Source organism: Nocardioides sp. NPDC127503, from assembly GCF_040302165.1.
Lineage (GTDB): Bacteria > Actinomycetota > Actinomycetes > Propionibacteriales > Nocardioidaceae > Nocardioides.
In genome coordinates this window covers 411,363-607,911 of the sequence record NZ_JBEORH010000003.1, presented here as the reverse complement: position 1 = coordinate 607,911, position 196,549 = coordinate 411,363, and the positions used below count along the sequence as shown (strand labels likewise).

The window sequence follows — 196,549 nt, the reverse complement described above, 5'->3', positions numbered from 1 at the left end:
GGATCGTGTTGGTCTCGACACGATCCCGTCGAGCGCGACAGCGGACCGTGTTGGTCTCGACACGCCTCCGCCTAGCGGCTCCGGCGGCTCGACCAGCGGGGGCGGCGGCTCGACCAGCGGGGGCGGCTCGACCAGCGGGGGGACCACACGATGAAGCTGTTGATCCTCGGCGGGACCGGGGAGGCGCGGGACCTGGCGGCGCGGCTGCTGGACGAGGGCGTCGACGTCACCTCCTCGCTGGCCGGCCGAGTGGCACGCCCGCGACTGCCGGTTGGCGCGGTGCGGATCGGTGGGTTCGGCGGGGTTGAGGGGCTGCAGACGGCTCTCGCGGAGTTCGACGCGGTCGTCGATGCCACCCACCCGTTCGCCCGCGGGATGTCGGCCAACGCGGCCGCCGCCTGCGAGCTGACCGGTCATCCGCTGCTGCGGCTGGAACGCCCGGGCTGGACGCCGGACCCGTCCTGGGTCTACGCCGACAGTCACGACCAGGCCGCGGAGCTCGCTGCCGACCTCGGCGATCGACCGTTCATCACGGTCGGCCGCCAAGAGCTCGGGCGCTTCGTACCTGCACTGGCCGGGCGCGCCGCGCTCGCCCGCGTGGTCGACCGGCCCGAGCTCGAGCTGCCTGAGCCGTGGACGCTGTTGACCAGCCGGGGGCCCTACCACCTCGAGGGCGAGCGAGAGCTGATGCGCGAGCACGGCACCGACGTACTCATCACCAAGGACTCCGGCGGCACCTACACCAGGCCGAAGATGGACGCGGCGGCCGAGCTGGGCGTGAAGGTGGTCGTCGTCCGCCGACCCGGCGGACCTGGTGAGGTCGAGACGGTCAACGATGTCGCCGACGCGATCGCCTGGGTCAAGGGGCTCCGGTGAGCATCCGCGTCCTCGTCGGGATGTCGGTGACCGACGTCGACCGGCGCCAGGACCTACTCGCCTGGGCCGGCGAGCTCGGCGCGGGCCTCGCGTTCCTGCAGATGGGCGGTCCGTCGCTCTCCGCCGAGCTGACCCGGATCGCCGACTCCGGAGCCGAAACCATCACGCTGGCCGGCGTCAGTCTCGGCCCGCTCGCCCCCGGGCAGTCCTGGCTGCGCCGGATCGCTGCCCACTGGTGGCGTGAGCGCGCCGGGGAACGCCCCGAGATCCAGGTCGCGACCCGTCTGGCGACCACGCGGGACGAGCTCCCCGACACCTTCGCCGAGACCCGGCCGATCACCGGCACCGAGCCCGGGCTGACCTCGCCCGCGTGGGAGCGAGTCCCCGAGCACGTACGCCAGGTCCTGATCTGCCGCGGCCCGCGCTGCACCGCGAAGGGCTCGGAGGAGACCGCCCGGGCGGTGATCCTGGGCGCGATGGAGGCCGGCCTCGGCGACGACGACCTGCTGATCACCCACACCGGGTGCCAGTTCCCGTGCAACCAGGCGCCGGTGCTCAGCGTCCAGCCCGACGATGTCTGGTACGGCAACGTGGAAGCGGCCGCCGCCCGGGTGATCGTGCGTGATCACCTGGCCGACGGCCGCCCCGTGGAGGCCTACCGCCTCCCCCGCTGCTGAACCTTCTCGTGGGCTGCTCACAGGCTCGCGGCAAGGGCCTTTCGCTCCGCGACGGCGCGCTCCGTCGCGTGCAGCCTGATCACCAGGCCGGTCAGCGCCACTCCGATCACACCCCACATGGTGGCGAGCGTGATCAGCGAGGCCCGGCGGAAGAACCACAGGGTGTCGGCCGGGAAGTCCCCGACCTCGTTGACCGTCGTGAACAGCTGCCCTGCGACGACCATCACGACCAGGTAGGCCGCGATCGCACCGACCACGGCGAGATAGGTGCCGAACCGCCCGCGCAGCCGCACGGCGGCGTACGTCACGACCACGGCCGCCACGACCGAGAGAGCCTGGAAGGCGAAGTAGACCGCGGTGCGGACGCCGATGGTGTCGCCGCTGCCGACCGCCGGTGGGGTGGCCGGGTATTTGAGGAACGGCACCAGCGCGACCGCGACGAACCCGATCAGGGTGACGAGCGCCGTCGACTGTCCCGGCGTGAGCCGCCCGATCCGCCCGAGAGCGAATGCGGCGACCAGCCCGAGGATGCCCCCGAGCGCGACACCGACGGCAAGGGTGCCGGTCAGCAGACCCCAGGTGCTCTGGTTGGTGCGGGAGACCTCGGCAGCCTCCTCACTGCCTTCGTCGCCTTCGGCGGCATGCGAGTGCGCATGCCCATCGGCACCGGCCGACTCCTCCAGCGCGATGGCAGCACCGACCTGCGGCTCACCGACGGCGTACGCCACCAGGAAGGTGACGACGCCGGCGAGGAGTCCAGCTAGCAGGCCGCGTACGAGAAATGCACGCGGGCTCATCAGTGGCAGGGGTAGCCGAGCAGGTGACGACCGTCGTGGACCCACTCGTGGATCAGGGTGCCGGACGGGATCGAGACGGCGCCCTGGTCGGCGCTGATGAAGAAGAGCACCAGGAGACCGAGCAGACCGAAGAAGAGCGCCCAGGGGGCGAGCTCACGGAGCGGGATGGTGGGCAGATCGGCGCCGGCGACGGGCGCCACAGCGTGCTGCGACATATGTCCTCCTCAGGGATACCTGCGTCCCTGTTCGTTGGGGTTGGCCGGACACTCGGGTCTGACTCCACCGCCGCGAGGCGGTGTCACAGTAGCGCGACTGTGCCGGAGTTCCACCGGCTTCCTCATGTCCGTTTCGTGCACTATAGCGGGATCTCAGCGGAGCCACTCGTTGCCGTCGAGGTTGGTGAGATCGGTGATGTCGAGCGTCGGTTCGATCCCGGAATCGGGCGCGAGACCGAAGTGCTCCAGGGACCGGCGCACCCACTCGGCGGCGTCGATGTTGAGCGGCCCGGAGACCCACATCGCGTACGGCAGGTTCACGAAGCGCTTCTCCTTCACCGCGGGCAGATCGCGGGAGGCGGGGTTGGCCTCGAGGATCTTGACCTTCTCCTCGTACGACTGCCCGGGGTAGTCCACGAAGTAGATGATGTCGGGCTTGGCGGCGGCGAAGCGCTCCCAGCCGACCTCGGTCCAGGTGTCCTCGACGTCGGCGGTCGCGTTGGTCACCCCGGCGGTGTCGAAGATCGCCTGCGGCCCGCCGAAGGAGCCCGAGGTGAAGATCGCGTCGCTTCCGGAGTCGAAGAGGAACGCGGTCGGCGCCTCCTCCGGTTTCGGCGCGCTCTCCAAGGCCTTGCGACGCTCCTCGCTGTCGGCCACGGCCTTCTTCGCGGTCTCCTCGTGCCCGGTCAGCTCGCCGATGTTGAGCAGGTCCGTACGCAGCGCCGTCCAGGCCGCCATGGTGCCGCGGTCGCCGTCCTCCTGCCGGCAGGTCTCGCTGAGCAGGTAGGTGTCGATGTCCTGCTCGCGCAGCGTCTCGGGCAGCAGGTTGCGCGACTCGCTGAACCCGTAGCCCCAGCCCGCGAACATCATCTGCGGCTTGACCGCCAGCACGGTCTCCAGCGTCGGCTGATCATCGCCGACCACCCGGAGCTCGTCGACACGGTCCTGCGGGTAGGCGAGCTCGAGCAGCTGCTTGTCCCGCGCCAGCCCGGTGACCGCGACGAGCTCGTCACGCGCGCCCGCAGCGAGCGCGATCGAGATGATCCCGCCGTCGTACGCATAGAGCTCGGTGACCGGTTCGTCGACCGTCACCTGCTCGCCGCAGTTCTCGACGGTGATCGCGCCCTGAGCGATGGCGGCACTGCCGGAACCGGCCTGGTCCTGCGCGCCGCAGGCGGTGAGCACCGTGGCGCCGACCGCGAGCGCGGCCAGGCAGGTGAGGCGGGCACGCCGAGCGGGTCGGATCGTGGGAGTGGTCATGCGGAGCGTTCCTCTCGATGGTGGATGAGGAGGTGCGACTGGGGAAGGTGCGGATGGTCCACCTGGACGGACCCGACGCCGAAGTGGTGCTCGACCTTGATCGTGTCGAGCACGTCGGCGGGCGCCCCGTGCGCCACGATGGTCGCCGGCCCGCTCTCGGGGTCGCTGCCCGCGGGACGGCCGAGGACGGCGAGGCGGTCGAAGGAGCGCAGTGCCAGGTCGAGGTCGTGAATGGTCGCGACCATCGTCCCGGCCCGCTCCGCGACGGTCTGCAGCAGCCGCAGCTGCCAGGCGACGTCGAGATGGTTGGTGGGCTCGTCGAGCAGCATCACGGGGCAGTCCTGGGCGAGGCCCCGGGCCAGCACCGCTCGCCGCCGCTCCCCGCCGGAGAGGCTTTCGCAGGGGTCGTCGATGCGGTCGGCCAGCCCGACCGCGTCGAGGGCCGCGCGTACTATCTCGCGCTCCTGCCTCCCGCCGCGGGACCAGGGCCGGGTGCGCGGCACCCGGCCGAGCGCCACCATCTCCCCGACGAGGAGCTCGGCGGAGACGACCTCCTCCTGGGGGACGTACGCCAGCCGGCGGGCGCGCTCGCGGGAGGCGATCTGACCGGTCTCCTGGAGCCGGCCGGTCTCGTCGGCGAGATAGACGTGCCCCGAGGTCGGACGCAGCACCCCGGCGAGGATGCGCAGCAGCGTCGACTTGCCCACGCCGTTCACCCCCACGATCCCGAGCCGGCAGCCGACGGGCACGTCGAGGTCGAGGTCGCGAAGCACCTCGCGCGTGCCCAGACGGGCACCGACGCCACGTAGTCGCAGCACGGTCCCGGCGTCGGCCCCGCTCATCGCGCGCCTCCGAACCGGTAGTGACCACGGCCCAGCAGCAGCAGGAACAGCGGCGCCCCGACGACACCGGTGACCACGCCCAGCGGGATCTCCTGCGGTCGCGCCACCAGCCGCGCCAGGACGTCGACCCACAGCAGGAACAGCCCACCGCCCAGCGCCGCGACCGGGAGGACGACCCGGTGCCGCGCGCCCACGAGCAGGCGCGCCGCATGCGGCACGATCAGCCCGACGAATCCGATCCCGCCGCTGACCGCGACCAGGACCCCGACCAGCACCGCCAACCCGACGAACAGGGCCGTACGCAGGGCCGCAACGTTCACGCCCAGCGCCGCGGCGGTCTCCGGGCCGGCGGCGAGGGCGTCCAGCCAGCGGTGCAGCGCCAGCATCGCCAGGCCCAGGACCAGGCTGAGGGCGGCCGGCAGCCACAGCTTCTCCCAGCTGGCGCCGCCGACGCTGCCGAGCATCCAGAACATCACCGAGTTGGCGGCGCGAGGGTCATCGCTCATGAAGACCAGGAACGAGGCGATCGCGGAGAGCCCCGAGGAGAGCACGACCCCGGAGAGCACCAACCGGATCGGGGTCAGCCCACCCTGCGCGGTCGCCACGAGCCAGACCAGCAGCGCCGCGCCGATCGCCCCGAGCAGGGCTCCGGTGGAGACGGCGTAGATGCCGAAGCCGGCCAACGCGCCGGTGGTGATCGCCGCGGTCGCCCCCACCGAGGCGCCGGAGCTGATCCCGAGGAGGAACGGGTCGGCGAGCGGGTTGCGGACCAGGGTCTGCATCCCGGCACCGGCCACCGCGAGGCCCGCGCCCACGACCAGTGCCATCAGGGCCCGGGGAAGGCGAAGCTCCCACACGATCACGTCCCACTTCCCCGGCGGAGCACCCTGGAGCCGGTCCCCGACCGCCGCGACGACTTCGGTGACCGGGATCCGCTCGGAGCCGAAGGCGAGGGAGACAACGGCGCTGAGGACCGAGGCGATCAGCAGGCCGAGGACCAGCGGCACGAAGGGCACTCTGCGGTTCGCGCCGGCGGCGCGTTTCACGACGGCCCGCCGGCGTGCGGGTGGTGGGCATCGCGGCAGGACGCTTCCACGGCTGTCGGCCTCTCAGGTCTCCTGGAGCCTGATCGCGAGGCCCGTTGACGTACATCTGAGCCGACAGGTTTTCGGACTCGGGTTCAACCGACGACGCTGCCTTCCCAGGAACTCACGTCCCAGTGGCGCCTAGCGTCGCCGTCGCCCTCACCGCTGCGCGCCAGTCCCGGATTCACACCGGAGTTCCCTGGCATCCATCAGGATGCGTTCGACTCGGACGACACGCTAGCACGGTGCTCCAGACCGCGTACGCGGCGTTGCCGACGACACGATCAGACACAAGATCTAGGAAGTTGCATTGGTGTAATTCCCGCATATAGTGGTCCTCGCAGCTGGTTCTTCCTCCTCGGCGACGAGGCGGGAGAGGCAAGAGGGAACCCGGTGTGAGTCCGGGACTGCCCCGCAGCGGTGAGTGGGAACGACCGCCGTCACGAAGCACTGGGAGCAAGCCGGCTCCTGGGAAGCGACGGCCACTAGGACCGAGCACGATGACGCCCACGAGTCCGAAGACCTGCCAGTGCCCACCTCATGGTGGGGTCCGCGACCTCGAGGGAAGGTCAGGGGATCGAGCGAGCACCACGTGACCGGGTCCGCCCGGCGCGCTGCCGCCGTCCTCCCTGCCCCGGCACGGATGCACGAGACATCCAGCGGGCCGGGGGCCCGCGTGAGAAGGGCACGGACATGATCGACACCGAGGGTCTACCGATCCGCACCGAGAAGTCGGCGTACATCTTCGACTATCCGATGGCCGAGGACCTGGCCAAGAAGCAGCGGAGCATCTTCTGGACCGCCGAGGAGATCCCGGTCGAGAACGACAAGCAGGACTTCCTGGTCAACATGACCGACGCCGAGCAGGCCGCGGTCAAGACCACGCTGAAGCTGTTCACCATCTACGAGCTGATCCTCGGCGGCGAGGTGTGGGGCGACCGGATCTTCCACGCGTTCCCGCGTCCGGAGGTCCAGATGATGGCCAACGCCTTCTCGTTCGCCGAGCTGAACATGCACGCGCCGTTCTACGCGAAGCTCAACAAGGTGCTCATGATCGACACCGAGGAGTTCTACGACTCCTACAAGAACGACCCGGTGCTGGCCGAGCGGATCCAGTTCGTGTGGGACGCGATCGCCGACGAGGACCTGCTCTACGCGCTGAGCGTCTTCACGCTGATGGAGAACTGCGTCCTCTACTCCAACTTCGCCTTCCTCAAGCACTTCCAGTCCGGCGGGAAGAACCTGCTGCAGAACGTGATCAGCGGCATCAACTTCTCCGCCCGGGACGAGAACCTGCACGCCACCGGCGGCGCCTGGCTGTTCAACACCACCCTCGAGGAGTACGCCGCTACCGTCCCGGCCGACAAGTTCGAGGCCGAGCGCGACGATCTCTTCGCCCGGGTCCGCGGCGTCGCCGAGCACCTCTACGCGCACGAGTCCCGGATCGTGGAGATGCTCTTCGACCACGGTCCGATCGCCGGCATCGACCAGGCCGACCTGGAGACCTTCGTGAGGTCCCGCATCGACATGACCCTGGAGAACATGCGGATGGAGCCGCTGTTCAACGTCGAGGCCAACCCGATCGCCGAGTGGTTCTACAGCGGCATCAACGGCACCCAGTTCCACGACTTCTTCCAGGTCACCGGCAACGAATACAACCGCAACATCGGCGAGACGGAGTTCAGCTTCTAATGAGCAACAGCAACTGGGAGGCGCTCTCTGCCGAGCGCAAGGCCCTGCAGGCCGAGGGCATCGTGCCCGCCTTCATGACCACGGCGGGCTACGCCATGTTCAAGGCCAAGTACACCGTCGCCGACCAGAGCGTCCGGGAGCGCTACGAGACCATCGCCAGCACCGCCGGCGATCTCGCCGACGAGATGTACCCCCGCGAGGACGGCGTCTCCTGGACGGAGCGGTTCTTCGAGGCGATCTGGAACGGCTGGCTCTCCCCGTCGACGCCGGTGCTGTCCAACCTCGGCACCGACCGAGGCCTGCCCGTCTCGTGCGAGGGGTCGTACGTCGAGGACTCCGTCTGGGGCTTCTACGAAACCCTCAAGGAGGCGGCGATCCTCTCCCAGAACGGGTTCGGGACCTCGGCGTACCTCGGCGACGTCCGACCCCGTGGCGCGAAGTTCAGCGACAACGGCAAGGCCAACGGCGTGGTCCCGGTCTTCTGCAACTTCGTGGAGATGACCAACCAGATCAGCCAGGGCGCCACCCGCCGCGGCTCCTGGGCGGGCTACCTGCCGGTGGACCACCCGGACTTCTTCGAACTCGCCGACCTGATCTTCCGCGAGCCCGCCAACAAGAACATCGGCTGGATCTTCAGCCAGGCGTTCATCGACCGGATGCTGGCCGGCGACAAGGACGCCCTGGAGCGCTATCAGCGGGTGCTGAAGATCCGGGTGGTGCTGGGCAAGGGCTACATCTGGAAGGTCGACACCGTCAACGCCGCCCAGACCGAGTCCTACAAGGCCAACGGGCTGGCCAACAAGGCCTCCAACCTGTGCTCGGAGATCACCCTCTTCAGCGACGAGGACCACTCCTACACCTGCGTGCTCTCCTCGCTGAACCTCTCGACCTATGACGAGTGGAAGGACCAGGACACGGCGTACGTCGCCACCGTCTTCCTCGACGCGGTCGCCGAGGCGTTCCTGCGCAAGGCCCGCACCATCCGTGGCCTGGAGCGGGCGGTGCGCTACACCGAGAAGGCCCGCAGCCTGGGGCTGGGCGTGATGGGCTACCACGACTACCTGCAGAAGCAGCGGGTGCCGTTCGAGTCGGACAAGGCGGCGGCGCTCAACAAGGACATCTTCGAGCGGATCTCGTCGCACGCCGACGCCGCGTCGCGGTGGATGGGCTCGGTCGCGGGCATCCCGGAGTGGTGCGTCGGGCGGCGCAACTCCCACCTGATGGCGATCGCGCCGACGATGAGCACGGCGGTGATCGTCGGCGGCACCAGCCAGGGCATCGAGCCGTACGTCGCCAACGTCTGGAACCAGACCACCTCGGCCGGCGAGATGCCGCGGGCGAACCAGAACCTTGTCGAGGTCATGGAGGAGCGCGCGGTCTACGACCAGGCGCACATCGACGACATCGTCGACCACGGCGGCTCGGTCCAGCACGTCGACTGGCTCGATGAGCACGAGAAGGACGTCTTCAAGACCGGCTACGAGATCGACCAGGAGATCCTGCTCGCCCGCGCCTCGGACCGGCAGGTCTACATCGACCAGGCCCAGTCGCTCAACCTCTTCTTCCAGGCCGACGCGACCCCGCAGTACATCAGCAAGATCCACAAGCTCGCCCTGCTCGACCCGAACATCAAGAGCCTGTACTACCTGCGTTCGCGGGCCGGCATCCAGGCCAGCAAGCAGACCCGCGCCAACTGATCCCTTCGACCTTCGAACGAGAGGCATGACCATGAACGAGACCCCGACCACCACCGACGCCATCGATGACCTGACCTGGGACGACTGGAGCGACGCCGAGGTCTGTGCGATCGAGAACGGCCCTGACTGCGCGGCCTGCGAGGGCTGAAAAGGCGCCCCGGTCCCGCTCAACACCCCGCTGGTCGAGCCGCGAGGCCGCCTGCGGCCGAGCGTGTCGAGACCAACAGGGTCCCCTTCGGCGCTCTATGGGACCGTGTTGGTCTCGACACGCCTCCGCCTAGCGGCTCCGGCGGCTCGACCAGCGGGTCAGCGGGCCCGGGCGGCGGGTGCACGAACCGACCAGCGGGTCAGCGGGCTCGGCATCGCTGAGGCACCGCCCGCGGTCCTGGCTAGGGCGTTCCGTCAGGAGCGCTGAACGACCACCGCGTACGCCGCCGCGACCAGGGCCGCGCCGATGCCGACCCTGCGGGCCAGCGTGGTGGCGCTGACGACGTCGGCGGGGGCGGCGTCGCGGCCATCGCCCATCACCGCGCGGTGCTCGACCCGGTTGCCGTAGTAGCGGTTCGTCCCGCCGAGGCGGATGTCGAGGGCGCCCGCGAAGGACGCCTCGACGACGCCGGAATTGGGGCTCGGGTGGCGCGCAGCGTCGCGGCGCCACGCCTCCCACGCCTGCCGCGCCCGCGACGGCGCGGCGGCCAGCGTGAGCAGGCCGGAGAGGCGGGATCCGGGCAGGTTGAGCAGATCGTCGAGGCGGGCGCTGGCCCAGCCGAAGTGCTCGTAGCGGTCGTTGTGGTGCCCGACCATGGCGTCCAGGGTGTTGGCGGCGCGGTAGCCGAGCAGGCCGGGTACGCCCGCGATGGCGCCCCACACCAGCGGCGCGACCACGGCGTCGGAGGTGTTCTCGGCGACGCTCTCGACCACGGCCCGGGAGACCTCGGAGGCGTCGAGCTCGTCGGTGTCGCGGCCGACGAGGTGGGTCAGCCGCTGCCGCGCGGCTGGAAGGTCCTCGCGGTCGAGATGGGCATGGACCGCCAGCGCCTCTCGCTCCAGCGAGCGGCCGCCCAGGACGGCCCAGGTCGTGGCCGCGGTCACCGCGGTCGTCGCGATCCGGCCTGGGGCGAGGCGCTCCGTGGCGGCGCCGAGGGCCACCGCTCCCCCGACCAGCGTCGCGGTGTGGAGGACGCCTCGGGTCCGGTCGTCCGCGTACCAGGCGCGCTCCACCTTCATCGCGACCGTGCCGAAGCCGGCCACCGGGTGGTATCGCCGCGGATCCCCGAGCAGGCGGTCCAGCGCGAAGCCGGCCAGGAGCCCGATCGCCCGCGGGCTCACGAGGCTTCCCAGGTCCGACGCAGCGCGGCCAGGAGCTGGTCGGTCGGGCCCTCTGGGCGTACCGCGATCCGCATCCAGTCCGGGCCAAGGCCGGGGAAGGTGTCGGCGCGGCGTACGGCGATGCCCTGCTCGCGCAGGGCGTCACGGACTCCGGCGCCCGGGCGGGCCAGCACGAAGGACGCGGCCGAGGGGACGTACTCGATCTGCTGTTCCCGCAGGCCGGCCTCGAGATGGTCGCGCCAGGCGGCGATCCGCTCGGCGCGCTCACGGGCCTCGGCGCTCGCGCGCTCGGTGGCGCAGGCGAGCATCGCGGCAGCCGCGGTGGCCGAGACCGACCACGGCGTACGCACCGCCTCCAGGTCGCTGATGGCGGCGGCGTCACCGACGACGTAGCCGGCGCGTACGCCGGGGATCGACCAGTGCTTCGTCAGGCTCCGGATGACCAGCAGACCCTCTGCGCGCTCCGCGGTGAGGGTCTCGGGCTCGCCGGGAACCGCGTCCATGAACGCCTCGTCGACCACGACCAGCCGGCCGGGCCGGAGGAGGGCGCGGACGGTCTCGGCGGGATGGAGCGCACCGGTGGGGTTGGTCGGGTTGCCGACGACGACCAGATCCGCGTCGTCGGGCACCGCCGCCGGGTCGAGGGCGAACCCGTCCTCGGCGCGGAGGCGTACCTCGGTGACCGTGTGGCCGGCCTGCTCCAGCGCCGCGTGGGGCTCGGTGAACTGGGGGTGGACGACGACCGGCTTCCGCCATGGCCTGGCCCGCGCGACCAGCGTGAACGCCTCCGCCGCCCCCGCCGTCGGGAGCACCTCCGCCCGCTCGCGGCCGTGGTGCTTGGCCAGCGCCGCCCGCGCCGGCTCTTCGTCGGGGTAGGCCGCCGACGCCAGCGACTCATGGAGCGCCTCATCCAGCCACCCCGGCCGCGGCTCGGGGTAGACGTTCACCGCGAAGTCGAGCAGCCCCTCCCCCACCTCGACATCCCCGTGGTGCCGCAGCGGGTCAGCAACCCCGCCCCCGCTGGTCGAGCCGCCGGAGCCGCTAGGCGGAGGCGCGTCGAGACCAACACGGTCCGCTTTGGCGCTCGAGGGGACCGTGTTGGTCTCGACACGCTCGCTGGCGCTCGCGGCTCGACCAGCGGAGGTGGGTCGACCGGCGGACCTCTGAACCGCGTCGGCGAAGCGGCGGGCCAGGTGAGGATGGCCGGCCCAGTGAACGTGGAGGTACGACGCGTGCAGGGTGTCGCTGCTGAAGCCGGTCGGCGTGCTGTCGACGGTCCACGCAGCCTGGGCCCCGGCGGGAGGGGTGGTCGTGGTGCGGTGGAACTCGTGGCCGGTGACCTGCTCGCCGGCGCGGGTGAGGAGGGAGTCGCAGGCGGCGGTGGCGACCGGGTAGCGCAGGGTCAGCCGCTCGCTCATGGCGGCGTGGGCGGGGATGGCGCCGGCCATGTGTACGCCGTCGAGGGACTCGGCCAGGTAGAGGAGGCCTGCGCACTCGGCGACTGTCGGCACTCCGGCCGCGACCGCGTCGCGGAGGTCGCGGAGCAGGCTCGTGTTGGCGGCGAGGTCGGCGGCGTACATCTCCGGGAAGCCGCCGCCGAGGTAGATCCCCCTCGTCCCCTCGGGCAGGGCGGGATCTGTGAGCGGGTCGAAGGAGCGTACGTCGCAGCCCGCCGCCGCCAAGAGCTCCTCGGTCTCGGGGTAGCGGAACGTGAACGCCCGCCCGCCCGCGACAGCCACGACGGGTCGACCACTGGCCGCGCTGGTTGAGCCGGCGTCGTGAGGTACGAGCGACGCCGTGTCGAAACCAACACGGTCGCTCTCGCGCAACGCCGCCACTGGATCCCAAGGATCCCCGCCCAGCGCCGGAGCCGACCGGGCGACCTCCAGCAGGGCGGGCAGGTCCAGGTGGGCGGCGACCTGCTCTCCCAGCCGCTCGATCAGCGCGACCGACTCGTCACGCTCGGCGACGGGGACGAGGCCGAGGTGGCGCGACGGGGACGCAAGGGTCTCGTCGCGTGGGAGCATGCCGAGCACCGGCAGGCCGACCTGCTCCAGCGCTCGCCGGATCTCCTCGGCGTTGCGCCCCGGGGAGCAGCGGTTGAGCACGACTCCCCCGATGCGTACCGACGGGTCGAAGGCCGCCATCCCGGCGGCGATCGCGGCAGCGGAGCGGGACATCCGGGCGATGTCGAGGACCAGGACCACCGGCGAGGAGGTCAGCTCCGCGACGTGGGCGGTGGAGGCGAAGCCGTCGGTGCCGAGGCGGCCGTCGTAGAGGCCCATGACGCCCTCGATGACCGCCACGTCCGCCCCGGCGGCACCATGGAGCAGCAGCGGTACGACGCGCGACTCCCCCACCAGGTGCGGGTCCAGGTTGCGGCCCGGACGCCCGGTGGCGAGCGCGTGGTAGCCCGGGTCGATGTAGTCCGGCCCGACCTTGTGACCGCTGACCTCGTGCCCGGCGGAACGCAGCGCCGCCATCAGCCCGGTGGCGACGGTCGTCTTGCCCGAGCCGGTCGAGGGAGCAGCGACCACCAGCCGGGGCAGGGTCACCACTCGATGCCCCGCTGGCCCTTCTGGCCGGCGTCCATCGGGTGCTTGATCTTGGTCATCTCGGTGACCAGGTCCGCGACCTCGAGCAGGGCGGGGTCGGCGTCGCGACCGGTGATCACGACGTGCTGGCGCCCCGGCCGCTCGGAGAGCACGGCGGCGACCTCGGCGGCGTCGACCCAGCCCCACTTGATCGGGTAGGTGAACTCGTCGAGGACGAGCAGGTCGTACGTCTCGGCGGCCAGGCACCGCTTGATCTCGGCCCAGCCCTCGGCGGCGTCCGCAGCGTGGTCCTCGACGTCACCCTGTTTGCGGCTCCAGGACCAGCCGGAGCCCATCTTGTGCCAGTCGACCGGCCCACCCTCGCCGGTCTCCTCGTGCAACTTGCCGAGGCGCTCGAGCACGGTCTGCTCACCGATGCGCCACTTGGCCGACTTCACGAACTGGAAGACCCCGATCCGCCAGCCCTGGTTCCAGCCGCGCAGCGCGAGCCCGAAGGCGGCGGTCGACTTCCCCTTGCCGGGGCCGGTGTGGACCATCACCAGCGGCCGGTTGCGGCGCTGGCGGGTGGTGAGCCCGTCGTCGGGCACGTTCAGCGGCTGTCCCTTCGGCATCAGGCAGCGCCCCTTCCCATGGTGGATCCGGTGAACCCGTGGATGGTGGAGGTCAGCGCCTCGGCGCTCACCTCGGCGACCGGCACGTGCTCGGCGCCCAGGTGCTCGGCCAGCTGGCGGGCCAGCCCGAGCCGCATCGGCCCGCTCTCGGAGTCGATGACGACGGTGGTGACGCCCAGACCGGCGACGTACGCGGCGGCCTGCTGCGAGCGCCGGACGGCGTCCTTGCCGTGGGTCTTCGAGTTGGCGCGACCGTCGGTGACGACCACCAGCAGCGGCCGCAGATCGGGGTCACGCAGGTGCTCGCGCTGGAGCACGCGGGCGGCCTCGAGGAGGCCTTCGGCCAGCGGCGTACGTCCTCCGGCGGGCACCTCGTCGAGGCGTGCCGCGGCGAGGTCGACCGACCCGGTTGGCGGCAGCACCAGCTCGGCACCCTCGCCCCGGAAGGTGATCATCCCGACCTTGTCGCGGCGACGGTAGGCGTCGAGCAGCAGCGAGAGGACCGCCGCCTTGACCTGCGCCATCCGCTTGCGCGCGGCCATCGACCCGGATGCGTCCACGCAGAAGAGCACCAGGTTGGCCTCCCGGCCCTCACGGACCGCGGTGCGGAGGTCCTCGATCCGCAGCTCGACCTTCGCCGACGTACGGTCCCTTGCGCCCTGCTTGCCAGCGGCCGCCTTGAGCGTCTCGACGAGGTGGAGCGAGCCACGAGTGCTGACGCTCGCGCCGATCCGGCGGCCGCTGCTGCCGATCGCCTTGCTCCGGCCGCCGGTGCGGCCCGTGCCCAGGCCGGTCACGGTCAGGAGACGGGGGCGGTAGGCGGTGCCTGCGGCGGTGGTCGAGGTGTTCCCCGCCGACGGGCTGGGCGGGGCCTCGTCCGTTGTCGAGGTCTCGTCCTGGGACGTCTCGACGGGCTCGGTATCCGAGGAGCCCTCGTGGGAGCTCTCGGCCGGCCCGACCTCCGGCTCGGACTCGGATCCGTCCTGCGGTGCGTCGTGCGGGTCGTCCTGGGGGTCATCCTGGTCCGGCCCGCCTTCCGGCGGCTCGGGCGGCAGCTCCTCGTCGCCAAGAATGCGGTCGAGCAGGTCCTCGTCGAGCCCGGGAGCGTCGAAGGGGTTGCGACGGCGGCGGTGAGGGAGGGCCAGCAGGGCAGCGCGGCGGATGTCCTCGCGGGTGACCTCTGAGCGACCGGCCCAGGCCGCGTGCGCGACCGCGGTGCGGGCGGTGACGATGTCGGCGCGCAGCCCGTCGACCTCGAACGCCGCGCAGACCTCGGCGATCTTGAGCAGCCCGGGCGCGGTGAGCCGGACCTTCCCGACGAGGGCGCGAGCGGTGGCGACCCGTGCGGTCAGGTCGCGCTCTGCGGCCACATAGCGCTCGACGAACGCGGGGGCGTCCAGGTCGAAGGCCATCCGGCGGCGTACGACCTCGGCGCGCAGCGCCGGCTCCCGGGGCGCTGCGACCTCGACGGTGAGCCCGAAGCGGTCCAGGAGCTGCGGGCGCAGCTCGCCCTCCTCGGGGTTCATGGTGCCGATCAGTACGAACCGGGCGGCGTGCTCGACCGAGACGCCGTCCCGCTCGACGCTGACCCGCCCCATCGCCGCCGCGTCGAGCAGCAGGTCGACCAGGTGGTCGTGGAGCAGGTTGACCTCGTCGACGTAGAGCAGGCCGCGGTGTGCCCGCGCCAGCAGCCCCGGCTCGAACTCGACCGCACCGCGCGACAGCGCGCTCTCCAGGTGGAGCGAGCCGACGACGCGGTCCTCGGTGGCTCCGACGGGGAGCTCGACCAGCCGCACCGGCCGGCTCTCCACGACGGCGGCGGACCCGAAGGGCCCGTCCGGCGACTCCGCGGAGGGGTCGGCGGGGTCGATCGAGAACCGATCCCCGGCGTAGACCGAGATCGAGGGCAGCACGGCCGCCAGACCGCGTACGGCCGTCGACTTCGCGGTCCCCTTCTCGCCACGGACCAGCACCCCGCCGATCTCCGGGGAGATGGTGGTGAGCACGAGCGCGAGGCCCATGTCGTCGAGGTCGTCCGCCTGGCAGCCGAGGACGGCAGAAAATGGGTAATGAACCGGCATGGAGAGGCTCCCGCTCCCTATCGCTTGAATGGATGGACGCGGGGCCGGTCTTCGGACTTGCCGAGTCCCCCGTGTGGGGCTCGGTTCACCGCAGCGGGCCTGTGCCGGAATCTCACCGGCTTCCCAGATTCTCCCTTCCCACCGTCCTCACCAGCTCCTGTGACAGAGCCGATGACTGGGCAGTCGGGGCACCTCGCGCCTGAGCCGCCACTGTAGCGTCTGGCCTCATGATCGTCGTGGTGGGCATCGGTGCCGGAGGTTGGGACGAGATTCCCGTACGTCACCAGCAGCTGATCCGGGAGTCCGCCGTCCTCCTCGGCGGCAAGCGTCATCTCGACCTCGTCCCGGACGTCCCCGGCCAGCGCCGCGAGCCCTGGCCCTCGCCGCTGCGCGAGGGTCTGCCGGCTCTCCTCGCGTCGCTGCCGGGCGACTCCTCCGTCGTCGCTCTGGCCTCGGGCGACCCGCTGGTCTCCGGCATCGGTACGACCCTGATCGAGCTGCTCGGCCCGGCGAACGTACGCATCGAGCCCGCCGTCTCCTCCGTCGCCCTCGCCCGTGCCCGGATGGGCTGGGCGGCCGAGTCGTGCGTGGTCGTCAGCCTCGTCGGCCGCGACGTCTCGCTGATCGCGCGCGAGCTCGCCCCTGGCCGCCGGATCCTGGCGCTCTCCTCGGACGCATCCACTCCTGCCTCGGTGGCAAACCTCCTGGTCACGACTGGTTTCGGTGCCTCGATGATGACCGTCCTGGGCGACCTGGGGGCGGAGACGGAGAGCGTCCGGACGGCGACCGCCTCGGAGTGGGGCGGCGAGTCTTCACTCCTCAACATCGTGGCGATCGAGTGCGTCGGCACACCCCTCCTCGGCTGGGCCGCGGGCCTTCCCGACGACGTCTTCGAGAACGACGGCCAGCTGACCAAGCGCGACCTGCGGGCCTCGGCCCTGGCGCGCCTGGCCCCCACCCCGGGAGCGCACCTGTGGGACGTCGGTGCCGGTGCCGGCTCGGTCGGGATCGAGTGGATGCGAGCGCACCCGTCCTGCACCACGACCGCGGTCGAGGCCTCTCCTGAGCGGGCCGCCCGGATCGCCCGCAACGCGGCCCGCCTCGGCGTACCCGGCCTGGCCGTAGTCCAAGGCCGCGCCCCCGATGCGTTGCGCGATCTCCCGGCGCCCGATGCGATCTTCATCGGCGGCGGCGCGACCCGCCCCGGAGTGCTCGACACCTGCCTAGCCGCCCTCCGCCCCGGTGGCCGGCTCGTCGTCCACGGCGTCACCCTGGAGACCGAGCAGCTGCTAGCCACCGCCTACCAGCAGCACGCCGGTGAGCTCACCCGGATCTCGGTGGAGACCTCCGCTCCGATCGGCACGTTCACCGGCTGGACTCCCGCACGGGCTGTGACGCAGTGGTCCTTCGTCGTCCCCGACAGCGCCAACTTCGCCGGATCGTCGATCCGCTAAGTGGCCATCGCGGGCGCTTCGGGTGAAAGAAAATTCTCTTTCACCCGATCGACCCACTCCGACAGGCGAGGATCCGGGCGAACGAAAATTCGTTCGTCCCACCACGATCCTGACCAGGCCCACGGAAGAAAAATTCCTTCCACCCCGTGCTCGTCCTGGCTGGTGATCTCCGTGACGAACGAATTTTCGTTCGCCCCCCGGTCCCTCACCGAGTGGAGTCGCCGCGTGGAAGAAAAATTCCTTCCACCGATCAACCACCCGACTGCAGGAAGCGGGACAACCCAAGATCCCAAGCCCGTGCCCAACTCGAAAACCCGCGCCAAACCCCTGCCGCCGACCCGATAGCCAGCCAAAATTCTCGGCGGAGCCCGGTGTCAAGGATCGCCGAAGGCGACCGGCGAAGCCGGCGGCCGAAGGCCGTCATCTCGACAAGCTCGATACATCGCCTTTACTCCGGGCGCCGCCGAGAAACACCCTCCAAGAACGGGTCGGCGGCAAACCCCAACCAGAAAACACGGCAGCCTCAGCGCCCGGAAAGATACCTCTCCTCATGAACCACGGAGGCCAGCTCCGACCGATGCCTCCACCCGAACCGCTCCAGATCCGGCACCTCAGGCACCCCCTCGACAGCCCCGACACAGAGCCAAGCCACCGGACGTACGTGCTCCGGAAGCCCGACCAGCGATCGCAGGAACTCCTCGCGGTAGAAGCTGACCCAGCCGACGCCGAGGCCCTCGGCGGTGGCGGCGAGCCAGAGGTTCTGGATCGCGAGGACGGTCGAGTAGAGCCCGGCGTCGGCGATGGCGTGCCGTCCGAGGACCTGCGACCCGCCGCGGGTCGGGTCGTACCCGACGACGACCCCGAGCCCGGACTCGCAGATGCCCTCGATCTTGATCCGGGAGAAGGTCTCGGCCCGCTCTCCGGAGAGCGAGGACGCGAACAGGTCCCGCTCGGTGGCGACGTGCTCGCGGAAGGCCGAGAGCGTCTCCGGCGAGCGCACCAGCACGAAGTCCCACGGCTGGGTCATCCCGACGCTCGGAGCGGCGTGGGCGGCGGAGAGCACCCGCTCGAGCACGGCGGGATCGACCGGCTCACCGGTGAACTCCGCACGCGTGTCCCGGCGGCGGTTGATCGCGTCGTAGAGCTCCATCAGGCACGCTCCCTGGCGACGTCGTAGAGGAACGACTCGCCTCCGTCGCGGGCCAGCGCCGGCCCGGCGAGGATGACGGCTGCCTGCCTCAGACCCGCCTCCTCCACCGCGTCGGAGATCGTCGCCACCGTCCCGCGCAGCACCCGCTCCTCGGGCTGGCTGGCGCGGTAGACGACCACCACCGGGCACTCCGGGCCGTAGTAGGGCAGGAGCTCGGCCATCAGCTCGCGGGTGCGCCGGATCGCCAGGTGGAGCACGAGGGTGGCACCGGTTGCGGCGTACGCAGCCAGGGACTCACCCTCAGGCATGGCCGTCGACCGGGCCTGAGTCCGGGTGAGGACGACCGACTGCGCCACCAGCGGCACGGTCAGCTCCCGTCCGACGAGCGCGGCCGCCGCCGCGTAGGCGGGGACCCCCGGCGTGACGTCCCAGGGCACCTCGGCGGCGTCGAGCCGCCGGGTCTGCTCCGCGACCGCCGAGTAGACCGACGGGTCGCCGGAGACGAGGCGTACGACCTGCTTGCCGCCCCGGTGAGCGGCGACGATCGCGTCGACGATCTGGTCCAGATCGAGCTTCTGGGTGTCGACCAGCTCGGCCGCCGGGCTGCAGTGCGCCAGCACCTCGGGGTCCAGGTAGGTGCCGGGGTAGAGCACCACGTCGGCGGCCTCGAGCAGCCTCGTCGCGCGTACGGTCAGCAGGTCGGCCGCGCCGGGGCCGGCACCGACGAAATGAACGGTCTGCGGGGCGGTCACTTCACGTACCTCGGCGTCCAGACCTGCCCGGCCGCGGTCGCCCGGGTCGAGCTGGCCCCCACGATGACCAGGCACTTCATGTCGATGGTCTCGGGATCGAGTTCACCGAGAGTGGTCACCGTCAGCGACTCCTCGGCCCGCCCGACGTCGCGGCCGACGACGACCACGGTGTCCGGTTTGCGCTGCTCCAGGAGTACGTCGCGAGCTCGGCCGATCTGCTCGGTGCGCGAGCGCGAGGCCGGGTTGTAGATGGCCAGTACGAGGTCGGCGGCCGCGACCGCGCGCAGCCGGTCCTCGACGACGGACCACGGCTTGAGCCGGTCGGAGAGGGACATCACCGCGAAGTCCGCGCCGACCGGGGCGCCCGCCCGCGCGGCGACCGCCTGGACGGCGCTGACCCCGGGCAGCACCCGGACGCGTACGCCGGCGTAGGCCGGATCCTCGGCAGCCTCGAACACGGCGGACGCCATCCCGAAGACCCCGGCGTCACCACCGGAGACGACGGCGACCCGCTCCCCCGCGAGCGCCAGGTCCAGGGCGTGCCGGGCCCGGTCGACCTCGACGGTGTTGCCCGACGCGTGCCGCCGCAGTCCTTCGCGCTGCGGGACCCGGTTGACGTACGGCGCATAGCCGACGACGTGGCCGACCTCGGCCAGCGCCGAGCTGACCTCCGGTGTCAGCCACCCATCCGGCCCGGGCCCGAGCCCGACGACCAGGACTTCCCCGCTGGTCGAGCCTGTCGAGACGCCCCCGCGCATCGCCTCGACAGGCTCGACCGCGGGTAGCTCTTGCCGCAGCCGCGCGGCGGCAGGTGCGGGAGCGGTGTCTCCCGGCACCACGATGAGGGAGAAGTACGGCACGGTGGACGGGTCGACGTCGGCCACGGGCAGCCAGCGCTCCTCGGGCTGCGAGGCACGCTCGACGTACCAGGCACCCTCGAGCCGCCCGGCGGCCGCGAGCGCGGAACGAACCGCGGGGAAGGTCCGGCCGAGCTTCATGATGATCGCCGCCTCGGTGTCGGCCAGGCGACGGGCGAGCTCGGGCTCGGGCAGGGTCCCCGGCAGCACCGTGAGCACGTCGGTCTGGCGCACCAGCGGGGTGGAGACCGCTGCGGTGGCCGCCGCGAAGGCCGGGACGCCCGGCACGACGGAGGTCTCGTAGACCTCCTTGAACCGGTCGTGGAGGTACATCGAGGAGCCGTAGAAGAGCGGGTCGCCCTCGGCGAGCAGGACCACGTCACGGCCGGCGTCGAGGTGAGCGGAGAGCCGGACCGCGCAGGACTCGTAGAACTCGGCCATCGCCCCGACGTAGCCGCCCGGGTGCGAGGTGGTCCCGGTGGTGACCGGGTAGCGCAGCTCCTCCTCCATCGCACCGGCGGGGATCAGGGACGACGCGATCCGGCGAGCGTGCGACTGCTTGCGCACCCCGGCGTGGTACGCGATCACGGGCGCCGCGCCGATCAGCCGGGCCGCCTTGAGCGTGATCAGCTCCGGATCCCCGGGTCCGATGCCGACAACGGTGAACCGTCCGGGGGTGCTCATTCCTGCTCCTGGGCGAGTGCGTTGAGGGCGGAGGAGGTCATCGCCGAGCCGCCGCGGCGGCCCCGGACGGTGACAAAGGGGATGTCGATCCCGTGATCGGCGGCGAAGGAGGCGAGCGCCTCCTTGGATTCGGCGGCGCCGATGAAGCCGACCGGGCAGCCGACGATCGCGGCCGGCCGCGGACCGCCGTCGAGGATCATCTCGAGCAGGTGGAAGAGCGCCGTCGGGGCGTTGCCGATGGCGACCACCGCACCGTCGAGGTAGGGCTCCCACAGCGACAGCGCGGCCGCGGTGCGGGTCGTCGTCCACTCACGGGCGAGCGCCGGGACCCGGTCGTCACCGAGCATGCAGAGCACCTCGTTGTCGCGCGGGAGCCGGCTGCGGGTGACCCCGGTCGCGACCATCGTCGCGTCGCACAGGATCGGCGCGCCAGCCTCGAGCGCACCCCGCGCGGCCTTCACCAGGCCTGGGTGGATGACCAGGTCGGAGGCGAGGTCGACCTGCCCGCTGCCGTGGATCATCCGCACCGCGAGCCGCTCGGCATCGGCCGGCACCGCGGAGAGGTCGGCCTCGCGCCGGATGGTCGCGAAGGAGTCGACGTAGATCGCCGGCCCCTGGTCGATGTAGTCGTAGCGCCGGGTCGGGCGCACCTGCGGCGTAGGCACGAGTACGCCGCGCCACGGCGTCACCACGACCGCCGGCGCCCGCTCGGCCAGGGCCGAGACGGCGGCCCGGTCCAGGGCCCCGTCCGGGGCCGCGACATGCTCGCCTCCGGGCACAGGCCCGTAGCCGAGCTCCTCTGCCACAGCGGGCACCCGATCGTCGGCCACGACCGGCTCGACCAGCGGGGCGTCGAGCTCGGAGACGTGCCAGGGCGCGGACGGCCCTTCGCCGCGTACGTCCAGAAAGCGTGAGGCGAGCGCGACCAGCCGGGACGCGGCCTCGGCGAGCGGCACGACAGGTCCCCACGAGTCACCGACCCGGAGCTGACCCTCGGCAGCGGAGAGTGCCACCAGCCCGAGGTCGCACTCCCGCGTGACCAGGTCGCCGCGGCCGTCGTCGAGCACGAAGAGGAACCGCCCCGGCAGCGCGGCCAGCTGCGGCGAAGCGCACAGCAGCCTGTCGAGCGATGCCGCGACGCCGCGCAGGTCGGCCAGCCCTCCGGCGAGCCCGGTCTGCGGGGAGACCATCACGTTGCGTACGAGCTCGTGGGTCTGCGCCGGCACCAGACCGGTCGCCTTCAGCGCAGTGAGGACCTCGCCCGGCAGGTTGTTTCCAGAACGGCCGCCGTCGACACTCGGCAGGCCGCGGACCTGCAGGTTGGCGCGACCAGTGAGGTAGATCCGCCCGTCGCCATAGGTCTCCGCCACGGAGATCAGCGAGAGCAGCGCGGCGGACGAGACGGACCCGCCGATCAGGCGCAGCCGCACCAGCAGGCCGTCCTCGGCCGCCCACGGACGACCGACTCCCGGGCACCGGTCGGTTCGAACTCGCGTCATCAGGACACCTGCTCTGCGTCATGTGCCCTTGCGCGGGGCACGTGGTGACCTGGCGGCGGGCGCCGCCAGAGCCAGCAGGTCTTCGGACTCGGAATCGATCGGAGCGGAGCGCCTTCCCGGAGCCAGGCTCCAGTGGCTGTCCTCCCCGGAAGGAGGGCGTGCCCCGCCCGTCATCCTCACCGCTGCGCGTCAGTCCCGGACTTTCACCGGGTTCCCTGACCCCATCAGGCATGGAGTACGACTGGCAGGGCGAGACTACCGACTTGCGGACACGGCGCCGAATTGCTCGCCTCCCGGCCGCGGTTTGTGCCAGTGTTCGCCTACTCGAAATCTCCCGAGGCCACCCCATAGATGGAGTCTCCCGTGACAGGCTCGGCTCACCGGCAGTTGTTCGTTCTCGCGCCCATCTCGGCATTCGCGCTCGGCCTCACGGCCTGCACCACGACCTCGGAGTCGAAGGTCTCGATCGGTCTGGTGGTGCCCACCTCCGGCGTCCACAAGTCGATCGGCACCGACATGAGCCGTGGCTTCGACCTCTACCTCGACCAGCACGGCGGGAAGCTCGGCGGCCGGCTGATCGACGTCGTCGAGGCCGACGAGGGCGACCGCGCCGAGACCGGCGTCGCCGCGGTGACCAGGCTGATCCAGGACGACGAGGTCCAGGCGGTCGTCGGGGTGGTGAGCTCGGAGACGGCGCTGGCGGCCAAGGACGTCGCGACCAGCAGCGAGACGCCGCTGATCGTGACCGGCGCCGGCGCCGACGAGTTCGCCGACGGCTCCGACTACCTGTGGCGTACGTCCTCGTCCAACGCGGACCTGGGCGGCGCGCTCGGGACAGCGGTCGCCACGGAGACCGGGCGGGGCTCGGCGTACGTCATCGCCTCCGACGACGCGGCCGGGCACGAGCTCTCCGACAGCTTCATGATCGCCCTCGAGGCATCCGGAAGCAGCGTGGCGGGCCAGAGCTACACGCCGGCCGGTGTGACCGAGGAGTGGTCGGGGCTCTTCGACAAGGCGAAGGACTCTGGCGCCGACGCGATCTACGCCGCCTACGCCGGCAAGGAGGCGGAGGCGTTCGTGAAGCAGTACCGCGAATCAGGGCTGACCAAGAGCGTCCGGCTCTACGGCCCGGGCTTCCTCACCGAGGGCGACGTACTGTCCGAGCTGGGCAGCGCGGCCTCCGGCGTGCGCACCGCGCTGCACTACAGCGACACGATGGACTCGCTGATGAACGACGCCTTCGTGAAGGACTACCGCGAGGCGTACGACGCCACCCCGACGGTCTACTCGGTGCAGGCCTACGACGCCGCGGCCGCGCTCGACAAGGCGCTCGACCTCTCCGACGACGTCAACCGCAACGAGATCGCCGACTCCCTCGGGTCGGTCGGCACCATCGTCAGCCCCCGCGGGAACTGGTCCTTCGACCCCAACCACAACCCCGTCCAGCCCTACTTCCTGCGGGTGGTCAAGAGCACCCCCGACGGCCCCCGCAACATGGTGCTGCAGGAGATCGCCTCAGCGGGCAGCTGATGTGACGACCGGCTGCGGCCGGACCCGAACGGTCGCAGCCGGTCCGTTCAGCTGCCGGCTTCGACCAGTTCGTGCTCCAGGTCGTCCTCCTTGCGCCGGAGTACGACCGACCCGCCGAGCGCGAGCAGCAGCGCGACGTACACGACGATCGCGAACGGCGACTGCACCAGCGTCAGCCAGTCACCCTGGGCGATCTGCAGGGCCGAGCGCAGTTGCCGCTCGAAGATCGGCCCGAGGATCAGGCCGACCACCATCGGCGCCACGGGATAGCCGTAGCGGCGCATGAAGAAGCCGAGGATGCCGAGCACGAGGAGCACCATGACGTCCTGGGGGCTGAAGTGCACCGCGAAGGCCCCCAGGGCCGCGAACAGCAGGATGCCGGCGTACAGGTAGGGACGCGGGATCTGGAGCACCTTCACCCACAGCCCGACCAGCGGCAGGTTGAGCACCAGCAACAGCACGTTGCCGATGTAGAGGCTCGCGATCAGCGGCCAGACGAGGTCTCCGTGGTCCTTGAACAGCAGCGGCCCCGGCTGGATGTTGTAGTGCTGCAGCGCCACCAGGATCACCGCGGCCGTGGCCGAGGTCGGGATGCCGAGCGTCAGCAGCGGCACGAGCACGCCGGCGGCCGAGGCGTTGTTGGCCGCCTCCGGCCCGGCGACCCCCTCGATGGCACCGTGACCGAACTCCTCCTTCGCTCTCCCGCGAGCCAGCTTGCGCTCGGCGGAGTAGGACAGGAACGTACCGACCTCGGCGCCACCGGCCGGCAGAGTGCCGATCGGGAAGCCGATCGCGGTGCCACGCAGCCACGGCTTCCAGGAACGCCGCCAGTCCTCACCCGTCATCCAGGTGCGCCACCCGCGGGTGACCGGGACGAGCTGCTGCGGTCCCCGGCGCAGCTGCGCACCGACGTACAGCGCCTCGCCGACGGCGAAGAGTGCGACCGCGACGACCACGACGTCGATGCCGTCGTTGAGCACGGGTACGCCGAAGGTGAACCGCATCTGCCCCGACATGCCGTCGACGCCCATGAGCCCGATGAACATGCCCACGCCCAGGGCGGCCAGCCCGCGCGAGACCGAGCGGCCCAGCAGTGCCCCCACCGTGGTGAAGGCGAGAACCATCAGGGCCACCTTCTCGACCGGACCGAGCTTGACGGCCAGATCCGCGGCGATCGGGGCCAGGAAGGTGAGCGCGACCGTGGCGAGCGTGCCCGCCACGAACGACCCGATGGCCGCCGTGGCCAGCGCCGCGGCGCCCCGGCCACGTTTGGCCATCTTGTTGCCCTCGAGGGCGGTGATCATCGAGGACGCCTCGCCAGGCGTGTTGAGCAGGATCGACGTCGTGGACCCGCCGTACATGCCGCCGTAGTAGATCCCGGCGAAGGTGATCAGCGCGGCCGTCGGGTCCAAGGCGTACGTCAGCGGCAGCAGCAGGGCGACCGTCATCGACGGTCCGATGCCGGGCAGGACACCGACCGCGGTGCCGAGGATGACGCCGATGAAGGCGAAGACGAGGTACTCGGGCCGCGCCGCGGTGGCGAACCCCTCCAGGAGCAGGGTGAGGTTATCCATGGAGGAACGACACCCCCTCCAGGAACGGGCCCGGCGGCAGCGAGACGCCCAGACCGCCGGCGAAGACCAGCTGGATCGCGAACGCCATGACCAGGCCGATCAGCAGCGAGCGCCACCAAGGGCGGGCGCCCAGGATGACCGCGCCCGCCGTGAACAGCGCGGCGCCGGCCAGCGGCCAGCCGACCGGGCCGATCAGGAGGGCGTGGCCCAGGACGGCCACGGCCAGCAGGACGGCGGTGCGCCAGTCGGTGGTGCCGGACAGGTCGACGTCCTCGCCGCCCTCGGGCACACCACGCTCACCACGCAGGACACGCGCCAGGGTGATGCCACCGGTCACGACCAGCAGGCCTCCGACGAGGTAGGGCATCGTCCGCGGCCCGATCGCGCCGGCCGCGGTGACCGGCTCGGCGATGCTTCCCGCACGCACCAGCGCGAACACACCGAGGGCGAGGATGCCCCCGGCCATGGCCGACTCCCCGAAGGAGAGCCGGCCAGGCTGGGTGGGGGTCTGCTCGCTCACTGGACGAGACCGATTTCCTTGAGCGTGGTCTGTGCGGAGGTGACCTCCCCGTCGACGTACGTGTCGAACTCGTCACCAGCCATGAAGGCGTCGTCCCAGTCGTTGGTCTCGAGGACCTTGCCCCAGGCGTCGGACTCGGCCGCCTCGGTGACCAGGTCGGTCAGGGCCTCCCGGTCGGCGTCGTCGAGGTCGCCGGGGGCGACGATGCCGCGCCAGTTGGTGAGCACCAGGTCGATGCCCTCGTCGGTGAGGGTGGGCACGTCGGGCAGCAGGCCGGAGGGCTCCTCGCCGGAGACGGCCAACGCACGGAGCTTGCCGGCCTTGATCTGCTCGGCGTACTCACCGACACCGGAGATCCCGGCGTCGACCTTGTTGCCGAGCAGCGCGGTCACCGACTCGGCGCCACCGTCGAAGGGCACGTAGTTGAGGCTCTTGGCGATGTCCTCGGGGGCTACGCCGACCGCCTTGAGCAGCTGGCCGGCGAGGATCTGGTCGGTGCCGCCCGCGGACCCACCTGCGATCGCGACGTCCTGCCCGTTGGCCTTGATGTCGTCGACCAGGTCGTTGATGGTCTGGTACTTCGAGTCGGCCGGTACGACGACGACCTCCTGCTCCTCGGTCAGCTTCGCGATCGGGGTGGTGTCGGCGAGCTTGGTGGCCGACTTGTTGGTCTCGATCGCGCCGACCATGACCAGGCCCATCACCATCAGGGTGTTGGCGTCGGTCTCGTTGGCGAGCTGCGCCAGCCCGACGGTGCCGCCGGCCCCGGGAACGTTGGACACCGAGGCGGTCTCGACGATCTTCTCGCCGGTCAGCACCTCGGAGAACGCTCGCCCGGTCTGGTCCCAGCCACCGCCCGGGTCGGCGGGGACGACGATGTTCACGCTCGTCGGCGCTGCGCCGGAGGACGAGTCGGAGCTGTTGACCGAGCTGCAGGCGGCGAGCGACGTGCCTGCCACGGCTGTGGCGACGACGATCGCGGCGGTACGGATGAGGGGGTTCATGGGGGTCTCCTTCAAGAGTGACGTACGTCACTTCATGGCCGTGAAGGTAGGCGCGGCGCGGAGGACCCCGGAAGCATCCGGAGGTATTGGACCTTGTGGTCATTGTGGTCACGGGTACGACCCGGACGGGCTAGACCTCCGTGCGAGCGCTCTGCAGCTCGGCCCGGGTCGCGGCCAGATCCTCGCGTACGGCCGTGAGGTCCTCACGCAACGCGGTGAGGATGGCCATCATCTCGGCGTCGGACTCCTCCTCGTGCTCGGCGAGGCTCTCGACGCTCTCCATGCCGGAGACGACCACGGCGAGGAAGAGGTTGAGGACCGCGAAGGTCATCACCAGGATGAAGACGACGAAGAAGATCCAGGCGGAGGGGTCCTCGGCCATCACCTCGCGGGCGATGTCGGGCCAGGCCTCGCCGGTCATGGTCTGGAACAGCGTGAACGCGCTGGTGCCGAGGTCGCCGAAGTACTCCGGCGCGATGGAGCCGTAGAGGTTGGTCGAGATGACCACCGCGACGTACATCATCAGCACCAGCAGCGCCGCGACCGAGCCCATCCCCGGCATCGCCGCGATCAGGCCGTCGACGACGCGACGCATGGACGGGACCGAGTTGACCAGGCGCAGCACGCGCAGGATCCGCAGCGCCCGCAGCACCGACATCGGCCCGGTCGCCGGCACCAGCGCGATCGCGACGATCACGGTGTCGAAGATGTTCCACGGATCGCGGAAGAACCTGGGGCCGTACGCCACCAGCCGCAGCACCAGCTCGATCACGAAGACCGCGAGGAGCAGGCCGTCGAGCAGCGCCAGCTCGCGGGCGAGGTGCTCGGGGACCATCGTCTCCACACCGAGGACCACCGCGTTGAGGATGATCACCCCGATGATGACCTTCTGGAAGGTGTCGTTGTCGACCAGCGCGCGGATCCGGGCGCGCACCGAGATGTCTTCCGAACCCATGTTCGCTTCGTCCTCCTGTGACCCGTGACAGCGGCGGGGAGCCTACTGCATGGGACCTACTGGGTCGCCAGGTGCAGCGCGAGCCCGAGCCCGGCGAGACCGACCAGCCAGCGCAGCGGGCGCTCGGGGGCGACCCGGACGATCGCTGGCCCCAGGAAGCCGCCGATCACGGCGCCCGATCCGAGGGCGACCGCGGCCGGCCAGCTCACGGGAGCGAAGAAGACGTACGCGATCGCGGCGGTGCCGTTGGCGACGCCGGTGGCCACGTTCTTGACCGCGTTCGTGATCGCCAGGGCCTCGGTGCGCTCGAGCACGAGGACGGCCAGCGCGATGATGCCGACGCCGGCGCCGAAGTAGCCGCCGTAGATGCCGAGCACGAACACGATGACGCCCCAGCCGAACCCGCGGGCCAACGTACGCCGCTCGTCACCGCCTGCTGACGAGGCCTGCCGCGGCGGCCGCGCGGCCGCGCGGGCGGCGGCCCAGGAGCGGATCCGGTCGCGGAACAGCAGGAGCACCGCACCGGCGCCGACGAGCCAGGGCACCACCGTCTCGAACGCCTCGGCCGGCGTGGTGAGCAGCAGCGCCGCGCCGAGCGCGCCGCCGAGGAAGGAGGCCAGGGCCAGCCAGGCGATCCTTCTGCCCTGGCCGCGCAGCTCGCGCCGCGAGCCGGCGACCGTGCCGCCGGTGACGCCGAACATGGCCACCGTGTTGGTGACGTTGGCGACGACCGGCGGCAGCCCCGCGGCCAGCAGGGAGGGGTAGCTGACCAGCGAGGCCAGACCTGCCACCGAGCCGGTCAGTCCCGCACCGATGCCGGCGAGCAGGAGCCAGGCGAGCTCAGCGCTCACCGGGCGGTCATCAGGGCGGTCAACGAACCAGGCACGGGCGCTTGGGATCGAAGGTCCACCCCGACACCAGGTACTGCATCGCGACGCCGTCGTCGCGTACGCCGAGCCCGTGCTCGAGGTAGAGCTCGTGCGCGGCCGCGACCCGGTCACGGTCGATCCGGATCCCGAGCCCCGGGGCGGTCGGCACCGCGATCGCCCCGTCGCGGATCTCCAGGGGCGACTCGGTCAGCCCCTGGCCGTCCTGCCAGATCCAGTGGGTGTCCAGCGCGGTGATCTCCCCCGGTGCGGCGGCGCCGACGTGGGTGAACATGGCCAGCGAGACGTCGAAGTGGTTGTTGGAGTGGGAGCCCCAAGTCAGCCCGAAGTCGTGGCACATCTGGGCGACCCGGACGGAGCCGGACATGGTCCAGAAGTGCGGGTCGGCCAGCGGGATGTCGACGGCGTGGGTGCGGATCGCGTGGGACATCTGGCGCCAGTCGGTGGCGATCATGTTGGTCGCCGTACGCAGCCCGGTGGCGCGCTTGAACTCGGCCATGATCTCGCGGCCCGAGTAGCCGCCCTCGGCACCGCAGGGGTCCTCGGCGTACGCGAGCACGTCGTCCTTGCCCTTCAGCAGCCGGACCGCGTCGGCGAGCAGCCAGCCGCCGTTGGGGTCGAGGGTGATCCGGGCGTCGGGGAAGCGCTCGTGGAGGGCGGTCACCGCGGCGACCTCCTCCTCACCGGCGAGGACGCCGCCCTTGAGCTTGAAGTCGGCGAAGCCGTAGCGGGCCTGGGCGGCCTCGGCGAGACGTACGACCGCCTCGGGGGTCAGCGCGACCTCTCGCCGGACGCGATCCCAGTCGTCCGCGCCGTCGGCCTCACGCAGGTAGGGCAGGTCGGTCTTGTCGGGGTCCCCGACGTAGAAGAGGTAGCCGAGCATCGGCACCGAGTCGCGCTGCTGCCCGTCGCCGAGCAGCTCGGCAACCGGTACACCCTGCGCCTGACCTGCGAGATCGAGGAGCGCGGACTCCAGCGCGGTGACGGCGTGGACCGTCGTACGCAGGTCGAAGGTCTGGGCTCCGCGGCCGCCGGCGTCGCGGTCGGCGAACCGCTCCGCGACCTGCCGCAGCAGGCTGCGGTAGCGGGTGACCGGCTGGCCGACGAGCAGCTCGGCGGCCTCTTCGATGGTGCGACGGATCGGCTCGCCGCCGGGGACCTCGCCGACGCCCTCGCGTCCCTCGGAGTCGGTGAGGATCGCGATGTTGCGGGTGAAGAACGGCGCGTGCGCGCCGCTGAGGTTGAGCAGCATCGAGTCGTGGCCCGCGACGGGGACGACCTCGACCTTGCCAATAGTGGGCACAGTGGTCGTGTCGGTCATGGCAGCTGCAGCTCGCCGTCGATCCGGCGGGCGAGGTGCCACGGGTTGTCGTCGCGTACGGCCTCCGGAAGGATGGCGGCGGGTACGTCCTGGTAGGCGACCGGGCGCTGGTAGCGCTCGATCGCGAGGCTGCCGACCGAGGTGGTGCGGGAGTCGGAGGTGGCAGGGAACGGGCCGCCGTGGACCATCGCGTGGCCGACCTCGACGCCCGTGGGCCAGCCGTTGAAGAGGATCCGTCCAGCCTTGAGCTCGAGCGCGGCGACGACCTGGGCGGCCGCCTCGTTGTCGGCGTCGGTGGCGTGGACCGTCGCGGTGAGCTGACCCTCGAGGGAGTCCAGGCTGGGCAGCAGCTCCTCGACGGTGTCGTAGCGGACCACGACGCCGGAGGCGCCGAAGACCTCGTCGGTCACCCCGGCGAGACGGGCGGCCTCGACGATCTGGGGCGCGGGAGCGTCGGTGTCACCGGCAGTGCCCTCGCCGACGACGGTCACGCCGTCGGTGGCACGGAGCGCGGCGGTGCCCTTCGCGTAGGCGGCGGCGATGCCGGAGGTCAGCATGGTCGCGCCGACGGCCTCGGCCGTGGCCCGGCCGGCGGCGGCCAGGAAGGCATCGCCCGCCTCGCTCTTCGGGAGGAAGAGCAGGCCGGGGTTGGTGCAGAACTGGCCGGAACCGAGGGTCAGCGAGCCGACGTACGCCGTGGCGAGCGCGTCGACGTCACCGTCGAGCGCTCCGGGGAGGACGACGACGGGGTTGATCGAGGACATCTCTGCGTAGACCGGGATCGGCTCGGGCCGGGCCGCCGCGGCAGCGACGATCGCGAGGCCGCCACCGCGGGAGCCGGTGAAGCCGACGGCCTTGATCCGCGGGTCGACGACCAGGGCCTGGCCGAGCTCGATGCCGCCCTTGAAGTCGGTGTCGAGGAGGAAGGAGAAGGTGCCGGCGTGCAGCCCGGCCTTCTCGACCGCGCGGGTGATGGCCTGCGCGACCAGGTAGCCGGTGAGCGGGTGCGCCGGATGGCCCTTGACCACGACGGGACAGCCCGCGGCCAGCGCCGAGGCGGTGTCGCCGCCGGCGGTGGAGAAGGCGAGCGGGAAGTTGCTGGCACCGAAGACCGCCACCGGGCCGAGCGCGATCTGGCGCTGGCGGATGTCGGACCGCGGAAGCGGGGTCCGGTCCGGGAGGGCCGGGTCGATGCGTACGCCCAGGTGGTCGCCGCGGCGCACGACGCCGGCGAACATCCGGAGCTGGCCGGTGGTGCGGCCGACCTCGCCGCTGATCCGGCCTTCGGGCAGGTGCGACTCGGCGACAGCCGCTTCGACGATCTCGGCGCGGGCCGCCTCGATCTCGGCGGCGACGGCTTCGAGGAAGTCCGCCCTGGCTTCGGGGGATGTGGCGCGGTAGCCGGCGAAGCCCTCGGCCGCGGCGCTGGTGGCGGCGGTGACGTCGGGCTGCTCGGAGTCGGCTCCGGCGATGATCGAGCGGTAGCTCATGTTCCCTTCCTATCGGGTCGGTCTCTCAGGTGCAGATCGGCGTCAGGAGATCCGGGCGATCAGCTCGCGCAGCTCGTCGATCTCGTCCTCGCGCAGGTCGGTCAGCGGCGGGCGGACCGGCCCGGCGGGCCGGCCGATCGCGGTCAGACCGCCCTTGACGATCGACACGGCGTAGCCGGCCGTGCGGTCGCGGATGTCGAGGTAGGGGATCACGAACTCGTTGAGACGACGGTAGACCTCGTCGCGGTCCTGGGCACGTACGGCCTCGTAGAACTCGACCGCCCACTTCGGCGCGAAGTTGAACAGCGCCGAGGAGTACGTGCTCACGCCGAGCTGGAGCAGCGGCAGCGCGAACGTCTCCGCCGTCGGCAGGCCACCGATGTAGATGAGCCGGTCGCCGACCCGGGCGTACGTGCGGGTCATCTGCTCGATGTTACCGACGCCGTCCTTGAAGCCGATCAGGGTCGGGTTGCGCTCGGCGAGCTGATCCACGGCCTCGTCCCGCAGCACTGCGTTGGCGCGGCTGTAGACGATCACGCCGAGGCCGGTCGCCTCGCACACGCGGCTGGCGTGCTCGACGAGCCCCGCCTGCCCGGCCTCGGTGAGGTAGGGCGGCATCAGCAGGATCCCGTCCGCGCCCGCCGCCTCGGCCGCCTTCGCCTGCGCGACCGCGTTGGCCGTGCTGCCCGTCGCCGGCGCCAGCACCGGCACCGCGCCCGCGACCTCGTCGACCGCGGCACGTACGACCCGGTCGGTCTCCTCCGCGTTCAGCGAGAAGCCCTCCCCCGTGCCGCCGGCCGCGAAGAGACCTGCGACCGGGTACTCCGCCAGCCAGCTCAGGTGCTTGCGGTAGCCCTCTTCGTCGACCTGGAGGTCCTCGGTGAAATGGGTGACCGGGAACGAGAGAAGCCCGCTCTTGAGCTGGGCGGCCAGGTCGATCGGGCTGTACTCGGTCACGAGTCACGTCCTTCAGATGTTGTGAGGGTTCCAGTGGGGAAGGTGGTGACCATCACGTTATGAACGTTCGGTGATGCCTGTCCAAGCCCGAATTTGAATCTCGTGATGCTTTGGCGGCATCGCGGCGGCTTGGGTGGCCCCAGATCGTCCTGACCGCTTGTCGCGGCGTGTTTCTCCGGGGTTGGCGTGGGCCGCCGACCCTTTCTTGAGCGTCTTCTCACCAGACCCCGGAGTCAAGGACGGGGCGGGGACAGTTCCCCAGCTACCGGTTCATCTGGATGATCGCATCGAGAACCCGGCGTACGACCGGACTGACAGACCCCCGCGCCCAGATCGCATGGAGCTCGACGGGACGCTCGGGGTCCTTGTCGAGGCGGGTGTCGCCGCCGCCGTGCTCGATGGGGCGGAAGACGACGCCTTCCACGTGCAGCGAGCTGGCCGAGACCGGGACGAAGCCGACGCCACGATCGGCGGAGACCAGGAGCATGGCGGTGAGGACCTGGTGCACGCGCTGCTCGATGCGAGGGTGGGCGTTGGCCAGGAAGCGTACGGAGAGCTCGTGGAAGTAGCGGGACTGCTGGGGGTGGTAGCCGATGACGGGCTGGCCCTCGAAGTCCTGCGGCGTGAGTGGCCGATCGAGCTCTGCCAAGGGATGACCCTGCGGGAGTACGGCCATCAGCGGCTCACGGGAGATCACTCTCGAGGAGAGCAGCTCGGTGTCGAAGGGCGGGCGGGCCAGGCCGATGTCGATCTCGCCGTGGCGGATGCCGTCGACCTGGGCCAGGGTGACTCGCTCGGAGAGCCGCACCTCGACATCCGGGAGCTCGACGGTGAGGCGGCGCAGCAGGGGCCCCAGGATCGAGATGGCCGAGACCGCGGTGAAGCCGAGCCGGACCACGCCGGCGGCGCCGGCGTCCACCCGACGAGCCAGGTCACCGGCACTCTCGACCAGGTTGAGCATGCGATAGGCCTCGTCGAGGAAGGCCGCTCCGGCACCCGTGAGAGCGACCCGGCGGTTGTCCCGCTCGAGCAGCTGCGCACCGACGGCCTTCTCCAGCTTCTGGATCTGTCGCGACAGCGGCGGCTGCGTCATCCGCAGGCGCTCGGCAGCCCGGCCGAAGTGGAGCTCCTCGGCGACGGCCACGAATGAGCGCACCTGGTCGAGCGTGATCATCTGGCCAGGGTAGACCACGATGCACCAGGTGGAACACTCTATGCCGAATCGGGCTTGGACCGGTATCGCTAAGACTCTTAGTGTCGGTGGTCACACGACGTCGGGCCATCCCCATGCGACAACCGAGCCCGGCCACCAGGACCTAGGAGCAACGATGCGTACGACCACCCACCTACTCGCCGCGACCGCCGGCGTCGCGGCCCTGGCCCTCTCCGCCTGCGGTGTCTCGAACACCACCGGAGGCAACGGGGACGGTGAGGAGTATCCCGCCGGCAACGTCGAGATGTACGTCGGTGCCTCGGCCGGCGGCTCCAGCGACCTGATCAGCCGGGCGGTCTCCAAGGGCCTCTCCGACGAGCTCGGCGCCTCCTTCCCGGTGATCAACCAGGAGGGCGCCAACGGCGCGCTCGCCGCCAACAAGGTCGCCAAGGCCAAGCCCGACGGCCAGACCATCGCCATCCAGAACGCCTCGCTCTTCGCGATCACGCCGCTGGCGGTCAGCGAGGACGAGGTCACCGACCTCGGCGACTTCGACGTCGTCCAGGGTGTCTCCCGCGACGACTACGTCATGGTCACCGGCCCGAAGAGCGGCTTCAAGACGCTCGACGACATCAAGGCCGCGAAGAAGAAGGTCACCTACGGCACCACCGGCGTGGGCACCGGCGCGCAGCTCTCCTGCGGCCTGACGTACGCCTCGGCCGGCGTCGACGCCGAGGCCGTGCCGTTCGACGGCGGCGCCCCGGCGCTGACCGCGGTGCTCGGCAACCAGGTCGACACCGCCTGCATCCAGGTCGGCGAGGCGATCGAGAACATCGAGTCCGGCAAGCTGACCCCGCTGAGCGTCTTCGGTCCCGAGCGGGTCGACTACCTGCCGGACGTCCCGACCGCCAAGGAGCAGGGCCTCGACGTCGAGGTCGCGCAGTACCGGTTCATGACCGTCCCCAAGGGCACCCCGGACAACGTCAAGGACGCCATCGCCGAGGCGATGCAGGCGACGTTCAAGACCGAGGAGTACCAGGCCTTCAACGAGCAGAACAGCCTCACCCCGATGGAGATCTCCGGCGACGAGGTGGTGACCCAGCTCGAGGAGGACAAGAAGCGGTTCGCCGACCTGGTCGAGCAGTACGGTCTCAACCTCGGCGCGAGCTGACCCCGCCCCACACGACGAAGGCATGACGATGAGCGACGAACGTACCCCCTCTCCTGACCAGGACATCCTGGCCGAGATCCAGGCCGAGGTGGCCCATGAGCTGGAGGAGGAACGACCTCCGGCCGGCGGACCGGTCTACCAGGTGGTGGGTGCGCTCGTCGCTCTCGTCGTCGGCATCGGCGGCGCAGTCCTCGCCTACGGCTACGGCCTGGGCTCGCTGCGCCAGCCCGGGCCCGGCCTGTGGCCCTTCGTGGTCAGCATCGCCATCACCCTGATGGCCGTGGCCCTGCTCGTCGTCGGCCGCAGACTGACCGACAGCGAGAAGTTCACCCGCTCCAGCATCCTCCCGGCGGTCGGCCTGGTCACCTTCATCGTGCTGGCCCTGCTGATGCCCGTGATCGGCTTCGAGATCCCCTCGCTGCTGCTGTGCGTCGTCTGGCTGAGGTTCCTCGGCGGCGAGTCCTGGCGCAGCACGATCATCACCTCGGTCGCCACGGTCGCCGCCTTCTACTTCCTCTTCCTCTACGGGCTGCGCATCCCGCTGCCCCACCTGTTCTGAGCGGAGCCCCCAGTGGACGTCAACGCATTCCTCGACGGCTTCGGGCTCGTCACCGAACCGCAGAATCTGCTCTACTGCCTGATCGGCGTGCTCATCGGCATGCTGATCGGCGTACTCCCCGGCCTCGGGCCGGCAGCCACGATCGCCATCCTGCTGCCGATCACCTACAGCATCGACCCGGTCTCCGCGATCATCATGCTGGCGGGCATCTACTACGGCGCCCAGTACGGCGGCACGATCACCTCGGTGCTGCTCCGGCTGCCCGGTGAGGCCTCATCGGTGGTCACCGTCTTCGACGGCTTCGCCCTCGCCAAGCAGGGCAAGGCCGGCACCGCCCTCGGCATCGCCGCGATCGGCTCCTTCGTCGGCGCGACCGTCTCCATTCTCGGCCTGACCCTGGTGGCACCACTGATCGCCGGCTGGGCGCTCAACTTCGGTGACCCGGAGTACGCCGCCCTGGCCCTGCTGGGCGTCCTGCTGGTCGCCACCATCGGCAACGGCAACAAGCTCAAGGCCATGATCGCCGCCGCGTTCGGCCTGCTGCTGGCCACGATCGGCCGCGACAGCTTCAGCGGCGCCGAGCGCTTCACCTTCGGCAGCCTGCAGCTGACCGAGGGCATCGACTTCGTGGTCGTCGCGATGGGTCTCTTCGGCGTCGGCGAGATCCTCTACAACCTCGAGGAGCGGCACGGGAAGCCCCACGTACCCGCCGCCGTCGCCAACATCTGGCCCTCCCGCAAGGACCTCAAGCAGTCCTCCGGCGCGATCGGCCGCGGCTCGGTGATCGGCTTCGTCCTGGGCGTGCTGCCCGGTGGCGGCGCGGTGATGGCCTCCCTGGCGGCGTACGCCACGGAGAAGCGGATCTCGAAGCACCCCGAGCGCTTCGGGCGCGGTGCCATCGAGGGCGTCGCCGCCCCCGAGAGCGCCAACAACGCCGCCGCGACCTCCTCGTTCATCCCGCTGCTGACCCTCGGCATCCCGGCCAACGCGTCGATGGCCATGCTCTTCGGCGCACTGCTCATCCTTGGCATCTCGCCCGGTCCGCAGCTGGTCGAGGAGCGCCCCGACCTGTTCTGGGGCGTCATCAACTCGATGTACATCGGCAACCTGATCCTGCTCGTCCTGAGCATCCCGCTGGTCGGCATCTTCGTACGCATCCTGCGGGTGCGGCCGGCGATCCTGGCCCCGATCACCGCGCTGATCACGATCCTTGGCGTCTACACGATCAACAACTCCACCTTCGACATCTTCGTGATGATCGTCTTCGGCCTGATCGGCTACCTGATGAAGAAGGTCGGCTTCGAGCCCGGCCCGATGGTGCTCGCCTTCGTCCTCGGCTCGATCGTGGAGGACGGCGTACGCCGCTCGATGCTGATCTTCGACGGTGACCCGACCGGGTTCTTCACCCGGCCGATCTCGGGCACCCTCTTGGCAGCCTTCATCCTGGTCGCCCTCTGGCCCGCCGCCAAGGCGATCCTGGCCCGACGCAAGGCCGCCACCGTCGCCGCCCCGGCCGACCGCGACGACGTCGACACTCCGACCCGCTGAGCCCGACCCGCTGAGAGAGGCACACCATGACCATCCTGATCGGTTACGTACCCACACCGGTAGGTGAGGCGGCTCTCGAGGCCGGCCTGGCCGAGGCGGCGGCACGCGGCGACGACGTCGTCATCGTCAACAGCCCGCGCCGAGGCGCCACCGTGGACGCCGACCTCGTCGACGAGGTTGCGGCCGCGAAGCTCGTCGCCCGCGCCGCCGAGGCGGGGGTGAGCGCCCGCGTCGACCACACCACGCACGGCGCCGATGTCGTGGAGACGTTCGACGATCTGGTCGCCTCGACCGGCGCCCGGCTGATCGTGATCGGGCTGCGCCGCCGCTCGCCGGTCGGCAAGGCGCTGCTGGGCAGCGACGCCCAGCGCATCCTGCTCGACGCCGGCGTGCCCGTCCTCGCCGTGAAGCCGACCGCATGAGCGGCCCCAACTCCAGCCGCATCTCGAAGGTCGTCGTCACCCCGGTCGCGTTCGCCGACCCGCCGCTGCTCAACGTGGTCGGCGTGCACCAGCCGTGGGCGCTGCGCGCGATCGTCGAGCTCCACACCGACACCGGCCTGGTCGGCCTCGGGGAGACGTACGCCGACGAGACCCACCTCGCCCGGCTCGACGCGGTCGCCCAGGCGCTCCCGGGTGCCGACCCCTACGACACCCACGGCCTGCGACGGCTCGTCGTCGACGTGCTCGGCAAGGAGACCGGCGGGGCGGGTGCCTCCTTCGGCGGCATGCTCGACGTCTCCTCCGCGGTCGACACCGTCTACTCCCCCTTCGAGGTCGCCTGCCTCGACCTGGTCGCCCGCGGGGCGGGCCGTCCGGTGAGCGACCTGCTCGGCGGCGCGGTGCGCGACCGGGTCCCGTTCAGCGGCTACATGTTCTACAAGTGGGCCGGCCATCCCGGTCAGCCCGACGACGAGTGGGGCGAGGCGCTCAACCCCGAGCAGATCGTCGCGCAGGCGAAGCGGCTGGTCGAGGGCTGGGGCTTCGGCTCGCTCAAGCTGAAGGGCGGGGTCTTCCACCCCGACGAGGAGTGCGCCGCGATCGAGGCGCTGCGCGACGCCTTCCCCGACCTGCCGCTGCGGCTGGACCCCAACGGCGCCTGGACGCCGGAGACGTCGGTCAAGGTCGCCGAGCGGCTCGCCGGCGTCGTGGAGTATCTCGAGGACCCCACCCCCGGGATCGACGGGATGGCGCAGGTCGCGGCCCGCACCGACGTACCGCTGGCCACCAACATGTGCGTGATCGCCTTCGAGCACCTCAAGCCCGCGATCGCGGTCGACGCGGTCCAGATCGTGCTCTCCGACCATCATCTGTGGGGAGGGCTGCGCCAGTCGGCGCTGCTGGGCGGGATCACCGACACCTTCGGGTTGGGCCTGTCGATGCACAGCAACTCGCACCTGGGCGTCTCCCTGGCCGCGATGGTCCACCTGGCCGCCGCGACCCCCAATCTGACGTACGCCTGCGACACCCACTACCCGTGGAAGACCCAGGACGTCGTACGCCCCGGAGTGCTCGACTTCAGCGACGGCGCGATCACGGTGCCGACGGGTCCGGGCCTGGGCGTAGAGCTCGATCGTGACCTGCTCGGCGAGCTTCACGAGCAGTACCTTGGCTGCGGTGTGCGCCGCCGGGAAGACACCGTCTACATGCGTTCGTTCGAGCCGGATTTCACGCCGAACACGTCGCGCTGGTGACCCTTTTAAGCAATACCGTCAGGGTATCGCCTAATGCGATAAGTGGCTTGGACATGAATCGCCAATCCTGACAGTCTCCTGTGACCGGGGCCACAAGTGGGCCCGGTCACAGTACGACGAGCCAGGAGCAACCACCGGTGACACAGATCGACAGAGGCGAGACCGGAACCATACCGGTCGTCGGCTATGCCTACCCCTGGGACGTGATCGGCGATCCGACCTTCGCCGATCGCGCCCGCAGCCTCGGAGTCACGAAGGTCGCCCTCGCCGCGGCCTACCACACCACCCGCGCCGCGACCCCGCTCCACCCGGAGCACCGGATCGTCGAGGCCCGCAGCGCGGCGCTCTACCGCCCGGTGCGCGCCGAGGCCTGGGCCGGCGCCCGGCTGGTGCCGCCCGCGGCGACCTGGGTCGCCACTGAGGACCCGTACGGCGAGGCCGCCACCCTCCTCGCCGAGGCAGGCTTCGAGGTCGCCGCCTGGATCGTGCTGACCCACTCCACCCTCCTCGGCGAGGCCGACCCCGACCTCGCGGTCGTCAACTGCTGGGGCGAGCCCTACCCCTACGCCCTCTGCGCCCGTCACGAGGACGTCCGCCGCTACGCGGAGACCCTGGCCGCCGAAGCCGTACGCGACACCCCGACCGCCACGGTCATCCTGGAGGCGTGCGGCCAGCTCGGCTTCGGCCACGGCGGACACCACGAGAAGACCGACGGCGCCTACGACGCCGCCACCCAGCAGCTGCTCTCGATCTGCTGCTGCCCGGGGTGCCGCGAGGACTGGACCGGCCGCGGGCTCGACGCCGAGGCCACGGTGGCGGCCCTGCGTGCCGCGACCGGCGCAGACGCCGCCGGCACGACGGTGGACGCGACGACCCTGGACACGATCCTCGCCTCGCGTCACGCCGCGGCCGACGAGCTCCGCCACCAGGTGATCGCGGCCGTCCGCGAGGCCGCTCCCGACGTCGTCGAGATCGCCCTGCACGCCCAGCCCGACCCCTGGGCCACCGGCGCCAGCCCGGGCCTGACCCCGACCACGGCCGACGACGTCGACCTGGTCGTCTCCTTCTGCTGGCCGACCACCGAGGCCGCGGTGGAGACCGGGCGCCGGCTCGTCCAGGCAGTCGACGGGAAGGCAGCGGCCGCTGCGTACGTCACCGTTCTTCCGCCCACCACCGAGGACGCCTTCGGCGACCATGTGCGGGCACTGGTCGATGCCGGGATCGACCAGATCCACCTCTACCACCTCGGTCTGGCGGGCGCGGACAGGCAGCACCTGCTCGCCGAGGCGACCAAGGTCCCCACCACCGCCGCGACGAGGACGGAATGACTCGATGAGCAACGACACCGGAACATTCAGGCGCGCCTGGCGCGCGATCGACAAGGTCTTCGAGATCCTCTGCCTCCTGTGCCTGGTCGCCACGCTGCTGATCGTGCTGTGGCAGGTGTTCAGCCGTGAGCTGCTGAGCAACTCCCCCAGCTGGAGCGAGGAGACCGCCCGCATCCTGCTGGTCTGGCTCGGCTTCCTCGGCGCCGTGGTCGGCTTCCGCGAGGGCGCCCACATCGCGGTCACCTTCCTGGTCGACAAGTTCCCCGCGACCCTCCAGTCGGTGATCGCCCGGGTCGTCCAGGCGCTGCAGCTCGGCTTCGGGCTCTTCCTGGTCATCCAGGGCAGCCAGTTCGTGGTCGACGCCCAGCACGCCACCCTGCCGGGCACCGGCCTCCCTCGCAGCGTCTCCTACCTGGTGATGCCGGTAGCCGGCGTCATGCTCATCCTCTACACGACCCTCCAGGCCTTCGGCATCAACACCCAGCGGTACGCCGAATCCGACGAGACCGACTGAGCCGGAGCCTCCCCCATGACTATCGATCCTCTTGCCATCACGATCCTGCTGGGCGGCTTCGCCGTCCTCGTCGTCCTCCGCATCCCGGTGGCCCTGGCCCTCGCCCTGGCCGCCGTGTTCGAGGCCCTCTACATCGGCCTCCCCCTGACCACCGTGGGCCAGCGCATGGTCGCCGGCCTCGACACCTTCGCCCTGCTGGCCATCCCGTTCTTCATCCTCGGCGGCGAGATCATGGGCGCCGGCGGCATCTCCCGTCGGTTGATCGCCCTGGCCGGGCTGCTCATCGGCTGGGTGCGTGGCGGTCTCGGGATGGTCAACATCGGCGCCAGCACCTTCTTCGGTGCCCTGTCCGGCTCCTCGGTCGCGGACGTCTCCGCGATCGGGTCGGTGACCATCCCGATGATGAAGAAGCGCGGCTACGACACCGACTACGCGGTCGCCGTCACCGTCTCCGGCGCCACCCAGGCGGTCATGATCCCGCCGAGCCACAACCTGATCATCTACTCGATGGCCGCCGGCGGCGTCTCCATCGGCGCCCTGTTCACCGCCGGCATCCTCCCGGGGATCCTGCTCGGCGCGTCGCTGATGACCCTGGCGTACATCCTGGCGGTCAAGCGCGGCTACCCGAAGGAGGAGCTGGTCCCGCTCAAGGACGTCCCCAAGATCGTCAGCGACGGGCTGCTGAGCCTGCTGATGCCGGTGATCATCCTGGGCGGCATCCTCAGCGGCATCTTCACCGCGACCGAGTCGGCAGCGATCGCCTGCCTGTACGCCTTCATCCTGACGTTCTTCGTCTACCGCGACCTGCCGCTCAAGGCGATGATCCCGATCCTGCAGAGCAGCCTGCGCACCCTCGGCGTGGTGCTGTTCATCATCGCGGCGGCCGGTGCCTTCGGCTACTTCCTGGCCTTCCTGCAGGTGCCGGCTCTGGCCACCGACGCGCTGCTGAGCGTCTCCGACAACGTCGTCGTGGTGCTGCTGCTGATCAACCTGCTGCTGCTCGTCCTCGGCGCGATCATGGACATGGCGCCACTGATCGTGATCATGACGCCGATCCTGCTGCCGGTCGCCACCGGACTCGGCATGGACCCGGTCCAGTTCGGAATCATGCTGGTCCTCAACCTGGCCATCGGCCTCATCACCCCGCCGGTCGGCAACGTCCTCTTCGTCGGCTGCGCCATCGGACGTACGTCCATCGAGAAGGTCATCAAGACCGTGGCCCTCTTCCTCATCCCGATGCTCATCGTCCTGATGCTGATCACGTACGTCCCGTTCTTCTCGCTCGCCCTCCCCGATGCGCTCGGACAGTAATTCCACCTCTGAAAGGAACCACCCGTGAACACCACATCCCCCAAGCCGGTTGCCCGGCGCTCCCTGTTCAAGGCAGGCGCCTTCGGCGCCGCAGCCGTCGCCGGCGGCCTCGCCCTCAGCGCCTGTGGCGGCGGGTCTCTCGCCGGCAGCGGCGGCGGAGGCGGCGGCTCGAAGACCTTCAAGCTGGCCGAGACCCACCCCGACGACTATCCGACCACGCTGGGCGACAAGAAGTTCGCCGAGCTGGCCGAGAAGTACAGCGACGGCCGGATCAAGATCCAGGTCTACCCCAACGCCCAGCTCGGCGAGGAGTCCGACGCGATCGAGCAGGTCCAGATGGGCTCGATCGAGATGACCCGGATCAGCTCGGCCCCGATGGGCGAGTTCGTTCCCGCGATGGGGCTGTTCAGCCTGCCGTACCTCTTCGACGACGCCGACCACCTGTGGCGCTTCCTCGAGAGCGAGAGCGGCAAGAAGCTGCTCGGCGAGGCCGACGGCGCCGGCTTCAAGGGTCTGGGCTACTTCGACCCCGGTGCCCGCAGCTTCTACACCTCGAAGAAGCCGATCAAGGCTCCGGCGGACGTCAAGGGACTCAAGATCCGGACCCAGGAGTCGCAGGTGCAGATCGACTTCATCAAGGCTCTCGGTGGCTCACCCACCCCGATGGACTATGGCGAGGTCTACAGCTCCCTGCAGAGCGGTCTGCTCGACGGCGCCGAGAACAACGAGCCCTCCTACTACTCCGCCTCCCACTACGAGGTGGCGAAGAACTACACCCTCGACCGGCACATGCGCGTCGCCGAGGTGCTCCTCATCAACAAGGACACCTGGGCCGGGCTCGACACCAAGGACCAGGAGGCGCTCCAGAAGGCCGCCGACGAGGCCGCCCCGTTCCAGCGCGAGAAGTGGGACGCTCAGGTCGAGGCCGACCTGGAGAAGCTGCGCGGAGAGGGCGTCACGATCAACGAGATCAGCGACCTCGCCCCGTGGCGCGAGGCGACCAAGTCCGTCATCGACAAGCACGGTGCCAAGCTGGGCGAGTACATCTCCGCCGTCGAGGAGCTGCGCACCGCATGACACAGGTTGTTCTGATCACGGGAGCCAACGGCGGCGTCGGGAGGCTGATGCGCACCCGCCTGGCCCGCGAGGGCCGGATGCTTCGCCTCCTCGACGTCGTACGTCCCGAGGACCCCGCCGAGGGCGAGGCCGTCGAGATCATCGAGGCGTCGGTGACCGACGAGGCGGCGATGCGCGCCGCCTGCGAGGGCGTCGAGGCGATCATCCACCTGGGCGGCATCAGCGTCGAGGCCCCGTGGGACGGCATTCTCTCGGCCAACATCGACGGCACCCGGGTGGTCATGGAAGCCGCCCGGGACGCCGGGGTGGCGCGGGTCGTGCTCGCCTCGAGCAACCACGCGGCCGGCTTCTACGACCTCGACGACGCACCCGCCGAGGGGCTGGCCGCCGACGCCTTCCCGCGCCCGGACACCTACTACGGGGTCAGCAAGGTCGCGATGGAGGCGCTCGGGAGCCTCTTCCACGACCGCTACGGCATCGACGTGACCGCGGTGCGGATTGGCTCGTGCTTCGAGAAGCCGTGGGACCGACGCTCGCTGTGGACGTGGATGTCGCCCGACGACGGTGCCCGGCTCCTCGAGGCCTGCCTGGCCACTCCCGAGCCCGGCTTCCGGGTGGTGTGGGGAATCTCCCGCAACACCCGCAACTGGTGGTCCCTGGAAGCCGGCGAGGCGATCGGCTACCACCCGCAGGACGACTCCGAGGTCTACGCCGCCGAGCTGCTCGGTGACGCGATCGACGACGGCCCGCAGGGCCCCGAGGAGCGCCTGGCCGGGGGGAAGTTCTGCTTCACCCCGCTGGGCGAGCACCAGAAGAAATAGGCCCCCATGGGGAACGGGTGGTCCGGCTTTCGCCGGGCCACCCGTTCTCCTTTTCAGGGGGTCAGTTCAGGGGGTCAGGAGGCGGCGGCGCGGATCAGCGTCCCGAGGTTCTCCACGAACGTGGAGGTGTTGATCAGCTGCGGCGGCTCGGCCGGCTGGTAGGGCGGCACCGCGGGCGGGTTGGCGGAGGGATAGGGCGAGGTGTCGAACGTGTCCCCGACGTGCTTGCTCATGTAGGCCTTCCCGTCATAGGGGTGCCGGGTGCCCGGACCGCGGAACGGGTTGGTGACCGCCTCGGCCGGTGAGAGCCAGTAGTCCTTCTCGCCGAGGTCGGCGATCACCTCCGCGACCTCGGTCTCCGCGGGCGCCTCGACCTCGTGGGAGGTGTCGCGGAGCAGCTCGAGCAGGCCCAGGTCGTGCAGCGAGAAGAACGGCGGCAGCTCGTACGTCGGTCCCGGGTTCAGCGGCGAGCGCGCGACCAGGTCGGCGACCTCGGCATCGGTGAGCGCGCTGAGCCGGTCGTACTCGGTACGCAGGCGTGCCTCGGCCACCGACCGGCCACCGGAGTAGTGGCTGAGCGTGTCGTGGTGGTCGTAGTCGTAGTAGTAGGCACCGTTGACGATGTTCGAGCCGAACCGGTGCACGAACAGCGCCCGGTTGGTCCCCGGCTCGACGAAGGTCGGGTGCGTCCGGCTCGCGATCAGCGGGTTCTCCGCCCGCTGCTGAGCGGTCAGCCGGCAGCTCGCCAGCCAGTCCAGCGCGGCGGGGACGCCGTCGAGGAACGTACGGTCGCCGGTGAGCTGGAAGTAGGTGAAGAGCTGCTCGATGTTGGTCTGGGTGGTGTGGGTGGTCAGCGCGCGCGGCTCGTAGGAGCGCCCCGCGGCCACAGCACCCGCCGGACGTCCGTCGCGGTCCTCGGCGAGGTGCTGGAGGCCCCACCCGGCCTGGGGCGCGGGCTGCTGCATGCGGCGTACGCACTCCATGGCCCGGCGCACCGGCTCGACGAGGTCCTCACGGCCCAGGGAGATGACGCACATCAGCAGGAGCTTGATGTTCTCGCCGAGGACGTTGTCGTTGAAGGTGACGTGCTGGGTGTAGTCGCCGTCGACCATCCCCTCGCGGGCGTCGTCGGGGAGCCAGGACGGCAGCTTCTTCGGCCACGGCATCTCGGTGGTCGCCTTGGGGTCGTACGGCCACCGCTGCGGCCAGCCGCCGTCGCCGACGCCGCCAGTGATCTGGGCGTCGATGATGAAGCCGATCACCTTGTTGAGCGACCGCTTGAAGCCGCGGTCGCGCGGGTCCATCAGGTGCAGCCGGAGGATCAGCTGGCCGGCCGTCGAGGTGGCCGCGTCGTCGAAGGTCGAGTTGTCGTAGAGGTGCTGGAACTCCTCGAGGCGCCAGCCGTTGATCCCGATCGACTCGTACCAGCGCCGCAGCGACTTCGCGCCCGCGAAGTCGTGGATGTAGTTCCAGCCGCCCTCGGGGCGCTGCGCACGGACGAGAGCGCGGCCGGTGCGCCGGGCAGCGTGCAGGAACCGCTTCTCCCCCGTGGCGACGTACGCATCGAGCAGGGCGTGCCCGACGGTCGGGGTGCCTGGCGGCTGGACCCAGCACATCGTGCGCCGGGCCTCCATCTCGCCCCAGGTCAGCGAGAGGTCGGGGCGGTAGCTCCAGACGTAGGCGCCCTCGTAGGAGACCGTCTCGTCCATGTAGGTCGCCGCCCGGAGCATCGCGTCGTGAACGGAGGTCGAGGTGGCGGTGGCGGCCGTGGCCGAGGTGGCGAGGCCGGCGGTGGTGACGCCGCTCGCGGCGCCGAGGAGCGGCGCGGCCGTTGCTGCTTGGACGAGCCGACGCCGGGTCAGTGTCGAGCTCGGTGGGGACTTCTTCGCAGGTGAATTCATCCCTCAATCGTGACGAGGCTCACACCTGACGGCCAATACCGATGCAGACTCGCGCGATGCCCAGGGGGGCAACGTGTTTCACTGCCGCAGACGGCGGCGAGTGCTACCCAGATGCACCCGCATCGCGGCCCTGGCGGTGTCGGCGTCACCGGCCAGGATCGCGGCCGCGATGTTGTCGTGCTCGCGCTGCACGCGCTCGACGTGGAGCGCGTCGCTGGGCGAGTAGGCGTCGCCGAGCCGGGTGCGGGGCAGCATGATCATCATCGGGCCCAGCGAGTCCATCAGGTCGAGGTAGAAGCGGTTGCCGGTCGCGGCCGCGACGGCACGGTGGAAGGCGAAGTCGGCCTCCACGGCGCCGTCTGGGTCCGCGGCGGCCAGCGCCGCGAGCGCCTCCTCGATGGCGCGCGAGCCCTGCTCGTCGAGGTGGGCGGCGGCCAGGGCCGCCGCCTCACACTCGACGCCGAGCCGGAAGTCGACCATGTCGAGCACGTCGTGCTGGGTGCGGATCGCGGAGGACTCCAGCGCGAACGGCGAGGGCTCCGGCACCGCCAGGACGAAGGAGCCGCGCCCCTGGAAGGTCTCGACGAGGCCCTCGGCACGCAGGCGGGTGACCGCCTCACGCGCCACGGTCCGCGACACCCCGTAGGTGGCGACCAGATCTGACTCCGAGGGCAGCTTCGCTCCCGGAGCGAGGTCCCCGGCCAGGATCTGATCCTTGACCCCCGAGACCACGCGGTCGGCGAGCCCGGCACTGATCGTCATGCCGAGAACTTAGCGCTCTCCACGGTCAGCTTGCGCATCTGATCGCTGAGCGTGAAGCCGAGCCCCGGGCGGTCCGGCACCCACATCTGGCCGTCGTGGATGTCGATGCGCTCCTCGAAGAGCGGGTTGAGCCACTCGAAGTGCTCGACCCACGGCTCGGTCGGGTAGGCCGCGGCGAGGTGCAGGTGGATCTCCATCGCGTAGTGCGGTGCGAGCGCAAGGCCGGCGTGGGCGGCGAGGGTGGCGAACTTCAGGAACGGCGTGATCCCGCCAATGCGCGGCGCGTCGGGCTGCACGATGCCGCGGTAGCCGGCGTCGATCAGCGCCATGTGCTCGGGCACCGAGGTGAGCATCTCACCGGTCGCGATCGGGGTGTCGAACGTACGCGACAGGTCGGCGTGGCCGACGGCGTCCCATGCGTCGAGCGGCTCCTCGATCCAGATCAGGTCGAACTGCTCGAGCTCACGGCACATCCGGCGGGCGCGGGCGCGGTCCCACTGCTGGTTGGCGTCGACCATGAGCGGGGCGTCACCGAGGTGCTCACGCATCGCGGCGACGCGGCGCAGGTCCTCGGCCCAGTCGGGCTGGCCGACCTTGATCTTGATGCCGCCGATGCCGGCCTCGAGCGAGGCGGTCGCCTTCTCCTTGATCTCCTCGACGCTCGCCTGGAGGAAGCCGCCGGAGGTGTTGTAGACACGGCAGGAGTCGCGGTGGGCACCGAGCAGCTTGGCCAGGGGCAGGCCGGCGCGGCGCGCCTTGAGGTCGTAGAGCGCCACGTCGAGGGCGGCCACGGCCTGGGTCGCCACGCCGCTGCGACCGACCGAGGCGCCGGCCCACATCAGCGACTCGTAGATCTTGGCGATGTCGGAGGGGTCCTGACCGATGGCGACCTGGGCGATCTCCTTGAGGTGGGCATACTGCGCCGGGCCACCGGCACGCTTGGAGTAGCTGAAGCCCATGCCCTCGAAGCCCTGCTCGGTGGTCACCTCGACGAAGAGCAGCACGGTCTCGGTGAGCGGCTTCTGCCGCCCGGTGAGCACCTTGGCGTCACTGACCGGGTTCTCGAGCGGGAGGACGACGTGGGAGAGAGTCAGTGACGTGATGCGGTCGGCGGCCATGGCGGGATGCTCCTCGATGGGCTAAGTTGTATGACAAGTGAGAAACTTATCCGATGAGTGGTGAGGAGTCCAGAGCGTGGCCGCCGATTCTCAGGTCGTCCAGCAGTTCGTACGGCAGGTCCCTCGATGGCGCGATCTCGCGCCCTTCCTGCGGCCGCGACCCTTCCGGTGGCGGGCGGCCGACCGCCGACTGGCCCGCTGCCTCAGCGTCGACGACCTGGAGCGCGCCGCGCGCCGGCGGGTGCCGACGGCGGTCTGGGACTACGTCTACGGCGGCTCCGACGGTGAGCACGCGATGCACCGGAACCGGGCCGCCTTCGACCGCGTGGAGCTGCGTCCCACGGCCTTCGGCCAGGTGGCCGAGCCGGGGGTGCGTACGTCGATCCTCGGGCGGCCCGCGGCCGCGCCCATCGTGCTGGCCCCGACCGGCTACACCCGGCTCAGCCACCACACCGGCGAGCGGGCGGTCGCCGCGTCGGCGGCCGCGGCCGGGTTGCCCTACACGCTCTCGACGTACGCGACGACCTCGATCACCGACGTCGCCGACGCGGCTCCACAGGGGCGCAACTGGTTCCAGGTCTACCTGATGAAGGACCGGGCGGTGACCCTGGACCACATCGCCGAGGCGGCCTCGCAGGGCTATGAGGCGCTCATGCTGACCATCGACACGACCGTGACGGGCATGAAGCGCAAGGACAAGCTCAACGGGTTCGCGATCCCGCCCCAGCTGAGCCTGCGTACGTTCGCCGGCATGGCCCGCCACCCCGGCTGGGTCGCCAACATCATGACCACCGAGCCGCTGCGGTTCGCGACGTTCCCCGAGGGGTCGCACTACGGCCGCTGGGGCATGTCCAACGAGCTGCGCGAGCAGGCGATCCGACCCTCGGACATCGGCTGGCTCAAGGAGCACTGGGACGGCCCGGTGGTGGTCAAGGGCGTGCTCTCGGTCGCCGACGCGGTGGCTTGTGTGGACGCGGGTGCCGACGCGCTGGTGGTCTCCAACCACGGCGGCCGCCAGCTCGACCGAGCGCCGGTGCCGTTGGAGCTGCTGCCAGCCGTGGTCGACGCGGTCGGCGACCGCACCGAGGTGTACGTCGACTCCGGCGTCCGCTCCGGCGGCGACATCGCGGCGGCGCTCGGCCTCGGCGCCCGCGGCGTGGTGATCGGCCGGCCCTACCTCTACGGCCTGATGGTCGCCGGACAGCAGGGCGTCGACGCCACCCTGGCACTGCTGGTCGAGGAGCTGCGGCGAGCGATGTGCCTGCTCGGCACTCCCGACATCGCCGCGATCGGCCCCGAGCACGTACGCCTGCGGTCGGCATGACCGCGCCCATCACCGACCGAAGGAGAACCGTGACCGACCTCGTCCACGACCTGCGCGCCGCCCTGGGCGAGAGCGCCGTGCTGACCGATCCGGCCGACATGGCGGCGTACGTCACCGACTGGACCGGCAGCTTCACCGGCACCGCCCTCGCGGTGGTACGCCCGGCCTCGACCGAGCAGGTCGCGACCGCGGTCCGACTGTGCGCGGCGGCGGGCGTCGGGGTCGTCCCGCAGGGCGGCAACACCGGCCTCGTCGGCGGCGGCGTACCGGACTCCGGCGGCGACCAGATCGTGCTCTCGCTCGGCCGGATGCGCCGTGTCCGGGAGGTCGACCCGGTCGCCGACACCCTCACCGTCGAGGCCGGCACCGCGCTGGCCACCGTCCAGCAGGCCGCATCGGCCGCCGGGCGGCTCTTCCCGCTCTCCCTCGGCTCGGAGGGCTCGTGCACCATCGGCGGCACGATCGCGACCAACGCCGGCGGCACCGCGGTGCTGCGCTACGGGATGATGCGCGAGCTGGTGCTCGGCCTCGAGGTCGTGCTCCCCGACGGCCGGATCTGGGACGGGCTGCGACCGCTGCGCAAGGACAACACCGGCTACGACCTCAAGCAGCTGTTCATCGGCTCCGAGGGCACTCTCGGCGTCGTCACCGCCGCGGTGCTGCGGCTGCTGCCCGCGACACCGCGCCGGGCGACGGCGTTCGTGGCGCTGGAGTCGGTCGAGGCGGCGACCTCGCTCCTCCCCCTGCTTCGTGAGCACGGCGGCGGGCAGCTGACCACCTGGGAGCTGCTCGGGCGCCAGGCCGTCGACCTGGTCCTCGCCCACCTGCCGGGCGTGCGCGACCCGTTCGCCGACCGGCACGAGTGGTACGGCCTCGTCGAGCTCGCCGGCACCTCCGCCGACGTGGACGAGCGGCTCGAGGAGGCCCTCGCGGCCGCCGCCGAGCAGGGACTGCTCCTCGACGCCGTGGTCGCCGGCAGCCCCGCTCAGCGCGAGTCGCTGTGGGCGCTGCGCGAAGGCGTCTCGGAGGCGCAGAAGAGCGAGGGCGCGACCCTCAAGCACGACGTCACCCTGCCGATCACCGCCCTGTCCCGGTTCGTCGCCGAGGTCGGCCCGGCGCTGCTCGCCGCGCTGCCGGGGCTGCGGCTGGTGACGTACGGCCACATCGGGGACGGCAACCTGCACTACAACATCTCCGCGCCCGTCGGCGACGACGCGGCGCTGAAGCGAGACGCTCCCACCCTGACCCGGATCGTCTACGACGCCGTCACGGCGCTCGGCGGCAGCATCTCCGCCGAGCACGGGATCGGCGCGCTCAAGCGCGATGCGGCCGCTGCGTACAAGACGGGTGTCGAGGTCGACCTCCTGCGAGCCGTCAAGCAGGCGATCGACCCCGACGGGGTCATGAACCCTCGGAAGGTGCTGTGAGTCAGAGCCCCTGGGCGACCCGGTAGAACACCTGGTTCCAGCGCACCTGGTCGGCGAAGCCGCGGCGGGTGGTGGACTCGTCGATGACCAGCAGCTCGGTGCGGGCGATGTTGGCGAAGACCTCGAAGGCCTCGATCCCGGCGGCGGTCGACATCACCGTGTGGTGTGCGCCGCCGGCGGTCAGCCAGGCCTCGGCCGAGGTCGCGAAGTCGGGGCGCGGTGCCCAGACGGCACGCGCGACCGGAAGGTTGGGCAGCGCCTGCGTCGGGGGGACGACGTCGACCACGTTGGCGGTCAGCCGGAAGCGGTCGCGCATGTCGGCAAGGGAGACGACCACGGCACCCTCGCCGGCGTCGGCGTCGAAGACCATCCGGACCGGGTCCTCGCGGCCGCCGATCCCGAGCGGGTGGATCTCGACGCGCGGGGTGGAGGTGGTCAGCGAGGGGCAGACCTCGAGCATGTGGGCGCCGAGGATGACCTCCGCGCCCGGGGTGAGGTCGTAGGTGTAATCCTCCATCAGGGAGGCGCCACCGGGCAGCCCCTCCCCCATCACCTTCGCGGCGCGCACCATGACCGCGGTCTTCCAGTCGCCCTCGGCGCCGAAGCCGTAGCCCTTGCTCATCAGCCGCTGCACGGCGATGCCGGGGAGCTGGCGCAGACCGCCGAGGTCCTCGAAGTTGGTGGTGAACGCCTTCGCGTCGCGCTCCACCAGGAACGCGTCCATGGCGATCTCCTGGCGCGCGGCGTAGCGGAGCGAGTCGTGACACTCGCCACCACGGCGGAGCTCGGGAACGACGTCGTAGAGGTCCTCGTACTCGGCGACGAGCGCGTCCACGGCGGCCTCGTCGACGGCCTCGACGGCCGCCACCAGGTCGTTGACGCCCCAGGTGTTGACCGAGACGCCGAAGCGCAGCTCGGCCTCGGTCTTGTCGCCCTCGGTGACCGCGACGTTGCGCATGTTGTCGCCGAAGCGGACCAGGTTGAGCCCGTGGGTGGCGGCCCAGCCGGCGGCGCCGCGGATCCAGGTGCCGACGCGGCGGGTGACCGCCGGGTTGGAGACGTGGCCGACGACGGTGGTGCGGGCGACGCCGAGGCGGGTGGCGATGTAGGCGTACTCACGGTCGCCGTGGGCGGCCTGGTTGAGGTTCATGAAGTCCATGTCGATCTCCGACCAGGGGAGCTCGACGTTGGCCTGGGTGTGCAGGTGAAGGAGCGGCTTCTGCAGGGCGTCCAGGCCGGCGATCCACATCTTGGCCGGGCTGAAGGTGTGCATCCAGGTGATGACGCCGAGGACGTTGTCGTCGGAGTTGGCCTCGAGCATCGCGCGGCGGATCGCCGCGGAGTCCTTCAGGACGGGCTTCCACACGACCTTCGCCGGTACGTCCGAGGAGGCGTCGAGGGCGCGCGCGACCTCCTGGGACTGCTCGGCCACCTGGCGCAGGGTCTCCTCGCCGTAGAGGTCCTGGCTGCCGGTGAAGAACCAGACCTCGCGGTCGCCATAGGGTTTCGGCTCTGTGGGCTTGCTCATGTGGGGTCCTTCCAGTGCTGAGATTCGGGGGGGGCGGGCAGCTCAGTGCTGGCCGTAGACGTTCTGGTAGCGGTCGTAGAGCGAGTCGATGTGGCTCTGCTCGATCGACAGGGGCTGGCCGAGCTGGCGCGCGATGTGCACGGTGCGGGCGACCTCCTCGCACATCACCGCAGCCTTGACCGCGGAGCGGCCGTCCTTGCCGATGGTGAAGGGACCGTGGTTCCGCATCAGCACCGCAGGGCTGCGCGACTCGCGCAGCGTCTCCACGATGCCGCGCCCGATCGAGTCGTCGCCGATGATCGCGAAGGGGCCGACCGGGACCGGTCCGCCGAACTCGTCGGCCATCATCGTGAGCACGCAGGGGATCTCCTCCCCGCGAGCGGCCCAGGCGGTGGCGTAGGTGGAGTGGGTGTGGACCACTCCCCCGACCTCGGGCATGTTGGCATAGACGTACGCATGGGCGGCTGTGTCCGAGGACGGCGCCCGATCGCCCTCGACGAGGTTGCCGGCCAGGTCGCACACGACCATCGTCTCGGCGGTGATGTCCTCGTAGGCGACCCCGGAGGGCTTGATGACCAGCAGGTCCTCGCCGTCCGGGTTGGGCACGCGCTCGGAGACGTTCCCGGCGGTCCACACGACCAATTCCCAGCGGGGCAGCTCGGCGTGCAGCGCGGCGACGCGCTCCTTGGCTGCGTCGACGGCGGTGCGAAGAGCGGCGGGGACGCCCGTCATCACTGGTCTCCTTCTTCTGCGTGTCGTGCACTGTCTGCGGTGGGGGCGAGCGAGGCCACGGCGGCGCGCTCGATGTCCAAGCCGGCCTCGTAGCGTTCGAGGTAGCTCCGGAACCCGGCGAGGTCGGCGGCGTCCGGCTCGACGACCTCGAGGTCGATGTCGCCGAAGACGCGCTCGGCGAGATAGGCGCTCAGGCTGAGGTCGCCCTCGGCCTCGGCCGCCCGGGCGTACGCAGCCAGGACCGCGATCCCCCAGGCACCGCCCTCGCCGGCGGTGCGGCCGACCGCGACCGGGGCGCCGATGGCAGCGGCGAGCAGCCGCTGCGCGACGCCCGCGGTGCGGAACAGGCCACCGTGGGCGAACATCGCGTCGATCTGGACGCCCTGGTCGGCGAGGACGCGCATGCCGAGGGCGAGGGTGCCGAAGACGCCGTAGACCTGGGCGCGGGCGAACCCGGCGAGGTCGAGGCGGCTTCCGGGGGTGCGTACGAACAGCGGACGGCCCTCGTCGAGGCCGGTGATCGGCTCGCCGGCCAGATAGTTGTAGGCCAGCAGCCCGCCGCCGTCGGGCGAGCCCTTCAGGGCCGCGGTGAGCAGGGCGCCGAAGACGGCGTCGGGCTCGCAGGGGTGACCGAGCGCGGCGGCGAACTCACCGAAGACACCGGCCCAGGCGTTGAGCTCGCTGGCGCCGTTGTTGCAGTGCACCATCGCGACCGGGTCGCCGGCCGGGGTGGTGACGATGTCGATGGCGTGGTGGACGGTGGCCAGCGGTGCCTCGAGGACGACCATCGCGAAGATCGAGGTGCCGGCGCTGACGTTGCCGGTGCGCTTGGCGACGGAGTTGGTGGCGACCATCCCGGTGCCGGCGTCGCCCTCGGGCGGACACAGCGGGATGCCGGGCTGGAGCGTGCCGGACGGGTCGAGCAGCGCTGCGCCGTCGGCGGTGAGCCGGCCGGCGTCTGCGCCTGCCGGGAGGACCTGCGGGAGCAGGCCCTCGACGCGCAGACCGGGGCGCTTGGCGGCGGCAAGGTGACCGAGCTGCTCGAGCATCCGCTGGTCGTAGGTCCCGGTGGCCGGGTCGATGGGGAAGACGCCGGAGGCGTCGCCGACGCCGAGCACGTGGTGGCCGGTCAGCGCCCGGTGGACATAGCCGGCGAGCGTGGTCAGCGAGGCGATCTTGGGCAGGTGGGGCTCGTCGTCGAGGATCGCCTGGTAGAGGTGGGCGACCGACCAGCGCAACGGGATGTTGGTCCCGAAGATCTCCGACAGCTCGGCGGCGGCGACGGCGGTGTTGGTGTTGCGCCAGGTGCGGAACGGCACCAGCAGCTCACCGGCCTCGTCGAAGGCGAGGTAGCCGTGCATCATCGCCGAGACCCCGATCGACCCGAACGTGGTCGGACGGGTGCCGTAGCGGCGCTCGACCTCGTCGCCGAGGGCGGCGACGGCGCCCTGTACGCCCGCCCAGACCGCGTCGAGCGAGTAGGTCCACAGGCCGTCGACGAGCTCGTTCTCCCACAGATGGGAGCCGGTGGCGACGGTGGCGTGGTCGGGCCCGATCAGGCACGCCTTGATGTTGGTGGAGCCCAGCTCGATGCCGAGCGCGGTCTCTCCGAGGTCAGGCAGGTGCCCTGCTCGCTGCGTCATCACGGCTCCGTTTCTGCCCGACGGCTCGGGGTGGGGTTCGAGGCGATGTGAACGCTAACATATGACGAACGGATTACCGGCGTGTTCCCCGCAGAGGCCGTTGCGAAAGTGCTAGGCGCGCGGGTGCGGCGCGGCCGAGGACCGTACGACCAGCTCGGGTGCCAGCAGCGGCGGCACCTCGACGGTCCCGTCGGCGATGGCCGTGATGGCCACCTCGACCGCGAGCTCGCCCAGCGACGCGAAGTCCTGCCGGACCGTGGTCAGCGGCGGCCAGAGGTACGCGGCGTCCGGGACGTCGTCGAAGCCGACGACGCTCACGTCCTGCGGGACCCGGAGGCCGGCCTCGTGCAGCGCCCGGATCACACCGAGCGCCATCGAGTCGTTGGCCGCGAAGACCGCGGTGACCGAGGGGTCCCGGGCGAGCTCGGCCCCGGCCTCGTAGCCGCTCTTGCTCGACCAGTCACCGAAGATCTCGGGTCCCGGTTGCACGTCGCTGTCCCGAAGCGCGGCCAGCCACCCCTCCCGGCGCTGCCGGGCATCGATCCAGCCGACCGGACCGGCCACGTGGGCGATGTTGCGGTGGCCGATGTCCAGCAGATACTGCGTGGCCAGCACGGCTCCGGCGTGCTGGTCGATCCCCACCGACCGCACTCCCGCCGGCGGGTCGCTGTGGATCATCACGACCTCGACCGTCTCCGCGAGCTGGGCGACCAGGTCCTCGAACGACTGGTGCGAGACGCCGAGGAGCACGGCCTCGACGGCGTCGTCGAGGAGCGCCTCGATCGCGCGCTCCGCCGAGCTCGCCTCCATGTGCGGCACCGGGCTCAGGATGATGTCGTAGCCGGCCCGCTGACCGGCCTGGTGCACCGAGGCTGCCAGCGTGCCCGGCCCGTAGAGGTGCGGCTGGGTGTAGAGCAGGCCCAGCCGTCCCGACTTGCGCGTCACCAGAGCCCGCGCCGACTTGTTGCGCCGGTAGCCCAGCTCGTCGATCGCTGCCAGCACCCGGTCGCGGGTGTCGCCGCGTACGGCGTCGGAGCCGTTGACGACCCGGGACACGGTCTGGTGCGAGACCCCTGCCAGGGCCGCGACATCTGCCATGCTCGGCGCGTTCTTCGACTCCCCGTTGACCATGCGGTGATCCTAAGCGGGATCACCGTGCGCAGCGGGACTGCCTCAGGTCTCTTCGAGATCCAGAAGCCCGTGACGTGCTCGAGTGAGGGCCGCCGCGAGCGGGGCACAGCGTCCGCCGGGGACCAGCGACGCGAGCTCGTCCGGGTCCCCGGGCAGGCCGAGGTCACGAGCCTGGTCGAGGAGCGGGCCGTCGAGGAAGGGCGACAGCTCGAGCCACACGTCCTGCACCTCACGGCAGAAGATCCGGGCACCCACCGGACCGATCCGGGGCGACTCGGTGAGCGCGTCGATCAGCGCGTCGGCGCCGTCGGGCGAGGCCGGGCGAAGACGGCGCAGGTCCCCGCGACAGGTCTCCAGCAGCCACTGCGCCTGCTCTTCGAGCTTGGTCGCGGTGCTCTCGTCGTAGCGGCGGTAGTGGGCACGGCCGAGGGCATCTACCCGCTGCTGCCAGGTCGAGTCGAGCAGCCGGTGCGGCGTACGCCATCCGGCGGCTGACAGCTCGCGCGCCGCGGCCACCGCGATGTCGGTCGAGATCCGGGTCGAGGAGAGCATCGCCAGAACGAGGAGGCGATAGAGCGGCGACGGCTTGTCCCGGAGCCGGATGCCGGCCTCCTCGGCATACGTCGTGCCGCCGGCGTCCAGCAGACGCCGCACCAGGTCGCGGTCCTGTTTGCTCACCCTGTCGACGTACCCGCCGCGAGCCGGCCCCATGCGCTGACGTCACAGGCTGGGATCGGCAGACCCTGGATAGATCCTGGTGGCCGACCGAGGATGGATCCGACCCGAGATCCTCTCTCCAGGAGCAGACCGATGCCACGTCGACCCATCGACATCACGATCCCCGACCTGTCCGGCAAGCGAGCCCTGGTCACCGGGGCCAGCGACGGGATGGGCCTGGTGATGGCCACCCGGCTGGCGGCAGCAGGGGCCGAAGTCGTGATGCCCGTACGCAACGCCAGCAAAGGCGAGAAGGCGCTGGCCACGACCCGCGGACACGTCCCGGAGGCCCGGATCTCGCTGCGCGACCTCGACCTGTCCTCGCTGTCGTCGGTGGCGGCGCTCTCCGAGACGCTGCTGGGCGAGGACCAGCCGTTCCACGTGATGATCAACAACGCCGGCGTGATGACGCCGCCGGAGCGGCAGACGACCGCCGACGGGTTCGAGCTCCAGTTCGGCACCAACCATCTCGGCCACTTCGCCCTCGTCGCCCAGATCCTGCCGCTGCTGCGAGCCGGGCGGGCCCGGGTGACGTCCCAGGTCAGCGTCGCCGCGAGGCGCGGCGCGATCAACTGGGAGGACCCCAACTGGGAGCAGAGCTACGAGGACATGAAGGCCTACAGCCAGTCCAAGATCGCCGTCGGTCTCTTCGGGCTGGAGCTGGACCGGTGCAGCCAGGCCAACGGCTGGGGCATCACCAGCAACCTCTCCCACCCCGGCGTCGCCCCGACCAACCTGCTGGCCGCGCGACCCGAGATCGGACGTACGACCGACACCCTCTCCGTACGCATGATCCGCTGGCTCTCCGCCCGCGGGATCCTCCTCGGCACCCCCGAGACCGCAGCCCTTCCCGCGCTGTTGGCCGCGACCTCGCCCGATGCGACCGGCGGCCGGCTCTACGGCCCCAGCGGCCCCGGACACCTCGGTGGCGCCCCCGCCGAGCAGGCGCTCTATCCGCCGCTGGTCAGCGCCGAGGACGCCACCCGGATGTGGGAGCTCTCCGAGAGCCTCACCAGAACCGCACTCCCGACGTCCTGAGCCGCCCGGAGCCTTATGCTGCCGTCATTCTCGGGCCCGGCCCGGTGCCCATAGAACGGAGCCATGGATGCGCGTGCTGTTGTCGACGTACGGGTCGCGGGGAGACGTCGAGCCGCTGGTGGCGCTCGCGGTGCAACTGCAGCGGCGAGGCGCCGAGGTGCGGATGTGCGCGCCGCCGGACCAGGAGTTCGTCGACCTGCTGGAGCGGGAGGGCGTGCCGCACGTGCCGTTCCTCAAGCCGTGGCGGTCGTGGGAACGGCCGCCGACGCCCGAGAAGCGTCACCAGCGGGTGACCGACTTCATCACGGCGCAGTACGACACCGTGGCCGAGGCCGGTGCGGGCTGTGACGTGGTCGTGGCGACCGCGATGTCGCAGTTCGTCGCGCCCTCGGTCGCCGAGCGCCTGGGCATCCCGTATCACTACGTCCTCTTCTGCCCGGACGTCGTCGACGGTCTGGACGGGCGTGGCTTCAACGACCTGTTCAAGGAGCCGATCGACGCCCACCGGGCCTCGATCGGGCTGCCGGCCGTCAGCGACGTCACCGAGTTCATGTTCACCACTCGTCCCCTCCTCGCGGCCGATCCCACCCTCGGCCCGTGGCACGGGACCTCCAGCCTCGACGTCGTACAGACCGGCGCCTGGCTGCTCGAGGACGACCGTCCGCTCCCGGCCGACCTGCTGGCCTTCCTCGACGGCGGGGAGGAGCCCGTGTACGTCGGGTTCGGCAGCATGCGCACAGTCGGCGAGGAGAGCGTGCGGGTTGCGGTCGAGGCCATCCGCGCCCACGGCCGGCGAGTGGTCATCGGGCGCGGATGGGCCGGGCTGGACGTCATCGACGGTCGTGACGACTGCTTCGTCATCGGCGAGGTCAACCACCAGCGGCTCTTCGGCCGCGTCGCCGCCGTCGTCCACCACGGCGGCGCAGGCACCACGACGACGGCCTACCGGGCCGGTGCCTCGCAGGCGGTCGTGCCGCAGGCCGGCGACCAGACCTACTGGGCAGGGCGGGTGGCCGAGCTCGGCGTCGGGGTCGCCCACGACGGCGCCGCACCGACGGTCGAGTCGCTCACCGCCGCTCTCGGCGCCGCGTTGGCGCCCGAGGTCCGCGCGCGGGCGACCGCGCTGGCTGCCGCGGCTCGGGTCGACGGAGCTTCCGTGGCCGCGGACCTGCTGCTCAGCGGCGAGGCCTGACCCTCACCGCCCCAGTACGTGACGCAGTGCCGCCTCCAGCGTGGGGTGGCGGAACTCGTGGCCGGCGAGCGCGACCGGTTCGACCCGTTGGCTCGCCAGCGCCATCTCCTCGGCGCCCTCCTTGCCGAGCAGGAGCCGTGGGCCGAGGGCCGGCGTGGGCAGGAGCGCAGGCCGGTGGAGAACGTGCGCGAGGGTCTGGGCGTAGACCCGGCCGGTGACCGGTTCGGGGGCGACCGCGTTGACCGGGCCGACGAGCGTCTCGTCGAGGACGGCGCGGTGGTAGATGTCGACCAGGTCGTCGATGCCGATCCAGCTCAGCCACTGGGCGCCGCTGCCGAGCCGGCCACCCAGGCCGGCCGCGAACAGCGGTCGCTGGAGCCGCAGCGCTCCCCCGGCGGGCGTCTGCACGATCCCGGTCCTCACCTGGACCACCCGTGGCCCGTCCACCCGGCTGGCCGCCTCCCAGTCGGCGACCACGTCGGCGAGGAAGCCCGTGCCCCGCGCCGAGATCTCGGTGAGGACCTCGTCGCCGCGGTCGGCACCGAAGATCCCGATCGCGGAGGCGCTGACGAAGGTGCGTACGCCGCTGCGTGCCGCCGCCTCGGCGAGCCGTCGGGTCGGCTCGATCCGGGAGTCGCGGATCGCCGCCTTGTGCGCCGCGGTGAAGCGACCGGCGATGGACGCCCCGGCCAGATGGACGACCGCGTCCACGCCGTCGAGCAGGTCCGAGTCGGGCGCCGACGGATCCCAGCGGCGCTCACCCTCCCCGGCAGACGAGTGCCGGACCAGCCGGATCACCCGATGGCCGCCGGTGGTGAGGAGCGGGACCAGAGCCCGCCCGACGGTCCCGCTCGAGCCGGTGACGGCGATGGTGAGGGACCTGCCCGCTGCGTACGTCCTGTGGTGGGCCGCGAGGTCGGCGGACAGCTGAGCGTGGCGGTAGCCGAGCATCCGGTCCACCATCCGCCCGAGAACGTTCGTCTCGACCCTGTCGGTGACCAGCGTCGCGTCACCGTCGGCGGCGAACTCGTGCCGGTGGTTCCAGGACAGCGGCCGCAGCGAGGCGAGACGGTCGGTGAACAGGTACGGAGGGTCGTAGGCGTCAGGATCGTGGTGGGCCACCCAGTCCACGCCGCGGCCGAGCGAGATCACCGCCGTCCCGTCGGCGAGGTCGGTCGCCTCCACCCGCACCTCCCCCGGCATCCACGGCGGCGTCAGCCGGTGGATCGCGCCCGGACGCCGATGCCACCCGAAGACCTCCTCCACCGGCGCCTCGACGCGCGTCGTCAGCGAGTGGACCCGGACCAGCGGGGACTTCATACCCGAAGCCTCGCGCGGATCGGCCGTGCGTACAACCGCTCTCAGGCGCTGATGAAGTCGGGCCTTCGGCGCTCGAGGAAGGCTGACCGGCCCTCGGCGAACTGTCGGCCCGTGAGCAGCTCGACCTGGAGGTCGGCCTCGGCAGCGAGTACGCCGTCGAGGCTCTGGTCGAATTGGGTGAGGATGCGCCGGGTGCCGGTGACCATGGGCGCCGAGAGCTCAGCCAGGCGCGAGGCCAGCTCGACCGCGTGGTCGAGGGCGGTGCCGTCGTCGACCACGGTCTCGACCGCTCCGATCCGCTCGGCCTCGGCGGCGTCGAAGGTGCGTACGGTCAGGAGCAGCTCGCGCGCCCTGCCCTGCCCGACGCGCCGCGGGAGCGTGTAGGCGAGGCCGGTGTCGGGACCGAGCCCGATCTTCCCGAAGGACGTCGAGAAGGTCGCCGAGCGACCGGCGACCACGAGGTCGCAGGCGGCGGCCAGCGCGAGCCCGAGCCCGTAGGCGCCGCCCTCGACCGCGGCGAGGACCGGCCGGTCACCGGTCACCAGCTGGCGTACGACGGCGTTGACGACCTCGAGCCGCTGCTGGGCGACGTCGCGGTCCTGCGACATCGACCGGATGTCGCCGCCCGCGGAGAACACCGAGCCCGCGCCGGTCAGGACGACTGCACGCGCCTCCTGGTCGGCGGCCCGGAGCGCGGTGAGCAGATCCAGCCGGTCGGCGAGGTCGAGTGCGTTGCGGCGCTCGGGGCGGTCGAGGGTGAGGATCCGGACGTGGCCACGGTCCTCGACCCGGACCGCGCCGGCGCGGTCGCCGCTCACCCCTGGAACTCCTTCACCATCTGCTTGGCGATGATCAGCTTCTGGATCTCGCTGGTGCCCTCGTAGAGCCGGAACAGCCGCGCGTCGCGGTAGAACCGCTCGACCGGCACCTCGCGCATGTAGCCGAGGCCGCCGTGGATCTGGACCGCGCGGTCGGCGATCCGGTCGACCGCCTCGGTGCAGAACAGCTTGCACATCGAGGGTGCCGTCCGCCGGTCGCTGCCGTCGTCCCAGCTGCGGGCGGCCTCGAGGACCATCGCGCGACCGGCGTACGCCTCGGTCCGGCTCTCCGCGAGCATCGCCTGGATCAGCTGGAACTCGGCCAGCTTCTGGCCGCCCTGGCCGTTGGTCGTGGCGTGGCGCAGGCTCTCGTCGATCAGCCGGTCGGCCAGGCCGACGGTCATCGCCGCGATGTGCAGCCGGCCCTTGGCCAGCGACCGCATCGCCGCGGAGAAACCCTCGCCCTCGACCTCGCCGACCAGGTTCTCGGCGGGCACCCGTACACCGTCGAAGAAGATCTCCGACGTCACGGATCCGCGCTGGCCCATCTTGTGGTCCTTCGGACCGATGGTGACGCCGGGGGTGTCGGTCGGCACCACGAAGACCGAGATGTTCTTCGCGCCCTCGTTGACGTCGCCGGTGCGGGCGAAGACCATGAGCAGGTCGGCCCAGATCGCGTTGGTGATGAAGCGCTTCTGCCCGTTGATGACGTACGCGTCTCCCTCGCGGACCGCGCGCGTGCGCAGGCCGCTCGGGTCGGAGCCGGCCTCGGGCTCGGTGAGCGCGAACGAGGCCACCAGCTCGCCGCTCGCGAGCCCGGGCAGGTACTGCTGCTTCTGCCGCTCGGTGCCGCAGTTGACCAGCACCTGGCCGGCGATGCCGTTGTTGGTGCCGAACATCGAGCGGAACGACGGTGTGGTCCAGCCGAGCTCCATCGCCAGCCGGACCTCCTCGGACATGGTGAAGCCGAGACCGCCGTACTCCTCGGGGATGGCATAGCCGAACAGCCCCATGGCCGCGGCCTGCTGCCGGAGCCGGTCGGGGATCTGGTCGGTCTCCTCGATCTCGTCCTCGGCCGTGACGACCTCCTTGCGGACGAACGCGCGGACGGCGTCGAGGATCGACGTGAACTCGTCGGGCTCCATGGGTGCTGCTCCTTCGTGCGGGAGGGTCAAGAGGTGGGAACGGGGACGTCGGTGGGCCGGCCGACCACGCCACCGGCGGCCAGCCGGTCGATCGCGCCGGCATCGAGACCGAGCTCGGCGAGCACGGCGTCGGTGTGGGCGCCGAGCTCCGGGATCGCGCCCATCGGCAGCTCGACGTCACGGAACGTCATCGGAGGCAGTACGCCGCGGACCGGCCCGGCCGGGGTGGCGACGTCGCGCCACCGGTCGCGGCCGGCGAGCTGCGGGTGCTCGACCAGTCCGGACATGTCGTTGATCTGGGCCGCCGGGACACCGGCGGCGGCGAGCCGGGCGTCGAGGTCGGCGGTGGCGAAGCCGCGGGTGTGCTCGGCGACGACCGCGTCGCACTCCTCGCGGTGGGCGACGCGCAGCGGGTTGGTGGCCAGTCGGGGATGGTCGACGAGATCGGGCCGGTCGAAGACGTCGGTCACCAGCGCCCGCCAGCCGCGGTCGTTCTGGACGCCGATCAGGATCTCCCCGTCGGCGGTCGGGTAGGCGTCGTACGGTGCGATCGAGGCGTGGCTGAGCCCCATCCGCGGCACCTGTTGGCCGCCGTACATCTGCATGTACATCGGGTGCCCGAGCCACTCGACGGTCGCGTCGAACATCGACACGTCGACGATGCCGCCCTTGCCGGTGCGCTCGCGGCGGAACAGAGCCGCGACGATCGCCTGGCTCGTGTAGAGGCCGGCGGCGATGTCGGAGCTGGGGACGCCGGTCTTGGTCGCCGTCTCCGGGGTGCCGGTGACCGAGATCAGCCCGGACTCGGCCTGGATCAGCATGTCGTACGCCTTGCGGTCGCGCAGCGGGCCGCCGGTGCCGTAGCCGGAGATGCCGGCGACGACGAGCCTCGAGTGCCGTTCGGCGAGCTCCTCCGCGCCGAGCCCGAGCCGCTCGGCGGCGCCGGGCGCGGCATTCTGCAGGAACACGTCGGCGCGGGCGACCAGCCGGCGCGCGAGCTCGGCGCCGTCGGGCGACTTGAGGTCGAGCGCCACCGACTCCTTGCCCCGGTTGAGCCAGACGAAGTGCGAAGCGAGGCCGTGCACCGCGTGGTCGTAGTTGCGGGCGAAGTCGCCCTCGCCCACCCGCTCCAGCTTGATCACGCGGGCACCGAGGTCCGCGAGGTGACGGGTGGCGAGCGGGGCCGCGACGGCCTGCTCGAGGGCGACCACGGTGATGCCCTCCAGCGGCAGCAGGTCGATGGCCATGTCGGTGGTCATGCAGAAAGCATCCCGCGACTTCTTATGCGCGTCCAATACCTAATCCTTGGAGGATTGTTCCCACTGATGCAAGAGTTGTCCCTATGGACCTGCACCATCTCGAGGCCTTCCTGGCCGTCGCCGAGGAGCTCCACTTCGGCCGCGCGGCCGAGCGGCTGCATATCGCCCAGCCGCCGCTGAGCCGCACCATCAAGCAGCTCGAGCGCGACCTCGGCGCCCAGCTGTTCGACCGCACCACCCGGAGCGTCCGGCTCACGTCGGCCGGCGAGGCACTGGTCCGGCCGGCCCAGGAGGTTCTCGAGGGCCTGCGCACCGCGCGCCGGGCGGTCCGCTCGGCCGGCCGGGGCGAGACCGGCCGGGTCCGGATCGGGTTCGCCGGCCCCTCCTCCCACGTGCTCGTCGGCCAGCTCGGCCGGATCGTCCGCGAACAGCATCCCGGGATCGAGCTGATGCTGCAGAGCACGACGTACAACTACGAGGCGCTGCGCTCGCTGCAGGACGGCGAGCTCGACCTGGCCATCGCTCGGTGGCGGATCGAGCCGCAGGGCCTGGCGCACCGCGTGATCGCGGTCGAGCACTACGTGCTCGCAGTGCCCGCCGGCCACCGGCTCGCCGGCCGCGGGGAGGTCAGCATGGCGGAGTGCCGGGACGAGCCGTTCGTGGCACTGCCCGCCGACCCCGGCTCCAGCGTGCGCGACGCCTTCATCGAGACGGCGTCCCAGGCCGGGTTCGTGCCCAACATCGTGCAGACCGCGCCCGACAGCTGGACCGCGGTCGCGCTGGTCGCGGCCGGCGTCGGCATCACGTTCACGCTCGACACCGCGATCGCCAACGTCGTGCAGACCGGCATCGAGGTGGTCAGGATCAGCGAGTGCGACCGCCCGACGTTCCAGCAGCTCGCCTGGCGGCAGGAGGACCGGAGCCCGGCGCTGCACGCGGTGCTGCGCGCCTCGGAGGAGGCCCTGCCGACACCGGAGCTGCCGTCGACCCCGCCTGCCTGACCACCGGTCAGCGGTCGGTCGCCACCTTCACCAGACCGACCTGCGACGCGGTGGCGACATGGCGACCGGTCTCGTCGAACAGCTCACCAACGCCGTGGGCACGTCCGTGGGCGACCGACTCCACGCGGCAGTCGAACTGGTGCCAGTCGGTCAGGTCCGAGGCGGCATGGAACGTCAATGCGTGGGTCAGGCTGAGGATCCGGGCGCCAGGCTTGTGCCGAGCCGACCCGAGCGCCAGGAACGACGCCTCGAGGATGCTCATGTCGCTCACGTAGGCGACCAGCGCCGCCCGCAGGACCGGGTCGTCCGGCAGCGGGCCGGTCGCCCGGAAGAAGCTGCTCTGCCGGTCACCGGGCTCGGCGACGGTGAATTACGGCGGGGCCACCGCGTGCCGGAAGTGGACCGGTCGGTGCAGCCGCCACCAGGGCGGGATCCGCTCGTCCGAGCCGAACCGGTCGGCCAGGTCCGGCAGCGTCTCGGGGTCGGGAGCGGGCCGCGGCCGGAGCGAGCTGTGGGACGGCAGGTCGGCGCGTACCGTCGCCCACCGGGTGACCGCTCCGAAGAGCTCCTCCCCCGCGTCGTCGAGCAGCCGGCTGCGCCGGGTCGCCAGCGACGGCGCGTCCGAGACGACCGTGACCTCCCAGTGCAGCGGCCGGTCCGTAGGCACTCCGCCGACGAAGTCGGCCTGCAGGCTGATGATCCGCTGGTCGGCCCCGACACCGCGGCCGGCGGCGACCAGCGCCTGCGCCAGGAGGAGTCCGCCGAAGAGCCTGCCGGCGGGATGCTGCTGCGGTTGTCCGATCCAGTGACTGACCCGGCTAGTCGACTCGTCGACGCGGCTCAGGTCGAGGAGGTCGAGCAGCTCGTCGAGGGTCACGGCGGCATGGGTGTCAGCGGCAGGAGAGGCAGGGTCCACGCGGCTCATTGTGCCGTCGTTTGTCGTCACTTTCGATATCTGTCTCGAACTATTCATACGTATCCGTCAACAGTGAGCGGCGGAAGAAGTATTGGAGTTCGGCACGCTGCTGGCGTCAGGCTGGGACCACTGACCAACCCCCGCCCGCCCCCGAGGAGCACCCATGGCCGCGCCCGACAAGGTCACCGATCTCAGCTCGGCGGTGGCCACCCACGTACGGGACGGCATGACGGTCGCGCTGGAGGGCTTCGGCCACCTGATCCCGTTCGCCGCGGGCCACGAGATCATCCGCCAGGGCCGCCGGGACCTGACGTTCTGCCGGATGACCCCCGACCTGCTGGCCGACCAGATGATCGCCGCCGGCTGCGTCTCGAAGCTCGTGGCCTCCTTCTTCGCCAGCGGCTCGGCGGGCTCCCTGCACGAGGTCCGGCGCCGGGTGGAGAACGCCGACCCGCAACCGCTCGAGGTCGAGGAGTACAGCCACTACGGCATGGTCTGCCGCTACCAGGCGGGCGCCGCCGGGCTGCCGTTCTTCCCACTCCGTTCGTACGCCGGCAGCGACCTACCGAAGCTCAACCCGCTGGTCCGCAAGGTCTCCGATCCCTACGGCGGACCCGACATCTACGTCGTGCCGCCGCTGCGCCCGGACGTGACGATCGTCCACGCCCAGCGCGCCGACCGCTCCGGCAACGTCCAGATGTGGGGCATCGTCGGGGCCCAGCAGGAAGCGGCGTACGCAGCCGAGACCGTGATCGCGACGGTCGAGGAGATCGTCGAGGAGGACGTGGTCCGCTCCGACCCGAACCGCACCGTGCTGCCGTCCCACGCGGTCACCGCCGTGGTGGAGGTTCCCGGCGGCGCGCATCCGTCCTACACGCAGGGCCACTACGACCGCGACAACGCCTTCTACCGCGAGTGGACGCCGATCAGCCGCGACCGTGAGGCGGTGCTCGGCTGGCTCGAGGAGTGGGTGCACCAGGTGCCCGACCGCGCTGCGTACCTCGACAAGCTCGGAGCGGAGCGCTGGGACGGGCTCGGTGTCGCTCCTCGGCCCTCGCAGCCCGTCGACTTCGGCCGCCGCCGCGCGGCCAAGGAGGTGGCTTCGTGAACGCCGCACTTTCCGACGTGGCTCCGTCCAGCACCGAGTTCCTCGCCGCGGTCGCGGCCCGGCAGCTCGTCGGCAAGCACCGGGTCTTCGCGGGCGTCGGGCTGCCGACGCTCGCCGTCGACCTGGCACGCCGCACCGTGAACCCCGACGTCGAGCTGGTCTACGAGTCAGGCGTCTGCGGCGCACAGCCGGAGGGCCTGGCGGAGGGCATCGCCGACTCGGTGCTGGTCTCCGGCGCCGCCGCGGTGCTGAGCATGCCCGCGCTCTTCGGCTACGTCCTGCAGCGCGGCCATGTCGACGTCGGCTTCCTCGGCGCCGCCCAGATCGACCGCTGGGGCAGCCTCAACACCAGCTTCATCGGCGACTGGGACAAGCCCGCCGTCCGGCTCCCCGGTGCCGGCGGCGCCGCGGAGATCATGCCGAACGCCGGCGAGTGCATCGTCGTGCTGCGCCGCCACGATCCCGGCGCCCTTCCGGCGCAGCTCGACTTCTGCACCTCGCCCAGCCCGGTGCGCGCGTACGAGGAGGACCCCCGGATGGTGCCTCGCGGCCACGGGGTCTCGACCGTGATCACCCCGATGGCGGTGCTGCGCCGCCCCGACAAGCTCGGCGAGCTCGAGATCAGCGAGGTCCACCCCGGCCTCACCGTCGACGACGTCCGTGCCGCGACCGGCTGGGACATCGCCGTCGCCGATGACGTACGCGAGACCGCACGGCCGACCGTCGAGGAGGTCAGGCTGCTCCGCGACGAGATCGACACGGTGCGGCTCTACCTCCGATGAGCCCGTCCACCATCACGTTGGAACCGCGCCGGTCGGCGTACGTCGCCCTGCTGGCGTGCTCCACGCTCGGCACCCTGTCGAGCACGATCATCAGCGCACCGATCAACGTGATCGCCCACGCGATCGGGGCCTCGCCGCGTGGGATCGTCTTCGCGGTGAGCGCGTTCACGCTCGCGATGGTCGTCTTCGCGCCGGTCTCGGGCTGGATGTGCCAGCGGTTCGGCTCCCGGCGGGTGCTCGCAGGGTCGCTGCTGCTGATGGTGGCCGCACAGGCGAGCGCGGCCTTCAGCCAGGGACTCGGCTTCCTGGTCGTGATGCGCGCCCTGCAGGGGATCGCCTGCTCGGCGGTGCCGCCCGCGATCCAGCAGGTGCTCGGCCGGCACTGGGCCGGCAACCGAGCCCGGGTGATGGCCGCCTGGGCAGCCGCGATCGGCGTCGGCCAGGCGCTCGGGCCGCCGCTCGGCGGGCTGGTCGCCGACACCCTCGGCTGGCGGTGGGTGTTCCTCACCCACGCCACGCTCAGCGCGGTACTGCTGGTGCTGTGCCTGACCGTCGTGCCCGACGTGCCCGCCTCGTACGCTCCGCTCCACGTCAGCGGGATGGCGACGCTTCTGGTCGGGATCGGCGCGCTCGTCGGCTCGGTCAGCTGGCTCGGACAGCACGGCGAGGTCGCGGTGGCCGCGGGGATGGCGGCCGTCGGCGTGCTCGCCCTGGCGGTGCACAGCCAGCTCGGGCGCACGAGTGCCGGACCGTTCGTCCCACCCGGCCTCCTCACCGAGCGGAGGTTCGTCGCGAGCACGATGGCCGCCGGCACGGTGATGGGCTGCCTCGGCGTCGCGATCGTCGCCACTCCCCTGCACCTGGGCCGCGATCTCGGCCTGGGCCCGGGACACATCGGCATCACCATGCTCGCGCTGGCCCTGGCGATGACGCTCGCGGCGCCGCTCTCCTCCCGGGTCACCGAGCGGTTCACCGCCCGGCGCACGCTGCGCGGCGGGCTGGTGCTGCTCGCGCTCGGCCTGCTCGCCCTGCCCCTGGCCGCGACCGCCTCCGAGCCCGGCACGGTCGTCACGCTCACCGTGGCCGCGCTCGTGCTGACCGGCTCGGCGATCGGGGTGGTTCAGGCGACCTCCGCGCTCGGTCTGATGACCTCGCCGGCCGCCGCCGACGGTGTCGCGCTCGGGCTCCACAACATGCTCCGCTTCACCGGCCTGGCCGTCGGCTACTCCTGGGTCGCGATCGCCTATCCGACCGGAAACCTCTCCCTCGTCTACGGCGCCCCGGTCGCCGCGGTCGCCCTTACCTGGGCGATGGCCGGCCCCTCCGCCACCTCTCGGCCCGCCACAGAAAGGGTGTTCCATGACCACCGCTGACCCCGCTCCTGACCCCGCTCCCGGACCGCTCGCCGGCCTGCGCGTGGTCGAGGTGTCCAGCTTCGTCGCCACCCCGCTGTGTGGCACCACACTGGCGCAGCTCGGCGCGGAGGTCATCCGCGTCGAGCCCGTCGAGGGTGGGCCCGACCGCACCCGGTGGCCACTCAGCGACGACGGTTCCAGCCTCTACTGGAACGGCCTCAACCCCGGCAAGAAGGCCATCGCCGTCGACTGCACCCACCCGGAGGGACGGCAGCTGGTCGCGGACCTGGTCGTCTCGGGCGGCCCGTTCGGCGGCATCGTGGTCACCAACACCGAGCGCTGGTCGGAGCTCGGGTACGCCGCGCTGCGCGCCCGCCGCGACGACGTCATCCACGTGCTCCTCACCGGGCGCCACGACGGCGGCACCGCCGTCGACTACACCGTGCAGGCCGGCACCGGCTTCCCGCTCGTGACCGGCCCGGAGGAGCATGCGTCACCGGTGAACGGTGTCGTGCCGGCCTGGGACCTCGCGGCCGGTCTCCACCTCGCGACCGGCCTGCTCGCCGCCGAGCACCGGCGCGCGGTCACCGGCGAGGGCGCCGAGGTGCGGGTCGCCCTGGAGGACGTCGCCCTCGCGGCCGCCGGCAACCTCGGCTACCTCGCCGAGGCGCAACTGCGGCCGGAGGGCGAGCGCGGCTCGATCGGCAACCACGTCTACGGCACCTTCGGCCGCGACTTCACCACCGCGGACGGCGACCGCTTCATGCTGGTGGCCCTCACCCCACGGCAGTGGTCGGACCTGCTGGGCATCACCGGCCTCGCCGAGGCGGTGGCCGCACTGGCCCGCGCGCTCGACGCCGACTTCTCCGACGAGGGCGCGCGGTTCCGGCACCGCACCGTGCTCGGCGGCCTGATCGCCGCCTGGTTCGAGCAGCACGACACGGCGTACGTCACGAAGGCGCTGTCGAAGACCCGAATCCTGTGGTCGCCCTACCGCAGCTTCCGCGACCTCGCCTCCGATGACGCCCGGCTGCTGCGCGAGCACCCGCTGTTCTCGACCGTCAGCCAGCCCGGCGTCGGCGAACTGCTCGCCCCCGGCGCGCCGATCACCGTCGACGGCCACCGGACCGCTCCCCTGCCGGCTCCCGCCGTCGGGCAGGACACCGGCGAGGTGCTCTCCGGCGCCCTCGGCCTGGCCGCGGAGCGGCTGGACGACCTGCTCACCCGCGGCGTCATCGGCACCCGGGAGGTGGTGGCGCGATGAGCAGCGCCGAGACCGCACGCACCTGGCTGTTCGTCCCCGGGGACCGGCCGGAGCGGTTCGCCAAGGCTGCCGCCGCCGGCCCCGACGTCGTGGTCCTCGACCTCGAGGACGCCGTCGCCCCGGCGCACAAGGACGCGGCCCGCGCCCACGTCACCGACTGGCTCCCCCGGGCAGCGATCACCGTCGCTGTGCGGATCAACGCCACCGGCACCACCTGGCACGACGCCGACGTCGCCGCGCTCGCGGCCCTCGACGGACCGTCGCTGGTGCTGCTGCCGAAGGCCGACAGCCCCGAGTCCGTGGCGGCGGTCGTGGCCGCCCTCCCCGGCGGCTCCGCCGTCGTCGCCCTGGTCGAGACGGCGCTCGGCGTCGCACGGGCCATCGACCTGGCTCGCTCCCCCGGAGTCGTACGCCTCGCCTTCGGCAGCTTTGACCTGGCCGCCGAGCTCGGCGTCGATCCGGACCACGCACCCGCCCTCGCGCCTGCGCGCGGGAACCTGGTGCTCGCCTCGGCCGTCGGCGGCCTGGCCGGCCCGATCGACGGCGTCACCGGCGACGTACGCGATCACGAGCGGCTCACCGCCGATGTCACCGCGGCCGCGGCTCTCGGGTTCGCCGGCAAGCTCTGCATCCACCCCGACCAGGTGGCGCCTGCCGCCGCGGCCCTGGCGCCCACCCCCGACGAGGTCGCCTGGGCCGAGCGCGTCCTGGCCGCCGCGACCGAGGACGGCGTCGCCCTCGTCGACGGCCGGATGGTCGACGCCCCCGTCGTCGCCCGCGCCCGCCGCATCGTCTTTCTCAACCGACCCACCCCAGGAGCAGCCCGATGAGCAGCCTGACCCCCGACGAGCAGGACATGGTCCGGCTTGTCGCCGACTTCGTCGACGAGCGCGTACGCCCCCGGGTGCGCGAGTTCGAGGCCGACGACATCTATCCCACAGAGCTCATCGAGGAGATGAAGAAGCTCGGCTTCTTCGGCCTCCTGGTGCCCGCAGAGCACGGCGGCGTCGACGTGAGCACGGCCTGCTTCGCGCGGGTGACCGAGGAGCTCGCCCGTGGCTGGATGAGTCTGGCCGGCGCGATCGGCGGACACTCCGTGATCAGCTACCTGGTCCGTCACTACGGGACCCCGCAGCAGCAGGAGTCCTACCTGCCCCGGATGGCCGACGGCAGCCTGCGCGCCACGATGGCGCTGACCGAGCCGTCCGGTGGCAGCGACCTGCAGGGGATGCGTACGTTCGCCGACGCCGACGGGGACGAGCTGGTCATCACCGGCTCGAAGACCTGGATCTCCAACGCCCAGCACGCCGGCCTGATCGGGCTGCTCTGCGTCACCGACCGCTCCGCCTCGCCCGCGCACAACGGCATGAGCGTGGTGCTGGTCGAACCCGGCGACGGGCTCACCGTCTCGGGCAAGATCCCCAAGCTCGGCTACCGCGGCATCGAGGCCTGCGAGCTCACCTTCGACAAGATGCGGGTCCCGGCGACCGCGGTCCTCGGCGGCACCCCCGACCTCGGCTGGGGCCACATGATGCGCGGCCTCGAGGTCGGCCGAATCCAGGTCGCCGCCCGCGCAGTCGGCGTCGGCCAGGCCGCGCTCGACGACGCGCTCTCGTACGCCCAGACCCGGGAGAGCTTCGGCAAACCGATCTGGAAGCACCAGTCGGTCGGGAACCTGCTCGCCGAGATGGGCACCAAGATGCGCGCCGCCCGGCTGATGACCCTCGACGCAGCCGAGCGGCTCGACGCCGGCGACCGCGCCGACATGGAGGCCGGGATGGCCAAGCTCTTCGCCTCGGAGGCGGCCATGCAGGTCGCCCTCGACGCGGTGCGGGTGCACGGCGGCTACGGCTACTCCAAGGAGTACGACGTGGAGCGCTACTTCCGCGACGCCCCGCTGATGATCGTCGGCGAGGGCACCAACGAGATCCAGCGCAACGTGATCGCCGCCCAGCTGGTGGCGCGCGACCAGAAGGGAAAGAACTGACATGGCACTTCTCGAGAACCGGACCGCGGTCATCACCGGAGGCGCGCAGGGCATCGGCCTCGCCGTCGCCGAGCGCTTCGTGGCGGAGGGGGCGCGGGTGGTGCTCGCCGATCTCGACGGCGCCGCCGCCGAGGCCGCGGCCAAGGAGCTGGGCCCGGACGTGGCGACCGGCGTGGCGTGCGACGTGGTGAGCGCCGAGGATGTGGAGCGCGCTCTGGAGACCGCGGTCGCGACGTACGGCTCGCTCGACATCGTCGTCAACAACGCCGGCATCACCCGCGACGCGACGATGCGGAAGATGACCGAGGACCAGTTCGACCAGGTGATCGCCGTGCACCTCAAGGGCTGCTGGCACGGCACCCGGCTCGCCGCCGCCCGGATGCGCGAGCAGAAGTCCGGCGCGATCGTGAACATCTCCTCGATCTCCGGCAAGGTCGGCATGGTCGGGCAGACCAACTACTCGGCCGCGAAGGCCGGCATCGTCGGCCTCACCAAGGCCGCGGCCAAGGAGATGGCTCACCACGGGGTCCGGGTCAACGCGATCCAGCCCGGGCTGATCCGCTCCGCCATGACCGAGGCGATGCCGCAGCGGATCTGGGACGAGAAGATGGCCGAGATCCCGATGGGTCGCGCCGGTGAGCCGGCCGAGATCGCCAACGTCGCGCTCTTCTACGCCTCCTCGCTCTCCTCGTACATGACCGGCACGGTCGCCGAGGTGACCGGCGGAAGGTTCATGTGACCTGGCGGCCGCGTCGGGTGGCGTCGGTCGAGACCCTCGACGCGGGGCCGGTCGCCACACTCGGCGCTCTCCTCGACAGCGGCGCTCCGGTGCCCGCCGCCGGGGACGTACTCCCGCCGCTGTGGCACTGGGTCGCGCTGCCGCGCTGGCCGGTGTCGTCGGTCGTCGGGGTCGACGGCCATCCGCGCCGCGGCGACTTCCTACCGCCGATCGACCTGCCCCGACGGATGTTCGCCGGCGGCGAGGTGACCTTCCACGGCGACCTCCGGGTCGGCACCGAGGTCGTCCGCGAGTCCGAGGTCGTCTCGGTCGAGGAGAAGGAGGGCCGCAGCGGCCGGCTGGCGATCGTCACGGTCCATACCCGGCTCTTCGACGCCGATCGGGACGACCTGCTCGTGGAGGAGCGGCAGGATCTGATCTACCGCGATGCCGCACCGGCGCCGACGTCGTTCCCGGACCCCGAGCCCGCCTCGGCGATCGCACCCGCCGGCCCGCCGCTGGTGGCCGAAGACGACGGCTGGCGGTTCGTCACCGACCCGACCCTGCTCATGCGGTTCAGCGCGGCGACAGCAAACCCGCACCGGATCCACTACGACTGGCCCTACGCCACCCGGGTCGAGGGCTATCCCGGGCTGGTCGTGCAGGGCCCGCTCTCGACACTCGTCCTCGCCGAGGCCCTTCGGCTGGCACACCCCGACCGCGTCGTACGCCGCCTGCGGCACCGCAACACCGCTCCCCTCTTCTGCGGCGACCCTGCCCAGGTCCTGGTCGATCGCTCCACCCCAGACACTGCCGATGTAGCGCTGCGGCGCCCCGACGGCACCGCGCTGGCCGGCCTGACGGCCGAGCTGACCACCCTCACCTCTGAAAGGCACCAACCATGAGTGACACCGCCCGCGACGTGGTCATCTGCGAACCCGTCCGCACCCCGATCGGCCGCTACGGCGGCGTCTTCAAGGACCTGAGCCCGGTCGACCTCGGCGTCACCGCGCTGCAGGGCCTGCTCGCCCGCACCGGCATCGACCCGGAGCGGATCGACGACGTCATCCTCGGCCACTGCTACCCCAACGCCGAGGCACCGGCGATCGGACGGGTGGTCGGACTCGACGCCGGGCTCCCGGTCACCGTCGGCGGCCAGCAGGTCGACCGTCGCTGCGGCTCCGGGCTACAGGCCGTCGCCAACGCGGTGATGCAGGTGGCCTCCGGCGCCAGCGAGATCGTGGTGGCCGGCGGCGCCGAGTCGATGAGCAACGTCGCCTTCTACTCCCTCGACATGCGCTGGGGCGGCGCGCGCACCGGCGTACAGATCCACGACGGCCTCACCCGCGGACGGCAGACCCCAGGCGGCCGGTTCCACCCGGTACCCGGCGGCATGCTCGAGACCGCCGAGAACCTGCGCCGGGAGTACGCCATCGGCCGCGAGGAGCAGGACCGCCTCGCCGTCAGCTCCCACCAGCGCGCCGTCGCCGCCCAGCAGAGCGGTGTCTTCGCCGAGGAGATCGTGCCGGTCACCGTGCCGTCCCGGAAGGGCGATGTCGTGGTCGACACCGACGAGCACCCCCGCGCCGACACCACCATCGAGTCGCTCGCGAAGCTGCGCCCGATCCTCGGCCCCTCCGACCCCGAGGCGACCGTCACCGCCGGCAACGCCAGCGGCCAGAACGACGCCGCCGCCATGTGCCTGGTCACCACCGCCGACCTCGCCGAGCGCCTCGGCCTGCGACCGCTGGTCCGGCTCGTGTCCTGGGCCGCCGCCGGCGTACGTCCTGACGTGATGGGCATCGGCCCCGTCCCCGCCACGGAGGCGGCCCTCGCCAAGGCCGGCCTGACCCTGGCCGACATCGACCTCATCGAGCTCAACGAGGCCTTCGCCGCCCAGGCGCTCGCGGTGATGCGCGAGTGGAAGTTCACCGACGAGGACCTCGAGCGCACCAACGTCCACGGCTCCGGCATCTCCCTCGGCCACCCCGTCGGCGCCACCGGCGTACGGATGCTCGGCACGCTCGCCCGCGAGCTGCACCGCCGCGAGGCCCGCTACGGCCTCGAGACCATGTGCATCGGCGGCGGCCAGGGCCTCGCCGCCGTCTTCGAGCGGGTGGTCTGATGCGTACGTTCACCTCGATCGCGGCGATCGAGGCCGCCGTCGGCGACGAGCTCGGCACCACGGACTGGGTGCAGATCACCCAGGAGCGCGTGGACCGCTTCGCGGAGCTCAGCGGCGACCAGCAGTGGATCCACGTCGACGTCGAGCGCGCCGCCGCCTCCTCCTTCGGCGGCACCATCGCACACGGCTACCTCACGCTGTCGATGCTGCCGGCCTTCGCCGCCGAGCTCTACACCATCGATACCGGGTCCGCCCGGCTCAACTACGGTCTCGAGAAGGTGCGGTTCCCCGCGCCGGTCAAGGTCGGCACGAAGATCCGGGCCACGCCGCGGATCAAGGAGGTCCGGGCGGTCCCGGCCGGGACCCAGGTGCTGCTCGGCTGGACCGTCGAGGCCGAAGGCGCCGAGCGACCGGTCTGCGTCGCAGAGAGCATCACGCTCGTCCTTCCCTGACGCATCCCGAGTGCCGCCGATCCTCCCTGTGACGATCGGCGGCCTCGGCATGCCCGGAGCACCATTGGGCTCACGGGTGATATCAATGCCATCTAGATTTGGTGTTGGACGTGCAATGGCGCGGCTTCCTAGTGTGAACGCGGTCACACAGCATTCCGGTGCGTGACGACACACAACCCCCGGAGGAGCAAGTCCCATGACCCAGTCAACGCGCGTCCCCGACGAACGGATGGCCCGCAAGGCGGGCATCGCCGCGTTCGTCGGCACCACCATCGAGTGGTACGACTTCTACATCTACGGCACCGCGTCCGCTCTGGTCTTCGGGCCACTCTTCTTCAGCAACGCCGAGCCCGCGGTCGCGACCCTGCTCTCCTTCGCGACGTTCGCCGTCGGGTTCCTGACCCGGCCGCTCGGCGGTGTGGTCTTCGGCCACCTCGGTGACCGGATCGGCCGCAAGCGCTCCTTGATCCTGACGCTGCTGCTGATGGGCGTCACCACGGTCGGCGTCGGCCTGCTGCCGACGCACGCGGCCATCGGTGCCGCCGCGCCGGTGCTGCTGATCATCCTCCGGCTGCTGCAGGGCCTCGCCGTGGGCGGCGAGTGGGGCGGTGCGGTGCTGATCGCGACCGAGCACACCCGCCCCGACCGCGGCTTCCTGTTCGGCGCCTTCGCCCAGCAGGGCTCCCCCGCCGGCCGGATCCTGGCCACCCTCAGCTTCCTCGCCGTGACCGGCCTGCTTCCCGACGACGCGCTGCTCGAGTGGGCCTGGCGACTGCCGTTCCTTGCGTCGGCCGCGCTGGTCGTGGTCGGGCTCGTGATCAGGCTCAGCCTGGAGGAGTCCCCGGCGATGAAGGACCTCCAGGAGCGCGACGAGGTCGTCCGGGTCCCGGTGATCGAGCTGTTCCGCAGCAACTCCCGCGAGCTGACCCTCGGCGTCTTCGGGATCCTGTGCGTCTTCGTGGTCGTCTACGCCCGCGACACCTTCGCGCTCTCCTGGGCCACGACCCACCTCGGCTTCGAGAAGGACTCCTTCCTCACCATCATCCTGATCGCCAGCGTCGTGCAGTTCTTCGTGCAGCCGTTCGGCGCGGTGATGGCCACCCGCTGGAACCCGCGCACCCTGGTCACGGTCCTGCTCGCCCTCGAGATTCCCGCGCTTGCGATGATGTTCGTGCTGATGGGCACCGGGAACTGGACCCTCGCGATGATCGGCGCGGTGATGGCCACCATCCCCGACGTGATGTTCTACGCGGTCATGGCCGGCATGCTCGCCCAGGCCTTCCCGGCCCGGGTCCGCTACACCGGCATCTCGGTCACGTACGGCCTCTCCGGTGCGCTGTGCGGGACCACGCCGATGATCCTGCAGTGGCTCCTCGACACCTCCGGCAGCATCGTCGTGCCTGTCGCCTTCGGCGTCGTCACCACCGTGATCTCCCTGGTGTGCTCCCGCGCGCTGCTCGGCCGGAGCGCCGCCGCGATGGAGACCGCTGACGGGAACGAGACGGTGACCGCGGCACGCTGAGCCGCGGTCACCACCGGATCGTCACCTGGCGGCGCCCAGCGAGCTTCGAGCGAGCTGGGCGACGCGCTGGTTGCTGATCCCGGTCTCCGCTGCGATCCGCCCGAACGACCAGCCGCGTCGCCGCAGCAGCCGTACGGCCCGCGCGCTCTCGTCGTGCAGATCCTCGAGATGCCTGTCGACCTGGCAGCGCTGGTGCTCGAGGTCACGGAGCGTCGCAGCCGGGTCGTCCGGCAGGTCGGCAATGGCGCGGCGGGTCGGGGATCCACCCGGCGCCAGCGCATCGGGCGGGTTGAACGCCCACAGCGTGTAGTCGTCGGCCCACCGAATGAGCCGGGCCATGCGGCTCTCGCGGTGGATGTTCGGGACGTCGACGGCCATCTCCGGCTCCTTCACGTGGTTCGGACACAGGTGGGGGAAGGTCCTCGGTAACCATGATCCGGGGCCGGGATGACCGAGCCGTTGAGGTCCGGTAACGAGCAGGTAAGGGCAACGGAGCGAGATCAGTCGGGCCCACCCGAACGACGACCGCGGCCGCCGCTAGGTAAAGACCACATACCCGATCTTCGGCATGCGGAAGTACCCCGAGCGGGATAACGATCGAATAACGCGGAAAGAGCATCGAACCCCCAGCCGATCCCCGTCCCCGTTGAAGACAGCAACCGTCCAGGCCGCAGCCACACGCGCCGACGGAGCCCGCCTCTGGGGAGCGAGCCCGCCTTCTCCTGTAGACAGCGACCGCGAAGTCTCTGAAAGGGGACACGCCATGCGCTCGATACCGAGCCCACTCATGCCTCGCGCAACCAAGCCGAGGTTCTTCAAGAGATTGGCGGCGCTGTGCGCCACCGCCCTCGTCGCCACGGCACTCGTCGCCTCCGGCGCCTCGGCGTCCCACCCCGAAGCCAGCCTCGCGGGCAGCAACTTCGAGATCGACGTCGACGCCAACCTCAAGGTCGATGACCCGGCCCCCTCGCTCGACTGGGCAAGCGTCACCGAGATCCGCGCCACCGACAAGGTCAACGGCACCGGCGACAACTCCTACGCCGGCGGCGTCAAGGAGGACACCTCCTGTCCCGGTGAGGTGACCGACTCGATCCCGCCGAACAAGAGCGACCTGCTGAGCTTCCACGTCTACCGGGAAGCCGGCACCGGAAGCCACCCCGGGTTCCTGAACCTCGCCTGGAGCCGGGTGAGCGAGCCGAGCGGCACCACGCTGATGGACTTCGAGTTCAACCAGTCCAGCACCAAGTGCGCCTCCGGGCCCAACGTCGTACGCACCGCCGGCGACCTGCTCATCGAGTACGCCATCGACCAGGGCGGCTCCCGTGCGGACATCTCCGCACGCCGATGGACCGGCAGCGCCTGGGGTCCGACCACCGACCTGGACGTCCCCTCCGCCACCTGCGGCGGCGCTCCGTGCGCGGCCGGCACCATCAACTCCTCGGCCATCCCGGCCGCGGACTCCGACGGCCTGATCAGCACGGGCTCGAAACAGGCCCGGACCTTCGGGGAAGCGCAGATCGACCTGCGGCTGCTGTTCCAGCCCAACAAGTGCGCGTCGTTCGGCAGCGCGATGCTGAAGAGCCGTTCCTCGGACTCCTTCACCTCTCAGCTGAAGGACTTCGTGGCACCGGTCGGGATCAACCTGCAGAATTGTGGCCAGGTGATCATCCGCAAGCAGACGCTCCCGGACGAGGACCCCAACGCCACCAACTTCGGCTACACCAAGGCGTTCGGCACCGATCCCACCTCAGCGAACACGTTCACGCTCCAGGATGACGGCGTGAAGGACTACGGCAAGACCGTGCTCTTCGGCACCGGCTACACCGTCGTCGAAGACGTGATCCCATCCGACTGGTCCTTCGTCAGCGTCAACTGTGATGCCAGCACCGGAGTGAGTCCCAGCTTCAACGGGGCCACGGTGACGTTCGCGATCAACGACGCCGACGACGTACTCGACTGCACCTACACCAACGAGCTCCAGCTCGGGGCGCTGAAGATCGTGAAGAACAGCACCAAGGGTGGCGCAGTCACCAACGCCGGAGCGGTCTTCTCCTACGACGGCACCAGCGTGACCGACAACGGCGCCGGCGACCAGGATGCCGATGTCGGCGAGGTCTGCGTCTCCGGGCTCTCGCTCGGCGACTACGACGTGACGGAGACGTCGCCGCCTCCCGGGTACGCCGACGCCCCCGGTGACGCACAGACCGTCACCGTGGTCAGCGGCACGAACTGCACCGACAACCAGCCGACAGGCGCGGCGGTCGCGACGTTCACCAACGCGCCGCTCGCCGACATCCAGGTCAACTTCCGTGACGGCGGCTCTGGCGAGACCAGCCTGACGTCGATGACCTGCGAGAACACCGGCGTCGCACCGGACACCGGCACCGCCACCGGTTGGGACGACACGATCACCCATGAGGGCATCGCGATCGACCCGTCACCACGGACGGTCACCTGCACCATCGTGATCGACCCCTGATCCCCCACATCCACCCCAACCGCGGGGCCGCCCGGTTCACCGGGCGGCCCCTTCGGGCACCCCCGCCGGCGCAGCGGCAACACGCTTGAAACCCATGGCGACTAGCGTGCAATCATGACGCGGGTGATCGAGCAGCAGTCTCGGGTGATCCACGGATACAAGCGCGCGTTCCGCATCGGCGGTGACGGCTCCGCGATCATGTTCATCCACGGGATCGGCGACAGCTCGCGGACCTGGGACGACGTTCTGCCCATGTTCGCCGACAACCATCTGGTCATCGCTCCCGACCTCCTCGGTCACGGCGACTCCGACAAACCACGCGCCGACTACTCGATCGGCGGTTTCGCCAACGGCATGCGCGACCTCCTGTCCGTGCTGGACGTGGAGCGGGTCACCCTCGTCGGCCACTCGCTCGGCGGCGGCATCGCGATGCAGCTCGCCTACCAGTACCCACAGCTGGTCGAGCGGATCGTGCTGGTCTCCAACGGCGGCTCCGGGCGCGGCGTCTCGACCTGGCTGCGACTCGCGACCCTGCCGCTGGCCCCGGAGCTGCTCAAGCTGTTGCGGCTGCCGATATCGCGGATCGGGATGTCCGCCTCCCTCGGCCTGCTGCGCCGCATCGATCACGACCTCGGCGTCGACGTCCTGGACCTGGCCCGGATCGTCGACGCGCTGCCCGACACCCACTCCCGCCAGGCGTTCGCCCGGACCCTGCGCGCTGTCGTCGACTGGCGCGGCCAGGTCGTCACGATGCTCGATCGCTGCTACCTGGCCGCGAACATCCCGCTGCTGATGATCTGGGGCGACCGCGACGGCGTCATCCCCTACCGCCACGCCGCGCAGGCACAGGCGGCGATGCCCCAGGCCACGCTCGAGGTGTTCGAGGGCGCCGGCCACTTCCCGTTCCGCTCCGATCCCGGGCGCTTCGTGATGGCCGTCGAACAGTTCATCCGGGGCACCGAGCCGGCGACCTGGGACCAGCACGGGTGGCAGACGCGGCTGCGCAACGGCCCCGAACCGGGAGACAATCTTCATACGTGGACGGGCATCTGACCCGCGCATTACCCTGCGGACATGAACGACGTTGCCGCGCCCGACGCCACTACCGGAGGGGTGCGCGAGGTGAAGTCCGCCGCCCGCACGGTGGAGATCCTCGAGTTCCTCGCCGCGCGCCAGAACCGCCCGGTGCGGCTGCGTGAGCTGAGCGAGGCGCTCGGGGTTCCCCGCAGCAGCCTGCACGCCCTGCTCCGTACGCTCGCCAAACACGGCTGGGTACGCAGCGACGCGACCGGCACGCTCTACGGCATCGGCATCCGGGCCCTGCTGGCCGGCACCAGCTACCTCGACACCGACCCCTACCTGCCCCAGGTGACACCGTTCCTCGTCGAACTCCGCGAGCAGCTCGACGAGACCTTCCACTTCGGACGTCTCGACGGCGCCGACGTGGTCTACCTCGCCACCCGCGAGTCGTCGCAGTACCTCCGCCCCTACAGCCGGGTCGGTCGCAGGCTGCCCGCCTACTCGACCTCGCTGGGCAAGTCGATCCTCGCCACGCTGCCACCCGACGAGGTCGCCGGCCATCTGCCGGCCGAGCTCGCACCGCTCACGCCGCACACGTTCACCGACCGAGAGGCCCTGGCCGCTGAGCTCGATGCGACCCGCCGGCGCGGCTACGCGATCGACAACGAGGAGAACACCCTCGGGCTGCGCTGCATCGCCGTCGCCCTGGACTACGACGAGCCGGTCTCCGACGCGATCAGTGCCTCCATCCCGATCGCCCGGCTCACCCCCGAGCGGGAAGCCGAGGTCATCGCCGCCCTTCGCCAGGCAGCGGACCGGATCGTCCGCGTGGTCGGCCCGATCCGTAACTCCCTCACCTGGACCTGACCCCTTATACGGAACGCTTTTCCACGGATGTAGACACATGACACAATCGCGGACGTGTCCCCCACTGCTCCGCCCACGCCGCTGAACCTGCTGGTGACCGAGCCGATCATGGCCCGCTTCACCGACGTGCTGACCCGCAACGGCGCCTCGCCGCACGAGTGGACGTTCGCATGGGGAGATGACCCACGGCTGGCCGAGGCCGCCGCGACGGCCGAGGTGCTGGTCTGCTCCTCCACCACGCCTGAGCTGCTGGCCGCGATGCCCCGGCTCCGGCTGGTGCACGTCACCGGCGCCGGAGTGGACCGGATCCCGCTCGAGGCGTTGCCCGGTGACGTACGTCTGGCCAACACCTACCACCACGGCCGCTCCATCGCCGAGCACGTGATGATGGTGTCGATGATGCTGCTGCGCGGCGTCCTGCGGTCCGAGGCAGACATGCGCCGCGGCGTGTGGAGCAACGCGATCGTCTCCGGCGACTACCCCTTCGGCGGCGTGCTGGCCGGCCGTACCTTGGGCATCGTCGGCTTCGGCGAGATCGGCTCGAGCGTGGCCCGGCTCGGCTCCGCGATGGGGATGAAGGTCCGGGCCGTACGCCGCAACCCCGACGCCCCGCTGCCCGAAGGCGTCGAGCTGGAGTGGGTCGGGCCCGACTCGGCCCTGCACGACCTGCTGGCCGCATCCGACGTGGTCGTCGTGACCGTGCCGCTGAGCGATGCGACCCGCGGGCTCATCGATGCCGCCGCCCTCGCCGCGATGCGGCCCAGTGCCGTGCTGGTAAACGTCGCCCGTGGCGCGGTGGTCGACGAGCAGGCGCTCCACGACGCGCTCACCGCCGGCACGATCGCCGGCGCCGGCATCGACGTGTGGTGGCGCAACCCACGCGACCCCGACGCTCCCCCGCCCTCGCACCTCGACTTCACCAGGCTGCCCAACGTCGTGCTGACCCCGCACCAGTCGGGGCACACGGCCGAGGTGTTCGCCGGCCGCGCACAGGACATCACCGACAATGTCGACGCCCTCGCCGAGGGTCGGCCGCTGCGCAACCCTGTGACGAGGTAGCTAGCCGAGGAGTTGGTCGACCACCAGCACGACGGCGCCGAAGATCGACACCGCGATCGCCGTACGCCGCAGCCGCACCGGCGACATCACCCGGTTGAGCAGCAGAGACAGCGCCCATCCGAGGAAGGGGGCTGGCACAAGCGCGGCGGTGACCAGCAGAGTGCGCTGGTCGACGGACCCGGTGGCGGCCAGGGCGAGGAACGACAGCACCGAGCCGACCAGGAAGAACGAGCTCATCGAGCTGCGCAGCACCGCACCGTGCTTCTGCTGCCAGACCAGCGCCATCGGCGGACCGCCGATCGAGGTGGCGGTGCCGAGCAGCCCCGAGGCAGCACCCGCGGTGACGAGGTTGCGGCGTACCGGCCGCGGCTGCCAGCCCAGCGAGTTGAGCGCGACACCGACCAGCACGACGCCGGCCAGCAGCAGGGCGAGACCCCGCTCGGGCAGCGCCGCGACGAGCAGCGCTCCCGCGATCGTCCCGGGCACCCGGCCGAACAGCGCCCATCCGGTGCCGCCGAGGTCGATGTGCTGCCGTTCGGTGACCACGACCATGACCGTGACCACGAAGGCGAGCATCACCAGCGTGCCGGGCAGCAGCCCCGGATCGACCAGGGCGACGACGGGGGCGGCGAGCATGCCCATGCCGAAGCCGATCGAGGCCTGGAGCGCCGAGGCCAGGACGACGGCGACCGCGACGAGCGCGAAGGACCCGAGCGAGAGCCCCATCAGCCCGCCTGGGCCGCAGCCAGCTCCTGCTCCTCCGCCCCCAGTGGATGGAAGCACTCCGCCGTGTGGGAGCCGTCGACCGGGTCGATGGCGAGCGGCGGGAGCGCGGTGGCACACTCGTCGGTCGCCTTCCAGCAGCGGGTCCGGAACCGGCAGCCGGACGGCGGGTTGATCGGCGAGGGGATCTCGCCGGACAGGATGATCTGCTCGCGCCGGCGCTCGTGGTCGAGCGAGGGCGCCGCCGAAAGCAGCGCCCCGGTGTAGGGATGCTGAGGCCGCTCGAACGTCGACTCGGTCTCCCCCTGCTCGACGATCCGGCCCAGATACATCACCACGACCCGGTCGGCGACATGCCGCACCACCGACAGGTCGTGCGAGATGAACAGGTACGCCACCCCGAGCTCCTGCTGCAGTTCGTTGAGCAGGTTGAGGACCTGTGCCTGCACCGAGAGGTCGAGCGCGGAGACCGGCTCGTCGCAGACGATCACGTCGGGGTTGAGCGCGAGCGCGCGGGCGATCCCGAGACGCTGCCGCTGGCCACCGGAGAACTCCTGCGGATACTTCCCGGCGTCGCCCGGCCGCAGCCCGACGAGGTCCAGCAACTCCCGCACCCGGGCCGCGCGCTCCCGCGAGGTCTTGTGGAGTCCGGTGTGCGTACGCCACGGCTCGCTCACGATGTCGCCGGCCGACATCCGGGCGTTGAGCGAGGCGAACGGGTCCTGGAACACCATCTGCACCCGGCGCCGGAACGCCAGCAGGTCGGCACCCTTGGTCGTCGTCGGGTCGACCCCGTCGAAGCGTACGGAGCCGCCGTCGGGGGTCTCCAGCATGAGCAGCGTGCGGGCCAGCGTGGACTTGCCGCAGCCGGACTCCCCCACCAGACCGAGGGTCTCGCCCCGGTGCAGGTCGAGGGTGACCCCGTCGAGCGCTCGCAGCTCCTTGCGCTTGCCGGCGTGGCGTACCGGGAAGATCTTGGTGAGGTCGCGGACCTCGAGAAGCGGTGCATCGCTCATCGGTTCACCTCGTCGGGGAAGTGGCAGGCGGACAGGTGGCCGGGGGCGACCTCACGGGCGGCGGGTCGCTCCTCGCGGCAGCGGTCCCGCGCGATCGGGCAGCGGTCCTGATAGACACAGCCGGCCGGGATCGCGGCCAGCTCGGGCGGCGAACCACCGATCGACTTGAGCTCCGCACCGCGCTCGGCGTGCACGGGCACCGACTCCAGCAGGCCGGCCGTGTAGGGGTGCTTCGGCGAGCCGAAGACCTCCTCGACCGGGCCCTGCTCGACCACGTTGCCGGCGTACATCACCACGACCCGGTCGGCCTGCTCGAAGACCAGGGCGAGGTCGTGGGTGATCAGCACGACCGCCATGTCGCGCTCCTCGCGCAGGTCCTTGAGCAGGCTCATGATCTGGGCCTGGACCGTGACGTCGAGCGCGGTGGTCGGCTCGTCGGCGAGCAGCACGGCCGGCGACAGCGCGACGCCGATCGCGATGAGCAGCCGCTGCCGCATGCCTCCCGAGAACTGGTGCGGGTAGGAGTCGATCCGAGTCTCCGGCTCGGGGATGCCGACCCGGCGCATCAGCTCGATGGCCTCCTTCCGGGCGGCCTTCTTGGACAGGCCACGGTGGATCCGGAACGGCTCGGCCAGCTGCGTACCCACGGTGTAGACGGGGTTGAGCGCGGTGAGCGCATCCTGGAAGACGATCGCCAGCTCCTTGCCGGCGATGTCGCGCCGACGCTTCGCCGACGCAGTCCGCAGGTCAGTCGTGCCACCGTCACCGGTGATGCGGACGGCACCCTCGGTCACGTCGGCGACCGGCTCCAGCAGGCCGACGACCGCGGTGGCGGTCATCGACTTGCCGCAGCCCGACTCCCCGAGCAGCGCAAGGGTCTCGCCCCGGCGCGCCTGGAAGGTCACCTTGTCGACGGCTCGGACGACGCCGTACGGCGTGCGGATGTCGACGCTCATGCCGTCGACGTCGAGGGCGACGGCCTTCTCGGTCAGAGTGCTGTTCACTGGGCGTCCTCCGTAACGGTCTGAGTGACGGTCGGGGTGGCGCGGCGACGCTGCCGTCGCGGGACCGTGAGCCGCCACCGCTGAGCGGGATCGGTGGCCAGCCGCACCCAGGCGGCGAGCACGGCGGCGGACACCGTCGCGATCACGATGGCCAGGCCGGGGAAGAAGGAGAGCCACCATGCGGTCTGCAGGTAGTTCTGCCCCTGGGCGACCATCAGGCCCCAGCTGACGTCGGGTGCCTGGATGCCGATGCCGAGGAAGCTCAGCGAAGACTCGGCGAGCATGACGTAGCAGAAGTCGAGCGTGGCGACCGTCAGCAGCGTCGGCAGCACGATCGGGAAGACGTGACGTCGGATGATGCTGAAGCTCCCCGCCCCGAACGTACGAGCCGCGTCGACGAAGACCCGGCTCTGCAGCTCGGCCGACTCCGCCCGCGCGGTGCGCAGGTAGATCGGGATGCGGGTGATCGCCAGCACGATGACGATGTTGCGCGGGCTCGGCGAGTAGACGTAGAGGACGACGACAGCCATCAGCAGCGACGGGAAGCTCAGGATGACGTCCGCGATCCGCATCACGAGGGTCTCGCGCCAGCCGCGGTGGTAGCCGGCCCACATGCCGACCACCGAGCCGATGACCAGTGAGATCAGCACGGCCGGGATGGCGACGCCGAGAGTCGTCCGGGTCGCGACGACGATCCTGGCCAGGATGCTGCGTCCGAGCGAGTCCGTGCCGAGCACGTAGAGCCAGCCGTCGAGCTCGAGCGGTGCCTTGTTGCCTCGGGTCAGGTCCTGGGCGTTGGCCTCGCTGCCGAGCAGGACCGGCCCGAAGACCGCCACGAGCAGGATGAAGCAGAGGATCACGGCGGCCACGGTCGCGACCTTGTCGCGCAGCAGCATCCGCCAGTAGCTCACCTTGCCGGAGCGGCTCGGGGCTTCAACGGAGTCGGTGGTGGTGGAGCTCATCGGTTCTCCTCTCTCACACCATCGCCTTGTCGCGCACACGTGCGTCGAGCAGGGCGTAGCAGATGTCGATGGCGATGTTGAGCAGGAAGATCGTCACCGCGGTGAGCAGCACGGCCGCCTGCAGGATGGCGAAGTCGCGGCCGGTGATCGAGTCGATCATCAGCTTGCCGATGCCGGGCCAGCCGAAGATCGACTCCACGACCACGGCACCGTTGACCAGCCCGACCGCCAGGTCGCCGGCCACGGTCAGCGCCGGAGCGGCGGCGTTGCGCAGGGCGTGGTGCGCGACGACGCGACGGCTGTCGGCACCCTTGCTGCGTGCCAGCCGGACGTACGGCGCGGACAGGGCTGCCACCATCGCGCCGCGCACCACCTGGGTGAGCACGCCGACGGGGCGCAGCAGCAGGGTCGCGATCGGCAGGACCCACGACAGCAGACCGGCGTCGACACCCGAGGTCGGCAGCACGCCGAGCATCACCGCGAAGACCCAGACCCCCATGATGGCCAGCCAGAAGTCGGGGACGCTCGCGGCGGTCATCGAGAGGAACGACGCGAACCGGTCGGCCAGCGAGTTCGGACGGTACGCCGCCCACGAGCCGATCACGACCGCGAGGACGACCGCGATCAGCATCGTGGTGATCGCCAGCTGGAGCGTCGCGGGGAAGGCCCGCAACGCCATCGCGGCCGCGGACTCACCCGTGCTCAGCGAGGTGCCGAAGTCGAGGCGGAGGATGCCCTGGAGGTAGTCGATCAGCTGCTGCCAGACCGGCAGGTCGAGGCCGTTGACTTCGCGGAAGGTCTCCTTCTGAGCCTCGGTGGCGTTCTCCGGCAGGTACAGGCTGGCCGGGTCGCCGGTGAGGCGGGCCAGGAAGAACACTCCGAGCAGCACCACGACGAGCGGCAGCAGCGAGGTGAGGGCTCGCTTGCGGAGGAACGTCACCATCGATGACCTCCTGGGTGAGTCGCGGCCGGGATCACTTGGCGGGCTTCATCTCGGTCACGCGCATCTCGTCGCCGGTCGCCGAGTTGGGCTCGTACTCGACGTTGTCCGACTCGCCGATGATCCCGGTCATGTGCGCGATGTAGGCGAACTGCGAGATCTTCTCCGGCTCGTCGGCGAAGACGCCCGCGAACGCGGCCTGGCGGTCGTCGCCCTCGGCCTTGTCAGCGGCCCCGATCTGGGCGTCGAACTCCGGCGTACCGAACGTCGACTGGGCGCCGTCGCTGAGCATGTACTGGTCGACGGAGAACTGGGCGTCACCGGCCTGGTTGCCGTGCTGGACGAGGATGATGTACGGCCCGGTGTCCTTCGGGAACGGGCGGGACTGGTACTCGACCGACGCGGCGGTGTCCATCATCTCGATAGAGACGTTGAGGCCGATGTCCTCGAGCGCCTTCTGCACGACCTCGACGGTCTCGCCGACCTTGGGGAAGAGGCCGTTGCGGGAGATCAGCCGGATCTTGGTGTCGGTCGGCACCCCGTCGGCCTTCGCCTCGGCGATGAGGGATTTGGCCTTCTCCGGGTCGTACGGCCACGCCTCGAGGTCCGGGTTGTGGCCCACGACGCCCTCGGGCACCAGCTGGGAGGCGACGTCGGCGTAGCCCTCGAAGAGGCTGTCGACGATGGACTCGCGGTCGATCGCGTAGTTGATCGCCTGGCGCACCCGGATGTCGTCGAGCGGAGCGTACGTCCCGGTCGACCGCAGCGCGGTCGTCTCGTTGTTCGGGTAGCGGACCGCGGCGTCGCCGGAGAGGTCCTCGGGCGCGAGGCCGGTGGCGATGTCGGCCTCGTTGTTGGTGATCATGGCGGCGCGTACGCTGCCCTCCTCACGCCACTGGTACTCCGCCTTCTTGAAGGCGGGGGCGTCGCCCCAGTAGGTGTCGTTGACCGCGAGGGTCAGCTTGGTGCCGTTCTGCCAATCCTCGATCTTGTAGGGGCCGGTGCCGATCGGCTCGCGCACCTTGGCGGTGTCGCTCGTCGACGCCGGCACGACCTCGATGAACGAGAGCCGCAGCGGAAGGATCGGGTCGGCCTCGGCGGTGGTCACCTCGAGGTGGGTGGCGTCGACGGCCTTGGCCTGGATGTCGTCGTCACCGAAGACGTACCCCTCGACGTTGCAGCCGAAGGTGCCGTTGACCGCGCGGTCGATGGAGTGCGCGGCGGCCTCGGCGTCGAAGGCGGAGCCGTCGGAGAACTTCACACCCTCGCGGAGCGTGAAGGTCCACTTGGTCGGCTCGGCCTGCTCCCACTCGGTGGCGAGCAGCGGCTGGAGCTCGCCGGAGGCGGGGTCGCGCTCGACCAGCGGCTCGGTGATGTTGGAGCGCACCACGACGCCCGTGGAGGTCAGGTTGGCATCGCACGGTTCGAGGGTCGGCGGCTCCTGCGGGAGCACGATCCGGACGGTGTCACCGGCCGCGCCGGCACTGTCGGAGTTGGCGACGCCACACGCCGAGAGGGTGAGCGAGACAGCCATGAGCGAGGCGCTTGCGAGTCCGAAACGGGACCGCAGCGAGGGACGAAAGTTCATGCGACTGTTCCTCCAGTCGATCGGCGACATCTACATATGTGGACGTCGTTGTCATTCGTGGATGAACCGTACGAGCGGTTTTTGTGTGACGTCAAGCACGTCAGGCAATGCCCATAGGGCATCGAACGATGCAGTCACGATGTTGGACGCGTATCGCTTCCGCTACCTAGCCTCGGGATCTCCGACGTCGTACGACCCCTTGAGGAGACCCCATGGGCCGCTACTCCCCCACCGAGCTCCGTGACGCCCTGGGCGCCGGCCTGCTGTCGTTCCCGGTGACGCACGCGACCGCCGACTACGCCTTCGACGAGGACGGCTACCGCGCGCACCTGCAGCACCTCGGCGGCTTCGACGTCGCCGGGCTCTTCGCCGCCGGCGGCACCGGCGAGTTCTTCTCGCTGACCCACGACGAGGTGTCCCGGGTCCTGCGGGCGACCGTCGAGGAGGTCGGCGACGGCACTCCGGTGATGGGCGCGGCCGGCTACGGCACCTCCCAGGCCGTCGCGATGGCGCAGCGCGCCGAGGCGGACGGCGCCGACGGCATCCTGCTGCTGCCGCCCTACCTCACCGAGCTGCCGGGTCGCGGCCTGTACGAGCACGTCGCCCGCGTGTGCTCGGCCACCTCGCTCGGCGTGATCGTCTACCACCGCGCCAACGCCCGCTACGACGCCGACACGATCGTCCGTCTCACCGAGGAGTTCCCGAACCTCATCGGGTTCAAGGACGGCATCTGCGACATCGACCTGCTCGCTACGCTCAACGCCCGTCTCGGCGACCGGCTGCTCTACGTCGGCGGGCTGCCGACCGCCGAGACGTACGCCCTGCCGTATCTCGAGCTCGGCGTCAGCACCTACTCCTCGGCGATCTTCAACTTCGCGCCGCAGTGGGCGGTCGAGTTCTACACCGCCGTCCGCAACCACGACCGCGCGGACGTGCTCGCCCGGCTCCGCGACTTCGTCGTCCCCTACATCGCGATCCGCGACCGCGGGGCCGGCTACGGCGTCTCGATCGTCAAGGCCGGGCTCACCGCGGCCGGCCGTCCGGCCGGTCCCGTACGTCCCCCGCTGACCGACCTCACCGAGCACGAACTGGCCGAGCTGACCACCCTCGTCAAGACCGTCATCTGACGGCCACCCGACCGACAGGAGAAACCGTGACCCGCCGCATCCTCCAGGTAGGACCGCTCAAGCCGTCGCTGGCCGCCACCCTCACCGACCGCTACGACGCCCTGGTGCTGCCCGACGACGACAGCCGCGCCGCGTTCCTCGCCGAGCACGGGGCCTCGATCGGCGCCGTGGTGACCACGGGACGCACCGGCGTACCGGCCGAGCTGATGGCGCAGCTGCCCGAGCTCGGCGCCGTCGTCAACTTCGGGGTCGGCTACGACACCACCGACGTCGAGGCCGCGGCCGCGCGCGGGGTGCTGGTCTCCAACACCCCCGACGTACTGACCGACTGCGTGGCCGACACCGCGATCGGCCTCACCATCGACACCCTGCGCGGGCTCAGCGCCGCCGACCGGTTCGTACGCCGCGGCGACTGGCCCGAGGTCGTCACCTACCCCCTGGCTCGAAAGGTCTCGGGCAAGCGGGTCGGCATCCTGGGTCTGGGCCGGATCGGCCAGGCGATCGCGACCCGCTTCGAGGCCTTCGGCTGCCCGATCTCCTACCACTCCCGCCGCGAGGTCCCCGGCTCCCCCTACACCTACGCCGCCTCCCCCGCGCAGCTCGCCGCCGACGTCGACATCCTGGTCCTCGCCACCTCCGGCGGCAGCGGTACGCAGCACCTCGTCGACCGCAAGGTGCTCGAGGCGCTCGGCCCCGAGGGCTACCTCATCAACATCGCGCGTGGCTCCGTGGTCGACCAGGACGCGCTGGTCGAACTGCTCGTCGAGGGCGGCATCGCCGGCGCCGGCCTCGACGTCTACACCGAGGAGCCCACGGTCCCCGCGGAGCTGATGGACCTCGACAACGTGGTGCTCCTCCCCCACCTGGCCAGCGGCACCGTCGAGACCCGTGCCGCCATGGAGCAGCTGACCCTCGACAACCTCGACCGCTGGCTCGCCGACGGGACGGTCCTCACTCCGGTGCCGGAGGTCGCTCCTCGGGGCGCAGCGCGATCTCAGTGATGCGGTTGCCGTTCCGGGCGGTCACCTCCAGGGTGCCGTCCGGAAGGGCCAGCACCTCCCCGACCTGCGGGATGTGCCCCAGCCGCGAGATGAGGTAGCCCGCGACGGTCTCGTAGGCGCCGTCCTCGAGCTCGATGCCGGTGGTGTCAGCGAAGTCCTCGATCGTCATCGCGCCGTCGATCCGGGACAGGTCACCGTGGTCGCGGATGCGGGCTTCGCCGTGGTCGTACTCGTCACGGATGTCGCCGATCATCTCCTCGACGAGGTCTTCGAGGGTCACGATGCCGTCGGTGCCGCCGTACTCGTCCACGACCATCGCCAGGTGGGTGCCGCCCTCGCGCATCGTGGCGACCGACGGGATCACCCGCTTGCTCCCGGGCAGCGAGAGCACCGGACGGCAGATGTCCCGGATCGTGCGCTCGTCCGTCGCGACGACACCGAGCAGATCGCGTACGTGCAGGAAACCGAGGATGTCGTCGAAGCCCTCGCCGGTCACCGGGTAGCGGGAGTAGGGCAGGTCACGCACGGTCTCGGCTGCCGCGGGAAGCGGCATCGAGGCGGGCATGAAGGTGACGTCGCCGCGCGGACGCATCACCTCCCGCAACGTCGTCTCGGTGGTGGCGAACACGTCACGCAGGATCCGGCGCTCGTCCTCCTCGAGGTCCCGGTTGGTGGAGACCATCTCGCGCAGCTCCTCCTCCGAGACCTGCTCGGCCGAGGCCTTGGGGTCACCGCCGAGCAGGCGTACGACCGCGTCGGTGGAGACCGAGAGCAGCCAGATCACCGGCCGCATCACGCTGGCGAACCGGTCCAGCACGGGCGCGACGGCCAGCGAGATGCCGGCGGCCTTCTGCAGCGCCAGTCGCTTGGGCACCAGCTCGCCCAGCACCAGGGAGAGATAGGCGATGAACAGGGTCAGCACGATCAGCGCCGTGGTCTCCGCCAGCGCCTCGGTCAGGCCGAGCCGCTCGAGGTAGGGCGCGACGTCGGGAGCGATCGCCGAGCCGCCGTAGGCCGCGGAGAGGAAGCCCGCGACGGTCACGCCGATCTGCACCGCGGCCAGGAAGCGGTTGGGGTCCCGGGCCACCGCCGCCACCCGTGCGCCACGCGGGCCCTTGCGCTCGATGGCGGCGAGCTGGCTCTCTCGCAGCGACACCAGCGCCAGCTCGGTCGCGGCGAAGACGCCGCCGACCAGCACGAACACCAGCACCAGCCCGAGGCTGAGAAATGTCTGACTGTCCATCAGGCCCGCTCACCATCCGATGTGAATCCAGGTGAGCGGTAGGAACTTCGAGGCCTCTTCACACAGATGAATCTACAGGCGCGTCGCTCGCTCGCTGGTTACGAAGTGCCCGCTTGTCGAGCTTGCCGACCGTGTTCTTCGGCAGCGCGTCCAGCGCATGGATCGCGGTGGGTCGCTTGTAGCCGCTGAGCTGCTCTCGGCACCTTGCCATCAGGGCCTTGACGTCGATCGTCGCGCCCGGGCGGGCCTGGACGAAGGCGACGACGACCTCGCCCCACTTCTCGTCGGGCAGCCCGATCACCGCGACCTCGAGGACGGTCGGGTCGCCGGCGAGGACGTCCTCGATCTCCTTCGGGTAGATGTTCTCGCCACCTCGGATGATCATCTCCTTCGACCGGCCGACGATGGTGAGGTAGCCGTCCTCGTCGACGTGACCGAGGTCGCCGGTGGAGAGCCAGCCATCGCTGATCACGGCGGCGGTGTCGTCCGGACGGCCCAGGTATCCGCGCATGACGTTGGCCCCGCGGACGCTGACCTCGCCGTTCTCGCCGGGCGGCACCGGCTTGCCGTCCGCGCCGAGGATGCGCAGCTCCTGGCCGGGGAAGGGCAGACCGACGGTTCCCGCCTTGCGTACGCCGCCGACCGGGTTGATCGTGGAGCCGCAGGTGGCTTCGGAGAGTCCGTAGCCCTCGATGAGCGGGAAGCCGAAGCGGGCCTCGAACCGGGCGAGCAGGTCGGCCGACGCCGGGGCCGCACCGCAGACCGCGAACCTGACCGAGCTCGTGTCGGGTCGTACGTCCTCTGGAAGCGCGGCGAGCATGCTGTAGATCGTGGGCACCGCGGAGAAGAAGGTCGGGCGCTCCTTCGCGACGGTGTCGAAGAACGTGTGCGGGTTGAATCGGTCCGCGATGACGACGCTGGCCCCGACAAGGAGCGGGGTGAGGATGCTGACGACGATGCCGTTGACGTGGAAGAGCGGCAGGATCAGCAGGCAGCGGTCCTCGGGACCGACCTCGAGCGCATCGCGCCCCATGGCGGTCATGGCCTCGAGGTTGGCGTGGTCGAGCATCACCCCCTTGGGTACGCCGGTGGTGCCCGAGGTGTAGATGAGCAGCGCCAGGAGCGCACTGTCCACGACCGGCGCGGGCCCGTCCTGCCCCGGCTCCCGGCGCAGGTCGGAGACCGAGAGGGCGGGTACCTCTCCGATCGGGTGAGCGCCGTCTTCGATGACGTGCAGCTTCGCGCCGGAGTCGTCGAGCTGCCGGGCGACCTCGGGGTCGGTCAGGGCCGGGTTGACCGGTGTGATGGTCGCTCCGAGCCGCCACGCGGCAAAGAGAAGCACGACGAACTCGACGCGGTTGGTGAGCTTGAGCGCGACGACGTCCCCTGCGCCGATGCCGAGCTCGGCGAGATGCGCTGCGCCGGCACGGACCAGGTCGAGGAGCTCGGCGTTGGTGAGCCGCTGGGACGAGTCGGCGACGGCCGGACCGGCCGGGTCGTCGGTGGCGCGCCGGTCGATGATGGTGGAGAACGTCATGATTCAGGCCTTCAGGTGACGGGTGAGGAACTCGGTCTGGTCGGCGACGACGGTCTCGAACGGTTCGCCGAGGTAGATGTCGAAGTGGCCGGCGTCGTACCGCTTGATCTCGCCGCGAGGCGCCGTGCGCGCGTAGGCGAGCGTCTCCTCGGGCGGCGTGACGGAGTCGTGGTCGCAGATGCAGAAGAGGATCGGCATCCGTACGTCCTTGGCGACCTTGCCCGGACGGTGGCGGGTGATGGTGGGGGCGACCCGGGCGGTGACCTCGTTGACGAAGCCAGCGCCCTCCGGGACGAGGGCGAGGTAGCCGGGCAAGGCGTCCGGGGCGGTCATCAGCGCCTTCTCCCCCGGCGCCCCGGCCAGCGTGATGAGCACCGGGTCCCGCCGCAGGCTCGCGGCGACGAGGTCGCGGGCGACGGTGGGCAGCAGCCGCATCGTGCCGACCGGGCCGAGGGCCCGTGCCGACGCGAGGCCATCGGTGAACGGGCACTGGGACACCGCCGCGCGCAGCTCGGGGTGGCGGGAAGCGACGACGATGGCGTGACCGCCACCGAACGAGCTCCCCCAGACCGCGACGCGAGTGCCATCTACGTCGGGCCGAGTCTTGACGTAGGCGATGGCGGCGTCCCAGTCGGCCAGCTGCCGCTTGATCGACAGCAGCTGCCGAGGCTGGCCGGTGGAGTCGCCGAAGTGGCGATAGGTGAAGGCGAGTGCCGCGATCCCGGCCTGGGCGAATCGCTCGCCGAACGCGTCCAAGCGCATCTCCCGGGTGGCACCCAGGCCGTGTCCGAGGATCACGACCGGAGGATTGGTGACGCCGTCGGGAAGGAAGAGCCAGGCGGCACAGGTGTCGCCGGCCGAGTCGAAGCCGACGTCGTGGCGGGTGACGGTGTGGCCGCTCATCGCCGGGCACCACGGGTCGTGCCGGCCTGGAGCACTTCCTCGAAGACTCCGGGCTGGTACAAAGGCAGCTCACCGGCCGCCTCGGTGTTGGCCATGTAGTCGAGCATCAGCTCCTGGCCGATGTCGGAGAGCGCGGTGGCGAGGAACTCGGCGCGTTCGATGTGCAGCCCCTCCTCGAGGCTCGCCGATCCGCCGAAGTAGACGGATCGCTTGATCGCGGCGCGCGACGTCTTCGGCCGTGTCCCAAGGTGCTCGGCGAGCTCGATCGCTCGGTCGAGCAGCTGATCGGACGCCACCACCTCGTCGACCGCGCCGATCTCCAGGGCCTGGGCCGGGGTGAACGGCTCACCGGACAGGATCGCCAGCAGCGCCTTGTGGTTGCCCACCAGGCGCGGAAGCCGCTGGCTGCCACCTCCGCCCGGCATGATCCCGAGCAGGACCTCAGGCTGGCCGATGACATGCTCGCCGTCGGCCATCACCCGCAGGTCGTTGGCCCAGCTGAACTCGGCTCCGAGACCGAGCGCCGACCCGTTCAGGGCCGCGACGAAGACGACGCCGCTGCGGTTCATCTTCAGGAACGTCTGGTGCACCCGCTCCAGCTGGACCGCCGGCCACAGCGGTGTCCTGCCGAGCGCCGCCTTCAGGCCGCCGGCCCGGTTCACCCCACGCGCGGTGTGGGCGAGGGCGGAGGCGCCTCGCACGCCGACCGAGGGGACTGTGGCCCCGCCCTCCTGCAGCCAGCGCACCTCGGCGTGCGAGACGAAGCGGTCCGGGTGGGTACCGGTGAACACGACGGCCTGGATCGCCGGATCGCCGTCCGCACGCTCGACGAGCGCGTCGAGCTGCTCGGCGATGTCGTTGCCGAACAACCCTAGCGGGCCGCCGTCGATGCGGGCGACGAGCACCGCGCCGCGGTCCTCGATCTCGAGGTTGCCTCGTACTTCTTCTGTCATGACCGGTCTCCGTTGAGTGCGGTGAGGGTGTTCGTGCGACCCTTGTCCTCACGACGATAACGAAGTTATTCTGATGTCACAACCCCGAGGAGCCGCCATGAACCGCACCACCCATCCCCCGCTGGACCATGACTGGGTCGTGGTCGGGTCGGGCTTCGGTGGCAGCGTCGCCGCCCTGCGCTTGGCCGAGAAAGGTCACCGGGTCACCGTCATCGAGCGCGGCCGGGCGTACGCCGACGAGGAGCTGCCCGCTTCGGCATCCGACAGCCGCCGGTTCGTCTGGGCGCCGAAGGTCGGGCTGCGCGGGATCATGCGCAACGTGCTCTTCCGTCACGTGTTCAGCTCCACTCAGACCGGGGTCGGTGGCGGAAGCCTCGTCTACGGCGGCGTCCTGTTCCGTCCGCACGAGCACTTCTTCGCCGACCCGCAATGGCCGCGGCCGGCCCACTGGGAGGAAGTCCTCGAGCCTCACTACGCCACGGCGGAGCGGATGCTCGGGGCGAGCACGACGCCGTGGGAGTCCGTGACGAGCGGACTGACCCGCGAGGTCGCCGACCGGTTCGGCGGCAGCTTCTCCGCGGCGCCGGTCGGGGTCTTCTTCGGCGAGCCGGGCGTCACCGTCCCGGATCCCTACTTCGGCGGCGAGGGCCCGGACCGCACCGGCTGCACCCGCTGTGGGCAGTGCATGACCGGGTGCCGCGTCGGTGCCGCCAACCGGCTCACCAAGAACTACCTCTGGTTCGCCGAGAAGCACGGCGCCCGGATCTTCGCGGAGCGCGAGGTGGTCGACGTGACTCCGCTCGGGGCAGCCGATGGGAGCGACGGCTACCGGATCACCACCCGCGGTTCCGGTGGCCGCCGCACGAGCATCACCACGCGCGGCGTCGTGTTCGCCGCCGGCGCGGTCGGCACCAACGCCCTCCTCGCGGACTGCAAGCACCGCGGGTCACTGCCCGCGGTCAGCGACCGGCTGGGCCACCTCGCCCGGACGAACAGCGAGGCCGTGCTCTCCGTCCTGCTCCCCGAGGATCTCGGAACCTGGCGCGACGTCACCGCCAGCAGCCGGGTGGTCGTCGACGGCGACACCCAGATCGAGTTCCTCACCTATGGGCCGCGTGGCGACTTCATGCGCCTGATGTTCACGGTCCTGGTCGGCGAGGGCCGGGGCGTACGTCGCCTGTCGGCCTGGCTCCGCACCGTGGCGCACCACCCACGGCGCTGGTTCGCGACGATGCGATCGGGCTGGTCCGCACGCACTCTGATGATGCTGGTCATGCAGCCGCGAGACAACGCGATCCGGTTCACGGCGAGGAGGCGACTCCTCGGACGGGGATATCGGCTCACCACCGAGCGTGACCGCGAACGGCCGGCACCGACGTACATCGACGCAGGCCACCAGGTCGCCAACTGGCTGGCAGACCGGACCGGAGGCATCGCGCAGAGCAGCGTCTTCGAGGTGTTCGGCAACCGGCCGATGACCGCCCACGTGCTAGGTGGAGCCGTGGTCGGCGCGAGCCCGGCCACGGGAGTCGTCGACGCCAAGCTGCAGGTGTTCGGCTACCGGAACATGGTCGTCTGCGACGCCGCCGCGCTGCCGGCCAACCCCGGCGTCAACCCGGCGCTGACGATCACGGCGCTGGCCGAGCACGCCATGTCGCACATCCCCGACGCCGGTTTGGGACGATGACCGCCATGTCGAGAGATTCCACGGTGACGGACGGCCCCTCCAACGGGATCCCAGAGCGGCTCATCGCCGCCGCTGTCACGATGCTGGCCGAGGAAGGTCCCTCGGCCATCAAGGCCAGGACGGTCGCCGCGAAGGCCGGCATGTCGAGCATGGTCGTCTACAACTACTTCGGCGGCGTCCCGGAGCTGCTCGGCGCGGTCGTGGACCACGGCTTCGACCAGCTGGGCGAGGCGTTCGACCAGGTGGGCGCCAGCGAGGACGCCATCGCCGACCTGTTCACGATGGCGCTGACGACACTGTCCTACGCACAGGCGAACCCGCACCTGTACGACGCCATGTTCGGCCTCTCCACCCGGGCGACCTACCGGCCCACCCCGGCCAAGGGCGAACGGCGAGCCGGCCACTCCCCCGCGTTCAACGCCGCCTACGCGCACGTGGTCGAGGCGGCCACACGGCTGAGCACCACCGGCGAGCTCACCATCGACAACCCGAGAGCCGCCGCCGGAGCCATGTGGAGCTACGTCCACGGCTACATCACGCTCGACCTGGCCAACCACTTCGTCGAGTTCGCCGACCCGGTCCGCGAGGTGCTGGTCCCGATGGGCGTCACGTTCTGCGTCGGCCTCGGAGCCGACCCCGCCGCCGCCCTCGCCTCGCACGAGACCGCACTCGACCGAGCCTGGCACCCAGGCCACTGACCCTCCGTCAGCCGCCGTTGAGCGCTTCGTCCAGTGCTGCGATCTGGGCCTTGACGAAGGCTTGGGAGACGGGAGGCTTTGCTTCGATGGAGTCGAAGTTGTGGTAGCCGCCCGGGACCACGTTGAGGGTGGCGTCGACGCCTGCCTCCTGCAGGCGCCGGGCGTAGGCGACGTCCTCGTCGTGGAAGAGGTCGTTGGTGCCGACGCCGATCCATGCGGGCGGCAGCCCGGAGAGGTCCTCGTAGCGGGACGGCGCGGCCAGTGGGGAGACCTCACCGCCCGAGGCACTGGCCCCGAGGTAGGCGCGCCAGCCGAACCGGTTGCTGGCCGGGCTCCAGATGCGTAGGCACTTCGGGTCGATGTCGGTGCGGGTCGTGGTCCTGTCGTCGAGCATCGGGTAGGACATCAGCTGCAGGACCGGACGGATCTCGCCACGTTCCTGTGCCAGCAGCGTCAGTGCGGCGGCCAGGCCGCCGCCGGCGCTCTGCCCACCGATGGCGATGCGTGCGGGGTCGATGTCGGGCTGGCCCGCGAGCCATTCCAGCGCGGTGTAGCAGTCCTCCAACGGCGTCGGGAACGGATGCTCAGGAGCGAGCCGGTACTCCACCGAGACGACCACGATGCCGAGCTCGTCTGCAACCCGGCGGCAGAACGCGCGGTCCTGCCCCGCGTCGCCGAGCACCATTCCGCCGCCATGGATCCACAGCAGAGCCGGCGTCCGGGGCCCAGCCGTTGCCGGCCGGAAGACGTGCACCGACACATCGGCGTTCACGGCGACGACCTGCGCGTCGGGCCGCCGGGCACGCGCGGTGAGCTTGGTGAGGAGACGGAGCGTGGGCAGCGTACGAGCCGTGATGATGGTGCGTGGAAGGAACCGCGCGGCCCGCAGCTGCGGATGGAAGGTCTTCTCGGTCATGGTGTTCCTGTCGGGGCAAGGGCCAGGGACAGGGCATTGCGGAGGCCCTGCTCGAGGAGGTCGTCGGAGAGCTGCCGGTCGGCCAGCGCGCGGGAGAGCTGGAGCGTCCCGGCCATCAGGCCGAGGAGGCTGAGCGCCTGCACCCGGGCCGAAAGCGGGTCTTCGGGCGCCATCCGGGCCGCGAGGCCGTCGATGACGACCAGGACGCCTTCGGTGTACGCCTGCCTGGTCTCCTCCGCGCTGCGCGCGATCTCGTCGAGCAGCGCGGCGTTGGGGCAGCCGTCGCCGGGGTTGTCCCGGTGCTCGGCCGAGAGGTACCAACGCACGATCTGCTCCAGGCCCGCTCGGCCCGGCTCCGCCTGCTCGACGATGTTGACGTGCAGCGTGTGCAGCTGGTCGGTGATCGCCTCCGCGACCAGGTTGTCCTTGGACTCGAAGTGTCGGTAGAAGGCGCCGTTGGTCAGGCCCGCGTCCTTCATCAGCGTCGCGACACCGGATCCGTCGATGCCGTCACTCTTGAGACGTCGGCCAGCCGTCGCGATGATCCGCTGCCGGGTCTCCTGCTTGTGTTCTTCCGTGTAGCGCACCATCGTCTCAGCTCGGCATCCGGTTGAACCTGCGGATGACCCGGTCGAAGCTGCGCGCCGGGGCGATGCGGTGCACCGCGTTGATGGTCCGGGCGGTCGAGCCGGCCGTACGTCGCAGCTTCGGGTTGCGGTCGGTGGCCGCCGCGAGGATCACCTTGGCGACGACGGCGGGGTCATCGCCGTCGCTGAGGTTCTTCGTGATCAGCTCGTCGTAGTTGCGCCGTCCGGCCGCGTAGAGCGGCATCGGGGTGTCGGCCTCGACGCTGTGGCCCGCGAACGGGGTGTTGATCGGGCCGGGCTCGACGAGCAGGACCCGGACGCCGTACTCACGCACCTCGTGGTCCAGCGACTGCGAGTAGCCCTCGACCGCGTGCTTGGTCGCCACGTAGACGGTCATGAACGGGCTGGGGACGAACCCGCTGAGGGAGGAGACGTTGATGATGCGCCCGCTGCGCTGAGCGCGCATGTGCGGCAGGACCGCCTTGGTCATCCGCATGACGCCGTAGACGTTGATGTCGAAGATGTCCTGCGTCTGGCCGATCGAGAACTCCTCGCCCGCACCGGTCGACCCGACGCCGGCGTTGTTGACGAGGACGTCGATCCGTCCGAACCGGTCGATGACCTGCTCGACCGCAGAGGCGACCGAGTCATCACTGGTGACGTCGAGGTCGAGGTAGGTCACCCCGGCAGGCGCGGTGAGTCGCGCGGTGTTGCGGCTGGTGCCGATCACCTGGAAGCCCGCGGCGACCAGGGCGATCGCGGTGGCCTTGCCGATACCTGAGGAGGCGCCCGTCACCAGGGCGACCTGCGGAGTTGTTGTCATCATGAGTTCCTGACGTTTGGGATTACGTTCATATGACAATAGCACATGGGATGACGATCGTATACCAATGATCGATCGTGACCTGGCCGCCCGCGTCATCGGGTGGCCCGTTCAGCCGAATCGGCAGCACGGCAGCCGCCAACCTGAGCATCGGCCTGCGATAACGCGCCGGTCACCCAATGCTGACGAACTGACGGCGCAGTGCGGCGTGCCTACGGCCGCGTCCGTAACGTCCAGCCTCGCGCAGTCCCGGACCGCGTAGATAGGTCTGGCCTCCCGCCAACGACAATGCGTCATATGACTCGCCTCTGAGCAGTCAAACCGACGTTATGACGCAGGTCACGCACCCCTAGAGTCATTCAAAGCGCCAATGAGTGTCGATGGACGGCGACGTCTCCAACCTTCACGAGGTTCGTCCGTGGATCCATACCCAGATAGCGAGCCGCCATCAGTTGACGTTCTGCCCGAGGTCGATCGGCTGGGTCGAGAGCGCCACCCACAGGTGCGCGGCCTGAGTCCGAGTCCGGATCACAACGAACCGTACGTCGACCACGAATCGGCGATCTTCACGAGAGAGGCAGCTTCATCCTATGACCACAACTACTTCAACCGATTCCCAGGCACGAGCTGGGCTGTTCATCGACGGGCGTACTGTCGAAACTGGCAACTGGACAGCTGTTCGCGACCCTTCCGATCCGAACGCGGTCGTCGGCCACTTCCTGGCCGCGTCGCAGGATCAGTCCCGCGCGGCGGTTGCAGCTGCGGACGCTGCCTTCTCCGCCTGGGCCAGCACACCGGCCAAGGAGAGAGCAGCCCTCGTGCTCGACGCGCTGGCCGGGCTCGAAGGGCACGAGGGTCGCCTCGCGGAGATCCTCGTGCGCGAGAACGGAAAGATCCAGCCCGAAGCGGCGATCGACGTGGCAGTGTTCCAGTCTCGTTTCCGGGCCGCCTGCGAGCTGGCTGCTGAGGTCCGCGAGCCCGAACGGTTCTCGTCGCCCCCGTTCCGCACCGAGGTTCACCGCCTTCCAGTGGGAGTCGTGAGCATCATCGTGCCGTTCAACTGGCCCCTCGCGATTCTTGCCGCGAGCCTGCCCTATGCACTTGTCGCGGGCAACACCGTGGTGGTGAAGCCGCCGCCCACGACACCGCTCGCCGTGACCCGAGCTCTGGAGATCATCGGCTCACGGCTTCCCAAGGGCGTGATCAACGTGATCAGCGGTGCGAACCCTGACGTCGAGCCGTTGATCACCGACCCGAGGGTGCAGCACGTCGTCTTCACCGGGAGCACTGCCGCCGGCACTCGCATCATGACGCTGGCCGCTCAGTCGCTGACGAAGGTGACGCTGGAGCTCGGTGGCAACGACCCCGCCATCGTTCTCGAGGACACGGATCTCAGCGACGCGTTGGTCTCAGACCTGGCTGGGGCGTGCTTCCTCACCTCCGGTCAGGTGTGCATGAGCGTCAAGCGCATCTACGTCGCGCGGAGCCGCTTCACCGAGCTCACCGACGCCATGGGCCAAGTTCTCGAGGGCTATGCGGTCGGCAACGGCTTCGAACCCGTGAACATGGGGCCGTTGAACACGGCCGCACAAAGCGACTACGTACGCCGCCTGCTGGACGAGGCACGAGCGTCGGGGGCCGAAGTGCGCGAGTTCGGCACGTTCACGGAGCAGGCCGCGCAGAGCGCTGGCCACTTCCTCCTCCCCTCGCTCGTCCTCGACCCCTCGCCCTCTCTGGAGGTCGTAACTGGGGAGCAGTTCGGCCCGACCGTTCCGATCCTGCCTTTCGAGGACCTCAATGGTCTGGTCGACCAACTGAACAATGAGTGGTCCGGGCTCTGCTCGTCAGTCTGGACTGCCGACGAGGAGCGCGGTGGCGAGATCGCCCGCCGAATGCGAACCGGAACCACGTGGGTCAACCAGGCCAACGCCGGCGCGTGCGACGATCGTGCGCCCTTCGGCGGGTTCCGTCAGAGCGGTATCGGCAGAGAGATGGGCACCGACGGCTTCATGGACTTCACCGAACCGCACACGGTGACCTTCCGCGCTTAGTCACTCCCCCAGATGGTGGTGTCCCGTTGCTCGTCGGCGGACACCACCATCTGGCGCGTCTGGACGATGTAGGGCGCGTGTCCTGGGAGTGCCGCTGCATGCGAGCAGGTGAGGAAGAACCGCCACGTCCCTCAGCGCGCTGGCGACAACGGTCCCTCATGTTCACCCGGCTGCACGGGATGAAACGCGTCGCGATACCCACGAGGGCTGATGGCGTACCGCTCGCGGAACAGGCGGCTGAAGTGGGAGGCCCGTGGAAGACCCACAGCGGCGCCTACGGCCTCGATCGACCGGGCGCCGTCACCCCGGGTGCCATCGAGCAATCGGCGCGCACGATCGAGACGAGCCTCCCGCAACCAGCGCGACGGTGTGCTGCCACTCTCCTGGAACACTGCGTACAGGTAGCGCTCGGAGACGGGGATTGCCGCAGCCACGTCAGCAGGCCGGAGATCCGCGTCGTGGAGGTGAGCTTCGATGAACCGTTGCGCCTGCTCGAGGATCCTGGCTGCCGGAGCCCGTGTCGGGTCTCCCGGTAGACACTCGAGGAGAGCATTCGCAGCGAGTTCAACGGCGCTGCGCGCTGTGGAACTCGCCAGAGCATCGTTGCGGTCGCTACCCAGCCGGTCCAGAGCGAGCAGGGCCGATGAAGCGACGGCGGACAGACCCGCCTGTCCTCGGACCGTGACCGCGGTCAGGTCGTCCGGGATACCCACGCCGGGGGCTAGGACTGTCGGTGGCACTTGGACCATGATCTGGTCTCCGGGGGTGAAGAACTCGCATACATAAGGCCGGCTGGTGTCGATGAAAGCGAAGTCCCCCGGTTCGGTGAGGACTGCCGTACGTCCCTCCTGGCTGAGGGCCGAACGGCCGCGGAGCAGCACGGAGATCTGCATGGTCTCACTCGGCGACAGTCGAGCAAGACGAGCTGAGCGGCTCACACGTGCCGGATCCGCATGGACCGAGTCGATGGTCAGCCCGCCGAACTCGATCCGAGTCATCCTGCTGTCGTATCCGGCTTGCGGGGGCGCCGGCATCGTGCTGTCCACGGCGAAGAAGTTGTTGACGATCGTGGTGCGCCAGAAGTCCTGCTGTTCCCGGACAGGAACGTCGCGGGTGGAGATGGTGAACACAGACTGCACCTCCCTGTGCAAGGGTCACCCGCGACGTTATGCCTGCCCGAGCCTGCCGGGTAGCGTCATCCTGCCATGTTGCTACGGGACGGATGACGTAGTCACCTCAGCCGACGCGTCGGGTCGGGTCGGTCCCGTCCCAGCCGATGCTCGCCTTCCAGAACTCGGTAAAGAGCTCGTCCATTGCTGGGGACGCCGGGATCAGCTCGATGAAGCCGGGAGCTTCCGATCCACCGTCGAGATAAACGACCTGCCCACCGGTCGGTACATCTGCGCGGTACGCGATGTGGAATCCTCGGTCGAGGTAGGACTCAATGTCCGCCTCGACGTCCTCACTCGCGATCCCGTGGTGGTGGAAGCCGTGACCACGGCGCTCGATCGTCTCCCGGTAGACCGAGGGAGCGTCGTCGTTGGGCTGGATGAGCTCGATCTGCAGGTTGCCCGTGAACGCCATCGCGATCGATACATCGGCGCTCGACGGGCCGCCCCTGTAGCTCGACTCACCCTCGCCAGGAAAGTGATCGAAGAGGAACCACGGACCGGTTCGCAGTTCGCCGACCCATCGCTCGACGGCGGCGTCGAGGTCCGGGACCACGAACGCGCTCTGGATGATCCGACCGGGGGCGCCACCGAACCCGAATAGGGAACTGGTGGTAGCGCCACTGCTTGCGTCCACAGTGCTCACCGCCCGTTGGCCATGACTGCGAGCCCACCGCCGTCGACGGGATAACCGGCGCCAGTGACATAGGACGCCGCGTCGGAGGCGAGGAATGCGACCAACTCCGCGACGTCCTCGGGTAGCCCGTTGCGGCCGAGCGGAGCCGACTGGGCCACGACCTCGAGTCCTGTCTGTTCGTCCCCCACGATCTGGGTGACGAGGTTGCGCAGCATTCGAGTCTCGATCATGCCGGGAAGCACGGCGTTGACACGTACGCCGGCGGACCCTAGCTCCGCTGCGGCGGCTCGCGTCATCCCCAGCACAGCACTCTTGGCCGCGTTGTAGCTGATGGCTCCTGCCAGCCCTCGGACGCTGGCGACCGAGCCCGTGTTGATGACGGAGCCGCTGCCTTGGGCGATCATGACCGGCAAGACGTGCTTGAGACCGAGGAAGACCCCACGCAGGTTGACCGCGATGACCTTGTCGAAGTCCTCTACCGGGTAGTCGACCAGGTCCGCGATGGGACCCTCGATGCCGGCATTGTTGAACAGGACGTCGATACGCCCGTCGAACAGCTCCTTGGCGTAGCCGACGTACTCCTGCACCGCCTGCTCGTCGGAGACGTCGGCGTTGGTCGTGTGCACCGTCCCACCGGCGGAGGCGATCGCCTCCGCCGTCTCTTTGAGACCGGCCTCGTCGCGATCGACGAGCAGGACGGCCGCACCGCGGGAAGCCATGAGAGTTGCAGTCGCGCGCCCGATTCCGGCTGCGCCACCGGTGATGATGGCGTGCTTGTCAGTGAGTTCCATGGGTCACTCCTTCATGAGTTGTGAGTTATGAGTTGTGGGAGGAACGGTCAGGACAGGGCGAAACCCGCATAGTCGGCGTCCGCAACCTCGGCGCAGCGGCGTCGGTATTCGGGGAATCCGCCGGCGTACGGCATGAACACCCGCGGCTTCCCCGGCACGTTCGCCCCGAGGTACCACGAGTCGGCCGAGGTCAAGACGGTCATCCCGGCGATCTCGGTGACGTGCTCGGTCCAGGCGCGCGCAGCCTCGGCCGTTGCCTGAACCTCAGTCAGGTCGTGGGCGCGCAGGTGTTCTGCGAGTGCTCCGATCCATTCGACGTTCTCCTCGGTGCAGCGAACGACATTGCTGAGCACCGATGGGCTGCCGGGGCCTGCGACAGTCAGCAGGTTGGGGAACCCGGGGACGGCGAGGCCGAGGTAGGTGGTCGGGCCGACGGACCATGCCTCGGCCAGCCGCTGATCCCCAGAGCCCCGGAGGTCGATGGACAGCAGCGGCCCGGTTAGCGCGTCGAACCCGGTGGCGAAGATCAGTGCATCGAGTTCGATTTCCCGATCGCCTACCCGGACACCGGAGGGAGTGACCTCGGTGAGCGGCTCCTCACCCAGGTCGACGAGCTCGACGTTCGGACGGTTGAACGTCGGGTAGTAGTCGGTCTCGACCACGAGCCGTTTAGCTCCTACCGGAAACCCCTGCGGGGTGAGGCGCTTGGCGGTCGCCGGGTCGTGCACGGTCTCGGCGATCTTCCCGCGCAGGAACTCTGCAAGGGTCTCGTTGGCGGCTGGATCGGCGAGCAGATCGGGGTAGGAGGCGAGGATGGAAGCGCCGCCCTTCTGCCAGCAAGCCTCGTAGGCAGCCGTGCGTTCGGCCGGATCGGCGGTGGCTGCCGACTCGCCTGCGAGGGGGAAGTGCACCCCGAGGAACGCGTCGAGTGCCCGGTCACGATAGTCGCGGTAGGTCGATTTCACTGCGTCCTGCTCGCCAGCGGTGAGAGGTCGGTTGTGCGCCGGAACGACGAACCCGGCAGTCCGCTGGAGCACGTGGAGCTGTTGCGCCTGGGCGGCGATCTTCGGAATCACCTGGGCGCCTGAGGAGCCGGTGCCGACGACGGCAACTCTCTTGCCGCTGAGATCCACTCCGTCGGCTGGCCACGTCGCGGTCTGAAGTCGCAGGCCGGCGAAGGTGTCGATGCCTGGCACATCCGGCAACCGCGGGGCGGACAGGGCGCCGGTGGCCATCACCACGAGCCGTGCGGTGACTTCGGTGGACTCGCCTGCTCCGCCGACGGCAGCAGCGTTCACGGTCCATGCGTGGGTCCCCGAGTCGTAAGTCGCCGACGTCACGCGGGTCGACAGTGTGATGTCGTCGCGAAGTCCGAACCGATCGGCGACGTGGTTCAGGTAGCGCAGGATCTCCGGCTGCGACGGATAGCGCTCGGACCAACTCCACTCCTGCTGCAGGTCCTCATCGAACCCGTAGCTGTAGTCGAAGCTCTCGAAGTCACATCGTGCGCCGGGATAGCGGTTCCAGTACCACGTGCCGCCGACTTCGGCGCCTGCTTCGAACAGGTGGGCTCGGAACCCCGCGCTGTGAAGCCGACGTAGCATGTGTAGTCCTGCGAAGCCCCCTCCCACGACGATGGCGTCGTAGTCGAGTGCGCTGTCTGAGACCGTGGACATTCGTGCCATGGGAACTCCCTCTGATGCGTGTTCGTGTCCTCCGAACGCTAGGCATCTCGGGGACGAATGTGTTGTCCGTCACAGCACTGCTCTGTCACGACGCTGCACGGTGCGTGTCTGTCAGCGGGCGCGGCACCGAGATGTCGTCACAAAAGCGGCCGCGACCCCGTTGCTCGGGGTCGCGGCCGGTCTACGGGCCTGGGGCCAGGCTGATCTGCCTCGGTTCCTACTCGGGGTTCGCTTCGACGAGCCCCTCACGTACGGCGACCAAGGCGGCCTGGGTACGAGTGCTGAGGTCCAGCTTGGTCAGGATCTTGCTGACATGCGTACGTGCGGTCCGTTCGCTGATCGAGAGCCGCTCGGCGATCGCGTGGTTGGACAGCCCTCGGCCGACCAGGACGAGCACGTCTCGCTCGCGCGGGCTGAGCGCGCCCACACCATGTCCCGGACCTCGTAACCGCTTGGTGAGGCTGCCTGCGACGGCGGCGTCGATGAACACCTCGTCGCGTTGCGTCGCGCGGATCGCTGCCTCGACCTCGCTGGACGCCGCGTCCTTGAGCACATATCCGGACGCGCCGTTCGCGAGCGCTGCCTGCACGCGCTCGACCTCGGAGAAGCTGGTCAGGATCACCGTGCGAACGGTCGGATGACGCTCGGCGATGAGCGCGACTGTTTCGGCGCCGTCGAGGCGGGGCATCTGCAGGTCCATGAGCACGACGTCCGGGAGCAGCCCCTGCGCGTCCATCACACCTAGCCGATCGAGGGCTTCGCGCCCATCGGACGCCTCACCGACGAAGGTGATGCCGTCGGCGAACTCGAGGAAGCTGGCAATCCCGCGTCGGACCACCTCGTGGTCATCGACGACGAACACCGAGATCGTCTCCTGGTCGATCATGTCCTGTCCTTTCGCTCAAGGCGGTTCGCAGGCAGCCGTAACACAGCGCGGACCTGGGTTCCCGTACCTACTTGTGTGTCGATCTCCACCGTCCCGCTCCAACGCCGAGCCCGGTCACGCATGGAGGTGAGGCCGAAGCCCCCGTTGCCAGAGCGGCGGGCCGCCAGACCTCGCCCGTCGTCCGCGACCTCGATGCGAAGCTCGCCTGAGTCGACGATGATCTCCGCTCGGACACAGGTCGGTTGCGCATGCTTGACAGCGTTGTGGAGTGCCTCGGCGACGATCTGATACACGTCCTCGGCCTGGTCGGCGCCATCGAGGGCACTGTCGGCCTTCGGGTCGATCACCAGGTCGACAGCGACCCCATCACGCCGTCCGATCCCTTGGGCGAGCCGATCGAGGGCGACGCTGAGCCCGAGCTCGGCAGCGACGGAAGGTTGCATGGCCAAGACGATGCCTCGCAGGTCGCGCTTCACATTGTCGACCAGGTCCGTCATCTCGTCGGCGATGGAGAGCACTCGTTCACCCTGGGGCTGCGGAAGTCCTCGTCCGATACCCGAGAGTGCCCGCGCTTGCATGCCGAGCGAGAAGACGTGCTGGACGACCGAGTCGTGAAGATCGCGGGCGAGGCGGGCGCGTTCCTCGCGGCGAGCGGTGAATCGCTGGCTGGCGATCAAGGTCGCGTAGTCCACCGCGAGAGCAGCCTGTTCGGCCATCGATTCCAGGAATCCCAGCATTGCCGGCGTTGCTTGGTGCCCGGTGGCGACGTAGACGTTGAGCACACCGAGCGCCTTGCCCCGAGACAGCAGGGGCGTGCTGATGAAGTCGTCCCACTGTATCTGGGCGACGTAGTCGTGCAGCGGTTCCCAGGACGGGTCGGCGAGCATCTGCTCCCGCCGCCTCGGGAGCACGAACTGGCGGCGTTCGTTCAGGCAGCGCTCGGTGATGAGGTCTGCGCCACGTTGCTTCGACGCCATCAGCAGGTCGAAGAACCTGGACACCTCGACGAAACCGGCGGACCCCATGAGCTGCAGCCGCTCGCCGTCAGGCGCCATGACGACGACCTGTGTTCCGGCCACCCCCGGTGACCGCTGAACCTCGCCGGCCATTGCGTTCAACACTGCCTCGAGGGAGCTGTCCGACGCGGTGCCTGCCGCAGTGCGGGCGAGCGCCGCAACCCGCCGGTGCTGGTGTCGTTCCTCGGTAACGTCACGGAACTCGATGAGCAGGCTGGCGTCGGACGCGAGATCGTCGCGGCGCCTCGCCGAGTAGGCGAGCTCGATCGGCTCGCCGAATCGGACGTCCCACGTCGCGTGGCGCTCGGTGTCTCCGTCGACGTCTTCCTCCTGAGGCAGCTCGAAAGGGGTTCGGACGTCGACCAGGTCCTGACGTGCGCTACGCAGGATCCGTTCGCCGCTGCGGTTGATCCATCGGATCCGCCCGTCGGGCCGCAGAATGGCCACGCCGGTGCCAAGGGCGTCCAGCACCTCCACCCATGGCTGACTGATCGTCATCGGAACTCCTGCGCTGGTCGCGGTCTCCGCCAAGTATCCCCTGCGTCAGGCGCTGTGCAGGTCCGACCTCCGGCGGTCGGTCTTGTACGGAGCCGGCGCCACGGTCGCCCGGATCTCCTTCTGCGGACCATCGGGGTTGCCCCAGTGCACGGTGAGGGCCGTCCCGATGTCGCTGTGTGCCACGTCGAGTGTGCACAGAGATAGCATCTCGCGGAAGAAGTAGCTGTATCCGCGTGAGGTCGACACTCCGACGAGCTCGCCGTCGCGGGTGACCCGGTCCGCCCACATGAATCCTCGCTGGTCGCGCGGCATGTCCATGAAGGGGTAGTTCTCTCCTTGGCGAAACAGCGACGCCTGGACGTCGAGCACGTCATCGGCATTCCACACGAGCGTTCGGATCACCCGCCGCGGGTTCGCCTTCTCCTCCTCGAGCGCTTCGCGGCCCAGGAAGTCGTGGTCGAACTTGATGTTGCGGGCCCACCCCAGCTCGACAGGACTGCGGTAGTACTCGGAGATCTCCTTGCCATCGTATGAGCCCGCGATGTGAGCGGGCTGCGCGAAGGCCGGCATCGACTCGGAGAAGAGCTTCAGGTAGTCCTTGGTCTCGGGCTCGAAGATCGCCGGCAGGTAGTCGGTGGCGATCGTCGGGAAGCACGCTTCCAGGTGGTTGATCGGTGCGGTACGTCCGCCGAGCTTGCGGATCCCGAACTCGCGGCCGGCTTCGAGGATCGCCTCGTAGACCTCCGCCTTGTGGGCAATGGGTCCCTGGAGCTCGAAGCCGATCTCGCCCGCCATCCCCTGACGCAGGGCGTAGATCTCGTGGCCCGCGACGGTGATCGTGTTGATCCGCATGAACCCGGTGTCCCGCAACCCGCGTCCGGCGACCTTCTCCAGGACGTGGATGGACTGCGGTCCCGACACCTGAAGGATGAACCAGTCGTCCCGCTCCACCTTGACGTCATAGTCGGTCGACTCAATGTGGTGCGCCGCCCAGAATCCACCGCGACCATGGATGACGTACTCCTCGCTCCCCAGTCGGGTGAGGACACCCTCGTGGATCACCTTCCCGTCCCGATTGGTGTGGATCGCATGCTTGGACTGCCCGATGTCGAACTTGGCGAAGCTGTTGACGGTGATCTCGCTCAGCATGGGCAGTACGTCCGGGCCCGTGAAGCGGTGTTGCCACAGGAACGACCAGTCACCGATGTAGCAGGTCTCCTTCCACGACATGCTCTCATCGAGCCAGTCGGTGTACTCCGGCTGACCGAACCGGCTCCAGGCATAGCCCTCGGGAGCCTTCCGCATGCTGGTGACTGAGTAGTTCATGGCGTCCTCGCTGTGATCTCGGCAGTTACTTGGCCCTCTCAGCGGCGACATTAGGGCGGCGCGAGCGGGGCGGGGACAACCGGATGACCTCGATCCCAAGCCCATCCGGGCAACCCGCCGCGCGACAAATGACGTAGTCAGCGCAGCTGCCATTTCGCGACGCGACGGATGACGTAGCCGAGGGACGACGTAGCGACGTGGAGGACTGGTCATTCGCAACTTACCGTCCGCATCGCGCCCACCTAGCGTCGAGAAGGACTGGGCCATTGCGGCCGAGCGATCGATGAGAAGACGACCAGAGAGGTTCGACGAAGATGGCGATAGACGGACAATCGTCGGTGCTGGTGATCAGTGCCCATTCCGGCGACTTCGTGTGGCGGGCAGGCGGAGCTCTCGCCCTGTATGCGGAACGCGGCTACGACGTACAGATCGTGTGCCTGAGCTACGGCGAGCGCGGCGAGTCCCAAGGACTGTGGCGGCAGGACGGGATGACGCTGGAGGCGGCCAAGGACGCCCGGCGTGCCGAGGCCGAGGCCGCGGCCGCCGCGCTCGGCGCCTCGATCTCGTTCCTCGACCTGGGCGACTACCCGCTGCGTGTCGACGACACCGGGCTCAACCGCATCGTCGAGGCGATGCGTGCGGTTCAGCCCGAGGTGCTGCTGACCCATGTTTCCTCCGATCCCTACAACCGGGACCACAACGCCGCGCACGAGGCGACCCTGCTGGCGCGCCAGGTCGCCCAGGCCGCCGGGCACGACCCCGCCACCACCCCGATCGGGGCACCTCAGGTGCTGCAGTTCGAACCCCACCAGCCCGAGCAGTGCGGCTTCGTGCCGAATCTGCTCCTGGACATCACCTCGGTGTTCGACAAGAAGCGCAAGGCCATGGAGTGCATGGGCGCCCAGTCCCACCTGCTGTCGTACTACACCGACCTCGGCCTGCGTCGCGGCGTGCAAGCCGTCCGCAACGGCGGTGCGAAGTCCATCGTGCAGGCCGAGGCCTACCAGCGGGTGTTCCCCATCGTCGGCGAGGTCCTGCAGTGAGCGAGCACGTGATCGTACGCACCAGCCGCGGCCCTTCTGATGATGTGGTCACCGCGCTCGAGAAGAGTGGGGTGGCGACGGCACACGAGGCCCACGGCCGCCGTGGGCTTCTCGAGCCGGAGCTCCGCCCCATCTATCCGGGTGTGCGGATCGCCGGTCGGGCCGTGACGGTGTTGTCGCACCCTGGCGACAACCTGATGATCCACGCCTCGATCGAGCAGTGTCGAGAGGGCGACGTACTCGTCGTTGCGACGACATCTCGCTCGACCGACGGTATGTTCGGCGACCTCTTCGCGACCCAGCTGCTGCACCGCGGGGTTCGTGGTCTGGTCACCGATGCAGGGGTTCGCGACATCGCCGACCTCCAGGCGATGGGATTCCCGGTCTGGGCACGGGCGATCCACGCGCAGGGCACGGCCAAGGCCGTTCCCGGGTCGGTGAACGTACCTGTCGTGGTGGCCGGACAGCTCGTCAGTCCCGGCGACATCATCGTCGCCGACGACGACGGGGTGCTGTGCATCCCGCTGGCAGCGGGTGAGCAGGTTGTCGAGGCCGCCGCTCAGCGTGAGGCCAACGAGTCAGCCAAGCGGCGGCGGTTCCGTGAAGGCGAGCTCGGGCTCGACATCTACGAGATGCGTCCCCTCCTCGAGCGGCTCGGCGTGCGCTACGTCGACGCCGACCAGGTCAACCGAGACTCGGAGGCGATCCGATGACCACATTCGTCCTGGTGCACGGTGCCTGGCACGGCGGGTGGGCATGGCAGCGAGTGGCCCCGGCGCTCCGTGCGGCCGGCCATGAGGTGCTCTCCCCCACCCTGACCGGTCTGTCTGACCGCGCCCACCTCCTCACGCCTCAGGTTGGCCTGTCCACCCACGTCCAGGACGTAGTGGCGTTGCTCGAGGGCCATGACTGCAGCGACGTCGTACTCGTCGGCCACAGCTACGCCGGTCAAGTCATCACCGGTGTGGCGGATCGGGTTCCGGAGCGGCTCCACAAGCGGATCTACCTCGACGCGTTCGTTGGCGACGACGGCGAAGCCGCCATCGACCTGCTTCCTCCCACCATCGCTCACCACTACCGCGAGTCGGTGGAGGGGCCAGGTTTCGGCTGGCTGGTCCCTGTGCGGTCGCTGGCCAAGCTCGGGGTGACCAAGGAGGACGACCTGGCTTGGCTGAGCCCGCGACTCACGCCGCACCCTTGGCTGACCTACACCGAGCCACTGAAGCTGACCGGCCAGGTCGATGAGGTCCCCGCCGCGTACATCGAGTGTGTGGACTGGATGCGGGTGTTCACGCCGCACGCGGAGAAGGCCGCCGCACGCGGATGGGCCACTCACGAGATCTCCACCGGCCACGAGGCCATGGTCACCGCTCCCGCTGACCTAGCCGCAATGCTGCTCGAGATCAGCGCGGCGTGACCGCTCACAAAGGCAACCTAAACCGAAAGGACGGCACCGTGGAATTTCTGGTCCGCACTGAGAATCTGCTTCCGAACGACACCCCGGACGACGTCCGCGACCAACTGAAGAAGGGTGAGCGGGAACGGGCGATGGAGCTGAGGGAGGCCGGTGTGCTCAAGCGACTGTGGCGAGTGCCCGGTCGGAACGCGACCATCGGCCTTTACGAGGCGGCTGATCCAGCCGCGCTGCACGACGCTCTGGTGTCTCTTCCGATGTGGAAGTGGATGGACATCACCGTCGAGGCTCTGGCTACGCATCCGCAGGAGAAGTAGTCCAGGAGAAATCACGAAGGTGCGAGGCGGGCTCAGCCCGCCCCGCACCTTCGCTCGTTTCAGGCGATCGAGCCGCGTACTGCCTGCTCGACAGCGGCCGAGCGGGCCGCGAGCTGGTCGACCAGCTCAACGATGCCGAGGAGCTCGTTTCGAACCTGTTCGTCGCGGATTCCCGGAAGGTTGATCTCGACGTTGAGCCGTGCTGTCGTTGCGGCGGCGCGTGCTGCTTCGGCCGCAGCGGCCACGTCGGTCACCAGGTTCGGGTTCGCGATCGGGAGTAGCGCCTCGGCCAGCGTCATCACATCCTTCGCTACCAGGACGACCTGTGCCGGCGGCCGCGCGGCCGCCGTCAGGGCTCGTGCCACGGCGTCAGATCGCTGCTCCTTGGCCTCTGCTGTGTCCTTCGGAAGTCCGTAGGCCTCCGTCACGGCGGTGAACGCCGCTGCGTCCTCCGCCATCAGACGCAGCGCCTGGTCGCGCGCAGCGTCACAGCGATCGACCGTGTCGGAGATGACCTCGGTGTGCTGCACAAATCTCGGTCCGGTCGTATAGCGGGCAGCCATCGCAAGGAGAGCCGCGGCCTGAGCCGCGTGCAAGGCTGCGGTGGCGCCGCCGCCCGGGGCGGGCACCCGGGCGGCGAGCTGTTCGAGAAAGCCATCGACGGTCAGTTCGGGCAGCGGCCCACGTTCGATGCTCATGGGAAGACGACTGTCCTGTTCCCCGCGACCGCAACCCGGTTCTCGCTGTGCCATCGCACCGCACGGGCAAGTGCGCGGCTCTCGGCCTCGCGACCGCGGGCAGCCAGCTCGTCGGGCGCGAGCGAGTGGTCGACGCGGATCAGCTCCTGCTCGATGATCGGACCCTCGTCCAGGTCCGCCGTCACGTAGTGTGCGGTCGCCCCGATGAACTTCACTCCTCGGGCATGGGCCTGGTGGTACGGCTTAGCACCCTTGAAGCTCGGAAGCATCGAGTGATGGATGTTGATGGCTTTGCCATCGAGCTGCTTGCACAGATCGTCGGAGAGGATCTGCATGTAGCGCGCCAGCACCACCAGATCGACATCGTTCTCACGGACCAGGTCCAGTAGCGCCGCCTCGGCCTGCGGCTTGGTCTCCTTCGTGACCGGGATGTGCCGGAAGGGGACTCCGAAGCTGTCGGCGATCCGGCCCAGGTCGGGGTGGTTGGAGACCACGGCGACGACATCGAGGTTCAGCTCTCCGATGGAGTTGCGGAACAGCAGGTCATTGAGGCAGTGCGCGAACTTGCTCACCATGATGACGACGCGCAGCCGCTCGCTCGCGTCTGCAAGGTGCCAGGTCATGGCGAGGCGCTCCCCCACCGTGTGCATCCGGCTGTGTAGCCGCTCGAAGTCGAGAGGCGACTCATCGATGCGCTTGAACTCCACGCGCATGAAGAACGTGTCGTTCATCGCGTCTCCGAACTGCTGGCTCTGCACGATGGTGCACTCCTCCTGCAGCAGGAGCTCGGAGACAGCGTTCACGATTCCCAGCGTGTCAGGACAAGACAGGAGCAGGACGCCGCGACGGGCATCGGTAGGGACGGTCATGACGCCTCCTGGAGGGAGATGTGTGCGGGGCTAGCGGTCAAGGTGCTCGGATCGGTCAGGGAGGCGGTAGCCTCGTCAGGCGTCATTCCGGAGAGCAGGCGCGCAGCCAGGACGGTGTTGCGTACGAGCCACACGTCGGTGACCGGACCGACGCCGCCGGGGACCGGCGTGATCGCCCGTGCTCGAGGAGCAACGGATGCGTAGTCGACGTCGCCGACCATGTGGACCTGACCGTCCTCGCCGGTCTGCGCGTTGATGCCCACGTCGATGACGACGGCGTTGTCGCTGACATGCTCCGCCTTGATGAGCCCGGCCTTGCCCGCGGCGACGATCAGCACGTCTGCCCAGCGGGTGTGTCGTCCCAGGCCCGTGCTCCTGTCTGCCCACTCATCAACGGACTGGACGCTTGCCTGCCGCTCGTACCCCAGGGAGATCGCCGGCTTGCCCACGTTGTTCGATCGTCCGACCACGACGATCAGCGACCGGTGGTAGAAGTCCGCTCGGTTCTGCCCGGTCGAGTCGAGCCAGGTGTCCAGCAGGTGAAAGACGGATGCGGCGGTCGACGGGACGAACCGGGGCACACCGAGCGCAAGGAGCCCGGCATTCTCCGGATGTACTGCCTCGATGTCCTTACGCGGGTCGAGCGCACGGAAGACCGCCGCCTCGTCGACGTGCGCCGGCAGCGGGCGCAGCACCAGGATCCCCGAGATGGCCGGGTCGCCGTTGAGCTCCCGGACGAGGTCGATGACCTCGGTCTGCGAGGCGTCGGCGGGCAAGACGCACGGCCGGTGCGGGATGTCCAGCTCGGTAGCGAGCCGCGTCAGCCGACGCACGTAAGCCGCCGAGCTGTACTCCTCGCCGACTACGACGGTCGCCAGTCCGATCCCGGTTCCCCCAGCCTTGAGACGCGCGACGTCGAATGCCACGGCCTCCTTCAACGTTCGGGCGGCCGCTCGGCCGTCGATGATCTCTGCACTCACTTCTTCTCAGCACTCCTCGTATCGCGTCCGGCCGGGTGCCGGTCGGGTCCTTCAGGTCGTCCGCGTTTCCCTAGGGTCTGTTGTCGAACAGGGCAAGGCCGGCCGCGGTGTTGGATGCCGGCACGTGGTAGGCCGAGTGGACCTTGCGGACTCGCGCATTCAGCGCACCGCGCATGATCAGCCACATGATCAGCTCGATCCCCTCAGATCCGGCTTCGCGGATGTAGTCCTCACGGGTGAGGGCGGCGAGCTTGGCGGGATCGTTCTCGATCGCCTCGAGGAACATGTGGTCGAACGTCGGGTTGATGAAGCCGGCTCGGGCGCCGGCGAGCTGGTGCGACATGCCACCGGTACCGAGGATTCCGACCGTCTTGACTCCGCTGTAGCCGGCAAGCGCCCGACCGATCGCCTGTCCCAACGCGTAACATCGCGCGGCTGTCGGCTGGGGATAACGAATGACGTTGACCATGATCGGGATCACCGGGCAGGGCCAGGCGTCACCAGGATCGGGCTTCCACACGGAGAGCGGCACGGTGAAGCCGTGGTCGACGTCCAGCTCGGAGAACACGGTGAGGTCGAACCCGTCATCGATCAGGCTCTGCACCAGGTGGAACGAGAGATCGGGATGACCCACCACGTCGGGGACAGGCCGGCGACCGAAGCCCTCATCGGCCACGGTGTACCGCTCTGCCGTGCCGATGGCAAAGGTCGGCACGATGTCGAGGTCGACCCCGTTCGCGTGGTCGTTGTATACGAGGATCGCCACGTCGGGGGTGTTCTCCGCCAGCCATTCCTGCGCAGGACCGTACCCGTCGAACAGCGGCGCCCAGCTCGGGTCGTCCGCCTTGCCTCTGTCGATCGCGGCCCCGATCGATGGCACATGCGACGTGCCGAGACCCCAGATGACCTCAGACATCGGTACGCCCTCCCGTTTGCATCGCGGCCAGGAACTCGGCCTCCGACATGCCGGTGAACACCCCACCGAGGAACTGCATGGAGAGTCCGTCGATCATCGCGAGCTTGTAGATGTAGAAGATGCTCCCGCCCAGATCGAGCATGGCTTGCCAGTCCCGCGTGAGGACCGCGGTCGTCTGTGCCTCGGAGAGCGCGAATCGAGCGCAGTAGGCGTCCTCGTCGGCGAGGAAGTCGTGCCGGTTGTCGCGGTCGATCAGAGACATGAACAGCTTGTTCATGTTGTGCCCGCGAAGGCTCGTCGGGCCATCGAAGACATAGGTTGCGGGCACGTCGGCTCCGGTTCGTGTCATATCGTCCTCCCTATTCGGCGCAGCGAAGACGCCCACCGGTCGGTTCACGTCGACGCTAGTTGGGCAGAGCCGCCTCGCCATCGCGCGGCCGTCCCGCTGCCAACAGGCCCGTATGACGCTGGTCACCGCGACAAAAGACGTACTGCTCGAGGTGGAGATCCGAGACACCGGGCCGGCGAGAGTCAACTGTCTCGTCCAGACCTGCCGAAGTCGGCCGGTGTTCGCTGTCAACGTCACGAGTCGGCGCGCTCCTGTGCCGCCTACGTTCCGTGATGACCGCCACATCGAGGCGGCAGAGAGACCAGGAGCAACGATGCCGACAACACCTTCCCGAACCGAACCGAGACACCAGAGCTCCCCGCGCCGAGCCGCCTGGGCAAGCTTCGTGGGCACTGCACTCGAGTGGTACGACTACTTCATCTACGGGGCGGCCGCCGCGATCGTCTTCGGGCCGCTCTTCTTTCCGAACTACTCCGCCGTCGCCGGCACACTGGCCGCCTTCGCGACGTACTCGGTGGGCTTCTTCGCCCGCCCGCTCGGCGGCGTCCTGATGGGACACTTCGGAGACCGGATCGGCCGGAAGCCGATGCTGATCCTGTCGATCCTCACGGTCGGCGGCGCGACCTTCTGCGTCGGGCTGCTCCCCACGTACGCCACCATCGGCGTGTGGGCGCCGATCCTGCTCGTCGTTCTCCGCTTCGTCCAGGGACTCGGGGTCGGCGGAGAGTGGAGCGGAGCAGTCCTCATGGCAACAGAGCACGCTCCGGCGCGCCGCAGGAACCTGTACGGCAGCTTCCCCCAGATGGGTGTTCCCGCCGGCGTCATCCTCGCCAACCTGGCCTTCCTCCTCGTCTCACGTAGCGTGAGCCCCGAGGCGTTCGTCGCCTGGGGATGGCGAGTGCCGTTCCTGCTCAGTGCCGTCCTCGTCATCGGTGGTCTCATCATCCGCAGGGCCGTCACCGAATCCCCCGAGTTCGTTGCCGCGAAGAGCGACGGGAAGGCGCAGGCGGCGCCACTGATCGAGGTGCTCAAGACCGCGCGTCCGCAGATCGTGCTCGGGGCCGGCTGCATGATCGGGACCGGCACCTTGGGCTATGTTCTTTCGCTCTACGTTCTCTCGTACACGACAGGGCCACTGGGCTTGGAGCGCAACACGATCTTGACCTTCACACTGATCAGCGCCGCGCTGTGGATGGTCGTCACTCCGTGGGCCTCCAGCCTTGCTGATCGTGTCGGACAGAAGCGCGTGCTGCTGATCGGCGGGGTTGGTCTCGCCGCATCCACAGCGTCCCTGTTCCCGCTCCTCGACACCCGAAGCTACCCGCTGATCCTGATCGCGATGCTCCTCATCGCCACCTTCGTCGCGGCCACCTACGGCCCGGTGGCCGCACTCCTCGCCGATCTCTTCGAGTCGCGCGTCCGCTACAGCGGAACGTCGCTGGCCTACCAGATCGGGACGATCCTCGGCGGTGGGCTCGCGCCAACCGTGGCCACCGCCCTGTTCGCGCGCACCGGCTCCTCCTTCCCGATCGGCATCTACCTCACGGCGCTCACCCTGATCAGTCTGATCAGCGTCGCGTTGGTGTTCCGCGCACGGCTCACCGCACGAGCCTTAACCGGCGTTGTCGGGACTTCTTCGTAAGGCCCCGGGGGCCGGAGGTGCGGTCCACCGACATAAGGACGGCACAATAGCGTCTGTGAGCCATGACTACCTGCCCCCTGAGGCCCTCGAGCGTCCTGCTGGCCGGCGGAAGGTCGACGGGCAGCGCCGCTCTGATCTCCTGGCGCAGATCGAGGCGATCCTGCTCGAGGAGGGCTTCGCCAAGCTCAGCATGGACGAACTGGCCACGCGGCTGCGCTGCTCAAAGTCGACGCTGTACGGCGTCGGTGGGTCGAAAAACGACCTTGTCTCTTTGGTGGTCAAGCGGTTCTTCGAGTCCGCGACGGAGCGGATCGAGGAGGAGACCGCGGCCGAGAGCGACCACCGCCGCAAGATCAAGGTCTATCTCCACGGCGTCGGCCGGGAGATGGGGCGCCACTCGGCCGCCTTCTACGACGACATGGTCACCTACCGCGCAGCGGCGGACATCTATGCCTTGAACTCGGCCGCCGCCGCACGCCGCGTGCACGAGATGATCGACGACGGCGTACGCGCCGGCCAGTTCCGTGCCGTCGACGCGGCCCTGGCCTCCGAGCTCGTGGTGCTCGCGATCGACGGGGTCCGCTCGGGGCGTCTGCTGCGGCGTACCGGTCTGACTGCCGGCCAGGCGTTCGCCGAGATCGGCGACATCCTGCTGGACGGACTGCAGTACCAGTCGGAGTAGCCCTGTGCGCCTGCCTCACGGCAGGCGCACAGGAACCGTGCTCAGCGCTCGATGATCGGCAGCACCAGGCGGCTGGGGCGTGCGCCACCGTGATGAACGGTGTTGTCCGCGACCACCATGTCCTCCAGAGCCTCGGAGGAGATCACTCCCCCGGTGTTGGAGTTGCGGTCGTAGTGGGGGAAGTTGCTGCTGGAGATGTCCAGGCGGATCCGGTGGCCAGGGAGGAACACGTTGGAGGTCACCGACATCGGCACGGTCACCTCGTAGACCTCGCCGGGCTCCATGAGCTCAGGCTGGGAGAGGCTGTTGCGGTAGCGCAACCGCAGGATGCCGTCGCACAGGTTGATGGCACGGCCGTCGGGGAAGACGTCGACCAGCTTGGCGGTGATGTCGGTGTCCACCGCGGTCGAGGACACGAACACCTTGAGCTCGACGAACCCGGTGACCTCGACCGGCTCGGTCAGGACCGGACCGGTGTAGCAGAGGACGTCCTCACGACCGTCGACCGCGCGCTGGTCGACCGGGCCGATGAACCCGGGCACCGACGGCAGGAGGGCGCCGCCCGCCGTGGGGACGGGGTTGCGCGGGTCGTACCGGAACTCGTCGCGAGCCTCGGCTGAAGGCGCGTCGAGATCGAGAGTGCCGTCGCCGTCCCTGGTGTTGGCCGCGCCGCCGCTGGCCAGGTGGTAGTCGGTGTAGCGGGTGTCGGGCAGCGGGAAGTCCTGCTCGTCGCGCCACTGGTCGATGCCCATCACGAACAGACGTACGCGGGGTGCCGGGGTTTCGGGAGCACGGCCGCGGAGTGTCTGGTCGAAGAACTCGACGTGCGACGCACTCAGGTCGCCGAGGGCCAGTGTGCCGAAGTAGCGATCGGGGTACTCCCCCGTGAGATTGGTGTGGTCCCACGGGCCGATCACCAGGCGGGATCCGTCACGGGCCAACTCCGAGCCGCCCTGAGTCCGGACCCGGACGAAGTCGGCGACCTGCTCGTGCATCTTCAGGTCGTACCACCCTGTCGAGGCGAGCACCGGGACGGTGACCGACGACATCGACTGCGACCAGTCCTGGGACTGCCAGTAGTCGTCGAAGTCGGGGTGAGCGAGCCAGTCGTCGAACCAGCGGCCCTTCCCGTGAAGCGGCAGGTCGGCCACGGGCGTGGCTTCGTTGAGCGATAGCGGGTCCACCAGCGCGGCTCCGAGCCGCATCAGCGCCGAGGGGTCGGACGTCTCACCGTTTTGCAGGGCACGTTGCTCCTCGGCGGCGTACATCATGGCGTTCCACCAGGTCACCAGACTCAAGCACAGGGCTCCGCCCTGGGAGTACCACAGTCCTGAATACCAGTTCGCCGATGCCACGGTGGGGGCGATGGCCTTCAGGCCCGGCGTATCGGAGATGGCCAGCGCCCATTGGGTCATGCCCATGTAAGAGCCGCCGTACGTGCCGATCGACCCATCGCTCCAGTCCTGCTCGAGGATCCAGGCCGCGGTGTCCTGGCCGTCCTCGATCTCGTTGACCTTGGGGGTGAAGGAGCCGTCGGAGGTATAGGTGCCTCGGGCGTCCTGCCAGACCACCGCGTAGCCGGCGTTCAAGAACGCGATCACGGACGGGATCGGGTTGTTGGGTCCGCCACCGAAGAAGGTGGTCTCCTTGTTGTAGGGCGTACGCATCAGCAGGGTGGGCGCTTGCCCCTCCAGCGGTCGCCAGACATCGGCGTACAGGATCACGCCGTCCCGGGTCTTCATGGCGACGTTGCGCTCGTAGACATGCTTCATCGAACTCTCCTTTGAGACTTCATCGAACTACTTGATGTGACCCGAGGGGTAGGGGTGGACTGGGGTTCTCTCACGCGCACGATCAGTCGGCCGATCGCCCGGCGTTCGTCCACGGCGCGGAGCGCGGAGGCGGTCTCCTCGAGGCTGAAGATCTCGCCGATCGGTGGGTCGACGGCACCGGACCGGATCAGTGGCATCAGCTCGTCCCATTGCTGGGCGGCGTACCCGGGGTCGAGGTGCCAGAACTCCTCGGAGGCCGCGCCCATGACGGTGGTGTTGGTGAGCAGGAGGCGGTTGACCTTGACGGTGGGGATCTCGCGGCCGGTGAAGCCGATCACGATCAGGCGTCCCTCAGGCGCGAGCGTGCGCAGCGAGTCGGTGAAGCGGTCTCCGCCGACGGGATCGACGACGACGTCGACGCCCCGACCGTCGGTGAGCCGGGAGACCTCGTCGCGAAAGCCCGCCACCAGGACGACCTCGTGCGCGCCGGCGGCGCGCGCGATCTCACCCTTCTCCGGGGTCGAGACGACCGCGATGACCCGGGCTCCGTACGCGGCGGCCAGCTGGCACGCCGCGGTTCCCACCCCACCGGCGGCCCCTTGCACCAGGACGGTCTCGCCGGCGAGGAGGCGGGCGCGGCGCCTGAGCGCGAAGTGTCCGGTCAGATAGTTCAGCGGCAGCGCCGCTCCCTTGTCGAACCCGACGTCGTCAGGCAGAGGGAAGACCATCTCCGAGGCCACCGTCACGGTCTCGGCGAAGCCCCCGATGACCGGCATCGCGGCGACCCGGTCGCCGGCGCGGAACCCGCCGGAGTCCTCGCGGACCACACCGGCCACCTCCCAGCCCGGCGTGAACGGGAGCTCCGGGCGCAGCTGGTATCCCCCGCGGGTCTGCAGTACGTCGGGGAAGACCACGCCGGCGGAGTGGACGTCGATCCGCACCCGCCCGGCCGCCGCCTCCGGCTCGGGCTCATCCCGGATCACGACGCCATCAGGGCCGTTGAGGGCGGTGATGACCGCTGCTCGCACGGGAGCCTCCTCGGAATCGGAGTGTCGAGTTCATTCGGCCGAGGTCCTTCGAGGCACCCGCAGGATCAGCGCGTCTCCTTGGCCACCGCCGCCACACAGCGCCGCCGCTCCCACTCCGCCGCCGCGGCGCCGGAGCTCGAGCGCGAGGTGGAGCACGATCCGGGTGCCGGAGCAGCCGAGCGGATGGCCGACCGCGATCGCGCCGCCGTTGACGTTGACCTTCTCCTCAGGCAGGCCGAGGGCGCGCATGGACTCGATGCCGACGGCGGCGAAGGCCTCGTTGAACTCGACCAGGTCGAGGTCGGTCGCGGCGATGCCCTCCTTCTCCAGGGCCTTGGCCGTGGCGTTGGCCGGTTGCAGCTGGAGGGTGGAGTCGGGGCCGGCGACCATGCCGTGGGCGCCGATCTCGGCGAGCCACTCCAGGCCCAGCTCCTCGGCCTTGGACCTGGCCATCACCACGACGGCGGCGGCGCCGTCGGAGATCGGCGAGGCGGATCCCGCGGTGATCGTTCCGGTGCTGGAGAAGGACGGGCGCAGCTTGGCGAGCGTCTCGGTCGTGGTGTCGTCGCGTACGCCTTCGTCGGCGGTCACGAGGACCGCGTCGCCCTTGCGCTGCGGGATGGTGACCGGGACGATCTCGTCGTCGAAGAGGCCGTTCTTCCGTGCCACCGCGGCGCGCTGATGGGAGCGGGCGGCGAAGGCGTCCTGCTCCTCGCGGGTGACGGCCGGGTCACGATCGGCGTTGACCGCCTCGGTCAAGGCACCCATCGCCTGACCGGTGGTCTGGTCGTAGAGCCCGTCGTAGGCCATGTGGTCGACGAGGGTCATGTCGCCGTACTTGCTGCCTTCCCGACTTCCCGGCAGCAGCCGCGGAGCGTTGGTCATCGACTCCATGCCACCGGCGACGATGATCTCCGCCTCGCCGGCGCGGATCAACTGGTCGGCAGTCGCGATGGCGTTCAGACCTGAGAGGCAGACCTTGTTGATGGTGATCGACGGGACGTTGCCCGGAAGCCCAGCGCTGAGTCCGGCGGTCCGTGCCGGGTTCTGGCCGGCACCGGCCTGGAGGACGTGGCCCATGATCAGGTAGTCGACCTGCTCCGGCGAGACGCGCGCCTTCTCCAGGGCACCCTTGATGGCGATGCCACCGAGGTCGGTCGCGGTGAGCGATCGCAGGCCACCGAGGAGCTTCCCGATCGGCGTACGGGCGCCCGCGACGATGACGGTCGGCTCTGTCGGCGTTCGGCGGCCGCTCATCGGATCGAGGATCCGATCCCGATGCCGCCATCGACGTCGAGCACGACGCCGGTGATGTAGCGGGCCTCCGGCGATCCCAGGAAGGCAGCGGCTGCAGCGATGTCTTCGGGTTCGCCGGGGTGCTTGACCGGGACCTTGCCGATCAGCAGGTCGCGCGCGGGGCCGTTCATAGAGGCGAGCATCGGAGTCTGGATCAGCCCGGGTGCGATCGCGTTGGCGGTGATCCCGTGCCGGGCACCCTCGAGGGCGATCGTGCGGGTGAGTCCGACGATGCCGGCCTTGGCCGCGACGTAGTTGGCCTGGCCGAAGTTGCCCCGCCAGCTCATCGAGGAGAACGAGATGATCCGGCCATAGTTCCGGTTCTTCATGTGCGGCATAGCTGCTTGGATGCAGTGGAAGGAGCCGGTCAGGCTGACGTCGATGACGGCGTGCCAGTCCTCGACGGAGATCTTCTCGACGCGGTTGTCGCGGATGATCCCGGCGTTGTTGACCAGGACGTCCACGCGCCCATCGCTCTCGGCGACGCCGTCGACCCAGGCCGTGACGGCCGCGGGGTCGGTGACATCGACGACGTGCGGCACCGGCGGGATCGGCGCGTCCGCGGCGACCTTTCCGGCCGCCTCCTGGACGGCGTCCGCGTTGACGTCGGCGAGATGGACCCGGGCGCCTTCGGCGGCGAATCGGTGGACCATCGCCAGGCCGAGCCCCTGGGCTCCGCCGGTGACGAGAACTGTCTGGTCTGTGAACCGGTCAGGCAACGGTTCGCTCCTTCTTGGAGATCGACCGCGATGTGGAGCGGCCGAGGAAACGGATGAGATCAGTGGCCACGTCGGAGCCGTTCCAGTGCTCGTCGAACATGTCGAGCTCCCGCGTCAGCGCGGCGGCGGTCGCGCCCTGTTCGTTGACGATGAGGCGCTTGTAGCGGTCCTGGGCACCCGCGGGCCGGCTCGTCAGGACCGTGGCCATGGTGTGGGCGGTGTCGAGCAGTGCGTCGGGAGCGACGACCTCGTGCAGCCACCCTGTCCTTCGCGCGAGGTCCTCTGCCGAGACGAGCTCTCCGGTCAGGGCCAGCCACGCGGCCGTGGCGGCGCCGAGCTTCGGGGGCATCCTCACGCTGGCCCCTCCCCCGGCGACCAGGTTGTTCTTCACGTGCCCGTCGCCGATCCGGGTGCTGGCCGCGGCGATGACCAGGTCGCACGCCAGCGCGATCTCCAGACCGCCAGCGACCGCGAACCCGTGCAGGGCGGCGATGAAGACGATCGGGCTGGACTCCATCGCGAGGGTGAGGTCGCAGATCTCGCGCAGGTGCGGACGAGGCGACTCCCCGCTCTGGGCACATTCGAGCAGGTACGCCAGGTCGGCTCCCGCGCAGAAGCCGGCCCCGGCCCCGGTGAGGATCACCACCCGGACCCCGTCGTCCTCGGCACAGGAGAGCTGCCGCGACAGCGCACCCACCAGCGACGGGTCCAGCGCGTTGCGGGACTCGGGCCGGTTCAGCGTCCAGGTCTCGACATCGCCGGTCCGGCTCGCCAGAAGGACGCCGTTCACTGGGTCGGTCACCGGTCGCCGCCGACCTCGGCGAGCCGCTTGCGCAGCACCGCGCGCTGCACCTTGCCGCTCGGTGTCTTGGGCAGCTCCGCGACGTACTCGATCTGGCGGGGGTAGGCGTGGGCGGCGTACTCCTTCTTCACCCAGTCCTGGAGCTCCTTCACCAGGGCGTCGGTGCCTTCGAACCCCGGGGTGAGCACGACGTACGCCTTGATGATCTCGCCCCGCATCTCGTCCGGCGCGGCCACGACCGCGCACTCGGTCACGGCTGGGTGCGTGCCCAGCGCGCTCTCGACGTCGAACGGTCCGATCCGGTAGCCGGCCATCAGGATCACGTCGTCGTCACGGGAGGAGAAGTGGATCAGACCGCTGGCATCGATAGTGATCAGGTCGCCGCTGAGGTAGAACTCGCCGTCCGCGCTGAACCGGTCACCGCGGTGACCACGATCCTGGCCATATCCGGTGAACGTGAAGAACGGACTCTCCGCGATCCGCACCGCCAGTCGCCCGACCTCGCCGGGCTCGGCAGGTACGTCCTCGTCCAACCTGAGCGCCGTCAGGGACCACCCAGGGAAGCTGCGACCCATCGCCGCCGGCTCGACCTCGGAGGCGGCGTGGGGGTGGTGGGCGAAGCCGGCGGGCATGCCCAGCTCGGTCTGCCCGAAGTGGTCGTGGATCTCCAGCCCCCACTGCTGCTGCGCCCAAGCGAACACATCAGGGGTCAGCGGCTCACCAGCGCTGGAGAGCCGCCTCAGCGCCGGAAGCTCCGCCTGTGTCTTCGCACCGCGCAACCCCCGGAAGATCGTGGGCGCCGCCGCCAGATCGGTGACCTCGTACTTCTCCAGGATCCGCCAGGTGGTCTCGGCATCGAACTTCGCCGTGCTCACGATGTTCGGGACGCCCACGCACATCGGCGCGATCACCCCGGCGTACAGGCCATAGGCCCAGCCCGGATCGGCGGCGTTCCAGTAGACCGCGCCGTCCTCGACCCCGAGACCGATCTCGAGATAGGCCTGCCAACCCGCCAGGTACGCGAGCGGGTGGATCACCGTCTTGGGCTTGCCCGTCGTGCCCGAGGTGAACATGTGCGTCAGTTCGACCTCGGGCCCGGCAGGCGCCGGCTCGCTCCACAGCGGTGCGGCCGCCACCGCGGCCGCCAGGTTGACGCCACCCGCAGGAGGCTCGGCCCCGTCCTCGAGACCGGCCACCAGGCGCACCCGACCCTCGGGCAGCTTGCCGAACTGGTCGCTGTCGGTGACCACCACGCGTACGCCGCCCTGGTCCAGACGGTCGGCGACCGCTGATGCGGCGAAGGCCGTGAACAGCGGCATGTAGACCGCACCCAGGCGCCAGATGCCCAACATCACCGCGGGAAGGTCGACGTCCTTGCCCATCAGCGTCGCCACCCGGTCACCGGCGCGCACCCCGTGCTCGCTCAGCAGCGACGCGATCCGTCGCGAACGGTCGGCGAGCTCGCCATAGGTCAACGACACCTCGTCCAGCCCTGCATCGATGAACCGGAACGCGACCGCATCGCGCGGATGGCGGTCGCACATCAGCTCAGGCGCACTAGCGGTCGGCAAGGCGAATGCACGGAGAATCTCTCCGACCCGGCCATCAAGATTCTGGCTCACGACTACTCCTTGGAACGGCGACGCCCTCGTCTCGTCCTGGCACCGCCCGAAGGCGTGCGGCTAGACGTGGGTACAAATCAGGAAACGTTTGTACCGTGACAGTAGTCACAGCATCGCAAATGCACAAGGGGTACGCAGCAACGAGTCTGCGTACCCCTTGGTTGGAGTGTGATCATGCGCCGGGGCGCCGTGCCTCCGGAAGCTGCGGGTAGGGCGGCTGGTCGATGCCGAGCGTCCCGGTGCAGGCCAGCGGCCGGGCCTGCAGGAAGACGCCGACGCGGTGGGTCTTCTGCTTCAGCGCATGGCTCATGGCGCTGGCATGGCCGCCCTTCTTGTACGCGAAGTCGCGGGCCAGGGCGTAGGTCTTCCAGAGGCTGATCGAGGTGTGCTCGTACGGCAGCTGAGCCGAGATGTCGATGCTGCCGCGGTGCCCGGGGTGGTGGGCGGCGCGGCTCGCCGCGTGCAGGTTGTTGCGCATGAACTCGACGAGCCGGCCATGCCGGAGGATGCCGTGGACGACCGCGACCATGGGCTCCCCGTCCGCGAGCGGCTCCGCGCCTTCGGCGCTGGGCTTCCAGCCGTGCCAGTGGTCGCGCTCGGACTCGGAGTCGATCCTCACCCGCACGATCTCGCTGTCGAGGCTGAACCGTCCGGGCCCGTCGATGGCTCGGCGCAGCGGACCGGCGAAGGCGGCCTCGGCCACCTCCGCCGACTCCCACGCGGCGACGAGCGCACAACCGCCCGGCAGGAGGTTCGGCGCGAGGGAGTGGGTGCCGTTGTTGGCGTAGTTCACCGTGACGCCACGCAGGCCGTCGATGCCGGTCTCGATCGTGCGCCTGAGGTCGCGCCGCCATCTGATCCGCCCGCCGGGCGGTCGCAGGAAGGCATCGACGGTCAGGAAGTCCGGTCGACTCATCACTGCCGGCTCAGGCCGCGGACTCGGTCTTCGAGCCGAGGAAGTCCAAGACCTCGGGGACGAACTCGTGGTGGTACTGGAACACGCCGCCATGACCGGAGGCCGGATAGATCCGCAGCCGGGAGTCGGGCAGCCGGGCCGCCATGTCCTTGGAGTGCTCGCTCGCGACCATCAGGTCCTTGTCACCGTTGGCGACGAAGACCGGGATCTTGATCTGCTCCAGGTCGTCGGCGGGATGCATCCCCGCGCTGGTGATCGCGCGCAGCTGGGCCAGTCCCGCCTGCGCGGAGATCGGCTTGTCCCGACCAGTCGTACGCTCCGCGAGCCGCTCGAAGTAGGCGTTGGCCGCCTTCTTGCCCTCCGCGGTGCGCTGGAAGAACAGGAAGTGGCGCGGATCCTTCCGAGCCAGGAACGCCTTGGTGTAGGCACCACCGACGATGAACGGCATCTTCCAGATGCCGCCGCCACCGCGCGGGCCGCTGCCGGCCACCACCATGCGGCGTACAAGATCGGGCGCTTGGAGGGCGACCATCTGGGCGACGGCACCACCGAGCGAGAAGCCGATCAGGTCGACCTGCTCGTGGCCGAGCGTGCGGATGAAGGCGATGGCGTCGGCGCCCATCTCCTCGATGTCGTTCGGCACCCGGCCGCCGGTCGCGCCGACACCGCGGTTGTCGAAGGCGATCACATGGTGCTGTGCGGCGACCCCGTCGAGGACGCGCGGGTCCCAGTCGTCGAGGACGGCGGTGAAGTGATGCAGGAACACCACCGGTACGCCGCCGGGCTTGCCGAGCTCGCGGTACGCGAACGAGGTGCCGCCGACGTCGATCGTCTTGTTGGGGGTGGACTTCCAGGTGGTGGTCATGACTCGTTCCTTCGTGAGAGTGCCGCCGGGACGGCGGCGGGAGGTGTGGAGAGACGGGCGTCGAGACGGGCGAGGACGTCGAGGATGCGGCGGTCGCGGGCGAAGCGGGAGTCCAGCACGGGTCCCAGGAAGCCGCGCCAGGAGGAGACGGGACGCCACAGGTTCGGCAGGATGACGCGGGCCGCGCGGGCCTCGAGCCCGTCGGCGATGCCGGCCGCGGCCTGTGCCGGGGTGATCCGCTTCAGCATCGCCTTGGGCAGCGCGCCGAGCAGCTCCATGACGACCGGATCCTGGTCGACGCCGCGGGCGATCATGTCGGTCTGGACGAGCGAGAAGTAGGCCGTCAGGACCGAGACCCCGTGGTCGGCGAGCTCGACGCGGAGGCCGCGCCCTAGCTGCTCGACGGCTGCCTTGCTCATGGCGTACGGAATCGTGCCCATGCCGTTGAGGAAGGCGAAGACGGAGCTGATCAGGACGACCTGGCCACGCTGTGCGATCACTTGGGGAAGTGCGGCCGAGACCGTGTTCGCGACACCGGTCACGTTGACCGCGAGGGTGGCCTCGATGTCCGCGGTGGGCGTGTTGCGCAGCGTGGCGGCCTTGGCCAGGAGGCCGGCGTTGGCGATCACGACGTCGAGGCGGCCGAACCGGTCGACAGTCTGGCTGACCGCCGCCTCGAGCGAGGCGGGGTCGCGGACGTCGGCGACGCAGCCGAACGAGTCGGAGGCATGCAGCGCGCCGGCTCGTACGGGCGTCGTCGGGTCGATGTCGGCGACCGCCACCCGGGCTCCCCGGTCGAGCAGGGTGCCGACCGTGGCGGCCCCGATCCCGCCGTTGCCACCGGTGACCAGGACGACCTTGTCGGCGAGGTCGTACGCGAGGCGGCTCACTTCAGGCCCCGGCGCGGCGCGAACGACACCCGGCCGTTGCGGCGCACCATGGCCACCGCGGTGCGCAGTACGCCACGGTCGAGATCCGGCTCCTGCCCGCGGGCCAGCCGGTGCATCTGGTCGGTGTTCCAGGCGAGGTTGAGGAGTCCGTCGAGAGCCTTCAGATCTGTGAACCGGCCGAGCAGACCGCGCATGCCGGCCCCGATCTCGTGGGTGCTCAGCTCCGCTGCGTGCCCCCGGAGGATCGCGTCGGCGGAGTCGGTCGTGGTCACCGTCGGGCGCCCGATGCCGACGAGGTCGCAGTCCCCGGCGGTGAGCGCATCCTGCATCCCGGCTCGGGACCGGAAACCGCCGGTCACCGCCAGCGGTACGTCGCCGGCTGCCTTCCGGACGGACCGGGCGTAGTCGAGGAAGTACGCCTCACGTGCCCGGGTCGAGGAGGCGGCCGTGCCGGACATGGCGGGTGACTCGTAGTTGCCGCCGCTGACCTCGATCAGGTCGACGTCCTCCAGGGCCAGGGCCTCGACGACGGCGCGCGAGTCGTCCTCGGTGAACCCGCCACGCTGGAAGTCGGCGGAGTTGAGCTTGACCGACACCGCGAAGCCGGGACCCACCCGGGCGCGTACGCGGCGTACGACCTCGATCAGGAAGCGCATGCGCCGCTCGGCGTCATCGCCCCATTCGTCCTCGCGCAGGTTGGTCAGCGGCGAGAGGAACTGGGTGGCGAGGTAGCCGTGCGCCGCGTGGAGCTGTACGCCGTCGAAGCCGGCCTCCTCACAGACCTTCGCCGCGACGGCGAAGCGCTCGATGATCTCCTCGATCTCCGCGCCGGCGAGCTCGCGAGGAACGGCCGCACCGGGAAGCGCGAGCGGCACGGCGCTCGGCGCGACCGGCTGATGACCGAGGTCCATCAGGTTGGACTGACGGCCCGGATGGTTGAGCTGGGCGAAGATCGCGGCGCCACCGTCGTGCGCTGCCTTGGTCCACGCGGTCAGCTGCGGGAGGGCACGGTCGTCCTCGATCACGACGTTGCCCGGCTCCCCGAGGTGCCGGCGGTCGACCATGATGTTGCCGGTGACCAGCAGGCCGTAGCCGCCCTGCGCCCAGCGGCGGTAGAGCGTGACGAGGCGCTCGTCGGGCGAGTTGTCCGCATCACCCAGAGCCTCGCTCAACGCCGCCTTGGCGATGCGGTTGGGCAGGCGTACGCCGGACGGAAGATCGAGCGGATCAGCAAGCGAGGCCATGGGATGCTCCAGTTCGTGGATTGCAGTACGTTCGTAATAGTATGGTCATAATGCTAAGGTACTGACAACCCCTGGAAGGAGATTCACCTCATGGCGAGATACAGCCCGGAGCACAAGGAAGCGACGCGGCGCCGGATGATCGAGACCGCCGGCCGCCGGTTCAAGAGCGACGGCATCGACGGCTCGGGCATCGCGACGCTGGTCGCCGACGCCGGACTGACCAACGGAGCCTTCTACGGTCACTTCGACTCGAAGGAAGACCTGGTCGCCTCGGTCGTGACCCAGCAGCTCACCGACCAGGTCGCCGTCGTCGACGCGCTGCCCGCGGGCCTCGCGTCCGTCGAGGCCTTCCTCCGCGAGTACCTCTCGGCCGAGCACCGCGACGATCTCGCCGAAGGCTGCCCGTCGGCCGCCCTCCTGGACGAGATCGGCCGCTGCGACGCGACGACCCGGGACGCCTACACCGACGGCGCCCGCTCGATGATCGAGGCGATCTCGCGCCACCTCGACGAGGGCGACGCCCAGCAGACCGACGAGCGCGCGATCGGCATCTTCACGCTCCTGGTCGGCTCCCTGCAGCTGGCTCGCGCCGTCACCGACGCCGAGCTCTCCGACCGCATCCTCGCCGCGGCCTACACCCAAGCCATGACCATCGCGGGAGCCCGTCCGGGCTCCGCGGGAACACCCACCCAGGAGTCACCATGAAGGCCTTCGTCGTCACCCACTACGGTCCGGACGGCCTCGAGGCGGCCGATGTTCCGGCGCCGACGGTCGGGCCTCGCGACGTCCTGGTCGACGTCCGCGCCGCGAGCATCAACCCGCTCGACAAGATGGTCCGCAACGGGGAGTTCAAGCAGCTGCTGAAGTACAAGCCGCCGTTCACCCTCGGCCACGACGTCTCCGGCATGATCACCGAGGTCGGGTCGGAGGTCCGTGACTTCAAGGTCGGCGACGAGATCTTCGCCCGGGCGCGCGACCTGCGCATCGGCACCTTCGCCGAGCAGATCGCCATCGACTCCGATGACATCTCGCTCAAGCCGAGGACCTTGACGTTCGAGGAGGCCGCGGCCGTACCCCTGGTCGCGCTCGCCGCATGGCAGGCCCTGGTCGGCCTGGCCAGCGTCAAGCCCGGCCAGAAGGTCCTGGTTCACGCCGGAGGCGGTGGCCTCGGCTCCACCGTCATCCAGGTCGCCAAGCACCTCGGCGCCTACGTCGCGACAACCGCCCACACCCGAGACGTCGAAAGGGTCCGGGCGCTCGGTGCCGACGAGGTCATCGACTTCACCAGCACCGACTTCGCCGAGGTCCTGTCCGGCTACGACGTCGTGCTCGACTCACTCGGGACGGCCAGCCTCGAGAAGTCGCTGACCGTCCTGAAGCCGGGCGGTCTGGCGATCAGCGTGGTCGGCCCACCTGACCCGCACATGGCGGACCAGCTGGGCAAGCCGCTCCTCAAGCCCGTCATGGCCCTGTTGAGCCGCAAGATCCGATCCCGCGCCAAGAAGCTCGGCGTGCGCTACTCGTTCCTCTTCATGGAGGCGAACGGCACCCAGCTCACGACCCTCGCCGCGCTCTACGACGAGGGCATCCTCCGGCCGGTCCTCGACCGCACCTTCCCCTTCGCCGACACGATCGAAGCGATGGCGTACGTCGAGCAGGGCAAGGCCAACGGCAAGATCGTGGTGACCCGATGAGCATCCCCGGCAACGAGCCCGTCGTCACCTCCTACGAGCAGGCCCCGACCCGCTCCGTCACCGTCGGCGACGTGACGTACGCCTACCGCGAGCTCGGCCCGAAGGGCGGCGTACCCGTCATCTTCTTCGTGCATCTCGCGGCGACCCTGGACAACTGGGACCCCCGCATCATCGATCCCATCGCCGAGAAGCGACACGTCATCACCTTCGACCAGCGCGGCGTCGGCGCCTCGACCGGAGAGGTGCCCGACACCATCGAGGCCGCTGCCGATCACGCCTACGAGTTCATCGCGGCACTCGGCTTCGAGGAGATCGACATCTTCTCCTTCTCGATGGGAGGCATGATCGCCCAGGACCTGATCCTCGAGCACCCCGGCCTGGTCCGCAGGCTCGTGCTGACCGGCACCGGGCCCAGGGGCGGCAAGGACATCGAGAAGGTCGCCGGAGTCACCTATTGGGACATCCTCCGGGCGACGCTGACCAGGTCAGACCCCAAGGAGTTCCTCTTCTTCAACCGCGACGCCACCGGAAAGTCGGCCGCGAAGGCCTTCGTCAAGCGGCTCCAGGAACGCACCATCGACCGTGACCGGCCGGCCACCATCAAGGCGCTGCGTACCCAGCTGAAGGCGATCCAGAAGTACGGTCGCTCCGCCCCGTCGGATCTGTCGGCGCTCACCATGCCGACGCTGATCGCCAACGGCGACCACGACCGGATGGTGCCCACGGCTCTCTCTGAAGACCTCCATCGCCGCATCAAGGACAGCCAGCTGATCATCTACCCCAACTCCGGTCACGGCGGGATCTTCCAGTTCCACGAGAAGTTCGCCCCGGTCGCCGCGGAGTTCCTCACCGACTGATCTGCACGCCGGTGCGGGCCCAAGGGACATGCCCTTGGACCCGCACGGAAGAGTCACCGTCAGAGTTGGCTGATCACCGCCCGAGCGTCCCGCTGCAGCGCGGCACGAGCGTCGGCATCGGCGACGTTGAGCGAGCTGGCCGCCAGGTCGGCGTACTCCTGCAGCTGCGACCGCGCGGAGGCGTTGCGCCCGGCGTCGACGTGCTTGGCAGCCTGCCTGAGCCGCTTCTCGAGGACGCTCTCCCCGGCGGGCGTGATCTCACCAGAGCGGGCGAGCCGCTCGGTCAGGGCGGTGAGCTCGGCCAACGAGGTGGTGGTCGTGAACGTCACCGTTCTCGTCGTCGCGTGTCCCGCCTTGTCGGTCGCGGTGATCTCGAGGGTGTGTGACCCGAGCGAGAGCCGCCACAGGGCGATCTCGTCGCCGGCGACCGCGGCACCGTCCAGGGTCGCGACCACGGACCCGACACCTGAGGTGGCGTCGGTGGCCGACCATGACGCATCGCCGGAGTTGCCGACCGTGCCACCGTCGGAGACACCGTCGACCGCGACCTGCGGAGCGGTCTTGTCGATCCGCACCACGACCTGTCCTACCTCGGAGACGTTGCCGCCGTTGTCGGTCGCGCGGTAGTGCACGGTCGTGACGCCTTCCGCGGACACCGTGAGCGGGTTGTTCGCGTTCTCCCAGGTCTGGCCGCCGTTGGTCGAGCGCTGCCGTGAGGCGACGGTGCCGTTGTCGGTCGCCGCTACCGCCACGGACACGTTCCCCGTCCACCAGCCGTTCTGCCCGGTCGGCTGCGCCGGGTTGAGCGTCGCGGTGACCGTGGGAGGCGTGACGTCGGCGAAGCCGTCGCCGACGAACCTGATCCGATCCAGGGTGACGCCGCCGGTGGAGGTCACGAACAGCTCGCCGCTGCCCGACGGCGCCCCGGTCAGGTCGGACGTCGTCTCGGACCAGTCCTCGCTGGCGACGTCGAACGAGGCGAACGGCGTCGCGTCGGCCGACCCCCATCGCAGCTTCACGGTGCCGGTGCCGCTGGCGCGCAGCTTGGCCGAGGTGATGCCGTCGAAGTTGACGGGCTTCCAGGAGAGCCAGTCGCCCGCATCGAGCGAGGTGACCTTCCGCAAGCCGCTCGCGGTGTCGTCCGGAGCGATGGCGACGCCCTCGGAGGCGTCGGCCCACTCGGCCTCCTGCGACTTCGGGTTGAGGATCATCGACACCTCGGACCGGGCCGCCGGCACACCGTTGGCGCCGTTGTCGGTGTAGCCGATGACGACGACTCCGTAGATGTTCTCCGTCTCGCCGTGCTCGGTGGCGTCGGCGGGCGTCGGGATCGCGAATCGGCACCCGGTCCCCTGGCTGAGCGGGTGGGCGTGGACGTCGTGCCCGAGGCCGAACGTCCAGGTCACCCGTGAGCACACCGTCGCGTTCCCGTCCTCGGCGTCGTCGGTCTTCACATCGAACGGCACCGCCTGACCCCAGTCGAAGAAGCCTCCCTCGGCCGGCGTGGCCACCTCGATCGTCGGCGCGACGTTGCCCACGCTGATCGCGGTCGAGGTGATGCCGCGACGCCCCTCGGCGTCGGTGACCCGTAGCCGGGCGGTGTAGCGGCCGAGCTCGTCGTAGGTGTGCGACGTGGTCGCCCCGGTGGCGTCGAAGGTGCCGTCGCCGTCCAGGTCCCACTCGTAGGTGAGCGCACCGCCTTCAGGGTCGACCGAGCCCGAACCGTCGAAGTCGACGGTCAGCGGTGCCGAGCTGCTGGAGATGGGGTCGGCGACGATGTCCGCGCGCGGTGCCTTGTTGCCGACGCTGTAGTCGATCCGATAGAGCCCGGCATCCGGGTTGGCGCGGAAGAAGCCGTCACCGTAGTCGAGTACGTAGAGCGACCCGTCCGGCCCGAACTCGATGTCGATCGGGCTGTCGGTGATCGGCTGCCGGTTCGTCTCGAGATCGGTGTTGGGCAGGAACTGCTCGATGTGCGAGACCGGTCCGCTTGGCCAGTCGACGGTGAACGCCGCCAGGTAGTCCTGCGAGAACTCGGCGAAGAACGCCTTGCCGTCCCAGTACTCGGGGAACTTCGTCGGCGAGGGGTTGTCCGCGTCGTAGTGGTACACCGGACCGCCCATGGGCCCCTGGCCGCCTGCCGGACCGAAGTCGGTCAGCTCCGGCCACGGCTGGTGGGTGTTGTTGTCGCCGTAGTAGAGGGTCGCGGCCGTGGCCGGCGGGACCGTCGAGAGTCCCGTGTTCCACCGCGAGTTGTTCTCCGCACCAGCGGCGCAGTCGAAGAACTCCCCCGGCGTCGCCGTCTCGAAGTCCCACTCGTTGTAGTTGAAGTGGTCGCCGGTGCAGTAGGGCCAGCCGCCGTTGATCGGCTCGTCGATCGCGGTCGTCTCCCACTCGACGTACCCCATCGGGCCACGCTCCGGGTTCGGCGCCCCGGCGTCCGGGCCGTAGTCGCCCCAGCTCACCGAGTCCGTGACGGGGTCGACATCGATCCGGAACGGGTTGCGCAGACCCATCGCGAAGATCTCCGGCCTCGTCTTCTCCGTGCCGGGGGCGAAGAGGTTGCCCTCGGGGATGGTGTACGAGCCGTCCTCCTGAACCGCGACCCGCAGGATCTTGCCGCGCAGGTCGTTCGTGTTGCCCGCGCCGCGGCGGGAGTCGAAGCCGGGGTTGAACCCGGGGGCGTCGTTGTTGGGCGCGAACCCGTTCGCGCCCGGCGTACCTGCCGGAGTGTTGTCACCCGTGGCCAGGTAGACGTTGCCCTGGTCGTCAAAGTCGACGTCGCCGGCGACGTGGCAGCACTGGCCGCGCTGCACCTCGACCTTGAGGATCACCTGCTCGGTCGCGAGATCCAGCTTGTCGGCGGCCTCGTCCCACTTCACGCGGGTGAGCTGGTTGTAGCCCTTCCACTGGTCCCAGTACGCCTCGGTCTGACCGGCGGGCAGCGTGTTGGGTGCCGAGCCGGGCGGCGTGGTCGACGGGTACGGGCCGGTCATGGTGCGCGGCGCGTAATAGAGGTAGACCCAGCCCGACTCCTCGAAGTCGGGCGCGAGGGTGACCGTCTGCAGGCCGTCCTCGGAGTTGTTGTATGTCGGAATCGTGTTGACCACGCGGGTCGTACCGGCGTCAGGGTCGACGAGCCGGATGTCGCCGTTGCGCGCAGTGGTGAGCACGCGCCGGTCCGGCAGGACGGCCATGTCGATCGGCTCACCGGTGTCCTTGGTGAGAGTGACCTTCTCGTAGTTGGACCAGTCCAGAGCGAGGCCGGCCCCGGGCTCGGTGCCGTGGTCGACGCCGTCGTGGGCGGCAGCGGACGTCGCGAGTGCGAGCCCGGAGGTGAGAGCGAGCGCGAGCCCGGAGGTCACCGCGAGGAGTGAACGCCGGGCACGACGGCGGGGTATCCCACCGATTGTGCTGTGTTTGGGCATGACGGTTCCTTGGAGAGCGAGGCGGGCGAAGCCGGAGGAGGGCGTGCGAGCACGCCGGTGGCCGGAGCGCGACCCGGTGAGGGCGCGCTCCGGCTGTCAGCGAAGGGAGAGGTGGCGGCCGGTCAGCCGCGGAGCTCGTCCATGTTCTGGTAGCTCAGCTTGGCCAGGGCCAGGGACTGGCCTGGGTTCATCGCACCGCCGGGCGCGGTGTCCTGCTCCCACATCGGGTTGTGGTAGCCCCGTGCCGGCATGTCGCCGAAGAAGGCCTGGTAGTCGATGTCGCCCTCCCCGAACGGCGCCATCACGTAACCGTTGGCCTGCGTCTCGTCCTTCTTGCCGTCCTTCGCATGGAAGAGCGGGAAGCGCATGGGCGCCGACTTGACGACCTCGAGCGGGTCGAAGCGGTCCTCGACGAGAGTGCCGTCGGGAGCGGTGTAGGTGTGGTGCTTGTACTGCGCAACGTGCGCCCAGTAGATGTCCATCTCCAGCGACACGTGGCCGGGGTCGGTGTTCGCCAGGAACCACTCCAGCCGGCGCACGCCGGAGGACCGGGTCGGGCGGCCCAGCGCATCGTTGGGTCCGCTGTCCAGGAGGAAGCTGTACGCGATGTCGTGGTTGTGCGTGTAGAGCTTGAGCCCGTGTCCGGCAGCGCGCTCACCGAGGATGTTCCAGCGATCGGCTGCGGCCTGCCAGTCAGCCAGGTAGGCCGACCCGGTGGGGTCGCTTCCGGTCCCGATGTGCCTCATCCCCAAGATGTTCGCGACCTCGCACGCCGCATCGAACGCAGCCAGTGACGCATCGGTGATCGTGGAGGGAACCGACCCGTGGTTCCCCTCGGCCTCGAGACCGTTGTCATCGAGCCACAGCCGCAGCAGGTGTGCACCATCGATGTTGTTGACGTTGCCGCCGGGCGCGTTGGCGTTCTGGTTGTAGCCCGCGAACTCGATCTGCCGGTAGCCGATCTTCGACAGCTCCTCGAAGACCGCCTTGAACCCCGAGGCGTACGGGCTGGTGGCCGGATCGCGGCTGATTGCGTCGCGCACCGTGTAGAGGATGATGCCGCGCCGCGGCCGCGGGATCAGCAGCGCGTCGGCTGCGGCGGATCCGGCGAGAGGGACACCGCCGAGGGCGATCCCCGCCGCGGCCATGCCTGTCGTGGCCGCCAGCAACTGCCGACGGTTGAGCCCGAGCTTGCGTGCGATAGCCGGAACCTCGTGGTTCGCGGCAGGGGTGGGACGGTTGCGCATCAGTGCTCCTTCGGGAGGGTGAAGCCAAGTGAGCCGCAACTGTGACCTGCGTCACGTTGTGCGATCGTCAACTTACGGTTTCAGCGAAGCACCAGTCAATAGTCCAAATTCACCATGCGAAAGTAAGCAAGTTTCTTTCGAAAGTCCCCTAGTGTCTATCGTGATGCCCGGCGCACGAGGCGCGGGGTGAGGCACTGCACTGACCGCGATCTCGCGGCGCCGAGCCAGAGTCCGGCACCGTAGGCGAGGTCGTCGAGGCGACGGCCGAGGAGAGTCGTGGGACGGACATCGTTCTCGTGGAAGGCGACGGCGGTGTCGACCACGAGCGCGGCGAGCACCATCCGGCGGGCGGTGCGGCTGAACAGGCAGGCGACCAGCGTGAGCGGCCACCAGTGACGCAGCAGCAGCGCTGACTCCTGCCGCAGCGACCAGCCGAGTCCTCTCACGGCGAGACGGGAGGCGAGGCCGCGGCGGCCGGGTACGTCGGGGAGAGCATCCGAGACGACGCGGCTGCCCCAGACCAGCGAGGCGAGCGCCGCGGGTGCCGACCACCAGCTGCCGGCGAGAATCGCGGCTCCGGCGGCGGCCATTGCCGGGGAGAGTACGGCCGGGGCGATCGCGTCCCCGTGGCGGCGGCCGAGCTCAGCGCCGCCGGTGCCGTAGACGAGCTTGCGGCCGAGCCAGCCGCGTACGGTGCCGCGGACCTCGTGCAGGGCCCCGAGGTCGGGGGCGTAGCGGACCACGTGCCCGGCCTCGACCAGGCGCCAGACCAGGTCGACGTCCTCGCCCACGCGCAGATCGCCGGCGAACCCGCCGGTCTCTTGCAAAGTCGAGGTGCGGGCGACCAGGCATGCCGACGGCAGCCAGCCGACGGCCGCGCCGGGACGTACCGAGCATGCTCTGGTGCCGAGGGAGAGCGAGGAGGCGGCCATGTCGTGGCGTTCGAACCACGCCGGCCGAGCCTTGTCGCTGTGCCCCCGCACCAGTGGCCCCACCAGCGCGACCCGAGGGTCCGCGAGATGACCGGCCAACTGGGCGAGCATCTTCGGGGCGGCGGTGACGTCGGAGTCCACGAAGGCGACGTAGGTCGTGGCGACCCGGGCGAGTCCGGCGTTTCGGGCGCCGGCGGGTCCGAGGTTGTCGGTCAGCGCGAGGAGGTTGGCGCCGTGGCGGCGTACGACCTCCGCGACGGCCTCCGGGTCGCGGGAGGCGTCGTCGACGACGATGACGCCGAGCCCGCTCAGGGCGGCCAGGCAGCGGTCGAGAAGCTCGGGCCGGTCGTGGGCCGGGACGATGACGGTGAGCTCGGTCGGGTCGACGGGCGCGAGGCCCGCGGGGTCGGCGAGGTTGCCGTCGAGCAGGCGGCGAGCGACGAGGTCGGAGGTGGCATCGTCAACCTGCACCTGCCTGTCGGCCACGCGGTCGGCAGCCGTGGACACCAGGCGCATGGACCGCAACGGGGAGCCGCCGACCAGCGACAACCCGCCGTCTGGCGTGGGCAGGAGGCGTACGTCATCGCGCACCCGCACCGTGAACCCATCCGGCAGCCTCATCCGCTGAAGTGTCATCCGCCGAAGCCTCCGTCGGCGGCGACGACCGAGCCGTTGAGCACCGCTCCGGCGCGCGAGCAGGCGTGGACGACGGTGGCGGCGACCTCGTCGGGTGTGAGCGGGCGGCGTAGGAGCTGGTGGGCGGCGAGGTCGTCGGGGCCGACCGCGTAGAGGTCGGCGGTCGCGGCGAGCATCGCGGTGTCGGTGGAGCCCGGTGAGACGGCGCAGGCGGTCACGCCCGTGCCGGCCAGGTCGGCGGCCAGGCCTCGCACCAGACCGATCACGGCATGCTTCGCGGCGTTGTAGGCGGCGAGGTGGAACAGTCCGCGCGAGCCCGCTGCGGAGGCGAGCGCGACGAACCGGCAGCCGCTGGGATCGGGCCCGGCGAGCATCGCCGGGACGGCGGCCGCCGCGGTGTTCCAGACCCCGGCGACGTCGATCTGCCACTGCAGGTCGAGCGAGGTGTCCTCCCACAGCGGGCGCCCGCCGGCGATCACCGCCGCGCCTGCGACGGCGATGTCGAGCCGTCCCCACCTCTGTTGCGCGGCATCGACCGCGGCGGTCAGCGCAGCCGGGTCCCGTACGTCACCGACGACCGGTTCGACCCGGCCGGCCGGGAGCGAGGCGACCAGGGTGTCCAGGTCGGCCTTGGTGGCCTGGGGGTAGGCGGCCGGAGAGTCCTCCCCAGCGCACCAGTCGAGTGCGACGACGCGTACGCCCTCGGCCACCAGGCCACGCACGGTCGCCGCGCCGATCCCGCGCGCGGCGCCGGTCACCAGTGCGACCCGTGTCGTCTCGACGCTCATCGTGCCGCCGCTCCGATCTGGAGCCGGTCATAGGCAGCGACGACCATCGCCTCGAGGATGCGCTTGCCCTGCTCGGCGCTCGCTCCGGTCGGGTCGCCGAGGACGCCGTTGGCCGAGACGGCTTCGACGCCGCCTGCCCGCATCGCCGGCAGCAGCTCGGTGATCGGGCGGGTGTTGCCGGGGACGGCCTGCCGCAGACGTACCCGTTCGGGGGCCAGGTGCAGCATGAGCGAAGTCTCGGTCCGGCCGGCGTGCGGATCCGCGTCCGGGACCTGACAGGGCACCCAGGAGACCTCTCTCCCCTCGGCGCGAAGGACCGTCACGGCGGCCGTGACCGCGTCCAGGTTGCCGCCGTGACCGTTGACCAGGACAACCCGGGAGGCCCAGGTGGTCAGCGAGCGACCGAGCTCGACGAGGACCGAGGTCAGCACCGCGGTCCCGATCGAGATGGTCCCGGGAAACGACTGGTGCTCCCCACTGGCACCGATCGGCACCGCCGGCGCGACGGAGGCGCCGATGAGCGGGGCGAGCTCGTTTGCCACCGCGGTCGCGATCACTGTGTCGACGTCGAGGGGCAGGTGCGGGCCGTGCTGCTCGATGGATCCGACCGGCACCAGGATCGTGCCGCCCGGCACGATCTCCGGCCAGGGACGGTCGACCAGGCTCACGGCCGGCCCAGTGGTCGGCCCAGGGCGAGCTCGAAGCCGTCGGGGATCACCAGATCCTCCGGGGTGAGGTCGTGGACGGAGGCCTTGCCCATGCCGAGGACCGCGGAGTCGAGGCCGTTGCGGAGGATGTCGAGGACGTTCTCGACACCGGCCTGACCGTTGGCACCCAGGCCCCACAGGTAGGCACGCCCGACCATCACCGCACGCGCGCCCAGTGCCAGCGCCTTGGCGACGTCGGAGCCGCGGCGTACGCCACCGTCGAGGAGGACCTCGATCTGGTCGCCCACCGCGGTGGCGATCGGGGGCAGCACCCGGATGGTGGCCGGGGTGCCGTCGAGGTTGTTGCCGCCGTGGTTGGAGACCGAGATCGCGTCCACGCCCGCGTCGACCGCGCGCAGCGCGTCGTCGACCCGGCACACGCCCTTGAGCATGAACGGTTTGCCTCCGCTCAGTTCCTTCCAGGTGGCCACCATCCAAGCGACGTCGTCCCACGACGGCGGCGGCGTGGTCATCCACTCGTAGTAGGCACCGAAGAACGTGGGTGGCTCCCCCAGGCTGCCGTCGTCGGCGATCGGTGCCAGGTTGGGCGCGGTCAGGTCCGGGATGCCGCCGCTGCGGGCGTACGCCGCCAGCCATCTCCCCCGGCTCATCACCTGGGGCGCGAACCTGAGCATCGCGGAGAGATCGACCTTCTCCGGGATCTCCGGGCTGCCCCAGTCACGGCCCATGGAGAAGGACCAGTCGAGGGTGGCGATCAGCGCCTTCGCCCCGGCCGCGTGGGCCCGGCGCATCCGGCGGATCATCACGTCACGGTCACCGGTCCAGTACATCTGGAAGAACGTCGCCGCGTTGGCCTCCACGACCTCCTCGACCGACTTCGAAGCGAAGTTGGACAGCCCCATCACCGTGCCCCGGGCCGCCGCCGCCCGCGCGACCGCGACCTCACCGTCGGGATGAACAGCCTGTACGCCGGTGGGCGAGATGATCACCGGGAACCCGATCTCCTGGCCCAGCACCGAGGTCGCCAGCTCGCGCTTGTCGTGATGGCCGGCCACGTGCGGAGCGAGCCCGAGGTCGGCGAACGCCTGCTGGTTGTCCGCGATCGTCTGGCCACGCTCGGAGCCGGCCAGCAGGGCCGCGTACACGGGCTTCGGCAGCCGTTTGCGGGCACGCTCCTGCGCCACCGCGACGGACTCGAACCACGGGTTCTGCTTCCAGGGGTTCTTCCAGGCCATATCTGTTCTCGCTTCTTCAAGAGGTTCAGTTGGGGGCGAAGCCGGCCAGCGGCGACTCGGCGCACGCACTCACCGGCGGGCTCACGGGTGGGTCCAGATCCGAGTCCGGACGCCGTCGGGAGAGGGTCAGCAGCACCGGCGCGTTGCGGCTGGGGGCGCTGCGGGAGTGGTCCTGGCCGGCCGCCGGAATGGTCCGGGCCCCGGCCAGCGCGGACTCGCCGTATCCCTGGACACACTCCGGGTCCGGCCCGTCCAGCGGCAGACCGGTGAAGAACTTCGCTGCCATGCAGCCTCCGCGACACGAGTCGTAGTGGGCGCAGCCCGAGCAGGCGCCACCGGTCTGCGGCTCACGCAGCTCCTGGAAGAGCGCCGAGGTCTTCCACACCTTGTCGAAGCCGCCGTCGGTGAGCAGGTTGCCCGCGAGGAACTGGTCGTGGATCGCGAACGGACAGGCATAGACATCGCCCACCGGATCGATCAGGCACACCACCCGGCCGGCGCCGCACAGGTTCAGGCCGGGCAGCGCACCGCTGCCGTCCTCGGGCCCGAACGCGGCCAGGTGGAAGAAGGAGTCCCCGGTGAGCACGTTGTCTCCGTTGGCGACAAGCCATTCGTACAGCTCTCGCTGCTGCTCGGGCAGCGGATGGAGCTCGTCCCACACGTCCGCACCGCGGCCCGAGGGACGCAGCCGGGTCAGCCGCAGCGTCGCCCCGAACCGGTCGGCGATCGCCTTGAACTCGTCGAGCTGCCCGATGTTCTCGCGGGTGCAGACCACGCTGAGCTTGGCGTCGCGGAATCCCGCCTCGTGCAAGTTGCGCAGCGCGGTGATCGCGGTGTCGTAGGACCCCGTCCCCCGCACCCGGTCGTTGACCTCGGCGGTGGCGCCGTCCAGCGAGATCTGGACATCCACATAGTCACTGGCGGCCAGCCACCGCGCTCGCTCCGGGGTGAGCCGCACGCCGTTGGTCGAGAACTTCACCCCGACGTCGTGGGCGACGGCGTATTCGACCAGGTGCCAGAAGTCGGGGCGTACGGTCGGCTCGCCACCGCCGATGTTCACGTAGAAGACCTGCATCCGCTGCAGCTCGTCGATCACCGCCTCGCACTGCTCGGTGCTCAGCTCACGCGGGTCGCGCCGGCCGCTGCTCGACAGGCAGTGCGCGCACTCCAGGTTGCACGCATACGTCAGCTCCCAGGTCAGGCAGATCGGCGCATCCAGGCCGAGCTCGAAGTGCTCCACCAGCTTCATCACAGGCTCCTCACGTCACGGGACGGATCATGTCGGTCCGGGCCAGGCCGGAGAGCGCAGCGACGTACGCAGCGTGCTGGCCCTCCGGCACTCCCGATGCCACGAGCGCACCGCGCACGTCCGGGTGCGACTCCAGGGCGCGTACCACCGCCACCAGCTCGGGACGCTTGAGGAAGGTCAGCTTCCGGTTCCCGAAGTGATAGGCCAACGCCCCGAAGGGCTCGGGCCGCAGCTCGACCGACGGCGACAACGCCCACGCGCTCTCCAGCGTGACGAGCATCAGTAGACGCCGCACATGCCGTCGATCGAGACCTCCTCGATCAGCCCATCCTCGATCTGCACAGCCTCGGTCAGGGCCTCGTCCACGACCTGGGTGTTCTCTTCAGGGTTCATGACAGCTCTCCTTCATCTCGAGTGACGCACAACACATTAATGACACTCAAGGTCAAAAAGATAGAGGTTGTCTCGAACCGGGAACTCTTTTGCATTCGGCGCGTCTGAGGCGGCTGATAGATTCCGACGAATGCCGACCAGCCCCGCTCCCGCGACGCGGCGCAGCTCGCTCCGCGGACGCCCCGCCGCGACCACGCACGCGGAGATCGAGCAGGCCGCCTTCCGGCTCTTCGTGACCAGGGGCTTCGAGGCCACCACCCTCGACGACATCGGCGAGGCGATCGGGGTCGGCAGGCGCACCATCACCCGCTACTACCCCTCGAAGAACGACATCCCCTGGGGGCAGTTCGACCGCACGCTCGACGGCTTCCGCGAGATCCTTCGCTCCATGCCCGCCGACCTCCCGCTGCACGAGGCGGTCCACCGCGGCGTACTCGCCTTCAACGACTTCCCCACCGACGCCAGCCCCAGCCACCGCGACCGGATGCGCCTGATCCTGTCCACCCCGGCACTCCAGGCCCACTCGGTGCTCCGCTACGCGAGCTGGCGCGAGGTCATCGCCGAGTACGTCGCCGAGCGCACCGACGGGCGCCCCGACGACCTGCTCCCCCAGACCATCGGCCAGGTCTCGCTCGCCCTCGCCCTGACCTCGTACCAGGCCTGGCTCGCCGACGAGGACGCCTCGCTCCCCGACCTGCTCGACGCCACGATGGCCCACCTGCGCACGTACGTCTCGAGCTGAGGCCTGCCACTACGGCGACGCGGCTACGGGCTTGCCGCAACAAATTCGTTGTCACTGTACGAAACCGGGCTGTCACGACGACGCGGATCGCGACGCCATGACAGCCCGGACGGTTCCCGATCAGGTTCAGCTGAACTGGGTCCTGAGCCTGGCCCGGGCCAGGGCCCGGGGTGCGGTCTCGGGCAGCAGGCAGAGGCAGATCAACGAGAGCGCGCACGTCGCGGCCAGGTAATAGCCGACGTACGTCGCCTCGCCGGTGCCCGCCATGATCCGATTCGCGATCAGCGGCGAGATGCCGCCGCCCAGCACCGCGCCGACGTGGAAGGAGACGCCCATCCCCGACTGGCGCTGGTCGCGCGGGAAGAGCTCAGTGAAGAAGGTGTACATCGGTCCGAAGAGGATCCCGGTGGTGGTGAACCCGATGATCATCGCGGCGGCCACGCCGGCCACGCTGCCCGCCTCGGCGAGGTGGAAGATCACCAGCGCCGACGCGATCGAGCCGGCCGCGCCGACCATCATCACCGGCCGGCGACCGAGCCGGTCGGCAGCCCAGGCGGACAGTACGTTCGCGACCGCGTGCATCAGCAGGGCGGCGATGCTGGCGTTGACGATGGGCTGACGCGGCAGACCGAGACCCTCGGGGGCGGCCGCCGTGGCGTACGAGAGCATGAAGATGGCGAGAGCGAAGGTGCTCGAGTTCAGGCCGATGTTGACGCCGGCGGCGAGCACGACGCGACGCCAGTTGGTCTTGAGTACGGCGAAGACCGGGAGCTGGTTCTTCAGCGTCTCGCCCTCCTCGCGCATCATCCGCTGGAAGACCGGGCTCTCCGAGACGCCCCGGCGGATCCAGATACCGAGGAACAACACGACACCACCGATGAGGAACGGGATCCGCCAGCCCCAGCTCTCCACACTGGCGGCCGGGAGGAGCAGCACCGCCGCGAAGGCGAGGTTGGCCAGGATCGATCCGATCGGCGACCCGAGCGCCACGAAGACGCCGTACCGGGCCCGCTTGTCGTCGGGGGCGTGCTCGATCGCGAGCACGGCAGCGCCACCGGTCTCCCCGCCCCGGCACAGGCCGTGCACCATGCGGAGCAGCACCAGCAGGATCGGCGCGGCGACGCCGATCTGGGCGTATGTGGGCAGCATGCCCATCACCATCGTGGCGACGCCCATACCGATGAACGTCATCAGCAGCGCGGACTTGCGGCCGTACCGGTCGCCGACCCAGCCGAACAGCACCGCACCGACCGGTGCCATCAGGAAGCCGATGGCGAAGGTCGCCAGGCCCATGAAGGTGCTGAACCAGGGGTTGTTGGTCCGGAAGAAGGTGTCGGTGAAGACGAGTGCGGTCGCCGTGCCGTAGATGGCGAAGTCGTAGAACTCCAGAGAGGTTCCGACGCCGCTGGCGAAGGCGAGGCGGGCGACGCCGCCTTTGGTGGAGGTCAGATCCGATCCGTCGGTGTCGACGCGGGATGTCGTGGTCATGACTGTCCTGTCGGTAAGGCGCGAGGAGCAGATCATCCCTCAACCGCACGGCATCGTGCGACTGCGGATGTGCTCCGACCCTCGCGAGGGGGTGGTTCCACGCTAGGAACGTTGACGCCCGGGCTCCATTGGCATTGACCGCAGCCCGTTGAGGGTTTCCCCTACCGGCGATGGCGTCAGTACAGCTCGATGACGAGCTTCGGGCTCTTGGCCCGGGAGACGCACAGCGCCATCTGGTCGCCGGCCTCCTTGTCGGCCGCGGAGAGGCAGTTGTCCCGATGGTCGGGGACGCCTTCGAGGACTCCGGAGACGCACGAGCCGCAGATCCCCTCCTCGCAGGACTTGAACACGTCGATCCCGTTGTCGGTCAGCACCGACAGGATCGAGCGGTCGGCGGGGACCTCGAAGGACTCCCCCGTATCGAGCTCGACCGTGAACGCGTCGTCCTCGGAGGTGTCGATCTCGGCAGCCTCGAAGTGCTCGACGTGTACGTTGCGCTCACCGACCACGGGCGCGGCCACCGCGGTCACCTGCTCCATGAAGCCGGTCGGGCCACAGGTGTAGACGTGGCTGCTCGCGGTCATCGTCTCGAGCGCGTCGCGCAACAACGTGCTCTGGTCAGTACGAGGCACGCCCAGATGGATCTCGACACGGTTCGCGAAGTCGGCGTCTTCGAGCAGGTCCAGGAAGGCGGCATGCTCGCGGGACCGGGCGAAGTAGACCAGCCGGAACTCCTCACCACACGCGTGCAGCTCGTAGGCGAGACTCAGCATCGGGGTGATCCCGATGCCGCCGGCGACGAGCAGGTGCTGGTCGGCGCCTTCGACGACGGAGACGAGGTTGCGCGGCTCCCCGACAGCGAGGACGTCGCCCTCGCCCACCTGGTGCATCGCCGAACTGCCGCCACGCGAGTCTGGCTCGAGCTTGACCGCGATCAGCTGTGAATCGCTCTCGGACGGCGGGCTGCACAGCGAATACTGGCGCAGCACTCCGGTCGGACCGACCACGTCGATGTGGGCTCCGGCTCGGTAGCGCTCGAACGTCCGGCCGTCCTCACGGACGAGCCGCAGCGTACGGATGTGCGGGGTCTCGACCCCGATATGAGTGACACGGACCTTGATGTCGGTCATCGATCTGCTCCTCTCGGTGGTGATCAGCGCACGTAGAGGCCACCGTTGGCGTCCCAGCACGCTCCTGTCACCGAGGCCGCGCCCGGCGAGGCCAGCAGCGCGACCATCTCGGCGATGAACTCGGGGCTTCCGAGCCTGCCCACGGGGATGGTCTCGGCGAACCGGTCGACGTTCTCCTCGCCGACGATGCGGCGTACGACGGGGAGGTCGAGCGGTCCGGGTGACACGGCGTTGACGGTCACTCCGGCGCTCGCGAGCTCACGGGCGAACACCTTCGTCGCCGCCAGCACCGCGCCCTTGGATGACGCGTAGTGACCGCCGGTGGCGGTGCCGCCGTTCTGACCGGCGAGGGATCCGAGGTTCACGATCCGGCCGTAGCCGGCAGCGGCCATGTGCCGTCCGAACACCTGGCAGGCGGCGAAGGTGCCGCCGATGTTGACCGCCATCACCGAGGCGAGCTCTTCGGACGAGATCTCCAGCAGCGGGGTCGCCTGGGTCCGGGCAGCGTTGTTCACCAGGACGTGTACGTCGCCCCAGCTCTCCAACAGTGCGGCCAGCAGGTCCTCGATCGCCTCCCGGTCGGTGACGTCGAGGCCGTACGCACGGGCGGTCTCGCCCGTGCCGTCCAGGTCGCCGGCCACCGTCTTCGCGGCGGCTTCGTCGATGTCCACGACGGCCACGCGGTGACCGGTGCGGTGCAGGTGAGCGGCGATCACCGCCCCGAGGCCGTTGCCGGCGCCGGTGACGACCGCGACCGGCCGGTCCTCGGATCGCGGTGTCACAGCAGAAACCCCGCCGCCGGGACGGCGGCCTCGCTGTCGACCAGGCGGATGACCTTGAGCACGATCAGATCCTCGGCCGGGGTGGCGCCCAGCCGGATCCGGTACTCCACGTCACCGGCCCACAGATCGTGCCGGCCGCGCTTGAACGCGACCAGCACCTGGGAGGCGCGCAGCACGACCTCGGCATCGGAGACCTCGACGGGTACGAACCGCGAGACGGTGCGCGTGGTCGTGGCCGAGTCGACGGCGGCGAGGGCGTACCCCTCGGTCATCCGGGTGACGCGCATCGCGCGCATGCGGGCGTCGTCGTAGACCATGTTCAGCGTGTTGTCGAAGTCGGTCGTGGTCGGATCGATCGGGATGACGTAGTGCCCGTCTTGGGCGTAGAGCGCGTTCCAGGTGGCGTACTCCTTCCGGTCGAGCAGGTCGGCCTCCCGCCAGGCCAGCTCGATCCCGCGCAGCACGCGCGGGTCCGCCAGCGACGTGGCAGGCGTGTCGGTGCGTGTGTCGGGGAGAGTCTCAGTCATCGCTCATCATCTGCTTCCACTGGGCGTACGCAGCGCGCATCCCGGTCTCGTCGGTGACATGTGAGGTCGGCCAGCCCTCGGGGCTCGGCTTCTCCCGAGCCGCGCCGCGGTTGACCAGGATCGGCATCTCGGGTGCGCCCTGCGCGCCCCGCTGGACCCGGTCCCATCCCTCCGCGTCGTCAGGGGTGCCGAAACCGAACGGCCCCTGGAAGTGCTCGTGCACCCGCAGCCGGGCGCGGTTCACCGGGCCCACGACTTCGTCGGGGCCGTCGGGGCCGATCGCGACGTGCTCGATGACGGTCTTGTCGACCGAGATCGGCCGCAGGACCCGGAAGAACGCCGCGGACATGGAGACGTTCGGGAAGAGGTTGAGGTTGAACCCCGTGCCGTGCATGGCCAGGACCACCTTGCGGATCGCCGAGTCGGACAGGCCGGCCGCCCGCAGGTCGGCGATCAGCCCGTCGAACCGGTCCTGGAGCTTCTCGGTGCCGTCGTCGGCATCGAGGTCGGAGTGCTCCGGCACCATCTGCATGACGCTGTGACCGTTGCCGAGGTCGTGGGTGATCGCCTCGGGGTCAGTCATGAACGACATCATGTCGGCGGTCTCGGCGTCGACCGACGCCATCCAGGAGCGGTGCACGATCGGGAAGTGGTAGCCGTCGGTGGTGTTCTCCAGCTGGATCTTCCAGTTGCCACCGAAGGTGAACTGGTGGGTGCCGAGCACCTTGACCGGGTAGCCGCCACCCTGCTTCATGAACCGGTCGATCCACACCTTCACGTCGCCGAGGAACTCCTCGAGCGGCTCGATGTCCTCGTCGAGGGTGGCGAAGACCATGCCGCCGTACGACTCGGTGCGCAGCCGCTTGAGCGAGAGCTCGCTCTTGTCCAGGACACCCTCGTAGCCCTCCGGGTAGGGGATGCCGCGCAGCTTGCCGTCGAGGCTGTAGGACCAGGCGTGGTAGGGGCAGGTGAAGCCGTTGGCCTCGCCGGTCCGCTTCTCGCACAGGCTCGCGCCGCGATGCCGACAGCGGTTGACGAGCGTGTGGATCGCCCCCTTGCGGTCTCGCGAGACGATGACCGGCTGCCGGCCGACGTACGTCGACTTGAAGCTGCCGGGCTTGGGCAGATCGCTCTCGTGCGCGACCCAGATCCAGGTGTGCTCGAAGATCCGGGTCATCTCCTGCTCGAAGATCTCGGGGTCGGTGTACATCCGGCCCGCGACCCGGTCGCCCTGGACCAGGTCGGCCGGCGCGACGTCGTACACGTTGGATGCAGTGATCTCGGTGGTCATCTCAGTTCGCCTCCGCGGGCTCGTAGGAGCGCGGGGTGAGGGCTCTGCCCATCCGCGCCTCGACCTTGGCGTATCTCCAGAGCTTGAAGTCGCCCTCACCCACCGCGATGGTGCGGAACAGGTTGCAGGCGGCCCTGACGGTCTCCTGGGAGTCGACGTCGGCCAGCAGGTAGCAGGTCCACGGCCAGGAGTCGGAGGGACCGACCATGTGCGCGTCGTCGTCGATGTCCCCGATGAAGTCGACCCCCGGCAGCGCCTTGATGCCGTCCATCATCTCGACGAAGGCTCTCCACACGTCGTCGACGGTGATGCCAGCGCTGGGCAGGTCGAAGAAGTTCTGGTTGATACCGATGCAGAACAGGACGCGGAGTGGTGTTGGTTCGCTCATCGGGTCTCCTTGGGATCGTGGGACGGGCGGCTGGTGGGTCCGCTCACATGAATCCGGGGACGGTCGGCTCCTGGCCGAGCAGCACTGCACCGGCGGCGTCGTACATCGAGGGGCCGAGGAACGCGTGCACCTGGGGGACCTCGGCGTCTCGGCGAAGCCGCTGCAGCGGGTGCTGGTTCGCGATGGTGCCGGTGCCCGAGATGGTGCAGAGGTCGGCGACGATGCGGGCCGCGGTGGACGCCAGGTGGGTGGCGGAGAGCCGGATCCGGGCATGTTGCTCGGGGAGGACCTCGTCGCCGGCGACGACGCTGCTCCAGACCTCCTCAGCGACCTCGTAGTAGAACGCGCGCGCCGAACGCAGCGCGGCATAGCTCTCGGCGTAGGAGGTGCGGTAGTAGGCGCGGGCGGCCAGGGGCGGTGCGCCGGTCACGCCGGTGCGCGAACCCGCCTGCTGGGCGAAGGTGAGCGCCGCCTGCGCGACTCCGAGGCCGACCGCGGCATGGACCTGAGCCTGGTAGCCGATCGTGGGGTAGCGGAAGAGTGGCTCGTCGACGGTCGGCTCTCCACCACGGACGAACGTCCACTCGCGGGCGACCTCGACCTCCTTGACGACCAGATCGAACGAGCCCGACGCGCGCATCCCGGCGACGTCCCAGTCCTGCACGATCTCGACCTGCTCGGGTAGCAGCAGAGCGCTACGCGGCTTGCCCCCGGAGGCGTCGTCGCTGGGGATGCCGACACCCAGCACGTCGGCGCCCATGCAACCGCTGGCGAACTTCCAGCGACCGTCGACGATGAAGCCGCGCTCGGTGGGGGTCACCGGCTGCACCGGGAACAATCCGCCCGCGAAGACGACATCGGGGCCGCCGGCGTACAGCTCGGCCTGGGTCTCGAGCGGGAGCGCCGCCAGGTAGGTGAGCGCGGAACCGAAGGCCGCGACCCATCCGGTCGACCCGTCGACGGCCGAGATCCGCTCGACGACCTCTAGGAAGTCGGCTGGGGCCATCGGCTCGCCTCCGAACATCCGCGGAGCCGAGCTCCGGTAGACGCCCACCTCCTTGAGCCGGTCGATGAAGTCACGGGGAACGTAGCTCTGCTCGTGGAACTCACCACGCCGGGCAGCCAGCTCCGACAGGACGTCCTCCAGGGTGAGCGGCGCAGCGGCCGTCTCCGGCTGGATCTCCTGGGTCTGGGCCATGTCGGCTCCTCTGAGTTGGATGCGTCGGGTCGGGATGTGTCGGACCGGTCGGGTGCCGACCGCCGGGTTCGACGCTATGAGGCTCGCCGTGCGGCGGGAATTGGGAATGCCCGGCGCGGATGAGGGGGCCTCACTGCCCCGCGTAGGGGATTTCTTCAGCGCCCGGGCCTCATCCGGCGACCTATCCTGACCAGATGCAGGTCGACCCACAGGCGCCCGAGCTGGTCCATACCGACTTCCTCGCGATGATGAACGCGACCTCGCTGTGCGTGCTGATCCACGACGCCGAGACGCAGAACATCATCTGGGCCAACCCCGCCGCGTGCGAACTGCTCGAGTGGAGCGTCACCGAGCTGCGGCCGCTCAAGGCCAACGAGATGAGCAGCTCCGCCCAGGAGTACGACCGGGTGATCGGCAGGGCGTGGTTGCAGGAGGCGGTCGAGAAGGGCCGGAGCAGGATCGAGTGGCACTACCGCTCGAGCACCGGCCGGGTGGTCCCGACCGAGGCGGTCGCGACCCGCGTCGAGCTGGCCCAGGGTCCGGCGGTGATGGTGCAGTTCCGCGACATCGAGCGCGAGCAGGCGGTCGAGCGCGAGCTGAGACAGACCACGGCGTACGTCGAGACGCTGAGCCGGCACACCGCCGCAGGGGTCGTCGTGCTGAGCCCGGACGGCGTGGTCCAGCACGTGACCGACCAGGCTCTCGCCCAGTTCGGGGTGTCCCGCACCGACATGGCAGGGCAGCGTCTGGACGACGTCGCCTCGGTCCAGATCGACCGTCGAGGCGACCGCGAGCGCACCGGCTGGTCGGCGGCGGTCGGCGCGGCCGATCCCATCGCCACCGTCCGGCTGCGGCTGCGCCGCCGCGCCGGAGCCGGCCCGTCCCGGTCCGCCTGGCTGGGCGGAACCCTCGAGCGGATGCATCAGCCCGGGATCGCGGAGTTCGTGCTGACCGTCTACGACATCTCCGAGCGGGTGCGTGCCGAGCAGGCGTACGACCAGGAGAACTATCTGGCCCGCTACAACGCGATGGGTGACATGGCGATGGCCATCGCGCACGAGCTGGGCCAGCCCCTGGCCGCGGCGAACAACTTCCTGGCCGGCGTCCGCGCCCGGGCACGGACGCTCGAGGGCTGTGCCGAGACGGCCGAGGGCACCACCGAGATGCTCGAGTTCGGGCTGGACGGTGCCGAGCGCCAGATCGAGCGGGCGGCGACGATCGTCAGCTCCGTACGCTCCTATGTCGGCCATCTGGAGCAGGTCTCGGGCCGCGTGGACCTCAACGACGTGATCGAGGAGTGCCTCTACTTCGTCGGGCTGCGGGCGGACCCCGCGGGGATCGAGGTCGAGCTCGATCTCTGCTCGGACCCGGTCCCCGTGCGCTGCGAACGAGTGCTGACCGGGCAGGTGGTGCTCAACCTCTGCTTCAACGCCGTCGACGAGCTGAGCCAGTGCGAGCCGGACAACCGGGTGCTCCGGATCAGCACCAGCACCGCGACGTACGACCGAAAGACCTCGGGGATGGTGACCGTCGAGGACCGCGGGCGCGGTCTGACGCAGGACCCGTTCGCGGAGTCGTTCACGTCCAAGGAGCGCGGGAGCGGGATCGGGCTGGCCCTGAGCTATCGGATCATCACCCGTCAGCACGGCATGATCTGGGCCGAGTCGCGCGAGGGCGGTGGCACCCGATTCGCCTTCACACTGCCCCACGCGTAGCCGGGTCGGCGTAGGGGAAATCCTCATCCTCCGTCGAGGAACTCTCGATTCCGCGGCGGCGCGACACTGCCTACGGTCGAGGTATCCGACCCGGTAGGAGGCCCAGGTTGTCAACCACGACCCATCCCGAGCTGACCCCGACCCAGCGCGCCTTCCGAGCCGCGATGTCGAATCTTTCGGCAGCGGTCAACATCGTCACCACCGACGGCCCGCGTGGGCCGGCCGGCATCACGGTGAGCGCGACGTGCTCGGTCACCGACAGTCCGCCGACGATGCTCGTCTGCGTCAATCGGTCCAGCTACACCCACGACTTCTTCGTCGAGAACAAGCGGGTCGGCATCAACGTGCTCGGCGCCGAGCACGAGCCGATCGCGATGCGCTTCGCCGGAGCGAGCGACGTGTCGATGAGCGACCGGCTCTCCGAGCCGGAATGGGAGCACGACAGCCACGGCGTCCCCGTCCTGCGCGGTGCCGTCGCGACGGTCATCGGACGGGTCGCGGACCACCGTTCGCACGGCTCGCACACGGTGCTCTTCGTCGAGGTCGAAGCCGTCAACAGCCGCGACGACACCGGCGGCCTGGTCTACTTCCAGCGCCGCTTCCACACCCTGCACCCCACCGAGCTCTCCGCATGAGCCGAAGGAGCGCGATGATGATGGAGGCGGGTGCTCGGATGACGCTGATGTGCTACACCGACACCCACGGGTACGGCTGGCAGCACGTGGACCTCTTCGTCCACGACGCCGCCGGCCACGAGCTCAACTGGGTGCACTGGGAGGTCCCTGGCGACGGACCCGAGATCGCCGACCAGGTCACGTCCCGGATCGAGCCGACCCTGCGGCGCACCTCCGAATGGCGCCATGCCGTGTCCGCGAGCGGGATGGACTACTGGACCGCCGACGCCAGCTGGGAGGACGCATGAGCACGTCGCTGTGGCAGCCCTGGTCGCTGCGTGACCTCGTCACCGACCTCGCCCGAGGCGCCACCACGCCGGCCGAGGCGATGGCCCGCTCCGCGAAGCGGATCGCGGAGACCGAGCCCGGGATCAACGCCTGGGTCGTCCGGGAGGACCCGGATCTGGGCGCTGGCTCCGGGCCCCTGGCGGGCGTGCCTCTGGGCGTCAAGGACATCATCGACGTCGCCGGCCTGCCGACCAGATGCGGCTCTGGGCTCCGTGCGGACGCCCCGCCTGCCGACAAGGACGCGGCGATAGTCGCGGAGTGGCGCCGGACCGGTGCAGTACCTGTGGGCAAGACCGTCACGACCGAGTTCGCCTTCTTCTCCCCCGGCCCCACGGCCAACCCGGCCGCGACCGACCACACCCCCGGCGGCTCCTCCAGCGGCTCGGCAGCGGCCGTCGGCTCCGGGCAGGTGCCGCTCGCCCTGGGATCGCAGACCGCCGGCTCGGTGACCCGCCCGGCGGCGTACTGCGGGGTCGCAGCCCTGGTGATGACCAACGGTCGCTTCCCGGTCGACGGCGTCACGGGGCTGAGCCCGAGCCTCGACAGCCACGGTGTGTACGCCGCGACGGCGGGTGACCTCGCGCTGGCCTGGTCCGCGCTGAGCGGCGGCGCGGACGTCGCCCGAGAGGGCACGCCGCCACGAGGCGAGCCGCTGCGCGCGCTGCTCTGGTCTGCCGCACCGATCGGTGTCCTGGATCCAGCGATGCGGGGCGCCCTGGAGACCACCCGGGCCGCACTGCAGGCGAGCGGCGCCATCGTCCGCGACTTCCCCGAGGAGCAACTGGTCGCCGACCTCGCCGCCGCGCACCCCGTGGTCATGGCGTACGAGGCCGCCCGTGAGCGCGCCGCGGAACTGGCGGCAGCCGACCAGCTGTCCGAGCCGTTGGCCGGGCTGCTGCGTACGGGTGCCGCGACCAGCCGGAGCGACTACGAGACGGCCCTCGGCCTGATCGCGCGAGGCCGTGAGCGGGTCGCCGGGCTCCTCGCGGGGTACGACGTCGTGGTCGGAGCCGCAGCCCCTGGCCCCGCTCCCCGAGGGCTCGGCGCGACCGGTGACCCGGTGCTGAGCCGGCCGTGGCAGGCGCTCGGCCTACCCGTCGTGACAGTCCCCGGGCTACGGGATGCCGAGGGCATGCCGCTAGGCATCCAGGTGGTCGGCCGCCGCCTCGGTGAGGACCACCTCCTGGCCGCAGCGTGCACCGTCGAGCAAAGCCTGGTGTGCTGATCCTGGGCATATGGCCCTGGTCACACCACGAGGGATGAGTGAAGCACGATGACGAAACGGCTGAGTAACAGCGACGACGTACCGTCGATGACCATCCCCACGAGCAAGGCGACACCGATGAGCATCACTGAACTCCCCCGGCCGGAAGCCACCGCCGTCACCCGCGCTCCGGTCGTCCACATCGTCGACGACGACCACGACCTCCGGCAGTCGCTGGTCTTCCTGCTGGAGACCGTCGGCATCGAGGCACTGACCTATCCCGACGCCACCACGTTCCTCGATGAGTACGACGCGACCGAACCGGCGGTCCTCATCGTCGACGTCAGGATGCCTGGGGTCAGCGGCTTCCAGCTGCAGGAGACGCTTCGCCAGCAGGACTACCCGGCACCGGTCATCTTCTGCTCCGCGCATGGCGACGTGCCCATGTCGGTGCGGGCGATGCAGCACGGCGCCGTCGACTTCCTCGAGAAGCCGTACGACTCCCAGCAGATGCTGGAGGTCGTCCAGGAGCAGCTCCTCGAGGCGGGCAGGCGGTTCGCCGTCGATGCCGTACGCCGCGAGGTGCAGACCCGGGTCGACCAGCTCACCCCGCGCGAGCTCGAGGTCCTGCGCCTGGTCATCGACGGCCTGCCCAGCCAGCACATCGCCCGGGAGCTCGGCACCAGCGTCAAGACGGTCGACGTCCACCGAGCCCGGATCAAGGCGAAGACCTGCTCCGACAGCCTCGGCACCCTCGTCCGCGACGTGCTCCTCTACCAGGTGACCGTCTGAGCTCTGCTCAGGGCGCCATCAGCACCGACGCCGACGGGTAGGACTCCGCCCAGGTCGGCGAGAGCGGTGCGATGAAGACGTTCTCGGTGCGGGTCCGGCTGATCCGCCAGGTTCCGTCGACCCGGCGGAAGGCGTTGTTCAGTCGGCTGGAGCGGAGCATCGCCGTGCCGTCGGAGAAGAGCCATGGCTGCATGTGGATCCACTGGCCCTCGGCCTCGTCACCGTCGACGTGGATCTGCTCGGAGGTCAGGTAGTGGGCGTTGAGCAGCAGGGCCGGGTCCTGCTTCTCTCCCCAGAACCTCTCGAAGTGCGCGCGGATCGCGGCCTTTCCCTCGGCCTTCCCGAACTGACCGTCGTAGTACTCCCCGACGCCCTCCCAGACCGCGTCCTCGGTGTAGAGGTCCATGATCAGGTCGATCCGCTGGGCGTCATCGCTGACACCGAACTCCGGGCAGGGCGTGTCGCAGAGGAACATGTAGCACGCCTCCAGCCGGCGGATCTCCGCCTCCGATTCGAGGGCCTCCACCCGGCGCAGCAGGGCCGTGATCGTGTCGGCGATCGTGTCGGTGTCGGGGGTGCTGGTCATGCTTCTCCTCGGGTCCATGCCTATGGCAGCTGAACTCCCACGCTAGGAAGCCCTGCCGAGCCGCTCAAGTGGCAATGACCGCAGGTTGCTGAGGTAATCCCCTATCCCACCGCCACCGCGTCGTTGCCCTCCAGGTCGAGATCGACCCAGCGGACGCCGCCGTCCTGATCGACGGCGGCGTCCAGGCTTCCATCATCCCTCCCGCGCTCGAGTCCCGCCCTCGACAAACCAGCCGCTGACCATCAGTTGCTCGGCTCCCGGAGCTGCATGCGCTGCTGCTCGCGTGCCACGTCCTCGGCGAAGTCGCCCCAGTCGTTCTCGCACCGGAAGCTGCTCGCCTCCGTGGTGGGCCCAGCGCCGACGTACCCTGCGATCTGGGGGTACGGACACAGCGGCCTCGACATCACGACCCGGTTCTCCGGACGGTCGTTCTCGTACTTGGTGGCGACCATCTGCTTCGGAGCGATCCCCTGCTCGACCCAGGCCCGCACGGCGGCCAGAGCATCGAACGAGTTGGGGCCCACTCCCCCGCTGACGTGCCCGCCGCCAGGGATCATGAAGAGTCGGTAGAACTCCTGGACGTCTCGGAGAGCCGAGCGCACCGTCGAGCCGTTCCGCTCGAGGAGGACCCGGGTGTAGTACTCGATCGGCAGACTGCCCGACTGGAACGGGTCGGCCCATCCCTGGGTCATGATCAGCTTGCCGCCACGTGCGTCGAACTTCGAGAGGTCGGTACGCGTGGGGTCGATCTTGGGGCTCAGCTTCTCCTCCACCAGATTCACGTCCTCATCCCAGTCGAAGCTGCGCCAGTCCCACTGGGGATCGTCGAACACGGCCCTGCCGAGCAGCGCCTGCGGATAGGAGACGAGTGCCTGTCGCTCTGCAGTGAAATTCCACGCCGCCTCGCTGCCGTAGGCGAATCCCGGGTAGATGTGCTCACCCGTCCCCTGGTTGGCAACCTTGGCGTAGACGTGTTCCGCCGTCCTGACCTGCTCCGCCGTCAGGCACCCCGCACTCGTCCCGGAGCGGCATTCCAGCCGCTTGACCTTGTAGTGACAGTCCCGCGGATCGTTCAGGAACGGGTCGCCGGCGACTCCGTCCCGGCCACCGCAGGCAGCCAACACGGTGTCGTTGAGGAGCTTGCGGTCACCGCCGTCGAGAGCGCCGCTCGGGCTCTCCGCGAGGCGCTGCGCGGTCCACAGCACCGCCATCATCACGTGGCTGTAGTCCATGCCAGGACTGTGCGAGACGATGCCGTCGTAGTCGTTGGGGAAGAACTCCGCCTGGTCCATCGCCTGGCGGCCGCCGGTGGAGCCGCCCTCGAAGTAGGAGAACTTCGGCGCCTTCTCGTTGAACGCGGTCAGGATCTGCTTGGCGCGCACCGTCATCAGGTGGATCGAGGTCCGCCCCCACATCTCGAGCTGGGTCGGGTTGCTGATCCAGGAGTTGGTCGAGTCGGTGTCGGAGTGGCCCGTGTCGGTGGACGCCGTCGCATAGCCGGCCGAGAGAGCCGGAGCCATCGCGTCGTAGCTGATGTTTCCGGCGAAGCCACCGTTGCCCACCCCCAGGAACCGCTCGTTCCACGTGACCGTCGGCAACCAGACCTCGAACTTCAGGCTCGGGGCGACGGTCGCGGCCACCCGGCAGAACTCGGGCAGGTCGCGATGGACCGTGCCCTCCGCGTCCACGTAGTCACCGGCGGGAACGAGCTCGCTGGCCGTGATCTCGGTGTCAGGCACCGAGAGTTCGGTGAGCTCCTCGCAGCGGGCGCTGCCGGCGTCGGTGTCGGCAGCGCTGGGCGCTGCTCCGACGATCTGGAGACTGAGTGCGAAAAGGGACGCTATCCCGACGAGCACGCGCAGCGTGCCCCCGGAGCTCCCCGGCCGTCGAACAGTCATGGTTCCACCCTTCGAGGTTTGCGAGTCGGGGCGGCGGCATGCTTGCGCCCAGCTCGTACGTTCACCAGTCCCGTAATCGGCTGAGCGGTCCGCGCTGACCGACTGATGTCGCCTCAGAATAGGAAGGCGATCACCACGGTCATACGGGAGAAATCCTTATCCGAGTAAGGCCTTCGAACCGGCGCGATCTCCCCGAACGGTGTGGTCATGAGAGGTCGCGCGAGGGAGTCGGTGGGGCGAGGTTGCGGACGTGAGTCTGTGGGCCACTCCCCCGCCTTGCACGCACACGAGCAAGTGATGCGAACCTGTCTTGCGACAGAGATTCAGCCCGGAAGATGGCGACGGGCAGACGGTCCGAAACCGGAACAAACAGGTGCGCCTCAAAAGCGATCAAGCCGTGTTCTCAACCTTCGGTGAAGGCTCAGAACACGGCTCTGATCAGGTGTTTCGGTGGAGGTGAGGGGACTCGAACCCCTGACCCTCTGCATGCCATGCAGATGCGCTACCAGCTGCGCCACACCCCCGTGGCGTTGTCCCGGTCGATCACCCCGGGCAACGAGAAGAACAGTAGCGGAATGCTTCCGCGATCACGAAATCGGGGTCCCCATTCCGTAGGTCGCGAGCCGCCAGGGCGCCGACGGGATGAGACCGTGGGCGGACTCCCGGGCGGTGAGCTCGATCCAGGCGCAGTTCGTCAGCGGGGCGAGGGTGGTGACGACGGACGGGTCCCAGCCGAGGAAGGCGGCCAGACCCTGCCGGATGGCGCCGCCGTGAGCGACGACCACGACGGTCTCGCCGGGCGCGACGGTCTCGGCGACGTCGTGGAGCGCGCCGCTGAAACGTGCCGCGACCGTGGGCCACGACTCCCCGCCGTAGGGCTCCCAGCTGGCCGGCATCTCACCGAAGCGCTCGAAGATCTCGGCACGGTTCATCCCCTCGGCCTCCCCCGCGCAGACCTCCCGCAGCCGCGGATCGTACGCGGCCTCCAGGCCGGTCTCCTCGGCGACGTACGCAGCGGTCTGCCGTGCCCGCATCAGGTCCGAGGAGACGAGGCGGGTGACGGCGAAGGTCGTCCCGAGCGCGCGAGCGGCGGCCTTGGCCTGCTGGTGGCCGGTCTCGGCCAGCTCGATGTCGGTCTGGCCCTGGTAGCGGCCGTCGGCGTTCCAGCCGGTGACCCCGTGACGGAGCAGGATGAGGCGGCGGATCTCGGCAGGCTCGACCACCGGCCCTCAGCCTTCGGAGACGACGTCGGCGGGCAGCGAGATCGACGGGCAGTCACGCCAGAGCCGCTCGAGGGCGTAGAACTGGCGCTCCTCCTCGTGCTGGACGTGCACGACGATCTCGCCGTAGTCGAGCAGCACCCAGCGCCCCTCCTTGTGCCCCTCGCGGCGCAGCGGCTTGGAGCCGAGGTCGCGCAGCTTCAGCTCGACCTCGTCGACGATCGACTGCACCTGCCGCTCGTTGGGGGCGGAGGCCAGCACGAAGGCGTCGGTGATGGCCAGCTGGTCGCTGACGTCGAAGGCCATGATGTGGCCGGCCTTCTTGTCCGAGGCCGCCCGGGCGGCAGTGATGGTGAGCTCGATGGCGTGCTCGGTCGCGGTCATACGCGGTCCTTATGGTGGAGAGTCTTGGATTGAGGGGCCCTGGTTTCCTTGGGCCGGTAGAGGTCGTGCTTGCCGATGTACTGCACCACGCCGTCGGGGACGAGATACCAGACCGGCTCGCCACGGTGACGCCGCTCGCGGCAGTCGGAGGAGGAGATCGCCAGAGCCGGGATCTCGAGCATGGTGATGCGGTCGGAGGGGATCTTCGCGATGACCTCGGGATCCATGGCGTACCCCGGGCGCGTGCACCCCACGAACTGGGCGAGCTCGAAGAGCTCGTCGGTGTCACGCCAGGTGAAGATCTCGGCGAGTGCGTCGGCCCCGGTGATGAAGTAGAGATCGGAGTCCGGCAACGCCTTGGCGAGATCACGCAGCGTGTCGATGGTGTAGGTCCGGCCGGCCCGGTCGATGTCGACCCTGCTCACGGTGAAGCGAGGGTTGGCGGCGGTCGCGATGACCGTCATCAGGTAGCGGTGCTCGGCCGGCGAGACGTCGCGGTCGGCCTTCTGCCACGGGTCGCCCGTCGGCACGAAGACGACCTCGTCGAGGTCGAAGAACGACTGCACCTCGGAGGCCGCCACCAGGTGGCCGTGGTGGATGGGATCGAAGGTGCCACCCATCACCCCGACACGGCGCTTGCCGGTCAGGCCCTCCAGACCTGGCTCGGGCGCTCCCCCGCTGCCCATCAGATCAGCGCTCAGGAGTGCTCACGGCCACCGGCGAACCAGACCAGGACCAGGAGCGCGAAGATCAGGATCGCCAGGGCGCCGCCGCCGATGACCCACTCGATGCCAGAGGTGCCGTGCTCGGCCCCGTGCTCAGCGGAGGTGATGATGCTCGACACAACAGAGTTCGACATGGCGCACAGATTACCTTGTGGCAGCTGTCGCTAGCGCACGTGCCCGTCCCCGGTGACGACATACTTCGTCGAGGTCATCTCGGGCAGCCCCATCGGGCCGCGGGCGTGCAGCTTCTGGGTCGAGATCCCGATCTCCGCGCCGAAGCCGAACTCGCCGCCGTCGGTGAACCGCGTCGAGGCGTTGACCATGACCGCCGCGGAGTCAACGGCTGCCGTGAACCGCCGGGCCGCGGCCAGGTCCTCGGTCAGGATCGCCTCGGTGTGACCGCTGGACCAGCGCCGGATGTGGGCGATGGCGGCGTCGAGATCGGGTACGACCGCTGCGCTGATCTTCAGCGCCAGGAACTCGGCCGCATAGTCCTCGTCGGTGGCGGGCTCGACTAGGTCGTACGCCTGGAAGGCCTCGTCGCCGTGGATCTGCACCCCACGCTCCTGCAGGGCGGGGACGATCATGGGCAGGAACGACTTGGCGATGTCGGCGTGCACGAGCAGCGACTCGGCGGAGTTGCACACGCTCGTGCGCTGGGTCTTGGAGTTGACCACGATCGAGACCGCCTTCTCGAGGTCGGCGGCCTTGTCGACGTAGACGTGTACGTTGCCCACCCCCGTCTCGATGACCGGCACCGTCGACTCCTCGACGACGCTGCGGATCAGCCCGGCGCCACCGCGCGGGATGAGCACGTCGACCAGGCCGCGGGCCCGCATCAGCGCCTTGACCGAGTCGTGGCCCTCACCGGGTACGACCTGGATCACGTCGGCCGGGAGGCCGACGGAGACGACGGCGTCGCGGAGCACGGCGGCGATCGCCACGTTGCTCGACGCGATGTTGGAGGAGCCGCGCAGGAGCGCCGCGTTGCCGGACTTCAGGCAGATCCCGGCCGCGTCCACGGTCACGTTGGGGCGAGCCTCGTAGATCATCCCGACGACACCGAACGGCACCCGCACCTGGCGCAGCTCGAGGCCGTTGGCGAGGGTGCTGCCGCGTACGACGTCTCCGACGGGGTCGGGGAGGGCAGCGAGCTCGCGGAGCGCGGCGGCGATGCCGTCGAGACGCTCGGGGTTCAGGGTGAGGCGGTCGATGATGTTGGCCGGGCTGCCCGAGGCCTCGGCGCGGGCGATGTCGGCCGCGTTGGCCGCCAGCACCTCGTCGGACCGCTCCAGGAGGGCGTCAGCCATCGCGTGCAGCGCCGCGTCCTTCACGCTGCGTGGCGCGACCGCGAGCTCGTAGCTCGCCTCTCGTGCCTTCGCCGCCACCTCACGGATCACTGCCTCTGCGCTCATGAGGGAAACCCTATGCCGTCCGGCGTACGCAGCCACCACCCTTTCGCCGTGCGGACCGCACGGCCGGGGTCAGTCCTCGCCCAGGCCCAGCAGCACGCCGAGACCGCCGAGCGGGTCGAACGGGCTCTCGGACGGCCGAGGTGTCGCCATCGGCTCGCCACTCCTCGACCCAGACGCGGAGGGCCGGGCCTTGCGCGGCGCCTTCACCGGCGTCGGGTCGGCGGGCGCGCCCGTCGGTCGCGTCGACGGCGACTCGCGCCGGTCCTGCTTCGCCGGCGCGGACGACGAGGCCTCCGCCGCCGGCTCGGACTCGTTCATCGCCGGATAGTCCACCGGGGGCTCGTAGGTCTTCCGCACGAACGCGATCCCCGACGTCGCCCCTGCGAACAGCGCCGACAGCACGAGCGCCGAGATCCAGGGCGTCCAGCCACGCCACCAACCTCCGGCGGGGCCCCGAACCCCGTCGAAATCACTCACTCCCACAACCATCCCCCAGGTTGCGCCGGCACCGTCCGGCGCGCTCCGATCCTAGCGGCGATCGGAGCCTTCCGGGGCGGTGTGGACATCCCCGGATCGAGCGATCTCGAGCAGGAGGTCGTGCGCCCGGGCAGCCACCGGATTGGCGGTACGCCGCGCCCCGAGCTCGACCAGCGCGACCAGGTCCGCGGAGCGGGCCAGATCGAGGGCATCCGTGGCACTGCCGCCGCGCACCGCTACGTAGCCCTCCAGCACCCCCGAGACGTAGGCCGCCTCCCGGTCGAACCGCAGCAGGTTGCCGAGGTCGGCGAACGGTGAGCCGGCGTGGGCGAACTCCCAGTCCAGCACCGCGCGCACGCGCAGTGTCTCCGGGTCCACGATGAGGTTCTTGGGGTTGAGGTCGCTGTGCACGAGGCTCACCCTGGGGACCGTGTCGAGGAGGTCCTGGGCGTCGGCGGCCACGTCCCGCAGGCCGTCCAGATCGGGCGGTGACCAGTCGAGACGGTCGGCGTACGACTCGACCCAGTCGGTCAGGTCCAGCGCGAACGCCTCGACCCGCAGGTCCTTGTCGGCGAAGATCCCGGCGGTCAGGAACGGCATCCCGGCCAGGGTGCCAGCCAGCTCGCCGAGGCAGTGCCCGAGCCTGGCCTGTTGCGCTTCGTCCAGATCCGGGAGCAGCAGGTCGCCGCGTACGCCCTCGACGAACTCGGTCACCAGCAGCGCTGGCGTGCCCGTGGCCGGGTCGGCGCGGCGTACCTCCAAGACGTCCGGGACCGGGACGAGGCCCCGCACCAGACGGTGCAGGGCCCCGTGGATCTCCGCAGCCTGCGGGTGGTGGCGCGGGTCGGCGAAGACCCGCACGACCGATCTCTCCCCACCAGCCTCTGCCAGGAACGTCTCTCCCGACCAGCCGCCGTCGAGCGGCCGGAGGCCCCCACCGAGTTCACCGAAGTTCACCCGGCGAGGTTAGCGCCCCCAGCGTCAGGCGCAGGGACGGGTCTTCGGCTCCAGGTAGATCCGGTGCGTGGCCCGCGGGCTGTCCCACATCTTGTTGAACCGGGCGGTGTAGGCGGTGTAGTAGCTCTTCGAGGTGAACCGGAAGGTGACCTCGTCGTTGCTGAACGACGGCGGCGACCAGTTCTCCGAGCCCGTCCAGACGCTGTAGGTGCCCCGGTCCGCGAAGCGGCCGTTGACGCTCATCCACTTGTAGTGGGAGTAGCAGCGCGAGCCGTAGACGATGTTGTCACCGCTGGTCGACTTCTTCTGGCCCCAGTCCCAGGCGGCGTCGCGCGCCGGGATGCCGACCGCCCTCAGCTTGCGGTAGACCACGTTGCTGGTGACCGAGCCGATCACCCGGACCACGCAGCCGCGCTTCTTCAGCCGGACGACCTCGTCGGCGATGCGCTCGCCACGGCGGCCATACCAGGCGTACATGTGGATCCGCAGGATCGTCTTGCCCTTGGTGCCGTAGCCGCTCGGCGCACTGCAGCCGATCAGCCGCAGCCGGTCGATCACCCGGTCACCGGTGCCGCGGGCGTAGATCTCGTCGCTGGTCGTGCCCGGACGCTGACGCTGGAAGCCGACGGAGGTGCCGCCACCGGACCACGACACGTAGCGCGGCGTGGCCTTCCTGTCGGCCTTGAGCTCGTTGAACATCCGCAGCCAGGTCGACCACAGGCTGTCGTTGGCATAGATCGTCTGAGCGTCGTTCCACTGCGAGCCGGCCGCTCCGCCACCGAGGTTGCCGGAGCTGTTGATGATGATGTTGCGCTTGTCGCCGACCTGGGTGAACGAGTGGATCTTGATGTGCAGGTTGCCCGTGTCGTATCCACGGCAGGCGCCGGCGCAGCCGTAGATGAAGCTCGGGCGGGAGCGCGTGGTGCCGAGACGGCCGGCCAGCTTGCGCTCACCGCTGCTCCACATCTTCCGATTGACCAGGATCTGCACGTGGACACCACGCTTGTGCGCGGCGATGAGGTGGTCGACCGTGTCCGCGCGGTCCAGGTTGTAGGTGACGAACCGGATGTAGGAGCCCGCGCGCGCGTAGCGGATGCTGTTGTTGAGCCGGTGGATGATGAAGTTGCGCTGCGACGCGTCACCGGTCGGGTTGTTGAAGAACGGCCCCGCCGGGGGCGACCAGGTCGCCGCGGTCGCCGGTGTCGAGACCACGGACATCGTCGCCACAACCAGGGCAGCCACGCAGCCCGCCACAGCCGAAGCGATCGATATCTTCCGGGTCGTCCTCGACCTCAGCGCATTCACCCACATGCGGCCGGACTATACCCAGCGACGTATGGGCCGCAACGACAATTCCCAGAACAAGATGCCAAACCGAAAGAAACCCGCCTCCGAGCGGTGCTCGGAGGCGGGTTTTCGGGACGAACGTCACACTTTGACTCAGCCCTTGGCGGCCTCCACGGCCTCGGTGACGGCCGGGAGAACGGTGTGCAGATCGCCCACCACACCGAAGTCGACGAGCTCGAAGATCGGTGCCTCCTCGTCCTTGTTGACCGCGACGATGGTCTTCGAGGTCTGCATACCGGCACGGTGCTGGATCGCACCGGAGATCCCGTTGGCCACGTAGAGCTGCGGGGAGACGGTCTTACCGGTCTGACCGACCTGGAAGGTGTGCGGCATCCAGCCCGAGTCGACCGCGGCACGCGAGGCGCCCACAGCGGCACCGAGCGCGTCGGCGAGGCCCTCGACGGCGGAGAAGTCGCCGCCGGTGCCACGACCACCGGAGACCACGATCGCGGCCTCGGTGAGCTCCGGGCGGCCGGAGGCCTTACGCGGCTGGGAGGCCACGATCTGGGCGGTCTTGGCGGCGTCGGAGATGGTCACCTCGAACGGGGTGACCGCGGCGGCGCCGGCCTTCTCGACCGGAGCGGCCGAGTTGGGCTTGACCGTGATGATCGGGGTGCCCTTGGTGACCTTGCCCTTGACCGTGAAGTTGCCGGCGAAGACGGACTGGGTCGCCACACCGGACTCGTCGAGGTCGACCGCGTCGGTGATCAGACCGGAGTCGATCTTGATCGCCAGACGGGCGGCGACCTCCTTGTTCTCCGCGGAGGAGGGCAGCAGGATCGCGGCCGGGGAGGCGGTGCCGGCCAGCTGCGCGAGCGCCTCGGCCTTCGGGGCCACCAGGTAGCCCTTGATCTGGGCGTCGTCGATGACGTAGACCTTCTCGGCGCCGTAGCCCTTCACGGCCTCCGCCGCACCGGCGGCACCGTCGGCGCCACCGATGTAGACAGCGGAGGGCTCGCCGAGCTTGGCGGCCAGGGTGAGCAGCTCGTAGGTCGGCTTCTTGACCTGACCACCAACGTGGTCGATGAGAACGAGAACTTCAGCCATGATTCAGAATCCTTCCCGGCCTCAGATGAACTTCTTGGACGCGAGGAACTCGGCCAGCGCCTTGGCGCCCGAGCCGTCCTCGTCGGTGACGATCTCACCGGCAGTACGCGGCGGACGGGCCGCCGTCTCCTCGACCGCGGTGTAGGCAGCGCCCAGGCCGACCTGGCCGGCATCGACACCGAGGTCGGCCAGCGACCACGTCTCCAGCGGCTTCTTCTTGGCCGCCATGATGCCCTTGAACGACGGGTAACGGGCCTCGCCCGACTGGTCGGTGACCGAGAGGACCAGCGGCAGCGTGCCGCCGATGACCTCGGTGGCCACGTCACCGTCACGCTTGATCCGGATCTGGTCGCCCTGGGTCTCGACGACCGAGGCCAGGGTCACCTGCGGCAGGCCGAGGCGCTCGGCCAGCATCGCCGGGACGACGCTCATGCCGGCGTCGGTCGAGGCCAGACCGCCGACCACGAGGTCGACCGGACCGAGCTTCTCGATCGCCTTGGCGAGCACCAGCGAGGTGGCGATGGAGTCCGAGCCGGCGATGGCGTCGTCGACGACGTGGACGCCCTTGTCGGCACCCATCTGCAGCGCCTTGCGCACAGCAGCCTCGGCAGCCTGCGGACCAACGGTCAGCGCGGTGACGGTGATCTCCTCACCCTCGCGCTTCTCCTTGATCTGCAACGACTGCTCGACGGCGTACTCATCGAGCTCGGAGAGCAGACCGTCGACGTTCACGCGGTCGACGGTGAAGTCGTCCTCGAACTGCCGGTCCGCGGTCGCGTCCGGCACGTACTTCACAAGCACAACAATGTTCATGATGGTGCGGCCTTGCCGGCCCCTCCTGGAATGGTCGTAGTTCGCCAGCGATGTTACCCGTCAGTCACATACGGATGACAGGTGCCTACGCGTTGAGAATGTCACATGGGCTCAGGGCCGGATCACACCGGCCACGATGCGGCCGACGATCAGCCACGCCAGCGCACCGATGCCCCAGTTGAAGAGCGCGTTCTTGATCTCGGCGTCCTCACCGCTGAACTGCTTGATGCCGTTCTCCCGCGAGAACAGGCCGAGATCGGCGATGTCGGCGAGGTTGAGGATGAACGCCACGAGGGTGTTGTCCTGGTTCGCCTTGAGCGCGATCATCAGCGCTCCGATCGCCAGGGCCAGCGCGGCAAGCAGCGCGATCGCCCAGACCACCCTGGAGGCGTAGGACCGGATGGTGTGGACCATGCCCGGGCCGGTGGACGTCTTGGTGTCGGACACGAGATTCACTTCCCTTCGAAGTTGGCTTTGCCGGGGCCGTTCTCCAGGAACGATGCCATCCCGGTCTGGGAGTCCTGCGTCGCGAACACGCCGGCGAACTGCTGCTGCTCGATTGCCAGCCCGGTGGCGAGGTCCACCCCGAGGCCCTTGTCGATCGCCGTCTTCGCCGCCGCCAGAGCGTACGGTGCCGCCTTCTTGAACTGGCTCGCCCACGCGAGCGCCTCCTCATAGACCGAGGCCGCCGGTACGAGCCGGTCGGCCAAGCCGATTGCAAGCGCCTCGTCTGCCTTGACGAAGCGGCCCGAGAAGATCAGATCCTTTGCCTTCGACGGCCCGACCAGGCGGGCCAACCGCTGGGTGCCACCGGCGCCCGGGATGATGCCGAGCAGGACCTCCGGCTGGCCGAAGGTCGCGTCGTCGGCGGCGATCCGGAAGTCGGCCGCGAGCGCCAGCTCGCAACCGCCGCCCAGCGCGTAGCCCGTCACCGCGGCCACCACCGGCTTGGGGATCTCCGCGACGGCCGTCACCGCGGTCTGCACGCCCGCGACCCGCTTGGCCATCTCCGAGTAGGAGAGGCCGGCCATCTCCTTGACGTCGTTCCCGGCGGCGAACAGTCTCTCGCCTCCGTAGACGACGACCGCGCGTACGTCATCGTCGGCTGCCGCCTCGGTCGCGACCTCGAGCAGCTCGGCCTGCACCTGGAAGCTGATCGCGTTCATCTTCGGCCGGTCGAGCCGGATCGTGCCGATGCCGTCCTCGACGGTGAGGTTGACGAAGTCACCCATCGTGGCGCTCCCCTGTCTGTGAAGGCGGTTACATGTGTCCGGAACACTATCGGGTGCCTTCCACCTCTCGTGTGCCGGTTCGCGGTACAGGCGTTGCGTGTATCGCGTAACCCCGGCCGGTAAAGGGGCGTTTCAATAACATGACCGATATTCGTTCCAGTCGCGCCAGGGTGAGCCTCGGTGCCGCGCTGAGCCTCGCCCTCGGCGCTGTCGTACTGGCGACGCCGGTCTCGGGTGCCGCGCTCTCCACTACTGATGACACTGCCAACACCATGGCTGAGGCGGCCCGCTCCGGCGGGCTGCTCGGTCACGAGGCCGATGCCGGCCTGGACGTACGCGACCGCGTGCTGCCCACCTCGACCCAGGAGTCCGCGGCCCAGGCCCTGGACGCCGTCGACATCCGCTGGAACGCCCACGGAACTCCGACCTCGCTGATCACCTCCGACGGCGTGCTGGCCACGGCCGGCTCCTCGGACCCGGTCGCCGCCGCCCGGGACTTCCTCGACGACAACGCGGCGGTCTTCGGGCTCACCGCGGGCCAAATGGACGACCTCGAGCTCGTCAGCGACCAGAAGCTGGCCGGCGGGGGCGGTCATGCGGTGCTCTTCCGGCAGACCTACGACGGCCTGTCCGCCGCGACCGAGGGGCTGGTCACCGTGGGGGTGGCCGGCGGTGACATCACCTACGTCTCCTCCTCGCTGTCCAAGGTGACCGGCGCTCCGGCGAAGGCCGAGCTCACCCCGACCGAGGCGTGGCTGAAGGCGGCGGCCTCGGCCGGACGCCCGATCTCCGGCGCGAAGGTCGGCGAGATCGTCACCGACCTCGCCGCCAAGCTGACCGACTGGACCAAGCTGACCGTCCCTGGTCTGGCGACCGACCAGCTGGTGCGGCTGCGGGCCCTCCCGGTCCCCGGTGAGGGCGTACGTCCCGTCTTCCAGGCCACCGTCGTCGACTCCGCCGCCGCCACCCTGCTGGGGCAGACGGTGCTGGTCGACGCGGCCACCGGCGAGGTGCTCCTGCGCCGCAACAACGTCAACCACGAGAACGACGTCGAGGGTCCATTCACCGGCACCGCGCTCGGCGCCTGCGGCCCGAAGCACACCTTCGAGATCTCCGACGACAAGACCCGCACCCTGGCCGCGGTCGCGGTCGGGCTGCCGACCGACGACTTCACCGTGAAGCTCTTCGCCCCCGACGGGAAGCTGCTCGTGGAAGGTGACCTGCTCACCAGCCCCGAGACCGCGACCTACGCCGCGGAGAAGATCGACCCCGGGACGTACGCGGTCCAGGTCTGTCCCTTCGACGACTCGCTGCTCGTGGGCAGCTACACGGTGACCGTCGCCTCCTCCGATGCCGGCGCGGAGACAGGTGACCTGCCGGGCAGCAACCCGCGCTGGTCCTACTTCCCCGGCACGCCCGATGCCGCCTCGACCGGCGGTGAAGCGGTCCCGGCCAACGATGTGATCGCCTGCTGGACCAAGGTCGCCGAGTGCACCGGGCCGGAACTGAAGAGCCTGGCCAACGCCGGCCCGTGGGACACGCTGCTCAACACGGCCGTCGGGGTGCCGAGCCTGACCACGATCGGCAACAACGCCAACACCCACGAGGGCTGGCTCTCGCCGCTGGCCGCCGGTGGCCTCGAGCAGGCGCCGATCTCGCCGGTACGCGACTACACCGGCACGTTCACCGACGCCTGGAACAACTCCAAGTGCTCGCCCACGACTCTGGTCCCCGGCGGCAACGACGTGAACTACGTGGTCGGAAACCTGTTCGCCAGCCACAACCGGATGCACGACTGGTCCTACTTCCTCGGCTTCACCGAGGAGAACTACAACCTGCAGACCGACAACCTCGGCCGTGGCGGTCGTGGCCTCGACGCCGAGGTCGGCAATGCGCAGGCCGCCGCGCTCGACTCGCAGATCATCGAGCAGAGCGGGCTGCTGACCGGTCGCAACAACGCCAACCAGCTCACGCTGATGGACGGCGTTCCGGGCGTCACCAACCAGTACCTCTTCCAGCCCGCCGCCGGCGCCTTCTACGCGCCCTGCACCGACGGCTCGCTGGACTTCGGGATCGTGGGCCACGAGTACACCCACGCCATCTCCAACCGGATGGTCGGTGGCCCCGACGACGGCCTGACCTCGGAGCAGGGCGGCGCGATGGGTGAGTCCTGGAGCGACCTGGCCGCGGCCGAGCACATGTTCGCCCACGACCTCTACAACGGCGGCAGCCCCTGGGCCGTCGGCTCCTACGCCACCGGCAACACCGACGTCGCGATCCGCGACTTCGCGATCGACAAGAACCCGCTCAACTTCTCCGACTACGGCTTCGACAGCACCGGACCCGAGGTCCACGCCGACGGCGAGATCTGGAACGGGACGATGTGGTCGGTGCGGCAGGCGCTGGTCGACAAGTACAACGCGACCTATCCCTACGCCGACAAGGCCCTGCAGCGGCGCTGCTCGGTCGGGACGACGACCGCCTCGCCGCTGGCCGCCGACAAGTGCCCCGGCAACCGCCGCTGGATCCAGCTGGTCTTCGACTCGTTCCTGCTCCAGCAGGGTGCGACCTCGATGCTGGACGCCCGCGACGCCTTCCTCGCCGCCGACCAGATGCGCTTCGGCGGCGCCAACCGCCAGGTGATCGCCGATGCGTTCGCCCGCCGTGGCATGGGCCAGTACGCCACCACGACCGCCGACGACCACGAGCCGACCCCGAGCTTCGCCTCGCCGGCCTCGCGCAACGTCAAGGTCACCTTCAGCGCACCGGCGCCCGGGAAGGTCTACGTCGGCCGCTTCGAGGCGCGGGCGACCCCGATCGCTGACACGCTCTCGAGCACCGCGCTCGGGTCGGTGGCGCACTTCGTGCCGGGGACGTACGAGCTTCTGTACGTCTCCGCCACCGGTGGCGCCCAGCGCAAGACGGTCACGGTCTCCCCCACGGAGATCACCAAGACCGTCTCGTTCGCGACCGGGACCAACCTGGCCGCGGCCGCCAACGGGGCCAAGGTGCTCACCTCGACCGAGGGCTCCCGCAACCCGGGCGCCCTGATCGACGGCACCGAGGGCACCAACTGGGGTGGGGTGACCGCGGACAACGTGGACGCCACCACACCCTCGATCGCGGTCGACCTGGCCGGCGGGACGCGCACCGTGAACACGGTCAACGTCAGCGCCTACCTGTCGCCGGCGACCGACACGGACGCCGACTCGGGGTCGCGCTTCACCGCCCTCCGGAAGTTCGCACTGGAGGCATGCGTCTCCGCCTGCGACACGGCCGGCGCGACCTGGAAGCGCTTCTACACCTCGGCCGACGACGCCTTCCCCGGAAAGCGCCCGAGGCCGGTAGCGCCCAACCTCAACCTGCGCACCTTCGACGTCCCCGACACCTCCGCCGCGGCGGTCCGTATGGTGGCATTGGAGAACCAGTGCACGGGCTATGCCGGCTACGCCGGTGAGCAGGACGCAGACCCGCTCACCACGACCGACTGCAAGACCGGCTCCGACCGAGGCACCATCGTCCACGCCGCCGAGCTGCAGGTCTTCGGGCAGTAGCCGGACCGGCTTCTACCCTGGCGTCCTCACGGACGCCAGGGTAGAACGGGACGCAGCGGCGGGCGGGGGTCCTGCCGGTCTGGAGATCGACGATGAAGGCTCTGAGGTACGTCACGATCGGCGCTGCGCCGGAGATCAGCGAGGTTCCGGTGCCAGAGCCGGCACCGGGCCAGGTGCGGGTGAAGATCACCGCGGCCGGCGCCTGTCACTCCGACTCCTTCGTGATGGGCCTGCCGGAGGATGCCTGGCAGTCGTTCGGCTACCCGCTGCCGATGACGCTCGGCCACGAGGGCGTCGGGGTCGTCGACGCGCTCGGCGACGGCGTGCACGGGATCGAGCCCGGTGAGCCGGTGGCGATCTACGGGCCGCAGGGCTGCGGCCGCTGCTACCCCTGCGCGCAGGGCAAGGAGAACTACTGCGAGCGCGCCGCCGAGCTCCACATCAGCCCGCCAGGGCTCGGCACCGACGGGACCATGGCTGAGTACGTCCTCGTGCCGGACGCCCGCCACCTGCTGCCGCTCGGCGACCTCGACCCGGTCGCCAACGTGGCGCTCACCGACGCCGGCCTGACGCCCTACCACGCCATCAAGGGCTCCCTGCCCAAGCTGGTCGCCGGCTCGACCGCCGTCGTGATCGGCGCGGGCGGCCTCGGTCACGTCGCGATCCAGCTGCTGCGGGCACTCTCCCCTGCCACCGTGATCGCGCTCGACCTCAGCGAGGACAAGCTCGCCCTGGCAACCGACGTCGGCGCCCACCACGCCTTCCTGTCCGACAAGACGGCCGCCGACAACATCCGCAAGGTAGTCGGCGCCCGCGGCGTCACCGCCGTCTTCGACTTCGTCGGCGCCCAGCCGACCGTCGATCTGGCCTCGTCCGTGATCGGTGTGGAGAGCGATCTGGTCATCGTCGGCATCGGCACCGCCAGCGCCCAGGTCGGCGCGCTCTCCAAGCCGTACGACGCGGGGATCCGGGCTCCTTACTGGGGCTCGCGCTCGGAGCTGATGGAGGTCTTCGACCTCGCCCGCGCTGGGCTCGTGCACGTGGAGACGGAACAGTTCTCCCTGGACGAGGCACCGGAGGCGTACCGGCGACTTCACGAAGGCACGCTTCGCGGCCGCGCCGTTGTCGTCCCCTAGTCCTCTCGAACAGAGCCCAGAGGCTGAGTCACCGCCGCCCGAACGACGCCAACGCAACCCCCGCAAGCAAAGCAGCGACAAGCACGGTCCCAGCAAGGACCCAGTAGAGCGCGTCATACCCGCCCAGCACGGCAGCTAGCGCAGCGCCCACAGCAGGAGCAAGCGCACCGGCGACCCCGGCAGGAGCGGAGTAGACACCGTTGAGCGCGGCGTACCTCTCCGGCCCCCACACGTCACTGACGACGGTCGCCGCGATGAGCGTGTAGAGCCCGCGAGCGGTGCCGGTGAGCACCGAGGCGACGATCATCACCCAGCCGACGGCAGGCAGCAACGGAAGCAGCGCGACGGAGGCGGCGAACCACAGCACTCCCCCGATCATCCGGGCCCGGACGCCGAACCTCCGAGCGAGCATCGGATAGAACGCCCGCCCCGCGACCTGGCCGGCGCCGCTGAGCCCGAGGGCCCAGGCGGCGGTGGTCGCGCTCAGCCCGTGCTCGACGAGGAACGGCACCAGGTGGACGATCGAGGCGAACACGACCATCGAGACCAGCGTGCCCGCAAGCGTGAGCAGCACGAACCGGCTGCTCCGCAGCACGTCCCGGTCCCGCACAGGTCGACCGTCCTCAGCCGGAGCAGTCGGCTTCCAGGCGAGATCGAGCACGACGATGCTCGGCACGAACGTCAGCACGACGAAGGCGCCGGCCAGGATGACGTACGTCCATCGCCACTCCACCCACCCCGCCAGCGCGTCGGTGAGCGGCGCGAAGATCGTCGAGGCGAACCCGCCGGCCAGGGTGAGGGTGGTGATCGCATCGACCCGCCGCGTACCGAACCAGTGGGTCAGCGCCGCGAAGGCCGGCGGATAGAAGGTGCCGGCGGTCGAGAGCCCGACCAGCAGCCAGCCCAGCGCGAAGATCCAGTAGGAAGGCGCAGCAGCGACCACGAGCAGCGACACCGCTCCCAGCAGGCTGCCCCCGGCCATCACCCACCGCGGCCCGAAGCGCTGGATGATCCGCCCGACGGGGATGCCCGCCACGGCTCCCACCAGCGTGCCGGCAGAGAAGGCGGTGGTGATCGCGGCCGCCGACCACCCGGTGGCGTCGACGATCCGCGGCTGTAGGACGGTGAAGGCGTAGTAGAGGACGCCGTACGCCGCGGTGACGGTCACACAGAGCGTGACCAGCACCGCGAGCAGTGGCCGACCCTCGACCCGCTCCTCCATCGCCAACCTCCAAGCAGCACGTACGTCGTCACCCTCGCACGCGCCACCTCAGCGCCGGCTTCGGCCTCAGCGTTCCAAGTGGACCTGTTCTGCGACGCCGCTGAGCTTGGAGGGGTTGCGTACGTAGTAGAGGCCGGTGACCATGCCGTCCTCGACGTGCAGAGTGACGACGCCGTCGACCTCCTCGCCGAAGTAGATCAGCATCCCGGGGGCGCGGTTGACGCTGGTCAGCTCGAACCTCGGGATGCCGTACTTCGTGGCCAGCCCTGCGAAGAACCGCAGCACCTTCTCGGCGCCGTGGATCGGCTTGCGGGCCGCCTGCACCACACCGCCGCCGTCGGAGAAGAGCACGACGTCGGGGGCGAGCACGTCCAGCAGCGACTGTAGGTCGCCGCCCGTCGCGGCGTCGCGGAACCGCTCCAGCGCGTGCCGCGCCTCGACCGCCGAGACCGACTCGCGCGGACGCCGCTCGGCGACGTGGTCGCGGGCCCGGTGGGCGATCTGCCGCACAGCGGCGGGCGACTTGTCGACCGCTGCCGCGATCTCGTCATAGCCGAGCGCGAAGACCTCACGCAGCACGAAGACCGCCCGCTCGGTCGGCGAGAGCGTCTCCAGCACCAGCAGCACCGCGGTCGAGAGCGAGTCGGCGAGCTCCGCATCCTCGGCGACGTCCGGCGCGGTCAGCAGCGGCTCCGGCAGCCACGGACCGACGTACGTCTCCTTGCGACGCGACAGCGTCCGGATGCGGTTGAGCGCGAGCCTGGTCGTGATCCGCACCAGGTAGGCGCGGTGGTCGCGCACCTCCTCCAGCGGCACCTCGGCCCAGCGCAGCCAGGTCTCCTGGAGCACGTCCTCGGCGTCGGCGGCCGAGCCGAGCATCTCGTAGGCCACCGTGAAGAGCAGGTTGCGGTGGGCGACGAAGACCTTCGTCGCGGCATCGTCGCCGGTCGGCTGGCTCATGCGTGCGACCCTACCGGCGCTGGCGCGAGCGGGATCTCGCAGACATCGGAGTAGCCCTGGCTCTGCAGCCCGGCGGCCGAGTTGAAGCGGGAGCGCATGTTCTCCAGCGCGATCATCTGCGTCAGCTCCACCATCGCCTCGGTGCCCAGCTCGGCCAGCAGGGCCGCGACCATCTCGTCGGTGACGGTCATCGGCGTGGACGACATCGCCTCGGCGTACTCGATGACCTTCCGCTCGGTCTCGTCGAAGACGTCAGCGGTCCGCCACACCTGCACCTTGCTGATCTTCTCGAGGTCGAGGTCCGCGTTGCGGGCGAGGTAGTAGCCGAAGTCCAGGCACCAGCTGCACCCGATCGTGCTCGCCGCGGCCATCTCGGCCAGCGACTTGTACGTCGGGTCGAGCGCCTTCCACTTCCCCACCTTTGTCTCGAACCCCATCACCGCGCGCAGCAGCGGCTTGTGGTGGAAGTAGACGTAGCCGACATCGGGGACCTCGCCGTACATCTTCTTGCTCACCCGCCGCACCACGGCGCCGTAGAGGCCGGTCAGATCTGCCTTCGGGATCCTGAACGTGCTGGGCATCGTTGCCCTCCTGTGTCGTACGGAGCATCTCGTCACCATCCAGACACCGACGACCCCCGGGTTGTGACAGTCCCGGCTCGCTAGGGTGGTCGCGTGAGCGAGCCAGAGACGACGACGGTGGCGGAGGGCGTTGCCCGGATCGAGTGGGCCGCGGGCGAGGCCGTCGATGTCGTACGCCGCGAGGTGGCCGCCGCGCTGCTCACCCATCACCGGGTGGAGGCGCTGGTCGACCCGGACGACCCGACCGAGCAGCGCACCGCTACCTGGTCGGGACTTCACCGTGAGGGCCTGCTCCGCGGCGTGGCGGGCGGCAAGGACCGGATGCTCTACGCCCGGGTCGCGAGCGATGCGCCGGTGGAGGCACCCGAGGGCTTCCGGGCGCTGCTCAACTCGTTCCTCCCGCGCAAGCGCGCGATCGGGCAGATGCTGGTGCGCGACGCCGAGGAGCGCGTCCTGATGTGCCAGCTGACCTACAAGAAGGACTGGGACCTGCCCGGCGGCATCGTGGAGGTTGGCGAGTCCCCGAAGCTCGCCACCACTCGCGAGATCGAGGAGGAGCTCGCCCTCGTCCTCCCCGCCGGCGACCTGCTGCTCACCGACTGGCTGCCACCGTGGGGCGGCTGGGACGACGCCGTCTGCCTGGTCTTCGACGGCGGCGTCCACCCGTCCTCGATCGTCGAGCAGACCACGCTCCAGCCGCGCGAGATCCGCTCAGTGGCGTTCTGCACCCTCGACGAGGTCCGCGAGCGGGCCGCCGACTTCACCGCGCGCCGGGTCGAGGCCGCCCTCGCCGCGCTGCGGGGCGGTCCTGGCTACACCGAGTCGGGGCGCGCGTAGCACCCCCTGAGCAACGAGCGCCCCGATCACCAGGAGGGCGCCGCCGGCGAGCTCGCCGGCGCTCGGCACCTCCCCGAGCAGCAGCCACGCGGAGCCGATCGCGACCGGCGGGACCAGCAGGATCCACGGCACCACCGACGACGCCGGGTGCCTCGCGAGCAGCGAGTTGAAGATCCCGTAGCCGACGAAGGAGGCCAGCACGACCGTGTAGGCGGTGGAGACGAGCGCCTCCCAGCCGAAGGCGGCGACCCCCTCACGGACACCCTCCGGCCCGTCGAGAACCAGCGAGAGCGCCAGCAGCGGGAGCGGTACGACCAGGGCCGACCAGACCGTCAGCGAGAGCCCACCGGGCACCTTGGCCGCCCGGGAGATCACGTTGCCGATCGCCCACGACAGCGCGGCGAGCAGGCACAGCACCAGCGCGACGGCGGGCACGTGACCGCCCCGCCCGAGCGCGACCACGACCAGCCCGAGGGCGCCGGCGACGACGCCAATCACCTGCATGAGGGTCGGTCGCTCGCGCAGCACCCCGGCCGCGATGACGATCGTGAGCACGACCTGCGCCTGGAGCACCAGCCCGGCCAGCCCGGGCGGCATCCCGGCGGCCATGCTCGTGTAGAGCAGCCCGAACTGGCCCAGGCTCATGAAGATCCCGACCGCCGCGATGACCCGCCACGACGCCTTCGGACGCGGGAGCAGGAACACCGCCGGGAACGCGACCAGGACGAACCGCACGGCGAGCAGGAGCAGCGGCGGCACCGCATGCCCGTCGCGCTCCTCGAGGCCCCAGTCGATGACGACGAAGTTGAAGCCCCACAGGACGGCGACGAGGACGGCGAGCAGCGAGTCACGGCGAGTCACACCATCAACGATGACAACAAAGACAATGAAGCACCAGCGAATGATTCTTCATCCAATGACGTAGCATCGCTTCATGATCGACCTCGCCTCGCTCGTCGCCCTCCGCGCCGTCGACACCCATGGTTCGGTGGTCGCGGCGGCCGACGCTCTGGGCTTCACGCCGAGCGCCGTGTCACAGCAGGTCAAGCGGCTCGAGCGGCAGGTCGGCGTACCTCTTCTGGAGCGGATCGGGCGCGGCGTCATGCTCACCCATGCCGGCCGGCACCTGGTCGACGAGGGCTCGCGGCTGCTCGCCGACATGGAGTCGCTGGAGTCCGGGCTGCACGAGCAGGCCACCACCGTGGCTGGGCGGCTGCGGCTGACCGCATTCTCGACCGCGATGCGCGGGATGGTGGCGCCGGTCGCCGGCAAGCTCCGCACCGTCCATCCCGACCTCGCCCTCACCCTCTCCGAGCGCGAGCCGTGGGACACCGTCGACCTGGTCGCCACCGGTCACAGCGAGATCGGCGTCGTGCACTCCTGGGGCGACGTGCCGCTCTCCATCCCCGACCATCTCGTCACCACCGAGCTCCACCGCGACATCGCCGACGTGATCGCCCATCGCGACCATCCGCTGGCCCAGCTCGCCAAGGTGACCCCGCACGACCTCGTTGCCGAGGACTGGATCGCAACTCCGGAGGGCACGATCTGCCGGCAGTGGCTGAACCGGATGTACGCCGGCACCGGCCAGCTGCCGCGGATCGCGCACGTCTCGATGGAGTTCGACAGCCATCTCGCACTGGTGCGAGCCGGCCTCGGGATCGCGCTCATCCCGCGCATGGGGCGGGCGGCGCTGGGTGAGGACCTGGTCGCCGTACGTGTCGTCGACCCGGTCCCCACGCGCGAGATCCTCGCGCTGCACCGGCGCACGATGGCCGCCTCGCCGGCGGTGACCGCCGTGCTGACGGCCCTCGCGGCTCAGAACAGCGCAGAGGCCAGCGACTGACGGCCCTTGAGCACTCGCTCGTCGTCGTTGCCGACCGCGGCGAAGAGCCCCAGCAGGTGCTCGCGCGCCTTGTTGCGCTCATCCCCCGACGTACGCCGCACCAGCTCGACCAGGCGGATGAAGGAGTCCTCCACGTGGCCGCCGAGCAGGTCCAGGTCGGCGACGAGCGTCTGCGCCTCGACGTCGTCGGGCGCGCCCGCGGCGGCGGCACGGGCCGCGTTGAGGTCGACCCCCTGCGTACGCTGCAGCACCTTGGCCATCGCCAGCCCGGCGGCGGCCTCGGAGTCGGCGGGGTTGGAGGCGATCAGCTTCTCGTACTCGGCCACTGCGGCGTCGATGTCACCACGCTCCAGGGCGTCCTGGGCCGGGGCGTAGCGCGGATCCATCGCCGGCTCGTCGCCGTCCTCGGTCGCCACGGCACCGCCGAGGGCGTTGGGCTTGTGCCGCCCGCCGATGCCCTGGGTGGTGAGCTGCTGCCCGAGCTGCTGGAAGACCGTACGCAGCTCCTCGAGGTTGAGCGCGCCAGGGATCGGCTGGGTGACCGGCCGGCCATCGAGCAGGATGTAGAGGAGCGGCACCTGGGGCACCTGCAGCGCCTGCGCGATCTGCGGGTTCTTGTCGATGTCGACCAGGCCGACCAGGAAGCGGCCGTCGTACTCCTCCACGACCGTCGACACGTCGGCCGCGTAGGTGACGCTCTCGGGAGCACGGGAGGCCGAGTAGAAGACCAGGACGACCGGAGCGGTCATCGACGCCTCGAGCACCGACTGGAAGATCTGCTCGTCGATCTCGACGGTGTAGGAGCCGGCGCTGCGCCCCTGAGCGGGAGCCGCATCGGCCGGACCGCCGAAGGCGGCGTCCTGTGCGGGAGTGGTGCTGGCGAGCCCGGAGAGGTCGACGGCTCCGGGACGGGAGAACGGCTGCTGCGTCATGTTCTCAATCCTATGAGGAGGGACCAGCGCAGCGGCCAACCGACGGTGGTTTATCCCACGCTGCCGCGGAGACCCGCACGCTGGACGACGCGCTGAATGGTCAGGTCACGCTCGGTGGGCCGCCCGACGAAGTAGATGTTGTTCAGGCCCTGCTCCTGAGCGGCCGACTCGAAGACGAAGTGCCCGTAGTTGAAGATCTGACCCGTGAACGACTGCTTCACCGTGATGTCGAGAACTCGAGCCAGCGGCATCGTCGCCAGCTCGCTCGAGAGCACGCCGTGGACGCGGAAGATGCGCATGTTGGTGACCACGAACCGGTCCCGGCTGATCACCAGAGCCCGCCAGAATGCGTACCCGACCAGCCCGAACGCGAGCAGCACGATGATCCAGGCGACGTTCATGTCGATCGTCGCCGCCACGATCATCAGCGCCAGCCCGAGGATCGCGTAGGCGACCGGCTTGATGTAGGAGACCCAGTGATGGGTGACCTCGTCGACGACGACCTCACCTTCGTCTCGCAGAAGGTGCTTGGAGATGTCGACACCGAAGAGGTTCACACAGGCCACGATAGTGACTCCGCAGAACCCGTGGCGAGAGAACAGGCCGTACGCCGGGACAACTCGCGCCGAAAGGGCTAGTCATCGAGGAGGGTGTCGGCGGCGGCGTAGGGGTCTCGTACGCCTTTGACCACATCCGCCGCCAGGGCGTCTAGGTCGCCGGCCGACCCGACCGTCGACCATCTCGCCCGCAGGGTCTCGACGGCGATGGCCTCGACCTCGGCACGGGCCCGACGCGTACGCCGCAGCTCCAGCGTCCCGCTGGAGCGCAGCCAGTCGCGGTGCTCGTCGAGCGCGCCGACGACCTCGGCCAGGCCCTTGCCGGACTGCGCGACGGCGGTGAGGACGGACGGGGTCCAGGCCCCCTCGGTGCGGTCGGTCAGGCGCAGCATCCCACGCAGGTCGCGCTGGACCTTGGTCGCGCCGTCGCGGTCGGCCTTGTTGACGACGTAGAGGTCGCCGATCTCCAGGATCCCGGCCTTCGCGGCCTGGATGCCGTCGCCCATGCCGGGCGCGACCAGCACGACGGTGGTGTCGGCGAGCCCGGCGATCTCGACCTCCGACTGGCCGACGCCGACGGTCTCGACCAGCACGACGTCGAACCCGGCAGCGTCCAGCACCCGGATCGCCTGCGGCGCCGACCAGGCCAGCCCGCCGAGGTGACCTCGGGAGGCCATCGAGCGGATGAAGACACCCGGATCGGTGGCGTGGTCGGTCATGCGGATCCGGTCGCCCAGCAGCGCGCCACCGGAGAACGGCGAGGACGGGTCGACGGCCAGCACCGCCACGGTGCGCCCCTCGGAGCGCAGCTCGCGGACCAGCGCGGAGGTGGTGGTCGACTTCCCCACCCCGGGTGCGCCGGTGAGCCCCACGATGTGGGCGTGGCCGCCATGAGGCGCGAGCGCGGCCATCACCTCGCGGAGCCGCTCTCCCCCGCCGACCGGGGCGTTCTCGACGTACGACACCAGCCGCGCGACCGCCCGGGGCTCACCGCCCCGGGCGCGCGCGACCAGGTCGCTCACATCAGCGATGGCTCAGGCCTTGGGGACACGCACGATCAGGGCGTCGCCCTGACCGCCACCGCCACACAGCGCGGCGGCGCCGGTGCCACCGCCACGGCGCTTGAGCTCGTGCGCCAGGTGGAGCACAACCCGGGTCCCGGACATGCCGACCGGGTGACCGAGGGCGATCGCGCCGCCGTTGACGTTGACCTTCTCGGGGTCGAGGCCGAGCTCCTTGATGGACTCGATGCCGACGGCCGCGAACGCCTCGTTGAACTCGACGAGGTCGAGGTCGGCGGCGGTGATGCCCTCCTTCTCGAGGGCCTTGGCCGTGGCGTTGGCCGGCTGCAGCTGCAGCGAGGAGTCAGGACCGGCAACCATGCCGTGGGCGCCGATCTCGGCCAGCCACTCCAGACCCAGCGACTCGGCCTTCTCCTTCGACATGACCACGACGGCGGCAGCGCCGTCGGAGATCTGCGAGGCGGAGCCGGCGGTGATGGTGCCCTCCTTGGAGAACGCCGGGCGGAGCTTGCCGAGCGACTCGGCGGTGGTGTCGCCGCGTACGCCCTCATCGGCGCTGATCACGATCGGGTCGCCCTTGCGCTGCGGGATGGAGACCGGGACGATCTCGTCGTCGAAGAGCCCGTTCTTCTGGGCCGCGGCGGCGCGCTGGTGCGAGGTGGCGGCGAAGGCGTCCTGCTCCTCGCGGGTGAGCTTCACGCCCTCGGCGTTGATCTGCTCGGTCAGCCCGCCCATCGCCTGCTTGGTGGCCTGGTCGTAGAGCGCGTCGTAGGCCATCGAGTCGACCAGCGTGGTGTCGCCGTACTTGAAGCCCTCGCGGGACTTCGGCAGCAGGTGCGGCGCGTTGGTCATCGACTCCATGCCACCCGCGACGATGACCTCGGCCTCGCCGGCGCGAATCAGCTGGTCGGCCGTGGCGATGGCGTTGAGGCCGGAGAGGCAGACCTTGTTGATGGTGATCGAGGGCACGTTCATCGGCAGCCCGCCGGCGATGCCCGCGGCGCGCGCCGGGTTCTGGCCGGCACCGGCCTGGATGACCTGGCCCATGATCAGGTAGTCGACCTGATCCGGCGAGACGCCCGCCTTCTCGAGGGCGCCCTTGATGGCGATGCCGCCCAGATCGGCCGCGGACAGGCCCTTGAACCCGCCGAGCAGGCGGCCGATCGGCGTACGTGCCCCGGCGACGATGACGTTGGACATGGGTCCTCCATGAATGTTGGGTGGTGCTGATCTGCCTTGAGGTTACTAATTAGTAACCTCAGTGGGAAGAGTGTTGAGCACAGCCTGGTGTGGCTGTCATCACACATTGTGCCCGTTGAGCCCGACCTCAAGGAGAGTAGGCCCATGACATCCGTGGAAATCCCATCGCACCTGTTCACCCAGATCGACCACGTCGGTCTCGCCGTCGCCGATCTGGACGCGGCGATCGACTTCTACGAGAAGACCTTCGGCATGAAGCTCGCCCACCGCGAGACCAACGAGGAGCAGGGCGTCGAGGAGGCGATGATCGCGATCGGCGACTCCGACAACAAGCTCCAGCTGCTCGCCCCACTCAACGAGAACAGCACCATCGCCAAGTTCCTCGACCGCAATGGCCCCGGCATGCAGCAGCTCGCCTACCGGGTCACCGACGTGGAGCAGGTCTCCGCGATCCTCAAGGAGCGCGGCGTACGTCTGCTGTACGACGCACCGCGACGCGGCACCGCCGACTCGCGCATCAACTTCATCCACCCCAAGGATGCCGGCGGCGTCCTGGTCGAGCTGGTCGAGCCGGCCGCGAACCCCGCCCACTGAGGCTAGACCCCACCAGGGCACGTGAACGATCCAAGAGTCATGTGTCACATCAGGCTGGCCATTGCGGTTACTCACCAGTAATGTCCAGCGAACTAGAGTCAACCGCGACCCCTACGACGACGCAGGAGCCGACCATGCAACACATCCTCGACGCGATTCTCGCCGGCGATACGCCCGGCGAGGAGTTCGCCAACCTCGAGATCCCCGACCACTACCGCGCCGCAACCGTCCACAAGGACGAGGTCGACATGTTCGAGGGCGTCGCGACCAAGGAGAAGGACCCGCGCAAGTCCATCCACGTCGAGGATGTCGCCCTCCCCGAGCTCGGTCCGGGCGAGGCCTTCGTCGCGGTGATGGCGTCCGCGATCAACTACAACACCGTGTGGACCTCGATCTTCGAGCCGGTCTCCACCTTCGGGTTCCTGGAGCGCTACGGCAAGGAGTCCGAGCTCGGCGCCCGCCACAACCTCGACTACCACGTCGTCGGCTCCGACCTGTCCGGCGTCGTGCTCGCCGTGGGTGCCGGCGTGACCAAGTGGAAGCCCGGCGACCGCGTCGTCGCCCACTGCCTCTCGGTCGAGCTCGAGGCCCCCGACGGCCACAACGACACGATGATGGACCCCTCCCAGCGCATCTGGGGCTTCGAGACCAACTTCGGCGGCCTCGCCGACGTGGCGATGGTCAAGGCCAACCAGCTGATGCCGAAGCCCGAGCACCTGACCTGGGAGGAGGCCGCCTCCCCCGGCCTGGTCAACTGCACCGCCTACCGCCAGCTCGTCTCCGCCAACGGCGGCAACATGAAGCAGGGCGACAACGTCCTGATCTGGGGCGCCTCCGGCGGCCTCGGCGGCTTCGCGACGCAGTACGCCCTCAACGGCGGCGCCAACCCGGTCTGCGTGGTCTCCAACGAGGAGAAGGCCAAGATCGTGCGCAACATGGGCGCCGAGATGGTCATCAACCGCTCCGAGATGGACTTCAAGTTCTGGAACGAGGAGGGCACCAAGCAGAACCCGAAGGAGTGGCTGCGCCTGGGCAAGGCCATCCGCGAGCTCACCGGCGGCGAGGACATCGACATCGTCTTCGAGCACCCGGGCCGCGAGACCTTCGGCGCCTCGGTCTTCGTCACCCGCAAGGGCGGCACCATCACCACCTGCGCGTCGACCTCGGGCTACATGCACGAGTACGACAACCGCTACCTGTGGATGAACCTCAAGAAGATCATCTCCAGCCACTTCGCGAACTACCGCGAGTCGTGGGAGGCCAACCGCCTCATCGCCCAGGGCAAGATCCACCCGACGCTGTCGCGGACGTACACCCTCGAAGAGGTCGGCCAGGCCTCTCTCGACGTCCATCACAACAAGCACCAGGGCAAGGTCGGCGTGCTCTGCCTCGCTCCCGAGGAGGGCCTCGGCGTCCTCGACGAGGAGAAGCGCGCGGCGCACATCGACAAGATCAACCTGTTCCGCGGAATCTGAGACGTCGCGTCCAGGTAAATAGCCCATTTGAGACTGGATTCACGGCCGGTCTCCCCTTGCGCGAGGGGCGACCGGCCGTAGTCTTGCCCTTTGGGAGCAGAGGGCAAGACACAAACCCCCCTAAAGTGTGAGGAATCCGCCACAAATGACGAATGAGGGACTATCCATCTTCAACGAGGCTTCAGAGCCTCGGAAGAAGCCCGACCAGGACTCGACGGAGACGCAGGTTCTCCCGCGAGTTCCTGGCGCTTCCGGATCGCCCAGCTCCGGCCACAACTCGGCTCCACCGGCTCCAGGCTCACTCCCAGCCTTCCCGGTCGTGCGGCGTGGCGGATACGACCCCGGCACGGTGAACGCGCGGGTGCAGCAGCTGCTCCAGGCCAACGGCCAGGGTCAGTCGGCGCTGCGCAACGCCCAGCGCCGCATCGCCGAGCTCGAGCGCAAGGTCACCGACCTCAAGGCTGCTGCCACCCAGGGCACCGAAGCCCCCTCCTACGCCTCCCTGGGTGGTCGCGCTAGCGCGATGCTCCGGCTGGCCGAGGAAGAGGCCGCCGCCGTCAAGGAGTCCGCTGAGAAGGAGGCCGCGGTCATCCGCGAGGCCGCCCAGCGTGAGGCTGCCGCGACCAAGGCGTCTGCCCAGCGTGACATCGAGGCGCTGCGTACGACGCACTACAAGGAGATCGACGATCACCGCGAGAAGGTGACCTCGGAGGTCCAGCAGGCCCGCAAGATGGTGCAGGCCGAGAGCGACGAGCTGCTCGCCGCCGCCAAGCGCGAGGCCGACCAGATCCGGCTCGCCGTGCAGCAGGAGGTCACTCAGCTGCGTACGTCGACCCAGCGCGAGGTCGAGAAGGCACGCGCCGGCGCGGACCGCGAGGTCCAGGAGGCCCGGCGGATGCTCGCCGTCGAGCGTGAGCGTCTCGCCCGCGAGGCAGCCGACCACCACGACCAGGCGATGGCCGAGACCGCTCGCATCGTGACCGAAGGCGAGACCCGCGCCGCAGACGCCGAGGAGCGGGCCCGGATCGCTGCGCAGCACGTCGCCGACCAGCGCGCCGAGCTGGCCAAGGAGTCCGAGGGGATCGTCGCCCGCGCCCGCCGCGACGCCGAGGCGATCCTGTCCAAGGCTCGCGCCGAGGCCGACCACCTCGCCTCCACCGCGACCGTCGAGGCCGAGAAGGGCCACGCGATCATCAAGGCCGAGGTCGACCGTCTCACCAAGCGTCGCGACGCCATCGCCGCTCAGCTCTCCTCGCTCACCGACCTGGTCTCCGGGTTCGGCAAGACCGAGGACCCGGCCGAGCTCGAGGCGCCGAAGCTGATCACCGAGGACGAGGACATCGTCGACGGCGAACTGGTGGTGGACGAGAGCGTCACCCTGGTCGACTCGGACGACGACCTCGCCGACGACTACGACGACTACGACGAGCCCTCTGAGAAGACCGCGATCCGCGAGCCCGAGACTGCGACCGAGAGCCGGTGAGCGCCGCCGCTGCCGACCGTCCTGCGGACGGTCCTGAGACGACGTCTGCCCAGACCGACTCCAGCGACGACGCGACGGTCGACAGCGAGGCCGCGATCGACGTCGAGGAGCCTGAGGAGGAGAGCGAGCGCGACAAGCGGTTCGGCAAGCCCGGACCGCCTTTCGACCGCCGTTCGCCCTACCTGTTCGGGCTTCTCCTCGGCCTCGGTCTGCTGACGGCCTACGCAGCGGGCAACCTCCTCACCACGATGGGGAGCGTGATCCTCCAGGTGGTGGTCTCGCTCTTCATCGCCGCAGGGATCAACCCGATGGTGGTGTTCCTGCAGAGGCGAGGCTTCCCACGGCCGTGGGCGGTCCTGAGCGTCATCCTCGGCGTGCTGGGCGCCCTCGTGCTCTTCTTCGTGGCGCTCGTGCCGGTGATCAGCGACCAGGTCGCCAAGATCTCGGCCAACGTCCCGGACTGGATCGAGGAGCTTCAGCGCAACCAGCGCGTCCAGCAGCTCAACGAGGAATACCAGATCCTCGACAAGGTGCAGGACTACGTCGCCAGCGGCGACTTCGTCAGCAGTGCCTTCGGCGGGGCGCTCGGCGTGGGCCTGGCGGTGATCAACGTGCTCGTCACGGGCTTCATCGTCATCGTCCTGACGCTCTACTTCATCGCTGCCTACGACCAGACGAAGAACGCCATCTACCGACTCGCCCCGGCCTCGCGCCGCGAGCGGGTCAGCAAGCTCGGTGACCGGGTCTTCGACGGCATCGGGGGCTACGTCTCCGGGGCCTTCATCGTCGCCCTGTGCGCCGGTCTGTCCACACTGGTGCTGCTCTTCGTCATCGGGATGGGCGAATACGCCGTCGCCCTGGCCTTCGTCGTCATGATCACCGACGTGATCCCGATGATCGGGGCCACCATCGGCGCGGTCATCGTCTGCGCGATCACCTTCGCGACGACCGATCTGAAGACCGGCCTCATCGCGGTGATCTTCTACATCGCCTACCAGCAGTTCGAGAACTATGTCGTCTATCCGCGGGTCATGTCCCGCTCGGTCGACATCCCCGGCGTCATCACGGTGATCGCGGCCCTCATCGGTGCCTCGCTCCTCGGTGTCGTCGGCGCCCTGCTGGCGATCCCGACCGCCGCGGCCGTGCTCATGCTGGTCCGCGAGGTCTACGTTCGGGCTCAGGACGAACGCTAGTCATCACCCGTGGAGCGCTGTACGTACCTGGTACGTATGGCGCTCCTCGGCATTTGGCTATGAGGAGAGCAGCTTCCAGTGCCCCTCGCTGACGACCTCGACCGTGTCGTCGGCGACCTTGATGGCGGTCTGGTCGTCGATGGCGTACGCCCGATGACCGATGTCCGCCGCCCAGCGCTCGGCCTCGTCCAGGGTGTTCGACGGGAAGACATCGAGGTGCGGGAAGATCGAGAAGTCCACGATCCCGAGGGTGCGGTCGTCCGGGGCCGCCGGCCACTCCACGAAGGCATCGCCGATCCGCGGAGTCATCACCATGCTGCCGGCGCTGACCCCTACCCAGACCGTGTCGGGCAGCGACGGCAGCAGGTCGGCCAGCCCGGACTCACGCATCCAGTGGCACAGGTACATAGCCTCGCCGCCCTCGACCAGCAGCGCGTCGGCCTCCCGGACCCAGGGGACCCAGCGCTCCGCGCCGATCGTGGGCAGCGCGGTCAGCTCGAGGACGCCCAGCGATCCCCACTCCAGGGAGGTCATCCCGCCCCAGGGTGGCAGGCCGCTGACGGCACCCCGCACCGACTCCGGTCCGAGCATCGGGTGGCCCCACTTGGCCGTCGGGATGCAGAGGGCGGTGGACTCGGCGACGGGTTTGCCCAGCAGGTCGACCAGCGCATCGCGGATGCTCGTGTTCGTGACGCCCCCGGACGTGAGAAGAAGCTTCACGATGCCTCCAGAATCGGGGTTCACCCGCTCGTCGTCGACTGCTCTCCCTGCTGGACCGCGATGATACCGGCCAGCACGACCAGCCCGCCGATGAGCTGAATGAGCCCGGGGGCCTCGCCGAGCAGCAGCCAGGCGACGACGACGGCCGAGACGACCTCGAGAAGCCCCACGAAGGACGAGAGCCGCGAACCGAGAGTGCGGGTGGCGGCGATGCCAGTGGCGTACGCGACCGAGCAGGTCAGCACGCCGAGGCCGATCAGCGGCCCCCACCACGGCATCTCCACGCCCGCCAGGACCACCGGCGAGGTCTCCATCTCGAACGGGATGGCTCCGATCAGGCAGAGCAGCGCGAGCAGGACCGTGGCCCCGGTCAGACCGAGCCAGGCCAGCGCGAGCGGTGGCAGCGTGGTGCTGGAGTGGGCGTTGAGCACGTAGTAGCCGGCCAGTCCGACGGCGGCAGCGGAGCCCCACATGATGCCGAGCGGGTGCACGTTCGCGCCGCTGACCAGGTCGAGGACGAGCACGAGCCCGGCGATCGCGACCAGCGCGCCGATCATCGTCAGCCGCGAGGGCCGCTCGCCGTGCCGCAGCCACATCCAGGCGACGACGAGGACAACCCCCATGTACTCCAGCAGCAGGGCCGGCCCGACCGCCATCCACTGCACCGCCGAGAAGAAGGCGAACTGCGGCACCACGATCGCCAGCAGTGCGTACGCCACCACGACCCGCCAGCTCGCAGCGACACCCCGCCACCGGCCGGCGAGCGCGCGCAGCGCGAAGGGGGCCAGCACGACGGCGCCGATGCCGACGCGGAAGACCAGCACCCCGCCCGTCGACCAGCCGGTGTCGAAGAGGCCGCGTCCCAGCGGTCCCGAGAGGCTGAACGTGACCGCCGAGACGACCGCCATCAGCAGTCCGGCAGCCACCAGCGGCGTCTTTTGCGTGCTCTGCGGCACCGCCTCGTCATTGGTCAAAGTCGTCATGACACATGACGATCCCAGTGACGCGGTAATGTGTCAACATGGTTTTCACCCATGACACCGACGTAGGCCTCCAGGCAGCCGCCGCGCTGGCGAACACCCTCGCCCTCTCCCCCGGCTCGGTCGACGAACTGGAGACCGTGGAGGCCCTCGACGAGTTCTTCGTGACGTACGACTACACGGGGCGGCACGACGGCGACCGCGCCGAGCTCGACGAGGTCCGGGCCCTTCGCGTCCGGCTGCGCGATCTGCTCACCGCCGAGCGCGACGAGGCCGTGCGGCTGACCAACGAGTTGCTCGCCGAGCACCGCGCGACGCCTCAGCTCGTCCGCCACACGAGCTACGACTGGCACATCCACGCCACCGAGCCCGATGCCCCGCTGGCCACGAGGATCGCCGTCGAGACCGCGATGGCCATGGTCGACGTCATCCGCGCCGACGAGCTGTCCCGGCTCTCGATCTGCGCCGACGACAACTGTGCCGGCGTGGTCGTCGACCTCTCCCGCAACCGCTCCAAACGCTACTGCTCGCCGACCTGCACCAATCGCAACGCCGTTGCTGCCTATCGCGAACGTCAGGCGAGCACGAAGTAGCGGAGGGCGACGTAGACCCAGGCGACGGCCAGCGTCACGATCGTCACCACGATGCCGTACCTGGTGAACTTCCAGAAGCTGATCGGGTGGCCGGCCTTGGCAGCGAGGCCGAGCACCACGACGTTGGCGCCGGCGGCGACGGCGGTCGTGTTGCCACCGAGGTCGGCGCCGAAGACGAGGGCCCACCACAGCGGGCTGTCGGCGCCCGAGGAGGGCGTCGCGGCGACCATCTCCTCCACGATCGGCACCATCGCCGCGGTGTAGGGGATGTTGTCGACGAACCCGCCCACGACCGCCGAGCCGATCATCAGCCCGGTCACCCCGGCGAGCTCGTTGTCGCCCATCAGCTCGGCGGCGTACGTCCCGAGGGACCCGATCACACCGACCTCGACCAACCCGCCGACCAGCACGAACAGCGCCATGAAGAAGGCCAGGGTCGACCACTCGACCTCCTCCAGGAACGCCTCCGTCTGCGTCTGGGAGACGACCACCATCGCGCCGGCGCCGAGCATGGCGACCATCGACGGGTCCAGGTGGAGCTCGGTGTGCAGGCTGAAGGCGAGCATCACCAGGGCCAGGACGGCGAGGCAGCGGTAGAGCAGCCCGCGGTCGTGGATCGCCGAGGCGGGCGGCTCGATCAGTCCGTCCAGGTCGACCCGGCCACGGAAGTCGCGCCGGAAGAGCACCCGGACCAGCCCGATCAGGACGACCAGCAGGATCAGGCACAGCGGCAGCGAGTGGATCAGGAAGTCGTCGAAGGTCAGGTTGGCCCGGCTGGCCACGATGATGTTGGGCGGGTCGGCGATCAGGGTCGAGGTGCCGCCGACGTTGGCGGCCAGGATGAGCGAGATCAGGTAGGGCATCGGGCGCAGACCCAGCCGCTCGCAGACCGACAGCGTCACCGGCGTGACGAGCAGGACGGTGGTCACGTTGTCGAGGATCGGCGAGAGTGCCGCGGTGACCAGGATCAGCAGCGTCGCCAGGCGCGCCGGGCGGCCGCCGGAATGCTTGACCGCCCACAGCGCCAGGAACTCGAACAGGCCCGTCTGCTTGAGGACACCGACGATCACCATCATCCCGAAGAGCAGGAAGATGACGTCCCAGTCGACCCCGGTCTCGTGGCTGAAGAAGGCCGACTCGGCGTTGATGATGCCGAGCGCGACCATCGCGGCGACGCCACCCAGGGCGGCGGCGACGCGGTGGACGCGCTCGGTGGCGATGAGGCCGTAGGTGACGATGAAGACGGCCACCGCTGCGTACACGATCATGCGTTGAGCTCCATGCCATCGACCCTCCGTTACCGGAGACTCGATCCGAATGGGTGCTGCCACCCATAAGCCCTGGCCAGAGGAGATGTCAGGGTTGGTGCATGAGTCATCTACCGCTGTACTGGCGGGTCTGCCTGACGAACGGCACGCTCTTCTGCGTCGGCACCCTGGTCCTGGCGCTGTCCCCGGCCCGGGTCTCCGAACGCGTCCTGGCCTCGGAGGCCGTGGTGCTGGCGGTCGGGCTGGTCGTGATGGCGACGCTCAACGCGCTCCTGCTGCTGCGCAGCCTGGCACCGATCGACCGGGTGATCCGCACCATGGACTCGGTCGACCACCTCTCCCCCGACCAGCGCCTGCCGACCCCCGGCAAGGGCGCCGGCGCCCGCCTGGTGGCCAGCTACAACGCGATGCTCGAGCGACTGGAGACCGAGCGGAGCACCAGCAACGCCAAGGCGCTCGCCGCGCAGGAGGCGGAGCGACACCGGATCGCCCAGGAGCTCCACGACGAGGTGGGGCAGTCGCTCACCGTCGTGCTCCTGGGGCTCAAGGGGCTGGAGCGACAGGTGCCGGAGGACGTACGCCCCGAGCTCGCCGCCGTCCGCGAGTCAGCGCGCACCGGCATCGATGACGTACGCCGCGTGGCGCGCCAGTTGCGGCCGGGCGTGCTCGAGGATCTCGGCCTGCACGCCGCCCTGGCCTCGCTGGCCACCGACGTCGGCGCTCTGGGCCGCACGACCGTACGCCGCACCATCGGCCGCGGGCTTCCCGAGCTGCCCCAGGACCGCGAGCTGGTGATCTACCGGGTCGCCCAGGAGGCGCTCACCAACGTCGTACGCCACGCCCACGCTGCCACCGCCGAGCTCTCCCTCTGCAAGGTCGGCGACAAGGTCGTCCTCACCGTCACCGACGACGGCCGAGGCAGCGCCGACCTCGTGGCCGGCGCCGGGATCAGCGGGATGCGGGAGCGAGCCCTGCTCGTCGGTGCCGACCTGAGCGTGACCAGCACCCCCGGCCGCGGCACCACCGTCCGCCTGGAGGTGCCGCTGTGACTCCGACGCCCGCGAAGATCCGGATCCTGCTGGCCGACGACCACACCCTCGTACGCCGCGGCGTCCGCCTCATCCTCGACGCCGAACCGGACCTCGAGGTGGTCGCCGAGGCCGCCGATGGAGCGGAGGCCGTCGCGGCGCTGCGCGACGCCGAGGTCGACCTGGTGATCCTCGACGTCGCCATGCCTCGCATGACCGGGCTGCAGGCCGCGCGCACCATCGCCCGAATGCGTACGCCTCCGAAGATGCTGATGCTCTCGATGCACGACAACGAGCAGTACTTCTTCGAGGCGCTCAAGGTCGGCGCCAGCGGGTACGTCCTCAAGTCGGTCGCCGACGAGGACCTGGTCAAGGCGTGCCGCACCGCTATTCGGGGCCAAGCGTTCGTCTATCCCGGAGCGATGAGTGCACTGGTGCGCGACTACCTCGACCGCCTCAACCGTGGTGAGAGCCTGCCGCGCACGGTGCTGACCGAGCGCGAGGACGAGGTGCTCAAGCTCATCGCCGAGGGCCACTCGACCCGCGAGATCGCCCGCGAGCTGACCATCTCCTACAAGACCGTCGAGCGGCACCGCGAGAACATCCTCGCCAAGCTGGGCCTCCGCGATCGCACCCAGGTGACCCGCTATGCCATCAGAGCGGGTCTCATCGAGCCCTGAGATGCCCTACCGTCCAAGGATGGACCCATTGCTCGATGCGGACCTCGCCGGGATGCCCGATCTCCTCGACGCGATCCAGGACTACGCACAGGAGATCATCGCCGGGCTCGACGACAGGCCGGTGACCTCTCCGTTCCGGCCGCCCTCCGCCGAGCGGCTTCCGGCTCAGGGCGCCGGCGGCCAGGCCGCTCTGCGCCACTTCGAGAACCGCTGGGCGCCGGGCTTCTCCGCGAGCGCCGGTCCCCGCTACCTGGGCTTCGTCACCGGCGGGGCGACCCCGGCCGCGGTTGCCGGCGACTGGCTGACCTCGGTCTTCGACCAGAACACCATCACGGTCCAGGACTCCGCCGCCAGCGACCTGGAGCGCGAGACGGTCCGCTGGTTCCTCGACCTGCTGGACCTTCCTGGCGACTTCAGCGGAGCATTCGTCACCGGTGCGACGATGTCCAACCTCACCGGGCTGGCGTTGGCGCGCGAGTGGGTCGGCGACCAGCTCGGAGCCTCGGTCTCGGCCGAGGGCGTCGCGGCGCTCGGTGGGGTCGTCGTGCTGTCGGGCGCCGCTCACTCGACCGTCTTCAAGGCACTGTCCGTGCTCGGGCTGGGCCGCGACAGCGTCCGCCCGGTCGCCCTCCTCCCCGGCCGGGATGCGGTCGACATCGCCGCGTTGCGGGCTGCGTTGAGCGAACAGGACGGCCGGCCCGTGATCGTCGTCGCCAACGCCGGCACCGTGAACACCGGCGACTTCGACGACTTGGACGCCATCGCCGACCTCCGCGACGAGTTCCCGTTCTGGCTCCACGTCGACGGCGCCTTCGGTGCCTTCGCAGCCCTCTCCCCCGCGCACGCCCACCTCGTAGCAGGTCTCTCCCGCGCCGACTCGATCTGCGTCGACCTCCACAAATGGCTCAACGTCCCCTACGACGCCGCGATCCAGCTCAGCCGCCACCCGGACCTGCAGGCTCGCGTCTTCAGCAACGCCTCGGCCTACATCGGCCTCCCTGGCGACTCCCCCGACTTCGTACACCTCACCCCGGAGAGCTCACGCCGCCTGCGCGCCCTGCCCGCCTGGTTCACCCTGTACGCCTACGGGCGCGACGGCCACCGCGAGATCGTCGAGCGCACCATCGCTCTCGCTCGCCGGGCTGGGAGGCTGCTTGCCGAGATCGACGAGGTCGAGCTGCTTGCGCCTGTTCGGCTCAACATCGTCTGTCTGAAGGTTCCTGGCGATCCTGCTGAGCTTGCTCGCCGCGTTGCCGATACTGGGGTTACCTTCGTGACTCCTACGGTTCATCACGGCACGCCCGCCTTGCGGTTGGCTTTCAGCAACTGGCGTACGTCTGAGGCGGATGTGGATCGGATCGTCGAGGTGTTTCGGCGACTCTTGTCATAGGCATGCGCCCCGCTGCTTTGGAGTGATTCTCGATCGTGCGCGGCATACTTCGCGATCACACCCTCGCGGCGTGATCCACCGCTTCAGACGTGCTTCGACGAGGACTTCCCGGACGAATGGCACAAGAAGCCGCCACGACCAGCAATGTCACGCTGCCTGCGACGACACCGACGGCGAGGTCGGGTAACCAGGTGGCAGCGAACCCGAGCGTTCCGCCCAGCAGTCTCGGCATCAGGATCAGGCCGATCGCGGCCAGACCGGCAACTGCCGCGCAGACCCATCTGAGCGGCGAGGGACGCGGGATGCGACGGGCGACCAGCGCGAGCACCAGGCCGATCGGGACGGATCCGGCCAATATCCAAGGCGCTGACGACAGCAGCGGATCACCGTCTTCGACAGTTGCCGATCCGCCGCGGGCGATCTCGTCGATGTCCTCGGCGGCGGCGCTCAGGCTGGACGCGCGCTTCTCGGCGTAGGAATTGGCCAGAACGACGACAGCCCGGTCCTCGCCGGGGTTCAGGAAGACATGAGCGAAGTAACCAGGGGTGGCACCGGTGTGGTGAACGCGGCGGCGATCGCCATCCTGGACGCTCCAGCCGTAGCCATAGCCGCGCGCCGACCCGGTGACCTCCTGAATGCTCCAAGCCTCGCCCTCGAGGCTGCGCGGCAGTATCTGACCAGCCAGATGGGCTTGGGCGTACGTCACCAGATCGTCGAGCGTCGAGACGACATATCCGTAGGAAGCGCCCGACTCGTCGAAGCCGGGCCGGTAGGCCCTTGTAGCCGACCACCAGTGGCGGTGGCCGGCTGGCAGCGTCGAGGCATCGTCGGCGTCGGCAGTGGTGTCCGTCATCCCGAGCGGCCCGAAGAGGGACTCCTCCGCTACAGCAGCGAACGAGCTGCCCGTGATCTCCTCGACCAGAGCCCCCAGGACGAGGTAGTCGGCACTGTTGTACGTGTATTCCCCCGGCGTGCCGTGGTGTTCGAGATCGCGAGCCGCCCGACGCAGTGCATCGGGTCCGTTGTCGAACCGCTCTGAGACAGCGAGTCCGTCGAGGGCGGTGTAGCCGGCCGTGTGCGTGAGCAGCTGACGTACGGTGATCCGCGGCGCATCCAGCCAGGGCAGATACCGGCTCACAGGGTCGTCGAGCCGGAGCCGGCCGTCCTCGACCAAGTCGAGCACCAGCGCGCTGGTGAATGTCTTCGCGACCGAACCCACCAGGAACGGTGTCACGCGGGATACCGGAGCCCCGTCACCGTCCTCACCCGAGACGTAGGTCCGCACCTCGTCGCCGTCGACGACCGCGACCGCCGCGCCTGGCACGCCGTTGGCTTCGCGCCAGCTCTCGACGTACGCCTCGACCGCATCATCCGCCTCCGCCGGCCCTTCCGCTGACGCCGGAGAGGCGACCACCCCGATCGCGGCCGCCGCAGCGGCGAACGCACCTGCCAGAAGTCGAGAAACATCCATGCCCTCGAGAATAACCATACGGCCATATTGTTATCATCTGATTTATGCCCAGGACCGCAGACCATGACAGCCGACGTGCCCAGATCACCGCGGGCGTACGCGAGCTTGCACTCGCCTCCGGGCTCGGCGCCGTGACCATCGCCGGGACCGCCAGGGCCGCAGGCATCTCCGTCGGTCTGGTGCAGCACTACTACGACTCCAAGGAGTCCCTGCTGGCCGACACCCTGGGTCGTCTGCTGGGCGACATCGAGGGTCGAGTCGATGCGGCAATCATCCGCGCGGAACGCGACCATGCCCGGATCGAGCACATGCTGGGCGCAGGGTTGCTGGAACTGCTTCCGCTGAGCCCCACCCACAGGGACGAGACCTATCTCCGGCACGCCTTCGCAGGACTCGCGCTCGACAACCCGGTCCTGGCCGAGCACCAACGGGCCTTCGACCGACGCCTCCGCGACCGCATCGCGCAGGCGGTGAGGAACGGGGTGGAGTGTGGTGAGGTCACAGCCGAGACCGACGGTCTCCTCGAGAGCGAGGCCGCTCTCGCCGTGACGCAGGGACTCGCCGTTCGCCTGCTCATCGACCCGGACGAAGTGGTCCGGAACCGCGCGCGGGCCGTGATCGGCTCCCAGATGTCGGGCGTGTTCGCCGGTCCGTGCGCCCGCGAGTCTCAGTCGCCGAGCTCAGTCACCTAGGCTCAGTCACCTAGGAAGGGACGCAGGGTCGCGAGGAAGGTCTCCGGCTTCTCGGAGTGGACCCAGTGTCCGGCACCCTTGATCGTCACCTTGCGGTAGCGCGGGAACCATTCCTTCATCGCCGGCGCGTACTCGTCGGTGACGTAGTTCGACAGCTCGCCGGCCAGCCACAGCACGGGGCCGTCGTACGGGTCGTACGCCTTCAGCTCCTCGGTCGGCCAGGCGCCGATGCGGTCGAGGTCGCGGCCCAGGACGGGGAGGTTCATGGACCAGCGCCAGCTGTCGCCGTCGCGGCGCAGGTTCTGCAGCAGGAAGCCGCGGATCGTCGGGTCGGGGACGGCCTCCTGCATCCCGGCGTCGGCCTCCTCGCGGCGGGTGATGCGGGTCAGGTCGAGGCTCTGCATGGCGTCGACGTACGTCTTGAAGCCGCCGACGCGCTCGTAGACGACCGGAGACATGTCGGCCACGACCAGCTTTGCGACCAGCTCGGGGCGGGTGATCGCGAGCAGCATCGCCACCTTGCCGCCCATGGAGTGGCCGACCACGGTTGCGGGGTCGTCGGCCGTGAGCAGGTCGGCGACGGCTGCGGTCACCTCGAGGTAGTCGAAGGTGTCAGGTTGCGGGGAGCGGCCGTGGTGGGGCAGGTCGACGAGCGTGACCCGATGCTTGTCGGCCAGCTGCTTGCCGAGCGTGTTCCAGTTGCGTCCCTGGCCGAAGAGTCCGTGCAGAAAGACGACACGACTACCGGTCTCGCCGAGCTCGAGCGTATGAAGAGTCACCGAAGGATCGTACGGGAGCGGCCGAGGCTAGAAGTCGAAGCCGTCGAACATGTCACCGATGCCGTCGCCGATCCCGCCGAACATGTCCCCCATGCCCTCGCCGATGCCACCGATCGCATCGCCCATGCCCTCGCCGATCTCACCGAAGGCGTCGAAGCCGCCGAAGGCGCTGAACATCAGCCCGGCGAACATCCAGTCCATCGGCGAGAAGGCGCCGAAGTAGCCGGCGGCGTAGGGCCGGTAGGCCGGGCCACCCTGCCAGTAGGGGACGCGCTCGTTGCCGACCATCACCTTGCGGGTGTCGGGCTCCGCGCCGACCTTGACGCGCTCGGCGTCGAGCGCGCAGGCGGGTACGTCACGAGTGGTGCCGCCCGGCGGCGCCCAGGCCACGTCCTCGACCGAGAGGCCGTGGCGGGGGTCGAAGAAGCACGGCGGGCGACGCTTCGGCAGCGGCTCGCCGGCGACCCGCGCCTCGACGCAGGCGATCGCATAGCGGCCGTCCTCGACGATCGTGGTGATCTTCTTGACGTCGTCGGGCACGGTCATCTTGTCGACGGTGCGCTTGGCCGTCTCGTATTCGTCCAGCGCGCGCTGGTAGTCGGCGTTGGCGCCCTCGTCGAGCTCCTTGCCGGCCATGTCCAGGTCGAGCCTCTGCAGCTCTTCACCGAAGGCGGTCACGTCCTCGAAGGCGAGCTGCTTGACCGGTTCGAGGTCAGCGCGCTGCTTTTCCAGCGCTCGTGCCTGCGAGCGCTTGTTGGTCACTACCACGGTCCCGATCACCGCGACGACGATGAGAAGTGCGATCAGAAGTCCCACGTCTTTCAGCGTACTGCCACGGTGGTCGGGCCGGGAGTGACGTCACTCAGGAGTAGTCGCGGAAGCCCTTGCCGGTCTTGCGGCCGAGGTAGCCCGCGGTGACCAGGTGCTCCAGCAGCGGCGCGGGCGCGAAGCCCGGCTCACGGAACTCCAGGTAGAGCTCGCGCTCGATGGCCAGCGAGACGTCGTTGCCGACGACGTCGAGCAGCTCGAACGGACCCATCGGCAGCGCACAGCCGAGCTTCATCGCGGTGTCGATGTCGTCGGCGGTCGCGTAGTGCCCCTCGAGCATCTTGACCGCATCGTTGAGGTAGGGGAAGAGCAGCGCGTTGACGATGAAGCCGGCCCGGTCGCCGCACGAGACAGGCGACTTGCCGACCTCCTTGCAGAGGGCGCGGACGGTCTCGGAGACCTCCTCGTCCGTAGTGACGGTGGAGACGACCTCGACCAGCTTCATCACCGGCGCCGGGTTGAAGAAGTGCATCCCGACGACGTCGGACGGCCGCTTGGTCACCTTCGCCAGCTCGATGACCGGCAGGCTCGAGGTCGTGGTCGCCAGGATCGCGCCGGGCTTGCAGATGTCGTCGAGGTTCTCGAAGAGCGTGGTCTTGATGGCCAGGTCCTCGGCGATCGCCTCCACGACGATGTCGACGTCAGCCAGGTCGTCCAGCGAGGTCGTACCGGTGAGCCGGCCGAGGATCTCCGGCTTCGCCGACTCCTCCAGCTTGCCCCGTCCGATTGCCTTGTCGAGGCTCTTGGTGATCCGCGCGGCGACACCGTCGACCTTGTCGGGGCTACGCCCGACGTACGTCACGTCGTAGCCACCCTTGGCGAAGACCTCGACGATCCCGGAGGCCATCGTGCCGGTGCCGACGACGCCGACCTTCGAGATCGGGCGGCGCAGCTCGTGGGTGGCGTCGGCGCTCGGGGTCAGCGCGTCCGGGACGACGACGGGCGAGTCGGCGGCCTCGTAGGTGTAGAAGCCGCGGCCCGACTTCCGCCCGAGCATCCCGGCGGTGACCATCT

Annotated in this window: 185 protein-coding genes, 1 tRNA gene, 3 pseudogenes and 4 riboswitches (1 of these 193 running past the window's edge); of the genes and pseudogenes, 70 read left to right on the top strand and 119 right to left on the bottom strand. The window is 69.8% G+C overall.

Going from position 1 to position 196,549, the window contains the following annotated elements; translation table 11 throughout:
• Positions 1-150: 150 nt before the first annotated feature.
• A complete protein-coding gene (locus ABTW65_RS09985) occupies positions 151-876 on the top strand; it encodes a cobalt-precorrin-6A reductase (RefSeq protein WP_350659893.1) in 726 nt (241 codons plus the stop codon).
• Entirely contained in the window at positions 873-1,553 is a 681-nt protein-coding gene (locus ABTW65_RS09980; protein ID WP_350659892.1) for a (2Fe-2S) ferredoxin domain-containing protein, read from the top strand. Before ABTW65_RS09985 ends, ABTW65_RS09980 begins: the two co-directional genes overlap by 4 nt.
• Before the next feature lie 17 nt (positions 1,554-1,570).
• Here the strand turns inward: ABTW65_RS09980 and ABTW65_RS09975 are convergent, their stop codons facing one another.
• From ABTW65_RS09975 to ABTW65_RS09955, 5 genes are all read right to left on the bottom strand, one after another.
• Positions 1,571-2,350, bottom strand: a complete 780-nt coding sequence (locus tag ABTW65_RS09975; RefSeq protein WP_350659891.1) for a CbtA family protein — start codon at positions 2,348-2,350, stop codon at positions 1,571-1,573.
• Positions 2,350-2,565 carry a CbtB domain-containing protein gene (locus ABTW65_RS09970; protein WP_160028078.1) on the bottom strand — a complete coding sequence of 72 codons (216 nt, stop codon included), beginning with the start codon at positions 2,563-2,565 and terminating at the stop codon, positions 2,350-2,352. Before ABTW65_RS09970 ends, ABTW65_RS09975 begins: the two co-directional genes overlap by 1 nt.
• 153 nt (positions 2,566-2,718) lie before the next feature.
• A complete protein-coding gene (locus ABTW65_RS09965; RefSeq protein WP_350659890.1) occupies positions 2,719-3,825 on the bottom strand; it encodes an ABC transporter substrate-binding protein in 1,107 nt (368 codons plus the stop codon).
• On the bottom strand, positions 3,822-4,667 hold the full coding sequence (locus ABTW65_RS09960; protein ID WP_350659889.1) for an ABC transporter ATP-binding protein: 846 nt from the start codon (positions 4,665-4,667) through the stop codon (positions 3,822-3,824). Before ABTW65_RS09960 ends, ABTW65_RS09965 begins: the two co-directional genes overlap by 4 nt.
• A complete protein-coding gene (locus ABTW65_RS09955) occupies positions 4,664-5,683 on the bottom strand; it encodes a FecCD family ABC transporter permease (protein WP_350659902.1) in 1,020 nt (339 codons plus the stop codon). The genes ABTW65_RS09960 and ABTW65_RS09955 overlap by 4 nt, the downstream gene beginning before the upstream one ends.
• A 126-nt stretch (positions 5,684-5,809) precedes the next feature.
• Positions 5,810-5,992, bottom strand: a riboswitch (cobalamin riboswitch).
• Positions 5,993-6,080: 88 nt separating this feature from the next.
• Positions 6,081-6,297: riboswitch (cobalamin riboswitch) on the top strand.
• A gap of 148 nt (positions 6,298-6,445) precedes the next feature.
• Between ABTW65_RS09955 and ABTW65_RS09950 the strand changes: the two genes are divergently transcribed.
• Genes ABTW65_RS09950 through ABTW65_RS09940 form a run of 3 tightly spaced genes read left to right on the top strand, consistent with a single transcriptional unit; the run spans position 6,446 to position 9,289 of the window.
• Positions 6,446-7,444: a ribonucleotide-diphosphate reductase subunit beta gene (locus ABTW65_RS09950; protein ID WP_350659888.1), complete on the top strand. Its 999-nt coding sequence runs from the start codon at positions 6,446-6,448 to the stop codon at positions 7,442-7,444.
• Positions 7,444-9,141 carry a ribonucleotide reductase barrel domain-containing protein gene (locus tag ABTW65_RS09945; protein ID WP_350659887.1) on the top strand — a complete coding sequence of 566 codons (1,698 nt, stop codon included), beginning with the start codon at positions 7,444-7,446 and terminating at the stop codon, positions 9,139-9,141. Before ABTW65_RS09950 ends, ABTW65_RS09945 begins: the two co-directional genes overlap by 1 nt.
• 25 nt (positions 9,142-9,166) lie before the next feature.
• Entirely contained in the window at positions 9,167-9,289 is a 123-nt protein-coding gene (locus tag ABTW65_RS09940; RefSeq protein WP_350659885.1) for a hypothetical protein, read from the top strand.
• 254 nt (positions 9,290-9,543) lie between these two features.
• On the opposite strand, the gene ABTW65_RS09935 is transcribed toward ABTW65_RS09940, so the two are convergent.
• From ABTW65_RS09935 to ABTW65_RS09920, 4 genes are read right to left on the bottom strand one after another with little or no spacing between them, the layout of a single operon-like run.
• The gene (locus tag ABTW65_RS09935) at positions 9,544-10,470 is read right to left on the bottom strand and encodes a cobalamin biosynthesis protein (RefSeq protein ID WP_350659884.1); all 927 of its coding nucleotides are present in this window, start codon (positions 10,468-10,470) and stop codon (positions 9,544-9,546) included.
• Complete coding sequence (gene cobBC / locus ABTW65_RS09930; protein ID WP_502890555.1) at positions 10,467-13,025, bottom strand: bifunctional hydrogenobyrinic acid a,c-diamide synthase/histidinol phosphate aminotransferase CobBC; 2,559 nt, start codon at positions 13,023-13,025, stop codon at positions 10,467-10,469. The genes ABTW65_RS09935 and cobBC overlap by 4 nt, the downstream gene beginning before the upstream one ends.
• Positions 13,022-13,636 (bottom strand): cob(I)yrinic acid a,c-diamide adenosyltransferase, encoded by a 615-nt coding sequence (gene cobO / locus ABTW65_RS09925; protein WP_350659882.1) that lies wholly within the window; start codon positions 13,634-13,636, stop codon positions 13,022-13,024. The genes cobBC and cobO overlap by 4 nt, the downstream gene beginning before the upstream one ends.
• The gene (locus ABTW65_RS09920; RefSeq protein WP_350659881.1) at positions 13,636-15,717 is read right to left on the bottom strand and encodes a VWA domain-containing protein; all 2,082 of its coding nucleotides are present in this window, start codon (positions 15,715-15,717) and stop codon (positions 13,636-13,638) included. Before ABTW65_RS09920 ends, cobO begins: the two co-directional genes overlap by 1 nt.
• A gap of 25 nt (positions 15,718-15,742) precedes the next feature.
• Positions 15,743-15,882, bottom strand: a riboswitch (cobalamin riboswitch).
• 62 nt (positions 15,883-15,944) lie between these two features.
• Here ABTW65_RS09920 and cbiE point away from each other — a divergent pair.
• A complete protein-coding gene (gene cbiE, locus ABTW65_RS09915) occupies positions 15,945-17,171 on the top strand; it encodes a precorrin-6y C5,15-methyltransferase (decarboxylating) subunit CbiE (RefSeq protein ID WP_350659880.1) in 1,227 nt (408 codons plus the stop codon).
• 523 nt (positions 17,172-17,694) lie between these two features.
• Here the strand turns inward: cbiE and bluB are convergent.
• The 5 genes and pseudogenes from bluB to ABTW65_RS09890 form a co-directional block, all read right to left on the bottom strand.
• Positions 17,695-18,321, bottom strand: a complete 627-nt coding sequence (gene bluB, locus ABTW65_RS09910) for a 5,6-dimethylbenzimidazole synthase (protein ID WP_350659879.1) — start codon at positions 18,319-18,321, stop codon at positions 17,695-17,697.
• Positions 18,321-19,073, bottom strand: coding sequence for a precorrin-4 C(11)-methyltransferase (gene cobM / locus ABTW65_RS09905; RefSeq protein WP_350659878.1), 753 nt, complete (start codon positions 19,071-19,073; stop codon positions 18,321-18,323). The genes bluB and cobM overlap by 1 nt, the downstream gene beginning before the upstream one ends.
• Positions 19,070-20,614: a precorrin-3B C(17)-methyltransferase gene (gene cobJ, locus ABTW65_RS09900; RefSeq protein WP_350659877.1), complete on the bottom strand. Its 1,545-nt coding sequence runs from the start codon at positions 20,612-20,614 to the stop codon at positions 19,070-19,072. Before cobJ ends, cobM begins: the two co-directional genes overlap by 4 nt.
• Positions 20,611-21,219 carry a precorrin-8X methylmutase gene (locus tag ABTW65_RS09895; RefSeq protein ID WP_502890554.1) on the bottom strand — a complete coding sequence of 203 codons (609 nt, stop codon included), beginning with the start codon at positions 21,217-21,219 and terminating at the stop codon, positions 20,611-20,613. The genes cobJ and ABTW65_RS09895 overlap by 4 nt, the downstream gene beginning before the upstream one ends.
• Positions 21,220-21,924: 705 nt before the next feature.
• Positions 21,925-22,113 (bottom strand): annotated as a pseudogene (locus tag ABTW65_RS09890) (ferredoxin-like domain-containing protein); the annotation flags it as partial.
• Between the two features lie 56 nt (positions 22,114-22,169).
• Positions 22,170-22,373: riboswitch (cobalamin riboswitch) on the bottom strand.
• 103 nt (positions 22,374-22,476) lie between these two features.
• Here ABTW65_RS09890 and ABTW65_RS09885 point away from each other — a divergent pair.
• On the top strand, positions 22,477-23,643 hold the full coding sequence (locus ABTW65_RS09885) for an ABC transporter substrate-binding protein (protein WP_350659876.1): 1,167 nt from the start codon (positions 22,477-22,479) through the stop codon (positions 23,641-23,643).
• 47 nt (positions 23,644-23,690) lie between these two features.
• Here ABTW65_RS09885 and ABTW65_RS09880 read toward each other — a convergent pair whose 3' ends face one another.
• The 9 genes from ABTW65_RS09880 to ABTW65_RS09840 form a co-directional block, all read right to left on the bottom strand.
• A complete protein-coding gene (locus tag ABTW65_RS09880) occupies positions 23,691-25,217 on the bottom strand; it encodes a tripartite tricarboxylate transporter permease (RefSeq protein WP_350659874.1) in 1,527 nt (508 codons plus the stop codon).
• Positions 25,210-25,737 carry a tripartite tricarboxylate transporter TctB family protein gene (locus ABTW65_RS09875; RefSeq protein WP_350659873.1) on the bottom strand — a complete coding sequence of 176 codons (528 nt, stop codon included), beginning with the start codon at positions 25,735-25,737 and terminating at the stop codon, positions 25,210-25,212. The genes ABTW65_RS09880 and ABTW65_RS09875 overlap by 8 nt, the downstream gene beginning before the upstream one ends.
• Positions 25,734-26,741, bottom strand: coding sequence for a Bug family tripartite tricarboxylate transporter substrate binding protein (locus tag ABTW65_RS09870; RefSeq protein WP_350659872.1), 1,008 nt, complete (start codon positions 26,739-26,741; stop codon positions 25,734-25,736). The genes ABTW65_RS09875 and ABTW65_RS09870 overlap by 4 nt, the downstream gene beginning before the upstream one ends.
• Positions 26,742-26,871: 130 nt before the next feature.
• The gene (locus ABTW65_RS09865) at positions 26,872-27,696 is read right to left on the bottom strand and encodes an ion transporter (RefSeq protein ID WP_350659871.1); all 825 of its coding nucleotides are present in this window, start codon (positions 27,694-27,696) and stop codon (positions 26,872-26,874) included.
• Between the two features lie 56 nt (positions 27,697-27,752).
• Entirely contained in the window at positions 27,753-28,547 is a 795-nt protein-coding gene (locus ABTW65_RS09860; RefSeq protein WP_350659870.1) for a sulfite exporter TauE/SafE family protein, read from the bottom strand.
• A gap of 19 nt (positions 28,548-28,566) precedes the next feature.
• Entirely contained in the window at positions 28,567-29,904 is a 1,338-nt protein-coding gene (locus ABTW65_RS09855) for an enolase C-terminal domain-like protein (protein WP_350659869.1), read from the bottom strand.
• Positions 29,901-31,394, bottom strand: coding sequence for an aldehyde dehydrogenase (NADP(+)) (locus tag ABTW65_RS09850; protein ID WP_350659868.1), 1,494 nt, complete (start codon positions 31,392-31,394; stop codon positions 29,901-29,903). The genes ABTW65_RS09855 and ABTW65_RS09850 overlap by 4 nt, the downstream gene beginning before the upstream one ends.
• A 42-nt stretch (positions 31,395-31,436) precedes the next feature.
• On the bottom strand, positions 31,437-32,351 hold the full coding sequence (gene kdgD / locus ABTW65_RS09845; protein WP_350659867.1) for a 5-dehydro-4-deoxyglucarate dehydratase: 915 nt from the start codon (positions 32,349-32,351) through the stop codon (positions 31,437-31,439).
• Positions 32,352-32,613: 262 nt separating this feature from the next.
• The gene (locus ABTW65_RS09840; RefSeq protein ID WP_350659866.1) at positions 32,614-33,525 is read right to left on the bottom strand and encodes a LysR family transcriptional regulator; all 912 of its coding nucleotides are present in this window, start codon (positions 33,523-33,525) and stop codon (positions 32,614-32,616) included.
• Positions 33,526-33,679: 154 nt separating this feature from the next.
• On the opposite strand from ABTW65_RS09840, the gene ABTW65_RS09835 reads away from it, so the two are divergent.
• The 10 genes from ABTW65_RS09835 (at position 33,680) to ABTW65_RS09790 (ending at position 43,526) form a co-directional block, all read left to right on the top strand.
• Complete coding sequence (locus ABTW65_RS09835) at positions 33,680-34,675, top strand: tripartite tricarboxylate transporter substrate binding protein (protein WP_350659865.1); 996 nt, start codon at positions 33,680-33,682, stop codon at positions 34,673-34,675.
• Between the two features lie 28 nt (positions 34,676-34,703).
• Positions 34,704-35,234, top strand: a complete 531-nt coding sequence (locus ABTW65_RS09830; protein ID WP_350659864.1) for a tripartite tricarboxylate transporter TctB family protein — start codon at positions 34,704-34,706, stop codon at positions 35,232-35,234.
• Positions 35,235-35,246: 12 nt separating this feature from the next.
• Complete coding sequence (locus tag ABTW65_RS09825) at positions 35,247-36,782, top strand: tripartite tricarboxylate transporter permease (RefSeq protein WP_350659863.1); 1,536 nt, start codon at positions 35,247-35,249, stop codon at positions 36,780-36,782.
• A 26-nt stretch (positions 36,783-36,808) separates the two neighbouring features.
• Positions 36,809-37,204: a universal stress protein gene (locus tag ABTW65_RS09820; RefSeq protein ID WP_350659862.1), complete on the top strand. Its 396-nt coding sequence runs from the start codon at positions 36,809-36,811 to the stop codon at positions 37,202-37,204.
• A complete protein-coding gene (locus tag ABTW65_RS09815) occupies positions 37,201-38,475 on the top strand; it encodes a glucarate dehydratase family protein (RefSeq protein ID WP_350659861.1) in 1,275 nt (424 codons plus the stop codon). Before ABTW65_RS09820 ends, ABTW65_RS09815 begins: the two co-directional genes overlap by 4 nt.
• A 137-nt stretch (positions 38,476-38,612) precedes the next feature.
• Entirely contained in the window at positions 38,613-39,803 is a 1,191-nt protein-coding gene (locus ABTW65_RS09810) for a hypothetical protein (RefSeq protein WP_350659860.1), read from the top strand.
• Between the two features lie 4 nt (positions 39,804-39,807).
• Positions 39,808-40,317, top strand: a complete 510-nt coding sequence (locus ABTW65_RS09805; RefSeq protein WP_350659859.1) for a TRAP transporter small permease — start codon at positions 39,808-39,810, stop codon at positions 40,315-40,317.
• A gap of 15 nt (positions 40,318-40,332) precedes the next feature.
• Complete coding sequence (locus tag ABTW65_RS09800) at positions 40,333-41,628, top strand: TRAP transporter large permease (protein ID WP_350659857.1); 1,296 nt, start codon at positions 40,333-40,335, stop codon at positions 41,626-41,628.
• Between the two features lie 24 nt (positions 41,629-41,652).
• Positions 41,653-42,705: a TRAP transporter substrate-binding protein gene (locus tag ABTW65_RS09795; RefSeq protein WP_350659856.1), complete on the top strand. Its 1,053-nt coding sequence runs from the start codon at positions 41,653-41,655 to the stop codon at positions 42,703-42,705.
• The gene (locus ABTW65_RS09790) at positions 42,702-43,526 is read left to right on the top strand and encodes an NAD-dependent epimerase/dehydratase family protein (RefSeq protein WP_350659855.1); all 825 of its coding nucleotides are present in this window, start codon (positions 42,702-42,704) and stop codon (positions 43,524-43,526) included. The genes ABTW65_RS09795 and ABTW65_RS09790 overlap by 4 nt, the downstream gene beginning before the upstream one ends.
• A 74-nt stretch (positions 43,527-43,600) precedes the next feature.
• Here ABTW65_RS09790 and ABTW65_RS09785 read toward each other — a convergent pair whose 3' ends face one another.
• The 3 genes from ABTW65_RS09785 to ABTW65_RS09775 form a co-directional block, all read right to left on the bottom strand.
• On the bottom strand, positions 43,601-45,427 hold the full coding sequence (locus ABTW65_RS09785; RefSeq protein WP_350659854.1) for a pectate lyase: 1,827 nt from the start codon (positions 45,425-45,427) through the stop codon (positions 43,601-43,603).
• 78 nt (positions 45,428-45,505) lie between these two features.
• The gene (locus ABTW65_RS09780) at positions 45,506-46,189 is read right to left on the bottom strand and encodes a FadR/GntR family transcriptional regulator (RefSeq protein WP_350659853.1); all 684 of its coding nucleotides are present in this window, start codon (positions 46,187-46,189) and stop codon (positions 45,506-45,508) included.
• The gene (locus ABTW65_RS09775) at positions 46,186-47,307 is read right to left on the bottom strand and encodes an L-talarate/galactarate dehydratase (protein ID WP_350659852.1); all 1,122 of its coding nucleotides are present in this window, start codon (positions 47,305-47,307) and stop codon (positions 46,186-46,188) included. Before ABTW65_RS09775 ends, ABTW65_RS09780 begins: the two co-directional genes overlap by 4 nt.
• A 76-nt stretch (positions 47,308-47,383) precedes the next feature.
• Here ABTW65_RS09775 and ABTW65_RS09770 point away from each other — a divergent pair, with 76 nt between their 5' ends.
• Both ABTW65_RS09770 and ABTW65_RS09765 read left to right on the top strand, forming a co-directional pair.
• Positions 47,384-48,631, top strand: coding sequence for an alpha-hydroxy acid oxidase (locus ABTW65_RS09770; protein ID WP_350659851.1), 1,248 nt, complete (start codon positions 47,384-47,386; stop codon positions 48,629-48,631).
• 29 nt (positions 48,632-48,660) lie between these two features.
• Positions 48,661-50,058 carry an FAD-binding oxidoreductase gene (locus tag ABTW65_RS09765; RefSeq protein ID WP_350659850.1) on the top strand — a complete coding sequence of 466 codons (1,398 nt, stop codon included), beginning with the start codon at positions 48,661-48,663 and terminating at the stop codon, positions 50,056-50,058.
• Between the two features lies 1 nt (position 50,059).
• Here ABTW65_RS09765 and araA read toward each other — a convergent pair whose 3' ends face one another.
• The 5 genes from araA to ABTW65_RS09740 all read right to left on the bottom strand — a co-directional run bounded on the left by araA (position 50,060) and on the right by ABTW65_RS09740 (position 55,770).
• Positions 50,060-51,586, bottom strand: a complete 1,527-nt coding sequence (gene araA / locus ABTW65_RS09760) for an L-arabinose isomerase (RefSeq protein ID WP_350659849.1) — start codon at positions 51,584-51,586, stop codon at positions 50,060-50,062.
• Between the two features lie 42 nt (positions 51,587-51,628).
• On the bottom strand, positions 51,629-52,318 hold the full coding sequence (locus ABTW65_RS09755) for an L-ribulose-5-phosphate 4-epimerase (RefSeq protein WP_350659848.1): 690 nt from the start codon (positions 52,316-52,318) through the stop codon (positions 51,629-51,631).
• Entirely contained in the window at positions 52,318-53,961 is a 1,644-nt protein-coding gene (locus ABTW65_RS09750) for a xylulokinase (RefSeq protein WP_350659847.1), read from the bottom strand. The genes ABTW65_RS09755 and ABTW65_RS09750 overlap by 1 nt, the downstream gene beginning before the upstream one ends.
• A 111-nt stretch (positions 53,962-54,072) precedes the next feature.
• Positions 54,073-55,092, bottom strand: coding sequence for a LacI family DNA-binding transcriptional regulator (locus ABTW65_RS09745; RefSeq protein ID WP_350659846.1), 1,020 nt, complete (start codon positions 55,090-55,092; stop codon positions 54,073-54,075).
• A 42-nt stretch (positions 55,093-55,134) separates the two neighbouring features.
• Positions 55,135-55,770 (bottom strand): endonuclease, encoded by a 636-nt coding sequence (locus tag ABTW65_RS09740; RefSeq protein WP_350659845.1) that lies wholly within the window; start codon positions 55,768-55,770, stop codon positions 55,135-55,137.
• A gap of 132 nt (positions 55,771-55,902) precedes the next feature.
• On the opposite strand from ABTW65_RS09740, the gene ABTW65_RS09735 reads away from it, so the two are divergent.
• Positions 55,903-56,847, top strand: coding sequence for an SDR family oxidoreductase (locus ABTW65_RS09735; protein WP_350659844.1), 945 nt, complete (start codon positions 55,903-55,905; stop codon positions 56,845-56,847).
• A 67-nt stretch (positions 56,848-56,914) separates the two neighbouring features.
• Entirely contained in the window at positions 56,915-58,039 is a 1,125-nt protein-coding gene (locus ABTW65_RS09730) for a glycosyltransferase (protein WP_350659843.1), read from the top strand.
• Positions 58,040-58,042: 3 nt separating this feature from the next.
• On the opposite strand, the gene ABTW65_RS09725 is transcribed toward ABTW65_RS09730, so the two are convergent.
• From ABTW65_RS09725 to ABTW65_RS09710, 4 genes are read right to left on the bottom strand one after another with little or no spacing between them, the layout of a single operon-like run.
• A complete protein-coding gene (locus ABTW65_RS09725) occupies positions 58,043-59,359 on the bottom strand; it encodes a TIGR01777 family oxidoreductase (protein ID WP_350659842.1) in 1,317 nt (438 codons plus the stop codon).
• Positions 59,360-59,400: 41 nt separating this feature from the next.
• The gene (locus tag ABTW65_RS09720) at positions 59,401-60,177 is read right to left on the bottom strand and encodes an enoyl-CoA hydratase/isomerase family protein (protein ID WP_350659841.1); all 777 of its coding nucleotides are present in this window, start codon (positions 60,175-60,177) and stop codon (positions 59,401-59,403) included.
• Positions 60,174-61,322, bottom strand: coding sequence for an acyl-CoA dehydrogenase family protein (locus ABTW65_RS09715; RefSeq protein ID WP_350659840.1), 1,149 nt, complete (start codon positions 61,320-61,322; stop codon positions 60,174-60,176). The genes ABTW65_RS09720 and ABTW65_RS09715 overlap by 4 nt, the downstream gene beginning before the upstream one ends.
• Positions 61,323-61,348: 26 nt before the next feature.
• The gene (locus tag ABTW65_RS09710; RefSeq protein WP_350659838.1) at positions 61,349-62,581 is read right to left on the bottom strand and encodes a CaiB/BaiF CoA transferase family protein; all 1,233 of its coding nucleotides are present in this window, start codon (positions 62,579-62,581) and stop codon (positions 61,349-61,351) included.
• Positions 62,582-62,664: 83 nt separating this feature from the next.
• Between ABTW65_RS09710 and ABTW65_RS09705 the strand changes: the two genes are divergently transcribed.
• Positions 62,665-63,582: a LysR family transcriptional regulator gene (locus ABTW65_RS09705; protein ID WP_350659837.1), complete on the top strand. Its 918-nt coding sequence runs from the start codon at positions 62,665-62,667 to the stop codon at positions 63,580-63,582.
• 7 nt (positions 63,583-63,589) lie between these two features.
• On the opposite strand, the pseudogene ABTW65_RS09700 reads toward ABTW65_RS09705, so the two are convergent.
• A pseudogene (locus tag ABTW65_RS09700) lies at positions 63,590-63,919 on the bottom strand (acyl-CoA thioesterase); the annotation flags it as partial.
• 33 nt (positions 63,920-63,952) lie between these two features.
• The gene (locus ABTW65_RS09695) at positions 63,953-64,498 is read right to left on the bottom strand and encodes an acyl-CoA thioesterase domain-containing protein (RefSeq protein ID WP_350659836.1); all 546 of its coding nucleotides are present in this window, start codon (positions 64,496-64,498) and stop codon (positions 63,953-63,955) included.
• 163 nt (positions 64,499-64,661) lie between these two features.
• Between ABTW65_RS09695 and ABTW65_RS09690 the strand changes: the two genes are divergently transcribed.
• From ABTW65_RS09690 to ABTW65_RS09640, 11 genes are all read left to right on the top strand, one after another.
• Entirely contained in the window at positions 64,662-65,606 is a 945-nt protein-coding gene (locus tag ABTW65_RS09690; RefSeq protein ID WP_350659835.1) for a CoA transferase subunit A, read from the top strand.
• Complete coding sequence (locus ABTW65_RS09685) at positions 65,603-66,388, top strand: CoA-transferase subunit beta (protein ID WP_350659834.1); 786 nt, start codon at positions 65,603-65,605, stop codon at positions 66,386-66,388. Before ABTW65_RS09690 ends, ABTW65_RS09685 begins: the two co-directional genes overlap by 4 nt.
• Complete coding sequence (locus ABTW65_RS09680; RefSeq protein WP_350659833.1) at positions 66,385-67,761, top strand: MFS transporter; 1,377 nt, start codon at positions 66,385-66,387, stop codon at positions 67,759-67,761. The genes ABTW65_RS09685 and ABTW65_RS09680 overlap by 4 nt, the downstream gene beginning before the upstream one ends.
• On the top strand, positions 67,748-69,007 hold the full coding sequence (locus ABTW65_RS09675) for a CoA transferase (RefSeq protein ID WP_350659832.1): 1,260 nt from the start codon (positions 67,748-67,750) through the stop codon (positions 69,005-69,007). Before ABTW65_RS09680 ends, ABTW65_RS09675 begins: the two co-directional genes overlap by 14 nt.
• Positions 69,004-69,837, top strand: a complete 834-nt coding sequence (locus ABTW65_RS09670) for an HpcH/HpaI aldolase/citrate lyase family protein (RefSeq protein ID WP_350659831.1) — start codon at positions 69,004-69,006, stop codon at positions 69,835-69,837. The genes ABTW65_RS09675 and ABTW65_RS09670 overlap by 4 nt, the downstream gene beginning before the upstream one ends.
• Positions 69,834-70,994 (top strand): acyl-CoA dehydrogenase family protein, encoded by a 1,161-nt coding sequence (locus tag ABTW65_RS09665; RefSeq protein WP_350659830.1) that lies wholly within the window; start codon positions 69,834-69,836, stop codon positions 70,992-70,994. Before ABTW65_RS09670 ends, ABTW65_RS09665 begins: the two co-directional genes overlap by 4 nt.
• A gap of 1 nt (position 70,995) precedes the next feature.
• Positions 70,996-71,733, top strand: a complete 738-nt coding sequence (fabG, locus tag ABTW65_RS09660) for a 3-oxoacyl-ACP reductase FabG (RefSeq protein ID WP_091048169.1) — start codon at positions 70,996-70,998, stop codon at positions 71,731-71,733.
• A complete protein-coding gene (locus tag ABTW65_RS09655; RefSeq protein WP_350659829.1) occupies positions 71,730-72,617 on the top strand; it encodes an HTD2 family dehydratase in 888 nt (295 codons plus the stop codon). The genes fabG and ABTW65_RS09655 overlap by 4 nt, the downstream gene beginning before the upstream one ends.
• Positions 72,614-73,837 carry an acetyl-CoA C-acetyltransferase gene (locus tag ABTW65_RS09650; protein WP_350659828.1) on the top strand — a complete coding sequence of 408 codons (1,224 nt, stop codon included), beginning with the start codon at positions 72,614-72,616 and terminating at the stop codon, positions 73,835-73,837. Before ABTW65_RS09655 ends, ABTW65_RS09650 begins: the two co-directional genes overlap by 4 nt.
• Positions 73,837-74,289 (top strand): MaoC family dehydratase, encoded by a 453-nt coding sequence (locus ABTW65_RS09645; RefSeq protein ID WP_350659826.1) that lies wholly within the window; start codon positions 73,837-73,839, stop codon positions 74,287-74,289. Before ABTW65_RS09650 ends, ABTW65_RS09645 begins: the two co-directional genes overlap by 1 nt.
• 196 nt (positions 74,290-74,485) lie before the next feature.
• Complete coding sequence (locus ABTW65_RS09640; RefSeq protein WP_350659825.1) at positions 74,486-75,811, top strand: MFS transporter; 1,326 nt, start codon at positions 74,486-74,488, stop codon at positions 75,809-75,811.
• A 21-nt stretch (positions 75,812-75,832) separates the two neighbouring features.
• Here ABTW65_RS09640 and ABTW65_RS09635 read toward each other — a convergent pair whose 3' ends face one another.
• Positions 75,833-76,189 (bottom strand): hypothetical protein, encoded by a 357-nt coding sequence (locus tag ABTW65_RS09635; protein ID WP_350659824.1) that lies wholly within the window; start codon positions 76,187-76,189, stop codon positions 75,833-75,835.
• Positions 76,190-76,598: 409 nt separating this feature from the next.
• Here ABTW65_RS09635 and ABTW65_RS09630 point away from each other — a divergent pair, with 409 nt between their 5' ends.
• The 4 genes from ABTW65_RS09630 (at position 76,599) to ABTW65_RS09615 (ending at position 81,236) form a co-directional block, all read left to right on the top strand.
• Positions 76,599-78,290 carry an MSCRAMM family protein gene (locus ABTW65_RS09630; protein WP_350659823.1) on the top strand — a complete coding sequence of 564 codons (1,692 nt, stop codon included), beginning with the start codon at positions 76,599-76,601 and terminating at the stop codon, positions 78,288-78,290.
• Between the two features lie 114 nt (positions 78,291-78,404).
• On the top strand, positions 78,405-79,343 hold the full coding sequence (locus ABTW65_RS09625; protein ID WP_350659822.1) for an alpha/beta fold hydrolase: 939 nt from the start codon (positions 78,405-78,407) through the stop codon (positions 79,341-79,343).
• A gap of 21 nt (positions 79,344-79,364) precedes the next feature.
• Positions 79,365-80,177 carry an IclR family transcriptional regulator gene (locus ABTW65_RS09620; RefSeq protein ID WP_350659821.1) on the top strand — a complete coding sequence of 271 codons (813 nt, stop codon included), beginning with the start codon at positions 79,365-79,367 and terminating at the stop codon, positions 80,175-80,177.
• 54 nt (positions 80,178-80,231) lie between these two features.
• Positions 80,232-81,236 (top strand): 2-hydroxyacid dehydrogenase, encoded by a 1,005-nt coding sequence (locus tag ABTW65_RS09615; RefSeq protein WP_350659820.1) that lies wholly within the window; start codon positions 80,232-80,234, stop codon positions 81,234-81,236.
• Here the strand turns inward: ABTW65_RS09615 and ABTW65_RS09610 are convergent, their stop codons facing one another.
• The 6 genes from ABTW65_RS09610 to ABTW65_RS09585 are packed head-to-tail and all read right to left on the bottom strand — an operon-like array spanning position 81,237 to position 87,469.
• Entirely contained in the window at positions 81,237-81,962 is a 726-nt protein-coding gene (locus ABTW65_RS09610; protein WP_350659819.1) for a sulfite exporter TauE/SafE family protein, read from the bottom strand.
• Positions 81,962-82,975, bottom strand: a complete 1,014-nt coding sequence (locus ABTW65_RS09605) for an ABC transporter ATP-binding protein (RefSeq protein ID WP_350659818.1) — start codon at positions 82,973-82,975, stop codon at positions 81,962-81,964. The genes ABTW65_RS09610 and ABTW65_RS09605 overlap by 1 nt, the downstream gene beginning before the upstream one ends.
• On the bottom strand, positions 82,972-83,931 hold the full coding sequence (locus tag ABTW65_RS09600; protein WP_350659899.1) for an ABC transporter ATP-binding protein: 960 nt from the start codon (positions 83,929-83,931) through the stop codon (positions 82,972-82,974). Before ABTW65_RS09600 ends, ABTW65_RS09605 begins: the two co-directional genes overlap by 4 nt.
• 44 nt (positions 83,932-83,975) lie before the next feature.
• Positions 83,976-84,941, bottom strand: coding sequence for an ABC transporter permease (locus ABTW65_RS09595; protein ID WP_350659817.1), 966 nt, complete (start codon positions 84,939-84,941; stop codon positions 83,976-83,978).
• Positions 84,942-84,954: 13 nt separating this feature from the next.
• Positions 84,955-85,884, bottom strand: coding sequence for an ABC transporter permease (locus ABTW65_RS09590; protein WP_350659816.1), 930 nt, complete (start codon positions 85,882-85,884; stop codon positions 84,955-84,957).
• A gap of 31 nt (positions 85,885-85,915) precedes the next feature.
• A complete protein-coding gene (locus ABTW65_RS09585; RefSeq protein ID WP_350659815.1) occupies positions 85,916-87,469 on the bottom strand; it encodes an ABC transporter substrate-binding protein in 1,554 nt (517 codons plus the stop codon).
• Between the two features lie 212 nt (positions 87,470-87,681).
• Here ABTW65_RS09585 and kdgD (ABTW65_RS09580) point away from each other — a divergent pair, with 212 nt between their 5' ends.
• Complete coding sequence (gene kdgD, locus ABTW65_RS09580; RefSeq protein ID WP_350659814.1) at positions 87,682-88,596, top strand: 5-dehydro-4-deoxyglucarate dehydratase; 915 nt, start codon at positions 87,682-87,684, stop codon at positions 88,594-88,596.
• A 26-nt stretch (positions 88,597-88,622) separates the two neighbouring features.
• The gene (locus tag ABTW65_RS09575) at positions 88,623-89,597 is read left to right on the top strand and encodes a 2-hydroxyacid dehydrogenase (protein ID WP_350659813.1); all 975 of its coding nucleotides are present in this window, start codon (positions 88,623-88,625) and stop codon (positions 89,595-89,597) included.
• Here the strand turns inward: ABTW65_RS09575 and ABTW65_RS09570 are convergent.
• From ABTW65_RS09570 to ABTW65_RS09555, 4 genes are read right to left on the bottom strand one after another with little or no spacing between them, the layout of a single operon-like run.
• Complete coding sequence (locus ABTW65_RS09570; protein ID WP_350659812.1) at positions 89,548-90,840, bottom strand: hemolysin family protein; 1,293 nt, start codon at positions 90,838-90,840, stop codon at positions 89,548-89,550. The two genes, ABTW65_RS09575 and ABTW65_RS09570, sit on opposite strands and share 50 nt — an antisense overlap.
• 58 nt (positions 90,841-90,898) lie before the next feature.
• A complete protein-coding gene (locus tag ABTW65_RS09565; protein ID WP_350659810.1) occupies positions 90,899-92,377 on the bottom strand; it encodes a class I adenylate-forming enzyme family protein in 1,479 nt (492 codons plus the stop codon).
• A 3-nt stretch (positions 92,378-92,380) separates the two neighbouring features.
• The gene (locus ABTW65_RS09560; protein WP_350659809.1) at positions 92,381-93,280 is read right to left on the bottom strand and encodes an alpha/beta hydrolase; all 900 of its coding nucleotides are present in this window, start codon (positions 93,278-93,280) and stop codon (positions 92,381-92,383) included.
• Positions 93,277-94,233, bottom strand: coding sequence for an enoyl-CoA hydratase/isomerase family protein (locus ABTW65_RS09555; protein WP_350659808.1), 957 nt, complete (start codon positions 94,231-94,233; stop codon positions 93,277-93,279). The genes ABTW65_RS09560 and ABTW65_RS09555 overlap by 4 nt, the downstream gene beginning before the upstream one ends.
• Before the next feature lie 97 nt (positions 94,234-94,330).
• Between ABTW65_RS09555 and ABTW65_RS09550 the strand changes: the two genes are divergently transcribed.
• The gene (locus ABTW65_RS09550) at positions 94,331-95,920 is read left to right on the top strand and encodes a GMC oxidoreductase (RefSeq protein ID WP_350659807.1); all 1,590 of its coding nucleotides are present in this window, start codon (positions 94,331-94,333) and stop codon (positions 95,918-95,920) included.
• Positions 95,921-95,925: 5 nt separating this feature from the next.
• Positions 95,926-96,618: a TetR/AcrR family transcriptional regulator gene (locus tag ABTW65_RS09545; RefSeq protein ID WP_350659806.1), complete on the top strand. Its 693-nt coding sequence runs from the start codon at positions 95,926-95,928 to the stop codon at positions 96,616-96,618.
• Positions 96,619-96,625: 7 nt separating this feature from the next.
• Here ABTW65_RS09545 and ABTW65_RS09540 read toward each other — a convergent pair whose 3' ends face one another.
• The 3 genes from ABTW65_RS09540 to ABTW65_RS09530 are packed head-to-tail and all read right to left on the bottom strand — an operon-like array spanning position 96,626 to position 98,944.
• Positions 96,626-97,534, bottom strand: a complete 909-nt coding sequence (locus ABTW65_RS09540) for an alpha/beta hydrolase (RefSeq protein WP_350659805.1) — start codon at positions 97,532-97,534, stop codon at positions 96,626-96,628.
• On the bottom strand, positions 97,531-98,124 hold the full coding sequence (locus ABTW65_RS09535) for a TetR/AcrR family transcriptional regulator (RefSeq protein WP_350659804.1): 594 nt from the start codon (positions 98,122-98,124) through the stop codon (positions 97,531-97,533). Before ABTW65_RS09535 ends, ABTW65_RS09540 begins: the two co-directional genes overlap by 4 nt.
• A gap of 4 nt (positions 98,125-98,128) precedes the next feature.
• A complete protein-coding gene (locus ABTW65_RS09530) occupies positions 98,129-98,944 on the bottom strand; it encodes an oxidoreductase (RefSeq protein ID WP_350659803.1) in 816 nt (271 codons plus the stop codon).
• A 590-nt stretch (positions 98,945-99,534) separates the two neighbouring features.
• Between ABTW65_RS09530 and ABTW65_RS09525 the strand changes: the two genes are divergently transcribed.
• Positions 99,535-100,995, top strand: coding sequence for an aldehyde dehydrogenase family protein (locus tag ABTW65_RS09525; RefSeq protein ID WP_350659802.1), 1,461 nt, complete (start codon positions 99,535-99,537; stop codon positions 100,993-100,995).
• A gap of 131 nt (positions 100,996-101,126) precedes the next feature.
• Here ABTW65_RS09525 and ABTW65_RS09520 read toward each other — a convergent pair whose 3' ends face one another.
• The 7 genes from ABTW65_RS09520 to ABTW65_RS09490 all read right to left on the bottom strand — a co-directional run bounded on the left by ABTW65_RS09520 (position 101,127) and on the right by ABTW65_RS09490 (position 109,003).
• The gene (locus ABTW65_RS09520) at positions 101,127-102,125 is read right to left on the bottom strand and encodes a helix-turn-helix domain-containing protein (RefSeq protein WP_350659801.1); all 999 of its coding nucleotides are present in this window, start codon (positions 102,123-102,125) and stop codon (positions 101,127-101,129) included.
• A 106-nt stretch (positions 102,126-102,231) separates the two neighbouring features.
• Entirely contained in the window at positions 102,232-102,801 is a 570-nt protein-coding gene (locus ABTW65_RS09515) for a VOC family protein (RefSeq protein WP_350659800.1), read from the bottom strand.
• A 5-nt stretch (positions 102,802-102,806) separates the two neighbouring features.
• Complete coding sequence (locus ABTW65_RS09510; RefSeq protein ID WP_350659799.1) at positions 102,807-103,592, bottom strand: SDR family NAD(P)-dependent oxidoreductase; 786 nt, start codon at positions 103,590-103,592, stop codon at positions 102,807-102,809.
• Between the two features lie 47 nt (positions 103,593-103,639).
• Positions 103,640-105,268, bottom strand: coding sequence for a flavin-containing monooxygenase (locus ABTW65_RS09505; RefSeq protein WP_350659798.1), 1,629 nt, complete (start codon positions 105,266-105,268; stop codon positions 103,640-103,642).
• Between the two features lie 226 nt (positions 105,269-105,494).
• Positions 105,495-106,163: a response regulator gene (locus ABTW65_RS09500; RefSeq protein WP_350659797.1), complete on the bottom strand. Its 669-nt coding sequence runs from the start codon at positions 106,161-106,163 to the stop codon at positions 105,495-105,497.
• Positions 106,160-107,656, bottom strand: a complete 1,497-nt coding sequence (locus ABTW65_RS09495; protein ID WP_350659796.1) for a sensor histidine kinase — start codon at positions 107,654-107,656, stop codon at positions 106,160-106,162. The genes ABTW65_RS09500 and ABTW65_RS09495 overlap by 4 nt, the downstream gene beginning before the upstream one ends.
• 66 nt (positions 107,657-107,722) lie before the next feature.
• Positions 107,723-109,003, bottom strand: a complete 1,281-nt coding sequence (locus ABTW65_RS09490) for a hypothetical protein (RefSeq protein WP_350659794.1) — start codon at positions 109,001-109,003, stop codon at positions 107,723-107,725.
• A 314-nt stretch (positions 109,004-109,317) separates the two neighbouring features.
• On the opposite strand from ABTW65_RS09490, the gene ABTW65_RS09485 reads away from it, so the two are divergent.
• The 4 genes from ABTW65_RS09485 to ABTW65_RS09470 are packed head-to-tail and all read left to right on the top strand — an operon-like array spanning position 109,318 to position 111,777.
• Positions 109,318-110,046, top strand: coding sequence for a PIG-L deacetylase family protein (locus ABTW65_RS09485; protein ID WP_350659793.1), 729 nt, complete (start codon positions 109,318-109,320; stop codon positions 110,044-110,046).
• Positions 110,043-110,759, top strand: coding sequence for a 4-carboxy-4-hydroxy-2-oxoadipate aldolase/oxaloacetate decarboxylase (locus ABTW65_RS09480; RefSeq protein ID WP_350659792.1), 717 nt, complete (start codon positions 110,043-110,045; stop codon positions 110,757-110,759). Before ABTW65_RS09485 ends, ABTW65_RS09480 begins: the two co-directional genes overlap by 4 nt.
• Positions 110,756-111,463: an alpha/beta hydrolase gene (locus ABTW65_RS09475; RefSeq protein WP_350659791.1), complete on the top strand. Its 708-nt coding sequence runs from the start codon at positions 110,756-110,758 to the stop codon at positions 111,461-111,463. Before ABTW65_RS09480 ends, ABTW65_RS09475 begins: the two co-directional genes overlap by 4 nt.
• A gap of 38 nt (positions 111,464-111,501) precedes the next feature.
• Positions 111,502-111,777, top strand: a complete 276-nt coding sequence (locus ABTW65_RS09470; protein WP_350659790.1) for a muconolactone Delta-isomerase family protein — start codon at positions 111,502-111,504, stop codon at positions 111,775-111,777.
• Positions 111,778-111,836: 59 nt separating this feature from the next.
• On the opposite strand, the gene ABTW65_RS09465 is transcribed toward ABTW65_RS09470, so the two are convergent.
• The 5 genes from ABTW65_RS09465 to ABTW65_RS09445 form a co-directional block, all read right to left on the bottom strand.
• Positions 111,837-112,475, bottom strand: coding sequence for a cyclodeaminase/cyclohydrolase family protein (locus tag ABTW65_RS09465; protein WP_350659789.1), 639 nt, complete (start codon positions 112,473-112,475; stop codon positions 111,837-111,839).
• A complete protein-coding gene (purU, locus tag ABTW65_RS09460; RefSeq protein ID WP_350659788.1) occupies positions 112,472-113,344 on the bottom strand; it encodes a formyltetrahydrofolate deformylase in 873 nt (290 codons plus the stop codon). Before purU ends, ABTW65_RS09465 begins: the two co-directional genes overlap by 4 nt.
• Complete coding sequence (locus ABTW65_RS09455) at positions 113,341-114,324, bottom strand: bifunctional 5,10-methylenetetrahydrofolate dehydrogenase/5,10-methenyltetrahydrofolate cyclohydrolase (RefSeq protein WP_350659787.1); 984 nt, start codon at positions 114,322-114,324, stop codon at positions 113,341-113,343. The genes purU and ABTW65_RS09455 overlap by 4 nt, the downstream gene beginning before the upstream one ends.
• Before the next feature lie 70 nt (positions 114,325-114,394).
• Positions 114,395-115,240: a class III extradiol dioxygenase subunit beta gene (locus ABTW65_RS09450; protein WP_350659786.1), complete on the bottom strand. Its 846-nt coding sequence runs from the start codon at positions 115,238-115,240 to the stop codon at positions 114,395-114,397.
• Positions 115,233-115,589 carry a hypothetical protein gene (locus ABTW65_RS09445; RefSeq protein ID WP_350659785.1) on the bottom strand — a complete coding sequence of 119 codons (357 nt, stop codon included), beginning with the start codon at positions 115,587-115,589 and terminating at the stop codon, positions 115,233-115,235. Before ABTW65_RS09445 ends, ABTW65_RS09450 begins: the two co-directional genes overlap by 8 nt.
• 385 nt (positions 115,590-115,974) lie before the next feature.
• On the opposite strand from ABTW65_RS09445, the gene ABTW65_RS09440 reads away from it, so the two are divergent.
• Both ABTW65_RS09440 and ABTW65_RS09435 read left to right on the top strand, forming a co-directional pair.
• Positions 115,975-117,231, top strand: coding sequence for an MFS transporter (locus ABTW65_RS09440; protein WP_350659784.1), 1,257 nt, complete (start codon positions 115,975-115,977; stop codon positions 117,229-117,231).
• Positions 117,232-117,286: 55 nt separating this feature from the next.
• Positions 117,287-117,913, top strand: a complete 627-nt coding sequence (locus ABTW65_RS09435; protein WP_350659783.1) for a TetR/AcrR family transcriptional regulator — start codon at positions 117,287-117,289, stop codon at positions 117,911-117,913.
• A 41-nt stretch (positions 117,914-117,954) separates the two neighbouring features.
• On the opposite strand, the gene ABTW65_RS09430 is transcribed toward ABTW65_RS09435, so the two are convergent.
• The 10 genes from ABTW65_RS09430 to ABTW65_RS09385 form a co-directional block, all read right to left on the bottom strand.
• Positions 117,955-119,685, bottom strand: coding sequence for a CocE/NonD family hydrolase (locus tag ABTW65_RS09430; RefSeq protein ID WP_350659782.1), 1,731 nt, complete (start codon positions 119,683-119,685; stop codon positions 117,955-117,957).
• Positions 119,682-120,713, bottom strand: a complete 1,032-nt coding sequence (locus tag ABTW65_RS09425; protein WP_350659781.1) for an NADPH:quinone oxidoreductase family protein — start codon at positions 120,711-120,713, stop codon at positions 119,682-119,684. Before ABTW65_RS09425 ends, ABTW65_RS09430 begins: the two co-directional genes overlap by 4 nt.
• Positions 120,714-120,743: 30 nt before the next feature.
• Positions 120,744-121,970, bottom strand: coding sequence for an acetyl-CoA C-acetyltransferase (locus ABTW65_RS09420; RefSeq protein ID WP_350659780.1), 1,227 nt, complete (start codon positions 121,968-121,970; stop codon positions 120,744-120,746).
• Positions 121,967-122,728 (bottom strand): SDR family NAD(P)-dependent oxidoreductase, encoded by a 762-nt coding sequence (locus ABTW65_RS09415; protein ID WP_350659779.1) that lies wholly within the window; start codon positions 122,726-122,728, stop codon positions 121,967-121,969. The genes ABTW65_RS09420 and ABTW65_RS09415 overlap by 4 nt, the downstream gene beginning before the upstream one ends.
• A complete protein-coding gene (locus ABTW65_RS09410; RefSeq protein WP_350659778.1) occupies positions 122,721-123,530 on the bottom strand; it encodes an enoyl-CoA hydratase/isomerase family protein in 810 nt (269 codons plus the stop codon). Before ABTW65_RS09410 ends, ABTW65_RS09415 begins: the two co-directional genes overlap by 8 nt.
• On the bottom strand, positions 123,527-125,152 hold the full coding sequence (locus ABTW65_RS09405) for an AMP-binding protein (RefSeq protein ID WP_350659777.1): 1,626 nt from the start codon (positions 125,150-125,152) through the stop codon (positions 123,527-123,529). The genes ABTW65_RS09410 and ABTW65_RS09405 overlap by 4 nt, the downstream gene beginning before the upstream one ends.
• 172 nt (positions 125,153-125,324) lie before the next feature.
• Complete coding sequence (locus ABTW65_RS09400; RefSeq protein WP_350659775.1) at positions 125,325-126,068, bottom strand: hypothetical protein; 744 nt, start codon at positions 126,066-126,068, stop codon at positions 125,325-125,327.
• 10 nt (positions 126,069-126,078) lie between these two features.
• Positions 126,079-126,933 carry an alpha/beta fold hydrolase gene (locus ABTW65_RS09395; RefSeq protein ID WP_350659774.1) on the bottom strand — a complete coding sequence of 285 codons (855 nt, stop codon included), beginning with the start codon at positions 126,931-126,933 and terminating at the stop codon, positions 126,079-126,081.
• Positions 126,930-127,823 (bottom strand): SDR family NAD(P)-dependent oxidoreductase, encoded by an 894-nt coding sequence (locus ABTW65_RS09390; protein WP_350659773.1) that lies wholly within the window; start codon positions 127,821-127,823, stop codon positions 126,930-126,932. The genes ABTW65_RS09395 and ABTW65_RS09390 overlap by 4 nt, the downstream gene beginning before the upstream one ends.
• The gene (locus ABTW65_RS09385) at positions 127,820-129,067 is read right to left on the bottom strand and encodes an NADH:flavin oxidoreductase/NADH oxidase family protein (RefSeq protein WP_350659772.1); all 1,248 of its coding nucleotides are present in this window, start codon (positions 129,065-129,067) and stop codon (positions 127,820-127,822) included. Before ABTW65_RS09385 ends, ABTW65_RS09390 begins: the two co-directional genes overlap by 4 nt.
• A 90-nt stretch (positions 129,068-129,157) precedes the next feature.
• Between ABTW65_RS09385 and ABTW65_RS09380 the strand changes: the two genes are divergently transcribed.
• Genes ABTW65_RS09380 through ABTW65_RS09370 form a run of 3 tightly spaced genes read left to right on the top strand, consistent with a single transcriptional unit; the run spans position 129,158 to position 131,618 of the window.
• Entirely contained in the window at positions 129,158-129,772 is a 615-nt protein-coding gene (locus ABTW65_RS09380; RefSeq protein ID WP_350659771.1) for a TetR/AcrR family transcriptional regulator, read from the top strand.
• The gene (locus ABTW65_RS09375) at positions 129,769-130,761 is read left to right on the top strand and encodes an NADP-dependent oxidoreductase (RefSeq protein ID WP_350659770.1); all 993 of its coding nucleotides are present in this window, start codon (positions 129,769-129,771) and stop codon (positions 130,759-130,761) included. Before ABTW65_RS09380 ends, ABTW65_RS09375 begins: the two co-directional genes overlap by 4 nt.
• A complete protein-coding gene (locus ABTW65_RS09370) occupies positions 130,758-131,618 on the top strand; it encodes an alpha/beta fold hydrolase (RefSeq protein WP_350659769.1) in 861 nt (286 codons plus the stop codon). The genes ABTW65_RS09375 and ABTW65_RS09370 overlap by 4 nt, the downstream gene beginning before the upstream one ends.
• A gap of 59 nt (positions 131,619-131,677) precedes the next feature.
• Here ABTW65_RS09370 and ABTW65_RS09365 read toward each other — a convergent pair whose 3' ends face one another.
• From ABTW65_RS09365 to mftA, 9 genes are all read right to left on the bottom strand, one after another.
• Complete coding sequence (locus ABTW65_RS09365) at positions 131,678-134,983, bottom strand: PQQ-dependent sugar dehydrogenase (RefSeq protein ID WP_350659768.1); 3,306 nt, start codon at positions 134,981-134,983, stop codon at positions 131,678-131,680.
• Positions 134,984-135,168: 185 nt separating this feature from the next.
• Positions 135,169-136,293, bottom strand: coding sequence for a sugar phosphate isomerase/epimerase family protein (locus tag ABTW65_RS09360; protein WP_350659767.1), 1,125 nt, complete (start codon positions 136,291-136,293; stop codon positions 135,169-135,171).
• 155 nt (positions 136,294-136,448) lie between these two features.
• Entirely contained in the window at positions 136,449-137,846 is a 1,398-nt protein-coding gene (mftF, locus tag ABTW65_RS09355; protein WP_350659766.1) for a mycofactocin biosynthesis glycosyltransferase MftF, read from the bottom strand.
• A gap of 11 nt (positions 137,847-137,857) precedes the next feature.
• Positions 137,858-138,649 (bottom strand): mycofactocin-coupled SDR family oxidoreductase, encoded by a 792-nt coding sequence (locus tag ABTW65_RS09350; RefSeq protein ID WP_350659765.1) that lies wholly within the window; start codon positions 138,647-138,649, stop codon positions 137,858-137,860.
• Positions 138,646-139,317, bottom strand: a complete 672-nt coding sequence (gene mftE / locus ABTW65_RS09345) for a mycofactocin biosynthesis peptidyl-dipeptidase MftE (RefSeq protein WP_350659764.1) — start codon at positions 139,315-139,317, stop codon at positions 138,646-138,648. The genes ABTW65_RS09350 and mftE overlap by 4 nt, the downstream gene beginning before the upstream one ends.
• Positions 139,314-140,552 carry a pre-mycofactocin synthase MftD gene (mftD, locus tag ABTW65_RS09340; RefSeq protein ID WP_350659763.1) on the bottom strand — a complete coding sequence of 413 codons (1,239 nt, stop codon included), beginning with the start codon at positions 140,550-140,552 and terminating at the stop codon, positions 139,314-139,316. The genes mftE and mftD overlap by 4 nt, the downstream gene beginning before the upstream one ends.
• 25 nt (positions 140,553-140,577) lie before the next feature.
• Positions 140,578-141,801 carry a mycofactocin radical SAM maturase gene (mftC, locus tag ABTW65_RS09335; protein ID WP_350659762.1) on the bottom strand — a complete coding sequence of 408 codons (1,224 nt, stop codon included), beginning with the start codon at positions 141,799-141,801 and terminating at the stop codon, positions 140,578-140,580.
• 10 nt (positions 141,802-141,811) lie between these two features.
• Positions 141,812-142,081 (bottom strand): mycofactocin biosynthesis chaperone MftB, encoded by a 270-nt coding sequence (mftB, locus tag ABTW65_RS09330; protein WP_350659761.1) that lies wholly within the window; start codon positions 142,079-142,081, stop codon positions 141,812-141,814.
• Positions 142,081-142,194 (bottom strand): mycofactocin precursor MftA, encoded by a 114-nt coding sequence (mftA, locus tag ABTW65_RS09325; RefSeq protein WP_350659760.1) that lies wholly within the window; start codon positions 142,192-142,194, stop codon positions 142,081-142,083. Before mftA ends, mftB begins: the two co-directional genes overlap by 1 nt.
• 130 nt (positions 142,195-142,324) lie before the next feature.
• Between mftA and mftR the strand changes: the two genes are divergently transcribed.
• On the top strand, positions 142,325-142,936 hold the full coding sequence (mftR, locus tag ABTW65_RS09320; protein ID WP_350659759.1) for a mycofactocin system transcriptional regulator MftR: 612 nt from the start codon (positions 142,325-142,327) through the stop codon (positions 142,934-142,936).
• Positions 142,937-143,062: 126 nt separating this feature from the next.
• Here mftR and ABTW65_RS09315 read toward each other — a convergent pair whose 3' ends face one another.
• The 7 genes from ABTW65_RS09315 to ABTW65_RS09285 all read right to left on the bottom strand — a co-directional run bounded on the left by ABTW65_RS09315 (position 143,063) and on the right by ABTW65_RS09285 (position 149,740).
• Complete coding sequence (locus ABTW65_RS09315) at positions 143,063-144,424, bottom strand: MFS transporter (RefSeq protein WP_350659758.1); 1,362 nt, start codon at positions 144,422-144,424, stop codon at positions 143,063-143,065.
• A gap of 176 nt (positions 144,425-144,600) precedes the next feature.
• Complete coding sequence (locus tag ABTW65_RS09310; RefSeq protein WP_350659757.1) at positions 144,601-145,554, bottom strand: PDR/VanB family oxidoreductase; 954 nt, start codon at positions 145,552-145,554, stop codon at positions 144,601-144,603.
• A 23-nt stretch (positions 145,555-145,577) separates the two neighbouring features.
• Positions 145,578-146,336, bottom strand: coding sequence for an SDR family NAD(P)-dependent oxidoreductase (locus ABTW65_RS09305; protein WP_350659756.1), 759 nt, complete (start codon positions 146,334-146,336; stop codon positions 145,578-145,580).
• A complete protein-coding gene (locus ABTW65_RS09300; protein ID WP_350659755.1) occupies positions 146,333-146,863 on the bottom strand; it encodes an aromatic-ring-hydroxylating dioxygenase subunit beta in 531 nt (176 codons plus the stop codon). Before ABTW65_RS09300 ends, ABTW65_RS09305 begins: the two co-directional genes overlap by 4 nt.
• Positions 146,856-148,154: an aromatic ring-hydroxylating oxygenase subunit alpha gene (locus tag ABTW65_RS09295; RefSeq protein WP_350659754.1), complete on the bottom strand. Its 1,299-nt coding sequence runs from the start codon at positions 148,152-148,154 to the stop codon at positions 146,856-146,858. The genes ABTW65_RS09300 and ABTW65_RS09295 overlap by 8 nt, the downstream gene beginning before the upstream one ends.
• A 1-nt stretch (position 148,155) precedes the next feature.
• Positions 148,156-148,542 (bottom strand): hypothetical protein, encoded by a 387-nt coding sequence (locus ABTW65_RS09290; RefSeq protein ID WP_350659753.1) that lies wholly within the window; start codon positions 148,540-148,542, stop codon positions 148,156-148,158.
• A gap of 43 nt (positions 148,543-148,585) precedes the next feature.
• Positions 148,586-149,740: an acyl-CoA dehydrogenase family protein gene (locus ABTW65_RS09285; RefSeq protein ID WP_350659752.1), complete on the bottom strand. Its 1,155-nt coding sequence runs from the start codon at positions 149,738-149,740 to the stop codon at positions 148,586-148,588.
• Positions 149,741-149,934: 194 nt separating this feature from the next.
• On the opposite strand from ABTW65_RS09285, the gene ABTW65_RS09280 reads away from it, so the two are divergent.
• From ABTW65_RS09280 to ABTW65_RS09260, 5 genes are all read left to right on the top strand, one after another.
• Positions 149,935-151,455 carry a PAS domain-containing sensor histidine kinase gene (locus tag ABTW65_RS09280; protein ID WP_350659750.1) on the top strand — a complete coding sequence of 507 codons (1,521 nt, stop codon included), beginning with the start codon at positions 149,935-149,937 and terminating at the stop codon, positions 151,453-151,455.
• Between the two features lie 107 nt (positions 151,456-151,562).
• Positions 151,563-152,090 (top strand): flavin reductase, encoded by a 528-nt coding sequence (locus tag ABTW65_RS09275; RefSeq protein ID WP_350659749.1) that lies wholly within the window; start codon positions 151,563-151,565, stop codon positions 152,088-152,090.
• Positions 152,087-152,377, top strand: a complete 291-nt coding sequence (locus tag ABTW65_RS09270) for a hypothetical protein (protein ID WP_350659748.1) — start codon at positions 152,087-152,089, stop codon at positions 152,375-152,377. Before ABTW65_RS09275 ends, ABTW65_RS09270 begins: the two co-directional genes overlap by 4 nt.
• Positions 152,374-153,642 carry an amidase gene (locus ABTW65_RS09265; protein ID WP_350659747.1) on the top strand — a complete coding sequence of 423 codons (1,269 nt, stop codon included), beginning with the start codon at positions 152,374-152,376 and terminating at the stop codon, positions 153,640-153,642. Before ABTW65_RS09270 ends, ABTW65_RS09265 begins: the two co-directional genes overlap by 4 nt.
• A 117-nt stretch (positions 153,643-153,759) precedes the next feature.
• A complete protein-coding gene (locus ABTW65_RS09260) occupies positions 153,760-154,413 on the top strand; it encodes a response regulator transcription factor (protein WP_350659746.1) in 654 nt (217 codons plus the stop codon).
• A gap of 7 nt (positions 154,414-154,420) precedes the next feature.
• Here the strand turns inward: ABTW65_RS09260 and ABTW65_RS09255 are convergent, their stop codons facing one another.
• The 15 genes from ABTW65_RS09255 to ABTW65_RS09185 form a co-directional block, all read right to left on the bottom strand.
• Positions 154,421-154,999, bottom strand: a complete 579-nt coding sequence (locus ABTW65_RS09255; RefSeq protein ID WP_350659745.1) for a nuclear transport factor 2 family protein — start codon at positions 154,997-154,999, stop codon at positions 154,421-154,423.
• Positions 155,000-155,241: 242 nt separating this feature from the next.
• A complete protein-coding gene (locus ABTW65_RS09250) occupies positions 155,242-156,897 on the bottom strand; it encodes a tannase/feruloyl esterase family alpha/beta hydrolase (RefSeq protein ID WP_350659744.1) in 1,656 nt (551 codons plus the stop codon).
• A 451-nt stretch (positions 156,898-157,348) separates the two neighbouring features.
• A tRNA-Ala gene (locus ABTW65_RS09245) sits at positions 157,349-157,421 on the bottom strand.
• 63 nt (positions 157,422-157,484) lie between these two features.
• A complete protein-coding gene (locus ABTW65_RS09240) occupies positions 157,485-158,120 on the bottom strand; it encodes a histidine phosphatase family protein (protein ID WP_350659743.1) in 636 nt (211 codons plus the stop codon).
• Between the two features lie 6 nt (positions 158,121-158,126).
• The gene (rsfS, locus tag ABTW65_RS09235) at positions 158,127-158,501 is read right to left on the bottom strand and encodes a ribosome silencing factor (protein ID WP_350659741.1); all 375 of its coding nucleotides are present in this window, start codon (positions 158,499-158,501) and stop codon (positions 158,127-158,129) included.
• Positions 158,498-159,187 carry a nicotinate-nucleotide adenylyltransferase gene (nadD, locus tag ABTW65_RS09230; protein WP_350659740.1) on the bottom strand — a complete coding sequence of 230 codons (690 nt, stop codon included), beginning with the start codon at positions 159,185-159,187 and terminating at the stop codon, positions 158,498-158,500. Before nadD ends, rsfS begins: the two co-directional genes overlap by 4 nt.
• Positions 159,188-159,198: 11 nt before the next feature.
• Positions 159,199-159,360 carry a hypothetical protein gene (locus tag ABTW65_RS09225; protein ID WP_350659739.1) on the bottom strand — a complete coding sequence of 54 codons (162 nt, stop codon included), beginning with the start codon at positions 159,358-159,360 and terminating at the stop codon, positions 159,199-159,201.
• Between the two features lie 30 nt (positions 159,361-159,390).
• Complete coding sequence (locus ABTW65_RS09220) at positions 159,391-160,641, bottom strand: glutamate-5-semialdehyde dehydrogenase (RefSeq protein ID WP_350659738.1); 1,251 nt, start codon at positions 160,639-160,641, stop codon at positions 159,391-159,393.
• 69 nt (positions 160,642-160,710) lie between these two features.
• Positions 160,711-161,118: a hypothetical protein gene (locus tag ABTW65_RS09215; protein ID WP_350659737.1), complete on the bottom strand. Its 408-nt coding sequence runs from the start codon at positions 161,116-161,118 to the stop codon at positions 160,711-160,713.
• A 51-nt stretch (positions 161,119-161,169) separates the two neighbouring features.
• The gene (locus ABTW65_RS09210) at positions 161,170-162,075 is read right to left on the bottom strand and encodes a phosphotransferase family protein (protein ID WP_350659736.1); all 906 of its coding nucleotides are present in this window, start codon (positions 162,073-162,075) and stop codon (positions 161,170-161,172) included.
• 24 nt (positions 162,076-162,099) lie between these two features.
• The gene (locus tag ABTW65_RS09205) at positions 162,100-163,317 is read right to left on the bottom strand and encodes a phospholipase D-like domain-containing protein (RefSeq protein WP_350659735.1); all 1,218 of its coding nucleotides are present in this window, start codon (positions 163,315-163,317) and stop codon (positions 162,100-162,102) included.
• Positions 163,318-163,515: 198 nt separating this feature from the next.
• Positions 163,516-164,469 carry an electron transfer flavoprotein subunit alpha/FixB family protein gene (locus ABTW65_RS09200; protein ID WP_350659734.1) on the bottom strand — a complete coding sequence of 318 codons (954 nt, stop codon included), beginning with the start codon at positions 164,467-164,469 and terminating at the stop codon, positions 163,516-163,518.
• 21 nt (positions 164,470-164,490) lie between these two features.
• Positions 164,491-165,282: an electron transfer flavoprotein subunit beta/FixA family protein gene (locus ABTW65_RS09195; protein WP_350659733.1), complete on the bottom strand. Its 792-nt coding sequence runs from the start codon at positions 165,280-165,282 to the stop codon at positions 164,491-164,493.
• 111 nt (positions 165,283-165,393) lie between these two features.
• Positions 165,394-165,729 carry a hypothetical protein gene (locus tag ABTW65_RS09190; RefSeq protein ID WP_350659732.1) on the bottom strand — a complete coding sequence of 112 codons (336 nt, stop codon included), beginning with the start codon at positions 165,727-165,729 and terminating at the stop codon, positions 165,394-165,396.
• Between the two features lie 5 nt (positions 165,730-165,734).
• On the bottom strand, positions 165,735-166,514 hold the full coding sequence (locus ABTW65_RS09185; protein ID WP_350659731.1) for an enoyl-CoA hydratase/isomerase family protein: 780 nt from the start codon (positions 166,512-166,514) through the stop codon (positions 165,735-165,737).
• A 140-nt stretch (positions 166,515-166,654) separates the two neighbouring features.
• On the opposite strand from ABTW65_RS09185, the gene ABTW65_RS09180 reads away from it, so the two are divergent.
• Positions 166,655-170,068: a M36 family metallopeptidase gene (locus ABTW65_RS09180; protein ID WP_350659730.1), complete on the top strand. Its 3,414-nt coding sequence runs from the start codon at positions 166,655-166,657 to the stop codon at positions 170,066-170,068.
• Positions 170,069-170,160: 92 nt separating this feature from the next.
• Entirely contained in the window at positions 170,161-171,204 is a 1,044-nt protein-coding gene (locus ABTW65_RS09175) for an NAD(P)-dependent alcohol dehydrogenase (protein WP_350659729.1), read from the top strand.
• A gap of 28 nt (positions 171,205-171,232) precedes the next feature.
• Here the strand turns inward: ABTW65_RS09175 and ABTW65_RS09170 are convergent, their stop codons facing one another.
• The 3 genes from ABTW65_RS09170 to ABTW65_RS09160 all read right to left on the bottom strand — a co-directional run bounded on the left by ABTW65_RS09170 (position 171,233) and on the right by ABTW65_RS09160 (position 173,967).
• Positions 171,233-172,426: an MFS transporter gene (locus ABTW65_RS09170; RefSeq protein WP_350659728.1), complete on the bottom strand. Its 1,194-nt coding sequence runs from the start codon at positions 172,424-172,426 to the stop codon at positions 171,233-171,235.
• A 66-nt stretch (positions 172,427-172,492) separates the two neighbouring features.
• Positions 172,493-173,386: an RNA polymerase sigma-70 factor gene (locus ABTW65_RS09165; RefSeq protein WP_350659727.1), complete on the bottom strand. Its 894-nt coding sequence runs from the start codon at positions 173,384-173,386 to the stop codon at positions 172,493-172,495.
• Entirely contained in the window at positions 173,383-173,967 is a 585-nt protein-coding gene (locus ABTW65_RS09160; RefSeq protein ID WP_350659726.1) for a carboxymuconolactone decarboxylase family protein, read from the bottom strand. Before ABTW65_RS09160 ends, ABTW65_RS09165 begins: the two co-directional genes overlap by 4 nt.
• Before the next feature lie 93 nt (positions 173,968-174,060).
• On the opposite strand from ABTW65_RS09160, the gene ABTW65_RS09155 reads away from it, so the two are divergent.
• Positions 174,061-174,804 (top strand): NUDIX domain-containing protein, encoded by a 744-nt coding sequence (locus tag ABTW65_RS09155; RefSeq protein ID WP_350659725.1) that lies wholly within the window; start codon positions 174,061-174,063, stop codon positions 174,802-174,804.
• A gap of 24 nt (positions 174,805-174,828) precedes the next feature.
• Here ABTW65_RS09155 and ABTW65_RS09150 read toward each other — a convergent pair.
• Positions 174,829-175,665: pseudogene (locus ABTW65_RS09150) on the bottom strand (EamA family transporter); the annotation flags it as partial.
• 73 nt (positions 175,666-175,738) lie between these two features.
• Between ABTW65_RS09150 and ABTW65_RS09145 the strand changes: the two are divergent.
• Positions 175,739-176,650, top strand: coding sequence for a LysR family transcriptional regulator (locus ABTW65_RS09145; protein WP_350659724.1), 912 nt, complete (start codon positions 175,739-175,741; stop codon positions 176,648-176,650).
• Here ABTW65_RS09145 and ABTW65_RS09140 read toward each other — a convergent pair.
• From ABTW65_RS09140 to ABTW65_RS09125, 4 genes are all read right to left on the bottom strand, one after another.
• Entirely contained in the window at positions 176,623-177,582 is a 960-nt protein-coding gene (locus tag ABTW65_RS09140; RefSeq protein WP_350659723.1) for a co-chaperone YbbN, read from the bottom strand. The two genes, ABTW65_RS09145 and ABTW65_RS09140, sit on opposite strands and share 28 nt — an antisense overlap.
• Before the next feature lie 50 nt (positions 177,583-177,632).
• Complete coding sequence (locus ABTW65_RS09135; protein ID WP_350659722.1) at positions 177,633-178,139, bottom strand: PH domain-containing protein; 507 nt, start codon at positions 178,137-178,139, stop codon at positions 177,633-177,635.
• Positions 178,140-178,216: 77 nt separating this feature from the next.
• Positions 178,217-179,161, bottom strand: coding sequence for a methylmalonyl Co-A mutase-associated GTPase MeaB (gene meaB / locus ABTW65_RS09130; protein ID WP_350659721.1), 945 nt, complete (start codon positions 179,159-179,161; stop codon positions 178,217-178,219).
• A gap of 12 nt (positions 179,162-179,173) precedes the next feature.
• Complete coding sequence (locus ABTW65_RS09125) at positions 179,174-180,361, bottom strand: acetyl-CoA C-acetyltransferase (RefSeq protein WP_350659719.1); 1,188 nt, start codon at positions 180,359-180,361, stop codon at positions 179,174-179,176.
• A 144-nt stretch (positions 180,362-180,505) separates the two neighbouring features.
• On the opposite strand from ABTW65_RS09125, the gene mce reads away from it, so the two are divergent.
• From mce to ABTW65_RS09105, 4 genes are all read left to right on the top strand, one after another.
• Positions 180,506-180,955, top strand: a complete 450-nt coding sequence (gene mce / locus ABTW65_RS09120) for a methylmalonyl-CoA epimerase (RefSeq protein ID WP_350659718.1) — start codon at positions 180,506-180,508, stop codon at positions 180,953-180,955.
• A gap of 134 nt (positions 180,956-181,089) precedes the next feature.
• Positions 181,090-182,430, top strand: coding sequence for a crotonyl-CoA carboxylase/reductase (gene ccrA, locus ABTW65_RS09115; RefSeq protein ID WP_350659717.1), 1,341 nt, complete (start codon positions 181,090-181,092; stop codon positions 182,428-182,430).
• A gap of 319 nt (positions 182,431-182,749) precedes the next feature.
• Entirely contained in the window at positions 182,750-183,913 is a 1,164-nt protein-coding gene (locus tag ABTW65_RS09110) for a coiled-coil domain-containing protein (RefSeq protein ID WP_350659716.1), read from the top strand.
• On the top strand, positions 183,910-185,106 hold the full coding sequence (locus tag ABTW65_RS09105) for an AI-2E family transporter (protein WP_350659715.1): 1,197 nt from the start codon (positions 183,910-183,912) through the stop codon (positions 185,104-185,106). The genes ABTW65_RS09110 and ABTW65_RS09105 overlap by 4 nt, the downstream gene beginning before the upstream one ends.
• 57 nt (positions 185,107-185,163) lie before the next feature.
• On the opposite strand, the gene ABTW65_RS09100 is transcribed toward ABTW65_RS09105, so the two are convergent.
• Together ABTW65_RS09100 and ABTW65_RS09095 are read right to left on the bottom strand one after the other, a co-directional pair.
• A complete protein-coding gene (locus ABTW65_RS09100) occupies positions 185,164-185,826 on the bottom strand; it encodes a Type 1 glutamine amidotransferase-like domain-containing protein (RefSeq protein ID WP_350659714.1) in 663 nt (220 codons plus the stop codon).
• A 20-nt stretch (positions 185,827-185,846) separates the two neighbouring features.
• On the bottom strand, positions 185,847-186,809 hold the full coding sequence (locus tag ABTW65_RS09095) for an EamA family transporter (protein WP_350659713.1): 963 nt from the start codon (positions 186,807-186,809) through the stop codon (positions 185,847-185,849).
• Positions 186,810-186,847: 38 nt separating this feature from the next.
• Between ABTW65_RS09095 and ABTW65_RS09090 the strand changes: the two genes are divergently transcribed.
• Positions 186,848-187,399 (top strand): CGNR zinc finger domain-containing protein, encoded by a 552-nt coding sequence (locus ABTW65_RS09090; protein WP_350659712.1) that lies wholly within the window; start codon positions 186,848-186,850, stop codon positions 187,397-187,399.
• Here the strand turns inward: ABTW65_RS09090 and ABTW65_RS09085 are convergent.
• Positions 187,381-188,667 carry an ArsB/NhaD family transporter gene (locus tag ABTW65_RS09085; RefSeq protein ID WP_350659711.1) on the bottom strand — a complete coding sequence of 429 codons (1,287 nt, stop codon included), beginning with the start codon at positions 188,665-188,667 and terminating at the stop codon, positions 187,381-187,383. The two genes, ABTW65_RS09090 and ABTW65_RS09085, sit on opposite strands and share 19 nt — an antisense overlap.
• Before the next feature lie 101 nt (positions 188,668-188,768).
• Between ABTW65_RS09085 and ABTW65_RS09080 the strand changes: the two genes are divergently transcribed.
• Genes ABTW65_RS09080 through ABTW65_RS09070 form a run of 3 tightly spaced genes read left to right on the top strand, consistent with a single transcriptional unit; the run spans position 188,769 to position 191,765 of the window.
• Entirely contained in the window at positions 188,769-189,716 is a 948-nt protein-coding gene (locus tag ABTW65_RS09080; RefSeq protein WP_350659710.1) for a HAMP domain-containing sensor histidine kinase, read from the top strand.
• Positions 189,713-190,375, top strand: a complete 663-nt coding sequence (locus tag ABTW65_RS09075; RefSeq protein WP_350659709.1) for a response regulator — start codon at positions 189,713-189,715, stop codon at positions 190,373-190,375. Before ABTW65_RS09080 ends, ABTW65_RS09075 begins: the two co-directional genes overlap by 4 nt.
• Before the next feature lie 19 nt (positions 190,376-190,394).
• A complete protein-coding gene (locus ABTW65_RS09070; RefSeq protein WP_350659708.1) occupies positions 190,395-191,765 on the top strand; it encodes a pyridoxal phosphate-dependent decarboxylase family protein in 1,371 nt (456 codons plus the stop codon).
• A gap of 55 nt (positions 191,766-191,820) precedes the next feature.
• Here ABTW65_RS09070 and ABTW65_RS09065 read toward each other — a convergent pair whose 3' ends face one another.
• Positions 191,821-193,236: a serine hydrolase domain-containing protein gene (locus tag ABTW65_RS09065; protein WP_350659707.1), complete on the bottom strand. Its 1,416-nt coding sequence runs from the start codon at positions 193,234-193,236 to the stop codon at positions 191,821-191,823.
• Positions 193,237-193,280: 44 nt separating this feature from the next.
• On the opposite strand from ABTW65_RS09065, the gene ABTW65_RS09060 reads away from it, so the two are divergent.
• Entirely contained in the window at positions 193,281-193,928 is a 648-nt protein-coding gene (locus ABTW65_RS09060) for a TetR/AcrR family transcriptional regulator (RefSeq protein ID WP_350659706.1), read from the top strand.
• A 2-nt stretch (positions 193,929-193,930) separates the two neighbouring features.
• On the opposite strand, the gene ABTW65_RS09055 is transcribed toward ABTW65_RS09060, so the two are convergent.
• The 3 genes in view from ABTW65_RS09055 to ABTW65_RS09045 are tightly spaced (at most 46 nt apart) and all read right to left on the bottom strand, a layout consistent with a single transcriptional unit that may run on beyond the window.
• Positions 193,931-194,707, bottom strand: a complete 777-nt coding sequence (locus ABTW65_RS09055; protein ID WP_350659705.1) for an alpha/beta fold hydrolase — start codon at positions 194,705-194,707, stop codon at positions 193,931-193,933.
• 27 nt (positions 194,708-194,734) lie between these two features.
• Positions 194,735-195,523 carry a hypothetical protein gene (locus ABTW65_RS09050; protein WP_350659704.1) on the bottom strand — a complete coding sequence of 263 codons (789 nt, stop codon included), beginning with the start codon at positions 195,521-195,523 and terminating at the stop codon, positions 194,735-194,737.
• Between the two features lie 46 nt (positions 195,524-195,569).
• Positions 195,570-196,549, bottom strand: partial view of a 3-hydroxyacyl-CoA dehydrogenase family protein gene (locus ABTW65_RS09045; RefSeq protein WP_350659702.1) — the 3' portion only. It continues 799 nt past the right edge of the window; the window shows 980 of its 1,779 coding nt (coding positions 800-1,779); its start codon lies off the right edge, out of view; the stop codon is at positions 195,570-195,572.

Coding starts and splice junctions, on each gene's coding strand:
- purU (WP_350659788.1), bottom strand. CDS start 113,344: ATGACCGTCCCTACCGATGCCCGTCGCGGCGTCCTGCTCCTGTCTTGT.
- ABTW65_RS09270 (WP_350659748.1), top strand. CDS start 152,087: ATGAGCCGAAGGAGCGCGATGATGATGGAGGCGGGTGCTCGGATGACG.
- ABTW65_RS09625 (WP_350659822.1), top strand. CDS start 78,405: ATGACGCGGGTGATCGAGCAGCAGTCTCGGGTGATCCACGGATACAAG.
- ABTW65_RS09790 (WP_350659855.1), top strand. CDS start 42,702: ATGACACAGGTTGTTCTGATCACGGGAGCCAACGGCGGCGTCGGGAGG.
- ABTW65_RS09620 (WP_350659821.1), top strand. CDS start 79,365: ATGAACGACGTTGCCGCGCCCGACGCCACTACCGGAGGGGTGCGCGAG.
- ABTW65_RS09540 (WP_350659805.1), bottom strand. CDS start 97,534: ATGACCGAGAAGACCTTCCATCCGCAGCTGCGGGCCGCGCGGTTCCTT.
- mftA (WP_350659760.1), bottom strand. CDS start 142,194: ATGAACCCTGAAGAGAACACCCAGGTCGTGGACGAGGCCCTGACCGAG.
- ABTW65_RS09970 (WP_160028078.1), bottom strand. CDS start 2,565: ATGTCGCAGCACGCTGTGGCGCCCGTCGCCGGCGCCGATCTGCCCACC.
- ABTW65_RS09085 (WP_350659711.1), bottom strand. CDS start 188,667: ATGATCGTGTACGCAGCGGTGGCCGTCTTCATCGTCACCTACGGCCTC.
- cobJ (WP_350659877.1), bottom strand. CDS start 20,614: ATGAGCACCCCCGGACGGTTCACCGTTGTCGGCATCGGACCCGGGGAT.
- ABTW65_RS09855 (WP_350659869.1), bottom strand. CDS start 29,904: ATGACCGACACGACCACTGTGCCCACTATTGGCAAGGTCGAGGTCGTC.
- ABTW65_RS09180 (WP_350659730.1), top strand. CDS start 166,655: ATGACCGATATTCGTTCCAGTCGCGCCAGGGTGAGCCTCGGTGCCGCG.
- ABTW65_RS09550 (WP_350659807.1), top strand. CDS start 94,331: ATGAACCGCACCACCCATCCCCCGCTGGACCATGACTGGGTCGTGGTC.
- ABTW65_RS09090 (WP_350659712.1), top strand. CDS start 186,848: ATGGTTTTCACCCATGACACCGACGTAGGCCTCCAGGCAGCCGCCGCG.
- ABTW65_RS09665 (WP_350659830.1), top strand. CDS start 69,834: ATGAGCAGCCTGACCCCCGACGAGCAGGACATGGTCCGGCTTGTCGCC.
- ABTW65_RS09385 (WP_350659772.1), bottom strand. CDS start 129,067: ATGGCCTCGCTTGCTGATCCGCTCGATCTTCCGTCCGGCGTACGCCTG.
- ABTW65_RS09785 (WP_350659854.1), bottom strand. CDS start 45,427: ATGAATTCACCTGCGAAGAAGTCCCCACCGAGCTCGACACTGACCCGG.
- ABTW65_RS09160 (WP_350659726.1), bottom strand. CDS start 173,967: ATGCCCAGCACGTTCAGGATCCCGAAGGCAGATCTGACCGGCCTCTAC.
- ABTW65_RS09830 (WP_350659864.1), top strand. CDS start 34,704: ATGAGCGACGAACGTACCCCCTCTCCTGACCAGGACATCCTGGCCGAG.
- ABTW65_RS09585 (WP_350659815.1), bottom strand. CDS start 87,469: ATGAACTTTCGTCCCTCGCTGCGGTCCCGTTTCGGACTCGCAAGCGCC.
- ABTW65_RS09505 (WP_350659798.1), bottom strand. CDS start 105,268: ATGTCCACGGTCTCAGACAGCGCACTCGACTACGACGCCATCGTCGTG.
- ABTW65_RS09525 (WP_350659802.1), top strand. CDS start 99,535: ATGACCACAACTACTTCAACCGATTCCCAGGCACGAGCTGGGCTGTTC.
- ABTW65_RS09735 (WP_350659844.1), top strand. CDS start 55,903: ATGCCACGTCGACCCATCGACATCACGATCCCCGACCTGTCCGGCAAG.
- ABTW65_RS09850 (WP_350659868.1), bottom strand. CDS start 31,394: ATGAGCTACCGCTCGATCATCGCCGGAGCCGACTCCGAGCAGCCCGAC.
- ABTW65_RS09710 (WP_350659838.1), bottom strand. CDS start 62,581: ATGACCACCGACATGGCCATCGACCTGCTGCCGCTGGAGGGCATCACC.
- ABTW65_RS09380 (WP_350659771.1), top strand. CDS start 129,158: ATGGCGAGATACAGCCCGGAGCACAAGGAAGCGACGCGGCGCCGGATG.
- ABTW65_RS09500 (WP_350659797.1), bottom strand. CDS start 106,163: ATGATCGACCAGGAGACGATCTCGGTGTTCGTCGTCGATGACCACGAG.
- ABTW65_RS09185 (WP_350659731.1), bottom strand. CDS start 166,514: ATGGGTGACTTCGTCAACCTCACCGTCGAGGACGGCATCGGCACGATC.
- ABTW65_RS09820 (WP_350659862.1), top strand. CDS start 36,809: ATGACCATCCTGATCGGTTACGTACCCACACCGGTAGGTGAGGCGGCT.
- ABTW65_RS09220 (WP_350659738.1), bottom strand. CDS start 160,641: ATGAGCGCAGAGGCAGTGATCCGTGAGGTGGCGGCGAAGGCACGAGAG.
- ABTW65_RS09835 (WP_350659865.1), top strand. CDS start 33,680: ATGCGTACGACCACCCACCTACTCGCCGCGACCGCCGGCGTCGCGGCC.
- cobO (WP_350659882.1), bottom strand. CDS start 13,636: ATGCCGAAGGGACAGCCGCTGAACGTGCCCGACGACGGGCTCACCACC.
- ABTW65_RS09490 (WP_350659794.1), bottom strand. CDS start 109,003: ATGAACTACTCAGTCACCAGCATGCGGAAGGCTCCCGAGGGCTATGCC.
- ABTW65_RS09400 (WP_350659775.1), bottom strand. CDS start 126,068: ATGAGTCGACCGGACTTCCTGACCGTCGATGCCTTCCTGCGACCGCCC.
- ABTW65_RS09975 (WP_350659891.1), bottom strand. CDS start 2,350: ATGAGCCCGCGTGCATTTCTCGTACGCGGCCTGCTAGCTGGACTCCTC.
- ABTW65_RS09675 (WP_350659832.1), top strand. CDS start 67,748: ATGACCACCGCTGACCCCGCTCCTGACCCCGCTCCCGGACCGCTCGCC.
- ABTW65_RS09065 (WP_350659707.1), bottom strand. CDS start 193,236: ATGGATGTTTCTCGACTTCTGGCAGGTGCGTTCGCCGCTGCGGCGGCC.
- ABTW65_RS09560 (WP_350659809.1), bottom strand. CDS start 93,280: ATGAGCGGCCACACCGTCACCCGCCACGACGTCGGCTTCGACTCGGCC.
- ABTW65_RS09985 (WP_350659893.1), top strand. CDS start 151: ATGAAGCTGTTGATCCTCGGCGGGACCGGGGAGGCGCGGGACCTGGCG.
- ABTW65_RS09645 (WP_350659826.1), top strand. CDS start 73,837: ATGCGTACGTTCACCTCGATCGCGGCGATCGAGGCCGCCGTCGGCGAC.
- ABTW65_RS09475 (WP_350659791.1), top strand. CDS start 110,756: ATGACCACATTCGTCCTGGTGCACGGTGCCTGGCACGGCGGGTGGGCA.
- ABTW65_RS09600 (WP_350659899.1), bottom strand. CDS start 83,931: ATGAGCGTCGACATCCGCACGCCGTACGGCGTCGTCCGAGCCGTCGAC.
- ABTW65_RS09865 (WP_350659871.1), bottom strand. CDS start 27,696: ATGGGTTCGGAAGACATCTCGGTGCGCGCCCGGATCCGCGCGCTGGTC.
- araA (WP_350659849.1), bottom strand. CDS start 51,586: ATGAGCAAGCCCACAGAGCCGAAACCCTATGGCGACCGCGAGGTCTGG.
- ABTW65_RS09920 (WP_350659881.1), bottom strand. CDS start 15,717: ATGCCGGTTCATTACCCATTTTCTGCCGTCCTCGGCTGCCAGGCGGAC.
- bluB (WP_350659879.1), bottom strand. CDS start 18,321: ATGGAGCTCTACGACGCGATCAACCGCCGCCGGGACACGCGTGCGGAG.
- ABTW65_RS09640 (WP_350659825.1), top strand. CDS start 74,486: ATGACCCAGTCAACGCGCGTCCCCGACGAACGGATGGCCCGCAAGGCG.
- ABTW65_RS09310 (WP_350659757.1), bottom strand. CDS start 145,554: ATGACCGACATCAAGGTCCGTGTCACTCATATCGGGGTCGAGACCCCG.
- ABTW65_RS09870 (WP_350659872.1), bottom strand. CDS start 26,741: ATGAACCCCCTCATCCGTACCGCCGCGATCGTCGTCGCCACAGCCGTG.
- ABTW65_RS09630 (WP_350659823.1), top strand. CDS start 76,599: ATGCCTCGCGCAACCAAGCCGAGGTTCTTCAAGAGATTGGCGGCGCTG.
- ABTW65_RS09285 (WP_350659752.1), bottom strand. CDS start 149,740: ATGGCCCAGACCCAGGAGATCCAGCCGGAGACGGCCGCTGCGCCGCTC.
- mftB (WP_350659761.1), bottom strand. CDS start 142,081: ATGCTCGTCACGCTGGAGAGCGCGTGGGCGTTGTCGCCGTCGGTCGAG.
- rsfS (WP_350659741.1), bottom strand. CDS start 158,501: ATGACCGCGACCGAGCACGCCATCGAGCTCACCATCACTGCCGCCCGG.
- ABTW65_RS09265 (WP_350659747.1), top strand. CDS start 152,374: ATGAGCACGTCGCTGTGGCAGCCCTGGTCGCTGCGTGACCTCGTCACC.
- ABTW65_RS09635 (WP_350659824.1), bottom strand. CDS start 76,189: ATGGCCGTCGACGTCCCGAACATCCACCGCGAGAGCCGCATGGCCCGG.
- ABTW65_RS09060 (WP_350659706.1), top strand. CDS start 193,281: ATGCCCAGGACCGCAGACCATGACAGCCGACGTGCCCAGATCACCGCG.
- fabG (WP_091048169.1), top strand. CDS start 70,996: ATGGCACTTCTCGAGAACCGGACCGCGGTCATCACCGGAGGCGCGCAG.
- ABTW65_RS09555 (WP_350659808.1), bottom strand. CDS start 94,233: ATGACAGAAGAAGTACGAGGCAACCTCGAGATCGAGGACCGCGGCGCG.
- ABTW65_RS09610 (WP_350659819.1), bottom strand. CDS start 81,962: ATGGGGCTCTCGCTCGGGTCCTTCGCGCTCGTCGCGGTCGCCGTCGTC.
- ABTW65_RS09485 (WP_350659793.1), top strand. CDS start 109,318: ATGGCGATAGACGGACAATCGTCGGTGCTGGTGATCAGTGCCCATTCC.
- ABTW65_RS09420 (WP_350659780.1), bottom strand. CDS start 121,970: ATGAGCGGCCGCCGAACGCCGACAGAGCCGACCGTCATCGTCGCGGGC.
- ABTW65_RS09250 (WP_350659744.1), bottom strand. CDS start 156,897: ATGACTGTTCGACGGCCGGGGAGCTCCGGGGGCACGCTGCGCGTGCTC.
- ABTW65_RS09705 (WP_350659837.1), top strand. CDS start 62,665: ATGGACCTGCACCATCTCGAGGCCTTCCTGGCCGTCGCCGAGGAGCTC.
- ABTW65_RS09535 (WP_350659804.1), bottom strand. CDS start 98,124: ATGGTGCGCTACACGGAAGAACACAAGCAGGAGACCCGGCAGCGGATC.
- ABTW65_RS09140 (WP_350659723.1), bottom strand. CDS start 177,582: ATGACGCAGCAGCCGTTCTCCCGTCCCGGAGCCGTCGACCTCTCCGGG.
- mftF (WP_350659766.1), bottom strand. CDS start 137,846: ATGAGGCTGCCGGATGGGTTCACGGTGCGGGTGCGCGATGACGTACGC.
- ABTW65_RS09805 (WP_350659859.1), top strand. CDS start 39,808: ATGAGCAACGACACCGGAACATTCAGGCGCGCCTGGCGCGCGATCGAC.
- ABTW65_RS09960 (WP_350659889.1), bottom strand. CDS start 4,667: ATGAGCGGGGCCGACGCCGGGACCGTGCTGCGACTACGTGGCGTCGGT.
- ABTW65_RS09350 (WP_350659765.1), bottom strand. CDS start 138,649: ATGAGCGTCGAGACGACACGGGTCGCACTGGTGACCGGCGCCGCGCGC.
- ABTW65_RS09290 (WP_350659753.1), bottom strand. CDS start 148,542: ATGAGCGAACCAACACCACTCCGCGTCCTGTTCTGCATCGGTATCAAC.
- ABTW65_RS09260 (WP_350659746.1), top strand. CDS start 153,760: ATGAGCATCACTGAACTCCCCCGGCCGGAAGCCACCGCCGTCACCCGC.
- ABTW65_RS09940 (WP_350659885.1), top strand. CDS start 9,167: ATGACCATGAACGAGACCCCGACCACCACCGACGCCATCGATGACCTG.
- ABTW65_RS09680 (WP_350659833.1), top strand. CDS start 66,385: ATGAGCCCGTCCACCATCACGTTGGAACCGCGCCGGTCGGCGTACGTC.
- ABTW65_RS09360 (WP_350659767.1), bottom strand. CDS start 136,293: ATGCGCAACCGTCCCACCCCTGCCGCGAACCACGAGGTTCCGGCTATC.
- ABTW65_RS09565 (WP_350659810.1), bottom strand. CDS start 92,377: ATGACGTTCTCCACCATCATCGACCGGCGCGCCACCGACGACCCGGCC.
- ABTW65_RS09300 (WP_350659755.1), bottom strand. CDS start 146,863: ATGACTGAGACTCTCCCCGACACACGCACCGACACGCCTGCCACGTCG.
- ABTW65_RS09280 (WP_350659750.1), top strand. CDS start 149,935: ATGCAGGTCGACCCACAGGCGCCCGAGCTGGTCCATACCGACTTCCTC.
- ABTW65_RS09530 (WP_350659803.1), bottom strand. CDS start 98,944: ATGACAACAACTCCGCAGGTCGCCCTGGTGACGGGCGCCTCCTCAGGT.
- ABTW65_RS09730 (WP_350659843.1), top strand. CDS start 56,915: ATGCGCGTGCTGTTGTCGACGTACGGGTCGCGGGGAGACGTCGAGCCG.
- kdgD (WP_350659814.1), top strand. CDS start 87,682: ATGGGCCGCTACTCCCCCACCGAGCTCCGTGACGCCCTGGGCGCCGGC.
- ABTW65_RS09815 (WP_350659861.1), top strand. CDS start 37,201: ATGAGCGGCCCCAACTCCAGCCGCATCTCGAAGGTCGTCGTCACCCCG.
- ABTW65_RS09605 (WP_350659818.1), bottom strand. CDS start 82,975: ATGAGCGATGCACCGCTTCTCGAGGTCCGCGACCTCACCAAGATCTTC.
- ccrA (WP_350659717.1), top strand. CDS start 181,090: ATGCAACACATCCTCGACGCGATTCTCGCCGGCGATACGCCCGGCGAG.
- ABTW65_RS09510 (WP_350659799.1), bottom strand. CDS start 103,592: ATGGAACTCACTGACAAGCACGCCATCATCACCGGTGGCGCAGCCGGA.
- ABTW65_RS09950 (WP_350659888.1), top strand. CDS start 6,446: ATGATCGACACCGAGGGTCTACCGATCCGCACCGAGAAGTCGGCGTAC.
- ABTW65_RS09145 (WP_350659724.1), top strand. CDS start 175,739: ATGATCGACCTCGCCTCGCTCGTCGCCCTCCGCGCCGTCGACACCCAT.
- mce (WP_350659718.1), top strand. CDS start 180,506: ATGACATCCGTGGAAATCCCATCGCACCTGTTCACCCAGATCGACCAC.
- ABTW65_RS09125 (WP_350659719.1), bottom strand. CDS start 180,361: ATGTCCAACGTCATCGTCGCCGGGGCACGTACGCCGATCGGCCGCCTG.
- ABTW65_RS09715 (WP_350659840.1), bottom strand. CDS start 61,322: ATGGAGCCCGACGAGTTCACGTCGATCCTCGACGCCGTCCGCGCGTTC.
- cbiE (WP_350659880.1), top strand. CDS start 15,945: ATGATCGTCGTGGTGGGCATCGGTGCCGGAGGTTGGGACGAGATTCCC.
- ABTW65_RS09650 (WP_350659828.1), top strand. CDS start 72,614: ATGAGTGACACCGCCCGCGACGTGGTCATCTGCGAACCCGTCCGCACC.
- ABTW65_RS09445 (WP_350659785.1), bottom strand. CDS start 115,589: ATGACACGAACCGGAGCCGACGTGCCCGCAACCTATGTCTTCGATGGC.
- ABTW65_RS09315 (WP_350659758.1), bottom strand. CDS start 144,424: ATGACCACGACATCCCGCGTCGACACCGACGGATCGGATCTGACCTCC.
- ABTW65_RS09370 (WP_350659769.1), top strand. CDS start 130,758: ATGAGCATCCCCGGCAACGAGCCCGTCGTCACCTCCTACGAGCAGGCC.
- ABTW65_RS09195 (WP_350659733.1), bottom strand. CDS start 165,282: ATGAACATTGTTGTGCTTGTGAAGTACGTGCCGGACGCGACCGCGGAC.
- ABTW65_RS09595 (WP_350659817.1), bottom strand. CDS start 84,941: ATGAGCTCCACCACCACCGACTCCGTTGAAGCCCCGAGCCGCTCCGGC.
- ABTW65_RS09690 (WP_350659835.1), top strand. CDS start 64,662: ATGGCCGCGCCCGACAAGGTCACCGATCTCAGCTCGGCGGTGGCCACC.
- nadD (WP_350659740.1), bottom strand. CDS start 159,187: ATGGGCAGCGGGGGAGCGCCCGAGCCAGGTCTGGAGGGCCTGACCGGC.
- ABTW65_RS09095 (WP_350659713.1), bottom strand. CDS start 186,809: ATGACGACTTTGACCAATGACGAGGCGGTGCCGCAGAGCACGCAAAAG.
- ABTW65_RS09725 (WP_350659842.1), bottom strand. CDS start 59,359: ATGAAGTCCCCGCTGGTCCGGGTCCACTCGCTGACGACGCGCGTCGAG.
- ABTW65_RS09465 (WP_350659789.1), bottom strand. CDS start 112,475: ATGAGCATCGAACGTGGGCCGCTGCCCGAACTGACCGTCGATGGCTTT.
- ABTW65_RS09170 (WP_350659728.1), bottom strand. CDS start 172,426: ATGGAGGAGCGGGTCGAGGGTCGGCCACTGCTCGCGGTGCTGGTCACG.
- ABTW65_RS09070 (WP_350659708.1), top strand. CDS start 190,395: ATGGACCCATTGCTCGATGCGGACCTCGCCGGGATGCCCGATCTCCTC.
- ABTW65_RS09590 (WP_350659816.1), bottom strand. CDS start 85,884: ATGGTGACGTTCCTCCGCAAGCGAGCCCTCACCTCGCTGCTGCCGCTC.
- ABTW65_RS09165 (WP_350659727.1), bottom strand. CDS start 173,386: ATGAGCCAGCCGACCGGCGACGATGCCGCGACGAAGGTCTTCGTCGCC.
- ABTW65_RS09395 (WP_350659774.1), bottom strand. CDS start 126,933: ATGACCACCACCTGGAAGTCCACCCCCAACAAGACGATCGACGTCGGC.
- ABTW65_RS09745 (WP_350659846.1), bottom strand. CDS start 55,092: ATGGTCAACGGGGAGTCGAAGAACGCGCCGAGCATGGCAGATGTCGCG.
- ABTW65_RS09755 (WP_350659848.1), bottom strand. CDS start 52,318: ATGACGGGCGTCCCCGCCGCTCTTCGCACCGCCGTCGACGCAGCCAAG.
- ABTW65_RS09175 (WP_350659729.1), top strand. CDS start 170,161: ATGAAGGCTCTGAGGTACGTCACGATCGGCGCTGCGCCGGAGATCAGC.
- ABTW65_RS09780 (WP_350659853.1), bottom strand. CDS start 46,189: ATGACGATCAGTGCCGGGCTCGCCGACCGCGTGGTCTCGGGGGTCAAG.
- ABTW65_RS09840 (WP_350659866.1), bottom strand. CDS start 33,525: ATGATCACGCTCGACCAGGTGCGCTCATTCGTGGCCGTCGCCGAGGAG.
- mftC (WP_350659762.1), bottom strand. CDS start 141,801: ATGAAGCTGGTGGAGCACTTCGAGCTCGGCCTGGATGCGCCGATCTGC.
- ABTW65_RS09945 (WP_350659887.1), top strand. CDS start 7,444: ATGAGCAACAGCAACTGGGAGGCGCTCTCTGCCGAGCGCAAGGCCCTG.
- ABTW65_RS09295 (WP_350659754.1), bottom strand. CDS start 148,154: ATGACCACCGAGATCACTGCATCCAACGTGTACGACGTCGCGCCGGCC.
- ABTW65_RS09375 (WP_350659770.1), top strand. CDS start 129,769: ATGAAGGCCTTCGTCGTCACCCACTACGGTCCGGACGGCCTCGAGGCG.
- ABTW65_RS09570 (WP_350659812.1), bottom strand. CDS start 90,840: ATGGACAGTCAGACATTTCTCAGCCTCGGGCTGGTGCTGGTGTTCGTG.
- ABTW65_RS09750 (WP_350659847.1), bottom strand. CDS start 53,961: ATGACGCAGCGAGCAGGGCACCTGCCTGACCTCGGAGAGACCGCGCTC.
- ABTW65_RS09430 (WP_350659782.1), bottom strand. CDS start 119,685: ATGAAGCATGTCTACGAGCGCAACGTCGCCATGAAGACCCGGGACGGC.
- ABTW65_RS09670 (WP_350659831.1), top strand. CDS start 69,004: ATGAGCAGCGCCGAGACCGCACGCACCTGGCTGTTCGTCCCCGGGGAC.
- ABTW65_RS09225 (WP_350659739.1), bottom strand. CDS start 159,360: ATGTCGAACTCTGTTGTGTCGAGCATCATCACCTCCGCTGAGCACGGG.
- ABTW65_RS09800 (WP_350659857.1), top strand. CDS start 40,333: ATGACTATCGATCCTCTTGCCATCACGATCCTGCTGGGCGGCTTCGCC.
- ABTW65_RS09545 (WP_350659806.1), top strand. CDS start 95,926: ATGTCGAGAGATTCCACGGTGACGGACGGCCCCTCCAACGGGATCCCA.
- ABTW65_RS09200 (WP_350659734.1), bottom strand. CDS start 164,469: ATGGCTGAAGTTCTCGTTCTCATCGACCACGTTGGTGGTCAGGTCAAG.
- ABTW65_RS09450 (WP_350659786.1), bottom strand. CDS start 115,240: ATGTCTGAGGTCATCTGGGGTCTCGGCACGTCGCATGTGCCATCGATC.
- ABTW65_RS09255 (WP_350659745.1), bottom strand. CDS start 154,999: ATGACCAGCACCCCCGACACCGACACGATCGCCGACACGATCACGGCC.
- mftR (WP_350659759.1), top strand. CDS start 142,325: ATGCCGACCAGCCCCGCTCCCGCGACGCGGCGCAGCTCGCTCCGCGGA.
- ABTW65_RS09775 (WP_350659852.1), bottom strand. CDS start 47,307: ATGGCCGCCGACCGCATCACGTCACTGACTCTCTCCCACGTCGTCCTC.
- mftD (WP_350659763.1), bottom strand. CDS start 140,552: ATGGCCTGGAAGAACCCCTGGAAGCAGAACCCGTGGTTCGAGTCCGTC.
- ABTW65_RS09080 (WP_350659710.1), top strand. CDS start 188,769: ATGAGTCATCTACCGCTGTACTGGCGGGTCTGCCTGACGAACGGCACG.
- ABTW65_RS09965 (WP_350659890.1), bottom strand. CDS start 3,825: ATGACCACTCCCACGATCCGACCCGCTCGGCGTGCCCGCCTCACCTGC.
- ABTW65_RS09880 (WP_350659874.1), bottom strand. CDS start 25,217: ATGGATAACCTCACCCTGCTCCTGGAGGGGTTCGCCACCGCGGCGCGG.